This is a genomic window from Xanthomonas vesicatoria ATCC 35937 (assembly GCF_001908725.1).
GTDB lineage: Bacteria > Pseudomonadota > Gammaproteobacteria > Xanthomonadales > Xanthomonadaceae > Xanthomonas > Xanthomonas vesicatoria.
This window is the reverse complement of record NZ_CP018725.1, coordinates 4627932-4858617: the sequence shown is the minus strand read 5'-3', so window position 1 is coordinate 4858617 and position 230686 is coordinate 4627932. Positions and strand designations below refer to the sequence as shown.

201 protein-coding genes, 2 tRNA genes, 1 other RNA gene and 1 pseudogene (2 of these 205 only partly in view) are annotated in these 230686 nt (G+C 64.7%); 118 read left to right on the top strand and 87 right to left on the bottom strand.

What is annotated here, in order from left to right; all coding sequences use genetic code 11:
- The 7 genes from pstB to rnt form a co-directional block, all read left to right on the top strand.
- Positions 1–404, top strand: partial view of a phosphate ABC transporter ATP-binding protein PstB gene (gene pstB / locus BJD12_RS21210; RefSeq protein ID WP_039420807.1) — the end only. The gene continues 427 nt to the left of window position 1, outside the view; 404 of the gene's 831 nt are visible here — the last part of the coding sequence; its start codon lies beyond the left edge, outside the window; its stop codon occupies positions 402–404.
- 110 nt (positions 405–514) lie between these two features.
- Positions 515–1225 carry a phosphate signaling complex protein PhoU gene (phoU, locus tag BJD12_RS21205; protein WP_005994733.1) on the top strand — a complete coding sequence of 237 codons (711 nt, stop codon included), beginning with the start codon at positions 515–517 and terminating at the stop codon, positions 1223–1225.
- 124 nt (positions 1226–1349) lie between these two features.
- The gene (locus BJD12_RS21200; RefSeq protein ID WP_042828278.1) at positions 1350–1754 is read left to right on the top strand and encodes an RcnB family protein; all 405 of its coding nucleotides are present in this window, start codon (positions 1350–1352) and stop codon (positions 1752–1754) included.
- A 568-nt stretch (positions 1755–2322) separates the two neighbouring features.
- Entirely contained in the window at positions 2323–2616 is a 294-nt protein-coding gene (locus BJD12_RS21195; protein WP_005997377.1) for a transposase, read from the top strand.
- Complete coding sequence (locus BJD12_RS23905; RefSeq protein ID WP_081375331.1) at positions 2613–3257, top strand: IS3 family transposase; 645 nt, start codon at positions 2613–2615, stop codon at positions 3255–3257. The genes BJD12_RS21195 and BJD12_RS23905 overlap by 4 nt, the downstream gene beginning before the upstream one ends.
- Entirely contained in the window at positions 3254–3472 is a 219-nt protein-coding gene (locus BJD12_RS24665) for an IS3 family transposase (protein ID WP_164738610.1), read from the top strand. The genes BJD12_RS23905 and BJD12_RS24665 overlap by 4 nt, the downstream gene beginning before the upstream one ends.
- 68 nt (positions 3473–3540) lie before the next feature.
- Positions 3541–4182, top strand: coding sequence for a ribonuclease T (rnt, locus tag BJD12_RS21185; RefSeq protein ID WP_005995530.1), 642 nt, complete (start codon positions 3541–3543; stop codon positions 4180–4182).
- Positions 4183–4352: 170 nt separating this feature from the next.
- On the opposite strand, the gene BJD12_RS21180 is transcribed toward rnt, so the two are convergent.
- The 4 genes from BJD12_RS21180 to rnr all read right to left on the bottom strand — a co-directional run bounded on the left by BJD12_RS21180 (position 4353) and on the right by rnr (position 11854).
- On the bottom strand, positions 4353–7433 hold the full coding sequence (locus BJD12_RS21180; protein ID WP_050812896.1) for a ligand-binding sensor domain-containing diguanylate cyclase: 3081 nt from the start codon (positions 7431–7433) through the stop codon (positions 4353–4355).
- Positions 7434–7668: 235 nt separating this feature from the next.
- A complete protein-coding gene (rlmB, locus tag BJD12_RS21175) occupies positions 7669–8418 on the bottom strand; it encodes a 23S rRNA (guanosine(2251)-2'-O)-methyltransferase RlmB (protein WP_005995525.1) in 750 nt (249 codons plus the stop codon).
- A 308-nt stretch (positions 8419–8726) separates the two neighbouring features.
- Positions 8727–9200, bottom strand: coding sequence for a GFA family protein (locus tag BJD12_RS21170; protein WP_042828378.1), 474 nt, complete (start codon positions 9198–9200; stop codon positions 8727–8729).
- Between the two features lie 128 nt (positions 9201–9328).
- The gene (gene rnr / locus BJD12_RS21165) at positions 9329–11854 is read right to left on the bottom strand and encodes a ribonuclease R (RefSeq protein ID WP_058563965.1); all 2526 of its coding nucleotides are present in this window, start codon (positions 11852–11854) and stop codon (positions 9329–9331) included.
- A gap of 121 nt (positions 11855–11975) precedes the next feature.
- Between rnr and BJD12_RS21160 the strand changes: the two genes are divergently transcribed.
- Positions 11976–12062: transfer RNA gene (locus tag BJD12_RS21160), tRNA-Leu, on the top strand.
- A gap of 454 nt (positions 12063–12516) precedes the next feature.
- Here BJD12_RS21160 and BJD12_RS21155 read toward each other — a convergent pair.
- A complete protein-coding gene (locus tag BJD12_RS21155) occupies positions 12517–14040 on the bottom strand; it encodes a platelet-activating factor acetylhydrolase IB subunit (RefSeq protein ID WP_005996870.1) in 1524 nt (507 codons plus the stop codon).
- 225 nt (positions 14041–14265) lie between these two features.
- A complete protein-coding gene (locus tag BJD12_RS21150) occupies positions 14266–15384 on the bottom strand; it encodes an acyl-CoA dehydrogenase family protein (RefSeq protein ID WP_005996868.1) in 1119 nt (372 codons plus the stop codon).
- Positions 15385–15537: 153 nt separating this feature from the next.
- Here BJD12_RS21150 and BJD12_RS21145 point away from each other — a divergent pair, with 153 nt between their 5' ends.
- The 3 genes from BJD12_RS21145 (at position 15538) to metH (ending at position 20664) form a co-directional block, all read left to right on the top strand.
- Complete coding sequence (locus tag BJD12_RS21145; RefSeq protein WP_058563964.1) at positions 15538–16533, top strand: ArsR/SmtB family transcription factor; 996 nt, start codon at positions 15538–15540, stop codon at positions 16531–16533.
- Positions 16530–17669, top strand: a complete 1140-nt coding sequence (locus BJD12_RS21140; RefSeq protein ID WP_005998475.1) for a homocysteine S-methyltransferase family protein — start codon at positions 16530–16532, stop codon at positions 17667–17669. Before BJD12_RS21145 ends, BJD12_RS21140 begins: the two co-directional genes overlap by 4 nt.
- Before the next feature lie 241 nt (positions 17670–17910).
- Positions 17911–20664, top strand: a complete 2754-nt coding sequence (metH, locus tag BJD12_RS21135; RefSeq protein ID WP_058563963.1) for a methionine synthase — start codon at positions 17911–17913, stop codon at positions 20662–20664.
- 152 nt (positions 20665–20816) lie between these two features.
- Here metH and BJD12_RS21130 read toward each other — a convergent pair whose 3' ends face one another.
- The 9 genes from BJD12_RS21130 to BJD12_RS21090 all read right to left on the bottom strand — a co-directional run bounded on the left by BJD12_RS21130 (position 20817) and on the right by BJD12_RS21090 (position 29554).
- A complete protein-coding gene (locus tag BJD12_RS21130) occupies positions 20817–22022 on the bottom strand; it encodes an AGE family epimerase/isomerase (protein ID WP_005997112.1) in 1206 nt (401 codons plus the stop codon).
- On the bottom strand, positions 22019–23005 hold the full coding sequence (locus BJD12_RS21125) for a carbohydrate kinase family protein (protein WP_005997113.1): 987 nt from the start codon (positions 23003–23005) through the stop codon (positions 22019–22021). The genes BJD12_RS21130 and BJD12_RS21125 overlap by 4 nt, the downstream gene beginning before the upstream one ends.
- Entirely contained in the window at positions 23002–24285 is a 1284-nt protein-coding gene (fucP, locus tag BJD12_RS21120) for an L-fucose:H+ symporter permease (RefSeq protein WP_005997114.1), read from the bottom strand. Before fucP ends, BJD12_RS21125 begins: the two co-directional genes overlap by 4 nt.
- A gap of 40 nt (positions 24286–24325) precedes the next feature.
- Complete coding sequence (locus BJD12_RS21115; protein WP_425480578.1) at positions 24326–25495, bottom strand: LacI family DNA-binding transcriptional regulator; 1170 nt, start codon at positions 25493–25495, stop codon at positions 24326–24328.
- Positions 25496–25630: 135 nt separating this feature from the next.
- Positions 25631–26464 carry a transporter gene (locus BJD12_RS21110; RefSeq protein ID WP_372498093.1) on the bottom strand — a complete coding sequence of 278 codons (834 nt, stop codon included), beginning with the start codon at positions 26462–26464 and terminating at the stop codon, positions 25631–25633.
- Positions 26465–26903: 439 nt separating this feature from the next.
- Positions 26904–27641, bottom strand: coding sequence for a DUF2058 domain-containing protein (locus BJD12_RS21105; RefSeq protein WP_324250463.1), 738 nt, complete (start codon positions 27639–27641; stop codon positions 26904–26906).
- An 18-nt stretch (positions 27642–27659) separates the two neighbouring features.
- A complete protein-coding gene (locus BJD12_RS21100; RefSeq protein ID WP_005988457.1) occupies positions 27660–27896 on the bottom strand; it encodes a SlyX family protein in 237 nt (78 codons plus the stop codon).
- Positions 27897–27934: 38 nt separating this feature from the next.
- Positions 27935–28906, bottom strand: coding sequence for an FKBP-type peptidyl-prolyl cis-trans isomerase (locus tag BJD12_RS21095; RefSeq protein ID WP_005988455.1), 972 nt, complete (start codon positions 28904–28906; stop codon positions 27935–27937).
- 90 nt (positions 28907–28996) lie between these two features.
- Positions 28997–29554 (bottom strand): glutathione peroxidase, encoded by a 558-nt coding sequence (locus BJD12_RS21090; protein WP_005988453.1) that lies wholly within the window; start codon positions 29552–29554, stop codon positions 28997–28999.
- A gap of 135 nt (positions 29555–29689) precedes the next feature.
- Between BJD12_RS21090 and BJD12_RS21085 the strand changes: the two genes are divergently transcribed.
- From BJD12_RS21085 to BJD12_RS21055, 7 genes are all read left to right on the top strand, one after another.
- Entirely contained in the window at positions 29690–29938 is a 249-nt protein-coding gene (locus BJD12_RS21085) for a hypothetical protein (protein WP_042827607.1), read from the top strand.
- Between the two features lie 2 nt (positions 29939–29940).
- Positions 29941–30303, top strand: coding sequence for a GntR family transcriptional regulator (locus tag BJD12_RS21080; RefSeq protein WP_005988451.1), 363 nt, complete (start codon positions 29941–29943; stop codon positions 30301–30303).
- Complete coding sequence (locus BJD12_RS21075; RefSeq protein WP_005988449.1) at positions 30300–31175, top strand: ABC transporter ATP-binding protein; 876 nt, start codon at positions 30300–30302, stop codon at positions 31173–31175. Before BJD12_RS21080 ends, BJD12_RS21075 begins: the two co-directional genes overlap by 4 nt.
- A complete protein-coding gene (locus tag BJD12_RS21070; protein ID WP_005988447.1) occupies positions 31172–32158 on the top strand; it encodes a hypothetical protein in 987 nt (328 codons plus the stop codon). The genes BJD12_RS21075 and BJD12_RS21070 overlap by 4 nt, the downstream gene beginning before the upstream one ends.
- 9 nt (positions 32159–32167) lie before the next feature.
- Complete coding sequence (locus tag BJD12_RS21065; protein WP_005988445.1) at positions 32168–32992, top strand: DUF4097 family beta strand repeat-containing protein; 825 nt, start codon at positions 32168–32170, stop codon at positions 32990–32992.
- 24 nt (positions 32993–33016) lie between these two features.
- A complete protein-coding gene (locus BJD12_RS21060) occupies positions 33017–33547 on the top strand; it encodes a DUF2884 family protein (protein WP_005988443.1) in 531 nt (176 codons plus the stop codon).
- A gap of 505 nt (positions 33548–34052) precedes the next feature.
- A complete protein-coding gene (locus tag BJD12_RS21055; protein ID WP_005988441.1) occupies positions 34053–34475 on the top strand; it encodes a hypothetical protein in 423 nt (140 codons plus the stop codon).
- 135 nt (positions 34476–34610) lie between these two features.
- On the opposite strand, the gene BJD12_RS21050 is transcribed toward BJD12_RS21055, so the two are convergent.
- On the bottom strand, positions 34611–36014 hold the full coding sequence (locus BJD12_RS21050) for a class II fumarate hydratase (RefSeq protein WP_039422666.1): 1404 nt from the start codon (positions 36012–36014) through the stop codon (positions 34611–34613).
- A gap of 284 nt (positions 36015–36298) precedes the next feature.
- Between BJD12_RS21050 and BJD12_RS21045 the strand changes: the two genes are divergently transcribed.
- From BJD12_RS21045 to BJD12_RS20970, 16 genes are all read left to right on the top strand, one after another.
- Positions 36299–37621, top strand: coding sequence for a hemolysin family protein (locus BJD12_RS21045; protein WP_005988438.1), 1323 nt, complete (start codon positions 36299–36301; stop codon positions 37619–37621).
- A gap of 35 nt (positions 37622–37656) precedes the next feature.
- The gene (purB, locus tag BJD12_RS21040) at positions 37657–39024 is read left to right on the top strand and encodes an adenylosuccinate lyase (RefSeq protein ID WP_005988436.1); all 1368 of its coding nucleotides are present in this window, start codon (positions 37657–37659) and stop codon (positions 39022–39024) included.
- A 333-nt stretch (positions 39025–39357) separates the two neighbouring features.
- A complete protein-coding gene (locus tag BJD12_RS21035; protein ID WP_005988434.1) occupies positions 39358–39858 on the top strand; it encodes a DUF3060 domain-containing protein in 501 nt (166 codons plus the stop codon).
- A 348-nt stretch (positions 39859–40206) separates the two neighbouring features.
- A complete protein-coding gene (locus BJD12_RS21030; protein WP_005988432.1) occupies positions 40207–41667 on the top strand; it encodes a ribosomal protein uL16 3-hydroxylase in 1461 nt (486 codons plus the stop codon).
- On the top strand, positions 41664–42596 hold the full coding sequence (locus tag BJD12_RS21025; RefSeq protein ID WP_005988429.1) for a GNAT family N-acetyltransferase: 933 nt from the start codon (positions 41664–41666) through the stop codon (positions 42594–42596). The genes BJD12_RS21030 and BJD12_RS21025 overlap by 4 nt, the downstream gene beginning before the upstream one ends.
- A gap of 180 nt (positions 42597–42776) precedes the next feature.
- Positions 42777–45605 (top strand): 2-oxoglutarate dehydrogenase E1 component, encoded by a 2829-nt coding sequence (locus BJD12_RS21020; RefSeq protein ID WP_005988427.1) that lies wholly within the window; start codon positions 42777–42779, stop codon positions 45603–45605.
- 42 nt (positions 45606–45647) lie between these two features.
- The gene (gene sucB, locus BJD12_RS21015) at positions 45648–46859 is read left to right on the top strand and encodes a dihydrolipoyllysine-residue succinyltransferase (protein WP_005988426.1); all 1212 of its coding nucleotides are present in this window, start codon (positions 45648–45650) and stop codon (positions 46857–46859) included.
- A gap of 184 nt (positions 46860–47043) precedes the next feature.
- Positions 47044–48480: a dihydrolipoyl dehydrogenase gene (gene lpdA, locus BJD12_RS21010; protein WP_005988423.1), complete on the top strand. Its 1437-nt coding sequence runs from the start codon at positions 47044–47046 to the stop codon at positions 48478–48480.
- A gap of 214 nt (positions 48481–48694) precedes the next feature.
- The gene (locus BJD12_RS21005) at positions 48695–49288 is read left to right on the top strand and encodes an LOG family protein (protein WP_005988421.1); all 594 of its coding nucleotides are present in this window, start codon (positions 48695–48697) and stop codon (positions 49286–49288) included.
- A gap of 227 nt (positions 49289–49515) precedes the next feature.
- Complete coding sequence (locus BJD12_RS21000; RefSeq protein ID WP_005988418.1) at positions 49516–50118, top strand: IMPACT family protein; 603 nt, start codon at positions 49516–49518, stop codon at positions 50116–50118.
- Positions 50115–51884 (top strand): ABC transporter transmembrane domain-containing protein, encoded by a 1770-nt coding sequence (locus BJD12_RS20995; protein WP_005988416.1) that lies wholly within the window; start codon positions 50115–50117, stop codon positions 51882–51884. The genes BJD12_RS21000 and BJD12_RS20995 overlap by 4 nt, the downstream gene beginning before the upstream one ends.
- Before the next feature lie 90 nt (positions 51885–51974).
- On the top strand, positions 51975–52874 hold the full coding sequence (locus BJD12_RS20990) for a hydrogen peroxide-inducible genes activator (RefSeq protein ID WP_005988414.1): 900 nt from the start codon (positions 51975–51977) through the stop codon (positions 52872–52874).
- Between the two features lie 88 nt (positions 52875–52962).
- Entirely contained in the window at positions 52963–54651 is a 1689-nt protein-coding gene (locus BJD12_RS20985; RefSeq protein WP_005988411.1) for an ABC transporter transmembrane domain-containing protein, read from the top strand.
- Positions 54635–55720 (top strand): HlyD family secretion protein, encoded by a 1086-nt coding sequence (locus BJD12_RS20980; RefSeq protein WP_039425535.1) that lies wholly within the window; start codon positions 54635–54637, stop codon positions 55718–55720. Before BJD12_RS20985 ends, BJD12_RS20980 begins: the two co-directional genes overlap by 17 nt.
- Complete coding sequence (locus BJD12_RS20975) at positions 55717–57120, top strand: TolC family protein (protein ID WP_005988407.1); 1404 nt, start codon at positions 55717–55719, stop codon at positions 57118–57120. Before BJD12_RS20980 ends, BJD12_RS20975 begins: the two co-directional genes overlap by 4 nt.
- 373 nt (positions 57121–57493) lie before the next feature.
- Complete coding sequence (locus tag BJD12_RS20970; protein ID WP_005988406.1) at positions 57494–57688, top strand: hypothetical protein; 195 nt, start codon at positions 57494–57496, stop codon at positions 57686–57688.
- Positions 57689–57940: 252 nt separating this feature from the next.
- Here BJD12_RS20970 and BJD12_RS20965 read toward each other — a convergent pair whose 3' ends face one another.
- The 6 genes from BJD12_RS20965 to hrcA form a co-directional block, all read right to left on the bottom strand.
- Positions 57941–59071 carry a prephenate dehydrogenase gene (locus BJD12_RS20965; RefSeq protein WP_005988404.1) on the bottom strand — a complete coding sequence of 377 codons (1131 nt, stop codon included), beginning with the start codon at positions 59069–59071 and terminating at the stop codon, positions 57941–57943.
- Positions 59068–59976, bottom strand: a complete 909-nt coding sequence (gene pdxY, locus BJD12_RS20960; RefSeq protein WP_005988402.1) for a pyridoxal kinase — start codon at positions 59974–59976, stop codon at positions 59068–59070. Before pdxY ends, BJD12_RS20965 begins: the two co-directional genes overlap by 4 nt.
- A gap of 430 nt (positions 59977–60406) precedes the next feature.
- Positions 60407–61537 (bottom strand): molecular chaperone DnaJ, encoded by a 1131-nt coding sequence (gene dnaJ, locus BJD12_RS20955; protein WP_005988400.1) that lies wholly within the window; start codon positions 61535–61537, stop codon positions 60407–60409.
- A 162-nt stretch (positions 61538–61699) separates the two neighbouring features.
- Entirely contained in the window at positions 61700–63625 is a 1926-nt protein-coding gene (dnaK, locus tag BJD12_RS20950) for a molecular chaperone DnaK (protein ID WP_005988399.1), read from the bottom strand.
- 142 nt (positions 63626–63767) lie between these two features.
- Positions 63768–64286, bottom strand: a complete 519-nt coding sequence (grpE, locus tag BJD12_RS20945) for a nucleotide exchange factor GrpE (protein WP_005988397.1) — start codon at positions 64284–64286, stop codon at positions 63768–63770.
- A gap of 100 nt (positions 64287–64386) precedes the next feature.
- Complete coding sequence (hrcA, locus tag BJD12_RS20940) at positions 64387–65418, bottom strand: heat-inducible transcriptional repressor HrcA (protein WP_005988395.1); 1032 nt, start codon at positions 65416–65418, stop codon at positions 64387–64389.
- Between the two features lie 139 nt (positions 65419–65557).
- On the opposite strand from hrcA, the gene recN reads away from it, so the two are divergent.
- On the top strand, positions 65558–67222 hold the full coding sequence (gene recN, locus BJD12_RS20935; protein WP_005988394.1) for a DNA repair protein RecN: 1665 nt from the start codon (positions 65558–65560) through the stop codon (positions 67220–67222).
- A gap of 188 nt (positions 67223–67410) precedes the next feature.
- Here the strand turns inward: recN and fur are convergent, their stop codons facing one another.
- Positions 67411–67821, bottom strand: coding sequence for a ferric iron uptake transcriptional regulator (gene fur, locus BJD12_RS20930; protein WP_005988392.1), 411 nt, complete (start codon positions 67819–67821; stop codon positions 67411–67413).
- Between the two features lie 104 nt (positions 67822–67925).
- On the opposite strand from fur, the gene BJD12_RS20925 reads away from it, so the two are divergent.
- Positions 67926–68321 (top strand): outer membrane protein assembly factor BamE, encoded by a 396-nt coding sequence (locus tag BJD12_RS20925; RefSeq protein ID WP_005988391.1) that lies wholly within the window; start codon positions 67926–67928, stop codon positions 68319–68321.
- A gap of 399 nt (positions 68322–68720) precedes the next feature.
- On the opposite strand, the gene BJD12_RS20920 is transcribed toward BJD12_RS20925, so the two are convergent.
- Positions 68721–68996: an RnfH family protein gene (locus tag BJD12_RS20920; RefSeq protein WP_039425552.1), complete on the bottom strand. Its 276-nt coding sequence runs from the start codon at positions 68994–68996 to the stop codon at positions 68721–68723.
- A gap of 2 nt (positions 68997–68998) precedes the next feature.
- Positions 68999–69430 (bottom strand): type II toxin-antitoxin system RatA family toxin, encoded by a 432-nt coding sequence (locus tag BJD12_RS20915; protein ID WP_005988387.1) that lies wholly within the window; start codon positions 69428–69430, stop codon positions 68999–69001.
- Positions 69431–69490: 60 nt separating this feature from the next.
- On the opposite strand from BJD12_RS20915, the gene smpB reads away from it, so the two are divergent.
- On the top strand, positions 69491–69994 hold the full coding sequence (gene smpB / locus BJD12_RS20910) for an SsrA-binding protein SmpB (protein WP_005988385.1): 504 nt from the start codon (positions 69491–69493) through the stop codon (positions 69992–69994).
- 135 nt (positions 69995–70129) lie between these two features.
- On the opposite strand, the gene BJD12_RS20905 is transcribed toward smpB, so the two are convergent.
- Positions 70130–72577 (bottom strand): S8 family peptidase, encoded by a 2448-nt coding sequence (locus BJD12_RS20905; protein ID WP_039425547.1) that lies wholly within the window; start codon positions 72575–72577, stop codon positions 70130–70132.
- Positions 72578–72711: 134 nt separating this feature from the next.
- Between BJD12_RS20905 and ssrA the strand changes: the two genes are divergently transcribed.
- Positions 72712–73108: a transfer-messenger RNA gene (gene ssrA, locus BJD12_RS20900) on the top strand.
- Positions 73109–73234: 126 nt separating this feature from the next.
- Here the strand turns inward: ssrA and BJD12_RS24395 are convergent.
- Both BJD12_RS24395 and BJD12_RS20895 read right to left on the bottom strand, forming a co-directional pair.
- Positions 73235–73405, bottom strand: coding sequence for a hypothetical protein (locus BJD12_RS24395; RefSeq protein ID WP_005988380.1), 171 nt, complete (start codon positions 73403–73405; stop codon positions 73235–73237).
- A 227-nt stretch (positions 73406–73632) separates the two neighbouring features.
- Positions 73633–73917, bottom strand: coding sequence for a hypothetical protein (locus tag BJD12_RS20895; protein ID WP_005988379.1), 285 nt, complete (start codon positions 73915–73917; stop codon positions 73633–73635).
- A gap of 110 nt (positions 73918–74027) precedes the next feature.
- Between BJD12_RS20895 and BJD12_RS20890 the strand changes: the two genes are divergently transcribed.
- Positions 74028–75743, top strand: a complete 1716-nt coding sequence (locus BJD12_RS20890) for a sensor domain-containing diguanylate cyclase (protein ID WP_005988377.1) — start codon at positions 74028–74030, stop codon at positions 75741–75743.
- A gap of 252 nt (positions 75744–75995) precedes the next feature.
- On the opposite strand, the gene BJD12_RS20885 is transcribed toward BJD12_RS20890, so the two are convergent.
- Positions 75996–76301, bottom strand: coding sequence for a hypothetical protein (locus BJD12_RS20885; protein ID WP_039425543.1), 306 nt, complete (start codon positions 76299–76301; stop codon positions 75996–75998).
- A gap of 94 nt (positions 76302–76395) precedes the next feature.
- Here BJD12_RS20885 and BJD12_RS20880 point away from each other — a divergent pair, with 94 nt between their 5' ends.
- On the top strand, positions 76396–77370 hold the full coding sequence (locus tag BJD12_RS20880; RefSeq protein WP_005988374.1) for a GGDEF domain-containing protein: 975 nt from the start codon (positions 76396–76398) through the stop codon (positions 77368–77370).
- Positions 77371–77466: 96 nt separating this feature from the next.
- On the opposite strand, the gene BJD12_RS20875 is transcribed toward BJD12_RS20880, so the two are convergent.
- The 6 genes from BJD12_RS20875 to BJD12_RS20850 form a co-directional block, all read right to left on the bottom strand.
- The gene (locus tag BJD12_RS20875; RefSeq protein ID WP_039428983.1) at positions 77467–78891 is read right to left on the bottom strand and encodes an efflux transporter outer membrane subunit; all 1425 of its coding nucleotides are present in this window, start codon (positions 78889–78891) and stop codon (positions 77467–77469) included.
- Positions 78885–79616 carry an SDR family oxidoreductase gene (locus tag BJD12_RS20870; protein WP_005988370.1) on the bottom strand — a complete coding sequence of 244 codons (732 nt, stop codon included), beginning with the start codon at positions 79614–79616 and terminating at the stop codon, positions 78885–78887. Before BJD12_RS20870 ends, BJD12_RS20875 begins: the two co-directional genes overlap by 7 nt.
- A 36-nt stretch (positions 79617–79652) precedes the next feature.
- Positions 79653–82823 carry an efflux RND transporter permease subunit gene (locus BJD12_RS20865; RefSeq protein ID WP_005988369.1) on the bottom strand — a complete coding sequence of 1057 codons (3171 nt, stop codon included), beginning with the start codon at positions 82821–82823 and terminating at the stop codon, positions 79653–79655.
- A 105-nt stretch (positions 82824–82928) separates the two neighbouring features.
- Positions 82929–84119: an efflux RND transporter periplasmic adaptor subunit gene (locus tag BJD12_RS20860; RefSeq protein WP_005988367.1), complete on the bottom strand. Its 1191-nt coding sequence runs from the start codon at positions 84117–84119 to the stop codon at positions 82929–82931.
- Positions 84116–84889 carry an SDR family NAD(P)-dependent oxidoreductase gene (locus tag BJD12_RS20855; protein ID WP_005988365.1) on the bottom strand — a complete coding sequence of 258 codons (774 nt, stop codon included), beginning with the start codon at positions 84887–84889 and terminating at the stop codon, positions 84116–84118. Before BJD12_RS20855 ends, BJD12_RS20860 begins: the two co-directional genes overlap by 4 nt.
- Positions 84886–85113 (bottom strand): hypothetical protein, encoded by a 228-nt coding sequence (locus BJD12_RS20850; protein WP_074059460.1) that lies wholly within the window; start codon positions 85111–85113, stop codon positions 84886–84888. Before BJD12_RS20850 ends, BJD12_RS20855 begins: the two co-directional genes overlap by 4 nt.
- A gap of 129 nt (positions 85114–85242) precedes the next feature.
- Here BJD12_RS20850 and BJD12_RS20845 point away from each other — a divergent pair, with 129 nt between their 5' ends.
- Positions 85243–86277 (top strand): XC_2801 family transcriptional regulator, encoded by a 1035-nt coding sequence (locus tag BJD12_RS20845; protein WP_005988363.1) that lies wholly within the window; start codon positions 85243–85245, stop codon positions 86275–86277.
- Positions 86278–86779: 502 nt separating this feature from the next.
- Here BJD12_RS20845 and BJD12_RS20840 read toward each other — a convergent pair.
- The 9 genes from BJD12_RS20840 to BJD12_RS20795 all read right to left on the bottom strand — a co-directional run bounded on the left by BJD12_RS20840 (position 86780) and on the right by BJD12_RS20795 (position 99541).
- Positions 86780–87505, bottom strand: coding sequence for a YiaD family glycine zipper/OmpA-like lipoprotein (locus tag BJD12_RS20840; protein WP_005988361.1), 726 nt, complete (start codon positions 87503–87505; stop codon positions 86780–86782).
- A gap of 395 nt (positions 87506–87900) precedes the next feature.
- A complete protein-coding gene (locus BJD12_RS20830) occupies positions 87901–89319 on the bottom strand; it encodes a cryptochrome/photolyase family protein (protein ID WP_005988359.1) in 1419 nt (472 codons plus the stop codon).
- 254 nt (positions 89320–89573) lie between these two features.
- Complete coding sequence (locus tag BJD12_RS20825; RefSeq protein ID WP_005988357.1) at positions 89574–91004, bottom strand: replicative DNA helicase; 1431 nt, start codon at positions 91002–91004, stop codon at positions 89574–89576.
- Positions 91005–91225: 221 nt separating this feature from the next.
- Entirely contained in the window at positions 91226–91780 is a 555-nt protein-coding gene (locus BJD12_RS20820; RefSeq protein WP_005988355.1) for an NADPH-dependent FMN reductase, read from the bottom strand.
- A gap of 255 nt (positions 91781–92035) precedes the next feature.
- Entirely contained in the window at positions 92036–93976 is a 1941-nt protein-coding gene (gene asnB / locus BJD12_RS20815; RefSeq protein WP_039425316.1) for an asparagine synthase (glutamine-hydrolyzing), read from the bottom strand.
- 19 nt (positions 93977–93995) lie between these two features.
- Complete coding sequence (locus tag BJD12_RS20810; RefSeq protein WP_005988351.1) at positions 93996–94634, bottom strand: glutathione S-transferase family protein; 639 nt, start codon at positions 94632–94634, stop codon at positions 93996–93998.
- A 149-nt stretch (positions 94635–94783) separates the two neighbouring features.
- Complete coding sequence (locus tag BJD12_RS20805) at positions 94784–97327, bottom strand: DUF3857 domain-containing transglutaminase family protein (protein WP_039425323.1); 2544 nt, start codon at positions 97325–97327, stop codon at positions 94784–94786.
- Positions 97328–97415: 88 nt separating this feature from the next.
- Positions 97416–98591 carry an acyl-CoA dehydrogenase family protein gene (locus BJD12_RS20800; RefSeq protein ID WP_005988347.1) on the bottom strand — a complete coding sequence of 392 codons (1176 nt, stop codon included), beginning with the start codon at positions 98589–98591 and terminating at the stop codon, positions 97416–97418.
- Between the two features lie 158 nt (positions 98592–98749).
- The gene (locus BJD12_RS20795; RefSeq protein WP_005988345.1) at positions 98750–99541 is read right to left on the bottom strand and encodes a glycine zipper 2TM domain-containing protein; all 792 of its coding nucleotides are present in this window, start codon (positions 99539–99541) and stop codon (positions 98750–98752) included.
- A 144-nt stretch (positions 99542–99685) separates the two neighbouring features.
- Here BJD12_RS20795 and BJD12_RS20790 point away from each other — a divergent pair, with 144 nt between their 5' ends.
- Positions 99686–99901, top strand: a complete 216-nt coding sequence (locus BJD12_RS20790; protein WP_005988342.1) for a DUF6116 family protein — start codon at positions 99686–99688, stop codon at positions 99899–99901.
- Entirely contained in the window at positions 99901–100668 is a 768-nt protein-coding gene (locus tag BJD12_RS20785) for a TatD family hydrolase (protein ID WP_005988340.1), read from the top strand. Before BJD12_RS20790 ends, BJD12_RS20785 begins: the two co-directional genes overlap by 1 nt.
- Positions 100669–100708: 40 nt before the next feature.
- Here the strand turns inward: BJD12_RS20785 and BJD12_RS20780 are convergent, their stop codons facing one another.
- Positions 100709–101539 (bottom strand): tRNA threonylcarbamoyladenosine dehydratase, encoded by an 831-nt coding sequence (locus BJD12_RS20780; protein WP_005988338.1) that lies wholly within the window; start codon positions 101537–101539, stop codon positions 100709–100711.
- A gap of 68 nt (positions 101540–101607) precedes the next feature.
- Between BJD12_RS20780 and BJD12_RS20775 the strand changes: the two genes are divergently transcribed.
- Positions 101608–102036 carry a hypothetical protein gene (locus BJD12_RS20775; protein WP_039425311.1) on the top strand — a complete coding sequence of 143 codons (429 nt, stop codon included), beginning with the start codon at positions 101608–101610 and terminating at the stop codon, positions 102034–102036.
- A gap of 131 nt (positions 102037–102167) precedes the next feature.
- Positions 102168–102650 carry a glycine zipper 2TM domain-containing protein gene (locus BJD12_RS20770; RefSeq protein WP_005988334.1) on the top strand — a complete coding sequence of 161 codons (483 nt, stop codon included), beginning with the start codon at positions 102168–102170 and terminating at the stop codon, positions 102648–102650.
- Between the two features lie 88 nt (positions 102651–102738).
- Here BJD12_RS20770 and BJD12_RS20765 read toward each other — a convergent pair whose 3' ends face one another.
- A complete protein-coding gene (locus BJD12_RS20765; RefSeq protein ID WP_003483561.1) occupies positions 102739–102954 on the bottom strand; it encodes a cold-shock protein in 216 nt (71 codons plus the stop codon).
- A 227-nt stretch (positions 102955–103181) separates the two neighbouring features.
- Here BJD12_RS20765 and BJD12_RS20760 point away from each other — a divergent pair, with 227 nt between their 5' ends.
- On the top strand, positions 103182–103667 hold the full coding sequence (locus BJD12_RS20760; protein ID WP_005988332.1) for a DUF456 domain-containing protein: 486 nt from the start codon (positions 103182–103184) through the stop codon (positions 103665–103667).
- A gap of 209 nt (positions 103668–103876) precedes the next feature.
- Complete coding sequence (locus BJD12_RS20755) at positions 103877–105013, top strand: phospholipase A (protein ID WP_005988330.1); 1137 nt, start codon at positions 103877–103879, stop codon at positions 105011–105013.
- Between the two features lie 210 nt (positions 105014–105223).
- On the opposite strand, the gene BJD12_RS20750 is transcribed toward BJD12_RS20755, so the two are convergent.
- The 4 genes from BJD12_RS20750 to BJD12_RS20730 all read right to left on the bottom strand — a co-directional run bounded on the left by BJD12_RS20750 (position 105224) and on the right by BJD12_RS20730 (position 109611).
- Complete coding sequence (locus tag BJD12_RS20750; RefSeq protein ID WP_172797182.1) at positions 105224–105862, bottom strand: carbonic anhydrase; 639 nt, start codon at positions 105860–105862, stop codon at positions 105224–105226.
- Between the two features lie 187 nt (positions 105863–106049).
- A complete protein-coding gene (locus BJD12_RS20745; RefSeq protein WP_005988325.1) occupies positions 106050–106685 on the bottom strand; it encodes a glutathione S-transferase family protein in 636 nt (211 codons plus the stop codon).
- Between the two features lie 761 nt (positions 106686–107446).
- Positions 107447–108964, bottom strand: a complete 1518-nt coding sequence (locus tag BJD12_RS20735; protein ID WP_005988323.1) for a fumarate hydratase — start codon at positions 108962–108964, stop codon at positions 107447–107449.
- A 275-nt stretch (positions 108965–109239) separates the two neighbouring features.
- A complete protein-coding gene (locus BJD12_RS20730) occupies positions 109240–109611 on the bottom strand; it encodes a VOC family protein (RefSeq protein ID WP_005988321.1) in 372 nt (123 codons plus the stop codon).
- A gap of 128 nt (positions 109612–109739) precedes the next feature.
- Between BJD12_RS20730 and BJD12_RS20725 the strand changes: the two genes are divergently transcribed.
- From BJD12_RS20725 to BJD12_RS20715, 3 genes are all read left to right on the top strand, one after another.
- On the top strand, positions 109740–110129 hold the full coding sequence (locus BJD12_RS20725; RefSeq protein ID WP_201765694.1) for a MarR family winged helix-turn-helix transcriptional regulator: 390 nt from the start codon (positions 109740–109742) through the stop codon (positions 110127–110129).
- A 93-nt stretch (positions 110130–110222) separates the two neighbouring features.
- Positions 110223–112103 carry an ABC transporter ATP-binding protein gene (locus BJD12_RS20720; protein ID WP_005988316.1) on the top strand — a complete coding sequence of 627 codons (1881 nt, stop codon included), beginning with the start codon at positions 110223–110225 and terminating at the stop codon, positions 112101–112103.
- A gap of 209 nt (positions 112104–112312) precedes the next feature.
- Entirely contained in the window at positions 112313–113092 is a 780-nt protein-coding gene (locus BJD12_RS20715; protein ID WP_005988314.1) for a ferredoxin--NADP reductase, read from the top strand.
- Positions 113093–113270: 178 nt separating this feature from the next.
- On the opposite strand, the gene BJD12_RS20710 is transcribed toward BJD12_RS20715, so the two are convergent.
- Positions 113271–113756 carry a glutathione peroxidase gene (locus BJD12_RS20710; protein WP_005988313.1) on the bottom strand — a complete coding sequence of 162 codons (486 nt, stop codon included), beginning with the start codon at positions 113754–113756 and terminating at the stop codon, positions 113271–113273.
- Positions 113757–114127: 371 nt separating this feature from the next.
- Here BJD12_RS20710 and BJD12_RS20705 point away from each other — a divergent pair, with 371 nt between their 5' ends.
- Complete coding sequence (locus BJD12_RS20705) at positions 114128–116326, top strand: M3 family metallopeptidase (protein ID WP_042827603.1); 2199 nt, start codon at positions 114128–114130, stop codon at positions 116324–116326.
- An 89-nt stretch (positions 116327–116415) separates the two neighbouring features.
- Here the strand turns inward: BJD12_RS20705 and BJD12_RS20700 are convergent, their stop codons facing one another.
- From BJD12_RS20700 to BJD12_RS20690, 3 genes are all read right to left on the bottom strand, one after another.
- The gene (locus BJD12_RS20700) at positions 116416–116916 is read right to left on the bottom strand and encodes a MarR family winged helix-turn-helix transcriptional regulator (protein WP_005988309.1); all 501 of its coding nucleotides are present in this window, start codon (positions 116914–116916) and stop codon (positions 116416–116418) included.
- Positions 116917–116981: 65 nt separating this feature from the next.
- Entirely contained in the window at positions 116982–117824 is an 843-nt protein-coding gene (locus tag BJD12_RS20695) for a DUF3298 and DUF4163 domain-containing protein (protein ID WP_042827602.1), read from the bottom strand.
- A 40-nt stretch (positions 117825–117864) separates the two neighbouring features.
- Positions 117865–118146 carry a GNAT family N-acetyltransferase gene (locus BJD12_RS20690; protein WP_074059459.1) on the bottom strand — a complete coding sequence of 94 codons (282 nt, stop codon included), beginning with the start codon at positions 118144–118146 and terminating at the stop codon, positions 117865–117867.
- A gap of 212 nt (positions 118147–118358) precedes the next feature.
- On the opposite strand from BJD12_RS20690, the gene BJD12_RS20685 reads away from it, so the two are divergent.
- Positions 118359–118559: a hypothetical protein gene (locus tag BJD12_RS20685; protein ID WP_005988303.1), complete on the top strand. Its 201-nt coding sequence runs from the start codon at positions 118359–118361 to the stop codon at positions 118557–118559.
- 139 nt (positions 118560–118698) lie between these two features.
- Here the strand turns inward: BJD12_RS20685 and BJD12_RS20680 are convergent, their stop codons facing one another.
- Together BJD12_RS20680 and BJD12_RS20675 are read right to left on the bottom strand one after the other, a co-directional pair.
- On the bottom strand, positions 118699–119307 hold the full coding sequence (locus tag BJD12_RS20680) for a rhomboid family intramembrane serine protease (RefSeq protein ID WP_005988301.1): 609 nt from the start codon (positions 119305–119307) through the stop codon (positions 118699–118701).
- Positions 119308–119314: 7 nt separating this feature from the next.
- Positions 119315–120880 (bottom strand): POT-type proton-dependent oligopeptide transporter, encoded by a 1566-nt coding sequence (locus tag BJD12_RS20675; RefSeq protein WP_005988299.1) that lies wholly within the window; start codon positions 120878–120880, stop codon positions 119315–119317.
- Positions 120881–121164: 284 nt separating this feature from the next.
- On the opposite strand from BJD12_RS20675, the gene BJD12_RS20670 reads away from it, so the two are divergent.
- From BJD12_RS20670 to BJD12_RS20660, 3 genes are all read left to right on the top strand, one after another.
- The gene (locus BJD12_RS20670) at positions 121165–122934 is read left to right on the top strand and encodes a M14 family metallopeptidase (RefSeq protein WP_005988297.1); all 1770 of its coding nucleotides are present in this window, start codon (positions 121165–121167) and stop codon (positions 122932–122934) included.
- 122 nt (positions 122935–123056) lie between these two features.
- Positions 123057–125303 (top strand): beta-glucosidase family protein, encoded by a 2247-nt coding sequence (locus BJD12_RS20665; protein ID WP_074059458.1) that lies wholly within the window; start codon positions 123057–123059, stop codon positions 125301–125303.
- 142 nt (positions 125304–125445) lie between these two features.
- Positions 125446–125532: transfer RNA gene (locus tag BJD12_RS20660), tRNA-Leu, on the top strand.
- Between the two features lie 780 nt (positions 125533–126312).
- On the opposite strand, the gene BJD12_RS20655 is transcribed toward BJD12_RS20660, so the two are convergent.
- The 5 genes from BJD12_RS20655 to BJD12_RS20635 all read right to left on the bottom strand — a co-directional run bounded on the left by BJD12_RS20655 (position 126313) and on the right by BJD12_RS20635 (position 131786).
- A complete protein-coding gene (locus BJD12_RS20655; RefSeq protein WP_228861546.1) occupies positions 126313–126774 on the bottom strand; it encodes a hypothetical protein in 462 nt (153 codons plus the stop codon).
- Positions 126775–127043: 269 nt separating this feature from the next.
- Positions 127044–128624, bottom strand: a complete 1581-nt coding sequence (locus tag BJD12_RS20650; RefSeq protein ID WP_039422672.1) for a DHA2 family efflux MFS transporter permease subunit — start codon at positions 128622–128624, stop codon at positions 127044–127046.
- Between the two features lie 6 nt (positions 128625–128630).
- The gene (locus BJD12_RS20645; RefSeq protein WP_005988289.1) at positions 128631–129824 is read right to left on the bottom strand and encodes an HlyD/EmrA/EmrK family protein; all 1194 of its coding nucleotides are present in this window, start codon (positions 129822–129824) and stop codon (positions 128631–128633) included.
- A 10-nt stretch (positions 129825–129834) separates the two neighbouring features.
- Positions 129835–131349, bottom strand: a complete 1515-nt coding sequence (locus BJD12_RS20640; RefSeq protein WP_042827600.1) for an efflux transporter outer membrane subunit — start codon at positions 131347–131349, stop codon at positions 129835–129837.
- On the bottom strand, positions 131346–131786 hold the full coding sequence (locus BJD12_RS20635) for a MarR family winged helix-turn-helix transcriptional regulator (RefSeq protein WP_005988284.1): 441 nt from the start codon (positions 131784–131786) through the stop codon (positions 131346–131348). Before BJD12_RS20635 ends, BJD12_RS20640 begins: the two co-directional genes overlap by 4 nt.
- A 122-nt stretch (positions 131787–131908) precedes the next feature.
- Between BJD12_RS20635 and BJD12_RS20630 the strand changes: the two genes are divergently transcribed.
- The 4 genes from BJD12_RS20630 to BJD12_RS20615 all read left to right on the top strand — a co-directional run bounded on the left by BJD12_RS20630 (position 131909) and on the right by BJD12_RS20615 (position 136464).
- A complete protein-coding gene (locus BJD12_RS20630; protein WP_005988282.1) occupies positions 131909–132760 on the top strand; it encodes an AraC family transcriptional regulator in 852 nt (283 codons plus the stop codon).
- A gap of 60 nt (positions 132761–132820) precedes the next feature.
- The gene (parC, locus tag BJD12_RS20625) at positions 132821–135064 is read left to right on the top strand and encodes a DNA topoisomerase IV subunit A (RefSeq protein WP_005988280.1); all 2244 of its coding nucleotides are present in this window, start codon (positions 132821–132823) and stop codon (positions 135062–135064) included.
- 249 nt (positions 135065–135313) lie between these two features.
- Positions 135314–135553 (top strand): hypothetical protein, encoded by a 240-nt coding sequence (locus BJD12_RS20620; protein ID WP_005988278.1) that lies wholly within the window; start codon positions 135314–135316, stop codon positions 135551–135553.
- Positions 135554–135807: 254 nt separating this feature from the next.
- Positions 135808–136464: a thiopurine S-methyltransferase gene (locus BJD12_RS20615; protein WP_005988276.1), complete on the top strand. Its 657-nt coding sequence runs from the start codon at positions 135808–135810 to the stop codon at positions 136462–136464.
- Between the two features lie 232 nt (positions 136465–136696).
- On the opposite strand, the gene bfr is transcribed toward BJD12_RS20615, so the two are convergent.
- Complete coding sequence (bfr, locus tag BJD12_RS20610) at positions 136697–137182, bottom strand: bacterioferritin (protein WP_074059611.1); 486 nt, start codon at positions 137180–137182, stop codon at positions 136697–136699.
- Between the two features lie 257 nt (positions 137183–137439).
- On the opposite strand from bfr, the gene BJD12_RS20605 reads away from it, so the two are divergent.
- The 3 genes from BJD12_RS20605 (at position 137440) to hpaM (ending at position 143901) form a co-directional block, all read left to right on the top strand.
- Positions 137440–139839, top strand: coding sequence for a penicillin acylase family protein (locus BJD12_RS20605; RefSeq protein WP_005988271.1), 2400 nt, complete (start codon positions 137440–137442; stop codon positions 139837–139839).
- Positions 139840–140424: 585 nt separating this feature from the next.
- The gene (locus BJD12_RS20600; RefSeq protein WP_042827597.1) at positions 140425–142557 is read left to right on the top strand and encodes a TonB-dependent siderophore receptor; all 2133 of its coding nucleotides are present in this window, start codon (positions 140425–140427) and stop codon (positions 142555–142557) included.
- Between the two features lie 291 nt (positions 142558–142848).
- Positions 142849–143901, top strand: coding sequence for a type III secretion-associated outer membrane-bound protein HpaM (hpaM, locus tag BJD12_RS20595; protein WP_039423845.1), 1053 nt, complete (start codon positions 142849–142851; stop codon positions 143899–143901).
- Between the two features lie 66 nt (positions 143902–143967).
- Here the strand turns inward: hpaM and asnB (BJD12_RS20590) are convergent, their stop codons facing one another.
- From asnB (BJD12_RS20590) to map, 7 genes are all read right to left on the bottom strand, one after another.
- Entirely contained in the window at positions 143968–145662 is a 1695-nt protein-coding gene (gene asnB, locus BJD12_RS20590; protein WP_005988264.1) for an asparagine synthase B, read from the bottom strand.
- Positions 145663–145957: 295 nt separating this feature from the next.
- The gene (gene dapE / locus BJD12_RS20585) at positions 145958–147088 is read right to left on the bottom strand and encodes a succinyl-diaminopimelate desuccinylase (RefSeq protein WP_005988263.1); all 1131 of its coding nucleotides are present in this window, start codon (positions 147086–147088) and stop codon (positions 145958–145960) included.
- 115 nt (positions 147089–147203) lie between these two features.
- A complete protein-coding gene (locus BJD12_RS20580; protein WP_005988261.1) occupies positions 147204–147560 on the bottom strand; it encodes an arsenate reductase in 357 nt (118 codons plus the stop codon).
- A 55-nt stretch (positions 147561–147615) separates the two neighbouring features.
- Entirely contained in the window at positions 147616–148029 is a 414-nt protein-coding gene (locus tag BJD12_RS20575; protein ID WP_229003626.1) for a hypothetical protein, read from the bottom strand.
- Positions 148026–149189 (bottom strand): 2,3,4,5-tetrahydropyridine-2,6-dicarboxylate N-succinyltransferase, encoded by a 1164-nt coding sequence (dapD, locus tag BJD12_RS20570; RefSeq protein WP_005988259.1) that lies wholly within the window; start codon positions 149187–149189, stop codon positions 148026–148028. Before dapD ends, BJD12_RS20575 begins: the two co-directional genes overlap by 4 nt.
- Before the next feature lie 17 nt (positions 149190–149206).
- Positions 149207–151816: a [protein-PII] uridylyltransferase gene (locus BJD12_RS20565; protein ID WP_039423339.1), complete on the bottom strand. Its 2610-nt coding sequence runs from the start codon at positions 151814–151816 to the stop codon at positions 149207–149209.
- Positions 151813–152589, bottom strand: a complete 777-nt coding sequence (gene map / locus BJD12_RS20560; RefSeq protein WP_005988256.1) for a type I methionyl aminopeptidase — start codon at positions 152587–152589, stop codon at positions 151813–151815. The genes BJD12_RS20565 and map overlap by 4 nt, the downstream gene beginning before the upstream one ends.
- Before the next feature lie 318 nt (positions 152590–152907).
- Here map and BJD12_RS20555 point away from each other — a divergent pair, with 318 nt between their 5' ends.
- The 16 genes from BJD12_RS20555 (at position 152908) to bamA (ending at position 170869) form a co-directional block, all read left to right on the top strand.
- Positions 152908–153432 carry a Csu type fimbrial protein gene (locus BJD12_RS20555; RefSeq protein ID WP_039423357.1) on the top strand — a complete coding sequence of 175 codons (525 nt, stop codon included), beginning with the start codon at positions 152908–152910 and terminating at the stop codon, positions 153430–153432.
- 8 nt (positions 153433–153440) lie between these two features.
- Positions 153441–154208, top strand: a complete 768-nt coding sequence (locus tag BJD12_RS20550) for a fimbrial biogenesis chaperone (protein ID WP_005988252.1) — start codon at positions 153441–153443, stop codon at positions 154206–154208.
- A 16-nt stretch (positions 154209–154224) separates the two neighbouring features.
- Positions 154225–156573 carry a fimbria/pilus outer membrane usher protein gene (locus BJD12_RS20545; protein ID WP_005988250.1) on the top strand — a complete coding sequence of 783 codons (2349 nt, stop codon included), beginning with the start codon at positions 154225–154227 and terminating at the stop codon, positions 156571–156573.
- A complete protein-coding gene (locus BJD12_RS20540) occupies positions 156570–157604 on the top strand; it encodes a Csu type fimbrial protein (protein ID WP_042827596.1) in 1035 nt (344 codons plus the stop codon). Before BJD12_RS20545 ends, BJD12_RS20540 begins: the two co-directional genes overlap by 4 nt.
- A 48-nt stretch (positions 157605–157652) precedes the next feature.
- Positions 157653–157979: a hypothetical protein gene (locus BJD12_RS20535; protein ID WP_039423345.1), complete on the top strand. Its 327-nt coding sequence runs from the start codon at positions 157653–157655 to the stop codon at positions 157977–157979.
- A gap of 2 nt (positions 157980–157981) precedes the next feature.
- The gene (locus BJD12_RS20530; protein ID WP_005988247.1) at positions 157982–158683 is read left to right on the top strand and encodes a fimbrial biogenesis chaperone; all 702 of its coding nucleotides are present in this window, start codon (positions 157982–157984) and stop codon (positions 158681–158683) included.
- 316 nt (positions 158684–158999) lie between these two features.
- Complete coding sequence (gene rpsB, locus BJD12_RS20525; protein ID WP_039423346.1) at positions 159000–159815, top strand: 30S ribosomal protein S2; 816 nt, start codon at positions 159000–159002, stop codon at positions 159813–159815.
- 171 nt (positions 159816–159986) lie between these two features.
- Positions 159987–160865 carry a translation elongation factor Ts gene (gene tsf, locus BJD12_RS20520; protein WP_005988243.1) on the top strand — a complete coding sequence of 293 codons (879 nt, stop codon included), beginning with the start codon at positions 159987–159989 and terminating at the stop codon, positions 160863–160865.
- A 276-nt stretch (positions 160866–161141) separates the two neighbouring features.
- Positions 161142–162665, top strand: coding sequence for a sensor domain-containing diguanylate cyclase (locus BJD12_RS20515; RefSeq protein WP_005988241.1), 1524 nt, complete (start codon positions 161142–161144; stop codon positions 162663–162665).
- Between the two features lie 106 nt (positions 162666–162771).
- Positions 162772–163494, top strand: a complete 723-nt coding sequence (gene pyrH / locus BJD12_RS20510; protein ID WP_042827595.1) for a UMP kinase — start codon at positions 162772–162774, stop codon at positions 163492–163494.
- Positions 163495–163692: 198 nt separating this feature from the next.
- The gene (gene frr, locus BJD12_RS20505) at positions 163693–164250 is read left to right on the top strand and encodes a ribosome recycling factor (protein WP_005988237.1); all 558 of its coding nucleotides are present in this window, start codon (positions 163693–163695) and stop codon (positions 164248–164250) included.
- Positions 164251–164267: 17 nt separating this feature from the next.
- Entirely contained in the window at positions 164268–165029 is a 762-nt protein-coding gene (gene uppS / locus BJD12_RS20500; protein WP_039423349.1) for a polyprenyl diphosphate synthase, read from the top strand.
- Positions 165026–165853: a phosphatidate cytidylyltransferase gene (locus BJD12_RS20495; protein WP_039423350.1), complete on the top strand. Its 828-nt coding sequence runs from the start codon at positions 165026–165028 to the stop codon at positions 165851–165853. Before uppS ends, BJD12_RS20495 begins: the two co-directional genes overlap by 4 nt.
- Positions 165854–165855: 2 nt before the next feature.
- Positions 165856–167046 carry a 1-deoxy-D-xylulose-5-phosphate reductoisomerase gene (locus BJD12_RS20490; RefSeq protein WP_005993652.1) on the top strand — a complete coding sequence of 397 codons (1191 nt, stop codon included), beginning with the start codon at positions 165856–165858 and terminating at the stop codon, positions 167044–167046.
- A gap of 26 nt (positions 167047–167072) precedes the next feature.
- Complete coding sequence (rseP, locus tag BJD12_RS20485) at positions 167073–168419, top strand: RIP metalloprotease RseP (RefSeq protein WP_005993651.1); 1347 nt, start codon at positions 167073–167075, stop codon at positions 168417–168419.
- 83 nt (positions 168420–168502) lie between these two features.
- Complete coding sequence (gene bamA, locus BJD12_RS20480) at positions 168503–170869, top strand: outer membrane protein assembly factor BamA (RefSeq protein ID WP_005993649.1); 2367 nt, start codon at positions 168503–168505, stop codon at positions 170867–170869.
- 77 nt (positions 170870–170946) lie between these two features.
- Here the strand turns inward: bamA and BJD12_RS20475 are convergent, their stop codons facing one another.
- On the bottom strand, positions 170947–171141 hold the full coding sequence (locus BJD12_RS20475) for a hypothetical protein (protein ID WP_005993647.1): 195 nt from the start codon (positions 171139–171141) through the stop codon (positions 170947–170949).
- Positions 171142–171269: 128 nt separating this feature from the next.
- Between BJD12_RS20475 and lpxD the strand changes: the two genes are divergently transcribed.
- From lpxD to BJD12_RS20435, 8 genes are all read left to right on the top strand, one after another.
- On the top strand, positions 171270–172283 hold the full coding sequence (lpxD, locus tag BJD12_RS20470; protein WP_005993645.1) for a UDP-3-O-(3-hydroxymyristoyl)glucosamine N-acyltransferase: 1014 nt from the start codon (positions 171270–171272) through the stop codon (positions 172281–172283).
- A complete protein-coding gene (gene fabZ, locus BJD12_RS20465; protein WP_005993643.1) occupies positions 172280–172741 on the top strand; it encodes a 3-hydroxyacyl-ACP dehydratase FabZ in 462 nt (153 codons plus the stop codon). Before lpxD ends, fabZ begins: the two co-directional genes overlap by 4 nt.
- Before the next feature lie 24 nt (positions 172742–172765).
- Complete coding sequence (gene lpxA / locus BJD12_RS20460) at positions 172766–173557, top strand: acyl-ACP--UDP-N-acetylglucosamine O-acyltransferase (RefSeq protein ID WP_005993641.1); 792 nt, start codon at positions 172766–172768, stop codon at positions 173555–173557.
- Positions 173558–173586: 29 nt separating this feature from the next.
- Positions 173587–174858 carry a lipid-A-disaccharide synthase gene (lpxB, locus tag BJD12_RS20455; protein WP_425480577.1) on the top strand — a complete coding sequence of 424 codons (1272 nt, stop codon included), beginning with the start codon at positions 173587–173589 and terminating at the stop codon, positions 174856–174858.
- Entirely contained in the window at positions 174855–175580 is a 726-nt protein-coding gene (locus BJD12_RS20450; protein ID WP_005993638.1) for a ribonuclease HII, read from the top strand. The genes lpxB and BJD12_RS20450 overlap by 4 nt, the downstream gene beginning before the upstream one ends.
- A gap of 285 nt (positions 175581–175865) precedes the next feature.
- Entirely contained in the window at positions 175866–179453 is a 3588-nt protein-coding gene (dnaE, locus tag BJD12_RS20445; RefSeq protein WP_005993636.1) for a DNA polymerase III subunit alpha, read from the top strand.
- A 157-nt stretch (positions 179454–179610) separates the two neighbouring features.
- A complete protein-coding gene (locus BJD12_RS20440; protein WP_005993634.1) occupies positions 179611–180570 on the top strand; it encodes an acetyl-CoA carboxylase carboxyltransferase subunit alpha in 960 nt (319 codons plus the stop codon).
- A gap of 64 nt (positions 180571–180634) precedes the next feature.
- On the top strand, positions 180635–181390 hold the full coding sequence (locus tag BJD12_RS20435; protein WP_005993633.1) for a tetratricopeptide repeat protein: 756 nt from the start codon (positions 180635–180637) through the stop codon (positions 181388–181390).
- A 165-nt stretch (positions 181391–181555) separates the two neighbouring features.
- On the opposite strand, the gene BJD12_RS20430 is transcribed toward BJD12_RS20435, so the two are convergent.
- Positions 181556–182002, bottom strand: a complete 447-nt coding sequence (locus tag BJD12_RS20430) for a CopD family protein (protein WP_005993631.1) — start codon at positions 182000–182002, stop codon at positions 181556–181558.
- A 74-nt stretch (positions 182003–182076) separates the two neighbouring features.
- On the opposite strand from BJD12_RS20430, the gene BJD12_RS20425 reads away from it, so the two are divergent.
- Positions 182077–182679 carry a methyltransferase gene (locus tag BJD12_RS20425; protein WP_039423512.1) on the top strand — a complete coding sequence of 201 codons (603 nt, stop codon included), beginning with the start codon at positions 182077–182079 and terminating at the stop codon, positions 182677–182679.
- Positions 182680–182987: 308 nt separating this feature from the next.
- Positions 182988–184331, top strand: a complete 1344-nt coding sequence (locus tag BJD12_RS20420; RefSeq protein WP_005993627.1) for a polyhydroxyalkanoate depolymerase — start codon at positions 182988–182990, stop codon at positions 184329–184331.
- A 126-nt stretch (positions 184332–184457) separates the two neighbouring features.
- Here the strand turns inward: BJD12_RS20420 and BJD12_RS20415 are convergent, their stop codons facing one another.
- Positions 184458–185021, bottom strand: a complete 564-nt coding sequence (locus BJD12_RS20415) for a sensor domain-containing protein (RefSeq protein ID WP_484622087.1) — start codon at positions 185019–185021, stop codon at positions 184458–184460.
- Between the two features lie 350 nt (positions 185022–185371).
- Complete coding sequence (locus tag BJD12_RS20410; RefSeq protein ID WP_236612259.1) at positions 185372–185692, bottom strand: PadR family transcriptional regulator; 321 nt, start codon at positions 185690–185692, stop codon at positions 185372–185374.
- 408 nt (positions 185693–186100) lie between these two features.
- Between BJD12_RS20410 and BJD12_RS20405 the strand changes: the two genes are divergently transcribed.
- Positions 186101–187654 carry an alginate export family protein gene (locus tag BJD12_RS20405; protein ID WP_005993620.1) on the top strand — a complete coding sequence of 518 codons (1554 nt, stop codon included), beginning with the start codon at positions 186101–186103 and terminating at the stop codon, positions 187652–187654.
- 308 nt (positions 187655–187962) lie between these two features.
- On the opposite strand, the gene BJD12_RS20395 is transcribed toward BJD12_RS20405, so the two are convergent.
- On the bottom strand, positions 187963–189324 hold the full coding sequence (locus BJD12_RS20395) for a hypothetical protein (protein ID WP_005993617.1): 1362 nt from the start codon (positions 189322–189324) through the stop codon (positions 187963–187965).
- 595 nt (positions 189325–189919) lie between these two features.
- Between BJD12_RS20395 and BJD12_RS20390 the strand changes: the two genes are divergently transcribed.
- The 3 genes from BJD12_RS20390 to BJD12_RS20380 all read left to right on the top strand — a co-directional run bounded on the left by BJD12_RS20390 (position 189920) and on the right by BJD12_RS20380 (position 193668).
- The gene (locus tag BJD12_RS20390) at positions 189920–190594 is read left to right on the top strand and encodes a DUF502 domain-containing protein (RefSeq protein WP_005993615.1); all 675 of its coding nucleotides are present in this window, start codon (positions 189920–189922) and stop codon (positions 190592–190594) included.
- Between the two features lie 3 nt (positions 190595–190597).
- Complete coding sequence (locus BJD12_RS20385) at positions 190598–191374, top strand: queuosine precursor transporter (RefSeq protein ID WP_005993613.1); 777 nt, start codon at positions 190598–190600, stop codon at positions 191372–191374.
- A 353-nt stretch (positions 191375–191727) separates the two neighbouring features.
- Positions 191728–193668 (top strand): DUF885 domain-containing protein, encoded by a 1941-nt coding sequence (locus tag BJD12_RS20380; RefSeq protein ID WP_005993611.1) that lies wholly within the window; start codon positions 191728–191730, stop codon positions 193666–193668.
- 168 nt (positions 193669–193836) lie between these two features.
- Here the strand turns inward: BJD12_RS20380 and mmuM are convergent, their stop codons facing one another.
- The gene (mmuM, locus tag BJD12_RS20375) at positions 193837–194799 is read right to left on the bottom strand and encodes a homocysteine S-methyltransferase (protein ID WP_005993609.1); all 963 of its coding nucleotides are present in this window, start codon (positions 194797–194799) and stop codon (positions 193837–193839) included.
- Positions 194796–196193, bottom strand: coding sequence for an S-methylmethionine permease (gene mmuP / locus BJD12_RS20370; protein WP_042828133.1), 1398 nt, complete (start codon positions 196191–196193; stop codon positions 194796–194798). Before mmuP ends, mmuM begins: the two co-directional genes overlap by 4 nt.
- 305 nt (positions 196194–196498) lie before the next feature.
- Here mmuP and gloA2 point away from each other — a divergent pair, with 305 nt between their 5' ends.
- The 18 genes from gloA2 to BJD12_RS20280 all read left to right on the top strand — a co-directional run bounded on the left by gloA2 (position 196499) and on the right by BJD12_RS20280 (position 212486).
- Positions 196499–196888 (top strand): SMU1112c/YaeR family gloxylase I-like metalloprotein, encoded by a 390-nt coding sequence (gene gloA2, locus BJD12_RS20365; protein WP_005993606.1) that lies wholly within the window; start codon positions 196499–196501, stop codon positions 196886–196888.
- A gap of 202 nt (positions 196889–197090) precedes the next feature.
- Positions 197091–197636 (top strand): hypothetical protein, encoded by a 546-nt coding sequence (locus tag BJD12_RS20360; RefSeq protein WP_042828127.1) that lies wholly within the window; start codon positions 197091–197093, stop codon positions 197634–197636.
- Positions 197626–198189: a hypothetical protein gene (locus BJD12_RS20355; protein WP_074052688.1), complete on the top strand. Its 564-nt coding sequence runs from the start codon at positions 197626–197628 to the stop codon at positions 198187–198189. Before BJD12_RS20360 ends, BJD12_RS20355 begins: the two co-directional genes overlap by 11 nt.
- An 89-nt stretch (positions 198190–198278) precedes the next feature.
- Positions 198279–198728, top strand: coding sequence for a DUF2147 domain-containing protein (locus BJD12_RS20350; RefSeq protein WP_005993603.1), 450 nt, complete (start codon positions 198279–198281; stop codon positions 198726–198728).
- 240 nt (positions 198729–198968) lie between these two features.
- Positions 198969–201059 carry a methionine--tRNA ligase gene (metG, locus tag BJD12_RS20345; RefSeq protein ID WP_005993601.1) on the top strand — a complete coding sequence of 697 codons (2091 nt, stop codon included), beginning with the start codon at positions 198969–198971 and terminating at the stop codon, positions 201057–201059.
- Positions 201060–201302: 243 nt separating this feature from the next.
- Entirely contained in the window at positions 201303–201893 is a 591-nt protein-coding gene (locus tag BJD12_RS20340; RefSeq protein WP_005993599.1) for an HAD family hydrolase, read from the top strand.
- A 4-nt stretch (positions 201894–201897) separates the two neighbouring features.
- A complete protein-coding gene (gene rnfB / locus BJD12_RS20335; protein ID WP_005993597.1) occupies positions 201898–202317 on the top strand; it encodes an Rnf electron transport complex subunit RnfB in 420 nt (139 codons plus the stop codon).
- A 324-nt stretch (positions 202318–202641) separates the two neighbouring features.
- Complete coding sequence (locus BJD12_RS20330) at positions 202642–203430, top strand: hypothetical protein (protein ID WP_005993595.1); 789 nt, start codon at positions 202642–202644, stop codon at positions 203428–203430.
- 85 nt (positions 203431–203515) lie between these two features.
- On the top strand, positions 203516–203881 hold the full coding sequence (locus tag BJD12_RS20325; RefSeq protein WP_005993593.1) for a DUF4345 family protein: 366 nt from the start codon (positions 203516–203518) through the stop codon (positions 203879–203881).
- Positions 203882–203939: 58 nt separating this feature from the next.
- On the top strand, positions 203940–204503 hold the full coding sequence (locus tag BJD12_RS20320) for a sigma-70 family RNA polymerase sigma factor (RefSeq protein WP_005993590.1): 564 nt from the start codon (positions 203940–203942) through the stop codon (positions 204501–204503).
- On the top strand, positions 204500–205336 hold the full coding sequence (locus tag BJD12_RS20315) for an anti-sigma factor (protein ID WP_005993589.1): 837 nt from the start codon (positions 204500–204502) through the stop codon (positions 205334–205336). Before BJD12_RS20320 ends, BJD12_RS20315 begins: the two co-directional genes overlap by 4 nt.
- Before the next feature lie 327 nt (positions 205337–205663).
- Positions 205664–206659, top strand: a complete 996-nt coding sequence (locus BJD12_RS20310) for an acyl-CoA desaturase (protein WP_161793272.1) — start codon at positions 205664–205666, stop codon at positions 206657–206659.
- Complete coding sequence (locus tag BJD12_RS20305) at positions 206656–207906, top strand: NAD(P)/FAD-dependent oxidoreductase (RefSeq protein WP_005993586.1); 1251 nt, start codon at positions 206656–206658, stop codon at positions 207904–207906. Before BJD12_RS20310 ends, BJD12_RS20305 begins: the two co-directional genes overlap by 4 nt.
- Positions 207906–208790 (top strand): DUF1365 domain-containing protein, encoded by an 885-nt coding sequence (locus tag BJD12_RS20300; protein WP_005993584.1) that lies wholly within the window; start codon positions 207906–207908, stop codon positions 208788–208790. The genes BJD12_RS20305 and BJD12_RS20300 overlap by 1 nt, the downstream gene beginning before the upstream one ends.
- Positions 208787–210073 (top strand): SAM-dependent methyltransferase, encoded by a 1287-nt coding sequence (locus BJD12_RS20295; RefSeq protein ID WP_005993583.1) that lies wholly within the window; start codon positions 208787–208789, stop codon positions 210071–210073. The genes BJD12_RS20300 and BJD12_RS20295 overlap by 4 nt, the downstream gene beginning before the upstream one ends.
- Before the next feature lie 3 nt (positions 210074–210076).
- Entirely contained in the window at positions 210077–210619 is a 543-nt protein-coding gene (locus BJD12_RS20290; protein ID WP_005993581.1) for a DUF2878 domain-containing protein, read from the top strand.
- Complete coding sequence (locus BJD12_RS20285) at positions 210616–211398, top strand: DUF1295 domain-containing protein (protein ID WP_058564110.1); 783 nt, start codon at positions 210616–210618, stop codon at positions 211396–211398. The genes BJD12_RS20290 and BJD12_RS20285 overlap by 4 nt, the downstream gene beginning before the upstream one ends.
- A gap of 17 nt (positions 211399–211415) precedes the next feature.
- Positions 211416–212486 (top strand): SAM-dependent methyltransferase, encoded by a 1071-nt coding sequence (locus BJD12_RS20280; RefSeq protein WP_005997071.1) that lies wholly within the window; start codon positions 211416–211418, stop codon positions 212484–212486.
- Positions 212487–212829: 343 nt separating this feature from the next.
- On the opposite strand, the gene BJD12_RS20275 is transcribed toward BJD12_RS20280, so the two are convergent.
- Together BJD12_RS20275 and BJD12_RS20270 are read right to left on the bottom strand one after the other, a co-directional pair.
- Positions 212830–213177, bottom strand: coding sequence for a RidA family protein (locus BJD12_RS20275; protein WP_005997072.1), 348 nt, complete (start codon positions 213175–213177; stop codon positions 212830–212832).
- Between the two features lie 10 nt (positions 213178–213187).
- On the bottom strand, positions 213188–213868 hold the full coding sequence (locus BJD12_RS20270) for a DUF998 domain-containing protein (RefSeq protein WP_005997073.1): 681 nt from the start codon (positions 213866–213868) through the stop codon (positions 213188–213190).
- 288 nt (positions 213869–214156) lie between these two features.
- On the opposite strand from BJD12_RS20270, the gene mprF reads away from it, so the two are divergent.
- Positions 214157–216721 (top strand): bifunctional lysylphosphatidylglycerol flippase/synthetase MprF, encoded by a 2565-nt coding sequence (gene mprF, locus BJD12_RS20265; protein WP_005997074.1) that lies wholly within the window; start codon positions 214157–214159, stop codon positions 216719–216721.
- 263 nt (positions 216722–216984) lie between these two features.
- Here mprF and BJD12_RS20260 read toward each other — a convergent pair whose 3' ends face one another.
- From BJD12_RS20260 to BJD12_RS20230, 7 genes are all read right to left on the bottom strand, one after another.
- Positions 216985–218358, bottom strand: coding sequence for a virulence factor (locus BJD12_RS20260; protein ID WP_039423582.1), 1374 nt, complete (start codon positions 218356–218358; stop codon positions 216985–216987).
- 69 nt (positions 218359–218427) lie between these two features.
- On the bottom strand, positions 218428–218610 hold the full coding sequence (locus tag BJD12_RS20255) for an oxidoreductase-like domain-containing protein (protein WP_039423579.1): 183 nt from the start codon (positions 218608–218610) through the stop codon (positions 218428–218430).
- A 67-nt stretch (positions 218611–218677) separates the two neighbouring features.
- Complete coding sequence (locus BJD12_RS20250) at positions 218678–219283, bottom strand: HD domain-containing protein (RefSeq protein WP_005997078.1); 606 nt, start codon at positions 219281–219283, stop codon at positions 218678–218680.
- Between the two features lie 47 nt (positions 219284–219330).
- A complete protein-coding gene (locus BJD12_RS20245) occupies positions 219331–219933 on the bottom strand; it encodes a 2'-5' RNA ligase family protein (protein WP_005997080.1) in 603 nt (200 codons plus the stop codon).
- 276 nt (positions 219934–220209) lie between these two features.
- Positions 220210–220665 (bottom strand): PA2169 family four-helix-bundle protein, encoded by a 456-nt coding sequence (locus tag BJD12_RS20240; RefSeq protein ID WP_005997082.1) that lies wholly within the window; start codon positions 220663–220665, stop codon positions 220210–220212.
- A gap of 212 nt (positions 220666–220877) precedes the next feature.
- A complete protein-coding gene (locus BJD12_RS20235; RefSeq protein ID WP_074052684.1) occupies positions 220878–221054 on the bottom strand; it encodes a hypothetical protein in 177 nt (58 codons plus the stop codon).
- A 253-nt stretch (positions 221055–221307) separates the two neighbouring features.
- Positions 221308–222516 carry an MFS transporter gene (locus BJD12_RS20230; RefSeq protein WP_005997084.1) on the bottom strand — a complete coding sequence of 403 codons (1209 nt, stop codon included), beginning with the start codon at positions 222514–222516 and terminating at the stop codon, positions 221308–221310.
- Positions 222517–222759: 243 nt separating this feature from the next.
- Between BJD12_RS20230 and BJD12_RS20225 the strand changes: the two genes are divergently transcribed.
- The 3 genes from BJD12_RS20225 (at position 222760) to BJD12_RS20215 (ending at position 226091) form a co-directional block, all read left to right on the top strand.
- The gene (locus BJD12_RS20225) at positions 222760–223854 is read left to right on the top strand and encodes an alkene reductase (protein ID WP_005997085.1); all 1095 of its coding nucleotides are present in this window, start codon (positions 222760–222762) and stop codon (positions 223852–223854) included.
- A gap of 231 nt (positions 223855–224085) precedes the next feature.
- Entirely contained in the window at positions 224086–225135 is a 1050-nt protein-coding gene (locus BJD12_RS20220; RefSeq protein WP_005997087.1) for a L,D-transpeptidase, read from the top strand.
- A 155-nt stretch (positions 225136–225290) separates the two neighbouring features.
- Positions 225291–226091, top strand: a complete 801-nt coding sequence (locus BJD12_RS20215; protein ID WP_005997089.1) for a hypothetical protein — start codon at positions 225291–225293, stop codon at positions 226089–226091.
- Positions 226092–226202: 111 nt separating this feature from the next.
- Here BJD12_RS20215 and BJD12_RS20210 read toward each other — a convergent pair whose 3' ends face one another.
- A complete protein-coding gene (locus BJD12_RS20210; RefSeq protein ID WP_005997090.1) occupies positions 226203–226538 on the bottom strand; it encodes a zinc ribbon domain-containing protein YjdM in 336 nt (111 codons plus the stop codon).
- 115 nt (positions 226539–226653) lie between these two features.
- Between BJD12_RS20210 and BJD12_RS20205 the strand changes: the two genes are divergently transcribed.
- From BJD12_RS20205 to BJD12_RS20190, 4 genes are all read left to right on the top strand, one after another.
- Positions 226654–227700, top strand: coding sequence for a cation diffusion facilitator family transporter (locus tag BJD12_RS20205; RefSeq protein WP_039423574.1), 1047 nt, complete (start codon positions 226654–226656; stop codon positions 227698–227700).
- A gap of 290 nt (positions 227701–227990) precedes the next feature.
- Positions 227991–228509, top strand: coding sequence for an FKBP-type peptidyl-prolyl cis-trans isomerase (locus BJD12_RS20200; RefSeq protein WP_050812914.1), 519 nt, complete (start codon positions 227991–227993; stop codon positions 228507–228509).
- A 120-nt stretch (positions 228510–228629) separates the two neighbouring features.
- Positions 228630–230006: an Hsp70 family protein gene (locus tag BJD12_RS20195; protein ID WP_005997093.1), complete on the top strand. Its 1377-nt coding sequence runs from the start codon at positions 228630–228632 to the stop codon at positions 230004–230006.
- A 188-nt stretch (positions 230007–230194) separates the two neighbouring features.
- Positions 230195–230380, top strand: coding sequence for a hypothetical protein (locus BJD12_RS20190; RefSeq protein ID WP_010366034.1), 186 nt, complete (start codon positions 230195–230197; stop codon positions 230378–230380).
- Between the two features lie 119 nt (positions 230381–230499).
- Here BJD12_RS20190 and BJD12_RS20185 read toward each other — a convergent pair.
- Positions 230500–230686: pseudogene (locus BJD12_RS20185) on the bottom strand (DUF4097 family beta strand repeat-containing protein); it runs 696 nt beyond the window's last position.

Sequence of the window (230686 nt, the reverse complement as noted above, 5' to 3'; positions counted from 1 at the left end):
CCGACATGCAGAACCGCGTGGAACAGGCCTTGCGCCAGGGCGCATTGTGGGACGAGGTCAAGGACAAGCTGGGGCAAAGCGCGCTGGGCCTGTCTGGCGGCCAGCAGCAACGCCTGTGCATTGCGCGTGCAGTTGCGCTGCGTCCGGACGTGTTGCTGCTGGACGAACCCACCTCGGCGCTGGATCCGATCTCCACCAGCCGTATCGAACAGTTGGTGGAAGAACTCAAGCGTGACTACACCATCGTGATCGTGACCCACAACATGCAGCAGGCCGCGCGCGTGTCCGATTACACCGCCTTCATGTATCTGGGCGACCTGATCGAACACGACCGCACCGAAACCATTTTTTCCCAGCCGTCCAAGCAGCAGACCGAGGACTACATCACCGGCCGTTTCGGTTGATGTAAGGCGCCGCACCTCCACGCCCGCACTGAAGCAGCTCCGTCACTCTGCCCTGCACATTGTTCGGCGTGGCTGACGGACATCCACCACTGCCACGAATCGAGATCACGATGAACCAGCACCTCAACGACCATATCGTCAAAAGCTACGACGAGGAGCAGCACCGTCTTGTCGCCGAGATCGTGCGCATGGGCGACACGGCGGTGGCGCAACTGGAAGCGGCGCTGGATGTCGTGGAGCGTCGCGACGACAACGCCGCGCACCGTATCGTGGTCAACGACGAAGCGATCGACGCACTGGAACATGCGATCAGCCACGACGTGATGCGCCTGGCACTGCGCGGCCCGATGGCGCGCGATCTGCGCGAGATTCTGGCCGGCCTGCGGATTCCTGCGGATATCGAACGCATCGGCGATTACGCGGCCAACGTGGCCAAGCGCTCGATCGCCCTCAATTCCGCGCCGCCGCTGCCGCAGACGGTAGGCTTGCGCGCGCTTGGTCAGATGGCCGCCGATGCGGTACGCGAAGCCGTGCAGGCGTATCGCAACAAGGATGCCGACGCAGCGATCCGTGTGCGCGACGAAGACGCACGCCTGGACGCGCAATACACCGCCCTGTTCCGCGAGCTGCTGACCTACATGATGGAAGACCCGCGCAACATCACGCCGTGTACGCACCTACTATTCATGGCCAAGAACCTGGAGCGCATCGGCGACCATGCGACCAACATCGCCGAGAACGTGTGGTTCCTGGTGCATGGCGAACAGCCGCTGCCGCCGCGTCTGAAGCGCGACGACACCAGCACGACCGGCGTGATCTGATCGCCGCCGGGGATCGGCACGAATGGGCGGTAAATCGCGAAAGCCTTATTTCATTGCGTATTCAGCTAAAAATTCCTACGGTGGGATTGTCCACAGGCCGTTCCTGTGACGCAGGAGTACGTAGATGAAACGCCTCATCGGATCTTTCATGGTTGTGTCCCTGCTGGCCTCGGGTGCCGCGTTCGCCACACCCCAGCAGCAGGACAATCACGATCACGATCACGATCGCGACCGTATCGAGCAGCGTCACGATGATCGCGGCCCGGACCGGCATGACGATCACCGAAACGACAGGCGCGATGATCGACGCAGCGCGCACCACGACGATCATCGCAACGACCGCCATGGTCCGCCCTTCCATCGCGGCGAGCGTCTTGCACCTGACCATCGCGGGAACCGCGTCGCCGATTACCGCAAGCATCACCTCAAGCAACCGACGCGCGGACATGAATGGCGCCGCGTGGACAATCGATACGTGCTGATTGCCATTGCAACCGGCTTGATCGCCAGCGTCGTCGGCGGGGGTTGATCCCCGCGTATCCGCATCATCAAGCAGGCCCGCTCGGCAGCATGCGGAGCGGGCCTGCTTTGCGTGGGTTGTGGCTGTGGGTTGTGGCTGTGGGTGGTGGGCCTGTAGCGAATCGGGCCAACACTGGCAGTGCAGTTGATAGATGCTGGTTTATCCGCGGGACGGGTGCGAAGCGCTGTGGAAAGCGCTCCTCTGGCAAGGACGCTTCCAGGTGGAGCAGCTGACAACATTCCTGCGCTCATCTGCTGGTGTTGTAGCCTGCACTCTGTGCGGCATGTACCACGCGTGCACTTGGTGTCTACGCGGACAGTCCACCCCAGGCTGACGATGTCTTGTTCGCCGTTCTGGACTCCATTGCCGGCCGTCATAGGCCCGCTGCTTTGCAATCATCCGCCTCGTCACTGCACTCTCCGCCCCGATGTCTCGGCAGCCTTTGGCGATGACCTGCAACGCTTGGCCTGCCGCCCGGCAGCACCAGACCAGAAGCGGATACAAAGAGGACGGGTTGAGCCACCCCTGATAACTCGGACACCTGAAAGCGAGGACAATCCTCGCAGGGAGGTGTTCGATGCAGAAGCGGCAGCGGTTTACAGCGGAGTTCAAGCGGGAAGCAGTGCGGTTGCTCAAGGCGGGAGATCGGCCAGCGGCCATGATCGCGCGGGGGTTAGCCATCCCGCGCAACCGGCTCTACAAGTGGGCCACGGATCTCGATGCGAAGGGCGCTGGCGCCTTTGGCGGCAGTGGCCGGCCCAAGGCCAACCCGGATGAACTGGCCAAGCTGCAGCGCGAGAACGAGCGGCTGCGCCAAGAGAACGAGATCCTAAAAAAAGCGGCGGCGTACTTTGCGCGGGAGCTACCGTGAAGTACGCCTGGATCCGAGATCAGCGGGGTTACCGGGTGCGTTGGCTCTGCCATGCGTTGGGCGTGTCGCCCAGCGGCTATTACGCGTGGTGCGCTCGCCGTCCGGGGCCACGCGCACAGGAGAATGCCCGGCTATTGCAGCGGATCGAGCAGTTGCACGCACAAACCCGCCAGGCGTATGGCAGCGAGCGCCTGTGGCGCGCGTTGCGTCAGCAAGGTGAGACATGCGGCCGGCATCGGGTGCGGCGCCTGCGGCAGGCACATGCGATCCGCACCAAACGGCGACAACGCTATCTGCGCACGCGCAGCACATACCAGCGTGCGGCGGTAGCGCCTAACCGGCTGGCATGGCCGTTCGTCAGTCCGGGGCCAGATCGGGTGTGGGTGGCGGACATCACCTTCATCCCGACCCGGATGGGCTGGTTGTACCTGGCGGCAGTTCTAGACATGCACAGCCGGCAGATCGCGGGCTGGGCGATGGGCCAGCGGGCCGATCAGGCGTTGGCCAGCGCTGCGCTGGCCATGGCGTTGCACCGCGACGGCCAGCGCAGGGCGCAATCCACCATAGTGACCAGGGCACGCAATACACCAGCGGTGCATATCAGCGGCAGTTGCAAGAAGCTGGGCTGGTCGCAAGCATGAGCCGCAAGGGCATGCCTTACGACAATGCGGTGATGGAGAGCTTCTTCAGTTCGCTCAAACAGGAACTGACGCACCACGAGCGCTTCGCCAGTCTCGACGAAGCGCGCGGGAAAGTGTTCGAGTACATCGAAGTGTTCTACAACCGGCAGCGGTTGCACAGTGCGCTGGGCTATCGCTCGCCGGCCGAGTTCGAGAAGATGGCTGTTGTTCCCTAATTAACCTGTCCGAGAAATCGGGGGTGGCTCAGGTGCACCGATCGGGCCCAGGTGCGACCTGCTAGGCTATGCAGATGAACGAACCGGTCGATCCCCATCCTGCCCCTTCCTTTTTGCCCATGTCGCGGCGTTTCCGCGGCTATCTGCCCGTGGTGGTGGACGTGGAAACCGGAGGGTTCGACTGGAACAAGCACGCCCTGCTGGAAATCGCCTGCGTGCCGATCGAGATGGATGCCGACGGGCGGTTTTTCCCCGGCGAAACCGCCAGCGCGCATCTAGTGCCGGCACCGGGCCTGGAGATCGACCCCAAGTCGTTGGAAATCACCGGCATCGTGCTCGATCACCCGTTCCGTTTCGCCAAACAGGAAAAGGACGCGCTGGACCATGTATTCGCACCAGTGCGCGCTGCGGTGAAGAAGTACGGATGCCAGCGCGCCATCCTGGTCGGGCATAACGCGCATTTCGATTTGAACTTCCTCAATGCCGCGGTTGCACGCGTGGGGCATAAACGTAATCCGTTTCATCCCTTCAGCGTGTTCGATACGGTGACCCTTGCGGGCGTGGCGTATGGGCAGACCGTGCTGGCACGCGCCGCGCAGGCGGCCGGCCTGGACTGGAACGCCGCCGATGCGCACAGCGCGGTCTACGACACCGAGCAAACCGCGCGGCTGTTCTGCACGATCGCCAATGCCTGGCCAGGGCCGGTTTAGGCTCGGGATTGGGGATTGGCAAGAGCGCGGCATGTGCGCGATTGAAAGATCTCCGGGTGCGGCCGCAACAGAGCAGTTGCAGCTCACCACATCAACACGTGGAGCCGTGCCCTGGCATGACATTGGGGACTTCGTATTGCCGAGCGCCCTGCAGTAGAGAAAAGCACCAGCTACCGCGCTTTTACGATTCCCCACTCCCGACTCCCGACTCCCGATTCCCAGCACCTACCCACACAGATCCGGTCGCGCCCTGCGCTCTTGGCTTGGTACAACGCGTGATCGGCGCGCTGCATCAGTGATGAGCCGTTGTCGTCGTCGCGTAGCTCGGCCAGGCCGGCGCTGAAGGTCACCTGCAACCCTTCCACGTCACCCCAGTCGGCTCGCGCATGGAACAGCATGCGAATGCGCTCGCACAATACCTGTGCATCGCTCAGCGAGGTGTCGGCCAACAGCAGCGCGAATTCTTCGCCGCCCAGCCGCGCTGGCAAATCCGAGGTACGCGCCGCTGCAGTAAGCAGCTCGCCGACATCGTGCAGCACCGCATCGCCAATGGCGTGGGAGTAGCGGTCGTTGATGCGCTTGAAATGATCGATGTCCAGGATCGCCAGCACCAACGGCCGGCCACTGCGACGTGCGCGGCTGATGTCGCGCGCCAGCGCCTCGTCAAAGTGGCGACGATTGGGTAACCCGGTCAGCGCATCCTCGTGCGCCTGACGTTCGAACACGTCGGACTTGATGCGCAGGCGCGTCAGCAACTCACTCTTTTCCTGATTGGCCTGCAGCAGGCGCTGCGCCTGCAGCTGCAGATCCTGCGTGCGCTTGCGCACCAGTTCGGCCAGGCGGGCGTTGTGGGTCCTGTAGCGATGCAGCAGCGCCCGGTACAGCAGCGCCAACGCGAGAATCGCGGCCAGCACCGCGGCAAACCGTACGTCGTGGCGTTGCCACCACAGCGGAAGTACATCGAAGGTCCAGCGCGCCTCCTGCGGGCTCCATGCACCGCCTGGGTGGCGGGCGGCCACGCGCAAGGTGTAGTGCCCCGGTGGCAGCCCGATGAATTCCACGCTGCGCTGCCGGCCACGCGCGATCCACACATTATCCAGGCCGTCCAGACGCGTTCGGTATTCGATACGCTCTGACATCAGGAAACTCATGCCCACATAGGAGACGTTGAGCCGGTAACCGCCCGGTAGTTGTGCCCGTTGCCGCCAGGCCAGCGGGCGGCCGTCCTGTTGCACGTTTTCGATCAGCGGCGGGGGCGGGCGGCGCTCGCGGAAACGCCTCAGGCGCGCAGGGTCCACCGTGCTCACGCCGCCGGCGGTGACCACCCACAGCGTGCCATCGGCACGTTCGATCATGCTGGGGCCGGAGCTGCCGTTGGCCTGCGCGTTGCCCATGCCATCGATCTCGCCATAGCGCTCGATGGCAAGCCGGCCGCGGCCATCGGCCACCGCATCGAGCGCGGCAAATTCGGTGCGCAGCACGCCGCGATTGCTGCTGATCCACGCGTTGCCTAGTCGGTCATCGACGAGCTGGAACACCGTGTCCACCGGCATGCCCTGCTCCAGGCCCACGCGTGCGAGCGTGCCGCCGCGCACCCGGTACAGACCCCGATCGGTGGAGATCCACACCGCATCGCCGATCGGCTGGAAGCCGAACACGCTGCGCGCGCCACCCAGGCGTTCCAGGTCCAGCTGCTGCAGCTTGCCATCGCGCAACACCGCCGCGCCATCCACCGAGCCGATCCACAGCGCGCCATCGATGCTGGCCAAGGCGGTGATCACGCCATCGGGCAAGCCCTCGATCGTCATCGGCACGCGCTTGCCATCCAGTAGCCGCACCACGCCGCGCTGCGTGGCCAGCCACACCGCATCGTGCGCATCGATCACGATGGCGCGGATATGGCCGCTGGGGATGCCGTCGGCCTCACCATAGTGCTGCAGCACGCGACCATCGCGCAGGACGAAAACCCCATCAGCATAGGTACCCACCCACAGGTCGCCGTGCCGATCCAGCGCAAGACTGAGCACCGACAGCCGACGTCCCGACGGCGTGGCGACGGGGACCGGCACGATCCGGCCGTCCGGCAGCAGGCGGTCCAGGCCGGCGGTGGTGGCGATCCACAGACTGCCATCCCGATCTTCGAGCACGGCGCGGGCATAGTCGCCACTCAACCCGTCGCGCTGGCTGTAGCTGCTGAACAAGGTCTCGCGCAAGCGGAACAGCCCGCCATTGGCACCGACCCAAATGCTGCCTTCCGCATCTTCGCGCAGGCTGACGATGCGCCCGGTGGGCAGGCTGCGGCCCGCCGGCAAATGCTCCACGCCGTGGCTGCCGATCCGCAGCAGACCCTGGTTTTCGCTGCCCAGCCACAGATCGCCATTGCGATCCTGCAGCATCGCGGTGAAGTGGCCCTGCCCCGGCAGCCGATGCACCAGCTCGGCGCGCTCGTCGTGCAGGCGATACAGCTGCTCGCCTGCGACCACCCACACCGTGCCATCCGGAGCGCGATACGGCCACGCCAGGCCCGGTGGCAGGCCGAACGACGCCGGCGCACGATGCATGCGCCCGTCAGGTTCGCGATAGATCAGCCCGTCCAGCGTGCCAATCAGCAACCGGCCCTGGCCGTCGAACAACATGCGCGGAAAGCTGCTCTGCAGCGGCACGCCATCGCGCGGCGGAAAATAGTCGAAGCGCCCATCCGGCCATAGACAACCCAGCCCGTGACCTTCGAACAGCAGCCACATCCGACCGTCCGCATCCATCGTCATCGCATGGATCAATGCCTGCGGCCACTGGCCCTTGCGTTGCCACTGCCGCCACTGGCCATCGGCGCCGTGACGCACCAGATTGCCGCGCGCATCGCTCAGCCACAGCGCGCCATCGCGATCCACGTACAAGGCGCCGACGCCGTTATCGGGCACGCCCGGGCGCGTGCTGCGGTCGATGACGCTGAATTCCAGGCCGTTGTAGCGCACCAACCCTTCCCAGGTGGCGAACCACAAATAGCCATCATGGGTCTGGGCGATATCGCGCAGCGAGTTATGCGGCAGGCCGCTACGCGAACTCCAGCTGTCGATGGCGTAATCGCGTAGTTGGGCAGTTCCGGCGGGTGCGGCAAGCGCCGCCAGCGAGCACAGCGCCAGCAGCATGCAAACGCCAGCGCTCAGCCACCACTGCCCATGTCGTCGTGCTGACGCCGAACCGGCGCGCCCGTTCTCGCCCCTTCCGCAGGCGCCCACCCCAAGTTTCATCAGTCACGACACGCCATTCACTGACGATATGGTAGGCAAAAAGCTGCTCCGGCGCTGAGCGATCATGCTAGCTGGCGCCAAATCCCTGCTGCGACGGCGGTTTGCTCGCCATCGGTTGCACCGGCTCACCGAGCAATGCACCACCATCTGCGCGGATTGCCGGGGCACGGCGTCGCGCAGTACACCCATCGCTTGCCCGAGGCAGCGACCGATCGCACGCCTCACTACGCCTTAATCAGGCGCCCAATCGCTGGCGCACGGCCTCGAACAGGGTCACGCCGGTGGCGACTGACACATTGAGGCTTTCGATGTCGCCGGGCATCGGAATCTTGACCAGGCCATCGCAATGTTCGCGCGTCAGGCGACGCAGGCCATCGGACTCGCCACCGAGCACCAGCCCGACATTGCCACGCAGGTCCACGCTGTACAACGACGCCTCGGCCTCGCCAGCCAGGCCATACAGCCATACGCCCTGCTTCTGCAGGTCGCGCAGGCAGCGCGCCAGATTGGTCACCGCCACCACCGGGATGCGGTCGGCGGCGCCGGCCGAGGTCTTGCGCACGGTGGCATTCACCGTGGCCGACTTGTCCTTGGGGATGACTACCGCGGTCACGCCCGCAGCCGCGGCACTCCGCAGGCAGGCGCCGAGATTGTGCGGGTCTTGCACGCCATCGAGTACCAGCACCAGCGCGCGGCCTTGTGCGGCGTCGACCAGGCCTTCCAGCTCGTTCTCGGCCCACAGGCGCGCGGCGGCGTAGCGCGCAGCAACGCCTTGGTGGCGCACCTGCCCGCCGACACCGTCCAGCGCCTGGGTATTGACCCGGCGCACGTCGATCCCCTTGCGGCGCGCCTGCTCTTCGATCTCGGTCAGACGCGGGTTCTTGCTACCGGCCTCGATCAGGACCTCGCGCACGTTGTCGGCGTCGTTCTCGACGGACGAGGCAACAGCGTTGACGCCGACGATCCACTGGTTTTGCTTGCTCATTGCGCGGGCATACGAAGAAATGAGAGGGAATGGTAGGGCCTGCGGCCTGCTACGTCACGGCCGACGCATGGATCACCGAGAAATTCGGCAACGGTCTGCAGCAGTGCCGCGTCGCCTGCGGGAGTCAGGTGACGCTGGCGATGGTGCGCACGCCGCAACCGTCTCCGGTACCGGATGTCTTTGCACCGCGTGGCAGCGTGGGACCGGCGGTTGACGCTTGTCTCGCCTACATCGGTAGCACGCCGCAACGCGCCGCCATCAGTCTGATGGACGACATCGATTACCTGCAGGGTGAGGTCGCTTGTCGCTTACACCGGCCACCGCTCGGTGTCGTGATCCGGATGCTGATGCGATACGAGCGCGGCCTGAAACGCCAACGCAGCCGCGTCGTCCTCGCTCGGGCGTGTCGGCAGTTGCGCCAGGTGATCGACGAACGGCAACTTGCGCTCCAGCCCATACTGGATGTGCGGGGGCAACTGCTCTGGCGTATCGAATGCACCAGCGGCGATAGCCACGCCATCGGGCGCTTCATAGGTCAACGGCGTACCGCACTCGACGCAAAAACCGCGCTGTACCACCGTCGACGACGCAAACCGCTTGGGCGCCCCGCGGGTCCAGCGGAACTCGGCGCCACGCACTGACACCAACGGAGCGTAATAGGCACCGAAGGCTTTCTGACACATGCGGCAGTGACAGATCGATGCATGATCCAGGACGCCGCGCACATGAAAGCGCACCGCGCCGCACTGGCAGCCGCCGCTGTACTCGGAAGATGCGCCCATCATTTGTTGCCTCGCAGTCAGCGTGTTATGCAAGCCACCACGTCATCACGGCACGCGGCGGCACTCACTACGCACTTACCGACTCAACGCGACGGGCGGCCATGGGGCCGCCCGCAATGCCGTGTACCTCAATACGACTTTTTCTTGCGCTTGGCCGGCTTCTCACGCGGCGGTAGAGGTGCCTCTGCAGGCGCACCATCCTCTGCCAGACGGAAGTCGATCTTGCGCTCCTCCATGCTGGCCTTGAGCACCAGCACGCGCACCGGGTCGCCTAGGCGGAACTCACGGCCACGGCGCTCGCCGCTGAGCGTTTTGCGGATCGGGTCGAACTGGTAATAGTCCTGCGGCAACTGGGTGACATGCACCAGGCCGTTGACCTTGGACTGGGTCAATTCCACGAACAGGCCGAAGCCGGTCACGCCGCTGATGACGCCATCGAACTGGCCGCCGACATGCTTTTCCATCCAGGCGGCGCGATAACGCTCGTCCACTTCGCGCTCGGCCTCATCGGCACGGCGTCCACGCTCGGAGCATTGCAGCGACAGCGCCGCCATCTGCCGCGGTGTGTAGATGTATTTTTCCGGGCTGGCACCGGTCAGCGCGTGCTTGATCGCGCGATGCACCAGCAGATCCGGGTAGCGGCGAATCGGCGAGGTGAAGTGCGCATACGCCTCCAGCGCCAGACCGAAGTGGCCGTTGTTGTCGGGCGAATACACCGCCAGGCTCTGGCTGCGCAGCAGCACCGATTCCAGCAGCGCCGCATCCGGGCGCGCGCGCACCTTCTTCAACAGCTTGGTGTAATCGCCCGGGCGCACCTTGCTCCACGCCGGCAGGCTGAGCTGGAATTCCTTGAGGAATTCCAGCAGGTCTTCGTACTTGCTCTCCGGCGGGCGCTCGTGCACGCGGTACGGTGCGGGCACATGCACGCTCAGCAGATAACGCGCCGCTTCCACGTTGGCGGCGATCATGCATTCTTCGATCAGCTTGTGCGCATCGTTGCGCACCAGCATACCGGCCTGGGTGACCTCGCCGGTATTGTCGAGCACGAAGCGCACTTCGGAGGTTTCGAATTCGATCGCACCGCGATGCGTGCGCGCCTTCGACAATACGTTGTACAGCTGATGCAGACGCTGCACCTGCGGCAACAACGGGCCGATAAACGCCTTGGTATCGGCATCGTCTTCGCCAACCGCCTTCCAGACCTGGTTGTAGGTCAGGCGCGCGTGCGAGTTCATTACCGCCTCGTAGAAACGCGAGCCGGTCACTTCGCCATCGCGTCCCACCTGCATGTCGCAGACGAAACACATGCGGTCGACCTTGGGCATCAGCGAGCAGATGCCGTTGGACAAGGTCTCCGGCAGCATCGGCACCACAAACCCGGGGAAATACACCGAGGTGGCGCGCTTCTGCGCTTCGTCGTCCAGCGGCGTGCCGGGGCGCACATAGTTGGACACGTCGGCGATCGCCACCACCAGACGGAAACCGTCGGCATTGGGTTCGCAATACACCGCATCGTCGAAATCCTTGGCGTCCTCGCCATCGATGGTGACCAGCGGCATCTGCCGCAGGTCCACACGCCCACCGATCATCTGCGGCTCGACCACCAACGGCACGGCGGCGGCTTCGTCCAGCACTTCCTGCGGAAATTCGTGCGGCAGTTCGTGGCCGTGGATGGCCATTTCCACCACCAGCGACGGGGTCAGCTTGTCGCCCAACACCGCGATGATCTTGCCGATGGCCGGGCGGCGCGCATCCGGCGGTGCGATCAGTTCGCACACCACCAGCTGGCCTTCGCGCGCCTCGCCAATGCCGTCCGGGGCGATCTGCACGTTGCGTTGCACGCGCTTGTCGTCCGGGTCGACGTAGGCCACACCGTGCTCGTAGAAGAAGCGCCCGATCATGCGCGACATGCGTCGTTCCAGCACGCGCGCAATGGCGCCTTCGCGGCGGCCACGGCGGTCGATGCCGGTCACGTTGGCCAATGCACGGTCGCCGTGCATCACCTTGCGCATTTCGAACGGCGGCAGGAACAGGTCGTCGCCACCTTCATCGGGCTTGAGGAAACCGAAGCCTTCCGGGTTGGCGATCACCACGCCAGCGATCAGGCTGGTCTGCTGCACCGGCGCATAGCCGCCACGGCGGTTCTGCACCAGCTGCGCTTCGCGCACCATCGCGGCCAGGCGCTTGCCCAGCGCGTCGATGCGGTCGCTCAAGCCGAGCTGCTCGGCGATCTCTTCGGCGGTCTGCGGGCCGTCGCAGGCTTCCAGCAGCTGCAGGATGGCCTCGCGGCTGGCGATCGGCTCGGCATAACGCAGCGCCTCGCGGTCGGCATGGGGGTCCTTGAATCCGGCGTCGACGACAGCCTGGACGGCTTCTTTCTGGAAACGTTCCGGTGGTGGCGCAGGCGGGCCACTCTTGCGTGGATGCGGCGCGCGCGGCGCAGCAGGCTCGGCCGGAGGCGCAGGCTGATCGGACGAGGCTTTTGCCGCGGCGCGCTTGTTGGCGGATTTGGTAGACGCACCTGCCGCGGCGCGGACCAGGAAGTCCGGCATCCAGCCCGGCAGTTTCTGCTGCTCGGCGGTGGTGGACTCGCCTGGGCTGGCGGATTTGCGGCGGCTGGGCCGGTCGGAATCGGGGTTGTTTTTCTTTGTCATTGCCCTAATGGTACCCCTTGCGGTCCTGACGTGGGCAGCAAGGCTGGCCAGGCCGTTGGCGATTGCCGCACATAACCCGTTGACAACCCTGCCGCGAGTCTGCAAAATTCGCGGCTCACCTGCCCAGGTGGCGGAATTGGTAGACGCACTAGCTTCAGGTGCTAGCGGGGGCAACTTCGTGGAGGTTCGAGTCCTCTTCTGGGCACCAGTTTAAAAAGACCTCCGAGCAATCGGGGGTCTTCTGGTTTCTGGGGTACGAAAAGGTCAGCACTGTCGCTGTGGCTGACTACCGACGCCGATCAGCGCTTGCGTGCCAATGATGTGATTCAGCGCGGCAGTAAAGCGGCGCCAGCAGTCGTCCGTTGGATATGAGGACGCGCTCAAAAACAGTGGACAACGGGAATTGCCAGCTCCGGGCAACATCCCGCCTGGCGGTGGGCGCAGTCGTTGTTAGCCGCCTTGCTGGCCGCCCCATCTAAGCGATCGGGGTATCGCCACGCCATGAGGCCTCGCACTCCAATCCCTCACGACTGTCGATTAGCGCGACGACCGACGTGTCGCTGTGCAGACGCATGGCACCCGCTGCACGCAGCCCCTCGGTCACACACGGGTACTTCGACACGACGGCATCTGCCTGGCGAGTGCCGCCGTCCTGGGTCGCCCTACGGAGCGGCCGTTATTCCAGCATCGCGTAACGCCTGCGCCCAGATCCTGTAACCGGCTTCGCTGGGGTGGGTGCCGTCGGGCATCAGCGCTTCCGGCAAGCTACCATCCGGCTGCAGCAACTGCTTGCCGATATCGACCAGGCGCACCGATGGGTCGGCTGCGTACCGCGCGCGCAGCAGGCGGTTGGTTTCGGCAATCGGAGCGCGTTGCGGGCTGCTAGCTGTGTGGCCACGCGGCATGATCGCCATCAGGATCAGCTTGCTGTTGGGCATGCGCGTGCGCACCTCGCGCACGATGGCATCGACACCCTGCACGGTTTCGGCCGGTGTGCTCGCACGCGACTGCGCAGTGCCGGTGAGATTGTTGGTACCGATATGCAGTACCACCCAACGCGGATCCAGGCCGTCGAGTTCGCCCTGACGGATGCGCCACAACACGTTCTGCGTGCGGTCCCAGCCAAAGCCAAGATTCAATACCGGCCGCTTGCCGTACAGCCACTGCCAGGACTCCGGCCCGCTGACGCGCGTGGCCTGTGGCGGGCCGGCCCAGAAATGGGTGATCGAATCGCCGATCATCACCACCTCCGGCTTCAAACTGCGCGCAGCAGCCAGCGCGGCATGATGGCGGGCGTACCAGTCGTAGGAATCCTGCTCGAGCCAATCAACCGGTATCAATGAGGTGGTTACGTCGCGGCCGAGTTCGGCCACCGGCTTGACCGGCGGCTCACCCAGCAGCCGCGCCAGGGTCGGCTCGATCGCCTCGGCCAGCATGCGCTGGCCCCGTGTGTCCGGGTGCAATGCAGCGGCAGCCAGGCGAAACCGGGTGTCGTAGAACAACTCGGTGCGCAACTTGCCGTCGCGCTGGAAGACCGAGCTCACGTCCAGGTAGGTCACGCGCGGGTTGTCGCCGTAACGCACCGCCAAGCCCTGGTTAATCTGCGCATCGCGACGCGATTTCTCCGCAGAAATCGCGCTTGGCAGCATGCTCAGCAGCAGGATATGCGTGCGCGGCAGTTTTTGTTCGATCGCCGCGACTACCGCATCGATGCCGAGCTGGGTCTGCTCCGCGGTCTGGCCGAGATGGCCGGTGTTGTTGGTGCCGATCAAGACAAGCGCGACCTTGGGCTGCAAGCCGTCTACTTCGCCATTGGCCAGCCGCCACAGCACGTTTTCGGTGCCATCGCCGCTGAAGCCCAGATTGAGCGCCCCGCGGCCGCCATAGAAGGCCTGCCAGGTGGGCTGAAACTCTTCGTCGGGCGCCTTGGATTTTTCGTAGTTCTGGGTGATCGAATCGCCGATCAGCAGCAGCTTCGTCTCCGGATGCTGTTTGACTTGATCCAGTACCTGCGCGTGACGCTGGGCCCACCAGGACTCCTGCAGGCGGTCGGTGGGAACGATCGACGGCGGCGGTGTTTGCGCAGCTGCCGCACCGCAAACCAACACCAGTCCGCCGCATAGCACCAGGCGCGCGAGCGCGGGCAACAAGCGGCGGGAAAAAACAGCGTGCGAAGACCGGGGCATACGCGCACCAGCACAGAAGGAGGCCGCGATTGTGGTCCGTGTGCGGAGCAAACGACAAGCGCGGCCGCCACTTGGCAGTGCCCCACACATCGCTCAGGGACGCAGCAAGGCGCGATCACCAGACACGGCATTTCCCACGTGGCTGCGTAGATCTCGAAGATCTTCGCATCAAGGAAAGCGCTCCGGCGTTGCCGCACCTGCGGCAGCGCCGGAGCGCGGCCGACCTCAGCGCAGCCCGGTCTCGCCACGCGCGATCACCAGGCGCTGGATTTCCGAGGTGCCCTCGTAGATCTCGGTGATCTTGGCATCGCGGAAGTAACGCTCCAGCGGCATTTCCTTCGAATAGCCCATGCCGCCGTGGATTTGCACCGCCTGGTGGGTGATCCACATCGCCGCTTCCGATGCGGTGAGTTTGGCGACCGCCGCTTCGGTGCCGAATTTCTTGCCCTGCCCCTTCAGCCAGGCCGCACGTAGCGTCAACAGCAGCGCCGCGTCCAGCTTGCACTTCATGTCGGCGATCTTGGCCTGGGTCATCTGGAAGGTACCGATGGCCGCGCCGAAGGCCTTGCGCTCCTTGACGTACGCAAGCGTGGCTTCATAGGCAGCACGCGCAATGCCCACTGCCTGCGAGGCGATGCCGATGCGCCCGGCATCGAGCACGCTCATCGCGGTCTTGAAGCCCTCGCCCTCCACGCCCAGGACGTCGTCTGCATGAGCAATGTAATCGGCGAACTCGATCTCGCAGGTGGCCGAAGCCCGAATGCCCAGCTTGGGCTCGGTCTTGCCGCGATGGAAGCCCGGCTTGTCAGTGTCGACCATGAAGGCGGTGATGCCGCGCGAACCCTTGTCTGGCTCGGTCACCGCAAACAACACGATGTACTTGGCTACCGGACCTGAAGTGATCCAGCTCTTCTTGCCATTGATGACGAAGCTGCCGTCCGCCTGCTTGACCGCGCGGCAGCGCATCGCCGATGCATCCGAGCCGGACTGCGGTTCGGTCAGCGCAAATGCGCCGATATGCGTGCCCTCTGCGATTGCGCGCACGTACAGCTGCTTCTGCGCCTCGGTGCCGTTCTTCAGGATACCGGTGCAGAACAGCGAGTTGTTGACCGACATGATGGTGGAGTGCGCGCCGTCGCCGGCCGCGATCTCGATCATCGCCAAGGCATAGCTGATCGGGTCCATGCCGGCGCCGCCGTACTCGGACGGCACCTCGATGCCCATCAGGCCGTTTTCGCCCAGCAGCTGGATGTTTTCCAACGGGAACTCGCCGCTGCGGTCGAACTGCTCCGCGCTGGGGGCGATCTTTTCCTGGGCGATCCGGCGGGCCACATCCTGGATCATCAGTTGTTCTTCGGTAAAGCTGAAATCCACGTTCGACCCCTCCCGGGTATTGGCTGAGCGGCCATTGTAGCGCCAACCATTCGCATGCGTATGTAGTTGACCGCACCTGCTGCCCGGCCGAAAATATCTCCATATCGCGATATAGAGATATTCATGGATCTGGAAGACTGGTCGGCGCGCCTGAAGGTATTTGCCGACGCCACCCGCGTCCGCCTGCTGACCTTGCTGGAGCAGGAAGAACTCACCGTGGCCGAGCTGTCGGCGATTACCCGCCTGGCGCAACCGCGCGTATCCACGCATCTGGCCAAGCTCAAGGAAGCAGGGCTGGTGCGCGACCGCCGCGCCGGCGTGTCGGCTTACTACCGTTTCGACGAGGTGTCGCTGGACCCGGCCCAACGTGCGCTATGGCTGGCACTGAGCACCGGCAGCGACGATCCGCTGCTGCGGCAGGATGCCGAGCGCGTGGCCGCGGTGCTCGCCAACCGCGCCGCCGACCAGAACTGGGCCGACTCGGTGGCCGGCGACATGGAGCGGCACTACTCGCCCGGGCGCACCTGGGAAGCGCTGGCGCGCACCGCGCTACCTCTTCTGGAAACCGGCGACGTGCTCGACATCGCCTCCGGCGATGGCGTGCTGGCCGAACTGGTGGCCCCGCACGCCACCCGCTACATCTGCATTGACACCAGCGCACGTGTGGTCGCTGCCGCCAGCGAGCGCCTGCGTAAGTTACGCAATGTGGAGGTGCGCGAGGGCGACATGCATGCGCTGCCGTTTCCCGATGCCAGCTTCGACCTGGTGGTGCTGATGCATGCACTCACCTATGCAGCCAAGCCAGCGCAGGCAGTGGCCGAATCCGCGCGCGTGCTGCGCCCCGGCGGCCGCCTGCTGCTGTGCAGCCTGGCCAAGCACGAACACCGCGCGGCCGTGCATGCCTATGGCCACGTCAATCTCGGGTTTGCCGCCAAGGAATTGCGCAGGTTCGTCGAGAAGGCCGGGCTGGAGGTGTCCAGCCTGGAGACGGTGACGCGCGAAAAGCGGCCGCCGCATTTCGAGGTGATTTCGTTGATTGCGGTGAAGCCGGGAATTGGGAGTCGGGAATCGGGAATCGTTGAAAGCAGCACCACTGCCTCACGGAGAATCGCACCATGACGCCCGCCGCAATCCCCAATCCCCCATCCCCGATCCCGTTCTCGCTGCCGTGGCTGCATCCGGAGCGTGCTGCCAAGCTCACTGCCGCGTTGCGCGAGCGCATCCTCATCATCGACGGCGCGATGGGCACCATGATCCAACGCCACGATCTGCAGGAACCGGATTACCGCGGCACTCGTTTTGCCGCCGGCTACGACAGCGCGCACGTGCACGGGCCGGGCTGCGATCACGCACACGCACCGGAAGGGCATGACCTGAAGGGCAACAACGACCTGCTGCTGCTGACGCGCCCGGAGATTATCGCCGGCATCCACCGCGCCTATCTGGATGCCGGTGCCGATCTGCTGGAGACCAACACCTTCAATGCGACCTCGGTGAGCCAAGCCGACTATCACCTGGAACATCTGGTCTACGAGTTGAACAAGGCCGGCGCCCAGGTCGCGCGCGCCTGCTGCGACGAAGTCGAAGCGCTGACTCCGCACAAGCCGCGCTTTGTGATCGGCGTGCTCGGCCCGACCAGCCGCACGGCCTCGATCAGCCCCGACGTCAACGACCCCGGTTATCGCAATACCAGCTTCGACGCACTGCGACAGACCTATCGCGAGGCGATCGAAGGTCTGATCGACGGCGGCGCGGACACCTTGATGGTGGAAACCATCTTCGACACCCTCAACGCCAAGGCCGCGCTGTACGCCATCGAAGAAGTCTTCGAAACGCGTGGCGGACGGCTGCCGGTGATGATCTCCGGCACCATCACCGATGCGTCCGGTCGCACCCTGTCGGGGCAGACTGCCGAAGCGTTCTACGCTTCGGTCGCGCACGGCCGGCCACTGTCGGTGGGTTTGAATTGCGCGCTGGGCGCCAAGGATTTACGCCCGCATGTGGAAACGCTGGCGCAGATCGCCGACGGCTACGTCAGCGCGCATCCCAATGCCGGCCTGCCCAATGCGTTCGGCGAATACGACGAAACCCCGGAAGAAATGGCGCAGACGCTGCGCGAGTTCGCCCAGGCCGGCCTGCTCAATCTGGTCGGCGGGTGCTGCGGCACCTCGCCGGACCATATCCGCGCCATCGCCGAAGCAGTCGCCGATCTGTCGCCGCGGCAATTGCCTGGCGCGCAGGAGTTGGCAGCGTGATGCGGCAAGAGAGCCCTCATCCGCCCTTCGGGCACCTTCTCCCGCTGGCGGGAGAAGGACTGCGCAGCCCTTGGGCTGCGACTAGGACGCGCCGTGCGCCGCGTACTGCCCTTCTCCCGCCCGCGGGAGAAGGTGGCGGGCAGCGCCGGATAAGGGTCGCATTCCATCGCGCGGCATCGTTCTGCCGTGCGCACCATCCCACCAAGACCGATCGCGCTATCGCCGTCCAGCCGAGACTTGTATGAGCACTCCCCGCTATACCCGCCTGTCCGGCCTGGAGCCCTTGGTCATCACCCCGGACCTGCTGTTCGTCAATGTCGGCGAGCGCACCAACGTCACCGGCAGCGCGCAGTTCCGCAAGCTGATCAAGGAAGAGCGCTACGAAGAAGCGGTGGAAGTCGCCCGCCAACAGGTCGCCAATGGCGCGCAGATCCTCGACGTCAACATGGACGAGGGCCTGATCGATTCCGAAAAAGCGATGACACGCTTTCTCAATCTGATCATGTCCGAGCCGGATATCGCGCGCATCCCGGTGATGGTGGATTCGTCCAAATGGACTGTGATCGAGGCCGGCTTGAAATGCCTGCAGGGCAAGAGCGTGGTCAACTCGATCTCGCTCAAGGAAGGTGAAGCAGTCTTCATCGAACAGGCGCGCAAGGTGCTGCGTTATGGCGCCGCCGCCGTGGTCATGGCCTTCGATGAAGTGGGCCAGGCAGACACCTGCGCGCGCAAGGTGGAAATCTGCACGCGCGCCTACACCGTGCTGACCGAGCAGGTGGGTTTTCCGCCGGAAGACATCATCTTCGACCCGAACATCTTTGCCGTGGCCACCGGCATCGAGGAACACGACAACTACGCGGTGGACTTCATCGAGGCCACGCGCGAGATCAAGCGCACGCTGCCGCATTGCCATATCTCCGGCGGCGTATCGAACGTGTCGTTCTCGTTCCGCGGCAACGAGATGGTGCGCCAGGCGATCCACTCGGTGTTTTTGTTCCATGCGATCAAGGCCGGCATGGACATGGGCATCGTCAATGCCGGCGGCATGCCGATCTACGACGAGCTGGACCCGGATTTGCGGGAACGCGTGGAGGACGTGATCCTCAACCGCCGCAAGGACGGCACCGAGCGCCTGCTGGAAATCGCCGAACGCTACAAAGGCAGCAAGGGCGCGGCCAAGGCCGAAGATCTGGCTTGGCGCAACAAGCCTGTCCGTGCACGTCTGGCGCATGCGCTGGTGCACGGCATCGATGCCTATGTGGAAACCGATACCGAAGAGGCACGCCAGCAGTCCACACGTCCATTGGATGTGATCGAAGGCCCGCTGATGGACGGCATGAACGTGGTCGGCGACCTGTTCGGCGCCGGCAAGATGTTCCTGCCGCAAGTGGTCAAGTCCGCCCGCGTGATGAAAAAGGCCGTGGCCTATCTGCTGCCCTTTATCGAAGCAGAAAAATTGCGCACCGGCGATGTCGGGAAATCCAACGGAAAGATCATCATGGCCACCGTCAAGGGCGATGTGCACGACATCGGCAAGAACATCGTCGGCGTGGTACTGGCCTGCAATAACTTCGATGTGGTGGACCTGGGCGTGATGGTGTCTGCGCAGGTAATTCTGGACCGTGCGCGCGAAGAAAATGCAGACCTGATCGGCCTGTCCGGGTTGATCACGCCCTCGCTTGAGGAAATGTCGCATGTTGCGCGCGAAATGCAGCGACAGGGTTTCGAGATTCCGTTATTGATCGGTGGTGCCACCACCTCGCGTGCGCACACTGCGCTGAAAATTGACCCGCATTACACTGCGCCCACGGTCTGGGTGAAGGATGCCTCGCGTGCGGTGGGGGTTGCGCAATCGCTGATCTCGCGCGACCTGCGCCAGGCATTTGTCGCCGCCAACGATGCGGACTACGCCGAGATCCGCGCACGCCATCGCAACCGCGGCGATGCAAAGCGGCTGGTGTCATTGGAAAAGGCACGGGCACAGCGTTTCGATGGCGATTGGACTAACTACACACCGCCTACTCCGCGTCAGCCGGGCCTGCATGTCTTCGACGATTACCCGCTGCAAGAATTGATCGAGCTGATCGACTGGACGCCGTTCTTCCAGGCGTGGGAGCTGGCCGGAAAATTCCCCGCCATCCTCAGCGACGAAATCGTCGGCACCCAGGCCAGCGAGCTGTATCGCGATGCACGACGCATGCTCAAGCAGATCGTCGACGAAAAATGGCTCACGGCCAAGGCGGTGTTCGGGCTGTGGCCTGCAACTAGCGTTGGCGATGATGTTGAAGTGGCCCTGACAGACCACCGGGATCGGGCAAGCGAGACTGCGGATTCGCAGCAGCCCAGCCAATCCCCAGTTCCCCATCCCGAATCCCGGCGCTTATTGCACTTCTTGCGCCAGCAAGTCGACAAACCCATCGACCGCCCCGACTTCTGCCTGGCTGATTTCATCGCGCCCAAGAGCAGCGGCAAACAGGACTGGATCGGTGCGTTTGCGGTCACCGCCGGTATCGGAATCGACCCGCATGTTGCGCGTTTTGAAGCGGCGCACGACGACTACAACTCGATCCTGCTCAAGGCACTGGCCGATCGCCTGGCCGAAGCCCTGGCCGAGCGCCTGCACCAGCGCGTGCGCACCGAGTTCTGGGGCTACATCGATAACGAAGACCTCGACAACGAGGCACTGATTGCCGAACGCTATCGCGGCATTCGCCCGGCGCCTGGGTACCCTGCCTGCCCGGAACACAGCGAAAAACGCATGCTATTCGACCTGCTCGATGCCGAACGCAATGCGGACATGTCGCTCACCGAAAGCTTTGCAATGCTGCCCACCGCCGCGGTGTCGGGGTATTACTTCAGCCATCCCAAGAGCCAGTATTTCGTGGTCGGGCGGCTGGGCAAGGAACAAGTCGCCGACTACGCAAAGCGCAAGGGCATCACGCTGGCTTTGGCCGAGCGCTTGCTCGCATCGAATCTGGATTACGACCCGGAATAAGAACGGGTCGGCATCGCCACAACCACAGGCAAACCAATGTCGTAGCGCACCCGGCTGCGGAGGGCTTGAACGATAACGCCGCGTCGCGCGCGGGTGCGCCCCTGCAAGACAGCGCGACCGCTCATAGACGGCCGCGCCCTGTCACACCCGCATCAATCTGCCGGCCGCAACACGTTCAGCACTTCGTAGCACGCGCCCATGGTGTGGTAGTCGGTCTTGCCGGCCGGGCTCTTCTCATCGCTGTACTTGCGGTTGTCCGCATCCAGAATGCGGTACCACGCCCCGTAGCGGTGGTCGACCAGATGCTTCCAGGAGTAATCCCACAGCTTGTCGTACCACTGCCAATAGCGCGCATCGCCACTTCGCTGCGCCAACAAAGCCGCTGCAGCCAACGATTCGGCCTGCACCCAGAAATACTTGTCGTCGTCGCACACCTGGCCGTCGGGCGCGAAGCCGTAATACAACCCGCCACGCTGTGCATCCCATGAGCGGTCCACCGCAATATCGAACAGATGCTGCGCCGTCGGCAACAGCCAGTCCGTGGGTGCATAGCGATCGAGCAGCATCAGCAGCTTGGCCCATTCGGTCTGGTGACCGGGCTGGAAGCCCCAGGGGCGGAACAGGTGCTTGGGATTATCGCGGTTGTAGTCCCAATCGATGTTCCATTGCGGGTCGTAGTGCTCCCACACCAGGCCATCTGCCTTGGCCGCCTGGCGTCGGGTCATGTGATCGGCCAGCAGCAGTGCCCGATCGAGATAGCGCTGTTCGCCGCTCGCCTCGTAGGCGGCGATCATCGCCTCGCACATATGCATGTTGGCGTTCTGGCCGCGATACGTAGTGAAGTTGAACTGGGCATCGGCTTCGTCGCGATACAGGCCGAACTCTGCTTCCCAGAAGTACTTTTCCAGCAACTGCCAGGTTTCGTCCATCCACGCACGCGCCTCGGCGACGCCGGCTTTCAGGCCGCACGAATACGCCAGCAGCACGAATGCAACGCCGTAGCAGTGATTCATGTCATCTTCCACGACGCCATCGCGCAACGTCCAGGCATACCCACCCGTGGCCGCGTTGCGGTGCACGTTGCGCAGATAATCCAGGCCGTGACGCACCGCCTGCAGGTACTCCGCGTTGCCGAATTCGCGATACGCCATCGCGTAGTTGAAGACGAAGCGCGTGCTGCTCACCAGATGCCGGTGACCGGCATCGTAGATGCTGCCGTCATCCTTGAAATACTGGAAGAAGCCACCGGCCGGATCGATCGCGCGCGGGTGATAGAACACCATGGTGTCGGCAATATGCTGGCGCAGCACATCGGCCGAACGGAAATCGGGGGCGGGAGATGCGGGCAACGGGCTCATGCTTGTTCCTGGATAAGGGAATGGACTTCATCGATGCTGGGCATCGCGGCGAACGCGCCCTTGCGCGTGACTGCCAGTGCGCCAACAGCCGCAGCGAAACGAATCACTTGCGTCATGGCTGCAGCATCACTGCAAAGGTGTTCAAGCGTGGTCGCACGGACGGCCAGCTGATAGAGCAGACCACCGACAAACGCATCGCCGGCGGCGGTGCTGTCGCGCACCTGCACCGTGAACGCCGGCACCTGGCCGGAATCCACCCGTGTCTGCCAATGCACCGGGCCGCCGCCGTCGGTGACCAGCAGCCAGCGTGCGTTGCCCTGCCACAGTTTCTGTGTCACCGCGCTGGCATCGCTGTGCAAGGTGCCGGCCAGATACTCCAGTTCCTCGCGCGAGAGCTTGACCACATCGGCCAGCGCCAGTGCTTCCCATAACAACGGCGCCGGGTCCACATCCTGCGGCCACAGCATCGGGCGCAGATTGAGGTCCAGGCTGACGATGGCGCCATCGGCACGCGCACGGCGCATGCCGTCCAGCGTGCACTGCGCGATCGCATCCTCGGTCATGCTGTTGGAGCACACGTGCAGCACCGCTGCTTGCGCAAAACCGTCCGCGGCAAAGTGCTCCGAACGGAACAGCAAATCCGCTGCCGGTGGCCGGTAGAAGCTGAAACTGCGCTCACCGGCTTCGTCCAGCGCCACAAACGCAAGCGCGGTCTTGGCTTCACCGATGCGCACAATGCCGTCGGTGGCAACACCGGCCTGCTGCAGGCTCTGCAGCAGGAAGTCGCCGAACATGTCACGCCCGAGCATGCCCACAAAATGCGCGGCGCCGCCAAGCTTCGCCACCGCAACCGCGACATTGGCAGGCGCACCGCCGGCATATTGCGCAAAGGTGCGCGCGTCATCGGTGCTGGCCTGCGGCAGTGCGAGCATGTCGATCAAGGCTTCGCCGAAACAGACCACCTGGTTCTTGCTAGCACTCATGCGCGCGCCTCCACCAGTGCGCCGCGCAGGCGCGAACCCCAGATGCCGTAAAAGACGATGTACAGGTAGCACACCAACGGCAGCACAAACGACTCATGCAGGCCGATGCGATCGGCCAGCAGACCCTGCAGATACGGCACGATCGCGCCGCCCACAATGGCCATGATCAACAGGCTGGACGCCCGCCCGGTCAACGGACCAAGACGCTCGATGCCCAGGGTAAAAATGGTAGGGAACATGATCGAGTTGAACAGGCCGATGGCCACCAGCGCATACACCGCCAGCATGCCGCCACTGGCCATGGTCAGCCCCAACAGCAAAGCGTTGATGCCGGCAAACACAGACAACAGCACGCGCGGCGACAGCTTGGCCAGCAACGCCGACCCGATGAAGCGGCCGATCATCGCCAGCGTCCAGTATGCCGAGACGTACTTGGTCGCCTCGCGCTCGGTGAACCCACCGATCTCCGGCAACGAGAAGTAATTGACCATCAAGCTGCCGATCGACACTTCTGCGCCGACATAGAAAAAGATCGCCAGCACACCGAAGCGCACATGCGGATGACGCAGCGCATCGAGCAGCGAGTGCTTGTTTTCTTCCCTCTGCGCGCCGGCGTCAGTCAATGCCGGCAGACGGAACAGAAACACGAAGATCGCCAGCAGGAACAGCACCACGCCCAGCCCGATGTAAGGGCCCTGCACGGCCTGCGCTTCCTGTACGCGATAGGCCAGCTGCTCGGCCTCAGGCAAGGCCTTGAGCTGGTCGCCGCTCATCACCGTGTTGGACAGGATCAACCAGCCACCCAGCAACGGTGCGATTGCGGTCCCCAGCGAATTGAGCGCCTGCGCCAGGGTCAGACGGCTGGAGGCACTGCGCTCCGGACCCAGCAATGCGACATACGGGTTAGCCGCCACCTGCAGGATGGTGATGCCGGTCGCCAGCACGAACAATGCCCCCAGGAACGCGCCGTACACGCGCAACTCCGCCGCCGGCCAGAAACCCAGCGCACCGACCGCCGCTACCGCCAGCCCGGCCACGATGCCCTGCTTGTAGCCGAGGCGATTGACCAGCCAACCGGCCGGCAGCGACATCAGGAAGTAGGCGCCGAAGAAGGTGAACTGCACCAGCATCGCCTGCGCAAAATTGAGCTCGAACACCGCCTTCAGATGCGGGATCAGGATGTCGTTGAGGCAGGTGAGAAAGCCCCACATAAAAAAGATCGTGGTCACCACCGACAATGCGACGCGGTTGTTGACGGGCGCCTTATTGCCGCTTGGCATCGGGGATTGCGTGGAAAGGGAAACCATAGAAGTTGCCTGGTCAGCGGCCTGAGGCCTTGGTGGGAGAATGGACGGGGGAATCGCTTGTGGGATGTTGCGAAGAAGAGGGGTGCGCGGGTGCGCAGGCGCTGCTCGCGCGGACTTTCAGCGCGACCGCAGCAGTCAGCCGTTGCGAGGCCAGGTCCGGGCTGCCGATACGCTGCAGCACCAGCTGCGCAGCCTGCCGGCCGCGCGCACGTGGGTCTGCCGCCAACGTGGTCAGCGCCGGCGTAAACAAGGCGGCTTCGGCGATGTCGTCGAAACCGGTCACCGCGAAATCGCGGCCTGGCACGATGCCTTGCATCGCAAGCGCCGCCATCAGGCCAAGCGCAACGCTGTCGTTGTAGCAAACCGCTGCTGTGGCGGGTTGATCGGCGTTATCGAGCATGCGCGTGCCGCACAGCGCAGCATCCTGACGATTGGGCGCCGACTCGACGTAGTGCGCATCCAGTCCCGCGCCGGACATCGCGCGCGTATAGCCGGCGCGGCGCTGTCGGCACGAGCTGGATTCGGCATGCCCGCCGAAGAACACGATGTGCCGGTGGCCTTGCGCAATCAGATGCATGCAGGCCAGGAACGCACCCTGCTCGTTGTCCAGTGCCAACAGGTCCCAGCCGGCGCCTTCCACTTCGCGATTGAACAACACCACGTTGCGCTGGCGGCCGAGCACCTGCGCCAGGGCCTGCGCCTGGCTGCCCTCGGCAGGCGACAGGATGATCCCGGCGGGCGTGTGCTCCATCAACGAGGTCAGCACCGCCTGCTGACGCTGCGTGGACTCGCCGGTGCTGCCCAACAACGTCACATAGCCGGCCGCGCCCAATGCTTCGTCGACTCCGGCTGCAAACTCTGCGAAAAACGGATTGGACAGATCATTGATGACCAGCGCGATACTGGACGAGGTGCGCTGGCGCAGATTGGCCGCTGCCCGGTTGTAGACGTAATGTTGGCGGTCAAGCTCGGCTTCCACGCGCGCGCGGGTGCTCGCATGCACCAGCGGGCTACCCCGCAGCACTAGCGACACAGTCGCGCGCGAGACGCCGATCGCGCTTGCAATGTCGCGCAGCGTCACCGCGCCACGCCGTGCCAGGCGCGCGTCGCCAGCCTCGGGCGTGGCTGAAGTCTTGGGCCGCGTCAAGCGGCGAACCCCACTGAGTGAAAAACGCGCATGCACTGGACTTAAATTGGATCGATCCAATTAAGCCTCTTCCGGCTAGTCAATGCATGCGGCAGTGCAGCATTCGCTTTCGGCACCGGACGCACACGCAGGCTGCAATACCGTCGTGGCGGCTGTGGATCGAGGATCCCACTACTGAAACGCGATCGATAACCCGATCCCGCCCTGCCAATCCGGGCTTTGCGAGGTCAGCCCGCGCAGCACAGATACGTCCAGCTGCATCGCATGCGGCAGCTGCCAGGCGCCGCCGGCACCGGCCACACGCGAATGCTCGCTGCCGGTATCCAGGCCTGCTTCCACATAACTGCTGAAATGCTCGCCCGAGAAGAACGTGTAGTTGGGCGAAAACGTCCAGGTGTGCCCATCGTTGTCGCGTGCGTAATTGACGTACAACGCCAACGCGCGCTGCTGCGCGAGATCCCACGATGCAGTCACCCCGAGCTCACGCGAATAGCCATCGCTGAAGGCGGGGTTGCCGGTCGGCACGCTATAGGTGCCCAATGCAGCCCAATGAAAACTCTCCGAACGCGATGGCAGGGCGACCTTCAACCCAACGTGGCTGTCGCCACCGCCGTGCGCGTGCGCGCCACCACCGTGCTGCCAATTGTAACTGTCACTCCCCAGTTGCAACTCCACGTGCTGTGACAGTCCCAGACGCAGCACGGTGTCTGCCGTATACAGCGTTGTGCGCTGACCTTCAGCACGGTCGGTACTGGCATCCGGCAAGCCCTGCTCCCACGCGAACGCACCAGGCTGCAGCACCTCGGCAGCGAACGGGATGCCAGGGCGGTCGAATGCCGGTGCGTCTTCCGACTGGGCAAATGCGTGCGGACTCGCACCACAGAGCGCGAGCACTATGCCGGCTGATCCGCCCAGGCGAGCAGCACGCAAACGCAGCGGATTACGCGTGGCGGGCGAAATTGAGTCCCCAGCGTAACGCTTCATATAGTTCGAGGACACGGACATATGCGGCACCATCGGAAAGTGAGCAACGGCGCGATAGACATTAAGCCTGCGTGCGCCTTACGGTAATGGCGCGCATGGTGACGCGCTAGCCGTGACCGGCTTGTATAGCAAGTGCACTGCCAGCGCTATCACAACCGGCAACTGCAACGGCACGCGGCGCGACGCATCTGCGCCGCAGACAGCGAACAGGACGCGGTTGCCCTCAGTCTGCGCGGCTAATTGCGCACAAGCATGCACGATGCGAGGGGTGGCCCGAGACAGTTTTTCACTCGATTAGATGCGCAGCGTGCAGCGATCTACCGTCACATACCAGACGATGTGAGACAGGCTATGCCCTCACGACGCCACGCACCCGGCGTTGCTTGGCCTGCGACAGAATCACAAACAACAAAGGCACCCGGCAGGTGCCTACGTGTCACATCATCTGCGGACTGCGGTATTACCAGACCAGATCGTCGGGCACCTGATACTTGGGATCGGCGTACGGGTCGTCGCCGGCCGGTGCATTCGGGTCCACCTTCAGCGCGACCGACGGTGCGAAGACGGATTCGGATTCGGCAAGCACCTCGGCGGTCACCAGCACGTAGCGCCCGTTGAGTTGCAGCACGCCCAGCTCGCCGGCATTGAGCGCCTTGAGCTGATCGGCGGTGACGTAAATGCGCTTGATCTTGCCGCCATACGGGAAATGCCGCGCAATGTCGGCATCGGGATGGTTCAGGCCCTTGTCCTTGAGCAGCTCTTCGAGCTTGGCCTTGGCTTCGCGACGCAGGCGCGCTTCTTCCTGCTTCAGCCGCTCAGCTTCGATGCGCTCGTCCTTTTCGCGTTGCGCACGGATCGCATAGGCCTTGGCCAGGTCGATATCCTCGCGCGTGCGCGCCGGCCTGGGGCCACGGCGGTCGGCATTGGGATGTTGCGGACGTGGCGACGCTGCCGGTTTGCCATCATGGCGCCGGTCGGGCCTGCCATCGCTGTTACGTCCACGGGTTGCATCGGTCGCCGCAGCGGCGTGCGGCCGCTGCGGTCCCCTGCCCTGGCCACCCGGCCTGTTGCCGCCGGGTGCGGGCTTGCCACCGTTGCCATGGTGACGCGCGGCAGGCCGTGCGTCGGGTTTGCGTTCGGGCTTGGGCGCGGACTTGAAGCCCAGGCCAAGCAACTGGTCACGTAAGGTATCGCTCATGGCGGTGGCAATCTGCAATCAATAGTGCGGAGGCGGCGGTTCGTCCGCTGCATCGGCAAACAACGTGGAGCGCACCTTGCCCAGATCCTCGAGCAGGTGGCGGATCAGCTCGGCGTTGCGGGCGCCCGTCAAACGGGCGTCCGCAAGCGCTTCACTCAGTTCATTGAGCGCCTGCTCCTGAAAGGAGAGGCGCGTTTCCAGTTCCACCAACCGCGCATCCAGTGCCTGGTCGCGCGGCGAGAGTTGCTCATGCATGCAACGAACGGCCTCGTCCGGGGTACTCCTGTGGGGGATCAGGGAAGGATACCCATCAGTTCGACATCGAACGTCAACGCTGCGTCTGGTCCGATCGGCCCCCCTTGCGTGCCGTTCGGGCCATAGGCCAAGTTGGATGGAATCCAGAAACGATATTTCGAACCGACCGGCATCAAGGCGACGCCTTCGGTCCAACCGGGAATGACTTGATCCAGACCGAACTCGGCTGGCTGGCCGCGCTGGTACGAACTGTCGAAGACCTGCCCATCGAGCAGCTTGCCTTCGTAGTTCACACGCACCTTGTTGGTCCGCATCGGGCGCTCGCCGCTGCCCTGGCGCAACACCATGTACTGCAGCCCGGACGCGGTGGTGATCACGCCTTTTTCGGTTTTGTTCTTGGCCAGGAAGGCATTGCCTTCTTCGCGGTTCTTGGCACCGGCAGCGCCCTGCTTGGCAGAGGCGAACGCCTGCATGGTGGCTGCGGCTTCCTGCTGGGTCAGACGCGTGGTGCCCTTGGCGAACACGGTGCGTACCGCTTCCATCAGGATCGACAGATCGATCTCGTCCTTGATGCCGGCCAGCGACGGACCGACCGCACGGTCGCCCAGCATCAGGCCGACGTTTTCCTTGGACGGCGCGGCCGGCGCGGAACCCGGCGCCATGCCCGGCACCTGCTGGCCGTTACGGGCAGCGAGCGCGGTGCGCAATGCGGTATCGGTCGCCTGGGTCTGCTCGTCGGACAACAGCGGCTTGCCACCCTTGAATGCATTTTCGATGGCGCGTTGCATCGCGCTCAGATCGATGTCCTGGGCAATCGGCTCGAACGAGCGCGCCACGTCCATCCCGATGGCGTAGCTGACGTTGTCGCGCGTGCTCTTCTCAGACGATGCATTCAAAACTGGCTTCTCCTTGGTGGCCGCTGCGGCCGGTTGCTGCGACATCGCCGGCATCGAAGCCGTCATTGCCGCCATCAGTAGCGACGCCGTCGCGCCGCGCTTTCCCATCTTCATTCGATGCACTTCCCGAAAGTGAAAAGACACGCCACCGACGGCGCTGAACACGTATTGTCGCATGCGCACGCGGCGTTGCGAGAGCCGCGCTCAGCGCGACGGCGCATTGAGCTCGCGCTCGATCGCTGCCAACACGCTCGGATCGTCCGGTTTGATCTTGCTGGGGAACTGCGCCACCACGCGCCCGTCGCGACCAATCAAATACTTGTGGAAGTTCCAGCCCGGCGCCACGCCCGTGGCCTGCGTCAACCGCTGATACAGCGGCGTCGCATTCTTGCCCAGCACATGCACCTTCTCAAACATCGGGAACTTGACACCATAGGTCAGCGTGCAGAATTCCTGGATCTGTTTCTCAGATCCGGGTTCCTGCCCCTGGAAATCGTTGGACGGGAAGCCCAGCACTGCAAACCCCCGGCTGGCGAAGCGCTGGTTGAGCGCTTCCAGGCCTTCGTACTGGGGAGTGAAACCACATTTGCTGGCGGTGTTGACCACCATCACCACCTTGCCGCCGTAACTACGGTTCAGGTTGATAGGTGCCTTGCCGGCCAGCGGGCGATAGTCCAGATCCAGCAGAGGCGCCGCGGCAGCCAGCGCGGAGCCGGCAAAAAAGCCAGCGAATACAACGACCAATAGACGTTTGAGCAACATTGGCAGGCCTTCGAAGATGATGCGGCACCCGGTTTTGCACGGGGTGCCATCAGTTGGGTGTGACAAGCAGTTGACTGCCTGCGTGTCGGTGTTATAGTTGAATACAACACCAGTCATCCAACGCAGGGGGAAAGCATGAACAGCACACGTGTCACGCGACCAGTTCCGCTGTTGCTGTTCGGCAGCACCCTGTTTGCCATTGGTTGGCTGGGAGCCGCTTCCAGTCAGGTCACGGAGTCCGGCGCCGATTATGGCGTGTCGGAGGCGGTTACGGAAAACGCGACAACTCCCCCCGAGGAGCGCACCCGGCCTGGCCGGCACCTGCGTGCTTCGCTGTCGATGCCCTATTTCTCCTTCGCGCAGGTTCTGCGCCCACGGAACTGATCATGAACGACATCCAATGGAGCGACGGCGCTCCCATCTACCGCCAACTCAAGGAACGGGTCATTGCCATGATGCTCGATGGAATCCTCAAACCTGGCGACGCCCTGCCTTCGGTGCGCCAGGTGGCGGCGGACTACCAACTCAATCCCATCACCGTCTCGCGCGCCTACCAGGAGTTGGCCGACGAGAACCTGGTGGAAAAACGCCGCGGCCTGGGCATGTTCATGACCCCGGAAGCCGCACAGAAGCTGCGCGGAAGCGAACGCGACCGCTTCTTGAATGAAGAATGGCCGGCGGTACTGGAACGCATCCAGCGCCTGGGCCTGTCCATCGACGATCTGTTGCCACAGGGGAAAACACCATGACCGCCGTCTCCACCGACCATGTCGTCGACGCACGTGGCCTGCGCAAGGCTTACAAACATCGGCTGGCGCTGGACAACACCAGCTTTACCATCGCACCAGGCCGCATCGTCGGATTGATAGGCCCCAACGGCGCCGGCAAGACCACGGCGCTCAAGGCGGTGCTGGGTCTGACCGACTTCGACGGCGATCTAAAGGTGCTGGGCATGGACCCGCGCACCGAGCGCAACGCGCTGATGAATGAGGTCTGCTTCATCGCCGACGTGGCGGTGCTGCCGCGTTGGTTGCGGGTAGGCGAGGCGATCGACTTCGTCGCCGGCGTGCACCCGCGCTTTGATCGTGCCAAGTGCGAGCGTTTTTTGGCCAATACCCAGCTCAATCGCAAGTCGCGGGTGCGCGAGCTGTCCAAGGGCATGATCGTGCAGCTGCACCTGGCGCTGGTGATGGCCATCGACGCGCGCATCCTGGTGCTGGACGAGCCCACCCTGGGCCTGGACATCCTGTATCGCAAGCAGTTCTACCAGCGTCTGCTGGAGGATTACTTCGACGAGCAGAAGACCATCATCGTCACCACGCACCAGGTCGAAGAGATCGAACACATCCTCACCGATGTGATGTTCATCCGCGACGGCCGCATCGTGCTCACCGCCGACATGGAAGACGTGGCGCAGCGCTACACCGAAGTACTGGTGGGTGCCGAACATCTGGAAACTGCACGCGCCCTGACACCGATCGACGAGCGCGCCCTGCCCTTCGGCAAGACCGTGATGCTGTTCGATGGCGTGCCCAAGGATCAGCTCGCGCGCTTCGGCGAAACCCGCAATCCCGGCCTGGCCGACCTGTTTGTTGCCGTCATGAAGGGGACCTACGCATGAATGCCATGACCAATCACGCATCGCCTGCCCGCACCTTCGGCTGGCTACTCAAGCGCGAATACTGGGAGCACCGCGGCGGCTTCGTCTGGGCGCAGGTGATCACCGGCGGCATCGCGGTGTTCTTCGCGCTGCTGGGCGCGGTGATCGGTGCGATCAGCGCTCGCCGCAACATGTCCGGCGACAGCATCAGGATGGACGACCTGGCCGAATACACGCGCACGCTGGGCCAGGTCGGCGACGGGCTGCTGCTCGGTGGCATCGGCATTGCGTCGGTGGTGCTGGCGTTCGTGGTGTTCTTCTATGCGCTGGGCAGCCTCTACGATGATCGCCGCGACCGCAGCGTGCTGTTCTGGAAATCGTTGCCAGTGTCCGACGTGCAGACCGTGCTGTCCAAGGCGGCCTGGGCGCTGCTGCTGGCACCGGTGATTTCCATCGTGATCGGTGCAGCGGTGGGGCTGGCGCTGTGGTTGATCGCTATCGTTGGTGCCTCGATCGCGGGCGTGCCCAGCCCATGGGCGTTGGCCACCCATTCGCACCCGTTCGCGTTGATGTGGTTGCTACTGAAAACCGTACCGATGAGCCTGCTGTGGGCGTTGCCAACCATCGGCTGGCTGATGTTCTGCTCGGCCTGGGCCAGCAGCAAGCCGTTCCTGTGGGCCGTGCTGTTTCCGCTGCTGGCCTGCGTGATGTTGAGCATCCTGGCGGCGATGCCGGGCGTATCGCTGCCGATCGGCGGTATCTGGTACATCGTCGGCTACCGCGGTCTGCTCAGCGCCCTGCCTGGCACCTGGTCGCCCCTTGCCGTCAGCGGCAATCTGGACAGTAGTGCGATGCAGAACCCCAGCGACCTGGTGCAGTGGGCGTTGCAGCACACCGACAGTTCGCGTGTGTACGGCGACCCGGACATCTGGATCGGTGCCGCCATCGGTATCGCCCTGATCGCCGCCTCCATCTACCTGCGCCGCCGGCGCTCCGAAGCCTGAGGACACCACATGCGCCTGCCTTTGGCCCTGGCCATCCTGTTCGCATTGCCCGGCGCAGCAGCAGCCGAGGAGCAGTGCAAGTTTTCCGAGCCACGCAGCCTGGAGCTGCAGCTGTCAGGAGTGAAATCGGTATTGTTCGAGGTCGGTTCCAGCGACTTGCATCTGGAGGCGTCGCCCGGCACGGGTGGTCGCCTGCAGGGCCGCGCATGCGCAGCCAAGGCCGACGTACTGAAGAGTTTGACCGTCACTCAGAAGCGGGTTGGCTCCAAGTTGGTAGTGACGCTGACGGATGAGCGGCTGGCGCGCATGTCCATCGGCGCAAACTACTCGTATCTAGATCTGCGTGGCAGCGTGCCGAATCATCTGCTGGTGCAGTTGGATGTAGGCTCCGGCGATGCCGGCATCACCGGCGCCGCTGCAGTGAGTGCCGATGTCGGCTCCGGCGATGTGGCCATCCGCCACAGCAAGGGCCGCGTCACCGCCAAGGTAGGCTCGGGCGAGGTCGAACTCGAAGACATTGGTGCGCTCCACGTCCTGGTCGTGGGCTCGGGCGATCTGAAGGCCAAGCAGATCCACGGGGCGGCGGAGATCGGCAAGGTGGGCTCGGGCGAGGTCACGCTGCGCGATGTGGCCGGCAGTATCAAGGTCGGCACGATCGGGTCAGGCGAGATGGAGCTCAACGACGTGCAGGGAAACATCACCGTCGAGGCAATCAATTCAGGCGCACTCAACGTGCGCAAGGTCAGCGGCGATGTCAGCGTTGCGCGCAAGGGCAGCGGCGATATCACTCTCAAGGACGTCACCGGCACGACCCGCGTGCCTGCAGACAACTAACCACTTCGATCTGGGGGACTATTGATGAAACTGATTCTTTCAGCGGTGCTGGTGAGTGCGTTATTGGTGGGCTGCGGCAAGTCCGAGCCCAAGGTTGTGGTCACCGGCCAGGACGACAGCAGCGGTGTGACCTTCAGCGGCAAGACCGTGACGCTCAAGCGTAGCGGCTTGCCTGCAGCAAGCATCGGTGCGGACGGCGCGCTCAGCATCGACGGCAAGCCGGTCGCCTTGAACGCTGCGCAGCAGCTGGCGATGCGCAGCTATTACACGCAGATCCAGGGCGTTGCTGCGAAGGGCATCGATATCGGCACCCAAGGCGCTGCATTCGGCGCACATGCGGCCGGTGAAGCGCTCAAGGGTGTGCTCAGTGGCAACCCGGACCAGATCGGCGACAAGATCGAGGCCGAGGCGGAGACCTTCAAACAAAAAGCCATGCTGATCTGCGACCAGCTGGGCAAGCTGCGCACCGCACAGGACGCAGCCACGCGCGTGGTGCCGGAATTCGGGCCTTACGCCAACCTGACTCAAAAGGATATCGACGACTGCCGTCATTGATTACGGCGGCGTCTTTCCCATCAAGCGCCTCGCCGGAGAGCGCTTCGTGTTAGGCACGCCCTGGCGCAGGTCCAGGGCGTGCACTCGGTGCCGCAGCGCTTGCCCCATTTGGCAGACATCCGACGACCGTACCCCAGCACAGGCCGACCGATCGGACACCATGGTGATGCTGCTGCTGCCTATGTTGGCGTTGGAATGCGACCCGCAGCCATCCGGATCTACGGCCTCGACTGCTGCGGCAGCGCGCACGTTGCCCGGTGCCGCTGCAACACCGGCGACCGACAGAGTGCGACATGCTTCGGGGTGCTTCGACGAGCTTGCCGGCTAACGACGCAGTGAGAGCCGTGACGACTTGAAGAGGCCGCGGCAGCGGGACCTAAAAACGGCCAGCGTGTTCATCAGGCGCCGCCCTGCGACGTTTTGTCCGCCTCTCGTCGTTGAATCCGCGACGATTCGCAGACTCGTGCGGGCTTACACTAACGCGCTTTCCTGGATCCTCGACACCATGAACAAGTTCGTGATGCTCTGCATGGCGTTGCTGCTGTGCGCCCTTGCCGCCTGTGGCGACCAGTCGTCCCGTCGCGCCGAGCGCGGCAAGCCGCGCGTTGCCATCACCACCCAGTCGGTGATGATCCGCCGCCCGCCGGCTGCCAATGCGGAGATCACACCCGACGGCACGCTCAAGATCGACGACATCGCGCTGCCGCAGAAGGAACCGACCCGCGCCAAGCTGCAGCTGCTGTTCGGGCATCTGCAGATGCTGCGCCAGCAGGCCATCAACGACGCTGGCCCGGATCCGGGCTACAAGTCGATCAAGCTGAACGCTACGCCGCAGATCCAGACGCTCAGCGGCGAATTGCTGGATGAAATCCCGTCGCTGCAGCCCTACCGCGAAAGTTTCGGCAACGTGCAGGCCGAGCGGCATTGACAAGCGCGCAGCGCTGCGAGATCCGCAGCGCTATTGACGCATGGGAGCGCTCTGGCGCGTGAGGCGTTATCGACAACGCCATATCGCGCCCAGGCGCGCTCCTACCTCGCTTCACATCGCAGTGTGCAGCAGACCTCACCCGCCGCTGCCACCACCTGCCTGGATCCCGCCACGGGTCAAGGTGGCCGGGTCGAGCAGCCGCCGTAGCTCCGCTTCGCTCAGGCCGCTGTCTTCCTTCGCAACGTCCAGCACCGGTCGCTGCTCCTTGTAGGCGCGCTTGGCGATCGCTGCGGCTTTTTCGTAACCGATGATCGGGTTGAGTGCGGTGACCAGGATCGGATTGCGGTCCAACGCTTCGCGCACGCGGTCCTGGCGCACCTTCAATCCGGCGATGGCGGTATCGGCCAGCAGGCGCGACACGTTACCCAGCAAGGTGATCGAATCCAGCAGGTTGTAGGCGATCAAGGGCAGCGTTACGTTCAACTGGAAGTTGCCGGTCTGCCCCGCCACGGTGATCGCGGTGTGGTGGCCGATGACCTGCGCGCAGGCCATCACGGTGGCCTCGGGGATCACCGGGTTGACCTTACCTGGCATGATCGAGCTGCCCGGCTGCAGCGCCGGCAATTCGATCTCGCCCAGCCCGGCCAAGGGGCCGGCGTTCATCCAGCGCAGGTCATTGGCGATCTTGATCAGCGCCACGGCCAGCGCGTTGAGCTGGCCGGACAGCTCCACCGCATCGTCCTGCGCGGCCAGGCCTTCGAACTTGTTCTCCGCGCTCTCGAACTTGACGCCGCTCAGGCTCGACAAGGCCTTGGCCACCTTGCCGCCGAAGCGCGGGTCGGCATTGATGCCGGTCCCGATTGCAGTGCCACCCAATGGCAAGCGGCGCAGCCGCTTGAGGGCATCGTCGAGCCGGTCCTGCGCAGAACTCAATTGCGCAGACCAGGCCCCGAATTCCTGCCCGAACGTCAGTGGCATCGCATCCATCAAATGCGTCCGACCGGTCTTGACGATCTTGTCCAGCGACTTGGCGCGCTTGTCGATGGTCTTGCGCAGATGCTTGAGCGCCGGCTGCAGGTGCTCCTGCACCGCAAGCAGTGCCGACACGCGGATCGCGGTGGGCACCACATCGTTGGAACTCTGCCCCAGATTGACGTGATCGTTGGGATGCACCGCGTCCTTGCCGGCGCGCGTGGCCAGCGTGGCGATCACCTCGTTGGCATTCATATTGGACGAAGTGCCCGAACCGGTCTGATATACGTCGATCGGAAATTGCGCGTCATGCGTACCCGCGGCCACCTGCAACGCCGCGTCCTGCACGGTCTTGCCGATCGACTTGGGCAACAGCCCGAGCTCGGCATTGACGCCGGCGGCGGCGGCCTTGATCAACCCCAACGCACGAATGAAGCCGCGCGGCATCGGCTGTCCAGACACCGGAAAATTCTGCACGGCACGTTGGGTCTGCGCGCCCCATAACGCGTCGGCGGGCACCTGCAATTGCCCCATGCTGTCGTGTTCGGTCCTGAAACGTTCGCTCATCTGCATTCTCCGCACATTGTTGGATTGTGGTGACGCAACGGCTGGCTGCGGGCGCGCCCACGCTGGCGAGGCTCACTACGATACCCGTTGCCAGCGTTGCAACGATGTCATCGCGGCGCGTGCACTAGACTCAACGCTGATCCATACGAGGTAGCACGCCGCCATGGGCGACGACCCTGACTGTAGAACCGTATTGCCTGCGTTCCACTTCGCTACACACCGCACTGCCGCGCTCATCCCTGCATTGATGCATTCACCCGTCTCTGCACCGTGCGGAGGCGACCATGCTCGGTAATGTGCTGCTACTGATTGTGGCGCTGCTGCTGGTGCTGTTGAACGGCTTCTTCGTCGCCGCCGAATTCGCCCTGGTCAAGCTGCGGCACACGCAGGCAGTGGGGCTGGCGCAGACCCATGGCTGGCGCGGGCGTCTGTTGCTGGGTGTACACGCGCACCTGGATGCATATCTGTCGGCATGCCAGCTCGGCATCACCCTGGCATCGCTCGGATTGGGCTGGGTCGGCGAGCCTGCATTCGCGCATCTGCTGCAGCCGTTGTTCGATATGCTTGGCATGTCCGATGACGCGGCGCAGTTCACCGCCCTGGCAATCGCCTTCAGCCTGATTTCGTTTTTGCACATCGTACTCGGCGAACTGGCACCCAAGACCATGGCGATCCGGCGCCCGGAGCGCATGTCGTTGTGGACGGCTGCACCGTTGTATGTCTTTTACTGGCTGATGTACCCGGCAATCTGGGTGCTCAATACCAGCGCTAACCGCTTGCTACGCGTGCTGGGCTGGGGCGATGTGGAGCACCAGTCGCACCGCTATTCGCGCGAAGAACTCAAGCTGATCGTCGGTCGCCAGGACCCCAACGCGCCTACCGCCGATCATGGGCTGGCGTTGATGAGCCATGCACTGGAATTGCCGGACCTGGTTGCCGGCGACCTGATGCGCCCACGAGAGCACATGCGCACCCTGCGCGAAGGCATGACGCTTGAATCGGTGCTGGCCGAGTTCAGCGAGTCGCGCTATAGCCGCTACCCCTGGTTCGACGCCGACGGCGAGCAGGTGCTGGGCATCTTGCATACCAAGGACCTGCTGGTGGCGATGGCACGCGGCCAAGACCTGGACGACCTGCGTCCGCTGCTGCGCCCGCCCACCCTGCTGCCACTGGAAACCCCCATCCCCAGCGCGTTGGAACAGTTTCGCACCGGCACCACCCATCTGGCGCTGTGCGTGGAGGACGAAGGCCGCATCCTGGGCTTCTTCACCCTGGAAGACCTGCTGGAAGTGGTGGTCGGCGAGATCGAGGACGAGCACCGCCACGTGGTGCGCGACGCCCCGGTGCGCAGCCAGGATGGCTCGTTGCTGGTTGTCGGCAGCACCTCGATCTTCCGCCTGGAACGCTTGCTGGGCCAGGACCTGAGCGCTCCGGACCACGTCAATTCGGTCGGCGGGCTGATCGTGCATCAGCTGCAGCGGCTACCCGAAGAAGGCGAAACCCTGCAACTGGACGGCCACACGCTGACCGTGCGGCGCATGGCCGGGCACCGCATCCAGGCGGTGACGGTGCGACCGATGGGCGAACCGGGCGCCGGGGCGGCGTAGAATACCGGCCCCGCCAGCCTTCCAGTGCCCTCCCCATGTCGGATTCCGCCCTGCTCGCCCTGTCCCCGCTCGACGGCCGCTACGCCTCCAAAGTGGACGCGCTGCGCCCAATCTTTTCCGAATATGGCCTGATCAAGGCGCGGGTGAAGGTCGAGATCGAATGGCTGCTGGCCCTGGCCGCCGAGCCGGGCATCGGAGAGCTGGCGCCGTTTTCGGAGAGCGCTGCGCAGCGCCTGCGTGCACTTGCCGACGGCTTCAATGTCACGCATGCCGCCCGCGTCAAGGAGATCGAGCGCACCACCAATCACGACGTCAAGGCGGTGGAGTACTTCATCAAGGAACAGCTCGCCGACGATGCCGAGCTGGGCCCGGCGCTGGAATTCGTGCACTTTGCCTGCACCAGCGAAGACATCAACAATCTCAGCTACGGCCTGATGCTGGAGCAGGCGCGCCGCGAAGTGCTGCTGCCCACGCTTGACGGCATCACCGCGTCGCTGCGCAGCCTCGCCCATGCGCAGGCCGCGCAACCGATGCTCTCGCGCACGCATGGTCAGACCGCCTCGCCGACGACGCTGGGCAAGGAAATCGCCAACGTCGTCGCGCGCCTGGAGCGCCAGCGCAAGCAGATCGCAGCGGTGGAACTCACCGGCAAGATCAACGGCGCGGTGGGCAATTACAACGCGCACCTGGTGTCATACCCGCAGCTGGATTGGGCCGCATTCGCGCAGCGTTTCGTCGAGCGCCTGGGCCTGGTGTTCAATCCGTACACCACCCAGATCGAGCCGCACGACAACGTGGCCGAAATCGGCGACGCCACCCGCCGCGCCAACACGATCCTGATCGACCTGTCGCGCGATATCTGGGGCTACATCTCGCTGGGATATTTCAAGCAGAAGCTGAAAGAAGGCGAAGTCGGCTCGTCCACGATGCCGCACAAGGTCAACCCGATCGACTTTGAAAATGCCGAAGGCAATTTCGGTATCGCCAATGCATTGTTCGAGCACTTCTCGGCCAAACTGCCGATCAGCCGCTGGCAGCGCGATCTAACCGACTCCACCGTGCTGCGCGCATTGGGCACCGCGTTCGGCCACACCCAGGTGGCGCTGGATTCGCTGGCCAAGGGCCTGGGCAAGCTGACCGTCAATCCGCAGCGCCTGGATGCCGACCTGGACGCGGCCTGGGAAGTGCTGGCCGAAGCCGTGCAGACCGTGATGCGTCGCCACGGCCTGCCCAACCCGTACGAACAGTTGAAGGCGTTGACGCGCGGCCAGGGCATTACCGCCGCTTCGATGCAGGCCTTCGTCGAAAGCCTGCAGCTGCCCGAAGAGGACAAGCAGCGCCTGCGTACGCTCACCCCGGGCGGCTACACCGGCCTGGCCGAACAGCTGGCGCGCGCGATCTAGACGCGGCCAACAACACGGCTGCACAACCACCATCCGGGCGCGGGCGGCGCCCGGAATCGGCGTGCGCCACGCGTCCGCCCCGTTTTTTTTGCGCGCCGCCTACGATCGCTAACTACGCTTTGCGGTCGCTCTAAGCGGATGAAACACAGGCAACGGCCGTGCCGCGCAAGCGCGTCCGCTGCTGACATGCGGTGGAGTTTCGCGCGCCTGCAACCGTTCCGCACCCGGTGCGTGGCCAGATTTATCGGCACTACCCAGGCGTCGAGCCGGCGTCAACAACGCTCCCCGGCGTGACTGCTATGGTGCCGGCCTCATCCAAGCCGGGGACCACCCATGCGTGCAGTTCGGAGTATCGCTTCGCTGTTTGCCCTGTCCGGCATTGCCCTATTGAGCGGCTGCGGCGCCGACGGCCCGGCCAACCAGGCGATATCGGCCGTCTCGTCCACAATGACCGACCCGGCCAGCGGCGCCGATTGCGGCGGCAAGGACGTGCGCCTGACCCGCGACGACAGCGAGTGGATCCTGCATGGCAATTGCGGCACGGTGACCATCACCGCCTCACGCGGCGCGATGAATCTGGACAACGCACGCAGCATTCGCGTGGAAGGCAGCAACTTCACCGTGCTCAACACACAGCTTGGACAGCTCAGCGTCACCGGCCACGACAACACGCTTAATCTGACCAATGTCGACAGCGTGGACATCCAGGGCAACAAGAACCTGGTGCTGGCGCGCGAGATCAAGCAGGTCCGTTTTTCAGGCAACGACAACACCGTCAACCCATCCAGCAAGCCAACCCTGGATGACCACGGTAGAGGCAACAAGGTGATGTGAATCGGGCGCTGCAAAGGCGCGCTAGTGCCGCCCTCGTCCCATAAGGCCGCAAGGTTGTGAATGAGGTCCGCATGGTGCGCCGTGCATGACGAGCACGCTTCTTTTTGCCAGCCAGTCTTTACGACCGGCGAGCTAGTGCCGCCGCACAGCGCTTTAGCGCCTGGTGACGTGACGACCGGCCAAGCGTATTCGACGGTCAGGCGCAGGCCGAACCACCACGTCCCTGAAGCATTGCCTGTTGCCGGCCCCGCACGCAGGTGCAGATCCGGCGCAGGCATCGGACAATGGAGCATCTGCGCCGGCCCTGCCCGCGCCCCAGCATTCCATCGACACCTGCAAGGACTCCCCATGGCTGCACGCAAGGCAAACCCTCCCGTCATCGAAGTCCAGGCCCGCCCCGGGCAGCCGCTGGGCATGCCGGTGGAGCGCTTTCTGCGCACCTACTGGCACAAGCACCCGCTGCTGATCCGCAACGCCTTTGCGGATTTCGTCTCGCCGCTGCAGCCGGAAGATCTGGCCGGCCTGGCCTGCGAAGACGGCGTGCTGGCGCGCCTCATCAGCCACGACCGCGCCACCGACGGCTGGAGCGTGCGTACCGGCCCGTTCCAGGAAAGCGACTTCCCCGGCCTGCCCGATCACGATTGGACGCTACTGGTGCAGGACGTGGACAAGTGGGACGCCGACGTGCGCGCCCTGTTGGACCAGTTCCGCTTCCTGCCGCGCTGGCGCATCGACGACATCATGATCAGCTTTGCCGCCACCGGCGGCTCGGTCGGCGCACATGTCGACCATTACGACGTGTTCCTGCTGCAGGGCCAGGGCCATCGCCGCTGGCAGATCGACGCACGCGCCTCGCAGGGCCGCAAGCCCACGCCGCAGACGTTCCGTGACGACGTCGACATCAAGCTGCTGCGCGACTTCAAACCCACCCACGACTGGGTACTGGGCCCGGGTGACATGCTGTATCTGCCGCCGCTGGTGCCGCATCACGGCGTGGCCGAAGACGCCTGCCTGACCTTCTCGATCGGCACCCGCGCACCTTCCTCGGCCGAACTGATCGGCGATTATCTGGACACCCTGATCGCCGATGCCGACGAGTCGGTGCGCTATCACGACGAAGACCTCAAGGTGCCGGCCGACCCATACGAGATCGATGTCACCGCAATGAATCGCGTGGTCGAAGCGCTCAACGCGCTGCGCATGAACGACCCGGATCGCCTGGGCGACTGGTTTGGCCGTTTCATGACCACTTATCGCGCCTCCGGCGACGTGGTACCGGCGCCCGAGCCGATTCCGCGCGAGGCGGTCGAACAGGCACTGGAAGAAGGCGTGGTGCTGTATCGCCACCCGTGGTCGCGGCTGGCCTGGCGACGTGCCAAGCGCGGCGCCACGCTGTTTTGCAGCGGCCTGGAATTTGCGCTGTCGGCCAAGGACGCGGCGCGTCTGGCGGCCGCCGAAGAAATCGATGGCGGGCTTTACGCGCAGCTGACCGCACGCGGCCGCGAGGTGGTCCTGGAGCTGCTGGCGCAAGGTCATTACCAGCGCGCCCATGACGACGCCCACGAAGACATCGACGACGACCAGACGCACGCGCTCACCGTGTCGGCCGACCACGACGACGACCTGGACGAGGCCGACAGCGCGAACGCAGACGACGCCATCGATGCGGACGCAGATGTCGAAGAGGTCGCGGACGACACAGACACCCCGGCCGACATCGTCGACACCGCGCAGGACGGGGACGACGACGCGGAGGACTCGGATATGGGCGTAGACAGCAACGACGACGAGACCCCGGAACGCGCATGAGCCCGCACGGCAGGCCGCAGATCGTTTGGCTGGACCCGGCAGCCGATGCCGCGGCCCTGCGTGCGCTGCGGCTAGCCTGCACGACCGGTACCGCGGGCATTGCCCACGATGCCGACTGGGATGCGCTGGACCCGCTCAGCCTGCACGTGGCCGCACGCACCGATGACGGCCACCTGGTCGCCTCGGTGCGCTTGACGCCGGATCGCCGCATCGATCGGCTCGGCCTGGTGCCGGACTGGCGGCGTCGCGGCCTGTCCGACCAACTGCTTGCCGCAGCGGTGGATGCCGCCGTCCAGCGCGGCTGGCCCAGCGTGCATGCCCGCGTCACCGCAAACGCCGAGGCGGTGTTCGCACGCCTCGGTTTTTTGCCCGAACCGCCCTCCGATTCTTCGCACGCGCGCACTGCCGATATCGGCGCTGCGCCCGGAAAATCCGTGCATCGCAGGCTCGAAGGCCCGATGGCAGTGGACGATCTTGCTGGAGCCCTGGCCGCCACCACCGGCTTGCTCAGCGGCGCACGCCGGCAAGTGCTGATCTACACCCGCGCGCTGGACCCGCCGTTGTTCGACCACCCCACCGTGCTCGACGCGTTGCGCCGCTTCGCCACCGCACGCCACGACAAGCGCGTGCAGGTGCTGGTGCAGGACACCGCCAGCGCCGCTGCCAGCAGCAGCGCGATGTTGCGCCTGGCCCAGCGGCTGCCCAGCGTGTTCCGGTTCCGCGCGGTCAGCGATCCAGTCGATACCAGCTATGCGGCGGCCTACGTCGTCGGCGACGACGCCTACTACTTTCGTCCAACAGGTCATCGCTACAACGATGGCGAAACCTGGTTGTCCGGTGCGGCCCGCAGCCGCCAGCTGGAGCGCGAATTCGCGCAGATATGGGAGCGCAGCACGCTCTGGAGCGAACCGCGCGCGCTCGGCATCTGACGCCGCAGCGCCCCTTGCGCGTAGGCGCCTCGCCAATTGGTCTACCCCGCCGGTCAGCTCGCAGACGCCCCCTCACAAGCGCAAGGGGGTATAATTTTTCGAGATTTGAGACCGACCGATAGGGCAACTCGCCCTGCCGCTTCCGCACAATCATCCCCACAGCAGACCCGACTTACCATCGTGGATAATCTCCTAAAGCAGTTCGCGCAGTCATCGCAGCTCGCCGGCGGCAACGCCGCCTATATCGAGGATCTGTACGAGCAGTACCTCGTCGCCCCGGACAGTGTCGATCCGAAGTGGAAGAGCTACTTCGATGGCTTCGAAGGCCGCGGTGCCGGTGATGTACCGCACTCGGCGGCTATCGCCCACATTCTCGCTGCCTCCAAACAAGCAGCCCACGCCGGAACCGGTGCAGGTGCCAGTGACGAGCGCGAGCGCAATGTCGGCCGCTTGATTACCGCCTACCGTGCACGCGGCCACCTTGGCGCGCAGCTCGATCCGCTGGGCCTCACCCCGCCGGTCAACCCGCCCGATCTGGACCTGCCGTTCCACAGCCTGTCGCAGGCTGATCTGGACAGCGAGTTCAGCACCGGCGGTGTTGGCGGCCAGCCGCGGATGAAGCTGAAGGATCTCCTGGCCCGCCTGAAGGCGACCTACGCCAGCAGCATCGGCGCAGAGTTCATGCACATCCAGGAATTCGACCAGCGCCAGTGGATCTACAAGCGCCTGGAAGATGCCGGCGGCAAGATCGCAGGCGATGCGGCCAGCCGCAAGCGCACGCTGGAACGGCTTACCGCCGCCGAAGGCCTGGAGCGCTACCTGCACACCAAGTACGTCGGCCAGAAGCGCTTCTCGCTGGAAGGCGGCGATGCGTTGATTCCAATGATGGACGCGATCATTCACCAGTCCGGCAAGGACCAGGTCAAGGACATCGTGATCGGCATGGCCCACCGCGGCCGCCTCAACGTGCTGGTCAACACGCTGGGCAAGAACCCGCGCAAGCTGTTCGACGAATTCGAAGGCAAGTTCGAGCATGCGCACGACGACCGCGCGCACACCGGTGACGTCAAGTACCACATGGGCTTCTCGGCCGATATCGCCGTGGGCGATAGCAACCAGGTGCATCTGGCGCTGGCGTTCAATCCCTCGCACCTGGAAATCGTCGACCCGGTCGTTGTGGGCAGCGTGCGTTCGCGTCAGGAGCGCTTCGGCGATGCTGAACGCAAGACCGTGCTGCCGATCCTGATCCACGGCGATGCCGCATTCGCCGGCCAGGGCGTGGTGATGGAGCTGTTCCAGATGTCGCAGGCGCGCGGTTTCGCCGTCGGCGGCACCGTGCACATCGTCATCAACAACCAGATCGGCTTCACCACCAGCACCCGCGACGATGCCCGTTCCACGCTGTACTGCACCGACGTAGCCAAGATGATCGGCGCGCCGGTCTTCCACGTGAACGGCGACGACCCGGACGCGGTGATGTTCGTATCCAAGCTGGCCTATGAGTTCCGCCAGCAGTTCAAGAAGGACGTGGTCATCGACCTGGTCTGCTACCGCCGTTGGGGCCATAACGAGGCCGACGAACCGGCGGCAACTCAGCCGGTGATGTACCAGACCATCCGCAAGCACAAGACCACTCGCGAACTCTATGCGGCCAAGCTGGAAAGCGAAGGCGTGCTGAGCGCCGACGAGGCCAAGGCGCTGGTGGACGGCTACCGCAACAAGCTGGATTCGGGCGAATACACCACCGAACTTGCCAAGCGCAAGCCGGACGAATTCGCGATCGATTGGTCAAAGTATCTGGTCGGCACCGCTGCCGACCCGGTGGACACGCGCGTCAAGCGCGACCAGCTGGATCGTCTGGCCAAGCTGATCACCACCATTCCAGAGGGCGTGGAGCTGCATGCCCGCGTCGCCAAGATCTACGACGACCGCGTCAAGATGGCCGCTGGCGATCAGCTGGGCGACTGGGGCTTTGCCGAGAACCTGGCGTACGCCACGCTGCTGGCCGAAGGCCACAAGCTACGCCTGGTCGGCCAGGACGCTGGTCGCGGTACGTTCTTCCACCGTCACGCGATCCTGCATGACCAGAAGAACGACAACTACTACCTGCCGTTGCGCCAGTTGGTCGAGAATCCGGAAGACGCCACCATCATCGATTCGCTGCTCAGCGAAGAAGCGGTCATGGGCTTCGAATACGGCTATTCCACCACCGACCCGAACGCGCTCTGCGTATGGGAAGCGCAGTTCGGCGATTTCGCCAACGGCGCGCAGGTGGTGATCGACCAGTTCATCGCTGCCGGCGAAGCCAAGTGGGGCCGTATCGCGGGCCTGTCGCTGTTCCTGCCGCATGGTTACGAAGGGCAAGGCCCGGAGCACAGCTCCGCACGCCTGGAGCGCTTCCTGCAGCTGTGCGCGCTGGAGAACATGCTGGTGTGCGTGCCAACCACGCCGGCGCAGTGCTTCCATATGATCCGTCGCCAGATGCGCATGACCACCCGCAAGCCGCTGGTGGTGATGACGCCCAAGTCGCTGTTGCGCCACAAGCTGGCGGTATCGAGCCTGGAAGAACTGGCCGACGGTGAATTCCAGCACCTGATTCCCGATGCCAAGGCCGACGCGGCCAAGGTCAAGCGCGTGGTGCTGTGCTCGGGCAAGGTCTATTACGACCTGCTCGAAGATCAGACCAAGCGTGGCCAGGACGATGTGGCCATCCTCCGCGTGGAACAGCTGTATCCGTTCCCGCGTGCGCAGCTGGCCACCGAGCTCAAGGCCTACGCCAACGCCACCGACGTGGTGTGGTGCCAGGAAGAGCCGCAGAACCAGGGTGCGTGGTACCAGATCCGCCACCACCTCAATTTCTGCCTGGCCAGCGGTCAGAGCCTGCATTACGCCGGCCGTGCCCGTTCGCCCTCGCCCGCCGCCGGCCACATGGCCGACCACATCGTCGAACAGCAGAAGCTGGTTGCCGATGCGCTACTCAATCCGTTCAACGACCAAGTCGCTGAATAACTCCTCTTCCCCAAAGAACGAAAACCCTAGGACGCTCCCCGAATGGCCACCGAAGTCAAAGTTCCGGTACTGCCCGAATCCGTTTCCGACGCCACCATCGCCAGCTGGCACAAGAAGGCCGGTGAAGCGGTCAAGCGCGACGAGAATCTGGTCGACCTGGAAACCGACAAGGTCGTGTTGGAAGTTCCTTCGCCAGTCGACGGCGTGTTGAAGGAAATCAAGTTCGAGGCTGGCAGCACGGTCACTAGCAACCAGATCCTGGCGATCATCGAAGAAGGCGCCGCTGCTGCCGCGGCTCCGGCTGAAGAGAAGAAAGCCGAGGTGCAGGTTGCTGCCGCACCTGCACCGGCCGCCACCCCGGCAGCGGCCGCCGCCGCGCCTGCCGCTGCCTCCAAGTCGTCTGCCGATGCCTTGCCCCCCGGTGCGCGTTTCTCCGCGATCACCCAAGGCGTGGATCCGTCGCAGGTCGAAGGCACCGGCCGTCGTGGCGCGGTGACCAAGGAAGACATCGTTAACTTCGCCAAGGCCGGCGGCGTGGGCAAGGCCTCTGGCGCCCGGCCGGAAGAGCGCGTGCCGATGACCCGCGTGCGCAAGACCATCGCCAAGCGCCTGATGGAGTCCAAGAACTCCACTGCGATGCTGACCACCTTCAACGAAGTGAACCTGGCCAAGTTCTCGGCTGCGCGCAAGGAACTGCAGGACGAGTTCCAGAAGGCGCACGGCATCAAGCTCGGTTTCATGAGCTTCTTCGTCAAGGCCGCCGCCAACGCGCTGCAGCGCTTCCCGCTGGTCAACGCCTCGATCGACGGCGACGACATCATCTATCACGGCTACAGCGACATCTCGATCGCGGTGTCGACCGAGAAGGGCCTGGTCACGCCGGTGCTGCGTAACGTCGAGCGCCAGTCGTTTGCCGAGGTCGAACAGGGCATTGCCGACTACGCTGCCAAGGCGCGCGCCGGCAAGCTGGGCCTGGACGATCTGCAGGGCGGCACCTTCACCATCACCAACGGCGGCACCTTCGGCTCGCTGCTGTCGACCCCGATCATCAACCCGCCGCAGAGTGCCATCCTGGGCATGCATGCGATCAAGGAACGTCCGATCGCAGAGAACGGCCAGGTCGTGATCGCCCCGATGATGTATCTGGCGCTGTCCTACGACCACCGCATCATCGATGGCAAGGATTCGGTGCAGTTCCTGGTGGACATCAAGAATCAGCTGGAAAACCCGGGCCGGATGTTGTTCGGTCTGTAAGCCTTGAAGCCCCTCTCCCATCGGGAGAGGGGTTGGGCTGAGGGTACGGCCGCACTTGCATCTTCGGGTGCCCGCCCCCAACCCAGCAGCACAGTCGGCAGGCCATCCCGCTCCGCCGCACCCTCATCTGGCGCTACGCGCCACCTTCTCCCGCAGGAGAAGGGAAAGGCAAAGGACTCTAGAAATGGCTGAAAACTACGACGTCGTCGTCATCGGTGCCGGTCCGGCCGGCTATCACGCGGCGATTCGCGCGGCCCAGCTGGGCATGAAGGTCGCCTGCATCGACGCGGCCATCGGCAAGGACGGCAAGCCCGCCCTGGGCGGTACCTGCCTGCGTGTGGGCTGCATTCCGTCCAAGGCGCTGCTGGATTCCTCGCGCCAGTTCTGGAACATGGGTCACCTGTTCGGCGACCACGGCATCAGCTTCAACGACGCCAAGATGGACGTGCCCACGATGATCGGCCGCAAGGACAAGATCGTGAAGCAGTTCACCGGCGGCATCGCGATGCTGTTCAAGGCCAACAAGATTACCCCGTACTACGGCTTCGGCCAGCTGCTCCCGGGCAATATCGTCAAGGTCGCCCAGCACGAAGGCGGCGAGATCGAACTCAAGGGCACCAACGTGATCCTGGCGGCCGGTTCGGAATCGATCGAGCTGCCGTTCGCCAAGTTCGACGGCGACACCATCGTCGACAACGTCGGCGGCCTGGATTTCACCGCCGTTCCCAAGCGCCTGGCGGTGATTGGTGCGGGCGTGATCGGTCTGGAGCTGGGCAGCGTATGGAAGCGTCTGGGCGCCGAGGTCACCATCCTCGAAGCGCTGCCGGACTTCCTGGCCCTGGCCGATGCCGAAGTGGCCAAAACCGCCTTGAAGGAATTCAAGAAGCAGGGCCTGGACATCAAGCTGGGCGCCAAGGTCAGCAAGACCGAGATCACCGGCAGCGGCGATGCCAAGCAGGTGGTGGTCAGCTACACCGACGCCGCCGGCGAGCAGAGCCTGACCGTGGACAAGCTGTTGGTTGCGGTGGGCCGCAAGGCTGCGACCAAGAACCTGCTGGCGGACGGCACCGGCGTCAAGGTCACTGACCGCGGCCAGATCGAGGTCGATGGCCATTGCCATACCGGCGTCGACGGCGTGTGGGCGATCGGCGACTGCGTGCGCGGCCCCATGCTGGCGCACAAGGGCTTCGAGGAAGGCATCGCGGTCGCCGAACTGATCGCCGGCCTGCCGGGTCATGTCAACTTCGACACCATTCCCTGGGTCATCTACACCGAGCCGGAGATTGCCTGGGTCGGCAAGACCGAGCAGCAGTTGAAGGCCGAAGGCGTCGCCTACAAGGCTGGCAGCTTCCCGTTCGCGGCAATCGGCCGCGCGGTGGCCATGGGCGAGCCGGCCGGCTTCGTCAAGGTGATCGCCGATGCCGAAACCGACCGCGTGCTGGGCATGCACCTGGTGGGTGTGGGCGTGTCCGAGCTGGTGCACGAAGGCGTGCTGACGATGGAATTCAACGGCTCGGCCGATGACCTGGCACGTATTTGCCACGCGCACCCGACGCTGTCCGAAGCGATCCACGACGCCGCGATGGCGGTGAGCAAGCGCGCGATCCATAAGGCGAACTGACCGGGATTGGTGGATTCGGGATTGGAGATTCGCAACCGCGTCTCCCGGTCCCGGCCCTCTCCCGGCACTGGCATAACGCCGGGTGAAAACCCGGCGTTATGCTTTTCAGGCCAGGCAAGAACTGAACCGAATCAGCGCGCCATCTGCCCACGGCACCACGTGCACTCAGCGCCGCTTCGCCTTTACCCATCACTCATCCCGACTCCTGAATCCCATGAAAAGCATCTGCGTCTACTGCGGCTCCAATGCCGGCAACAAACCCATCTACGTCGAGCGTGCCATGGCACTGGGCGATCGCATTGCCAAACAGGGCCTGCGTCTGGTCTACGGTGGTGGCAATGTCGGTTTGATGGGCACGGTGGCCAATGCGGTACTGGCGGGCGGCGGTGAAGTGACTGGCGTCATTCCGCAGCAGCTGGCCGATTGGGAAGTGGCGCATCGCGGACTGACCACGTTGGAAATCGTCGGCTCGATGCATGAGCGCAAGATGCGCATGTTCGAGCTGTCCGACGCCTTCGTCGCCCTGCCCGGCGGCTTCGGCACCATGGAAGAGATCTTCGAGATGCTGACGTGGCGCCAGCTGGGCATCGGCAACAAGCCCTGCGCCTTCCTGGATATCGCAGGCTTCTACGCGCCGCTGATCGGCATGATCGATCGCATGGTGGAAGAGCGTTTCCTGCATCCGGATCAGCGCGCCGACCTGTGGTACGGCGACGACATGGAGCAGATGCTGGAGTGGATGCAGCACTACAGCCCGGCCCAGGCATCCAAGTGGATCGACGAGAAGCGCCGCTCCACGCTGGTGTAATTGAAGACACCCCAGGCGCGCGGCCTCAGGTGCGCCGCTTGCTACCAGCACGCGCCTACGCGAATACCGCTCGCCCACCATCGGACAGGCGTGACCTTGCGCGCCCAGGTCCGGCGCACAGCGGATGCACCGCTGAGACAGCACGCTCGTCCCATTGGCCCCGGTCTCCCAGCCTGCAACGGCAATCACGATGACTGCCGCAGTTGCGCATCGCCGCCTCGCATAGAATGGCGGCGATGCTCGATACCCTCGCCGCTGACGCGCACTACAGCCTGGACATCAAGCACAGTCGCTTTCTAGCCCATGCTGCTGCACTCGATTCTTCCGCCCAGGCGCTGGAGATCATGCAGCGCGTGTCGGTGCCGGATGCCACGCACAACTGCTGGGCCTACCGATTCGGGCAGGAATACCGGTCCAGCGACGATGGCGAGCCCAGTGGCACGGCGGGGCGGCCGATTCTGGCGGCCATCGATGGCCAAGGCTTTGATCGCGTGGTGGTGGTGGTGACGCGCTGGTATGGCGGGATCAAGCTCGGCGCCGGTGGGTTGGTGCGCGCTTATGGCGATACCGCGGCCGAATGCCTGCGTCTGGCCACGCGGCGACCGCTGGTTGCGCTGACCCTGCTCGACCTGCGATGCCAGTTCGACGATCTGGGACTGGTGCACGCGGCACTCGCCGCATTCCATGTCGACAAGCTGGACGAACAGTTCGACGCCACAGGCGCAGCGCTACGCGTGCAACTGCCTGCAGATCACCTTGCTGGCTTGAAAACGCGCCTGTGCGACGCCACTCGCAATCGTGTCCATCTCTCAATACCGGAAGCCGCATGAATCAGCCAGCCGCCGCCAGGCCCAACCCATTGCGGAAGCTTGGCAGCCTGCGCACCTTGTGGCCGTTTGTGCAACGTCAACGCGGCCTGTTCGCCGCATGGCTGATCGCCCTGGCAGTGTCTTCGGCGGCCACGTTGAGCCTGCCGGCCGCGGTCAAGCGCATGATCGACCACGGCTTCTCGGGCGGCACGCAGATCAACCAGGCCTTCGCACTGTTGTTTGCGGTGGCGGTGGTGCTGGCTCTGGCCACCGCGGCGCGTTTTTACTTCGTAGCATTGTTGGGCGAAAAGGTCGTCGCCGACCTGCGCGGCCGCCTGTATGCGCACCTGATCAGCCTGGATGCCGGCTTTCATGATCGCAGCCGTAGCGGAGAGCTGGTGTCGCGACTGTCGGCCGACAGCGAGCTGCTGCGCGGGTTGATCGGCACCACCATGTCGGTGGCGTTGCGCAGCTCGGTGACGGTGATCGGCAGCATGGTGATGTTGTTCGTGACCAGCCCGCGCCTTGCTGGATTCACCTTGATCGGCATTCCGCTGGCGGTGCTGCCGATCGTGCTGGGCGCGCGCCGGCTACAAAAGATCTCGCGCGCCAGCCAGGACCGTGTAGCCGACGCCAATACGCTGGCAGCCGAAACGCTGGGCGCGGTACGTACGGTGCAAGCGCATGCGCGCGAGCGTTACGAAAGCCAGCGTTTCAGCCAGGCTTTGTTTGCGGCGATCGATACCGCACGGCTGCGAATCCGCACTCAGGCCGCCGTGACCGCCATCGCCATCATGCTGATCTTCGGTGCCATCGTTGGCGTGCTGTGGCTGGGCGCGCACGATGTGGTGTCCGGCCGCATGACACCCGGCACGCTGGGCCAGTTCGTGCTGTATGCGTTGATCGGCGGCGGTTCGGTCGGCGCGCTGGCCGAGGTGTGGAACGAGCTGCAACGTGCCGCCGGCGGCATGGGCCGGGTTGGCGAACTGCTCGACGAACAACCGGCGATCGTTGCCCCGGCCGTGCCAACGCCGTTGCCGCAATCGCTGCGGGGGGCGATCCATTTCGACCAGGTGGTATTTCATTATCCGCAACGCCCCGACGCACCAGCGCTGGACGGATTCGACCTGCACGTCAGCCCCGGCGAGACCGTCGCCCTGGTCGGGCCGTCCGGTGCCGGCAAGAGTACGGTGCTGGCCATGCTGCTGCGCTTCCACGACCCGGCCAGCGGCAGTGTGCGCATCGACGAGGTGGACCTACGCCAAACCGACCCGGTGCACTTGCGCGAGAACATCGCGCTAGTCCCGCAACAACCGACCCTGTTCGCCGCCAGTGCCGCCGACAACATCCGCTACGGCCGCCTGGAGGCCAGCGACGCCGAGGTGGAGGCGGCGGCAACGGCAGCAGAGGCAGACGCCTTCATTCGTGCCCTACCCCAAGGCTACGCCAGCGAACTGGGCGAACGCGGCACGCGCCTGTCCGGCGGCCAGCAGCAACGCGTGGCGATCGCGCGTGCGTTGCTCAAGGACGCGCCCATCCTGCTGCTGGACGAAGCCACCAGCGCGCTGGATGCGCAGAGTGAGCGTGCCGTGCAGCAAGCACTGGACCGGCTGATGGAAGGCCGCACCACGCTGGTCATCGCGCATCGGCTGGCGACCGTGCTCAAGGCCGACCGCATCGTGGTCATGGAGGCCGGCCGCATCGTGGCGCAGGGTACGCATGCGCAGTTGATCGCCGAAGGCGGCCTGTATGCCGAGCTGGCGCGGCTGCAATTCATCGATCAATGATGGCTGGTTGACGCCCGCTGCGGGCGACACGTTCGCGCGCCGGCCTGGCCGGCAGTGCGACTCCGAGCGACCCGACGCACCGATGTGACCATGCCACGCCCCAAGACCACCTTTCGCCAACTGAGCTACTTCACCGCACTCGCCGACACCGGCAGCTTCACCCGTGCCGCCGAACAGATGGGCGTGTCGCAGCCTTCGCTGTCGCAACAGATCCGTGCACTGGAGACCATCATCGGCGCGCCGCTGTTCGAGCGCGGCGTGCCGGCCATCCTGACCCCGCTCGGGCGCGACCTGCTCGACCGCGCGCGCAGCATCCTGCTCGATGTCGCCGATCTGGAAGACGTACGCACTACCGCGGCCGATACCTTGATCGGCACCATCCGGCTCGGGGTCTCGCCCACGCTGGGCGCCTACCTGATGCCCAGCCTGGTCGCGCGGTTGCACCGCGAGCACCCGGCCCTGCGCGTGCACGTGCGCGAAGGCCTGCCGACGGTGCTGGCCAGCGATCTGGCCAATGGCGTGCACGATCTGATTCTGGCGCAATTGCCGGTGGCCGGACGCAGCCTGCACAGCGAGCGGCTGTTCCGGGAGCCGCTGCACGTGACCATGGCCGCCGATCACCCGCTGCGCAGCAAACGCTACATCACCCCTGCCGATCTGCGCGGCGCCAACCTGCTCACCTTGATGCCGGAATATCGATTGGCCGAACAGGTGGCCGCGATCGCGATGGACGTGGGCGCCCATGTGCTGCGCGATTACGAAGGAACCAGTCTGGATGCGATCCGACAGATGGCAGGCATGGGCATGGGGTTGGCGCTGCTGCCGGACCTGTATGTACGCCAGGAAATCCGCGAAGGCGACGATGTGGTGGTGCGCCCGGTCAAGGGCGGCCCGTATTACCGGGAGATTGGACTGCTATGGCGGCAAGGCGCGGGACGTGCGCCAGCGTTCGGTTTGATCGCCAACCTGCTGCGTGCCGCAGCCGCATAGGAAAATCCTATACAACAGATAAGCACGCCGGCCTTGTCCTATAGCCGCAACTCGTCAATGCTTCACTGAACTCATCAGTGGAAGTTCAATGGCGGCAAAGCGGATCGGATGGCGGGAGGCGGTGGGCTGGCTGGCGGAAATCGTCGGGCCGGACATGCCGTATGTGCGTCTTGCCCTGGTGTACGGCGTGGCGATCAGCCTGCTGTCGCTGGCCACGCCCATCTCGGTGCAGCTGCTGATCAACAGCGTTGCCAACACCGCGTTGCCAACGCCGCTGTGGACGTTGTCTGGCCTGCTGCTGGGGCTGCTGCTGCTGGTGGCATGCCTGAGTGCGATGCGGGTGTGGATGATGGCGCTGTTCGAACGCCGCCTGTTTGCGCGCGTGGTCGCCGAGATCACGGTGCGCGCAGTGCATGCGCAGAATCCCTTCTTCGCCGACCAGAACCGCGGCGATGTGTTCAACCGCTACTTCGATCTGGTGGTGGTACAAAAGGCAGTGCCCAGTCTGGCCATCGGCGCGTTCACCATCGTATTGCAGTCGGCGGTGGGCCTCATTGTCACCAGCTTCTACCACCCGTTTTTCCTCGGCTTCAACGCCTTGCTGCTGCTGATCATCTTCGCAATCTGGATGATCTGGTCGCGCGGTTCGATTCGCACCGCGGTCGAGCTCAGCCACGCCAAGCACAATGCCGCGCATTGGCTGGAAAGCGTCGGCGGCTCCAACGGTTTCTACAAATCCAGCCGCCATCTCAATTTTGCAATGGATCGCTCCGAGGCGGTCACGGCGGCCTACGTCGACCGGCACCGGCGCCATTTCCGCTACAGCTTCACCCAGACGGTGGCGTTCCTGCTGCTGTACGCCGTTGCGAGCGCCGCGCTGTTGGCGCTGGGCGGCAGCCTGATCCTGCGTGGCGAGCTGTCGATCGGCCAGTTGGTGGCGGCCGAGCTGATCCTCAGCGCGGTGTTCTATGGCATCGCGCAGCTTGGCGCGTATCTGGACACGTTCTACGACTTGGTCGCCAGCGCCGAAGAATTATCGCTGCTGTATGCCATTCCGCAGGAACGTGCGGTCGTGGCGCCCGGCAAGATCCCCGGCAACAGCGCGGTGCGGCTGGACGGCGTGGTGATCGAGGGCGCGCGTTTCGATTTCACTCTGAACGCCGGCGAACATTTGGTGACGCTGGCCGATGGCGGCGCCGAACGGCTGCTGGCAATGGTGCTCAAGCGCCACGTGGTGCCGGATCGCGGCTTGGTCATGGTGGGCGGCGCGGACCTGGCCACCTTCGACATGTACCTGCTGCGCTCGGAAGTCACCGTGCTCGATCGACCGACGATTGTCGAAGTCACCATCCGCGAGTACCTGGCCATGGCCTCGGCCGACGTGAGCTCCGAAGCCATGCTGGAAGCCATCGACACGGTGGGGCTGCGCGCACGCATCGCCGCGCTGCCGCAGGGCCTGGACACGCGTCTGGCTGCGTCCGGCTTCCCGCTGTGGATCGGCGAAGTGATGGCATTGAAGCTGGCCAACGCCTTGCTGGTGCGCCCGCGCGTGCTGATGTTGTCGCAGCTCTATGACCTGCTGCCTGCAGAACGCCTGACCTGCGTGCTGGGCCGCCTGAAGGAGGCCGGCACCACGGTGTTGCTGTGCACCGGCAGGCCGGAAGACATCACCCTGGATGGCTGGTTCCGTCTGCAGCCCGAACGCCAGCAGCGCTACGCCACGCGCGCGGAACTGATCGCATCCACCCAGGAGGCAACCCATGCAGCACGCCCCTGATCGGATCGCGCACTTCCCCACACTGGCCTCGATGCGGCCACCGAGCATCGCCAAGGCGCTGGCCTGGATGCTGTTGATCGGCGTCGCCATCGCAGGTGCCATCCTTGCATTCGCACCGTGGGTGCAAACCGCCAGCGGCAAGGGCCAGGTGGTCTCGCTCGACCCGGGCGACCGCCAGCAGCAGGTCACCGCCTTCGTACCCGGCCGTGTCGAGCGCTGGTACGTGCACGACGGCCAGCACGTGTCCAAAGGCGACCCGATCGCACGCGTCGGCGACCTGGACCCGGATCTGCTCACCCGGCTTGCCAGCGAGCGCGCCCAGGTCGCGGCAGAGATCGCCGCCATCCAGCAATCGCGCGCAGTCGCCAGCATCGACGTGGAGCGCAGCCGACAATTGCTTGCCGAAGGCCTGGCCGGCCGCCGCGACTTCGAGCTGACCCAGATCAAGGTGGCTGAAGCCGATGCCAAGCTGGCCGAATCGCGCGCCAAATTGACCCGCATCGATATCCAGCTGAACCGTCAGTCCGCGCAGCTGGTGCGCGCGCCGCGCGATGGGCGCGTGCAGCAGCTCAATGCCGCCAGCGGCAGTGCCATGGTGTCGCCCGGCACCGTGCTGGCGGTGATCGCACCCGAGCGCGTGGAGCGCGCGGTGGAGCTGTATATCGATGGCCGCGACGTACCGTTGATTCGCCCCGGCCGGCCGGTGCGGCTGGAGTTCGAAGGCTGGCCGGCGATCCAGTTCAGTGGCTGGCCGTCGGTAGCGCACGGCATGTTCGATGGCCGCGTGCGCGCGATCGACCCCAATGCCGCACCGGACGGGTTGTTCCGCATCCTGGTCGAGCCGCTACCGGGGAAACCCGCATGGCCGGCGCAGGAATTCGCCCGCCAGGGCGGCAAGGTGCGCGGCTGGGTACTGGGCGAGACGGTGCGGGTGGGCTACGAACTGTGGCGCCAGCTCAACAACTTCCCGTTGGAATTCGGCCGTCGTCCCACAGCGACCACGCAGGACAACGGCAAGGCCAAGCCTGCCGCCGACAAATCCGAAGACGACACGACGGGCAAGAAATGATGCGGCATCTGTTTGTCCTGCTGATCGCACTTTGCCCCAGTGCGGCCTTCGCACAGGCCGCGCCGCTTACGCTGGATGAAGTGCTGCACTCTTCAGCCCGCTCTGCGCCGCAGATCGTCGAATCGCTGGCAAAAGTCCGCCAGGCCGAAGGCAAAGGGATATCGGCCGACGGTGCGTTCGACACCGTGTTCGATCTCGAAGGCCGCTCGCGCGAGGCTGGTTACTACGACGGCAGCACCATCGAAACCGGCGTCAAGCGTCCGTTCGAGGAAAACGGCGGCTACTACTACGGCGGCTACCGGTCCTCGCGTGGCGCGTTTCCGGTCTACGAAGACAAGTCGTACACCGACCGCGGCGGCGAAGTGAAGGTCGGCGCGCTGTACGCGCTGCTGCGCGACCGCGTGGTGGACGAGCGCCGTACCCGTCGCAGCGTTGCCAGCGCCGACATCAATGTGGCGCAGTACGAAGCGGAGATGGTGGCCATCGGCGTGCAGCGGCGCGCCGTGGATGCCTACCAGAGCTGGGTGGCAGCCGGCCTGAAACTGCGTGCGTACAACGACCTGCTGGCGTTGGCAGAGCGCCGCCGCACGGCGATTTCGCGGCAGGTGACGCTAGGTGCGCGCCCGACCATCCTGCTGACCGAAAACGACCAGAACCTGGTGCGCCGGCGCGCGCTGGTAGTGCGATCGGAGCAGGACTTCGCCAACGCGGCCAACGCTTTGTCGCTGTATCTGCGCGACGACGCCGGCATGCCGCTGATCGTCTCCAGCGAGCGCCTGCCCGCCGATACCTCCGCGCTCGAAGGCCTGGCCGGTGCCAGCAAGATCACCGCGCCGGTGGAGCGGCCCGATTACCGCGCCGTGCTGACTCGCATCGACCAGGCCACTGCCCGGCTGATGCTGGCGCAGAACGATCTGAAGCCGCGGTTGGATGTGAGTTTCGAAGTCAGCAAGGACTTGGGCGACCCCGGTGTGGGCGGGCCGAATCGCTCTCCAACCGATGCGATCATTGGCTTTCGTTTCAGCGTGCCGCTGGAGAATCGCTCCGCCAAAGGCCGCGTTGCCGAAGCGCGCGCGGAGATCGAAGCGCTGGATCAGCGCAGTCGCTTCCTGCGCGACCAGATTTCAGTGGAAGTAGAGTCCATCGTCATCTCGCTCAACGCAGCCGAACGACTGGCCAAGATGGCCGACGAAGAACGCGGCCTCGCCGACCGCCTGGCGGCCGCCGAACGGAGACGCTTCGAGCTGGGCTCGGGCGACTTCTTCCTGGTTAACCAACGCGAAGAAACCGCCAACGACGCACGCGTGCGCTTGATTGATGCGCAGGCGCGGATTGCGTCGGCGCGTGCGGAGCTGGCAGCAGCTACTGCGGATCGGGATGCGTTGCAGTTGAGTCGTTGACGCGCTGCGTCTCCAAGGGCTCTGCACCGCTTACAGCCAACGCGCTCGCCTTCAGTGCCCGCGAGGTCTTACGGCATGACGATCCCGCACACTTGTGGCAACTCGCGTAATGCCGCCCAGCGCCTGCGTTGCAGACTGAGATGCCTTTTCGCTTGCCCGGCGTTGAGCCTGGCGACCCCGCGAATCGACGCGCTGAGACCAACCAGAGAAGCCCCTCGTCGACACGCTTGGCGAACTCGACCTGCGGCCGAATGCCTCCTCCCATCACGACATCCGAATAACATCCGCGTGCGCATGCTCGGCATGCCAGCCGCCTGCTGGCCGTGCGTATCGATGGTCCGCACGGCAACCTTGGAATCCTTCGGAGGTGCATATGTCTTTTCGGCAATTTCCCGCCATCGGCGCAGATGGCGAACCGTACGTCATCATCGAATTTCGCGACGAGCAACAAACTGGCACGGGCATGCATCCCGCCCCGCGCTACGAGCTTCCCGACGGCCGTCATTTGCAACGACAAGGCCAGCGCTTCATCACCGAAGGCGGCGAACTGCAGCTTTCCACACCCTAAGCGCTCCTTGGTCATTTTTTGACCAACCAGACGCCAGCCCTTGCCCAGCAAGGGCTGCAGTGCGTTATCCACATGCTTGTGCAACTTTCATCCACACCCCGTGTGGATGAAATCGGGTTTCCCTCTCAATCGAAAATTAGCGCGCACTGCGCACACCGCCGCGGGTAAGAAATGCCACGCTGCGTCATTGCTGAGCAGCACATCTGCATGCCAGCCAAGGCTCCCCGGCACCCATACAAGCCAACAGTCACTTCAGCCTGTCACACGATCCGACCGTTCCAGCACGCGGCCAATTCCACTCAGGTCGATCTCACTTGCGGCGTCCGCCAATGCGGCGCGGTCACTCATGGGTTCGAAACCGATACGAAAATGCAGCTCACCTCCCGGCGTGCGCGAGGAATGGATCGATGACAGATTCACGCCGTGCCGCTCGAACATGTGCAACAGCGCGCGCAGCGAGCCGGGCTGGTCCTCAGGCAAGTACACACTCAAGGTCAGTGACTCGGTGAGGTCGGCCAGCAGGTAGCCCACGCGTTCATAGGTGTAGTTGCCTGCAGCCAGCGCGGTGTGTTGCAGTGCTTGCGCGTTCGCGTGCAGGAACTGGTTGCGGAACTGCGCGCGCGCCGCATCGTCACCTTGCGCCACCAGCGCGCGCAACTGCTGCAGCTGCCACAGCAGGCGGTCGAGCATTTCGCCGACGTACGGGTTACCGAACTGGATATCTTCGTAGATCGATGGATTGAGCGAGAGGATTCGCGCGATCACCGCCGTGTCCAGCTCGAACGATGCGGAGCGATACGGCATCAACGCCTGCAATTGGCCCAACAGCGGTGCGTAGTCGCGCAGGGTGCCGGCCTGGGCCAGATGCGTGGCGTGCACCATCGCCTGCACCAAGGCCATCACGCGGTCGTGGTGCTCGGGCGTGGCGTAAACGCACTCTGCCTGGAGTGCCGCGTACAAGGTCTGCACCCACGCCGACCAGTGCTGCAGGCGCGCTTCGCAGACCACCATCACCCTCCCCTTCAAGGTGGGCGACTTGGGCGGCGCGGTCATCGGATGCAGGCCGACGACGTCTGCCTGCGATGCAAGCATCGCAGCGACCGGTGCCTGTTTGATCGAGGTGATGTCCATCCATAGCTGCGATGCGGCGCGTGCGCCGGCAAGGCCCACATAGCGTTGGATCAACGCAGCGGTATGGCGGATTGGCGCGGAGAAAATCAGGACATCCGCGCGCTGGGCCAGGGTCGCTTCATCGATGTCGCCGCTCCCTGCAGGATCGAAGCCGATCACCTGCAAGCCCATGCGCGTGCGCAGGAACTGCTCCAGCCAGCGTCCGTAGGCGCCGGCAATGCCGACGATGCCGACGACCGGCTGCGCACTCATGCCAGGCGCTCGACGGCAAAGCGCGGCAGCGCCGCGAGTGCGGCCGGCGCGGCGGCCAGCACGTCGAACTCTTCGTAGCCTGCAGCCAGCGTGGCCTCCAGCGCGCTGTGCACCCCGGTGAGCGCGTGTCCTACCGCCTGCTCGAACGGCATATCGCGCAGCAAAAAGCCGATCAGCAGCGCCATCAGCACATCGCCAGTACCGGCCACGTCGACCGGCAGATGCGGGCTGGCCCAGCGATAGACCGCGTCGTTGCTGATCGCCAATGTCACCAGTTCGCCTGTCGCTCCAGCAACGCTGTGCGCAAGCACCCATTGCGGGCCGCGGGCGAGCAGCACGCGCGCCGCAGCGATGGCGTCGTCCTGTTCCAGGCTGGGCATACCGGTCAAGCGTCCCAGCTCGAACGCATTGGGCGTGACCAGCCAGGCATGCGGAAGCAGCCGTTCGGCGAATACGCGCTCCAGCCCCGGCTCGACATAGGGGCCGGTGTGCGTATCGCCGATCACCGGATCCAGGCAGTAGCGCAGTTGCGGCGCCTGCGGCAGGGTCTGCTCAATCCAATCGGCGAATGCTTCGCCGTTGGCCAGGCTGCCGAAATAGCCGGAGACCAGCATGCGCGCCCGCTGCGGCAGACCGCGCTCGGTGGCACCAAGCAGCAGATCGGCCAGCCAATCGGCGGGCAAGATACGGCCGCGCAAGGTAGCGTAGAACGGCGCGTTACTGAGCAAGGTCGTCGGCACTTCGGCCACACGCAATCCAAGCGCGCGCAACGGCGGCACGGCAGCGCTATTGCCAGCATGGCCGTAGACCAACTGCGACTGCACCGAGATCACATCGATCGGCGAAGGACCATCCGGGCGCTGGCGGCGACCGTGGACGAGATGGCTGTCGGTTGCATCGCTCATGGGAGGCGCCGTCGTGAAAGAAGACCCCCATTATCTGCCGCAATGCGTGAGCGCGTGGAGTGTTTGGCGCCGCGCGATGGTCAATGCGCCGCGCTTTGATTAAATGCTTGCTAGATGGGAGCTGACATTCGAGGCGACCGATCAAGCGAATATCAGCGCCGAACTCTCAAGCGCTGCATCATCTACGTGTTTGGTAGACGTTGGGACCTGACAAGGCGCGCTAGCGCTGAGTAACGCCGGCATAGGCTGGAGCGTGGCGATGGATGTCGATCGCCTGATTCGTCCCGCTACGGGAGCCTGAGGTCGCAGTTCTAGCGACCTCCAACTAAGAACGCAACTGCCTCGCTCATTCTCGCCAACTTCCACGCCCGCTCCCGACAGGAGCAGGCACGGCTTGTTCGGCAGCGTTCCTTACTGCCCTTGACGTCGCTTACGACGTCATGCGATCCCAGAAACCCTTGACGCCATCGATGAAGGTGGCCGACTTGGGCGAATGCTTACGCGCATCCTCACCGGTGAACGTTGCCTCGAACTGCTGCAGCAACTCGCGCTGATCGGCCGTCAGGTTGACCGGCGTTTCGACCACGACACGGCAATACAGATCGCCTTCGCTGCGGCTGCGCACCGAACGCACGCCCTTGCCGCGCAGGCGGAACAACTTGCCGGTCTGCGTCTCGGCTGGAATACGGATTTCCGCTTCGCCGCCCAGGGTCGCAACGCGCACGGTATCGCCGAGCGCCGCCTGCGAAATGCGGATCGGCACTTCGCAATGCAGGTCGTCGCCGTCGCGCTGGAAGATCGCATGCTCGCGCACACGCACTTCCACATACAGATCGCCCGGAGGTGTGCCGGCAGGGCCAGCTTCGCCTTCGCCTGCCAGACGAATGCGATCGCCGGTGTCCACGCCGGCCGGCACCTTGATCGACAGCACCTTGTCCTCTTCCACGCGACCGGCACCATGGCAGGTCTTGCACGGATTCTGGATCAGCGTACCGCGCCCGTCGCAGTGCGGGCAGCTTTGCTGCATGGCAAAGATGCCGCGCTGGATGCGCACCTGTCCACGCCCATGGCAGGTAGCGCAGGTCTCGACCTTGCCGTCTTCCGAGCCGCTGCCGTGGCAGGGCTCGCATTCGATCAGTGTCGGAATCTCGATGCGTCGCTCGATACCCGCGACGGCTTCTTCCAGATCCAGTTCCAGCACGTAACCGACGTCGGCGCCACGTCGCGCAGCGCGCGGACCGGCGGCGCCACCGCCAAAAATATTGCCGAAGATATCGCCAAAGATATCTCCCATATCCGGGCCACCCGGCCCGCCACCGCCACCGCCCATGCCGTGCTCGAATGCCGCATGGCCATGCGCATCGTAGGCACGGCGCTTGTTGCCGTCCGACAACACTTCATAGGCTTCCTTGCACTCCTTGAACATCGCCTCCGACGCAGCGTCGCCCGGATTGCGGTCAGGATGGTGCTTCATGGCGCAACGTCGATACGCCTTCTTCAGCTCGTCGTCGCTGGCGCCGCGGGCAACGCCCAGCACTTCGTAGTAATCGCGTTTGCTCATAAGCCGGTATTGGGGATTCGTGATTCGTGATTCGGTTGAAACGCAAAGGCGGACAGCGTGCTGCTGGTCCGCCCTGGCGACGCGACGCGTAGAGGATATCGGGAGGAAGGGGCGCGCGCTTTAGCGCTTGCCGATCCTCGCTCCCGACTCCCAAATCACGACTTACTTCTTGTCGTCCTTGACCTCGGTGAACTCGGCGTCCACCACGTCATCGGCGGCCTTGGAGGCCTGTGCATTACCGCTGGCCGCATCGGCGTTGCCGCCCTGCTCTGCCGCGGCGGCCGCTGCATACAGCGACTGGCCGGCTTCTTCCAGGGTCTTGCTGCGCGCTTCGATCTGCGCCTTGTCGTCGCCCTTCATGGCGGTTTCCAGGTCGGCCAGCGCCGCTTCCACCTTGCCGATCACATCGCCACCGACCTTGCTGCCATGCTCGGTGATCGCGGTGCGGGTGGCGTGGATGAGGCCATCGGCCTGGTTGCGGGTCTGCACCAGTTCCTGGAACTTCTTGTCTTCCTCGCGGTTGGCTTCCGCGTCGGCGACCATGCGCTGGATCTCTTCGTCCGACAAGCCCGACCCGGCCTTGATCTCGACCTTCTGTTCCTTGTTGGTCTTCTTGTCCTTGGCCGACACATGCAGGATGCCGTTGGCGTCGATGTCGAACGACACCTCCACCTGCGGCATGCCGCGCGGCGCCGGCTCGATGCCGGACAGATCGAACTTGGCCAACGACTTGTTGAAGCGGGCCTGCTCGCGCTCACCCTGCAACACGTGCACGGTCACGGCCGACTGGTTGTCCTCGGCGGTGGAGAAGGTCTGCGAGGCCTTGGTCGGGATGGTGGTGTTCTTTTCGATGATCTTGGTGAACACGCCGCCCATGGTTTCGATCCCCAGCGACAGCGGGGTCACGTCCAGCAGCAGCACATCCTTGACGTCGCCGGCCAGCACGCCGCCCTGGATCGCGGCGCCCACGGCCACCGCTTCGTCCGGGTTGACGTCCTTGCGCGGTTCCTTGCCGAAGAAATCGGCAACCGCCTGCTGCACCTTCGGCATGCGGGTCTGACCGCCGACCAGGATCACTTCATTGATGTCGCTGGCGCGCAGGCCGGCGTCGTTCAACGCGGTGCGGCACGGCTCGATCGACTTCTTGACCAAGTCTTCCACCAGCGCTTCGAGCTTGGCACGGGTCAGCTTGATGTTGAGGTGCTTCGGGCCCGACGCATCGGCCGTGACGTACGGCAGGTTCACTTCGGTCTGCTGGCTGGTCGACAGCTCGATCTTGGCGCGCTCTGCGGCATCTTTCAGGCGTTGCAGCGCCAACGGGTCCTTGCGCAGATCGATGCCCTGATCTTTGTTGAACTCGTCCACCAGGTATTCGATGACGCGGTTGTCGAAGTCTTCGCCGCCCAGGAAGGTGTCGCCGTTGGTGGCCAGCACTTCGAACTGCTTTTCGCCATCGACTTCGGCAATTTCGATGATCGATACGTCGAAGGTGCCGCCGCCCAGGTCGTACACGGCGATCTTGCGGTCGCCGCCATTCTTGTCCAGGCCATAGGCCAGGGCTGCGGCAGTCGGCTCGTTGATGATGCGCTTGACGTCCAGACCGGCGATGCGACCAGCGTCCTTGGTGGCCTGACGCTGGCTGTCGTTGAAGTATGCCGGCACGGTGATCACCGCTTCGGTGACCTTCTCGCCGAGGAAGTCTTCAGCGGTCTTCTTCATCTTTTCCAGCACGCGCGCGGAGATTTCCTGCGGCGCCATGCGCTTGGCATCGCTGGTCTGCACCCAGGCGTCGCCATTGTCGTGCGCGAGGATGCCGTACGGCACGTGCGAGATGTCTTTCTGCACCTCGGCGTCGGTGAACTTGCGGCCGATCAGACGCTTCACCGCGTAGAAGGTGTTCTTCGGGTTGGTTACCGCCTGGCGCTTGGCCGAGGCACCAACCAGCACTTCGCCGTCCTTGGTGTAGGCGACGATCGAAGGCGTGGTGCGATCGCCCTCGGAATTTTCGATGACGCGGGCCTTGCCGCCGTCCATGATCGACACGCACGAGTTCGTGGTGCCGAGGTCAATACCAATGATCTTGCCCATGGATACGCTCCTGATGATTCTGTAGCTGTGTCCGGCGACGCCGGGTCTGGCTGAGATGTGGGGGTGGCGCGCAGGTGTTCAAGCCATCTGTGCGCATCTGTGTTCCAACGGCGCGCCCGGCAGTTCAGCCGGGCGCTGCCGATCAGTCGTGCTTGGCCACGACCACCAGGGCCGGGCGCAGCAGACGGTCGTTGAGCAGGTAGCCCTTCTGGAACACCTGTACGACATGGCCCGGCGCAATGCCGTCGGCCTCGCCCTGGCTGATCGCCTGGTGCTGATCCGGGTTGAACGGCTGGCCGACCGGGTCGAGCAGGGTCAGGCCGTTGTCGGCCGCGACCTTGAGCAGTTGCTTGTAGGTCATGTCCAGGCCATCACGCAGCGGGCTGGGCTCGGTACCGGCTGCGGTCAGGCCGGCGTCCAGGCTGTCGAACACCGGCAGCAGCTCGCCCAGCAGCTTCTCGTTGGCGAACTTGCGCGCGTTCTCGACATCGCGCGCGATGCGCTTGCGCTGGTTTTCCAGATCGGCGCGCTCACGCAGGGCGTCGGCCTTGACCAGGGCGATCTCGCTGCGCAGCGACTCGATCTCGGCCTTGAGCGGATCGGTCTCGGGTGGGTTCTGGGACAGGTCTTCGGAATCGAATTCGGGGTGGTCTTGGTTCATATGCAGTTCCCGGGCAAGCGGAACGCCCGCCCCAACGTCACCCCGTATGTGGGCGCCCGCGCGCGTTTCAAGCAAAAACCATCGTGCCGATCGATGCCGGTTATCGCACCCCGGGCGGCTCCATCGCCGCGCCCAGTACCTGGGCGGCAGTCTGCACCAGCGGAATCAGCCGGTCGTAAGCCATGCGTTTGGGCCCGATCACCCCCAGCACGCCCAGCACCTGGCCGTTGGCAGCGTACGGCGCGGTGACCAGCGAGACGTCTTCCAGCGACACCATGCCGGTCTCTTCGCCGATGAAGATGCGCACGCCCGGCGCCTGGATGGTGCGTTCGAGCAGTTGCAGGATCTCGCGCTTGCTGGCGAAAGCTTCGAACAGCTCGCGCAGCCGGTCCAGGTCCGACAGGTCCTGCACGCCCATCAGCCGGGCCTGCCCGGCCATCACCATGTCCTCGGCATCGGCCGGCACCAGTGCCTCGCTGGCCAGGTCCACGCTATGGGCCAGCAGCTGCTCCATCTCGTTCTTGGCCATGCGCAGTTCGCGCAAGAGGCTGGCGCGGATATCGGACAGCGCGCGCCCGGCGAACTGAGCATTGAGGTAATTGGCCACCCGTTCCAGCTCGGCCGGCTCGTAGGCGCGGCGCGGCTCGATCACCCGGTTCTGCACTTCGTTGTCGGCAAACACCAGGATCGCCAGCACGCGGCGTGCGTCCAGCGCCACGAAATCGATATGCCGGAACGCAAACTGCTCGCGGCGCGGCGCGCTGACCACCCCCACGAAGTGACTCATCGCCGACAGCATCTGCGAGGCGCTACCCAGCAGCGACTGGGTGCCGTTGCCGCTGGCCAGCTCCGCGCGCAGGCGGCGCACTTCCTCCTCGCCGGGCGGCTGCATCTGCACCAGGCTGTCTACGAACACCCGGTAGCCGTGTGCGGTGGGCACACGCCCGGCCGAGGTATGCGGGGAGCTGAGCAGGCCCACGTCCTCCAGATCGGCCAGAATATTGCGGATGGTCGCTGGGCTCACATCCAGCCCGGCATGCTGGGCCAGGGTTTTCGAGCCCACCGGTTCGCCATCGCGGATGTAGCGCGCGATCAAGGTGCGCAGCAACTGGCGTGCGCGGGGGTCGAGCATTGGGGACTGGGACGCGCGCATGGGATCATCCGGTGAGACTGGGCATAGATAATGTCTGGCCCCGGGGATGGCAAGCGTCCGACTCCCTGCCCCCACCTTCCTCCCCTAAGCTTCCCCAACGCATTCACACTCGACCCCCATGCTCAGACATCTCTCGATCAAGGATTTCGCCGTTGTCCGCGCCACCGAGCTCGAATTCGGGCCGGGCATGACCGTGGTATCGGGCGAAACCGGCGCCGGCAAGTCGCTGATGGTGGACGCGCTGGGCTTTCTGTCCGGCCTGCGCGCCGACAGTGGCGTGGTGCGCCATGGCGCCGACCGCGCAGAGCTGTCGGCAGAATTCCAGTTGCCGGCCGAGCACCCGGGCCTGAACTGGCTAGCCGACAACGAGCTCGATGACGAGGCCCAATGCCAGCTGAGGCGCATCATCCGCGCCGACGGCGGCTCGCGTGCCTGGATCAACGGCCGCCCGGTGACCTCCTCGCAGTTGGCCGAACTGGCCTCGAAACTGGTGGAAATCCACGGCCAGCATGAGCACCAGGCACTGATGGCCCGCAACAGCCAGCTTGCCCTGCTCGACGCCTACGCCCGTAACAGTGCCCAACGCGAGCAGGTGCGCCAGACCAGCCAGCGCTGGCAGGCGCTGCTGGACGAGCGCGATGCGCTGTCGGCGCAGGGCGATGTGTCCGACCGCATCGGCTTTCTGGAACACCAGCTCGGCGAGCTGGAACGCGAAGACCTGGACCCGGCGGCGATCGCCGCCCTGGACGTCAATCACCGCCGGCAGGCGCATGCCACCGCACTGATCAGCGCCTGTGACAGCGTGGCCCAGCAACTCAACGGCGATGACGGCGCGTCGGCACTGGGCTTGTTGCAGGACAGCCGCCACGATCTGGCGCGTGTCGCCGAGCACGAACCGCGCTTGGGAGAGGTGGACGCCCTGCTGGACAGCGCCGTGATCCAGATCGAAGAGGCGCTGGCGCTGCTGGACCGCGTGCGCGACGACCTGGATGCCGACCCGGCCCAGTTCGAAGCGATGGAGCGCCGTCTCGGCCGCCTGCACGACCTGGCGCGCAAGCACCGTGTCGCCCCGGACGAGCTGGCCGCCCACCGCGACCATCTGAGCGCCGAGGTCGAGAGCCTGCGTGGCGCCGACGAGCGCCTGCAGCAGCTGGACAAGCACATCGAATCCGCCACCGGCGTCTGGCGCGCCGCGGCCGGCGTGCTCAGCGACAGTCGCAGCGCCGCCGCCGAGGCGTTGTCTGCCGCAACCACCACGCTGATCGGCGAGCTGGGCATGGGCGGCGGCCAATTCCTGATCCAGCTGCAGCCGCACGACAGTGCACGGCCGGACCCCAACGGCGCCGAGCGGGTGGAATTCCTGGTCGCCGCCAATGCCGGCCAGCCGCCACGCGCCTTGCGCAAGGTGGCCTCCGGCGGCGAGCTGTCGCGGATTTCGCTGGCGATCGAAGTGGCCGCACTTGGGCTGGACAGCGTGCCGACCATGGTGTTCGACGAAGTGGATTCGGGCATCGGCGGCGCGGTGGCCGATATCGTCGGCCAGAAGCTGCGGGCCCTGGGCGAAGAACGCCAGGTGCTGTGCGTGACCCACTTGCCGCAGGTCGCGGCCAAGGGCCATGCGCACTACCGGGTCAGCAAGGCGCCGGTGGACGGCATGACCCAAAGCGCGGTCGAACTGCTCGGCCCGCAGGCGCGCCAGGAAGAGCTGGCACGCATGCTGGGTGGCGTGGAAGTGAGCAAGGAAGCGCGCGCGGCGGCCCGTAAGTTGCTGCAGAGCGCCTGATCGCAGCGAGCAACTCGCAACTTCAGAGGCCCGTTCCCTCCCCCGCTGACGAAGCCCCTCCCCCGCCTGCGGGGGAAGATGCCGAAGGGCGGATGGGGGCATGGGCCTGCAGCAAACCCACCAACACGCCCCAGAACGCACAAGGCGGCCGAAGCCGCCCTGTCGTCACATCTCTGCAGACACCCAACTCAGCGCGGACGCTTCTTGCGCACGTACAGCACCAGCGAATGCTCTTCCAGTTCATAGCCGTGCTTGGCGGCGATCTGACGCTGCAGCGCCTCGATCTCTTCGCTTTCGAATTCGATGACGTGGCCGGTATCCACATCGACCATGTGGTCGTGGTGGCCGCCGCGGTCCAGCTCGTATACGGCCTGACCACCTTCAAAATTGTGCTTGAGCACCAGACCGGCGGCCTCGAACTGGGTCAGCACGCGGTAGACCGTTGCCAGACCGATTTCGTCGCCGTGGTCGAGCAGCTGCCGATAGATGTCTTCTGCGCTGAGGTGGTGCTGGTTGCTTTTCTGTTCCAGCAATTCCAGGATCCGCATCCGCGGATGGGTCACCTTGAGCCCGACTTTGCGCAGGTCGTGGGTTTCCATATGTTCTCCGTTCATTGGCGATTTAGCGCCAGCTGCCATCAAACGGGTCGCGGCGACCGGCGGGAGTGTATCATCGGCGTGATTTCCTCAGCACTTATTCCCCGATGCGCAATCTCCTGCTGGTCGCCGCCGTTGCTCTTTCCACCGCTGGCTGCGGCATCATCTACAAGCAGCCGATCTACCAGGGCAATCTGATCAAACAGAATGCCGTGGAGCAACTGCAGGTAGGCCAGAGCAAGCAGCAAGTCAGCGCGTTGCTGGGTACTCCGTCGATTCCAGACCCGTTCCATGCGCAGCGTTGGGACTACACGTCCACCCAACGTGTGGACCGTTTGGCGCGCACCGAAGTCAAGAATTTCACCGTGTTCTTCGAGAACGATCAGGTGGCACGCTGGGAAGGCGACTACTTCCCGTCGCAGGACGAGCAATTGGCGAAGTCGGCCCCCAAGCAGTTCGGCCGCAACCTGGCGCGCGACAAGAAAAAGCAGCGCGGTCGCTGATGCGGTCAGCCAGTGATCAGATGATCGTCTGATTGCGAAAGCATTCGAAAGCCGGCCGTTGTGCCGGCTTTTTGCTTGACCGTCTTCGCTGGAGCGCTCTCCTTCGGTTTGCCGATTGCCACACATCCCCCCTGCCTCGGCAGAGCGAATGAGTGGCTGGTCGCGCAGACGTCCCTGGCGTTGCTTTTACGGCCACCGCCATGCGCCGTAGCCGCTCGAGTCAGCGCGAAGCAAGATTTCCTCGAAATCACGTCGGGCGTTCTCAGGTTGGTATCGCTGCATCTGCAGCAGCCAGCGCAGCGCGACGTCGAATAACACGACGCAGCAGCCACAACGGCGCCCCACCCGATGAGTTCGCTCGCCAACGCTGCGCCCGACCAGTGCAACCACGCCGCGCCATTATCTGCCGGGGCGTGCCTTCTTCCCAGGTGCAGCCCGACGACGACGCGCTTCTTTCGGATCCAGCAGCAGCGGCCTGAGCAGCTCGACGCGGTCGCCGGCGCGCAGCACCTGATTGGGACGCGCCACGACCCCATGGATGGCCAACGCTGCGGGCGGGTGCTCCCGACAGAGGCCGGATGCAGCTGCCGCCTCGGCGGCGGTGGCACCGTCTGGAAGATCCAGCATCACCGCGTTGTAGCGATCCGACCAGGCCAGGACGACTTCGACCTGCACGGTCACACGTCGCCGCGATCGGCAACCCGCACGAAGTCGTTGACCATGCGGTCGGCCAGGCCCTGGAAGCCCAGCGCCAATGCCGGCCCCAGCAAGCGCGAGCTGGTTTCCACCTCAAGGGTCAGGCTGACCTTGCACGCGTTCTCGCCCAGCGATTGAAACTCCCACAGGCCTTCCAGGCGCTTGAACGGACCATCGCGCAGATGCATCACGATGCGTTCGGGCCGCTCGAGCATGTTTTCGGTGGTGAACCAGGTGCGGAACGAACCCAGCCCCAGATCCAGGCGCGCCACGATATGCGCATCGTCCTGCTCCAGCACATGGGCAGCGTCGCACCAGCCGAAGCGGCGCGGATAGGCGGCGACATCATTGACCAGATCGAACATGCGGGAGGCACTGTGTTCGACCAGGGCGCTGCGACGGATGGTAGGCATTCGCTAACTTGTGAAAGACGGAAGATCGTTTGACGACACCGAATCGGCGACAATGGCGTCATGAGCAAGAAACCATCCAAGGATAAAGCAAACGGCGCGAAGGCCACGAAAACCATCGCGCTGAACAAGCGTGCGCGCCACGAATACCACCTGGAAGAGCGCTACGAAGCCGGTCTGGCGCTGCAGGGCTGGGAGATCAAGGCGATCCGCGCCGGCCGCGCCAACATCGTCGACGGCTACGCATATGTGCGCTCCGGCGAGATCTACCTGATCGGCGCGCAAATCACCCCGCTGATCCAGGCCTCCACCCACACCGTGCCGGTGGAACGTCGCGACCGCAAGCTGCTGCTGCACCGGGCCGAGATCGACAAGGTGCTCACCCGCGTGGAGCGCGAGGGCTACACCCTGGTGCCCACCGCGCTGTACTGGAGCAGCAACAAGGTCAAACTGGAAATTGCGCTCGCCAAGGGCAAACAGAACCACGACAAGCGCGACGCCGCCAAGGACCGCGACTGGCAGCGCGACAAGCAGCGCGTGATGCGGCGGCATAATCGGGATGCGTGAGGGCGGAGAATCGGGAATCGGATTGGAGAATCGCAAAGGCAGGGCTGCTTGAACTGAGTTGTTGTCAGCTGGACGCAGCACCGCCCGACCAGCCAAGCTTTTACGATTCCCGATTCCCGATTCCCGATTCCCGAATCACGTCGCTCCAAGCATGCGCATCAAATTCGGCACTCCCCTGCCCTGCACGTAGCGGTCGCGTTCCAGATCGGTGCAGGTGTCGAGCATCAATTGCTTGACCCGGTCCGGGAAGCCGATGAACTCGCGGCGTGCCGACAAAAAGCCGGCCAGCACGCCTGAGACATGTGGCGCAGCCATGCTGGTGCCACTCATTTCCACCATCAGGCTGGCCGGATCTTTCGGGTCGAAGTCGTAATACGCCGAGACGATCTTTTCGCCCGGCGCCACCACGTCGGGCTTGCCGCGGCCGTCGGCGGTCGGACCGCGCGAGGAAAAATACGACACGCCGTAATTGTGCGGGCTGCTCTTGTGCACCGAGCCGACCACGATGGCCTCTTCCAGATTGCCCGGGTCGCTGATCGACAGATCCATGTTGGCCGGATAGGCATCCCCGTCCTTGCCCATCAACCAGGCCAACCCTTCGTTGCCGGCAGCCACCACCACCAGCACGCCCTGCCGCCATAGCCGCCGCAGCTCGTTGCAGAGCGGGGTAAAGCCGCAGCCATAGCTTTCCGGATCGAAATAGCCGCCCAGGCTCAGGTTCACCCCATGGATGACCAGCTCGCCTGCGCGCTCGTTGATCGCAGCCACCTGCTGCACGGCCTTGATCATCCACGAGTCGCGTCCATCGCCAGCGTCGTCCAGCACCTTGAAGCCATACAGCTGCGCGTCCGGCGCCATGCCGGCAAATTCCAATGGCGCGCCCGGCTTGCCTTGCGCATCCGGCAGCGTCGCCTGGCAGTGGCCGGCGATGATCCCGGCGATATGCGTGCCGTGGCCGTGCCGATCGAGCCGGGCAAACGCATCGCCATCGGCGCGCGTCAATTGCCTGGGCGCACCGCGCCGGGTGCAATCCCATTGCGCCACCACGTTGTCGCGCTGGCCTTTGACAAAGAAATGCGGGTGGCTGGCGGCGATGCCGGTATCCAGCACCGCCCAGCCGATCTGCTGACCGCGCGCCCGATAGGCATTGCGCGCTGCATCGGCATGCAGCACGTTACCGGAGATGTGAATCAACGCGCGCTTGCCGGCATCGCGCCACACCCTGCGAAACCCCAGCGCGCGGTAGCGACTCTGCAATGATTCGATTTCGAAGCGGGTCAACCGTGCCGACACGAAACGCTGCAATCCATCTTCCAGTTCGATCGCCTCATCCAGCGCATCGCCTTCCAGGCCGGTGCTGCGCGCAGCGACCTGGCGCAGATGGCGCACCAGCGCTGCCCGCACACCGGCCGGATCGTTGCCCGCAAGCCGCCGATCCAGTTCGATCAGCACTTCATGCCGGTGCTCGGGACCGTGTGCTTCGAGCTGCTCGCTGAGGTCCTTGATCAACACCGCATTGGACACCGGCTGATCGAAGCCCACTCCCACCGCATGACGCACCGCTGCGCGGACCTGCGGGATCGACAGATAGCCTGAGCCCGAATGCGCGTTGTGCTGCCAGTCGGGATTGATCCGCGCACCGGCAATGTTCTCGAAACGCCCCTTCGCGTTGGCGATGTCGTCGGTGGGATCGGCGTCCAGCGCGATCGGGTCGCGCGTCTCGGCCACGTTGATCCACTGCTGCACGCACGCCGGGAACGGCAACTTGCGGGTGCCGGTCCAGCGTTTGAACATGCTGCGTACCTGCGGCAGCCCGAGCGGCGACCCCAGGGTCAGGAACAGCGTGACCTCGCAGTCGGCCGCCTCAAGCTGGCGCAGCACGTCGTAGGCGATCATCGAGCCCTGGCTATGGGCGACCACCACGAACGGCCCGCCCCCTGCACGCAGCCGCTGCGTCAGGCTGTCGCGCATCAATGCCGCGCGCTCGGGCACGAAGAACAGGTCGTGCACGTCCTGCAGCAGCGCCGCAGAAATCAGCCGCAGCAGCACACGGTTGATCGCATCGATCGGGCCCTTTGCCTGCACGCTGCCGGGTGCGCTCGCAGCTTCCAGTTCGTCGAGCAAGCGATGCAGGTCGGCCCGCTCCTGATCGCTCTGTGCCAACGCATCGGCGAGCACGTGCAGGTCCTGTCCGCCTGGTACCAGGCCGAGCGTGGTCAATGCGCGCTGCACGCTTTGGTTGAGTGCCGGCCCCACATCGCGCCCGTCGCAATTGCCTGGCTCGGCCACTGGATACCGCTCGCGATTGACCCAGTACGCCAGCCGGGTGCGCTCGCCCATCGGACGCCCGAACAACGCCTTGTCCCACTGGCAACGCAAGACCTCGGCAGGCGGCTTGTTGCCGATGCCATGGATGTAGATCACGGTGCGCGCCTTGCCCTGCACACGGGCTGCGGCGGCGGCTTGCGCGCCCGACTTAGGCGCACGCTCTGGTTGCTGCCGTGCCGGCTGCTTGGCAGTTGCAGCGGCGGCACGCGGTGCTGCGCGTGTCGAACGTGGACGTGGGGGCTTGCCTGTCGCCATCGCTTCGCTCCTTCGTTTACAGACTGTTCGGTCCGGTACAGGACTGAAGCCACTGTAAGCGCTGTCCATCTCACCACTTGTGACAGGGCGCGCCGATCCCTACACTGACCCCGTCAGCGTTTGATGCTTTCCCCGGGGGTGCACTGGTTTCGACGGGGGTCGCGAAGTCGCTTGGCGCATGCCGAGGGGGCAGCTTTCCTCGTTAATCCAGCAGCAAACTTTTAGTTGCCAACGACGACAACTACGGTTCGGACTTCGCTATCGCCGCTTAATTGGCTTTAGTTGTAGTTCTACAGCCGCCTAAGGCGAACCCCCGAAACTACTTGTGCCCGTGCTCGTAGATGTAGGGTCATTATCACGGAACCGCCGGTGGTGGCTGCCTGTCAGCTACCGGCTAAATCAAGCAGGCTGGTTTCCAGGTGCGCTTTGCCCGCCGTGCTGCCTGGGGATGAGATCTAACGGAGGGATAAGCATGTAGTGCCGGGGATGGAGTGCTTCCGGACGGCGGTTCGATTCCGCCCACCTCCACCACACAACGGTCCTAAGACGACCGACTAAGGCCGGGAATTCTCGCAAGAGGTTCCCGGCCTTTTTCATGGGCGATGCGGCAGCGAACAACTCGCGCGTGCGTGTCAGTGCTCACCACCACCGGCAGCGTCAGTTAGTGACGCAGGTGGTCGGTTCGGCCGTGGCGGCGATCGACGCGCAGGTTGCGCTATCACGCCTGCTGGCCGTCGGGAGGTCACCGCGAAGTTGGTCGAACAGTGCGAGCAGCTCGGTGGCTTCCTGCTGCAGCAGCACCAGGGCACTCTTGTTGGGTTCATCCATTGCCTGTGGTCCCACTGCGCTCCCCAGCGCTCCTGATGCATGAAAAGCAAACCGCGTGCCAGCGCGACGCTGCTGGATACGGGTTGGGCATAGTTGGGCAAGCCCTACCCGATTCAGGGCATGCACAACGCGCGACGCGCTGGCTGACTCTTGGCGGGATTGCCCGGCTGGCGTGGCGGCTGGCCGCGAGCTGAGTGCGCGCTGCCGGCAAAAAACCCGCATTCGACTCAGCTGTAGTCGAGTTGCCGTTGCGCTTCGGCGTGCATGACTTCCAGGGTCACCATGCCGGCGCTGCGCGCGGCGGACATGGCGCTACGGTCATCGGGAAACGTGCGCGCAAGGGTGGCGCCGGCGAGTTCGCCCCTTTTCCTGCCCATGCCGATCTGTTCGATGCGCCAATCCGCGCTCCAGGTCGCGTCGGTGCCACGGCTTCGGGCGGCGTGGCAGATCAGCTGATAACTTCCGAGAAAAATGACCAAACTGTGCTCGGCTCTACGGTGCATCGTGAGCATACCGCCGCACCATCATCACGGCGAGCCTGACCCCGGCTGCCAGCTGACTGGACCGTTGAGGCACGCCGCTTGCATCGACCTCAGCCAGACCATCGGGGTTGGGGAACACGGTGTTGACCAAACAAGCAAAACGTCATGCAGCGTGGGCCTTGCTGCTAGGCGGAGCCATCTTTGTGCTGATCGGCATCGGCGGCTACTTCACCACGCAGCGCTCGCTGGCCGATGCGGGCTGGGTGACGCATACGCAGGAAGTGCTCGCGGGCATTGACGAAATCCAGGCCGGCCTGCTGTCGGCGGAGTCGTCGGTGCGTGGCTACGTGTTGACCGACAACGAGGCGTTTTTGGGCGTGTACGCCGATGCAATCGGACGCCTGCCCGACCGCATTGTGCGGCTGGAGGCGCTGGTGCAAGACAATCCGGTGCAGGGGCGCAATGTCCTGGTGCTCAACCGGCTGGTGGACACGCGGCTGGTGCAGATCAACGATCTGCTGCACAGCTATCGCACCCATGGCCTGGATGGCGCGCGCGGGTCGATTGCGCGTGGCGTGTTCCAGACCTCCTCGACGTTGCGGCGCCAGGTGCAAACCATGACCGAGCTGGAACGTCATGAGCTGGTGAAACGGACGCAGGCCAACGCACTGAGTGCGCAGTGGGTGCTGCGGATGACCGTGATCGGCATCGTCAGCGGGCTGCTGGTGATGCTGTTGGCTTATCGCTTGTTGGCGCGCGAGCTGCAACGCCGCGTGCGTGCCGAGGACGAGGCCAGCCACACCAGCGAGCAGCTGGTCGAGTCGTTTGCAACGCTGGAACGCACCTCTGCGGGACTGGAAGCCTTGGCACGTTACTCGGGGCTGCTGCAAAACTGCCGCGACGCCGAAGAAGCACTGGAAATTACCGCACGCACCATTGCGCCGCTGATTCCCGGTGCCGCCGGTGCGGTGTATCTGCTTCGGGCATCGCGCGATCGCGCTGAGCAGGTGGTGGCCTGGGGCACGATGGCCGGCGAAGACAGCGCCAGCATCGCGCCCGATACCTGCTGGGCGCTGCGCCGCGACCGCACGCACGTGGTGGAAGATGCGAGCCAGGGCATGCTATGTCGCCATACCGGCGCCAATCTTCCGACGCATGCCAGCACGGTGTGCATTCCGTTGTCGGCACAAGGCACGCAGCTGGGCATGCTGGCGCTGCGCAGCGACCAGCCCGGCGGCCTCAGTGCATTGACCGTCGCCGAAGCGGCGGCGGAGCAACTCTCACTGGTGCTGCATAGCCTGCGCCTGCGCGAAACATTGCGTCAGCAATCGATACGCGACCCGCTCACCGGCCTGTACAACCGCCGCTATCTGGAAGAGGCGCTCAATCACGAACTGGCGCGCTGCACGCGTCGGGTGCAGCCGTTGTCGGTGCTGATGCTGGATGTCGACCACTTCAAGCGGTTCAACGATCTGCATGGGCACAGCGGCGGTGACCGGGTGCTGGCGGCCATCGGCGAACTGTTGCTGACGCAAACCCGCGGCGAAGATATCTGCTGCCGCTACGGTGGCGAAGAACTGACGATCATCCTGCCCGAAGTGGACCTGACTACTGCACGCAAGATGGCGGAGAAGTTGCGCGCCGGGATCGAGTCCTTGCAGGTGATGGCCGATGGCGTGTCGCTGCCGAAGATCACCGCCTCGTTTGGCGCCGCCAGCTTCCCCGAACACGCGGGCAACGCCGCGCAACTGCTGCGGCGCGCCGACGAGGCGCTGTACCGGGCCAAGCAAGCCGGGCGCAATCAGGTGATCAGCGCTGCGGAGGCGACCGATGCAGGGTTGGAGCACGAGTCCTGAAGGCATCTGCCCCTAGCAAACCTCGATAGATGCCGTTGCGCGTTATTGGACGGTCCGCCAGGCACGAGAGGCGGCCGGGTGCGCTGCGACTCAAGCACCATGCACTGGCGCTAATATCCGAGAGCCATCGCCTGGGCCAAGCCGCTCGCTGAGTGCCGCGCGCTGTCGAGAACGCGGCCGGAAACAACGCGCCAAAAGCGGCGTTCATCGTGCTCACGAAACGGGCCTCGGCAGGCGTCGAGCGTCGCGATGTCACCGGCAAGCGCGCCCATCCTGGTCGGCAGGAATGAGGCCGGCACCCGCCAGCATGCCGTCGACGCGGGCACGTACGTAGGCTGCATCTTCGGGTTCAGCGCTGCGCAGTACCGATTCGGCGCGCGCCTGAAAATCCAGATAGTCAAAATCTGCGTCTTCATCGGAAGACAACTGCGGCAGCTCGTCCTGCAATGCATCCAGACGCGTCTCGAGCTCTTCACGGGTAGGCATAACAGGCTCCGATATCAAAGCCGATACGGTTGCGGCAAGGCCGTCAAGGATGTGCGATGCCTGGCCACGCAACGCTTCATTTTCCTACCCATTACATCGGCACTTGCATGCTCAACTTTCGCGCAAGCCCGCCGATAATGATGCCGACTCCGACAGAACCTTCCCTGTGATCCTCCACCTGCGGCGGGATTTCCGCCTTGGCATCGTCAAGATGCTTGGGCCAATCACCGCGCTGTTGCTTTGCCTCTATGCGGTGTATCTGGCCATGACCGGCCAGGCGATTGCGTGCCTCATTACCGCAGCGCTAGGCGTGCTGGCGATCTGGCGTGGCTGGCAGATGCGGGCAGCCGACCGCACCGGCGCTGGCGGGGTCTGGTTGGCATCGATCAACGTCGCCGGCTGTCTGGTGGCCTGCTGGACAGGCGGCGATGGCGCCCTGCCCTGGCTGTTCCCGGTGCTAGCCACCAATTATTTTCTGTGCGGGCCGCAGCGTGCAGTGTTGCTCAGCCTGCCACTGATGGCCGCCTTGCTATTCTTGCCCGGCTTGATCGTGAGCCCCGGCCAGGGCGTGTCGACGGTGGTAGTAACGTTGGTGACGCTGGCGGTGGGGTATTCGTTCTCGCTACGCATGCAGGACGACCGCGTGCACCTGGAAGAGCTGGCCTCACTGGATGCGCTGACCGGTTTGCCAAACCGACGCATGCTCGAACGCGCGCTGACCCATCAGATCGATCAGCGCCAACCGCAGGAGCGACTCAATAGCCTGATCATCCTGGACCTGGATCATTTCAAGGAGGTCAACGATCTGTACGGGCATGCCGCAGGCGACGCGGCGCTGTCGGATCTGGCGACCATCCTGCGCTACGAAGTACGCGAGCCGCATCAAGTGTTCCGGTTTGGCGGCGAAGAGTTCGTGGTGCTACTGCGCGCAGGTTCGCTCGCGGAACTGGAAGCGGCCACCGAGCGTTTGCGCAAGGTGATTCGCAATGGCTTGCGTGGTCCGGGCGGGCGTATCACGGTGTCGCTGGGAGCCGCGCGCCACGATGGCGAGACCCATTGGCAGGACTGGTTTTCGCGGGCCGATGCGGCACTGTATCTGGCCAAGAACAGCGGGCGCGACAGCGTGCGGGTTGCCGAGTGAGCGCAGCGCTGCCGACTGGCTGACTGGTTAGATCGCAACATCGAATATGATGAGCTTCTATCGGACGGGGCGGCCCAAGAGCCGCCCCGTCATCGTTCAACGACCGACCACAGCCACCGGTGCGGCAGGCGCTTCACCCTGCTTCCAACCGCCCAGCGCCTTGTACACACCAACAACGCCGACATTGACCGCCGCTTCGGCCCGCGCCAACGCATCGTCTGCCGCCAGCTGGGTGCGCTGTGCATCCAGCAAGGTCAGGAAGTCCTCCGAACCCTCGCGGTAGCGGATCTGCGCCAGCTGCTCGGCACGCCGTGCGGCATTGGCCTGGTCCACCACGATCGCCAGGCGCGCCTGCTGACGCCCATAACCGATCAAGGCGTTTTCGGTGTCTTCCAGCGCCAGCAAGACCGCTTGCTGGTACTGCGCCAATGCACCATCGGCCTGCGCCTTGCTGGCACGCAGACGTGCACGCACGGTGCCGAAGTCGAACGCAGCCCAGCTGATCGAGGGGGTGATCGACCAGGCCTTTGCGTTGCCCTGGGTCAACCTGGCCGCGTCGCCGGACAGAAAGCCGACAAAGCCGCTGACGCTGATGCGCGGGAACAGATCGGCCATGGCCACGCCAACCTGCGCGGTGGCCGCCGCCAGACGGCGTTCGGCGCTACGCACGTCCGGGCGCTGGCGCAGCAATCCGGCCGTATCGCCCAGCGGCAACGGACGCGCAAACGCCGGCATGCTGCGCGCGACCAGGGTGGCGTCCAGCGCATTCGGCTGTTGACCGAGCAATACGGCAAGCCGATGCCGGTACTGCGCCTCGGCGGTTTCCAGTAACGGAATATCCGCTTCGATGGCCTTCAACCGCGCCAGGCTGCTCTGCACATCCAGTTCGCTGCCGGCCCCCAGGTCCCAACGCGTCTGCGTCAGCTTCTGGGTGTCGCGCAGATTGGTCAGGGTACGCTTGGAAACGTCGAGCTGCTTCTGCGTGCCACGCAATTCGAAGTAATTGCGCGCCACTTCGGCCGCCACCGTGACCTGCACGTCCTGCAGGTTGGCCTGCTCGGCGTCCAGATCGGCGCGAGCCGCTTCCGAGGCGCGGCGCTGACGGCCGAACAGATCCAGCTCCCAGGCCGCATCCAGGCCCAGCGTGGTCTGCTCGGTCAGGAAGCGCTGATTGCCGGCAATCACCTGCTGCTGTTCGCGTCGATCGAAGCTGCTCTGCGCGGTGATGTGCGGGGCCTGATCCAGACGACGCTCCACGAACACCGCACGTGCCTGCTTCACCCGCGACACTGCGATGCGCAGATCGTGGTTGGCGAACAGCGCATCGCGCACCAGTTGTTCCAGCACCGGGTCGTCGAACTGCGACCACCAGTTGCCGACCGGGGATTCGGCGCTGAACGACGCGTCCTGCGCGCCCTGCAGCGTGACCGAGGCAGGCGGGTCGGGCCGGTAATCCGGCCCCACTGCGCAACCGCTGAGCACCAGTGCGGCCAGCGCCGCGCCAAGCAATGTCCTTACCATGGCAAGGTTTCTCCCAGGTGGGTAAAGCTGCCGGTGGGGCCATGCGCATCGATCAATGCCATCTGCACGCTGCTGTGTGCGCCCTGCTCCACCTCGATCTCGCCGCCGCCGCCGTTCATGTCGGTTTTGACGTAGCCCGGATGCACGGTATTGACCTTGATTGCGGTGTCGCGCAACTCATGGGCCAAATGCACCGTCCAGCTGTTGACCGCGCTCTTGGAGGCGTCGTAGGCGGGAATCTTGAAGTCGTAGATCGGCGAGCCCGGCTGGGTATGCAGGGTCAGCGAGCCGAGCATGCTGGAGACATTGACGATGCGCGCGGCCAGCGAGCGACGCAGCAGCGGCAGGAATGCCTTGGTGACGCTGACGACCGCGAACAGGTTGGTATCGAAGGTGCGCTTCCACACCTCCAGGCTCTGCTGCGACGGCGTGCGCTGCATGTCCTCGATCATGATGCCGGCGTTGTTGATCAGGATGTCCAGGTGGCCGTGACGCTGTTCCACCGTGCCGACCGCGGCGGCGATGCTGATGTCGTCGTTGACGTCGAGCTGGATGGCTTCCACCGGCAGGCCTTCGGCCTGCAGCTTGAGTGCGGCGGCGACGGCATCGTCGCGCTTGCGCCCGGCCAGCAGCGTATGCACGCCGGCCTGGGCCAGTTGCCGAACGGTCTCCAGGCCGATGCCGCGGGTGGCGCCGGTGACCAGTGCGATCTTGGTGTTGCTCATGTGGTGAATCCTCTTCAATTGGGGGAAGTGTTTGGCTTACGCCTTGACGGCGTCATGCGAAACGGCAGCCGGAGCAGCAGGCCCGCGACGGGTCACCCACTTGCGCAGCGCCACGTAGAACACAGGGGTCAGGAACAGGCCGAACAAGGTCACGCCTAGCATGCCGGCGAACACGGTGATACCGGTGACCGAGCGCACCTCGGCGCCTGCGCCATGGCCGAACACCAGCGGCACGGTGCCGGCGATGAAGGCGATGGACGTCATCACGATCGGGCGCAGACGCAGGCGGCAGGCCTCCAGCGCAGCTTCGACAATGCCCTTGCCGTGCATCTCCAGCTCGCGGGCAAATTCAACGATCAGGATCGCGTTCTTGCACGCCAGCCCCATCAGCACCACCAGGCCTACCTGGACGAACACATTGTTGTCGCCGCCGGTGAGCCACACACCGAACAGCGCAGACAGCAAGGTCATCGGCACGATCAGGATGACCGCCAGCGGCAGGGTCCAGCTTTCGTACAGCGCGGCCAGCACCAGGAACGCCAGCAACACCGCCATCGGAAACACGATCAGCGCCGAGTTGCCCTGCGTGGACTGCTGATAGCTCAGGTCGGTCCATTCGATGTTCATGCCATTGGGCAACACTTTGGGTGCCATGCCGGCCAGCGTGTGCATCGCCTCGGTGGACGAGAGCACGCGCGGGTCCGCTTCACCGATCAGATCGGCGGCCGGGTAGCCGTTGTAACGAATCACCGGATCCGGGCCGTAGGTCTGCCCCAGCGTGACCATGCTGCCGATCGGCACCATGTCGCCGTTGGCATTGCGGGTACGCAGGTTGGCGATGTCTTCGACGCTATCGCGGAACTCTCCATCGGCCTGGGCGATCACCTGATAGGTGCGACCGAAGCGATTGAAGTCGTTGATGTACGACGAACCCAGGTAGGTCTGCAGCGTGTCGAACAGATTGGTCAACGGCACGCCTTGCGCCTTGGCCTTGTCGCGATCGACCTTGGCATCGAGCTGCGGCACATTGGCCTGGTAGGTGCCGATCGGGAACTGCATGCCCGGCGTTTGCGAAATCGCACCGGACATCGCATTCACCGCGCTCTGCAACTGACCATAGCCCAGACCGGCACGGTCCTGGATATACAGCGAGTAGCCCGAGCCCTGCCCCAGGCCCAGAATCGGCGGTGGCATGAAGGCGAACGCAAAGCCCTGCTGGATCTGGCTGATACGCGCGTTGAGCTCGGCATTGATCTGCACAGCGCTACGGGTGCGCTGACTGAACGGCTTGAGCGTGATGAACACCGTGCCGGTGTTGGGCGTGTTGGTGAACTGCAGCGGATTCAACCCGGGGAACGCGATCGTGTGATCCACGCCTTCGGTCTGCATCGCGATCTGGCTGATCTGGCGGATCACCTCATTGGTACGCTCCAGCGAGGCGCCTTCCGGCAGTTTGGTACCGGCAATCAGATACAGCTTGTCCTGGGTCGGAATGAAACCGCCCGGTACGACTTTGAACATGAAACCGGCGCCCACCAGCAGCAGCAGGTACACCATGAACACCGCACCGCGCTTGCTCAACGTCCGCGACACCGCACCCTGGTACTTGTGCGAGCTGCTGTTGAAGAAGCGGTTGAACGGACGGAACAACCAGCCGAACAGACGGTCGATCAGCCGCGACGGGCCATCCTTGGGCGCGTCGTGCGCCTTGAGCAGCATGGCCGCCAGTGCCGGCGACAAGGTCAGCGAATTGATCGCCGAGATCACCGTGGAGATGGCGATGGTCACTGCAAACTGCTTGTAGAACTGGCCGGTCACGCCCGACAGGAACGCCATCGGCACGAACACCGCGCACAGCACCAGCGCGATGGCGATGATCGGCCCGGACACCTCGCGCATCGCCTGGTGCGCGGCCGCCAGCGGGGTGAGCCCTTCCTCGATGTTGCGCTCGACGTTTTCCACCACCACGATCGCATCGTCGACCACGATGCCGATCGCCAGCACCAGGCCGAACAGGCTCAAGGTGTTGATCGAGAACCCCAGCAGATACAGCGCGGCGAACGTACCGACCACCGACACCGGCACCGCCAGCAACGGAATGATCGAGGCACGCCAGGTCTGCAGGAACAGGATCACCACCAGCACCACCAACAGCACCGCCTCCAGCAGCGTGTGCACCACGGCGCTGATCGAGTCGCGCACGAACACGGTGGGGTCATAGGCAGCCGACCAGGCCATGTCCTGCGGGAACTGCTTTTCCAGCTCGGCCATCTTGGCGCGCACGGCGTCGGACAATTCGATCGCATTGGCGCCGGGCGACTGGAACACACCCATGCCCACCGCGTTCTGGTTGTCCAGCTGCGAGCGCAAGGTGTAGTTGCCGGCGCCCAGTTCCAGACGCGCCACGTCGCTCAACCGCACGATCTCGCCGCTATTGCCGCTGCGGATGACGATGTTGCCGAATTCTTCTTCGGTGGTGAGGCGGCCCTGCGCATTGATCGACAGCAGGAAATCGCTCTTGTTGGGCATCGGTTCGGCACCGAGCTGGCCGGCAGAGACCTGCACGTTCTGCTCGCGAATGGCGGCAACCACGTCGCTGGCGGTGAGCCCGCGCGCAGCCACCTTGTCCGGATTCAGCCAGATGCGCATGGCGTAATCGCCGGCACCGAACACCCGGATCTGGCCCACGCCCGGCAGGCGCGACAACTCGTCCTTGACCTTCAAGGTGGCGTAGTTGCTCAGGTACAGCGAGTCGTACTTGCCCTTGGGCGAGGTCAGATGCACCACCATGGTCAGCGTCGGCGATTGCTTCTGCGTGGTCACACCCTGGCGGCGCACGTCTTCGGGCAGGCGCGCCTGCGCCTGGCTGACGCGGTTCTGCACCTGCACCTGCGCCTGGTCCGGATCGGTGCCCGGCTTGAAGGTCACGGTGACCATCAGCACGCCATCGGAGCCGGCAACCGACTTCATGTACATCATGTTTTCGACGCCGTTGATCGCCTCCTCAAGCGGCGTGGCGACGGTCTCGGCAATGACCTTGGGGTTGGCGCCCGGATACACCGCGCGCACCTGCACGCTCGGCGGTACCACTTCGGGGTATTCGCTGATGGGCAACAGCGGCATGGCGATCAGGCCGGCCGCGAAGATGATGATCGACAGCACCGCGGCAAAGATCGGCCGGTCGATGAAAAAACGGGAAAAGTCCATTGGGGTGGTCCTGAAAGAGGTTGCCGCCGGGTGGCGGCGCGGCACAGCGGCCCCGGGCCGGCCTGGTCATCAGGCCGGGGGTCGAAAGCGCGATGCAGCGATGGATCAGTTCGAGGCGGTACGTTTGTCCGCCGCCGGCGCCATGGCCACGGCCTTGGCATCGACCGGCATGCCGGGCATGAAGATCTTCTGCACACCGTCGACCACGACACGGTCGCCGGCGGCCAGACCCTTGCGCACGATGCGCAGCCCGTCGGCACTGCGACCGAGCTCTACATCGCGTCGCTGCGCCTTGCCATCCTTGTCGACCACGTACACGTACTTGCGGTCCTGGTCGGTCAGCACGGCTTTTTCGTCGACCAGCATGGCCTTGAACTGGCCGCTGCCCAGCAACTGCACGTGCGCATACAGGCCCGGAGTGAACTGCCGCTGCGCGTTGTCGAGCACCGCACGCACGCGGATGGTGCCGGTGCTGCGGGTCACCTGGTTATCCAGGAAATCCACGCGCCCGGCGTGCGGAAAACCTTGCTCGCCGACCAGGCCGATGCGCACCGGCAATTCGCCGCCGCGTTCGTCCGGACGCTCGCCGTTGCGGGCCATCTGCGAGTAGCGCAAGAAGGTGCCTTCGTCGGCGTCGAAGTAGACGAACACTTTGTCCAACGACACCAGCGTGGTCAGCACGCTGGCGCTGTCGCCGGCGGTGACCAGGTTGCCGGCGGTGACCATCGCACGCCCGGCGCGGCCGTCGATGGGCGCGCGCACGCGGCTCCAGTCCAGATTGAGCTTGGCGGTGTCCACCGCCGCCTGTGCGGCCAGCAGATCGGCATCGGCCTGGTCGGCCGCAGCGCGCCGCTGCTCCCAGGTCTCGGTGGAAATGGCCTGCTGGTCGGAAAGTTTACGGGCACGTGCCGCTTCGCTGCGCGCCAGCGTAGCCTGCGTGCGAGCCCGCACCAGTGCTGCGTTGGCACGGGCGAAATCGGCGCGGTAGCTGCGATCGTCGATGGTGAACAGTACATCGCCCTTCTTTACTTCGGCGCCTTCGGTGTAGTTCACCTGGTCGATGTAACCGGACACGCGTGGACGCAACTCGACGCTTTGCACCGGCTCGATGCGACCGCTGAATTCGTCCCACTGGCTGATCTCCTTCATCAGCACTGGAGCGACGCTGACGCTGGGCGGTGGCGGCGCGCCGGTCTGCGCAGCGCCACCGCCGCAGGCAGCAAGCACGACCGCGAGCACGGCGCCCGTCAGAACAGTACGCATGGGAAAACGGAACGGGGTGGCGTTCGGGGTCATGGAGAGATCTCTCGAGTGGGGATGGGCAAATGCAGACCGGCCAGCCGATCCACCGACGGCGCAGTAGAAAGACGACGGCTGACGGTCACGATGGGTTGTCCGGGCTGGCCAGGCCCGGTAATGAGCGAGACGGCAGCGCGGCCGACGTCCACTGCGCGAATCCATTCCGGGCATGCGTCCTTGGCCCGGCCCGGCGTACACACCGGTTGTTCGACCGAGAGCAGATGCACGCGCACGCCCAGCGGTTTGGCTTCTTCATGCAGCACCTGGGCCAGCATGCGGATAGCGGCGGCGGCCACCGAGACGTCGCCGTGCGCCGCCCAAGCGCGGAGCGCGCACGGGCTGCCCAGCAACAGATAACGGCCGCCACCGTCGGCTTCGGCCAGCAGCGGCAACAGATGCCGTGCAGCGGCCAGATGCGGCAGCACGTCGCGCTCCAGGCGCCGACGCAGTGCTGTCACCGGCCGATCCAGCAGGCGCCCGGCCTTCAGCGGGCTACCCAGGCTGGCGATCACCGCACCCAACGGGCGCGGGCGCTGCGCCAAGTCGGCGGCCAGCGCCTGCGCCGAGGCGTCATCGGCCACCGAGCCTTGCAGGGTTTCCAGTAACGGCGCATTGCCATGCTGCGCGCGCAGCGCGTCGAGCTTGGCAGCATCGCGTCCAATCACCAGCACTGGCATGCCGGCGTCGAGCAGCGCGGTGACGATCCCGGCACCCACGTTACCCGCACCGCCGAGCACGACAGTTTCGGATTGGACCATCCCGGTCATGGGACTTTCACTCCCGACATCGGGACAATTCCGCGCTGCACCCAGCGCGCTTGCAGTCCAGTCCGCTGCATCGGTGCGCCGCCGGCCTGCCGCTTCGGCGAAGCGGCAAAGCCACGCGAAACGCTGCCGCGCGGGCTTCTTGCCGGGGAAACCACCGGATCGAAGGCGCTTTCAATGGCGCTACGAGAGTTGGAGGACAAGCCGAAGACATCGCACAACCACATGGCCGTGCTCCTGCGTTGAAGGGATGCTGCATAAGCTAGGCCTCAAAGCAGCACTTGATTAGTCCGGATTTAGGGGAATAATCGTCCCGTAAGCGGTCTAATCCCTCCTGACCCCCGGAAGGCAGTCCCATGACACACGATCTCAACGACACCCTCATCTTCGTCAAGGTGGTCGAACAAGGCAGCTTTATTGCCGCCGCCAATGCGCTTGGCCTGCCCAAGACCACTGTCAGTCGCAAGGTGCAGGAACTGGAAACGCGCCTGGGTGCACGCCTGCTGCACCGAACCACGCGACGCATCGGCCTGACCGAAGCCGGCTCGGTGTATCACGAGCATTGCCAGCGCATCGCGCGCGAACTGGAAGAAGCCGAAAGCGCGGTTGGGCAATTGCAGTCCGGCCCACGCGGCTGGCTGCGATTCACCGTGCCGTATTCGCTGGGCATTACCTGGATCGCACCGTTGCTGGGCGAATTCCACGCGCAATACCCGGAAATCCAGCTGGACATGCATCTGGGCAACGAAAAACTGGACCTGATCGGCGGCGAAGCCGATCTGGCGCTGCGCGTCGGTGCCCTGCCCGATTCGAACCTGGTCGCACGCAAGCTCGGCAGCCTGCGCACGCAGGTGTTCGCCAGCCCGTCCTACATCGAACGCTATGGCGAGCCGCTGCATCCGGACGAGCTGCAATTCCATCGCACGCTGGCGTTGCGCAAGAACCGCAACGTGCACAACAACCGCTTCTTCTGGTCGCTCAGCGACGGCAGCGACGTGCGCGATTTCCCGGTCAATCCGCTGATGGTGGCCAATGACCCGGCCGCGCTCAACGGCGCGGTGTTGTGCGGCGAAGGCTTGCTGCTGACCGGTGATGTGATGGCCAAACCGTTCGTGCAATCGGGACTGGTGCGCCGCGTGCTCGCTGGTTGGACCGGGCCGGAGGTGGACTTCAACGCAGTGTTTGCCGGCGGGCGCTTGGTGTCGCCCAAAGTGCGTGCGTTCGTGGACTTTCTGGTAACGCGGATGAACTTCGACGCGGACTACATGATGGCGCAATGCCCGGCACGATTGGCCGCGCAAAAAGCCGACAACGACGCGAAAGTCGAAGTGGGCGCAGACGCGGAACTGCGCGCCGAGGGCAAGCGCATTCTGGAAAACGCCACGGCGTAAGACCGATTCAAGCAGTCCCTCAGTGGAGTAATCCTTCTCCCATCGGGAGAAGGTCCCCAACGGGCGGACGAGGGTACGTCTGCGAGCGATGGTTGAATGCCAATGCGTGTTGCATCTAAGCGATGTAGCGCCAAGCCGGTGAGCAACAAAGGTCCCGGAACTCTTTAGATCAGAAGCCTAGTTAGTGAATGTGTGGTGGCCTCACCGCACCAGAGAGGTAGCTGCTGCTTTTTTGATACCTCTACGCACCGACTAACTCGACAGGTCCTTGCCAGCTCACCATCGCGGGACCTTGAGCGGCATGGATGCCGCGCCAGAGCTTCCAGGGACGTACTTGCAGCGTGTTCCGCGAGGGTGGGCCGGCAAGGCCTTGCAGCCCAAACGCCGATCAGCCGCTTTTGATCATGGAAACGCAAGGCAAAAAACAGGCCGCTTTCGCGGCCTGTTTTTCGATACATCACGGGCTAGTCAAATCAACCCGCCGCAAGTCATTGCCTCGTGCTCAACGCATGCCGGTATTGCTGGCAGCGCCTTCCGCGCGCAGCGGAATCAGACGGATCTCGACCCGACGATTCTGCGCGCGGCCGGCGTCGGTGCTGTTGTCGGCAATCGGGTAGCGCTTGCCGGCGCCCATGGTCTCCATGCGTTCGCGCTGCACGCCCTGTGCGGTCAAATATTGTGCGACCGCGCCGGCGCGCTCTTCGGACAGGCGCTGGTTTACCGCGTCGCTGCCGACACTATCGGTATGGCCCACCACTTCTACCATCGTCTGGTTGTACTCGCGCAGCGTGGAGGCAACACCGTTGAGTGCGCTGTAGAACTGCGGCTTCAATGCAGACTTGCCGAAGTCGAACGTGATGCCGTCGGGCAGATTCAAGGTGATGTTGTCGCCCTGGCGCTGTACGTCGATACCGGTGTTGGCCGTGCGCTCGCGCAACGCGCGTTCCTGGCGGTCCTGGTACTGGCCCACGGCCGCACCGCTGAGTGCGCCAATACCGGCGCCGACCATGGCGTGCTGACGACGCTCGGTAGCGCTGTCGCCAGTCAGCAGACCTGCAGCCACCCCGATCGCGGTACCGATCAGCGCATTGCGGCCGGTCCGGTTCTGCTGTTGCGTCTGGTCGCCGTATTGGTCGCGCTGCACATACGAGCCGCCGGTCGCGCAGGCGGACAACGCGATGGCGCTGGCCAGCGCAACGGCAAGACTCTTGGTGACTGCTGAGGACATGGTGTTCTCCTATCGCCGGATCGTCCGGCACTCAATCGTGGAGGCGAGGATAAACAGCGCCACGCGACTGGCACATGATGAAAACGCGCGTTGGAGGCACGTGGCTGGCTCACCATTCAGGAAAACGTTTTCGGCAAAACGTATCGAAAAGCGATCAGCAGCGCGCATGCGCGCAGCCATCGGGCAAAGAAACAGCGCAGAAAACTTCGGATGTTGAGCGACTGCACTCCAGACTGCGTGCAGCTCACGCATCTTCTAGAAGTTGGATTCCAAGACGACCACCGCGACTCCAACCAGGCACTGATCAAATCCGCGGTATCGACGTTGTGTGCATCAATGTGGCAAGCGTGTGCAGCGGCGCTTGCGCAGCCAACCACGCACGCGGCTCAGATGCACTACCCACGTGTCTTCGCATACGCCGCCAGGGCCGCATCGCGCCCCTCGGCCAGCCCGATGATGGGCGAGCGCGGATACTCCGGCGCCAGACGCGCCAGCGACAACGGATGCAGCCAGGGGGCAAAGCGTTCCTTCACTGCCAGCTTGCCGAGCTCGGGCACCCAGCGGGTGATGTAGGTGGCCTGCGGATCGAACTTTTCTGCCTGCGTCACTGGGTTGAAGACCCGGAAATACGGCGCGGCATCGGCACCGGTGCCGGCGACCCATTGCCAGCCCATGGTGTTGTTGGCCAGGTCCGCGTCAACCAGCGTGTCCCAGAACCAGCGGGCGCCGTCCAGCCAGTGCACGCGTAAGTGCTTGCACAGCAAGCTGGCCACGATCATGCGCACGCGGTTGTGCATCCAGCCGGTGTGCCAGAGCTGACGCATGCCGGCATCGACGATGGGAATGCCGGTGCGCCCGCGTTGCCAGGCCTGTAGCGCGACCGGATCGGCCTTGGCCCAGTCGAATCCTTCGAAACGCGGATTGAGATTCTGGTTGGTGGTGTCCGGGAAGTGATGCAGCAGGTGATACGAAAAATCGCGCCAGCCCAATTGGCGGATATAGCCATCGATCTCGGCAGCATTGCGCGCGTTGCGCTGCGCTTCCAGCGTGCTGGCGATCCGCCACGGTGCGATCTCGCCGAAGTGCAGATGCGGCGATAGCTGCGAGGTACCGACGCGGTCGGGCCGGTCGCGGTTTTCGCGATACCCGTCGAGCGCACCGTCGATGAAGATCTCCAGCATTTCATGCGCACCGGCCTCACCGGGCTGCCAGTGCTCCCAGAACCCGTGGTCCCAATCCAAGCGCGGCAGCAACGCCAGCGACTCCAGCGCAACGGTCTCCAGCGTTGCCGGCAACGGCGGCAAACTGCGTGGCGCAGGCACGGCGGCGGGCAACTGCAACTGGGTGAGCGCGTTACGCCAGAACGGAGTGAAGACCTTGTACGGGCCGCCCTGTTGGGTGGACAACTGCCAGGGTTCGAACAGCAATGCAGCATTGCAGCTTTGCACCTCGATGCCGCGCTCACGTAGGTTGCGCTTGATCTGCGCATCGCGCGGCTGGGTGGCTGGTTCGTATTTGCGATTCCAGTACACCGCCACCGCGCCGGTCTGCGCGATGACCTCATCCAGCACCTGCGCACTGTCGCCGGCACGGATGACCAGGCCGCTCCCCAGCGCACGCAGCGTGTCGTCCAGCGCCGCCAGCGAGCGATGCCGCCAGCTGCGCGAGGCCGCGCCAGGCGCCCACTCGCCCTCTTCATGCGGTGCGTCGATGTAGAGCGGAATCGGGTCGTGCCCGGCATCGAGCGCGGCACGCAGGGCCGGGTTGTCCTGCAGACGCAGATCGCGACGAAACCAGACGATGGCGTAAGACATGCGAACTCGGCGACGGCGGCAAGGCTGCGCAGCATAAGCCAGCGAACGCAACGATGGCGCGACGCCAGGCCTGCCTGCCGTGCAAATGCATCGTCCTGCGACGGGCATCGGTCGACGTTGTGTCGCAGTGGATCGCTCAGGCACTACCTTAGCGGCGATGCCTACACGCCTGCTAATCGACAAGGCGCATGCGATACCGTGCAACCGGCGTCCAACTACTACATGCGACCGACTGCAGAGCAGTCGCAAGGCCGTTATTCGAAGCTGCCCACCGAATCATGCGCCAGATTGTCGAAGCGGGTGTATTCGCCGAAGAACTTGAGTTTGCACGAGCCGGTCGGGCCGCCTCGGTGCTTGCCGATGATGATCTCGGCCAGGCCCTTGTCCGGCGAGTTTTCCTTGTTGTAGTAATCGTCGCGGTAGATGAAGACGATCATGTCCGCGTCCTGCTCGATCGCGCCGGATTCGCGCAGGTCCGCCATCACCGGGCGCTTGTCGGTACGCGTTTCCAGCGAGCGGTTGAGCTGCGACAGCGCGATCACCGGCACGTTGAGTTCCTTGGCCAGGCCCTTGAGACCACGCGAGATTTCCGAAATTTCGGTTGCGCGGTTTTCACTGTTGCCCGGCACCGACATCAGCTGCAGGTAGTCGATGACGATCAGGCCCAGGTCGTGTTCGCGCTTGAGCCGGCGGCACTTGGAACGCAGCACTTCCGGCGACACGCCTGGCGTATCGTCGATGAAGATCTTGGTTTCCTTCAGCATCTTGATCGCGCCGGTCACGCGCGCCCAATCCTCGTCTTCCAGTGCACCGGTACGCAGACGCTGCGCATTGATGCGTCCGTTGGAAGAGATCAGACGCATCGCCAGCTGCGATGCCGACATTTCCATCGAAAACACCGCCACGCCCTTCTTGGACTTGATCGCAGCGTATTCGGCAATGTTCAACGCCAGCGTGGTTTTGCCCATCGCCGGACGCGCGGCCAGGATGATCAGATCGGTCGGTTGCAGGCCGGCGGTCATCGCATCGAAGTCGGTGTAGCCGGTCGGCAGGCCGGTGATGTTGCCGCCGTTTTCGAAACGGTTGCGCAGCTCTTCGAACGCGTCCTTCAAGGCGCCCGGCATCGCCACGAAATCGGTGCGTCCGCGCGCGCCGGCTTCGGCGATCTTGAACACCGCTTTTTCCGCCGATGCCAGCAACTCCACGCTCTCGCGGCCTTCCGGCTGGAAGCCATCGTTGACGATGGTGGTGCCCACTTCGATGAGCTGCCGCAGCACCGCCTTGTCGCGCACGATTTCGGCATACGCGGCGATATTGGCAGCCGACGGCGTGGTGCTGGCCAGCTCGATCAGGTACGCACCATCACCGACCTGCTCCAGCTTGCCCTGCGATTCGAACCACTCGCCCAGCGTAACCGCATCGAACGGGCGATCCTTTTCGGAGAGCTCGCGAATGGCGCGATAGATCAGCCGGTGGTCGCGTCGATAGAAGTCGTTTTCGGTGAGCTGGTCGTTGACCCGGTCGAATGCATCCGGCGCCAGCATCAGCCCGCCGAGTACCGCCTGCTCGGCCTCGACCGAGTGCGGCGGCACACGCAACTGGTCCAGACGCGGCTCGGGACGATCGTAATCTTCGTCGTCGCGATCGCGATTACGCTTGGAACGGAAACCAGGACGAGCGGACATGGACAAACAAACCTGACGCGGGGAGACGAGGGCAGGAAGCATAGTCATCGACAGCGCCGACGACCATGCACAACTCTGTGGATAACTGGTGGACAGCCAGTGCATCACCCTTGTACGCAAACGCTGTCGCAACAGCCGCGACCCTTGCCCTGCCTGGCTTTCATCGCCCCGACACGGCTGCCCGGCAGGCGCACGCCCGCCGGGACGACGCTGTGATCAACTCACTGCTTGAGGTGCGTGACCAGGCCAAGAAACGCGTTGACAAAGCCTTGCAGGAACTTGCGGCTGTCGGCATTGGCGATCTGATCGTCCGGCCCGAACAGGCCCTCCTTGTACTGGAGGAACACTTCCGGCTGGCCGAGCACATGCATGTTCAGGTAGGCCAGTACGTTGCGCAGATGCTGCTGGGCGGTGGCCGTGCCGATCGCACCGACCGAGATGCCTACCACCGCCGCCGGCTTTCCGCTAAATGCGCTGTCGCCGTAAGGCCGTGAGCCGGTATCGATGGCGTTCTTGAGCACGCCGGGGATCGAGCGGTTGTACTCGGGGGTGACGAACAACACCGCATCGGCCGCGCGGATCTGCTGCTTCAGGCGCGTGCCCTCTGCCGGGTAGTCGCTGTCGCGGTCCTGGTTGTACAGCGGGATATCGCCGATCTCCACATACTCGAACACGGCCTTTTCGCCAGCCAGATGCTCCAGTGCGCGCGCCAGTTGACGGTTGTACGACTCTGCGCGCAGGCTGCCGACCAGGACGGCGATGGTGATCTTGCTCATGGGGACGCTCCGTGGAAACAGGGCCCCACCCTACCCAGCACGATGCCTAGAGCCGGTGAAGTGCCACCCGGCGCCGACCCATCAACCGTCGACGCACGCAAATGGGGCGCCTCAGTCTGCAAGTGCTGACGCCCCCATCCGGCCTGATGCCGAGCTGCGTCGTCGAGCATCAGCATCAACTTGGCAACTGCAACGCGGGCTCGCACACGACGCAACCGTGGGTCGCCGCGCACAAGATCAACGCGGTGACCAAGATCAGCGCGTCATCGCCGCGCGTTGCGCGCGCCAATGCGCCTGCCAGGCCTGGAACATCAGCACCGTCCACAGGTGCGTATGCCATTTGCGTTCGCCACCGTTGAAGGCGCGCCATAGCCCGGCCACGGCGTCGGCAGCGAACACGCCCTCACGCTCCAAGGTGCCGTGCGCGAGCAGGTCGTCCGCCCAGCCATGCAGATCGCCGCGCAACCAGGCGCTGACCGGCGCGCCGAAGCCACGCTTGCCGCGGTAGACCATCGGCTCGGGCAGATACCGGCATAGCACGCGCTTGAGCAGGTACTTGCTGACTCCGTCGCGGTACTTGAGCGACAGCGGCAGCGACCAGGCGAATTCAGCCACGCGCCAGTCCAGCAGCGGCGCGCGCGCTTCCAGCCCAACCGCCATGGTGGTGCGGTCCACCTTGCACAGCAGATCGTCGGGCAGATACGCCGCGAAGTCGGCCAGCATCATCGCGTCGGCCGGGGTGCCGGAGCCGTGCAACGGATCGGCCAGGCTGTAGAAACTGTCTGGTTCGGTGGCGCCCAGCACCACCGCGGCCGGGTCGCGCCAGCGCGAAATGCGGTTGCGGTAGATATCGCCGATTCCGCGTGCGCCGGCTTCCGCCACCAACGCAGCCAGCCCGCCGGTGCGCGAGGACTCGCCGTTGCTGCGCGCCGCCACCGCCATCAAGCGGCGCAATGGGCCTGGCACCAGGCCGTGCATGCGCCAGTTGCGTAGCGCGCGCTGGTAGCGGCCATAGCCGAAAAACAGTTCGTCGCCGCCATCGCCGGATAGCGCAACCGTCACCCCGCCGCGCGCCAGCCGCGCGACCAATGCGGTGGGCACCTGCGAGGCATCGGCGAAGGGTTCGTCGAACATGTCCGGCAAGGTCGGCACCACCGCCAGCGCATCGGCACCGCTGACGTACAGCTCGGTGTGGTCGGTGTGCAGATGCGTGGCCACTTCGCGCGCCAGCGGCGCTTCGTCGTGATGCGAGCCTTCGAAGCCGATGCTGAAGGTGTGCACCGGCTGGCTGCTTTGCGCCTGCATCATCGCGGTGACGATGGACGAGTCGGTGCCGCCGGACAGGAACACGCCCACCGGCACGTCGGCCACCATGCGCAGCGCCACCGCATCGCGTAGCACGCTGTCCAGTTGCTCTTCGGCCTGCGCATCGGTGCCGGTGAACGGCGCTGCCAGCGCGCGCTGCATCGCTTCGCGCGCATTCCAGAACGGCTGTTGCGCCTGGTCGGGACGGTGCGCCGCCGCACCTGCCGCCACGGCTTGCGCATCCACCCGCAACACGCGGCCGGGCATCAGCTTGAAGGTGCGTTCATGGATGCAGGCCGGCGCCGGGATATAGCCCAGCCGCAGCAGCAAGGTCAGCGCATCGCGATCGACCCCGTTGTCGAAGTCAGGGTGCTGCCACAACGCCTTGAGTTCGGAACCGAACACCAGCGTATCGCCGGCCCAACCGTAGTACAGCGGCTTCTTGCCGACGCGGTCGCGCGCCAGGAACAGGCAGTTGTCGCGCTCGTCCCAGAGCGCGATGGCAAACATGCCGTTGCAGCGCGTCAGGGTGTCGTCCAGCCCCCACTCCACCACCGCCGCCAACAGCACCTCGGTATCGGAATGCCCGCGGAAGCGGTGACCCAGCGCAGCGAGGGCAGCGCGCAGTTGCGCGAAGTTGTAGACCTCGCCGTTGTAAGCCAGCACGTAGCGGCCGTCGGCCGAGCGCATCGGCTGATGGCCTAGTGGCGATAGATCCAGAATGCTCAGCCGTTGGTGCGCCAACGCCACACCGGCCTGCGCGTCGCACCAGGTGCCCGCATCGTCCGGGCCGCGATGGCGCAGGGCCGCGCCCATCGGTCGCACCAGCGCATCGAGCTGCTCGCCATGCAGACGCGGCGACGCCAGCAGCATTCCTGCCAATCCGCACATGCTCAGCGCTCCTGCCGACTCATGCCGCCACCGCCGACGCGGCGGGCATCGGAACGAAGCCCGGCAGCGCCTGCACGCGTTGCAGCCAGGCACCGATCGCCGGCCAGCGCTCCAGATCGAAGCCGCCGTCTTCGGCGCAGTGGGTGTACGCAAACAGCGCGATGTCGGCGATGCCGTAGTCGCTCCCGGTAAACCAGGCGTGCTGCTGCAGATGCTGCTCCATTACCGCCAGCGCCTGCTCGCCGCGCACGCGCAGCTGCGGCAGCTCGGCGCGGCGCGATGCATCGCGCGGGGTCCACAGGCTGATGAAACGTGCCACCGCCACATACGGCTCATGGCTGTATTGCTCGAAGAACATCCAGCTCAGCGCCTGCGCGCGTTGCCACGCGTCGGTGGGCAGGTAGGGCGTGCCCTCGGCCAGCCAGAACAGGATCGCGTTGGATTCGGTCAGCACGCGGCCGTCGTCGCGTTCCACCATCGGCACCTTGCCGTTGGGATTCTTGGCCAGGTATTCCGGGGTGCGGGTCTGCCCGGCCACGCTGTCCACTTCGACCCAGTGATAGCGGCTACCGAGTTGCTCCAGCAGCAGACGCACCTTGTAGCAGTTGCCGGAACTGGACATGCCATGCACGGTCAACGGGGGACGCACGGTGGACATCAAGCTGGCTCCGCGGCAACGACGAGGGGGCTGGCAGTGTCACAGCCCCGCGTGCCTTTGCAAAGCCCTTTGCGCGCAACCGCAGCCGTCTGCCGCCGCCGTTGCGTGCGTTGCAATCGCCAGTCGCGCTGCAGCAGCGATGGCCCATCTCAGGCCGCCGCGACAATCGCCACAGGTACGCCCAATACCGCAATCACCACGCCCAGCAGCGACAGCGTCAACGCCCAGGCGCCAAAGGCGCGCGTGCGCGCGCACCCGGTAGCACCGGCAACGGCCTGAACCGAGCACACCGACCACCACAGGCCCCCGAGCATCAACAACAGCACGCACAGCGACAACTGCGCCATGCCGGCCGGATCGCTGGCACCGCTCTGCAGCAGGGCCGGCTTGCCCTTGAGCGCCACCAGCCCGGCGAGCACGCACACCAGCCATGGCAAGACGCTGCCCGCCATCGCCGGCAGCAGCCGTGTGACCTGCGCCGCGCTGCCCATCCAGCGCAACAGCTGTTTGAGCAGCACGCAGCCCAGCACCAGCACCACCCCCACCGCCACAGCACCGGCCAGCTGCATCCACCACGGCAACGCATGCAGCCACATCCACGCCGACACCAGCGTGGTCACCGCAAACACCGCCCATGCGCTGCGGCGCAGACCGAGCTGCTGCGGCATGCGCTGCACCGTGCCGTGCGGGTCGAACAGCAGCCCGCCCAGCCCGCCGCCACGCCACCAGGCCAGGCACCCCAGCACGAGCACGATCAAGGCCAGCAGCCCGACCAGTGGGTAGCTCAGTGCCCGCCAATCGGTGGGTTGCCTGCGCCGCTGCGGCTTGAGGTCGTGATTGAAGTACAGCAGGTCGCGCGCACGCTCCATGTCGGCCGCCGCACGTGCCACCCCATCGGCGGGAATGCGGTCGGTGAAGCGCCGCCATTCACCAACAATTTCGATGCGACCATCGCGCATCGCGATCGTGCGCGAGAAGCGAAACCAGGGGTTGGACACGATCTGCGTGTCTGCGTCCACTGTCGTTGCCGGGTCGGTCTGCACGCGCACCGTCTGCCGCGCCAGCTGCGGCCCGCGCAACACCAACGGGCTCTTGCGCGCCTCCTTGGACAAGCTATCCATCCAGTCGCCTAGCTGGAATAGCGGGAAACCCACTTCGTCGCCTTCTGCCACCGGCCATTCCAAGCGGTAGGTTTCGTGCGTGCGCACATTCAATGCATCGCTATCGTCGATGGTCGGCTCATCGACCTGTGTCAGCGCGGTGTAGTACTGCTGCATGAACTCCAGATAGCGCTCGCCCATCGCTTGCGCGCCATCGTTTTCAAAACTCGATGCCACCCGCTCGCCACGTCCCTGCCGGTAGGTGGTGTCCACGCTGAAGGTCGCCACGCGCTGCGGTTTGCGCAGCGAAATCGCGATGTCTTCGATCACCTCTACCTGCGGCATGGTCGGCATCGGCGCCGGTACGTCGACCAGGGCGTCCTGCCCGGCCAGGACCGGCAATCCGCGCACGAACGGCAGCGGCCGGCGCTGCGCAAGCGGGCCGTCCTCGCGGTCGCGCGTGGCATCCACCCACACATCGCCCTGCGGCAGATGTGCGCGCACCACCACATGGTCGAAGGCATAGGGGCTGGGCAGGCGCTTGTCCAACGTGGCGCCCTTGTCGCTGTTGACCAGCACCGGCTCGGCGCGGATGCCGGCCAGCTGCAGTAGCGCAATCAACAAGGTTGCCTTGTCCTTGCAATCGCCATAGCGGTTGCGCAAGGTCAGTTCCGGCGCATGCGGTGCATGCGAGTTCTCGCCCATGTCCAGGCCGACGTAGCGGATCTCGCCCTGCACGAAGGCCACCGCGCGCAACAATGCGCCCTGTGCATCGTCGCTACGCAGACGCAGGCTCTGCCTCATGCTGGCAGCCACCTGCGCATCCTTGAATGCCGCCGGATACAACTGCGCGGCCCACGCCGCCACACTCGCCCAGTTGCCGGCGGTGGACACTTCGATCAGGCCGTACGGGTCTATATCGTCGGGCGCGCCTTTTTCCTCCTGCACGGCAGCGAGGTTGCTTGCCCCGATGTTCAACAGCGCGACCCCATCGGCCTTGCTCACATTGCGGCTGAAGCCCGGCGCGCTGATGCGCCACTGCAAGGTCATGTCGGCGGGATAGCGCACACGGACCCGGCGTTCGCCCAGCGGCACGCCGTAACGCGCGTCGAAGATGTCGTAATAGCCCTTGCCGAACACCGGGTTGCTGCCGGTGATGGTCACCCCGTAATCCACCCGATCGCCGACGCGCAGGTCCGGCAAGGTGATCGACAGCGTCAGCGCGCCATCGATGAGGCCGTCTTCCAGGCCGCTTTCGCGGCGCAGCTTGGCGTAGTGCGCGCGGGCACGCATGTCGATGCGTTGGCCCGCGCGCCAGACATCCAGGCTGTTGAGCTGCAGCGTCTGATACTGCGGCTGGTAGTCGAGGGAAATCTGCCCGGCCTCGTCCAGGCTTTTGGCCCGCTGCACCGTATAACTCAACCGCCGATATGCGCGCACGGCAGGGCCGGTGAGATCGACCTGATCGGACACCAGCTCATAGCGCAATCCGCTCGCGCCCGGCACGCTGTCGGGCACCGCATCGGCGACCACCCATGCCGGCGCCGGCGCCATGCTCGGCGCCTCGTTTGCCTGCGACGGTGATATCGCGATTGCGGCAATCGCGCAGACCCCGCATACCATCCAGAACACGCCTCTCAGGCGTCTTACCACATCCTTGCCGATCAACACCTGCTCCTCGTCAAAACGCGTTGAGTCCCGTCAGCGCACGTCCCACCACCAACTGATGCACGGTTTCGGTGCCCTCGTAGGTGATCACCGATTCCAGGTTGAGCGCATGCCGGATGGCCACGTGTTCGGTGGTGATGCCGGCCGCCCCCAGCAGGTCGCGGCATTGGCGCGCCACGTCCAGCGCCATGCGGCAATTATTCCACTTTGCCAGGGATATCTGTTCCGGCCGCAGCGTCCCGGCCTCCTTCAAACGGCCAAGTTGCAGCGCCAGCAACTGCGCGGTGGAAATCCGCCGCGCCATATCCGCCAGCTTGATCTGCGCGCTCTGGGTGGCCGCCAGCGGCCGCCCGAACAGGATGCGTTCGCCTGCATAGGCCAGCGCCTCGCGCAGGCAAGCCACCGCCGCCCCGATCGCGCCCCAGGCGATGCCGTAGCGGGCCTGGTTGAGACAGCCCAGTGGCGCCTTCATGCCCGCCGCGCTCGGCAGGCGCATCTGTTCGGGCACGAACACGTTATCGAGGAACAACGCCGAGGTCACCGAGGCGCGCAGGCTCATCTTGTGGGTGATGTCCTGCGCAGAGAAGCCGGGGCTATCGGTCTCCACCAGGAAGCCGCACACGCCATCGTCGGTATGCGCCCAGATGATCGCCAGGTTGGCGATGCTGCCGTTGGTGATCCACATCTTGCCGCCGTTCAAGCGCCAACCGTCCCCATCGCGCACCGCACGCGTGGTCATCGCCGCCGGGTCCGAGCCGCCTTGCGCCTCGCTCAGGCCGAAGCAGCCGATCACGCGGCCTGCAGCCATCTCCGGCAACCAGCGTTGGCGTTGCGCGTCGCTGCCATAGGCATGGATGGGATACATGCACAGCGAGGATTGCACGCTGACGAAACTACGCAGGCCGCTGTCGCCGCGCTCCAGTTCCTGGCAGATCAGCCCGTAGGACACCGCCCCCAGACCCGCACCGCCATCGTCGACCGGCAGGCTCGCACCCAGCAATCCCAGCTGCGCCAGTTCCGGCACCCATTCGCGAGGGAACCGCCCCGCGTCGAAGGCGTCGCCGATCGCCGGCAGCACCCGCATATCGGTGAAGCGCGCCACTGCATCCTGCACCGCCCGCTCTTCGTCGGTCAGCAGCGCACGGACATCGAACAGATCATCGGGACGCACCGGCATGTCGGCTTCCACTCAGGAGAAGCGGCGATTATCAGCCAGTTACCGGCCGAACATGGCAGCCGACGTGTTCGGTGCACGGGATTGACCGCTGGCGCCCGAAACGAAAAGAGCCGGCATTGCCGGCTCTTTTCTTGCTGACGCAGCGATCCGGGCGGATGGCTGCCAGCGGTTTACTGACGCGTGCTGGCCGAATTCACGGGAACGCCCCGGTCACCAGCCGTCGACGCGGTCTGGGTCACCAGCTGGCCGTCGACCACCGGCAGGCGATCGCTCGCCGGCTTGTCGTTCATACGCACGGTCTTCTCGAAACCGTCGTAGCGGTAGGTCACGTCGTAAGCCACCACGTTGTCGGCGTCGCCCAGCGAAATACGCTCGCCCGGCTTGCTGTCCATGCGCATCGTGCCTGTGGTGCCATCGGCATTGCGGTAGGTCACGTCGTAGCCCACCACGCGCGAGGAGCTCGAATTGGCGTTCTCGGTGTGGCACTGGCGCTCGGTGCGATCCACCACACGGCCGCCCACATGATTGCGATCTACGCGATTGCCGACCATGCCGCCACCGACCGCGCCGGCCACCGTGGCCAGTTTGCGGCCGTTGCCGCCACCCACCTGGTTGCCCAGCAGGCCGCCGATCACGGCACCGGCGACGGTGCCGCCGACGTTGCCATCACGCTCGGGCAGACGTTCCTGCACCACCACGTCGCGGCACACTTCGCGCGGCGAGGAGTTGGTGGTGGTTTCGCGAATGGCAGCGCTGTTGACGACCTGCGCGTACTGCGGCTCACGCTGGGTGATCGGTGCGACCTTGACCACGTCGGCGTACTCGAGGCCCCGCGGCGCCGGCTCGCCGTTGGCGACGAAGTCACCCGACGACGGGCGATTGTTCATGAAGGCGGCAGTGGCCACGCCTCCCACCAGCAAGGCACCGGCAGCGACCAGTATAGTTGTCGTGTTGCTCTTCATAACCAGCTCCCTGCGGACGCACCGCGTTGTTGACGGCGTGATTCCAGCACGGGAACCCTGAACGAAAACGCCCTCGCTCATGAACGCCACGGTTAAGTTCAGCTAGCGGTTACTTCATGCACTTCTAACAGCCGGAGCTCTTGCATGCGAAATCTTCTCACCGCACGCGCCTTGGAGTGGGCGGCCAAGCTTCGCTATCCCACGTTGTTCAAGCTGGCAGCCGCGCTGTTTGTGGTGGATGTGCTGGTGCCGGATTTTGTGCCATTCGTTGACGAACTGCTGTTCGGCCTGACCACGCTACTGCTGGCCAACTGGAAGACGCGCAAGGCGCCCCTGCCGGCACCGGTGCGCCGCGACTGATGCAGTTGATCGACAGCCATTGCCATCTGGACGCAGGCGAATTCGACCACGACCGCCCTGCGGTGATTGCGCGCGCGCGCGAGGCCGGGGTCGTGCAGCAGGTGGTGCCGGCCGTCACCGCCGCCAGCTGGCCGGGCCTGCGCGCAGTGTGCGCCCAGGCGCCCGGGTTGCATCCGGCCTATGGCTTGCACCCGATCTTTCTCGATCAGCACCGCCCCGAGCACCTGGAGCTGTTGGCCGAGTGGATCGAGCGCGAGCGCCCCTGCGCGATCGGCGAATGCGGCCTGGACTTCTACCTGGAGGGCCTGGACGCGCAGGCCCAGCGCGACTATTTCGATGGCCAGTTGCGCCTGGCCAAGCGCTTCGACCTGCCGCTGATCGTGCACGCGCGCCGCGCCACCGAAGAAGTCATCGCCCGCATCAAGGCCGTCGGTGGCCTGCGCGGCGTGGTGCACAGCTTTGCCGGCAGCCCTGAGCAGGCGCAGCAATTGTGGAAGCTGGATTTCATGCTCGGCCTGGGCGGCCCGGTCACTTATCCGCGCGCCAATCGCCTGCGCGGCCTGGCTGCGACGATGCCGTTGGAATGGCTGCTGCTGGAGACCGATGCGCCGGACCAGCCCGACGCCAGCATGCGCGGGCAACGCAACGAGCCGTCCTACCTGCGCACGGTGCTGGACTGCATCGCACAGCTACGCGGCCAGGCGGCCGAGCACATCGCCGCGCAGACCACCGCCAATGCGCGGCGCTTGTTCGGGTTGCCGGGTTGATCGCACCGCACGTTGCTGCATGACGTATCAACCTGCGCACTCACCCCGTTGAGGCAGCTTCGCCAGCAGGCCTGGCTGCGGCCACCTTGGGCTTAAGCAACATTTCCAGCGCCTTGCCCACCGCCACAAATGCGAACGTGCCGGTGATATGCGTGGCCGCGCCCAGCCCGGCACCGCAATCCAGCTTGAGCGTGGCATCGGCATCCAGTTGCGGGCGAATGCCGCACACGCTGCCGTCAGCCTGCGGGTATTTGACGTTTTCCAGCGAGTACACCGCCGGCACGCCGAAATAGCGCTGCGCATTCTTGGGGAAATTGAAGTCGCTGCGCAGCTTCTTGCGAATCAGCGCCAGCATCGCATCGTGCTCGGTACGCGAGACATCGCGCACGCGCACCAGGGTGGGATCGGTGCGCCCGCCGGCGGCGCCGACGGTCAGCAGCGGCAGCTTGCGGCGCCGACACCAGGCGATGGTCTCCACCTTGACCCGGAAGCTGTCGCAGGCATCGATCACCAGATCCAGGCCGTCGCCCAGCAGGGTTTCGATATTGCCGGTGGTGAGAAACGCCTCCACCGCATCGACCTCGATTTCCGGGTTGATCGCCACGCAGCGCTCGGCCATGGCGCGCGCCTTGTTGCGTCCGTACTGCCCGGCCAGCGCCGGCAATTGTCGATTGGTATTGGACACGCACAGGTCGTCGGCATCGATCAGGCGGAGATGGCCGACGCCGGTGCGTGCCAGCGCCTCCACCACCCACGAGCCCACACCGCCCATGCCCACCACCGCCACGCGGCAAGCAGACAACCGCTCCACCGTGCCGACTCCGTACAGCCGGTCGATACCGGCAAAGCGTTCACGCCATTGTGCTTTCATCGGCCTATTTTACGCGCGCCACCTCCCGCGCGTCCGCCCACCGCACGCCTTTGCCGGAGCAGCTCGCCATGTCCGCCACACCTCCCCACCAATCACGCGCGGCGCGTTACGCCTTCATGCTGGTACTGGGCCTGTTGATCGGGCTGATCACGACAGTGATGGTGGCGCGCGTGTTGCAGGCGCGGCGCGACCCGCTGCCCGACAGCCTGATGCACGTATTGGACTATCAATTGCGCGCCCTGCAGCCGCAACCCGGGGCGATGTGCACAGCCGCGCAGCAGCAGGCGCGACTGCAATCGCTTCACTTGCTGGCCAACGAACTGGAACCGGCATTTCCGCAGATCGGCGAGGATCGCCGCTTCGGCGAACATGCCCAGGCACTGCGCGTCGTACTGGAGCAGGCACGGCGCAGCGCGCCGTCCAGTTGCGCCGCGTTCGCGCCGATCAAACGGCAGATTTCAGACGCCTGCGAGGCCTGCCATCGCGATTTTCGATGAAGTTGGATGAAGGCGGCGCTCGGGTTTCGTTAAGCCTGGAGTGAGCCAGTTGGCAGACCGTTCACCTGGACCAACACAGGATGACGTCGCCGCGGCCCTGACCGCCTTCAGAAACCCTCCGGAGACACCTCATGAAGACCCGACTGCTTGTTATTGGCCTGGCTGCAACCGCGACCCTGGTCGGCTGCGCCACGTCCCAGCCCCAGTACGGCAGCTATCGCGGCGACCGTGGCTACGACCAGGGCTATTCGCAGCAGGCGCCGCGCTGCGTGGATTGCGGCATCGTGACCCGCATCGACGAAGTCGGCCCGACCCGCACCGCGCCCACGGGCACCGGCGCGGTGCTCGGCGGCATCGTCGGCGCCGTGGCCGGCCGCCAGATTTCCAAGGACACCGGCGGTAGCAAGGGAAATAAGAATGTCTCGGCCGTGGCCGGCGCCGCCGCCGGCGCGCTGGCAGGTAACGCCATCCAGAACAATGTCACCAGCGACAGCTTCGACGTGCAGGTGCGCATGGACGATGGCCGCGTCATCGTGGTGAACCAGCGCGACCTGGCCGGCGTGCGCGAAAATGCCTACGTGCGCGTGGTCAACGGCAAGGTGGTGCTGCGCTGAGCAGCGGCTGCCGGCAGCGTGCAGGCAACAAAAAGGCCCGGTGACGGGCCTTTTTGCTGGCTGTGTGATGCATCCCCCGCGCAGTGGCTCAGACCACCTGCACCGCGTCGGCCTGCAGGCCTTTTTGCCCTTGCACGACGGTAAAACTGACCTTCTGCCCTTCCTTGAGACTCTTGAAGCCCTGGATCTGGATGGCGCGGAAATGGACGAAGACGTCTTCGCCGTTTTCGCGACTGATGAATCCAAAGCCCTTGGCATCGTTGAACCACTTCACGACACCATTCTCGCGTTCGATGTTGGACATCTCGACTGACTCCCTACGACACTGTGATGGACTGGCGGTGGCGCTGTGATTGCAAGGAGGAAGCGAGGTACAAGGATGTAGCGGATCGGGCGATCTACCGCATCAGGCCACGATTCACGGTGACCTTTGCAAACAGCAGCGGCTGCAACTTAACCCGCACAAAACCAATTTTCAAGCACCTCTTGCGTATTTTTGTCAAGCCTGAAACAGGACATTTCTAAACCATCATGGACACGACCATCGTTTATTACGTGCTGGCTGGCATCTTGGTGCTGGTAGGCCTTGCCGGCGTCATCCTGCCTGCCCTACCCGGCTTGCCGTTGGTCTTTGCGGGACTGCTGGTGGCCGCTTGGGCAGACGGGTTCAACCACGTGGGCTGGGTCGCGCTGGTGATTCTCGGGCTGATCACCGCCCTCTCCTTCTTGATCGATTTCCTTGCCACTCTGTATGGCGCGCAGCGTGTGGGGGCGAGCAAGATGGCGATGTGGGGCTCGGTGATCGGTGCCATCGCTGGCATTTTCTTCATGCCGATCGGCTTGTTTGTCGGCCCGTTCGCCGGTGCGTGGCTGGGAGAGTATTACCAGACCCGCAAGACCGGTCAGGCCACCAAGGTGGGTTTCGGTACCTGGGTCGGCATCATGCTGGGAACGGCCACCAAGCTGGCGCTGGGTCTGTGCATGCTGGGCGTGTTTGCGATCGCCTGGTTTTTCTGATGCCTCAGCAAGCGCGCCCCGAGCCAGTGCGGCCGCTGTCGCACCCGCCGTAAAGATCGCGCTGCAGCGTCGGCCTCATTGGCTCCGCCATACCCACCTGACTGACTCACCAGATGTTATGCCGCCGTGTACACACGGCGTATGCAGACGCGACCGTTAAGCTACGCGCCGACGCGCCTGCCTGGCGCCAACATTCGGCCAGACTGCCCATGCCCAAGTACCGCACCCGCCCCCTGATGCTGATCGCCCTGGCCGCCGCGCCGCTGGCGCATGGGCAGGAAATCGCTCCGCAGCCGGCGTCGCCGCAGGCCTGCACGTCCGTGACCTCGGATGCCGCCCGCCTGGCCTGCTACGACCAGGCGTTGGGCCACACCCCGCAGGCCGTGCAAGAGGCAGATGCCGCAGCCCAATTGGCCAAGCAAGCCGCCAAGACTGACGACAGCCGCAAGAGCAGCCGGGTGGGCGATTTCTTCCGCGCCGACGGACAGGACCAGGACCAGCCGAAGGAAGAAGCGGTCGCCAACGCCGGCCGCGGTTCATTACTCGATAGCCGCTGGGAACTGGCCAAGGATTCCAAACTGGGCACGTTCCAACTGCGTGGCTACAAGCCGGTCTATCTGCTGCCGGCATTCTGGACCAGCGACACCAACCGGACCCCGCAATCGCCGAATCCGGCCAATTCGGTCAGCACACCGCAGCAGCTGGACAGCGCCGAGCTGAAGTTCCAGCTGAGCTTCAAGACCAAGGTTGTCGAAGATCTGTTTGGCGACAACGGCGACATCTGGATGGGCTACACCCAGAGCTCGCGGTGGCAGGCCTACAACTCCGATGCATCGCGCCCGTTCCGCGAGACCAACTACGAGCCGGAAGCCATGCTGGTGTTCCGCAACAATTACAGCCTGTTCGGCTGGAAGGGCCGCATGAGCGGCATCAGCCTCAACCACATGTCCAACGGCCGCGAAGATCCGCTGTCGCGCTCCTGGAACCGGGTCATCCTCAACATCGGCCTGGATCGCGAGAACTGGGCGCTCACGTTGCGCCCGTGGTTCCGCATCAAGGAAGATCGCGCCGACGACAATAATCCTGACATCGAGGATTACATGGGCCGCGGCGACGCGACCCTGGTCTATAACAAGGACGGCCACGAATTTGCGTTGATCGCACGGCATTCGCTGCGTGGCGGCGACCGCTCGCACGGGTCGGTGCAGCTGGATTACGGCTTCCCCATCACCAACCTGTTACGCGGCCATGTGCAGGTGTTCGACGGCTACGGCGAGAGCCTGATCGACTACAACCACAAGGCCACCTACATCGGCCTGGGCGTGTCGTTGCTGGAGTGGTTCTAAGGTATCGAGAGCCGGGTCGGTTTGCATTGAGCGCAGGCAGGCGCACTTGGCACCCTGGCAGGCTGTCGCGGCCACGATGCAACCGCGGCTTCGCTACATAGAAGATCGCCACAAAAAAAAGCCGGCATTGCTGCCGGCTTTTTTGTGGCCGGATGAGGAGGCCCGCCCTAGGCGCGTGCCTCTCCAACCGACGCTAGTCAGAACATCGAATCACACGTCGAAGAAATCGACCTTGCCATCTTTCAACGCGTAATAAGCACCGACCACCTTGCAGACCCCATTGCGCAAAGGCTCCAGCAGGGCAGGTTCGGACGCGCCACGCAGGCGATCCACAGTGCGCTTGACGTTGGCCTTTACCGAGGCGGCCAGCAGGTCATCGCCGCCCTTGCTCTTGGCAGCCAGCACGGCCGGGACGATGGGCTCGATCATGGCGCCGATCGCGCCCGGGAAAAAGGCGTTCTGTTCGACAACCGACACCGCCGCGGCGACTGCACCGCAACTTTCGTGGCCCATCACCACTACCAGCGGCACACCGAGCTGGCTCACCGCATATTCGATCGAGCCGAGCGCCGTGGTGTCCACCGTGTTGCCGGCATTGCGCACGATGAACATCTCGCCCAGGCCACGTCCGAACAGCAGCTCCGGCGGCACGCGCGAGTCAGAACAGGACACCAGGATCACGAAGGGCGTCTGGCCAAGCGCCAGTTCCAGGCGCCGTTTGCCGTCGGAAATCACCTTTTTGGGACGGTTCTGCACAAAGGCAATATTGCCGTCGCGCAATACCTGCAGCGCCTGATCGGCGCTGAGGTCGGTCTTCTTGCCGGGCGCGGCGCGCAGCGAGAACGGCAACGACGCAGCGGCGGCGGCCACCGGTGCACAACACGCGCATTGCAATAGCTTGCGACGGGATACGGACTGCAACATGGTAGAGCCCCTGTTCTCTGGTATGTCGCGCGATCGTACACCCCGCAGGGCATAACCCAACGGACTCGACCGTTGCTATCGAAACAGAACTTCGCTCACCGGGATGCCACGGTCAGGCCCAGTCGGTCAATCCTTCTCGCCGGTAGGTTTCCTGGAAGGCGGGCCGGGCCTTCATCCGTTGCGCATGCGCCTGCAGGGCCGGCCAGCTGTCGGTAGGTCTAGGCATGTTGCGCGACCAGCGCATCAACATGGTCAGCATGAAATCGGCGGCCGATAGGGTCTTGCCGAGCAGATAGGGTCCATGCGCGTGCAAATGCGCATCGACCTGGGCCCAGGCCGCTTCCAGCTTGTTACGTGCCTGGGTCTGCGCCGCATCGAGGTGGGAAGCGCCGGCCGGCTCGTGCGGGTAGAACCAGGCGCGATAGGCCGGCTGCAAGGTGTTGGCGCAGAAAAACATCCAGCGGTAGTAGGCCGCGCGCTCGGGCGTGGCGACCGGCGGCGCGAGCCCGGCATGCGGGTAGAGATCGGCCAGATGCATGACGATGGCGGCCGCTTCCGTCAGTACTTGCCCGTCCAGCACCAGGGTGGGCACTACGCCGGCCGGATTGAGTGCCAGATAGTCCGGCGCCTTCTGCTCGCCGCGTTCGAAATCCAGCGGATGCAGCACATGTGCGATGTCCAGTTCGATCAGCAGCCAATGGACGACCAGGGCGGCAGTACTGGGGGTGTGGTAGAGCGTGGCGGCCATGCGGGTTCTCGGTCAGTTGGTACAGGCGCGCAGGCAGGCGAGCTTGCGCGGTTCGCAGCGAGTGTCGTCGCTCTGCTGGGTGCAGTCGAAGACCTGCGCCATGCAGTTGGCCTGTTGCGCCGGATTTTGTACGTCGTCGCAGCGCTTTCCACGCGGCGCAGCCCTGCTGCTGCAACTGGACTCGCTGGGTCGGTCGGCGCGGCATTGTCGGGCGCTGCTGTTGCACTGTGCGATGCACCGGTCCGTGGCCGAAGGCCCGTCGAATCGTGTTGTGGTGTCGTTTGTCTTAAGTGACTTGCGCTCTGCAAACGGCACGGGGGCGGCAGGCGGCGGTGCGTAGTTGCGCGAAGGAAACAACACCGTGGGTGCCTTTTGCTGCTGCGCCGCCGCACTCAGGCTCAGGCACAACGACAACGCGCTACAGACGAGTCGGAGCATTCCTTTCTCCTTGGATTAGCGGCCAGTGCGTCGAGCATAGCCGGTTCGCGCGTGGCAGCGCCGGCCTTCTCTGCGGAGAGATCACCGATGCTCTCTCCACCGACGCAGTTGCTCCGCTGCCGGCAAGCGTCCCGCTCTGCCCGTTTTATCTACAGCAAACCACGAGGCGTTCCATCGCCTCGCTACTTCCGACCAACTGAGCACCACGCCGTCTCGCGCCATCGTTGTACGCACGCGGTGCGAAGAAATGCGCCTCACCGCATGAATCGGGCGCTGGCCCAGCCCGCCCTGCCGACGGGCTGCGCAGTCAGTTGGTAATCCGGTTACTCCACTACCACCGGAATCTTGCCAATGCGCGACTGCCACTGCCGCGGGCCGGTCTTGTGCACCGATTCGCCGGTGGAATCCACCGCCACGGTCACCGGCATGTCCTTGACCTCGAATTCGTAGATCGCCTCCATGCCAAGGTCTTCGAACGCCAGCACGCGCGCGGCCTTGATCGCCTTGGACACCAGGTATGCCGAGCCGCCGACCGCCATCAGGTACACGGCCTTGTTGTCACGGATTGCATCGATTGCCGCATCGCCACGCTCGGACTTGCCGACCATGCCCAGCAGGCCGGTTTGTTCGAGCATCTGACGGGTGAACTTGTCCATGCGCGTGGCGGTAGTCGGGCCGGCCGGGCCGACCACTTCGTCGCGCACCGGGTCGACCGGGCCAACGTAGTAGATGAAGCGGTTGGTGAAATCCACCGGCAAGGGCTCGCCCTTGTTGAGCATGTCGATCATGCGCTTGTGCGCGGCGTCGCGGCCGGTCAGCAGCTTGCCGTTGAGCAGCACCACTTCGCCCGGCTTGAAGCTGGCGACTTCTTCGCGGGTGATGGTGTCCAGATTCACCCGGAGCGCATTGGTCGGGTTGTAGGTGAGCTTGGGCCAGTCTTCCAGCGACGGCGGGTCCAGCATCACCGGGCCGCTGCCGTCCAGGGTGAAGTGGGCGTGGCGGGTGGCGGCGCAATTGGGGATCAAGGCCACCGGCAGGTTGGCAGCATGGGTCGGGTAATCCTTGACCTTGATGTCCAGCACCGTGGTCAGGCCGCCCAGGCCCTGTGCGCCGATACCGAGCGCATTGACCTTTTCGTACAGCTCCAGGCGCAGTTCTTCGGCACGATTGGAGGCGCCGCGCGCCTGCAGGTCGACGATGTCGATCGGCTCCATCAGCGCTTCCTTGGCCAGCAGCATCGCCTTCTCGGCGGTGCCGCCGATGCCGATGCCGAGCATGCCCGGCGGGCACCAGCCCGCGCCCATGGTCGGCACGGTCTTGAGCACCCAGTCGACGATGGAATCAGAGGGGTTGAGCATGGCGAACTTGCTCTTGGCCTCCGAACCGCCGCCCTTGGCCGCGACGATAACGTCGACCGTGTCGCCCGGGACGATCTTCACGTTGACCACCGCCGGGGTGTTGTCCTTGGTGTTGGCACGCTTGCCGGCCGGATCGGCCAGCACGCTGGCACGCAATTTGTTGTCCGGATGGTTGTAGGCGCGGCGCACGCCTTCGTTGACCATATCTTCCACGCCCATGGTGGCGTCGTCCCAACGCACGTTCATGCCGATTTCCAGAAACACGGTGACGATGCCGGTGTCCTGGCAGATCGGGCGATGGCCTTCAGCGCACATGCGCGAATTGATCAGGATCTGCGCAATCGCGTCCTTAGCGGCGGGCGATTCTTCGCGCTCGTAGGCAGCCGACAGGTTCTTGATGTAGTCGACCGGGTGGTAGTAGCTGATGTACTGCAGCGCATCGGCGACGGACTGGATGAGGTCTTCCTGCTTGATCGAGGTCACGGCTGGCTCTACGGCTGGCGGGGGTGCAATCCGCACATTTTAGAGCAAACCGCGGCCGCAGCCGGATGGGGCGTCTATGGAAACGATTGACCGAAGCATGCGTTGCGGCTTGCCGGGTAGCAGGATGGCGCGGTGACGCAGGGAGTGCGGACCGCAATGACCGCCTCACCGCGGTACTGCCACGCGCCATGCCAGGCCGCAGCCCTGCCCGCCTGCTCGGTTGGCACACGCTGCGAAATACGCACTGTTGCTTCGGTCGCGCCAACCGCGCGTGCTCAGGCGTGCGTCACATTGTGAGCGGTGATGGTGTAGCCGAACGGATCGCGGAACGCGAAATACCGGCCAAATGGCCCGTCCTTCGGCGCAAACGCGATCTCTGTGCCGTGGTCGGCAAGATGCGCATGCAAGGCGTCGGCATCATCGCAGCCGAACCACAGCGCGATGCCCTCGCCCAACCGGTCGGTATTGGTCAGCTCGACCACCGGCATACGGATGGCAAACGGGATCGGCCGGGTGTCGAACACCACCGCGCCCGGCGGGCTGTGGGCTGCAGGCGTGAGCCCGACCACCTCGGTGTAGAAGCTGCGTGCTGCGTCAAGATCCGGGGTTTGAATGCCGACGAAGTCGGGGCCGATCAGATGGGGCATGGCTGGACGCACTGTGATTGGGAAGGCCTAAAATATCAGCACACTGACAATTATGTAAGGGCACTGATATGACAGATCCCGGAAGTGAACCGCAGATGCGCGACCCATACGCGACTATCGGCTATGCGTTGAAGCTGGCACAGCAGGCCCTGCGCACGCGCATGGATACCGACCTGCGCGACATCGGCCTGACCACGCCCCAATATGCGGTGCTCACCTATTTGAAAGGCGAGCCGGGCGCATCGAACGCTGCCCTCGCCCGGCGCGCGTTCGTGACCCCGCAGACCATGCAGGCGATTTTGGTAACGCTCGAACGCGCCGGTTTCATCGCACGCATGCCGCATCCCGAGCACGGCCGCGTACAGAAGACCGAACTCACGTCCAAGGGCCGCGCCGCCCTGAAAAAGGCCTCCGGCATAGTCGCCACTGCAGAAACGCGCCTGCAGGCCGCCGCGGCCCCGCTCGACCCGCAGGCGGTGTCGGCGCTGCTGCTGCGGCTGGCCGAGGCGTTGCGCTGACCGGTGCAGCTTGCCGGCCAGCGGCAAGGGCGAGCCCTGCCCGGCGAGTACTCCAACACCCCGCGCCGACGCGAAGCGCTGCACACTAATGCGATGTCAGCTTCCCGTTCCGGCGCCGCCGCGCCCGCCGCTCCCCGTACCGGCCCCACCCTGCGCGAGCGCCTGGATGCGCTACGCAACCTGCCACCGTTCCTGCGCCAGATCTGGCAGACCAGCCGCTGGCTGAGCGCCAGCAGCATCGGCCTGCGCGTGCTTCGCGCGTTGATGCCGGTGGCCACGCTCTACATCGGCAAATTGATCATCGACGAGGCGATCCACCTGGTCGGCCAGCCGCCGGCATTCGAGTCCTTTACGCAGGCGCTGGGCAGCGGGCGTTTGAACCGCTTACTGGAGTTGCTGGCGTTGGAACTGGCGCTGGCGATCGGCTCTGACCTACTCGGGCGCATGGTCGGTTATGCCGATGCGCTGTTGTCGGAGCTGTTCAACAACGCCGCCAGCGTGCGCCTGATGGAGCATGCCGCGCAGCTGGATCTGGAAGATTTCGAAGACCCCGACCGGCAGGACAAGCTGGATCGCGCACGCCGTCAGACCATGAACCGCATGAACCTGATGAGCCAGTTGTTTGGCCAGGTGCAGGATGCGATCACCGTGGTCAGCCTAGCAGTGGGCCTGGTGGTGTACGCACCCTGGTTGATCGTGCTGCTGGCAGTGGCGCTGATCCCGGCCTTCATTGGCGAGGCGCACTTCAATGCACTGGGCTATTCGCTCAACTTCCAGTGGACGCCGGAGCGCCGCCAGCTCGATTATCTGCGCCAGGTCGGCGCCAGCGTAGAGACCGCAAAAGAAGTCAAAATCCTCAACCTGCATCGCTTTCTGATTGCGCGTTACCGGCGCCTGGCCGACAAGTTCTTCCAGGCCAACCGCGCACTGGCGCGCAAGCGTGCGTTCTGGGGTGCGGTGCTGGCGGCGCTGGGCACGCTGGGCTATTACATGGCCTATGGCTACATCGCCTGGCGCACGGTGCGCGGCGATTTCAGCATCGGCGACCTGACCTTTCTGGCCGGCAGTTTCCTGCGTCTGCGTCAATTGCTGGAAGGCCTGTTGATCGGGTTTTCGCAGGTCGCCGGCCAAGCCTTGTATCTGGACGATCTGTATTCGTTCTTCAACATCGTGCCGGAAATCCGCTCGCGCCCCAACGCCTTGCCGGTGCCGCGGCCGATCCGCCAGGGGTTCGTGTTCGAGGATGTGGGCTTCCGTTATCCGGACGCAGAGACGTGGACGGTCCGGCATCTGGATTTCGAACTGCGCGCTGGCGAAGTGCTGGCACTGGTCGGCGAAAACGGCGCCGGCAAGACCACGCTAGTCAAGCTGCTGGCGCGGCTGTACGACCCTGACGAGGGCCGCATCCTGCTCGATGGTCACGACCTGCGCGACTACGATCTGGACGATCTGCGCGCCAACCTGGGAGTGATCTTTCAGGACTTCGTGCGCTACCACCTCAGCGTGGGCGAGAACATCGGCGTGGGCCAGGTGGATGCGATGGACGATGCGCCGCGGATCCAGGCCGCTGCGCAGCGCGCGATGGCCGGCGCACTCATCGACAGCCTGCCCGATGGCTACGCCCAATTGATCGGCCGCCGTTTCAAGAACAGCGTGGACCTGTCCGGTGGGCAGTGGCAGAAAATCGCCATCGCACGCGCCTACATGCGCGATGCGCAACTGATGATCCTGGACGAACCCACCGCAGCACTGGATGCGCGCAGCGAATTCGAGGTGTTTCAGCGCTTCAAGGAGCTCTCCGACAACCGCACCGCGGTGTTGATCTCGCACCGCTTCTCCAGCGTGCGCATGGCCGACCGCATCCTGGTGCTGGTGGCGGGGCGCATCGAGGCCAACGGCACCCACGAAGAGCTGATGGCCCAAGGCGGGCGCTATGCGGAGCTGTTCGAGCTGCAGGCGGCGGGGTATCGGTGAGGCTGGGAATGGGGAATGGGGAATCGTTAGAAGCGGCGCTCCTGCGGCTGACAGGCACTGAGCCTGCGGATCCTGAAGAGGCACAGATCTTTCGGCACTGCACCCCATTCCCGATTCCCGATTCTCCATTCCCGCCAAATGAGAGTTCATCTCATTTGGCTGGCTTGAGGTAGAATTGCCGGGTACTCCTCCCACGACACTAAACCGGTATGTCTTCCGCTTTTGGCGCCGAAACGGTGCTTGAGGTCCGCCACTGGACCGATGCCTACTTCAGCTTCACCACCACCCGCGATGCCGGTTTCCGCTTCGAGAACGGCCAGTTCGTGATGATCGGGCTGGAAACCGAAACCCGGCCGTTGCTGCGTGCGTATTCGATCGCCAGCGCCAACTGGGAAGAGCATCTGGAGTTCTTCAGCATCAAGGTGCCGGACGGCCCGCTGACCTCGCGGCTGCAGCACATCCAGCCGGGCGACAAGGTGCTGGTCGGCAAGAAGCCCACCGGCACGCTGCTGATCAGCGACCTGCACCCGGGCCGCAACCTGTATTTGCTGGGCACCGGCACCGGCCTGGCGCCGTGGTTGTCGATCATCAAGGACCCGGAAACCTACGAGCGTTTCGACAAGGTGATCCTGACCCAGGGCGTGCGCTTCGTGCAGGATCTGGCGTACCGCGACTACTTCGAACGCGAGCTGCCGCAGCACGAATTCCTCGGCGATCTGCTGCGCGAAAAACTGCTGTATTACCCGGCGGTCACCCGCGAAGCGTTTGCCAACCAGGGCCGGCTGACCGAGCTGATGGCCGATGGCCGCATGCAGCAGACCCTGGGCCTGCCGACCCTGGACCCGGCCAATGACCGCTTCATGATCTGCGGCAGCCCGCAGATGCTGGCCGACCTGCGCACCTTGCTGGACGCGCGCGGTTTCCAGACCTCGCCGCGTATTGGCACGCCGGGGCATTACGTGTTCGAACGCGCCTTCGTCGAGAAGTGATGCAGCGTGCGGGGTCGCCGCTACCGCACCGTCGTAGCAGCGCCCTTGGGCGCGATGAAGCACTCCCAGTAACGCCTCATCCTTGGCATAAGGCCTCACATCCTCGGTAACGCCTCGTCGCGCCCGGGTGCGCTCAGATGATCCGGGCGCGTTGATGAGGTTGGGTGCGTTGGCGATATCAGACGTCCAGCGCACGCTCGATATCGTCGGCCAGGGCCTCCGGCTTGGTGGTCGGCGCATAGCGCTCCAGCACGGTGCCGTCGCGGCCGATCAGGAACTTGGTGAAATTCCACTTGATCGCCTCGGAGCCAAGCAGGCCGCGTTGTTCGTGCTTGAGCCATTTCCACAGCGGATGCGCGTCGCTGCCGTTGACCTCGACCTTGGACGCCAGCGGAAAATCCACCGCATAGTCGAGCGAACAAAACTGCCGGATTTGTGCCGCATCGCCCGGCTCCTGGTGACCGAACTGATCGCAGGGGAAACCGATCACCACCAGCCCGCGCTCGCGATAGCGCTGCCACAGCGCCTGCAATCCCGCGTACTGCGGAGTGAAGCCGCATTTGGACGCCACATTGACCACCAGCAAGACTTTGCCGGCGTAGTCGGCCAAGGCATGCGGGTAACCGTCCAGATCGGTGAATTCAAAGGTGGATAGCGCAGTCATCGGCAGCTCTCGACAGGGAAGGCGCCAGCCTACCCCAGTCGTATCGGCCCGCCACGCCGTCCGTTGGCAGAACTGCCACCTCCGCTCATGCGACACGGACGCGCTGCGCTCCGGTCGCGCATCGATGGCTGTTTGCATGCCTGTCTCCAGCACCACTCTGGCCGCGCGCTCGCTGGGCAGGCGCTGCCGGCTGTCCGGATGTGTCGCCGAGCCATTGGCGGCTGTCCCGGCCAGGTCACAGCGCGCTGTCGCCCTGGATTGTCGCGTCACCTGGCGCATGGTCGCGTCCGTCAGTCAGCCATGCCTTTTGTCACACGCTTGTCCCGGCACGCTGGGTTAGCCTCGGCGGTTCGCACTTTGGAGCCATCCTCTTGACCACCCGTCTCGCTTTCGCCCTGGCCGCTTCCCTGGGACTCGCCATGCCGTCCTATAGCATCGCCGCGCCCGCCACCACGCAGGCCGCCACCCAAGGCAACCCGTTTTTCGCAGACAGCACACTGCCGCTGCACTACCCGCAGTTCGACAAGATCAAAGACAGCGACTTCGCACCCGCCTTCGACGCCGGCATGGCCGAGCAATTGAAGGAGGTGGACAAGATCGCCAACCAGAAAGCCAAGCCGAGCTTCGAGAACACCATCGTCGCGCTGGAGAAGAGCGGCGCCACGCTCGATCGCGCCACCACGGTGTTCTTCAATCTGGTGGGTGCCGACACCAATGATGCACGCAAGAAACTGCAGGCCGATTATTCGGCAAAGTTTGCCGCGCATCGCGATGCGATTTCGCTCAACGGCAAACTGTTCGCGCGCATCCAAAGCTTGTACGACCAACGCGCCAAGCTGGGCCTGGACGCGCAAGGCCTGCGCCTGGTCGAGAAGTATTACAGCGACTTCGTCCGCGATGGCGCCAAGCTCTCCGATGCCGACAAGACCACGCTCAAGGCGATGAATGCCGAACTGGCCAACCTGGGCACCACTTTCAGCCAGAACGTGCTGGCCGAGGTCAATGCAGCAGCAGTTGTTGTGGATGACGTCAAGCAGCTCGACGGCCTGTCCGAAGAACAGATCGCCGCTGCTGCCGAAGCGGCCAAGACGCGCAAGCTCGATGGCAAGTACGTGATCGCGCTACTCAACACCACCGGCCAGCCGCCGCTGACCCAGCTGAAGAACCGCGAGTTGCGCAAGAAGATCTACGACGCCTCGGTCTCGCGCGGCAGCCACGGCGGTCAGTACGACAACACCGCGCTGGTGTCGCGCATCATGAAGCTGCGCGCCGACAAGGCCAAGCTGCTCGGCTTCCCGACCTACGCCGCGTACTCGCTGGAAAACCAGACCGCCAAGACCCCTGAAGCGGTCAACGCGATGCTGGGCAAGCTGGCACCAGCGGCGGTCGCCAATGCCAAGCGCGAGGCAGCCGATCTGCAGGCGATGATCGACAAGGAACAAAAAGCCGCACGCAAGCCCACCTTCAAGCTCGAAGCCTGGGATTGGGCCTACTACAGCGAGAAGGTGCGCCAGGCCAAGTACAACTTCGACGAGTCGCAGCTCAAGCCGTACTTCGAGCTCAAGAACGTGCTGGAAAACGGCGTGTTTTACGCGGCCAACCAGGAATACGGCCTGACCTTCAAGCAGCGCACCGACCTGCCCACCTACCGCGACGACATCACCGTCTATGACGTGTTCGACGCCGATGGCAAGCAGCTGGCAATCTTCATTGCCGACATGTACGCACGCGAGTCCAAGCGCGGCGGTGCGTGGATGAACTCGTACGTGTCGCAGTCGGACCTAACCGGTTTCAAGCCGGTGGTGGCCAACCACCTCAACATCCCCAAGCCGCCGGCCGGCCAGCCGACGCTGCTGACCTGGGACGAGGTGACCACCATGTTCCATGAGTTCGGGCATGCGCTGCACGGCATGTTTTCGGACGTCAAATACCCGTACTTCTCCGGCACCAGCGTGCCGCGCGACTTTGTCGAGTTCCCCTCGCAGGTCAACGAAATGTGGGCAGACGAGCCTTCCATCCTGAAGAACTACGCCAAGCATTATCAGAATGGCACGCCAATGCCGCAGGCATTGCTGGACAAGGTAATCGCCGCTTCCAAGTTCAACCAGGGTTTTGCCACCACCGAGTATCTGGGTGCGGCAATGCTTGACCAGAACTGGCACCAGATCAGCGCCAGCCAGGTGCCCGACCCCGCCGGCGTCATGGCATTCGAAGCCAAGGCCCTGCAGCAGGACGGCATTGCCTACGCGCCGGTGCCGCCGCGCTACAAGACCCCGTATTTCAGCCACATCATGGGCGGCTATGCAGCGGGCTACTACGCCTACATTTGGTCCGAAGTCCTGGATGCCAACACCCAGCAATGGTTCAAGCAGCATGGTGGGTTGAGCCGGGCCAACGGCGACCGTTTCCGCCAGACGTTGCTGTCGCGTGGCGGCAGCGTGGATGCAATGGAGCTGTTCCAGAACTTTGCCGGGCACGCACCGCAGATCGAGCCCTTGCTCGAAAAACGCGGCCTGAGTGCGAACGGCGGCGATGGTGCCACTCCGGAAGCACCGCAGTCCAAGCCGTAATCGGCCTGCATCACGACAACGCCGCCCGGAGCGATCCGGGCGGCGTTGTCGTTTGGGATCGGCCTGCGCGGCAACTGCTGGGTAACCCGTCAGGACTCAATGGCATCCACGCCATTGAGCAATTTCTTCAATAATTTTTCCAGACGGACCTGCTCGGCGTCGCTGATGTCCACCGTCTGCTCGTGCAACAGCGTGCAGGCTTCTGGCAACACATGTTCGATCAGTGCGAGCCCGGCCGGCTGCAGGGTGAGCATGATCTTGCGACGATCGTCGGGGCTGCTGCCACGTGCGATCAAGCCTTTTTCGCACAGCTGGTCGGTGAGCCGGGTAATGTTGGCCGGCTTCTCGCTCGCCGCCTCGGCCGCTTCGGTCGGGGTAATCGCCTGCTCCGGCGTGCCATACAACATCATCAGGATTTCGTATTCCGGCGGACTGATCCCGTACGGCTTGAGTCGCACACAACTGATGGTATGCAGCCGCTTGTAGAGATGCTTGATCAACCTCACCAGGACAGCGGGCTCCCGCGGAAAGGCTGGATAGCGCGCGCAGGTGTGGTCCACGCGGTTTGCGGTTGGATCGAAACTACTCATATCACCGTTTGATTACATTACTGAATGGCCAAGCTATTCAATCACATCACCTGCGGGGCCACACCTCAACGAGCGAAAAGATGTACATATTCCGGCGCGACCCACGGCATCAAGGTGGATGCAGCGACCTCGGCCGTTTGCGTGCCATCCGAATATGGCCCGACCTGATACGGCGGAAACACGAAGCGCACCGCAGTGATCTGACCGGCCGCATTCAACACCGGGACGAACTGCGCAAAGTTGTCCACTTGCGCTGCAGTGCCTTCTGCAATCATGCGGTCGGCCGATGCGACTTGCTCGGCCTGTTCTTCGACCGGCACACGATCAGCTTCCACACGCTGGGTGGCAGCAGCGTGCAACTGCGCAGCGACGTCGTGACCGATCTTCTCCCATCCAGCCGCATCGGGAATCAGTGCCTGCGCGGTCAGTTGCCTGCGTTCCTTGATTAGCCACACGAAACGCGCCACCAACGGCTCGCCATGCGCACCGCCGGTATAGCGGCTGCCATCGGCGGAGATAACGATCAGGTCGGCGGTCTGCAACAGCTTTTCGAATGCCAGCGACAATTCATAGGGAGCCGCCGGTTTGTCGTTGCCCAGACCGGAGACGGCTTCCATCAGTTCACTGCGGGCATCCTGTGCATATTTGCGAATCAGCGCAGTGAGCTCCGGATACGCATCCAGCCCACGCGGATAACTGATACCGACCATATACGCCGGCGCATGTTCGATCACATCTTCCAGCGGGCCGCTCTGCACCATCAGCGGTTCCGGAGCCGGCGTTGCGGTAGCCGCATCGGCAGCCGGCTCAGGCTGCTCGACCGCGTTGGGTTCGCGCTGCGTACAGCCCGCCAACAGGGCCAGCATCAGCAGAGCCCGTACACCATTGAATCCACGCAACCGCCCCATTCCCACCTGCTCCCCTGATCGAACCACCCACTGCTGTCCATCAGGCCAGCAGATCCTGAAACTGTTGATGCCGGCGCACGTAGGCGGCGGCGTAGCTGCACGCCGGCACGACCTTCAGGCCGGCGTCGCGCGCATGCTGCAAAGCAGCCTCGACCAGAACGGCGGCAATGCCGCGCCCTGCAATCGCATCCGGCACCAGCGTATGCGTGATGGTCATGCGCGCACTCTCGATGCGATAGACCAGTTCGGCACGATGTCCTTCGCTGTCAACCACAAAGCGCTGCTGTGATGGATCGTGTTCGGCGTGCATTGTCGCTGCCATCTCGTCTGCGCCGGGCCGGGAATATGCGGCAAGTGTGACCAGCGCGACGCCGCGCCTGCGTGAAAATGAATCCACGCTGTGACCGCCCGCTCGGCTTGGCGAAGAGGTGCTCAAGTTCGCTCGGGGAGCGCCGATAGCTGACTCGAAGGCGCTCGCTGCAACCGGTCTCCGGCCTGGCAACCGCCCTCGCCTTACCAACGAGGAGTCACCGCATGCACAACGATTCGGCAGGAAACGGCACCGACAGCGACAGCTCGCTGCTGGAAGGCTTGTTCCAGTTCGCCATCAACGGCGACACCCACAACCCCGACTTCGCACAGCTCAACGATACCGTCTACGAGCGCCTGCAGCAGGCCTACGGCGCGGTATCGGGCTCGGCGCTCAGCACCGACCGGGAACGCAGCGCGGCCTGATGCCGTTGTCGCTCCATCTGCCAGGACCCGTGACGCCGTGGCGTCGGTCCTGGCCCGGTTGCCGCACGCAACCGCTGCACTGACGCATTACCGCAGCGCCGGCTAGCCGGTATCCGAACGTCCGGACCTGCCAGCGCCCTCAGCCGAAGCGCGGATTGGACAGCTGCTCCAGGAAGACCTGCCACACCCGCGGCTCCATGATCAGCATGAACATCACCCCGAATGCCGCACCGGCCAGGTGCGCGCTGTGGTTGATGCGATCGCCGCCGCGGCGGTCCATCCACAGGCTGTAGCCGACATAGAACACCGCATAGATGATCGCCGGTGCCGGAATGAACAGCACCAGGATGATGGTCCACGGCTGCAGCAGGATAAAGGCGAACAGCACCGCCGACACCGCACCGGAGGCGCCCAGGCTCAAATAATTGGGGTTGTTCTGGTTCTTCAGATAGCTGGGCAGGATCGACACCACCAGCGCGGCCAGATAGAACAACGGGTAGGTCAGCATGCTGCCGGTCAGCTGCGTCATCACGTTTTCGATCACCCGTCCAAAAAAGAACAGCGTGATCATGTTGAAGACCAGGTGCCCCACGTCGGCATGGATGAAGCCGTAGGTCACTAGGCGGTCGTACTGGCGCTGTTTATCCAGCGCTGGCGGCCACAGGATGAGTCGGTCGGCCAGCTTGCGGTTGTTGAACGCCATCCACGAGACGATGCCAGTGATGGCGATCAGGATCAGGGTAATCATGCAGACCTCAGGCAGAGCGGTAATTGTCGACCATGCGATAACGGCGTGCGTACAGGCCAAAGGCCAGGGCTGCCAGGAATGCGAAGGCCGCGAAGAAGAACATCAGAAATGCTGCTTCGCTGAGCCCAGTATCGGCGATATGCGAGGTCACCGTGGCGTTGCGCACCGCCACGTTCGATAGCAGCACCCACAGATTGCCCACCGTGGTGGTCAGATACCAGAAGCTCATCACGACGCCCTTCATCGACGGCGGCGCCTGGCTGTAGGCGAACTCGATGCCGGTGGCCGACACCAGCACCTCGCCGAAGGTGAGCAAGGCATAGGGCAGCATCTGCCAGGCGATGTGCATCGGCTCGCCGCCGTCCATCACGACCTGGATCGCGCCGACCGCAATCCACGCCACGCCACTGAAGGCGATACCGCTGGTCATGCGGCGCAACGGCGTCGGCTCCCAACCACGGCGGCGCAACAGTGGGTACAGCACCAGGTTGTTGAAGGGGATCAGCAGCATCACCAGCAGCGGGTTGAGCGCCTGCATCTGCGAGGCGGTGAACCACACCGGCATGGTCATCTCGCGTCCCTGCAGCACCCAGGTCGAGGCCTTCTGATCGAACAACGAAAAGAATGGCGTCACCAGCGCGAAGATCACTAGCACCCGCAGCAATGCCCGCACGCCCTCGACCGCTTCATCCGGATGCGTGCCGCGCGCGCGTTCCAACTGCCACCAGGTGCCGCCGCCGATCCCGGCCAGCAGCAGCACTAGCGCCATGCACAGACAGATGACGATGCCCAGCGGCTCGATCAGCGCCATGCAGGCCAGTGCAGCGACCACCGCGATGATTGCCAGCGCCAGCCCAGGCCGCCCCTGCCCTGGCGCACGTGCCAGCAACGCCGTACGCAGCACCGCACCGAACCCGTGCGGGTCCTTCGGTGGCAATGTCACCAGCACATAGCGCTTGCGGCCCAGCCAGAACACCAGCGTGGCCACGAACATCAAGATGCCGGGGATGCCGAACGCCCAAGACGGGCCCAGATTCTTCAGCGCCAGCGGGATCAGCAACGAGGCGAACAGCGAGCCGAAGTTGATGATCCAGTAGAAGGCGTCGAACACCACCTTGGCCATGTGCTTGTTGGACTGGTCGAACTGGTCGCCCATGAACGAGGCCACCAGCGGTTTGATGCCGCCCGCACCCAACGCGATGAGGCTTAGTCCCACGAAGAAGCCGTGACGGCTGCCCTCGAACATCGCCAGACACGCGTGGCCTGCGCAATAGATCAGGCTGAACCACAGAATGGTGTTGTATTTGCCGAACAGCCGATCGGCCAGCCAGCCGCCCAGCAGCGGGAAGAAAAACACGCCGATCATGAAGCTGTGCAGGACGTGCTTGGCTTCCGCCTCGCGGCCCGGCCCGCCAACCTCCTGCAGCAGCATCGAGGTGATCAGAAACTGCACCAGGATGTTGCGCATCCCGTAGAAGCTGAAACGCTCGCAGGCTTCGTTGCCGATGATGAAAGGAATCTGTCGCGGCAGTCGCGCGCCAGCCGTGGGGCCCGGCAAGGTGGAGGTGGTCAAAGGCGGTCCGGTCGAACGGAAAACAACCCCTATCGTAACGGCCCCGAGAGGCCGGCCGCCATGCAGGAGCGATGCGCGGCTGGCGTCGCGCGCCAGGTGCATCGCCGTGCGCGCATTCGACGCCAAATGCGGCCACGCGCAAAACGCATCGATACCCAGCAAAAACCGGGAATTTCAAGTCGCTCGCGTCCGCTTGAAGCCGGCAGCAATGCCGCAGTGCAGATTGGCCTGCCAGCTCGCCTCGGCTACATTGCAAACGTTTTCCTGGAACACTGGACCGCTGGATGCCCCGCTTCACCCGCCTGGCCCTGAGCCTGTTGCTATTGACCTGTGCCCCTGCCGCGCTAGCCGCCGAACCGCTGACCACGCAGGCCGAGCGCAGCGGCTTTGTGCAGACCGGCCGCTACGACGAAGTCATTGCGCTGTGCGATGCCTTTGCACAGCGCTACCCGCAGGCGGTGCGCTGCGTGGAGTTCGGCACCACACCGGAAGGCCGCCCAATGAAGGCATTGATCGCCTCCACCAGCGGTGCGTTGGATGCGGCCAGCGCCGCGCAGCGCAAGCTGCCGGTGGTGTTGATCCAGGGCGGCATCCATGCCGGCGAGATCGATGGCAAGGACGCGGGCTTCCTGGCCTTGCACCAACTGCTCGATGGCAAGGCGGGCAAAGGCGTGCTCGACACGGTGGTGTGGGTGTTCGTGCCGGTGTTCAACGTGGATGGGCATGAGCGCTTTGGCGCCTGGAACCGCCCCAACCAGCGGGGCCCCGAGCAGATGGGCTGGCGCGTCACCGCGCAGAACCTCAACCTCAACCGCGACTACGTCAAGGCCGACGCGCCGGAGATGCAGGCCATGCTGCGGCTGGTGCAGCAGTGGGACCCGCTGATGTACGTGGACCTGCATGTCACCGACGGCGCCAAGTTCGAGCACGACGTCTCGGTACAGGTGGAGCCGGTGCATGCCGGCGACAGCACGCTGCAGCGCGACGGCACGCGTTGGCGCGATGCGGTGCTGAGCGATCTAGCCAAGCAAGGTTCGCTGCCGCTGCCGTACTACCCGTCCTTTGTGCACGAAGACGACCCCAGCTCCGGCTTTGCCGACGACGTGTCGCCGCCGCGGTTTTCGCATGGCTACTTTTTATTGCGCAACCGCTTCGGCATGTTGGTGGAAACCCACTCGTGGAAGGACTACCCCACGCGGGTCAGGGTGACCCGCAATGCCATCGTGTCGGTACTGCAGCAGGCCGCAAAACACGGCAACGCCTGGCGCGCCGATGCGCTGGCGGCCGATCAACGTGCGAGCCAGCTGGCCGGCATGCCCGAGCCGCTCAGCTTTGCCGCCGGCCCTGCCGCACGCACCGTGGCATTTCGCGGTTATGCCTATACGCGAACGCCCTCGCCGATTTCCGGCGCCTTGATGACGCGTTACGACGAGAGCAAACCGCAGATCTGGAAGATACCGCTGCGCGACCAGATCAAGCCCGATCTGGTGGTCGATTCACCGCGCGGCGGGTATCTGGTGCCGGCTGCGAACGCTGCCTTCGTCGCTGAAAAATTGCGCCTGCACGGTATTGAATTCCGCATGATCGCCAGTGCGGCCGAACACCCGGTGCAAACCTTCCGCGCCGACACCGCCAGCTTTGCCCCGCGCTCGAACGAAGGCCATCAGACGCTGGACGTCGTGGGGCAGTGGCGCGATGAAACGCGCGCCGTGCCGGCCGGTTCGCTGTTCGTGCCGATTGCCCAACCCAAGGCCCGTCTGGTGATGGCGATGCTGGAGCCGCAAGCACCGGACTCGTTGCTGCAATGGGGCTTTTTCAACGCGGCCTTCGAGCGCAAGGAATACATGGAGGCCTACGTGGCCGAAGACGTGGCGCGCGAGATGTTGGCCAACGACGCGGCGCTGCAGGCGCAGTTCGAACAGCGCATCGCCACCGACCCGGCGTTTGCCAAGAGCCCCCAAGCGCGCCTGGAGTTCTTCGCCAAGCGGCACTCTTCCTGGGACGAGCGCTACCAGCTGTATCCGGTGCTGCGTACCGTGCAGACCGACTTCTAACCGCGCCGCCGTCTTAGGCGAGCGACCGGGCGGCGCCTTTCCACGCCGCTCATTCGGGCATCTGCCTGCCCCACTTTCGTAATGACCCAGCACCACAAGGAAATCCCGTGCCACATCCCGATATGAAAACCTTTACAACGACTCCCCATCGTCCTCGCCCGCTCGTCCTGGCGGTGGCCTTGGGCCTGGGCATTGCATTGGCTGCGCCATTGGCACTCGCACAATCCGCACCTGCATCGCAGCCGTGGATGGACACCGCGTTGACCGCCGACCAGCGTGCAGACCGGCTGCTGGCGCAGATGACCGACGACGAAAAATTCCAGATGCTGCGCAGCTATTTCGGCCTGGGCACCGACAAGATTCCCAAGCCGGAAGGCGCGCTGGGATCGGCCGGCTATGTGCCCGGCATTCCGCGCCTGGGCATCCCGGCGCAGCAGCTGGCCGATGCCGGCGTGGGCGTCACCAATCCGGGCGGTATCCGCAAGGGCGACTTCGCCACCGCGATGCCTTCGGGCCCGTCTACGGCGTCCAGCTGGAACCCGCAGCTGGCCTTTGCCGGCGGCAAGACCATGGGCCGCGAATCCTGGCAGCAGGGCTTCAACGTGCTGCTGGCCGGCAGCGTCAACCTGCAGCGCGACCCGCGCAATGGGCGCAATTTCGAATATGCCGGCGAAGACCCGCTACTGGCCGGCATCATGGTCGGCGAATCCATCCGTGGCGTGCAGAGCGAACACGTGCTGTCGACGATGAAGCACTACGCGCTCAACGACATGGAAACCCGGCGCAACTTCCACAGCGCCGAGATTGGCGAGCAGGCAATGCACGAGTCGGACCTGCTGGCCTTCGAGATTGCGCTGAAAATCGGCGACCCGGCGTCGGTGATGTGCTCGTACAACAAGATCAACGGCGTCTACGGCTGCGAGCACGATTACCTGCTCAACCAGGTACTCAAGCAGGAATGGAAATACCCCGGCTATGTGATGTCCGACTGGGGCGGCGTGCACAGCGGCTCCAAGGCCGCGCTGGCCGGACTGGACCAGCAATCGGCCGGCGAAGTGTTCGATGCGGCAGTGTTCTTCGACGCACCGTTGCGCATGGCGGTAAGTGCCGGCGTAGTGCCGCGCGCGCGCTTCGACGACATGGTCAAGCGCGTATTGCGCAGCCTGTTCGCGCATGGCGGGTTCGATCACCCCACCCAACGCCAACCTATCGATGGCAAGGCCGGGCAACTGGCTGCGCAGCATGTCGCCGAAGAAGGCAGCGTGCTGCTGCGTAACGAGCAGGCCACCTTGCCGCTCTCCAAGGATGTGCGCCGCATTGCGGTGATCGGCGGCTACGCCGACAAGGGCGTGATGTCCGGCGGCGGCTCTTCGCGGGTGGACTACACCATCAACGGCGGCAATGCGGTGCCCGGGCTTACCCCGACCACCTGGCCGGGCCCGGTGATCATCCATCCGTCTTCGCCATTGCAGGCACTGCGCGCCGCATTGCCGAACGTGCAGATCGATTATGTCGACGGCAAGGACCGCGCTGCCGCCGCACGCGCGGCCAAGGCCGCCGATGTGGCGATCGTGTTCGCCACCCAGTGGTCGGCCGAATCGGTGGACCTGCCGGACATGCAGCTGCCCAACAACCAGGATGCCTTGATCGACGCAGTGGCCAAAGCCAACCCAAAGACCACCGTGGTGCTGGAAACCAACGGCCCCGTGCGCATGCCATGGGCCGAGCGCGTGCCGGCGGTGCTGCAGGCGTGGTACCCGGGCATCGGCGGCGGCGAGGCAATCGCCAACCTGCTGACCGGCGCGGTGAATCCTTCCGGCCATCTGCCGGTGACCTGGCCGGTGGACGAGTCGCAGCTGCCGCGGCCCTCGATTCCGGGGCTGGGCTTCAAGCCGGCCAAGCCGGGCGAGGACACCATCGACTACGCCATCGAAGGCGCCAACGTTGGCTACAAGTGGTTTGCCGCACGCAAGCTGACCCCGCGTTATCCGTTCGGCCACGGCTTGTCGTATACGCAGTTCCGCATGGGTGGCCTGCAGGTGGATGCGCAAGGCAGCACCCTCACCGCCCGCTTCGAGGTCGAGAACACCGGCCCGCGCGAAGGGGCGGCCGTGCCACAGCTCTATGTCACCTTGCCCGATGGTCATGCCACACCGCTGCGCTTGATCGGCTGGCAAAAGCTCACGCTCAAGCCCGGCGAAAAACGCAGCGTGCAGGTGGTGGCAGAGCCCAAGACGCTGGCCGATTTCGATGCCAAGGCACGTCATTGGAAGATCGCCGCCGGCACCTATCGCGTGCAGCTGGCACGCTCGGCAAGCGAGCCGGTGCAGAGTGCGGAGGTCAGCCTGCAGGCGACGCAGCTGCCTTAAGTACATGTCGCGGCGGGCGTGCAATGCGCGCGCCCGCCGCGCCGTTTTCTCACGTGGCCGCGCAGTACCAGCCACCACGAAGAATTTGTCCGAGATGCGTTGACAGCTTCGCGCGCAACTTGCACAATTCGCACCCTGAGTCGCCCAGGTGGCGGAATTGGTAGACGCACTAGCTTCAGGTGCTAGCGGGGGCAACTTCGTGGAGGTTCGAGTCCTCTCCTGGGCACCACGACTCACGGTAGATCGTAAAAAACCTCGCTTCGGCGGGGTTTTTTGCGTTTGGGTATTTGCGCTCGCGCACTACTTTGCGACGGAGCCGTGGCCTGTTGCGGGCGGTCTCCGGCAGCGGTTCCAGCGATTGGTTGCTGCATCATCGTATGGGCCCACTGAGCGTCGGCGAAGCTCACGCCGAGCAGCACCCACAGCAGCAGTGATCCATCGCGATGCGTTGCCACTCAACACCACATCGGGGCGCGCCTCCGCCGCGCTTTACAGACACCCAAGCGCCTTATCGCACTAGGCGCTAACCTCAACACTGTCCACGTTATGCAGCGAGGCGCGCAGGCTAAGCGCCTTGCAGCCCTGTCGCAACGCCATCGAGGCCACGCAGTGCAGCTGCTCGATGCATTGCCGGATAAAGATCCCAACACCGTCGCCGCGCCCGCTCGCACACGTATCTTTGATTGAAAGACATCGCTAGCGTTGAGACGGTTGCGTTGCCGCACCCCATGGAAATAAAGACAACATCGATGGCACGGCATGGCCGGTGACGCATCGCCAGCGTATCGGAACGGCCGGCAAATGCAGCAAGCATCCGTCGGGCGCGCCGCGCCGAGAAGCAAGTTGCACGCACGATTGCGAATGCCCACCGCACGCGCCCAGCGACTGCGCCGTCTGGCCATGAGCGCTAGCCCCTGTCTGCAGATGACGGTTTGCAAGGGACAGCTACCTATCGAACCAAGTGCAGCTAGCAGGCCCGATCACGCGGACCTGCATGCACGTGCTGCACTTACTTACCGGCAGCCGTCTGCGCTTGATAGTCCGTCAAATAGTGCTCGGGATTGATCTGCTCGGAGGCGCCGCTGTCGTACCCGACCCGCGCCGGCTTCGGTGCGCCTGGCAAATACAACTCGCCGCTACCGTCGTTGAGAATCAACAGTACGTAGGGTTGCCCTTTCAGCTGGACCGTATAACGCGTGTCCTTCTGCGTGGCACTGGTCGTCGCCAACAGGATCTTGTCGTCGATCTCGCTATCGGCCCCGATGACCTGCACCAATGCCTGATTCTTCTCGCGCGGACCGTAGCGCAAGGTCGACACCTTGGCTCCATCGCTCGAACTATAGACCTTGGCCTGCTTGGCGACTTCTGGACGCGCAGCCGCTGCATTTGCCAGCGAGACGCTGCCGAAGCAAAGATATGGGAAGAGCAAGGCGGTCGCGGTCACACGACGCACGGTGGAATAAAAACGCATCAGGGCTTCCTTGTGATGTGCATAGAACATGAGCGATGCAGCTCGACCTGACAAGTGGCTCAACCAGCAACCCGTGGACGGTCAGCATCGCTGCGGCGCATCCTACCCTACGCGCCCTTGCATCGGCCAAGGCATGCGTTATCGGCTGTGTGCCGCTGCAGCTTCTCCAAGCAACACCGCAATCCCAATAGGTTCCAGCATTCGCTTGCCTGCTAGCACACAAAGAGAACCCTGCTCCTGGCGGGGCTTTCTCGTTTGGGTGAAGACGCTCAATGCCCCCCAGCTGCCGCTGCACCACCGGCACCTGCGCCGAACGGCGGCTTGGCCAGCCACAGGAAAAAGATGATCGCCAGGAAGGTCCAGCCGAGCAGGTAGAAGATGTCGTTGAAGCCCATCTGCGAGGCCTGGTGGTTGATCATGTTGTTGAGCGAAGCCGCGCCGCGTTGCAGATCGCCCTGCCCCATCGCGGTGACCTGTTCCTGCATGCCGGGCGTGTACACCGAGATGTGTTCGGTGATGTGCGCGTGGTGCACCTGCGTGCGACGCGCCCACAGATACGTAGTCAACGACGCGGCGAAGCTGCCGCCCAGGGTACGCAGGAAGGTGGCCAGGCCGGAGCCTGCCGCGATCTCGCGCCCATCCAGGTCCGAGAGCAAAATTTGCAGCACCGGCATGAAAAACAACGCCACGCCGACGCCCATCACCAACTGCACGGTCGCCACGTGGCTGAAGTCCACCTGCAGATTGAAGTTGGAGCGCAGGAAGCTGGTGAACGACAGGAAGATAAAGGCGACGGTGGCCAGCATGCGCAGATCGAACCGCAATGCATACTTGCCAACGAACGGCGTCATCAATACCGGCAGGATACCGATCGGTGCAGTGGCCAGGCCCGCCCAGATCGCGGTATAGCCCATGTCGCGTTGCAGCCACTGCGGGATCAACAGGCTCACGCTGAAGAACGCCGCATACGCCACCACCATGGCCAATGTGCCGGCGCGGAAGTTGCGATGCCGGAACAGTTTGAGATCGACGATGGGGTCCTTGTCGGTGAGTTCCCAGATAACGAACACCACCAGCGCCACGGCGGCGACGCAGGCCAGCACCACGATCTTGTCGGAGGAGAACCAGTCCTCGTCGTTGCCCAGATCCAGCACCAGCTGCAACGCGCCCACGCCGACCACCAGCAGGATCAGACCGATGTAATCCATGCGTGGTTTTTCGAGCTGTTCGGGACGATGCCGCAGCTGCGAGCCCACGATGCTGCTGGCGATGATGCCCAGCGGCACGTTGATCAGGAAGATCCATTCCCAGCTGTAGTTGTCGGTGATCCAGCCGCCCAGGATCGGCCCGGCAATCGGCGCGACCACGGTGATCATCGCCAGCAATGCGAGTGCCTGCCCGCGTTTTTCGCGGGGGTAGATCGACACCAGCAAGCTCTGGGTGATGGGATACATCGGCCCGGCGACAAACCCCTGCAGCGCGCGTGCGACCACCAGCATGCCCATGCTCTGGGCAAGTCCGCACAGCAGCGAGGCGATGGTGAAGGCCAGCGTGGACCACACGAACAACTTGGTCTCGCCGAAGCGCCGGCTCAGCCAACCTGTCAGCGGCAACGCGATCGCCGTGCTCACCGCGAACGAGGTGATGACCCAGGTGGCCTGCTGCGAACTGGCGCCGAGGTTACCGGCGATGGTCGGCAGCGAGACGTTGGCGATGGTGGTATCCAGCACCTGCATGAACGAGGCCATGGCCAGGCCCATGGTGCACAGCGCCACGCTCGCCGGGCGAAAGCCGGCGGCGGGCGCAGGTGCCGAAGGGCCGCCCGGCGCGGTGGGAGCTTGCGAAGACATGCTGGCTTAGCCCGCCTTGCTGGCAGCCTGCGATGGCAGGTTGTCCTGGATGATGCGATGGATGTCGGCATCGGCAGCCTGCAACTGCTGCGCATACACCTCGGTGGAGAACACCGAACCGGTCGCCAGCTTGGTCGGCAGCACGCTGCCCTGCTGGTCATGCAGATTGACGTCGACCTTCATCGACAAACCAATGCGCAGCGGATTGTCGGCCAGTTGCTTGCTGTCCACCGCAATGCGCACCGGCACGCGCTGCACGATCTTGATCCAGTTGCCGCTGGCGTTTTGCGCCGGCAATAGCGAAAACGCGCTGCCGGTGCCCAGCCCCAGGCTCTCGATGCGACCGGTGTAGTTCACGCCACCGCCGTACAGATCCGAATGCAGCTCCACTTCCTGGCCCAGGCGCATGTGCTTGAGCTGGGTTTCCTTGAAGTTGGCTTCCACCCACACCTGCTCCAGCGGCACCACAGCCATCAGCACGCTGCCCGGCTGCACGCGCTGGCCGACCTGCGCCGAACGCCGCGCCACATAGCCGGACACTGGCGCCACCACACCGGTGCGCGCATGGTTGAGATAAGCCTGACGCACCTGCGCGGCGGCGGTCTGCACATCCGGCTGGCTGGCCAGGTCGCTGTCGTCCACCAACGCACGATTCCGCTCGAAGCTCTCACGCGAGCCGCTCACCGCGGCTTCGGCGGCCGCCAGTTCTTCGCGGGCATGCGCCAGTTCTTCGTTGGAAATGGCACCGCTGGCGGCCAGATTCTTGCGGCGGGCAAAGTCGGCACGGGCGCTGCGCAGCGTCACTTCGCGCGCGGACACTTCAGCCTGCGCACCTTCCACGCTGCGGTACAGACCGCGCACCTGGCGCACGGTCTTGGCCAGATTGGCTTCGGCCTGCTGCAACGCTACCGCGGTATCGGCCGGGTCCAGCTGCACCAGCAACTGGCCGCGCTCCACGCGCATGCCGTCTTCGGCACCGATGCTCACCACGGTGCCGCCGACCATCGGCGTGATCTGCACCTGGTTGCCCTGCACGTATGCGTCGTCGGTGTCCTCGTACCAGCGGCCGACCAGGACGTACCAGGTCAGGATACCGATGATCGCCAGGATCACCACAATGGCCACGATGCGCAGCGCCGCACGGCGCTTGCTGGGTGCGGCCGGCGCGGGTTGGGAAGAAGTTGGAGTCGTCTGGCTCATCGTCGATGTCTCAGGAATTCGGTTGTGCGGAAGTGGGCGCGGTGTGTGCGGTGTCGCGTGCGGGCTCCGGCGTGAATCCGCCGCCCAACGCACGCTGCAACCTCACCGAGGCCAAAAGTTGTTGCGACTGCAGCCCAGCCATGCGCTGGCGTGCGACGAGCAACTGCTCCTGCACGCTGAGCACTTCCAGATAGCCGCCGATGCCGGCGCGGTAGCGCTGCTCGGCCAGATCGAATGCAGCAGTGGCGGTCTGCACGGCATCGTCCTGCGCACGTGCGCGCTGCTCCAGCGAACGCACGGCATTGACCTGGTCGGCCACTTCGCGCAGTGCTGCGATCACTTTCTGGTTGTAGTCGGCCACCGCAAGGTCGTACTGCGCATCGCTGCCGGCCAGATTGGCGCGCAGCTTGCCGCCGTCGAAGATCGGCAGGCTCAATGCCGGGGCGACCAAGCCGAAGACCGACGCGCTTTCCAGCAACTGGCCCATATCGCGGTTCACCACGCCCCCCAGGGCGGTGATGTTGAAGCTGGGATAGAAACGGGTTTTGGCCGTGGTGATGTCCTTGTCGGCCGCCTCCACGCGCCAGCGCGCAGCCACCACGTCCGGGCGACGGCCAAGCAGATCGGCCGGCAGGTTACTCGGCAGCTGCGCGGCGATGGTCGCGCCCAGCACCGGGCGTGCGATGTCCAGCCCGCGGTCCGGGCCCTGGCCGAGCAACGCCGCCAGCGCATTGCGTGCCTCATCGATCTGTTGCTGCGCCGATTGCACCTGCTGCTGCGCGGCCGGCACCCGGGCCTGCGCCTGACGCAGCTGCAGGTCGCTGTCGATGCCGGCACTGCGACGCTGCTGGGTCAGCTCCACGGTCTTGCGCGAGCGCACCAGTTCCTCGTCGGCTACATCGTGTAGACGCCAGGCGTAGTCGAGCTGCGCATAGGCTTCGGCGATCGCCGCAGACAGGTTCAGGCGCGCGGCCTGCGCATCCACTTCGGCTGCGTGCGCGGTGTCCACCGCCGCTTCCCAGGCGGCGCGCTTGCCGCCCCACAAGTCCACGCCATAGCGGAAATCCACCACCAGCTGACCATTGCCGCCGAAGCGTCCGCCACGTTCCTCGCCAGCCACCGATTCCGGCAACTGCACGCCTGCGTAGCCGCCTGAAACCGACAGGCTGGGGCCGCGATCGGCCTGCGCGGTACCGATGCGCGCCTGCGCCTGGCGCAGACGTGCGTCGGCCGCGTCAAGGCTGGGGCTGTGCTGCAGGCCTTCGCCGATCAGCGCATTCAATTGCGCATCGCCCAAGGCGCGCCACCAATCGCTGGCCGGCCAGGCCGCCGGGCTCAGTCCGGCCTGTGCGAGGGTGCGCTCGGCGTGCAGCTGGTTGGCGTCGAGCACCGTGCCTTGCGGCGACAGGCCGCGGCTGCTGGCGCAGGCGGCGAGCGCCAGCGTCAGGGCGGCGACAACAAGTGGCCGCGCCAGGCGCATCGGGCGCGGGCGCAGCGTCTGGAGAGAGGAACTAGCAGCGTTCATGAGTTGAGTGCATCGCGGACACGGATAAGAAGGGAGGTGAGTTGCTCGCGCTCAGGGGCATCCAGGTCGCGCAGGCCATGCTCGATCGCACGTTCCCCGCGCAGGCGCAGCCGTTCCCAAAGCGCCACGCCCTGCTCGGTCATGACGATCTGCAGCGCGCGCCGGTCCTGGGCATGCGGCTCGCGCCGCACCGCGCCCAGTGCTTCGAGCTTGTCGAGCAGGCGGGTCACCGCGCTCGGGGTCTGGTCCAGCGCCTGCGCCAGTTCGTTGGCCGTGCAGGGCGACCGCACGGCCAGGATCTTCAGACCGACGTAGTGGCTGAACCCGAAGTCGGGCAGCTCGCCCTTCATCTCGGCATCGAGCTGGCGCATCAGCGCGTCGCGCACCTGGCGCAACAACAATCCGAACGACGGCGGCGCGGTGGACGATGAATTCATGCCGCACATTTTCTTCCGAAAAATATATTTGTCAACGCAAATATCTCAACCGGGATTAAACCGCCCGCAAGGATCGCCACCATACGCGCCGCCCTGGCTGGCCCGGTAATACAATCAGGCCAATGACTATCGAAAACCCGCCAACGACGGTGGACGCGCTACCGCCCGGTGTGCGCGGCAGCTTCGAATGGGCCGACGGCCCGCTGCTGATCGCCTTCCTGGCAGACCTGCGCGCGGTGTGGGCGCCGGAAACCGCCTGGCACGCGCATGTGCGCGGGCAGCTGATGTTTGTCGAGCAAGGCGTGCTGACCGTGCATACCGAACAGGGCACGCTGTCGCTGCCGCCGGGCTGCGCCGGCTGGATGCCGCCCGGCCAGCAGCACACCGTTGAGCTGGCCGGCCCGATGCGCGGCTGGGGCGTGGTAGTGCGGCCGGACGCCTGCGCCGCCCTACCCGCGCAAGGTGGGGTGATCCGGCTGACCGGGCTGGCCCGCGAAGCGATCATGCGCGCCGCCGGCTGGCCACTCGACCAGCCGCTGGACACCGCCCAGCAACGACTGGCCGCGGTGCTGCTGGACGAGCTCTGCCAGGTCCAGATCGACCACCTGCACTTGCCGATGCCGGTCGATCGTCGCCTGCTGCGTATCGCCCGCCAGCTGCTCGAGACCCCTGCCGATCCGCGCTCGCTGGAAGACTGGGCAGACTGGGGTGGACTATCGCCGCGCAGCCTGAGCCGGCATTTTCGCGACGAGACCGGTTTGAGTTTTGCGCAATGGCGGCAGCAGGCACGGCTGGCCGAGGGCCTGCGCCGGCTCAGCCAGGGCAGCGCGGTGGCTGCTGTCGCCGACCAGCTCGGCTATAGCAGCCCCAGTGCCTTCGTCAGTGTGTTTCACCGCCATTTCGGCGCCCCGCCCACCCGTTATCTGGCGGCCGGCCACGCACGCGGCTTGGCATCCCCCGCCGCATCCGGATAATCGGCGCTCTTCGAGTCCGCGCGCTGGTGCGGGTTCTTCTTTCGCAGGACCTGGCTTTACATGACCGATCTGACCCGCCCCACCTTCCACGGCTTCGAGCAGCTGCCGCTGCGCGAGTACGCCGAACGCGCCTATCTCGACTATTCGATGTACGTGGTGCTCGACCGCGCCCTGCCGTTCCTGGGCGATGGCCTGAAACCGGTGCAGCGCCGCATCATCTTCGCGATGAGCGAGCTCGGCCTGAACGCCGCCGCCAAGCCGAAGAAATCCGCGCGCACCGTGGGAGATGTCATCGGCAAGTACCATCCGCACGGCGACAGCGCCTGCTACGAAGCGCTGGTGCTGATGGCGCAGCCGTTCTCGTACCGCTATCCGCTGATCGAAGGCCAGGGCAACTTCGGCTCCACCGACGACCCCAAGTCGTTTGCGGCGATGCGCTACACCGAATCCAAGCTGACCCCGATCGCCGAAGTGCTGCTGGGCGAAATCAGCCAGGGCACCACCGACTGGGCGGCCAACTTCGACGGCACCCTGGAAGAACCCACCTGGTTGCCGGCGCGCCTGCCGCACCTGTTGCTCAACGGCACCACCGGCATCGCGGTCGGCATGGCGACCGACGTGCCGCCGCACAACCTCAACGAGATCGTCAGCGCGCTGCTGCGCCTGCTCGACAACCCCGATGCCACGGTCGCCGAGCTGTGCGAGCACGTGCTGGGCCCGGACTACCCGACCACCGCGGAAATCATCACCCCGGCCGCCGACCTGCGCAACATCTACGAGACCGGCCATGGCAGCGTGCGCGCACGTGCCACCTATAAAAAAGAACACGCCAACATCGTCATCGACGCGTTGCCGTACCAGGTGTCGCCGTCCAAGGTGATCGAGCAGATCGCCCAGCAGATGCGCGCCAAGAAGCTGCCTTGGCTGGAAGACATCCGCGACGAGTCCGACCACACCAGCCCGGTGCGAGTGGTGCTGGTGCCGCGCTCCAATCGCGTGGATGCCGAGCAGTTGATGGGCCACCTGTTCGTCACCACCGACCTGGAACGCAGCTACCGCGTCAACCTCAACGTGATCGGCCTGGACGGCCGGCCGCAGGTCAAGAACCTGCGCCAGCTGTTGAGCGAATGGCTGACCTTCCGCAGCGACACCGTCACCCGCCGCCTCAACCATCGCCTGCAGAAGGTCGAGCGTCGCCTGCACCTGCTGGAAGGCCTGTTGATCGCCTTCCTCAATCTGGACGAAGTGATCCGCATCGTCCGCAGCGAAGACGAACCCAAGCCGGTATTGATCTCCCGTTTCGCGCTCAGCGAGGAACAGGCCGAATACATTCTGGAAACCAAGCTGCGTCAGTTGGCGCGCCTGGAAGAAATGAAGATCCGTGGCGAGCAGGAAGCGCTGGCCAAGGAACGCGCGCAGATCATGGCGATCCTGGAAAGCAAGACCAAGCTGAAGAAGCTGATCAAGGATGAGCTCACCGCCGACGCCAAGAAGTTCGGCGATGCGCGTCGCTCGCCGCTGGTGCAGCGTGGCGCCGCGCAGGCCATCGACGAGACCGAGATGGTCGCCAGCGAACCGATGACCGTGGTGTTGTCGGAAAAGGGTTGGGTGCGCGCGGCCAAGGGCCACGAGGTCGATCCGGCCGGCATGTCGTATCGCGACGGCGACAGCCTGCTGGCTGCGGTGCGTAGCCGTAGCACGCATCAGGTGGCGTTCCTGGATTCGGAGGGCCGCGCCTACTCCACCGCCGTGCACACCCTGCCCTCGGCGCGCGGCAACGGCGAACCCTTGACCGGACGCTTCTCGCCCGGCTCGGGTGCGTCGTTCCAGGTCATGGCCAGCGCCGACAACGCGACCCGCTTCGTGCTGGCGTCCTCGCACGGCTATGGCTTCGTGACCCGCTTCGAAAATCTCACCGGCCGCAACAAGGCCGGCAAGGCCATGCTCAACCTGACCGCCGGCTCGCACGTGTTGAGTCCCGCGCAGGTAAGCAACCCGCAGACCGACCGCATCGTCGCGGTCACCAGCGCCGGCAACCTGCTGGCGGTGCCGGCCACCGATGTGCCCGAGCTGGACAAGGGCAAAGGCAACAAGATCATCGAGATCCCCAAGGCCAAGCTCGGCACCGAACGCGTGGTGGCGGTGGTCGCGGTGGCACCGGGCAACACGCTGCTGGTGCGCAGCGGCGCGCGCACCATGAGCCTGTCGTTCAAGGATCTGGACACGTATGTGGGCGCACGTGCGAGCCGTGGATCGTTGTTGCCGCGCGGGTGGCAGAAGGTGGACGGCCTGGAAGTGCAGTGACGGTGATTCACTCGTCTGGCGCGCAGCGGCGCGACTGACATTGCTATCGCCTCAGGCTGCTGAGGCGCGGCAGAAGGTGGACGGCCTGGAAGTGCAGTAATGGCCTGTCATCCGATCGGCGCGCGGCGACGCGACCGGCCTTGTCGCCACCGCGTTTCACCGAAGCGCGGCGGAAGCTAGGAGGACGGGATCTTCCATCGCGATCAATCACCAACGCACCGCGTTGCGGTGTATTGGCTGGGAGGTTCAATGCTGTACGCGGGTCGTCAAGAATCAAAAGCCGGTGATCTCATCGAGATCGACGGGCAATACCGGGGGAAGGTCGTCGCCTGCATGGACACGGCCGATGATCTTCCGGGCCATGAGAGCTGGAGCTATCTTGGCCACGGCATCATGGTCGACACGGATTTTGGTGGCCTGGTTCATTACGATCAGGTCTCTGCCGATGCAGAGGGACTGCTGCTCATCGCACGTCTGCCAGGCAGTTGAATCGCCCAGTCACGTCCGTCAATGGCGCGGCTTGAGTCCAGCAATTGCTGTAGCGTCTGGGCTAAAGCACCGGCCATGGTTTAGTGGGCCCTCCTCCTTGCATGCAACCGCGCAGCTGGCGATTTGATTGATGCGCTTGGCTGCGAAACGAACTCCATCACCCGCAACGCTGAGCCACCCTGCCACGCTGCGCACATGGCGCGATTTTTTCGTAAGCGCGATGCCGCACCGCGTTGCACCAACACGACGAGACCATGGACACAGACTTCTGGCTACAACGCTGGCAGGACGGACAGACCGGCTTTCATCAGGACGAGGTGATGCCCCTGCTGCAGAAGCATTGGCCTGCACTGCAGCTGCCAAGCGCCGCACGCGTGTTGGTGCCGCTCTGCGGTAAGACGCTGGATATGCATTGGCTGGCTGCCCAAGGCCATCGTGTCCTGGGCGTGGAACTCTCGCCGCTGGCGGTGACGCAGTTTTTCGATGACGCCAACCTGCAACCGCAGCGCCACACCAGCCGTGCTGGGGAACATTTCGTCGCCGGCCCGATCGAGATCATCTGCGGCGATGCCTTCGCGCTGGACGCGCAGGTGTTGGCCGAGTGCAAGGCGGTCTACGACCGCGCCGCGCTGGTGGCCCTGCCGGCGGACCTGCGCCGGCGGTATCTGGAAACCACCTATGCGCGCTTGCCTGCAACGTGTCGTGGGCTGCTGATCACACTGGAGTATCCGCAAGCCGAAAAGGCCGGCCCGCCTTTTGCGGTGGATGCTGCGCAAGTGCAGGCGCTGTTTCAGGCGCAATGGCAGGTGCAGCAGTTGGAACAGCGCGACATCCTGGATCAGGAACCACGCTTCCGGGCCGAGGGCGTCACCGCGCTATCGACCGTGGTGTATCGCCTGCAACGTCGCTGACTGTGTCGAGACCCGTTCTGTCATGTCAGCCTGGCGCCAGGAAAACGCAATGAAAAACGCCGGCATCGAGCCGGCGATCTGCAGCGGTTGAGCCATGGCGTAACCACGACGCTCGGCACTTCGAGGTAAGCCAATGCAATCCGCGGGTGCGGGCCTCAAGGCACACATCTCATGGCGGCCTCAGCCACCAGCGTGCAGTCTTGCACCGCACGCCAGTCCAGCAATCCTGCACTCAACCGGCGACGTGGCCCTTGTCGATCTTCGAGGTCTGGTACAGCTCCAGGCCGATCCGCTTGATCAAGCCGAGCTGCTGCTCCAGCCACCAGGCATGGTCTTCTTCGGTGTCCTGCAGTTGCTTGAGCAGCATGTCGCGGCTGACGTAATCGCCGTGCTCTTCGCACAGCTTCATGCCGGCAGCGAGCGCCGCGCGTACTTCGTATTCCACTACCAGATCGCGCTCCAGCATCTCGACCACCGTCTTGCCTGGTGCAAACTCGGCCGGACGCATATCCGGGTCGCCTTCCAGGAACAGGATGCGCCGCAGCAACGCATCGGCATGCTCGGTTTCTTCCTGCATCTCGTGGTTGATGCGCTCGTACAGCGCCATCAGGCCCTGATCCTCGTAACGGCGCGAATGCAGGAAGTACTGATCGCGTGCCGCCAGTTCGCCGCGTAGCAGCTGCTTGAGGTAATCGACGACTTCGGGATGGCCTTTCATGGTGTGCTCCAGCGACGCAATGCGCGCATGGTGCACTAAGCCGGCGGGCAATGATCTAATCGGAATCACTTTCAGTTGCGCTTGCGGCCAGACCCCTCGCGGTCATCATCCGCAGCCACACTGAAACCGCCGATACCAGCACCGCGCAGCGGCAAGCGTGCGGGATCGGCAGGCACCGCGCCTGACGCGTCGGTGCCGCTGCTCGTGCTTGCCCCGGTCTGTAGGCCACCCACGCACCACGCTCCAAGGAATCGACGATGCGCAAATGGCTGGCCCGGCTGATGCTGGCAACTGTGGTGCTGGTGCTCGCCGCCGGCCTGACGCTGTATCTGCTGCTGCGCGGCAGCCTGGCGCAGTTGGATGGCGACACGCGGTTGAGTGGCCTGGCCGCTGCCGTCAGCGTGCAGCGCGACCACAACGGCGTGGTCACCATCGATGCGAAAAGCCAGACCGATGCGATGCGCGCGCTCGGCTACGTGCATGCGCAAGACCGCTATTTCGAGATGGATTTGATGCGCCGCGCGCCTGCCGGCGAATTATCCGACCTGTTCGGCCCCAAGGCGATGGACCTGGACAAGCGCAATCGCGTGCATCGGCTGCGCGCACGCGTGCATGCCAACCTGGATACCGCCGCCGGCAGCCAGCGCGCTGCCCTGCAGGCCTACACCGACGGCGTGAATGCCGGGCTGGCCGCGCTGCCGGTGCGGCCCTGGCCCTATTTGCTGCTGCGCCAGACCCCGCGCGCCTGGACGCTGGACGACTCCATCCTCACCGGCCTGGCGATGTACGCAGACCTGCAGGACAGCGACAACCAGACCGAACTGGCCGCCGCGCGCATCCGCGCCGTGGTGCCGCCCGCCCTGGCGGCGCTGCTCGACCATCAAGGCTCCAGCTGGGACGCGCCGCTGTTCGGCCCGGCGCACGGCAATGCCGTGTTGCCCGATGCGGCTGCGCTGGATCTGCGTCGCCTGCCGCATCCACCCGCGGCGCCACCTGCCGAGCAACCCACGCCGGGCAGCAACAATTTTGCGGTGGATGGCAGCCTCACCGCCGACGGCCGCGCCATCGTCGCCGACGACATGCATCTGGGGCTGCGCGCACCCAACATCTGGTTCCGCGCGCGGCTGCGCTACCCCGACACCGCTGCGGCAGGGGGCAAGGTGGACGTCACCGGCTTCACCCTGCCCGGCCTGCCCGCGGTCGTGGTCGGCAGCAATGGCCACGTGGCCTGGGCGTTCACCAACAGCTATATCGACACCGCCGACTTTGCGCGGATTCCCGCTGCCACGCCGGGTCATCCACAGGCGCTGACCACGCATGTCGAAACGATTCGTGTCGCGGGCGCTGCGCCAGTGCGCCTGGATGTGCGCGAGGCGGCTTGGGGGCCGATCCTGCATGAAAACCCGGATGGCAGCCTCCTGGCGCTGCGCTGGGCCGCGCAGCTGCCGGGCGCGATCCGCCTGGACTTCGCACAGATGAGCAGCGCACGCGACCTGCAGAGCGCATTCGAGGTCGCCGACCGCTCGGGCATTCCGGCTCAAAACCTGTTGCTCGCCGATCGCAGCGGGCGCATCGCCTGGCGGCTGATCGGCGCGCGCCCGGCACGCAATCCCGGGTGCGGCCCCACCGGCATTGCCGAACTTGCGACCGCTGCACCGCCATCGGCATCGCCCCCTGCCCAGAGGGACCCGCAAGCGTCCGGCTGCACGCCATGGCCGGTGCGCAGCGACGCGGCGCCGGCGTTGATTGACCCGTCCTCGCATCGGCTATGGACGGCCAATAGCCGCGTGGTCGATACGCAGCAGCTGGCCACGCTCGGCAACGCCGGCTACGACCTCGGCGCGCGTGCGCAGCAGATCCGCGACGACCTGTTCGCGAAGCAGCGCTTCAACGAGCGCGATCTGTTGGCGATCCAGCTGGACGATCGCGCGCTGTTGTTGACGCGGTGGTGGCAGCTCCTGCGCGGGGTGGTCGAGCACAGCAAGGACCCGGCGTTGCAGCAGATCGAACAGGCAACGCGCCAGTGGGATGGCCATGCATCCACCACCTCGGCCAGCTACCGCATCGTGCGCGAGTTCCGTAGCAAGACCATCGATAAAGTAGAAGCTGGCCTGCTGGCGCCGGCCCAAGCCGCGTTGGGCGAGCAGTTCCTGGCACCGCGCCGCGCGCAGCTGGAAGGCATCGTCTGGCCGCTCTTGCAGCAGCGCCCCGCCAACTTGCTGCCACCCACATTTGCGAGCTGGGAGCAGTTGCTGAGCGATGCCGCAAGCAGTGCGCAGGCCGAGCTAGCTGCACAGGCAGACCCAGGCCAGCCACTGGACACGCGCACCTGGGGCGAGCGCAATACCGCCGCCATCTGCCACCCGATCGCCCGCGCACTGCCCGATTTCGCCAAACGCTGGCTATGCATGCCCGCCGACCAACTCCCAGGCGACCGCGATATGCCGCGCGTGCAGGGCCCGGCCTTCGGCGCCTCCGAACGCATGGTGGTGTCGCCTGGCCACGAACAGGACGGCATCGTGCACATGCCCGGCGGTCAGAGCGGCCACCCGCTGTCGCCGTTCTGGGGGGCAGGACACGAGGATTGGGTGCATGGGCGACCCACACCTTTTCTGCCCACTGCCACGCGTTACATGCTGGAATTGCGTCCGCAGTAGAAGTGGCTGGCACGCTGCTCTGGAAGCAGAACACAGAAAGATCCGGCATCGCCACCGTGCAAGCCCCTTTGTCGTCGGGACAGATGCTGGACTGCGGGTACGACGCATTACGCCGTGCCGGACAGCAGACTAGGCTGCACTGCCCTACGCATCGACAGCGCTCGACGCAGGCGTGGAAAAGAATCGGAAAGCATAACCGCGCTGCAAAAACCCTTCTCCCCTCGGGAGAGGGGTTGGGGTGAGGGATACGCCGCATTAGCAATGCTGCCGGCCAAGCGACGCTACTCTCCATGCGTTCCTACAAATGCGCATGCAGACGCGATGACACGTGACTTTGCTCGCCCCCTCATCCGCCCTTCGGCCCCTTCCCGGTGGGAGAAGGAAGCCGATGCTGCCTCCCCGCATTGCCTTCTGCACTACTGCATTCCCGCACTCGATTCTTCGCGTCTCGCATGTCTGCATCCCTGCGCGCACACGCCCACAAGCACATCGCATAACGCACCGCGTCCATGCGGTAGCGACCTCTGCAATTGCGCAAACACATCATGCTAAGATGCACTTGATAACGATTCCCATTAGTGACCAATGCGACCCACGCTCCTTGTCACCGCGCTCGCCGCTGCGCTCGCTCTGCAACCTGCTTTCGCTCAACACATCACAACAGCGGCCGTCACCGAGCTGGATGGCGTGGATGTCGTCGGTCGTGCGCAGACGCTCTACAAATCCGAAGACGCCGCCGTGGCCACGCGCACCGACACGCCGCTCTCGCTGGTGCCGCAATCGGTGCAGGTGCTGCCGCGCGAGTTGATCGACGACCAGGCCGCGCGCCAGATCACCGATCTGTATCGAAGCATCAGCGGCATCAGTTTCTTCAGCTACGCCGGGGTTACCTTGCGCGGTTTTCGCCAGGAAAACGTGCTGTATGACGGTCTGCGTGGCGACCCGTATGCAGGCTTCTCCGTGCCGCAGTTGTTCAACATCGAACGCGTTGAAGTGCTTAAGGGCCCGGCAGGTGCGTTGTATGGTGCCGGCGAGCCCGGCGGCGTCATCAACTACGTCACCCGCAAACCTGCACACCAGGCGCAGCGGCGGGTGGAGCTGCAACTGGGCAATCAATCGTTCGGCGCCGCGTCCTTCGAAGCCACAGGACCTGCGCGCGACGACGGCCGTATCCGCTATCGCATCGGCGCCTATGCCGATGGCGAGGACGGCTTTCGCTGGAACACCGATAGCCAGAGCCAGATCGGCGATGCGTCTTTGGCCTTCGATGTCGGCGACACCGGTGAACTCACCCTGCAATACACCGATATCACCCAAAACCTGGGCGGCAATCGCCTGCGCGGCGTGCCGGTCGATGACAACGGCAACTTCCTCACCGACCGCCGCTGGAACCACAACGAGCCTACCGATTTTCTCGACATGCGCGCCAAGGTCGCCTTCGCGCAGTATCGGTTTTCGCCGTCCAGTGCGTGGGATGTGGACATGGCGCTGCGCTGGTTCAAGAACGATGAGCATCAGATCTATCACGAGCCGATGGGCTTGATCGACCGCGATCGCGACGGCACTGCCGAGTGGATGACGCGGCAGTTGCGCAACCAGTACCGCGACAACGACGCGATTTCCGGCAACGTCAATGCGGTGTTCCGCACCAGCACCGGTACCATCGCACACAAGCTGCTGATGGGCGCCGATTACTATCGCCTGGACGCCGATTTCCGGGCGCAAACGGCCAATACCGCGGATACCGGACGCGTGCGCGGGCCGGTGCCTGGCATCAATTTGTTCAACCCGGTCTACGGGCGCAGCGGCTTCTACGATTATGGTCTGGACACGCTCCCGTGGCGTGCCACCAGCACGCGCAGCCTGCGCTACGGCGCGTATCTGCAGGACGAACTGACGCTGACGCCGCGCTGGTACGCGATGGCCGGACTGCGCTGGGACGGCTTCAAGGACGACAACCTGCTGGATGGCTCGCGCATCACCGGCAACGACCTCAGCTGGCGCGTGGGCAGCACCTTCGTGCTGCGCGACGGCGTCAATGCCTATGCGAGCTACGCCAGCGGTTTTGTGCCGCAGGACGCGGCAAATCAGGATGCGAGCGTCGGCGGGCCGTTCGACCCGGAGCGCAGCAAGCAATGGGAGCTTGGTCTGAAGACCGCGCTCAACGATGGCGGCCTGACCCTCAACACCGCGCTGTATCGCATCGAACGCAGCAACATCGTGCAAGCCAATGGCAGCGTCGTCGATGGCGTCAACCAATTGTCCGCACTGGGCCTGGTGCGCAGCGAAGGGCTGGAGGTCGACCTGCTGGCCGACCTGACCCAGCGCTGGGTGCTCAATCTCACCTACGCCTACAACGATGCGCGCGTGCTCGATGCCGGCAGCGACGGCATCACCAATGCATCGGGCGATCGCTTCGCCAATGCACCGCGCAACACGCTCGGACTGTGGACCCGCTACGACCTGCCGGCCTGGCGCTCGGCGATTGCGTTCGGCGCCGACTACGTGGGCGAGCGCGTCAGTCTGGATGGACAACGCGTCAAGCCATACGCCATCTACGACATCAGCTGGCAAACGCAATGGGATGCATGGAAGCTGCAGATCAACGTCAAGAACCTGTTCGACAAGGTGTATGCCGTGAGCGGCTTCAACGCGCGTGGCGGGCACTTCCCGGGCGAACCGCGGCGCATCTATGCGCAGTTGGCTTACACCTTCTGAGTGTGGTCGATCGTCCAAGCAGCTGCAGTGGGCATGGTGACGGCGCCTGTGTCGCCATCCGGTAAGCATCACCTGCATGCTTGCGTGCGTCTCACCTGCACTCACCCACGACCGCAACTGCGCCTTGACGCACACTTGCGGTGCGCTCGATTGCCACGCAATGAACCTGCGCCGAATCGCGCAGGCTCTCATGGGCTGGAACTTAACGTTCAGTGGGACACACTAGAGGCCGTCGCGATCCGAGATATCTCCACAGCGACCGCCCCTCTCCCCTCACTGACCGGAATCCGCATGCCTCAGCTTGCCCGCTCCGTTTCTGCCCTGTTACCCCTGGTGTTTGCAGCCGCCTGCTCGGCCGCGCCCCCAGCCAAATCCGGCCCGCCAGATGCGCCTGTCGCCAGCTGCACCGCCAAGGTGAAGCCAGGCCAGGATCTGCAGAAGGCCATCGACAAACTTCCGCAGAGCGACACGCCGTCGGTGTTGTGTCTTGAAAAAGGCGAATTTCCGCTGAGTGGGCTGGTGTCGATCCACCGCGGCAACCTGACCCTGCGCGGCAAAGGCCCGAGCACGGTGCTGCGCATGGCCGATGGCGTGCAACAACCCGCACTGGTGGTAGGCGACTACGAAAACCAGCAGCCGACCGGCGTGATCCGCAATGTCAGCATCGAAGACATGCAGATCGTCGCCAGCACCGGCGACAAGGAATTCATGCCCGAGCGCCCATACCTGAGCAACAGCGCGGTGGTGGTGCGCTCCGGCCAGGGCATTCGTCTGGCCGGGTTACAGGTCAACAAATGCCGTAGCGCCTGCCTGTTGAGCGAATACGACACGCGCGAGATCACCATCGAAAACAACGATGTCTCCGGCGCAATCTGGGACGGCGTGTCATTCAACCGCACGGCCAAGGTCACCATGGTCAACAACTACATCCACGACAACGTGGCGGCCGGGTTGACCACCGAACATCTGGAAGACAGCGAGATCCGTAACAACCGCTTCGAGCGCAACGGCAGCCAGGGCATTTATCTATCCGATGCGCGACGTAACCGCTTCAGCAACAACCAGTTCGATGGCAACAAGGTGGCCGGCGTGTTCCTGGCCTGCGCCATTCGCTACCGCACGCCGGAAATCCTGTGCTGGGACAACAGCATGAGTCAGGACAACGTGTTCGAGAACAACCGTTTCTCCAATACGCCGTTCACCTACACCATCGGTGTGGACCGCGCGGCCAACTGCACCGCGGCCGACTTCAAGCCGAATCTGTGGCGCAACAACCAGGCCGATGTGGCCGGTGTAGATATTGAGCCGCAGCGCTACGGCTATTGCGTGCGCCACGAGCAATAAACACGGGCGATAGAGAGCGGCCGGCAATGCGTGGGCGCGCGCCGGCCGCTGCCCTTGAAACCTGCGTTACGAAGCCAGTGCCTGCTCGTGCACGCCGGCAATCGCACGGCCCGATGGGTCGGCCATCGCGGCAAAACTCGCGTCCCAGGCAATCGCAGTCGGCGACGAGCACGCAATCGACTTACCGCCGGGCACGGTTTCTGCCGCCGCCTGGCTCGGGAAAAACTGCTCGAATAGGCTGCGATAGAAATACGCCTCCTTGGTCTGCGGCGGATTGACCGGAAAACGCCGGTCGGCCGCCGCCAGTTCGCGGTCGCTCACATGCGTGGCGGCGTGGGCCTTGAGTCCATCGATCCAGCCATAACCCACGCCATCGCTAAACTGTTCTTTCTGCCGCCACAGGATCGATTCGGGCAGATAACCGGCGAAGGCTTGGCGCAATACGCCCTTTTCCATCCGCGTGGCGCCGGTGCTGGTTTTGTCGATCATCTTGAAGCTGGCATCCATGCGCATGGCCACGTCCAGGAACTCGCGGTCCAGGAACGGCACGCGCGGCTCCACGCCCCAGGCCATCATCGACTTGTTGGCGCGAAGGCAATCGTAGTTGTTGAGCGCGTCGAGCTTGCGCACCAGCTCTTCATGGAACTCGCGCGCGTTCGGCGCCTTGTGGAAGTACAGATACCCACCAAAGATTTCGTCGCTGCCTTCGCCCGACAGCACCATCTTGACGCCCATCGCCTTGATACGCCGCGCCAGCAGAAACATCGGCGTGGACGCGCGAATCGTGGTGACATCGTAGGTTTCGATATGGCGGATCACTTCCGGCAACGCGTCCAGGCCTTCTTCGAAGGTGTATTCGAAGCCGTGATGCACGGTACCCAGTGCGGCGGCGGCCACCTCGGCAGCGGCAAGATCAGGCGAGCCTTTCAAGCCGATCGCGAACGAATGCAGGCGCGGCCACCATGCTTCGGTGGTGTCGTTTTCTTCGATGCGATGCCGTGCATAGCGCGCAGCCACCGCGGCGACCAACGAGGAATCCAGACCGCCGGAAAGCAACACGCCATACGGCACGTCGGTCATCAGCTGACGATGCACCGCGCGTTCGAACGCCTCGCGCAACTCCTGCAGTTGCACCTGCACGCCTTCCACTTCGCCGTATTCGCGCCAGGCGCGCTCGTAGTAGCGGCTCAAGGCACCGGTGGCACTGTCGTACCAGTGACCGGGCGGAAACTGCGCGGCATCGGCGCAGTCGTCCACCAACGATTTCAGCTCCGAGGCCACGCGCAGGCGGCCTTCCCGATCATGTCCCCAGTACAGCGGCACCACGCCGATCGGGTCGCGCGCGATGATCACCCGCCCGGCCGCCTTGTCCCACAGTGCGAACGCAAAGATGCCGTTGAGGCGGTTGAGATACGAGGCCGGTGCATCCTCGCGGTACAGCGCGTTGATCACTTCGCAATCTGAGCCGGTCTGGAAGGCGTATGGCTGCTGCAGCTCCTGCTTGAGTTCGCGATGGTTATAGATTTCGCCATTCACCGCCAATGTCAGCTGCCCATCTTCCGAGAGCAATGGTTGCGAGCCGCCGGCCGGATCGACGATGGCCAGGCGTTCGTGCACCAGGATCGCACCAGCGTCGACATACACGCCGCTCCAGTCCGGGCCACGATGCCGCTGCCGCTGCGAACATTCCAGCGCCTGCCGGCGCAGGGCCTGCAGATCGTCGCCGGGTTGCAGGCCGAAAATGCCGAAGATGGAACACATGGAAACACTCCTGATGAAACGACGGGGATGGGTGGCCGGTGGACGAGCATGCTGCATGGAAGTGACGCCCAAAAAAAAACCCGCATCGGCCGATGCGGGTTTTCTGATTCCTGGGCGTTTGGGTGTACTTCGCCTAGTCGCAGACCCGCATCGGCCGCGCACGATTATTCGCGCGCAGCGCATTGCGGTTGGCGTTATTGAGGTTGGCGAAGCGGATGACCATGCAGTTGACGCTAACCGTTCGTTTTCGCTGGCGCAACTGTTTCAGCGGCAACGACGGCGCCGCCGCGCTCGCTCAGCCGATCAACAAGCGCTCGACAAGCGTGCGATACAGCGACGGCAGCGCCTCCAGATCGGCCACGCGCACATGCTCGTCGACCTGGTGGATCGACGCGTTGACCGGGCCGACTTCGATGCATTGCGCGCCCAGCGGTGCGATGAAGCGCGCATCGGAGGTACCGCCGCCGGTGCTCTCTTCCGGCGGCGCGCCGGCGAACTGGCCCAACACCTCGCGCGCGACACTGCGCAGCCGCCCCTCTGGCGTATAGAACGGCTCGCCACTGCGGTGCCAACGCACGCTGTAATCCAGTGCATGGCGATCCAGCACTGCGGTGATTTCTGCCTCCAGACGCGGCGCATCCCAGTGCGGGGTGTAACGCAGATTGAAAGCCACCTGCAGCTCGCCGGGGATCACGTTATTGGCGCCGGTGCCGGCATGGATATTGGAAATCTGCAGGCTGGTGGGCGGGAAACTTTCGAAGCCATCGTCCCATCGCCGCGCGATCAGTTCGGCCAGCGCCGGTGCCGCCAGGTGGATCGGGTTGCGCGCCTTGTGCGGGTACGCCACATGGCCTTGGACACCGTTGACGATCAGATTGCCGGACAGGCTGCCGCGGCGGCCGACGCGCAACAGATCGCCCAAACGCTCGGTAGACGAAGGCTCCCCGGTGATGCACCAATCGATCGTTTGCCCACGTTCGCGAAACACGTCGGCAACCCGGCGCACACCATTGATGGCGTCGCCCTCTTCGTCCGAGGTCAGCAGCACCGCCAGCGTGCCTGCGTGCGCTGGATGCGCGGCAACGAACTGCTCTGCGGCAATGACAAACGCGGCGACGCTGCCCTTCATGTCCGCCGCACCACGCCCGTACAGCACGCCGTCGCGGATCTGCGGATCGAACGGATCGCTGGTCCAAGCCTCGCGGGGGCCGGGCGGCACCACATCGGTATGCCCGAGCAGCACGAGCACCGGCGCGCCGCGACCATGCGTGGCCCACAGATTATCGACTTCGCCCAGACGCAGGTGCTCGCAGCGGAAACCGGCCGCATCCAGTCGTTGCGCAAGCATTGCCTGACACCCGGCATCCACCGGCGTTACCGACGCGCGCGCAATCAGGTCGCGGGTCAAATCCAGCACATCGCTCATGGAACATCACCTGCGTGGAGGCCGCCGGTGGCGGCGTGAGTTGATCTTGCCGTGTCAACGCGGCAACCATCGACCTGCGGCATCGTCACCGCAGTCTGCCTGCGAAAAGCGCCACTCAGCCGACGCCGAAGCGCCGTTTGAAGCCGTTATCGGAAAAGCCCTGGGTCAGTGCACCGTCATCGGTGACCACAACAGGGCGGCGGATCAATTGCGGGTACTCGCGCAGCAACAGCTTCCACTCCGCTTCCGAACCGGGCGCCTTCTTGTTGTCGGGCAACTGCCGCCAGGTGGTAGACGACTTGTTGATCAAGGCATCGAATCCGCCCGCCTTGCCGGCCCACTCCAGCATCGCCTCCGGCGACGGCTTGTTGTCGCGGTAATCCACAAACGTGTAGGCGACGCCGAAACGATCCAGCCACTTGGTCGCCTTTTTGCAGGTATCGCAGTTCTTCAATCCATACAACGTGGTCATGTCGTGCTCTCTTCAACTGCCTGGCGCTCGCCTGCACGCGCCAGCAGGGTGGTCGTTAACTCGGCAGGGTCTTGCCCATGAGCAGGCAGGAACACCACCTGCCTGCGTTCACCGTGGAATTCAATGCCAGCCGCACCGGCGGAAGCAGCCAAGCAGGATCGACCGCTCGCAATTGCGCAAGGTCTACACGTTGCGACCGCGCCTGCTGCACGATCTCCAGCGCATCGCCGGCATCGCGCACCTGCGCCCACCGTCTGCACAGCACGTAGTGCCGCACGGTCAGCCCCACCATCGCGACAGGTGCCAGCCAGCGCAGCACATCCACCTGCTGCGGGACGCCGTCGCGGGCCAGCGAGCCTGCCACGTAGACCGCAACCCATCCCAGCCACAGGGCCGGGATGCCCCACCGGGTCCAGCCACTGGCCGGACGCGACAGCAGGGCGCCCACGTCTGCGTGTGCGGGACTCAATCGGCCAGACCGCGCAACAGCTCGTTGACGCTGGTCTTGCTGCGCGTCCTGGCATCCACTTGCTTGACGATCACCGCGCAATACAGCGAATGCGAACCGTCCTTGGACGGCAGCTGGCCGGACACCACCACGCTATACGGCGGCACATAGCCATAGGAAATTTCGCCGGTGGCGCGGTTGTAGATCCGCGTGCTCTGCGAAATGAACACGCCCATGCCGATCACGCTGTGATGGCCGATGACCACACCTTCGACCACTTCCGAGCGCGCACCGATAAAACAGTGGTCTTCGATGATCGTCGGGCTGGCCTGCAACGGTTCGAGCACGCCACCGATGCCGGCACCGCCGGACAGATGGCAGTGCTTGCCGATCTGCGCGCACGAGCCCACCGTGGCCCAGGTATCGACCATGGTGCCTTCGCCGACATAGGCACCGATATTGGTGAAGCTCGGCATCAGCACTACATCCTTGCCGAAATAGGTACCGCGGCGCGCCACCGCACCGGGCACCACGCGCACCCCGGCCTTGCGGAATTCGGCTTCATGGAAGCCGGCAAAGCGCGACTCCACCTTGTCCCAGAACGGCGCCGGCTGCGCGTCGATAACCGCCATCTCGTTGACGCGGAAATACAGCAGCACGGCTTTCTTCAACCACTCGTTGACGGTCCAGCCGCCCTGCCCGTCCGGCTCGGCGACGCGGAATACGCCGCTCTCCAGGCCGTCGATCACGCGGGTGACGATCGCGCGGGTGGAGCCCTCGATCTCGTCCATCGTCAAGGTGGCACGGCGCTCGAACGCGCTTTCGATGCCGAACTTGAGTTCATCGCTGCCCACATGGGTTGCCGCGCTCTGCACGGCCTGCTCGGCAATCGGCAGTTTCTTCGCAGCGGCCGCCTTCTTTGCGGCCGGCGCCGACACCACGCGGGTTGCCTGCTTGGCCACGCGCGGTGCGCCAGCCTTCTTTTTTGCAGCGGGCTTGTCCACCGCGGTTTTCTTGACCGCCGCCGTCTTGACCGCTCCCTTCTTGCCGACGCTCGCTACCGGCTTGGCCGTGCCTGCGGGCGTCTTGGCGGCCTTGGCGGTGGAGGTCGCGGCGCGCTTGGGTGCGGCGCTGGCGGTGGTGGCGCCGGGCTTGCGCGCGGTCTTCTTGGTGGTGGCCATGGGGGTCTCCGGATGTACTAGGCGGGATCGAGACAGGCGCACAACGCATCGCGCAGGGCCTGCCGGGCGGATTCGGACAACGGGCGATCGTGCTCGTCGGTGATCTGGAACTGATCCTCCGCCCGCTCGCCAAAGGTGGCGATGCGCGCGTCGTGCACGCGCAGATGTTGCATGCGCAGGACATGCGCCACATCGGCCAGCAGGCCGGGGCGATCGGGGGCGACCAGACTGATGCGGGTGCGGCGGCCGCCAGCGCTTTCGCTGAATTCCACGCGTGGCGCAAAACGGAAATGTCGCAATTGGCGTGGCACGGCACGCCGCGATGGCCGCACCTTTTGCAGGTCGCCGGCCAGTACCTGCCGTAGCGCTGCGGCAAGACGCTGCGGATCGCCGTCGGCATAGCCTTCCTGCGGCAGCACTTCGAACACGTCGAAGATCGCGTCGTGCGGCGCGTCCAGTACCCGCGCACGGTGGATGCCGTAGCCCTTGCGATCCAGCGTGGCCACGATGGCCGAGAACAGGCCATCGCGGTCCGGCGAATACACGAACAGTTCCAGCGCATCGTTGTCCGGCACCGCACGACGCGCCTTGACCAAGGTCTGGCCGATCTGTACTTCGATCAACGACGCCGCCTGCCAGGCGAGTTGCTCGGGACGGAAGCGCAGGAAGTTTTCGTCCGGCATGCCGGCGAACTGGCGGTCGATGGTGGCATCGTCGTGGCCTTGCGCCTGCATCAGCGCGCGCGCGGAATCGCGCGCCTCGCGCAAGCGTTCCTCGCGCGGCGGCGGATGTTCCAGACCTTCGCGCAACGCGCGACGCGCAGCGAAATACAGATCCGCCAGCAGCCGGTCTTTCCATGCGTTCCACAGCTTGGGGCTGGTGCCGGCGATGTCGGCACATGTCAGCAGATACAGATAATCCAGCCGCTCGCGGGTGCCGACCAGGGTGGCGAAACGATGGATGACCTCCGGGTCGGAGATGTCCTGTTTTTGCGCGGTGACCGACATGCGCAGATGCTGCTCCACCAGCCAGGTCACCAGTTGGGTATCGCCTTCGCTCAACCGGTGCGCAAGACAGAACGCGCGTGCATCCACCGCGCCCAGTTCGGAGTGGTCCCCGCCACGGCCTTTGGCGATGTCATGAAAAAGACCGGCCAGCAGAAGCAATTCCGGCTTGCGCAGGCGCGGCCAGACTTCGTGGGTGATCGAAAACCGCTCGTCGGCACGTCCGGCAGCGAACAACGCGATGTTCCGCAGCACCATCAGGGTGTGCTGATCTACCGTATAGACGTGAAACAGGTCGAACTGCATGCGCCCGGACACGCTGGCAAAGGCGGGAATCCACTGCCCCAATACGCCGAGCCGCGCCATGCGATTGAGCGTTTCCACTGCACGCGGCCCGCGCAACAGCGCCATGAAGCGCTCGCGGGCGGTCGCGTCGGCGACATCGTAGGCAGGCAGATCGCGTAAGACTTCGGCCAGCGCACGTGCGGTCAACGAATGCAGCCCGCGCACATCGCGATGCGCTGCCCACTGCGCAAACAGCGCGAACACCTGCAGCACATCGCCATCGGGCCAGCTCTCGGCATCGGCGGCCAAATAGCCGCGACGCAGGCTGAAACCGTCGCCCAGCGGCTCCGGTACCGCTTCGCCATCGAACTGTTCTTCGAAACGCTGCAACAGTCGGTCGCTGATGCGGCGGATCAACGCAGCGCTGCGGTAGAAGCGCTGCATCATTTTTTCAACGCCCAGGCTTTCCGGATCGTCAGCAAACCCCAACCGCTGCGCCAGCGTCTTTTGGTAATCGAAACGCAGCCGCTCTTCTGGCCGGTTGGCCACGATGTGCAGGCCAAAGCGCAACCGCGCCAATTCTTCGCGCTCGCGCCGCAATGCAGCCGCTTCGTCCAAGCCGACATGGCCCAGCCCGACCAAAGCTTCCAGATCCTTGACCCCGAATGCGCGCAGCGCCATCCAGCCCAGCGTCTGCAAATCGCGCAGGCCGCCCGGGCCGTCCTTGATGTCGGGTTCGAGGTTATCGGCGGTATCGCCAAAGCGCTGATGCCGTGCCAGCAACTCTTCGCGTTTGGCCTGGAAGAAATCGCGCGGCGGCCACACCCATTGCGGCGCGATCGCTGCGGCCAGCGCCGCACGCGCTTCGCCGTCGGCCACCAGCGGCCGCGACTCGATCAACGCGGTGAGCACGGTCTGATCGATCGCTGCGGCGGTGCACTGCGCCGGCGAACGCACCGCGTGACTGATCGGCAGACCGACATCCCACAACAATGCGAACAAGCGGGCCAGCGCCTGCTCGTGGCGCTGCTGCGCGGCGGTATTGCCCAGCACCAGTACATCCACGTCCGAGCGCGGAAACAGCTCGCCGCGACCATACCCGCCAACGGCGTGCAACGACAGGCCGCTATCGGGCGGAATGCAGCGCGCCCAGGCATTGCGCATCAACTGGTCGACCGCGCGCGCGCGTAACGCGACCAGCCGTTCTATCGGCTCGCCCTGATCGAAGCGCTTGCACAGCCGCATATCCGCATGCACCAGCAGCGGACGGGCCTGCGCGGCCCATTCCGCGTCGCCGGCGACACCCGGGTCGGGTCGATCCGCCGGCGTGTCCGTCATACCGGCGCGGGCGAATTGGCCGACAGCGTCAGCACATCGACGCCGTCTTCGGTCACCGCGACCATGTGCTCCCACTGCGCCGACAACTTGCGGTCCTTGGTCACCACGGTCCAGCCATCGGGCAGCGTCTTATGGTGATAGGTGCCTTCGTTGATCATGGGCTCGATGGTGAAGGTCATGCCCGGCTTGAGCACCAACCCTTCGCCCGGACGACCGTAATGCATCACCTGCGGCTCGTCGTGGTAGACCTTGCCGATGCCGTGGCCGCAGTAGTCGCGCACCACGCTGAAGCGCTCGGCTTCGGCAAACTTCTGGATCGCGTGGCCCACATCGCCCAGCGTGGCACCCGGCTTGACCGCGCGGATACCGCGCCACATCGCCTCATACGTGGTATCCACCAAACGCTTGGCCATCACCGATGGCGTGCCCACGTAATACATGCGGCTGGTGTCGCCGTGCCAGCCGTCCTTGATGACGGTGACATCGATATTGACGATATCGCCGTCCTTCAAGATCTTGGCCGCGCTCGGGATGCCGTGACAGATCACGTTGTTGACCGAAGTGCAGACGCTCTTGGGGAAGCCGCGGTAGCCGACATTGGCAGGAATGGTGCCCTGCACGTTGACGATGTAATCGTGGCAGATGCGGTCGAGCTCGGCAGTGGTGACGCCCGGCTTGACGTGGGGGCCAACGATGTCGAGCACCTCGGCGGCCAGGCGACCGGCGACGCGCATCAGTTCGATTTCTTCTTTGGTTTTCAGATTGACGCTCATGACGACGATTATCGCCGATCCGGGCTGAATCTGAACGACCCGCGTCGGCGTTTTTTGCACGACGCAATGCCGGCGCGTTAAGCGAGCGTGACAACAGGAAACCGACGGCACCGCCTATTCATGTGTGACGCAGCTCATCTCGCGTCAACTTTTGCGCAAGCGGAGTCATCCGCAAGACATCCCAGATCGAGGGAAAGAGTCAATCCAAACACCTAGATAGATGATGAATTCGCAGTTATGTTTGGCACAGCGGATGCATTGCAGGGGGAGCGACACCTTGTCGCGTCACCACAGACCCGACCGGTCAAGGAAATGTCCATGCACACTGTCCGCCCTGTCCTGCTCTCTCTTGGCTTGCTGTCGACCATCGGCATCGCCACGGCAGCAGATACCACCACCTTCAACGTCAAGATCGCCGTCACCAAGGCTTGCACGATCACCGCCGCGTCCGCCACGGACGTGGACTTCGGCTCGGTGCTCTCCACCTCCACTGCCAACGCCGACGCAAACGGTAGCGTCACGGCCCAATGCACCGCATTGACGCCTTACAACATCGCGCTGAGTGCGGGTAGCAACGCAGGCACTGCCAACGACGTGACCACCCGCCGCATGAAGAACGCCGACCCGCTGGTCACTACCAACAACTTCATCGCCTACCAGCTCTATCAGGATCTCGGCCGCAGCACGGTCTGGGGCAGCACCACCGGCACCAACACTCTGAGCCGCACGGCCACCGGTCTCAACCAGGTCTATCCGGTCTACGGCCGAGTGACCAATCCATCGGTCAACAACCCGGCTACCGGTAGTTACCAGGACACCATCACAGCGACCATCGTCTATTGAGCCCACATATGCCATCGCAACAGTTGCCGTCCCGCCTTCGTGCGTGGCTGGTCCTGATCGGACTGGCCCTGAGCCTGTTGCTGGGCAACGCCTGGCTGCTGCCGTCCGCACGGGCGGCCAGCCTGCAGCTCGCGCCGACCTCGCTGACGTTGAGCGCGCAACAGACGGCCGACGGCCTGTGGTTGAGCAACAGCGGCGGCGCGCCGGTACAGGTGCAGACCCGCGCTTATCGCTGGACCCAACGCGATGGACAGGACCAGCTCGAGCCAACCCAGGAACTGCTGATCAGCCCGCCGATGCGCACCTTGGCAGCAGGCGAGCGCCAGCTGATTCGCGTGATCCGCGCCGGGCCTGCACCCACTCACCAGGAGGCCTGCTACCGCATCATCGTCGATGAACTGCCCAGCGCCGATGCCGATCGCAAGGGCATGCAGTTCGTATTGCGCTACTCGGTGCCAATCTTTGTCCTGCCGCCCGGCAAGACCGGGCCCACTCCCACCTTGAGCACGCAGGTCGTAGCGGGCACCGACGGCAATGCGCAGATTCAGATCAGCAACAGCGGCTCGGGGCATGCGCAGGTGGCCGATCTGCAGCACCGAATCGATGGCACGGCCAAGACAGCCTTGAACGGGTTGGTTGGCTATGTCTTGCCGGGCCAGACCATGCGCTGGTCGTTGGGCGCACCGCTGACGCAGTTCGGCCGCGGCACCATCGTCGCAAGGATCAATGGTGAGGCTGACGAACGCATCCTGCTGGACGCGCCTGCGGCGCCGTGATGCGGCTCGGCTGGCGATGACGCTCCTGGCGGCCGCCACCGGGTGGGCGAACGCCATGGCCGGGGACCTGGCCGATGTCGCATCGTTGCCCGACCAGAGTGCACAGGCCGCTGCCACACAGCCGCAGTTGCTGTATCTGGATGTCACCCTGAATCAGGCTGATCGCGGCCTGGCGCCGTTCGAACTGGTCGATGGCCATCTGCGCGGCTCGGTGGAAACGCTGCGCAAACTCGGCTTCATCCTGGCCGATCGCGCACCGGACGCATTGGTCGATCTGGATCTGCTGCCGGATGTGGAAGTGCGCTACGACGCTGCGCTGCAGCGACTCGCGCTGCAGGTGCCACTAGCGCAGCTGTCGCTGTCCACCACAATCCTCAAGCCGGAAGAAGTCGCCCCGCCCAATGCCACCGCATCGCCAGGCATCCTGCTCAATTACGACTTCTATGCCACGCGCAATGCCGGTGCCAGCAGCATGTCATTGGCAACCGAGCTGCGCGGCTTCGGCCTGGGCCGCGGCATGTTCGATACCACGGCCGTTTTCCTGGCCTACGACCGCCAGCAGGACCAACGCTGGCGCAGCGAGGCGGTGCGCCTGGACAGCGCCTGGCAAATGGATTTCCCCGACAGCGCCACTAGCCTGCGGGTGGGTGATTTTTACAGCGGCTTCGTTGACTGGAGCCGTTCGCTACGCCTGGGCGGCGTGCAGATCGGCCGCAACTACGCGCTGCAGCCCTATCGCGTACTGACCCCAACGCCCAGCTTTCTGGGCGAAGCGGCAGTGCCTTCCACGGTGGAGTTGTATGTCGACGGGCTGCGCCAATACAGCGGCCAGGTGCCGGCGGGGCCGTTTCAGCTGGCGGCACAGCCAGGCATCAGCGGCACCGGGCAGGCACAGATCGTGGTGACCGATGCGTTCGGCCAGATACGCCGGCTGGACTTCGCGTTTTATGGCACCCCGCAGCTGCTGGCACGTGGTATTTCCGAGTGGTCGGCCGGCATCGGCCATCTGCGCCGCGATTACGGCGTGCGCTCGTTTTCCTATGCCTCGCAGCCGGTTGCCAGCGCCAGCCTGCGCAAGGGCCTGCGCGACGATTTCACCATCGAGGCGCACACTGAAGCTGGCGGCGGCGTGATCAACGCCGGTGCTGGAGGGGTTTGGCTGCTCGGCCCTGGCGGCGTATTCAATGCAGCCTATGCCCACAGCCGGATGCATGCGCTGCGCGGCGGGCAGTACGTGCTGGGTTACGCCTGGAATAACCGGCGCTTCAACATCAATCTGGGGACCCAGCGCACCCACGGCGATTACCGCGACCTTGGCGCATTGCAGGGCAGTCTGCCGGCACGCGTCAGCGACCGCGCTGCGTTCGGCGTCAATATCGATCCGATCGGTTCGCTCGGCACCAGCTATGTGCGTCTGAGCTATCCGCAAGGCGATACCTCGCGCTATGCCAGTGTGTTCTGGTCGCGCAGCTTCGGGCGCAATTGGGCGGCCAACCTGTCCGGCAACCAGAACCTGGATATTCACAGTGACCGCAGCCTGTATCTGTCGCTGTCGACCACCTTCGGCGAGTTGCGTCAGGCCAGCGCTTCGATGCAGCGCAACGGCAATCGCACCGGGTTTGTGGCCGATGTCAGTCAGCCGCTGCCCGGCGACGGCGACCTGGGCGGCATTGGCTGGCGCGTACAGGCACGCGGTGGCGACGATGCCAGCGGCGGGCTGGCCGAGTTGGGCTGGTTGAACCGCATCGGCCGCTACAACTTTGGCTTGGCCACCCAGGACGGCAACAAGTTCGGCTACGCCAGCGCCAGCGGCAGCCTGGTGTGGATGGACGGCCGCAGCTTTGCGGCGCGCGACGTCCAGGATGCGTTCGCAGTGGTGTCCACCGACGGTCAAGCCGGCATTCCGGTTCGGCTGGAGAATCGTTTGATCGGCGTCACCGATGCACGCGGCACCTTGTTGGTGACGCCATTGCAATCGTGGCAGCGCAACCAACTATCGATCGATACGCTGAGCCTGCCGGCGGATCTGCGCGTGGATCGCGTCGACACCACGGTGACGCCGCGTCAGCAATCCGGGGTAGCGGTGCGGTTTGGCATCACCCGCGTGCGCGCTGCGGTGATCGTCCTGCATGACGCAAACGGCGACCCGGTGCCGGTAGGCAGCGTGGCGCAGCGCCAAGGCGATGCCGAGCGTGTGGTGGTCGGCTACGACGGCGAAACCTATCTGGACAATCTGCAGAACGACAACCGCATCCTGGTGGAATTGACCGAAGGCCGCTGCATTGCGCAGTTCGCGTATCCAGCCGATGCCGGCGGCATTGCGCGGGTTGGCCCGCTCCGCTGCATGGCGGAGCCCTCGCCATGACGCAATCGAGACGCTGGCGGCTCCTGCTTGTATTGGCCTTCTGCAGCCTGTGGCTGGCACCCAGCCAGCACGCGCGGGCCGACACCACCTGCACGGTCACGCTAGGGACGCCAATGGCCTTCGGCAATGTCGCGGCCAATGGCACGACCGATGCGGTCGCCACGCTCAACGTCTCCTGCGCGACCGCCGCGCTCAGCGTTCTGGGGTATGCGCAGGTGAGCCTGTGCCTGCATCTCGGGCCCGGCAGCTCCAGCAATGGACTGTATGCCCCGCGTCGCATGCTAAACGCCACCAGCGACAGCCTGGACTTCCAGATCTACAAGGATGCCGCACGCACCCAGGTCTGGGGAGCCATCGGGTCGGCAAGCCCGTCGCCAGGCCTGCTGACGCTGTCTTACGGCGTTCCGGTGATCACCGGCGGCTCGCTGACGACCAGCATCACGTTGTACGGGCGCATTCCCGCGAACCAGATCCTGTCGACCGGCAATCACACCAGTAATTTCGGGGGCGCCGACACCGTGCTGCGCTACGCCTATAACGAAAGCATCATCGGCGTCCCGCCGACCCCGGCCAATTGCACGACCGGCGGCAGCGGCGCCAAGACCGCCAGCAATGCATTTCCCTTCACCGCGTCGGCCACAGTCCCGGCGCGCTGCAACACCTATGTCACCACCGATCTGGACTTCGGCAGCATCGCCGGCAGCATCGATACCCAGATCGACCGCAGCTCCACCATCAGCCTGGCCTGCACAAACCGCACCGCCTGGAACATCGGTCTGGACGTCGGCGCCAACGCCAGCGGCGGCGCCCGCCGCATGCGCCACGCCACCAGCGCCAACTTCATTACCTACGAGCTCTACAAGGACGCCGGCCGCAGTAACCGCTGGGGCACCACGATTGGGGTAGACACCCTTGCCGGCACCGGCACCGGCGTCGCGCAGACGGTGACGGTCTATGGTCGCGCGCCGGCGCCCCAGCTCCCCATTGCCGGCGCCTATACCGACACGGTGACCGTCTCGATCACTTACTGAGCGTTAATTAAGTTCGCAGCGGGGGCGTCGCTATCTGTAATGTCTCCAATGCAAACGATTGCCTTCATGACGCCGGTCAACTTCCTAAGGTGCCTCTCGCTTGTTGCCCTCGTTGGCGGCGCCGCTGCAGCCAACGCGACCAACAACCGCGGCCCGGACAACTCCAGCCTGCATATCGGCCTGCGCCTACTCAGTGGTTGCGAGCTGCGCACCACACCACCGCGCGCCAGTTGCTCGCGCGGTACACCGTTTGCGGTCGCACAGCCCTCGCGTAGCCTCGACACCCCAACGACCACCAGCAACGGCCAGGAAGCCAGCGTACTCGCAGGGCCTATGCCCAACGGTGGGGCACGCATCACGACGATCGCATTCTGACCATGGCCGCTACCCGCCCGCGCTCAAGTTGGCTGCTGCTGGGCCTGCTATGCATGGCCGGCACGGCCGCCGCGACCGAAATCGCCATCGCCCCGACCACCGCGCAAATCCCGGCCGACAGCAACCAGGCAGCCGTCTGGCTTTACAACCAGGCAGCGCAACCGTGGCGCGCCGATGCCAAGCTTTATCACTGGCGCCAGGACGGCGAGCGCGAACTGCTGGAGCCGGCCACCGGCGCCACCGTTAGCCCTAGCCAATTCGAAATCCCGCCGCAGGGCCGTCAGCTGTTACGCGTCATCCGCCTCGGCCCAAGTCCCGCCTCGACCGAAGACAGCTATCGGCTGGTGGTGACCCAGCACGCCATCGGCGACGAAACCGAGCTGTTGCGGTACTCCACGCCCGTATTTGCGATGCCCAGCAACCCCGGCGAGCCGCACCCGCAACTGCAGGCGACTCTTTCCGCCCAGGGAGGCCTCCAAACCCTGCGCATCCACAACGCCGGTGTGCACCACGCACGCCTGGCCGACCTGGCGTTTATCGACGCAAGCGGTAGCCGGCGCAGCATCCGTGACGATCTTGCCGGCTACGTCCTGCCGGGCCAGACCCGGGAGTGGCAGCTCCCGGCCAATCTCGCTTTCGGTCTTGGCCGGTTCGTGGCACGCATCAACAGCGACACCGAAACCACGCTCACCCTGCAGCCCTGAAGCATCTATGCGCTGTTGGTTCCGAGCCAGCCGTGCAGATTGCACATGACCGGGCTGCCGGCTATACTCCGCCGGCTGTTTTGCGTCTCTCGCGCATTGCGTCGTTCACGTCGGACGTCACCGACGAATCCACACCTGCTGCCGCCATCCGTGCCGGGGTGCCCTCACTAGAGGGTTCGTCGCGGAGGCAACAGGGAAGCCCAACCCCGGAATCTTGTGCGATTTGATGCGAGTCCCTCGCAACAGCCCGCGCATCCATGTGCGGACTTTTCAACAACAAGCCGCGCACGGCGATTCCGCTATCAGGAGTTTTTCAATGCCTCAGGTCACCATGCGTCAGATGCTGGAAGCCGGCGTCCATTTCGGCCACCGGACCTGCTACTGGAACCCCAAGATGGCGCCGTACATCTTCGGCGCGCGCGGCAAGATCCACATCATCAACCTCGAGAAGACCGTTCCGCTCTTCAACGACGCGATGAACTTCCTCTCCTCGATCGCGCAGAAGCGCGGCACCGTGCTGTTCCTGGGCACCAAGCGCAGCGCGCGCGAGTCGATCAAGGAAGAAGCCGAGCGTTGCAACATGCCGTTCATGACCCAGCGCTGGCTGGGCGGCACGCTGACCAACTTCCGTACCGTCAAGCAGTCGGTCGCCCGCCTGAAGGAACTGGAAGCCGCTGAAACCGACGGCACCTTCGAAAAGCTGGTCAAGCACGAAGTGCTGGGCCTGCGTCGCGAGCGCGAAAAGCTGGACGCGTCGCTGGGCGGCATCAAGGAAATGAACCGCCTGCCCGACGCGATCTTCGTGATCGATATCGGCCATGAAGACATCGCCATCAAGGAAGCCAAGAAGCTCGGCATCCCGGTGATCGCGGTGGTCGACACCAACTACGATCCGGCCCTGGTCGACTACGCCATCCCGGGTAACGACGACGCCATCCGTGCCGTGCAGCTGTACGCACGTGCCGCTGCCGATGCAGTGCTGGAAGGCAAGGCTGCTGCGCCGAACTCGGCGTCAGTTCGCGAAGAAGAGTTCTCGGCCGAAGCCGGCGACGAAGGCAAGGGCCGTCGCGCTCCGGCCAAGAAGGCCGCCGAGAAGAAGGCTGACGCACCTGCGGCACCGGCTGCCGAGTAATCGGCATGCAATGCGGCCGCCCCATGCTGGGCGGCCGCAGCCCCGACGGGTCCATCGTGCCCCGTCGCTGAGGCGACCAGAGATTCTTACGGGGGCGGCCCGCATGCTGCACCGTCTCCCCACTGGCGGAACACTTCCGCCTTATCGCATTCGTCCATACGAGGTAATTCCATGGAAATCACTGCTTCCCTGGTCAAGGAACTGCGCGAGCGCACCGGCGCCGGCATGATGGAGTGCAAGAAGGCACTCGTCGAAAACGCTGGCGACATCGACGCCGCTGCCGAATGGCTGCGCAAGTCGGGCCTGGCCAAGGCCGACAAGAAGGCAGACCGCGTTGCCGCCGAAGGCCGCATCGCTACCGCACAGGCCGGTGGCAAGGCCGTGCTGGTCGAAGTCAATTCCGAAACCGACTTCGTCGCCAAGGACGAGAACTTCCTGGCCTTCACCGAAGTCGTCGCCAACGCCGCACTGAACTCCGACGTGGCCGATGCCGAAGCGCTGAAGAGCGTCAAGCTCGATAGCGGCGAGACCATCGAAGCGCGTCGCGCTGCGGTGATCGCCAAGGTTGGCGAGAACCTGCAGGTGCGTCGCTTGGCCCGCATCGACAGCGCCAACAACGTCGCGGCCTACGTGCATGGCGGCCGTATCGGCGTGCTGGTCGAACTCAAGGGTGGCGACGTTGAACTGGCACGTGGTATTGCCATGCACATCGCCGCAATGAACCCGCCGCACGTCAAGGCATCCGACGTTCCGGCCGAGTTTGTCGCCAAGGAAAAGGAAATCGAACTGGCCAAGATGTCCGAAAAGGACAAGTCCAAGCCGGCCGAGATCCTGGAAAAGATCATCAGCGGCAAGATCAGCAAGATCGTCAACGAAGTCACCCTGTACGGCCAGCCATACGTGCTGAACACCGATCAGACCGTTGAGCAGGCCGTCAAGGCCGCCGGCGCGGACGTGATCGGCTTCCAGCGCCTGGCCGTGGGCGAGGGCATCGAGAAAGTGGTGGAAGACTATGCCGCCGAAGTGATGAAGCAGGCCGGCCTGGCCTGATCTTCACCTCAGCATTGAAAAAGCCGCGGCCATGCCGCGGCTTTTTTTTTGCCGCACCGACGACACCGCATTGCGCGAAGCTGAAGCGCACACATCCGTGGCGCCGATAACAGGACTGGGCACTACAGATGCCCTGGCCCTTGCCGATACACCTGAATGCCGACCAGACTCTCAGCACCCTATCCGTGTGCCTTCCACTGCGGCGACTGCGGGCCGTGGCGTGCTCAAACTCAACGAACGCAGCTGTATGCTTGCGTTCACTGTTGGCGATGACTCATGCAACCAGATCTCCAGGCCGCCCTGCACTACTGCCGTAACCTGCCATCGCCGCCCGGCGTCGCGCTGCGCATCATCGAGCTGGCGCAGGACCCGGACGTGGACATGACCACCACCGCAAAAGTCATCGGACTGGACATGGCGCTGAGCGCACGCATGCTGCGCGTGGCCAATTCGCCGCTGTACGCCAGCCGCCGCCGCGTCGACAACCTCGGCCAGGCGCTAACCATGCTCGGCCTCAACGCCACGTTGAGTCTGGCGCTGGGGTTTTCGATGGTGCACGGCGTACGCAGCACGTTCGTCGCGCACCCGTTGCATGAGCGCATCTGGCGTCGCGCCGGCCTGTGCGCACTGGCCAGTCGCATCCTGGGCCAGGCCTATGGCATCCGCAAACCCGAAGAATTGATGCTGGCTGGCCTGCTGCAGGACATCGGCAAGCTGGCGCTGCTGCAAGGCGCACCGGCGCTGTATGCCCCATTGATGGAGCAGGCGCCCGACAACGCATCGCTGCTGGACGCAGAGCGCGAACACCTGGGGGCCACCCATGCCGAGATCGGCGCCTGGCTCGCCCATCAGTGGCAGCTGCCGCACTATCTGCAGAATGCGATCGCGCAGAGCGAAGAAGATCCAGCAGGCTTGGAGCCCTTCATGGCCTGCGTCGCGCTGTCCGGTCGCTTGGCCGACATCTGGCTCTCGGCCAGTGCGGTCGCTGCCACCGAGCATGCGCAGCGTCAGGCACAGGACGTGCTGGAACTGGATGCCGAACGCTTCGAGAAAGTGATCGAACGCATCGCCGAATCGTTGCCCGAGCTCGAAGCATTGTTCGATATCCGCGTACCGCAGCCTGAGCATATCCAGCTGATCTTCGAACAGGCGCGCGAGCTGGCCCTGTTGCGGAGCCTGCGCGAACTGCAGGATGTGGCCGAAGCGCGCCGACATGCCGACGAATCGGAAAACCGGATGCGCCATCTCGCCGAGCAGGCCAGCCGCGACGCGTTGACTGGCGTGTTCAATCGGCACCAGCTGGGCACTGCACTGACCCATGAGTTCGAGCTGGCATCGCGGCAGAGCTGGCCGCTGTCGATCGCCTTCATCGATCTGGACGATTTCAAGCGCGTCAACGATGCGCACGGCCACCTGGTCGGCGACGAGGTGCTGCGCAATTTTGCGCAGACCCTGCAACGCATGGTGCGCACCAGCGACCTGGTGGCGCGGTATGGCGGCGAAGAATTCCTGGTAATCCTGCCGAACACGCCTGCCGATGCGGCGCTGATGGTGATCGAGCGCATCCTTGCCGAGACTGCGCGCACGCCGATGGCGCAATTGCAGGGCGGCCCGCTGCACATCACCTTCTCGGCGGGCCTGGCCACGCATGGCGGTATCGAGCGCCAGTTCGAAAGCATCGAACATCTGTTGCAGGCGGCCGACAGCACGCTGTACCGCTCCAAGCATCGCGGCCGCAACCGCGTCACCGCCTACGATGCGACGGATGTTCCGACGCCGCCGAACCCGCGCGCACACTGAGCAGCCCGTCACCTCGATGACGACAAAGGAATTTTTACCACGCCCGGTCGCAGGCTTCCGCTAGAATTGCCGGCGTTTGCCGTCCCCCACCCCCGAGGTCTCCCCCATGTCTGAACTTTCCTATCGCCGCATTCTTCTCAAACTTTCCGGGGAGGCGCTGATGGGAGACGGGGATTACGGCATCGACCCCAAGGTGATCAACCGCCTTGCCCATGAAGTGATCGAAGCCCAGCAAGCCGGCGCGCAGGTCGCGCTGGTGATCGGCGGCGGCAATATCTTTCGCGGTGCCGGCCTTGCTGCCAGCGGCATGGACCGCGTGACCGGCGACCACATGGGCATGCTCGCCACTGTGATCAATGCGCTGGCCATGCAGGACGCGCTGGAAAAACTCGGCGCCAAGGTGCGCGTGATGAGCGCGATCAAGATCAACGATGTCTGCGAGGACTTCATCCGTCGCCGCGCCATGCGTCATCTGGAAAAGGGCCGCATCGCGATCTTCGCCGCCGGCACCGGCAATCCGTTCTTCACCACCGATTCGGGCGCCGCACTGCGTGCGATAGAGATTGGCGCCGACCTGCTGCTGAAGGCCACCAAGGTCGATGGCGTGTACGACAAGGACCCGAAGAAGCATGCCGATGCGGTGCGCTACGACAGCCTGACCTACGACGAGGTCATCCTGCAGGGCCTGGAAGTGATGGATACCGCTGCCTTTGCGCTGGCCCGCGACAGCGACCTGCCGCTGCGCATCTTCGGCATGAGCGAGCCCGGCGTGCTGCTACGCATCCTGCGTGGCGAGCAGATCGGCACCTTGGTGCAGGGTCGTAGCTGAGGTTTCGGATTTAGAAACGGGATTTGGGAGTCGCACAAGCGTAGATCTGCTACTCCCTCTCCTTCCCGATTTGCCACATCGCCGGACGTGAACGCGCCAGGCAGGTGAACCGGCTGCGCCGGCCCCTGCAGGCCGGCGAGTCGTGAAACCTCAGTCCCGGCTATAATCCCCGGATTCAGCTCCACACGGATTCCGGCGATGCTCAACCAGATCAAACAAGACGCGCAGACGCGCATGACCAAGAGCATCGATGCTCTGCGCCATTCCCTGACCACCGTGCGTACCGGCCGCGCTTCGCCGGCGCTGCTGGACGGCATCAAGGTCAAGGCCTACGGCACCGACACGCCCCTGAACCAGGTCGCCAGCATCAGCGTGTCCGAAGGCCGCTCGCTGGTCATCAGCCTGTTCGACAAGGGCATGATCAAGGATGTGGAAAAAGCCCTGTACGCCTCGGATCTGGGCCTGACCCCGACCGTCGTGGGCACGGTAATCCGCCTGAACCTGCCGCCGCTGACCGAGGAGCGCCGCAAGGAGCTCAGCAAGTCTGTGCATGGCGAAGGCGAAGACAGCAAGGTGGCCATCCGCAACATCCGTCGCGATGCCAATCAGCAGGTCAAGGATCTGCTGAAAGACAAGAAGGTCACCGAAGACGAAGCCCGTGGCGCCGAAGACGACATCCAGAAGTTGACCGACAAGGCCATCAAGGATGTGGATGAGGTCGTCAAGGGCAAGGAACAGGAATTGATGACGGTCTGATCGTGGCATCCCCTGCCATGCATCCAGCCCCTTCTACCGACGCAATCCCGCGCCACATTGCCATCATCATGGATGGCAACGGGCGTTGGGCGCAGCGTCGGCGACGTCCGCGCATGATCGGCCATCGCGCCGGGGCGCGGGCGGTCAACCGCACCATCGATTTCTGCCTGGAAAAAGGCGTGTCGGCACTCACCTTGTTCGCGTTCTCCAGTGAAAACTGGGGGCGCCCGCAGGAGGAGGTCGATGCGCTGATGAAGCTGTTTCTGCATGCGCTGGACCGCGGGGTGGAAGAACTGCAACGGCGTGGCGTGCAGGTGCGTTTCATCGGCGAGCGCAGCCGCTTCGCAACGCCGCTGCGGGAGCGCATGGCCACTGCCGAACGCATCACCGCGGGTAATGCGCGGCTGGTGCTCAGCATCGCAGCCAGTTACGGCGGCCGCCAGGACATCGCGCTGGCCGCGCGTGCGTTGGCCGAAGAGGTGGCTGCCGGGCGCCTGCAACCGCAGCAGATCGACGAGGCCTTGCTGTCCAGCCGGGTCGCACTGTCCGACCTGCCGGCGCCGGACTTGTTCATCCGCACCGGCGGCGATACCCGCATCAGCAATTTCCTGTTGTGGCAGCTGGCCTACACCGAGCTGTGGTTCACCGAAACCCTGTGGCCGGAGTTCGATGCCGGCGTGCTGCAGCAGGCACTGGACGACTATGCCGGGCGCGAACGCCGCTTTGGCCTGACCAGTGCCCAGATCGCCGACAAGGCGACGGAGATCTCCTCCGCATGACCAAGACCCGCGTGATTGCCGCGCTGATCATGGCGCCGCTCGCCATCTGCGCGATTGTGTTGCTGCCCACCCAATGGCTGGCGGCGCTGGCGGCGATCCTGTTCCTGACAGGTCTGTGGGAGTGGCTCAAGCTCTCCGGCATCGACGACAGCCTGCCGCGCACCGTGCTGCTGATGCTCAATCTGCTGCTAATGGTGCTGATGGTCTGGGCCTCGGCAGGCTCCATGGTACTGTTCCAGATCGCCGCCCTGGTGGGGGTGGTCTGGTGGGTGCTGGCGCTGCTGTGGCTGCGCTTTTTCACCTTTGGCGCCGATCATGGCAATGGCCAGGCGCGCGCGCTCAAGCTCGCGGCCGGCACCCTGGCGGTTCTTCCGGCCTGGGCTGCGCTGGTGCTGCTGCATGCCAACCCAGACAAGGGCAACCTGTGGCTGCTGACCGCCCTGACCATGGTCTGGGCGGCCGACTCGGGGGCGTATTTCGCCGGGCGCGCGTTCGGCAAGCACAAGCTGGCGCCGCGCATCAGCCCCAACAAGACCATCGAAGGCCTGCTCGGCGGGATGGTCGCCGGGATCGCGGTGGCCTGCGCCTTCGGCTGGCTGGCCGGGCTGACCCTGGCGCATGTGCCGCAGCTGGTCCTGGTCGCGGCGGTGGCGGTGCTGGCGTCGGTGCTCGGCGACCTGTTCGAGAGCCTGCTCAAGCGCCATGCCGGCGCCAAGGATTCGGGCACGGTGATTCCCGGCCACGGCGGCGTACTGGATCGCATCGATGGCGTCCTCGCCGCCCTGCCGGTGTTCGCACTCGGCAAGGAAATTCTCGGATTCTAAGCATGGCTGGCTCTTCTCCCCGCCAGGTCGCCGTATTCGGTGCGACCGGCTCGATCGGCACGTCGGCCTTGGACGTGATCGCCCGCCATCCCCAGCGGCTGCGCGTCAGCGTGCTGTCTGCAGGTAGCCAGGTGGATGCGTTGCTGGCGCTGTGTGCTAAGCATCGGCCTGCGCATGCGGTGATTGCCGAGGAGGCGCTGTATCCGGCGCTGCGCGACGGCCTGCGTGCCGCCGGCCTGAACACCCAGGCGCATGCCGGCACCGCGGCGCTGGATGCACTGGCCGGCAGCGATGCCTGCGACACCGTGGTGGCCGCCATCGTGGGCGCCGCCGGCCTGTCTTCGACCCTGGCCGCGGCCCGCGCCGGCAAGCGCCTGTTGTTGGCCAACAAGGAATCGCTCGTGCTGGCCGGCGAACTGCTGACCCGCACCGCCGCAGCAGCGGGCGCAGAGATCATCCCGATCGACAGCGAGCACAGCGCCATCTTCCAGTGCCTACGCTCCTGCGACGCCAGCCGCGGCGTGCGTCGGGTGATCCTGACCGCGTCCGGTGGCCCGTTCCGGGGCTGGGATCGCACCGCTCTGTCGGCGGTGACCCCGGCGCAGGCCGTTGCGCACCCGAAGTGGTCGATGGGCCCGAAGATTTCGGTGGATTCGGCCACCTTGATGAACAAGGGCTTGGAAGTCATTGAGGCCCATCATCTGTTCGGGCTGCCTGGCGAGCAGATCGACGTGCTGGTGCACCCGCAAAGCCTGGTGCATTCGTTGGTGGAATTCGTTGACGGCTCCACGCTGGCCCAACTCGGCCTGCCGGACATGCGCACCACCCTGGCGGTCGGTCTGGCATGGCCGGAGCGGGTGGAATCGGGCGTGGCAGGGCTGGATCTGCTGCAACAAGGGCGGCTGGACTTCGAAGCCCCCGACACCGTTGCCTTCCCCTGCCTGCGCCTGGCCTGGGAAGCGCTGCGTGCCGGTGGAACCGCGCCGGCGATCCTGAACGCGGCCAACGAAGTGGCTGTTTCAGCGTTTCTTCAGGGCCAAATAGGTTTCCTAGCGATCCCTGCGTTGGTCGAACACACACTGACAACGCTCCCACGGCACAATGCCGACTCCCTCGACACCCTGCTTTTTGCCGATGCGCAAGCCCGGCAAATCACCGAACGCGCCTTGGTCAACCACCCTCTTCATGCCTGATCGATCCACGCAGCCGAGTTGCATCCATGGGTGATTTCATCGGTTCGGTCTGGTGGATGATCGTCAGCCTGGGTCTGTTGGTGACATTCCACGAATTCGGACACTTTTGGGTCGCGCGCCGCTGCGGCGTCAAGGTGCTGCGTTTTTCGGTGGGGTTCGGCAAGCCGCTGTGGATGCGCCGCGACCGCCACGGCACCGAGTTCGTGCTGGCCGCGATCCCGCTGGGCGGTTACGTCAAGATGCTCGACGAGCGCGAAGGCCACGTGCACCCAGCCGAACAGGACCAGGCATTCAATCGCAAGACGGTGTGGCAGCGCATCGCCATCGTCGCGGCCGGCCCGATCGCCAACCTGCTGCTGTGCATGGCGATGCTGTGGGCGATGTTCGTCGTCGGCAAGCAGGATTACTCGGCCACCGTCGGTCGCGCCGATGGTCTGGCCGCCGAAGCTGGCCTGACACCGGGCGAGCGCATCGTGCGCATCGACGGGCGCGGCGTGAGCAGCTGGAGCGATGCCAGCATGCAGCTCACCACTGCGGCAATGGACAAGCGCGACATCCAGGTGCTCACCGCCGCCGAGGGTGGCGGCAACAGCGAACACACTTTGCGTCTTTCGCAGCTGCCAGCCGGTTTCGACGAACGCCGCGTGGCATCGCTGGCCGGTATTGGCTGGCAGTTCATGCTGCAGCCGCCGGTCATCGCCGAAGTGGTGCCCGGTTCGGTGGCCGACGGCCTGCTCAAGCCCGGTGATCGCATCGTGGCCATCGATGGCCAGCCGATCCGCTCGGCCGAGGACATCATTCCGCAGGTGCAGGCCCTGGGCGCGCACGGTGGGCCGGGCATGATCGAAGTGGCGCGCGGCGAAGACCGCCTGGCGCTGGAAATCGCACCGCGCAAATCGCCGCAGGGCCAGTGGATGATAGGGGTCCGTCCCGCCGCTGCGCCGGCGCCGCAATACGATAGCCGCCAGCAGTACGGCGTCTTCGCCGCGGTGCCGGCGGCCATCCGCGAAACCGGCAAGATGACCGCTGATTCGCTGGGCATGATGAAGCGCATGCTGACCGGCCAGGCGTCGGTCAAGAACATCTCCGGCCCGGTCACAATCGCGCGCGCCGCCAATGCATCGGCCGAACGCGGGCTCGACTGGTTCCTGTATTTCCTGGGCTTGCTGTCGCTCAGCCTGGCGATCATCAACCTGATGCCCATCCCAATCTTGGACGGTGGGCATCTGCTGTATTACCTTATTGAGTTGGTCAAGGGCAGCCCGATCAGCGAACGGGCCATGATTGCCGGACAATATGTCGGCCTGGCGGTCCTGGCAGGCTTGATGGGACTGGCGTTCTACAACGACATCCTTGGCCTGGTTCCACGATGAAACTGCTCCTCTCTTTCCGCCTGTTGTCGTCGTCATACGCCGGCACCCAGCAACACCCGAAATCGACTCCAACCGGATGTGACATGACGCGTCTTCCCACTCGCCGCCTGCTTGCCCTCGCTCTCGCCGCCGGCCTCAGCCTGCCAGCCGTTGCCCTGGCCGCAGAGCCGTTCGTTGCCAGCGACATCCGCGTCGACGGCCTGCAGCGCATCGCTTCCGGCACCGTGTTCACCTATCTGCCGGTGAACCGCGGCGACACCGTGGACGATGCCAAGGTGGCCGACTCGATCCGGGCGCTGTACCGCACCGGCTTCTTCGAAGACGTGCAGCTGGACCGCCAGGGCAACATCCTGGTGATCACCGTGAAGGAGCGCCCGGCGATCAACAAGCTCACCGTGACCGGCAACAAGGACATCAAGTCCGAAGAGCTGCTCAAGGGCCTGGGCGACATCGGCCTGACCGAAGGCGGCACCTTCGACCGCCTCAGCCTGGACCGCGTGACCCAGGAACTGACCCGTCAGTACAACAACCGCGGCAAGTACAACGTCGAGATCACCCCGACCGTTAGCCCGCTGGACCGCAACCGCGTCGATGTGGCCATCGCGATCAAGGAAGGCAAGGCGGCCAAGATCCGCCACGTCAACCTGATCGGTACCGAGAAATTCGCCAACGAAGACATCCTGGAGAACTGGGAATCTAAGGAGCACAACTGGGCCTCGTGGTATCGCCGAGACGACCAGTACTCCAAGGAAAAGATGTCCGGCGACCTGGAGAAGCTCAATTCCTGGTATCTGGACCGTGGCTACGTGGACTTCAGCATCGACTCTACCCAGGTGTCGATCAGCCCCGACAAGCGCGACATGTTCGTCAGCGCAGGCGTGACCGAGGGCGAGCAGTACAAGATTTCCGAGATCAAGGTCACCGGCGACACCGTGCTGCCGCAGGCCGATATCGAGCGCCTGGTCATCCCCAAGGCCGGCGATATCTTCTCGCGCGCGCTGCTGGAGTACACCTCCGATGCCATCACCAACACGCTGAGCAACGTGGGTTACGCGTTCGCCAAGGTCAACCCGATTCCGACCCCCAACCGTGAGGACCGGACCGTTGCGGTGAACCTGCAGGTGGTGCCCGGCCCACGCGTGACCGTGCGCCGCATCCTCTACAAGGGCAACAGCCGTACCTCCGACGAAGTGTTGCGCCGCGAAATGCGCCAGTTCGAAAACACCTGGTACTCGCAGGCGGCGATCGACCGTTCCAAGATCCGCCTGCAGCGCCTGGGCTACTTTGAGTCGGTGAACGTGGAGACCCCGGCGGTGCCTGGCAGCAACGACCAGGTGGACGTGATCTACGACGTCAAGGAGACCACCTCCGGCAGCTTCGTGTTCGGCTTGGGGTATTCGCAGAGTTTCGGCGTGACTACCTCGGTGCAGTTGTCGCAAAACAACTTCCTGGGCGGCGGTAACCGCGTGGCAGTGGAAGCCTCGCGCAGCACGTTCCAGCAGCGCTATGCGTTCTCCTACACCAATCCGTTCTTTACTGACGACGGCGTGTCGCTAGGCTACAACCTGTCGTGGCGCTCGCTGGACTACTCGGACTTCAATACCGCGCAGTTCAACAGCAAGAACGGCTCGGCGCAGGTGGTGTTCGGCGTGCCGATCACCGAGAACGACACCGTCTCGGCGATGATCGGCATCGACAGTAACCAGATCACCACGTTCCCGGGTACCACGCCGCAGGCGATCGTCGATTATATTGATGCGATCGGCACGCGCACCTTCCATGCCTGGCGCAGTGAGCTGGGTTGGGCGCGCGATACCCGCAACGACTTCTTCATGCCGACCCGCGGCATGTACCAGCGCGTCGGCCTGGAAACCACCCTGCCCGGCTCCACCGTCGAGTACTACAAGCTCAACTACCAGATCTCCAACTACTGGCCGATCATCCCGGCGTTGGTATTAAACACGCGCTTCGAGCTGGGCTACGGCGACAGCTACGGCAACGACAGCACCCGCGTGGTGGCCGGCCCCAACGGCAGCTCGCGCACCATCACTGCCACCGGCCTGCCGTTCTACGAGAACTTCTACGCAGGCGGTACCAACTCGGTGCGGGGCTTCGAAGACAACACCCTGGGCCCGCGTTCGGAACCGATCAACGGCTTCAACCGCGGCCAGCCACTGGGCGGTTCGTTCAAGACCGTGGGCTCGGTGGAAATGTATTTTCCGAAACTGTTCGACAGCCCGTCGGCGCGCGTGTCGGCGTTCTTCGACTTCGGTAACGTCTATAGCGGCGTGGACAACTTCAAGGCCAACGAACTGCGCGCCTCCACCGGTGTGGCGCTGTTGTGGCGTGCCCCGGTCGGCCCCATCTCGATCAGCTACGCGTTCCCGCTGAAGAAGGAAGACAACGACGAGATCGAGCGCCTGCAGTTCACCTTTGGCGGTCAGTTCTAAGATTTGCACGCAAAACAATGGCGGCCCGGATGCTCGGGCCGCCATTGTTTGTTTGAAGAACCTGGTGTGAAACAGACTTAGAAGTAGTTGCTCCAGACGTTGCTCAGGCAGCTGGCGGTGGTGCCCAAATCGGGCGAATTGGTCACGCATTGCACCTGTTGGTCCCACAGGTTCTGCGCGTCGGCGCGCTGCTGCGCGAAATCATCGGCCGATGCACTGGCAACCGCGCCCAACAGGATCACGCTACCGAAAATGGAGAGGACAGTTTTCATATGCTTGTTCCTGGGCTCGCCGCATCGTTGCGGCCCGGCAAGAAATACGCTCGACTGTTTAGCCAAATCTTGGCGACGTTTTTTTTTCGTAAAACGAGCCACCAACTGTTTATGCGAGGTTCACCGTGATGCCTTTGACCGCCAGCGCGATTGCCGAACAATTTGGTCTGACCGTCGTTGGCGACGCCGCAACCGAAGTCACCGGAGTGGCGACGCTGGCGCACGCCGGAGCGGGTCATCTGAGCTTCCTGTCCAACCCGCGCTATCGGCCGCAGTTGGCCGAGACGCAAGCTGCCGTCGTTGTGGTACGCGCCGACGATGCCGAGGCGGCGCAGGGCACTGTGCTGGTTGCCAAAGACCCGTACACCGCGTTCGCCAAGATCGCTGCGTTGTTCGAGGTTGCGCCGGTGCGCGAGCCAGGCATTCATCCTCTGGCGGTGATCGATCCTAGCGCGCAGGTATCGCCTGGCGCGCATGTCGGGCCGTTCGTGAGCATCGGTGCGCGCAGCCGCGTAGGCGATGGCTGCATCATCGGCACCGGTAGCATCATCGGAGAAGACTGCGTGGTGGACGATGGCAGCGAGTTGATCGCCCGCGTCACCCTGGTCACCCGCGTGCGGCTGGGCAAGCGCGTGCGGATACATCCCGGTGCAGTGATCGGCGCCGATGGCTTCGGCCTTGCGATGGACGCCGGCCACTGGATCAAGGTGCCGCAGCTGGGTGGTGTGGTGATCGGCGACGATTGCGAGATTGGCGCCAACAGCTGCATCGACCGCGGTGCGCTGGAAGACACCGTGCTCGAAGAAGACGTGCGCGTAGACAACCTGGTGCAGATTGCACACAACTGCCGGATTGGCGCGCACAGCGCGATCGCCGGCTGCACCGGCATTGCCGGCAGCGCCAAGATCGGCCGGTACTGCCTGCTCGGCGGGCACGTCGGCGTGGTCGGCCATCTGGAGATCTGCGACAAGGTCGTCATCACCGGCAAGTCGGTGGTCCGCAATTCCATCCATGAGCCGGGAGAATATTCGTCCGGCACCCCCCTCACCGATAACCGCACGTGGCGCAAGAATGCCGCGCGCTTCAAACAACTCGATGCGCTGGCAAGGCGCATCCTGGCTGTGGGCAAGGAGAACGCATGAGCCACCCCGTTTACGAGCTGCCGATCGACGTCAACCAGATCCAGACGCTGATCCCGCACCGCTACCCGTTTTTGCTGATCGACCGGGTCATCGAGCTGGACCTGGAAGCCAAGCGCATCGTGGGGCAGAAGAACGTCAGCATCAACGAGCCGTTCTTCCAGGGTCACTTCCCGACTCGGCCGGTGATGCCGGGCGTGCTGATCATTGAGGCGCTGGCGCAGGCCGGCGGTGTGATGACCCAGCTCGGCCTGGGCCGCGATGCGCTGTCCAAACTGTTCTATATGGTCAAGGTCGACAACGCTCGCTTCAACAAGCAGGTGGTGCCGGGCGATGTGCTGATCCTGGAAGTGCAGATGAAGCGCCTGATCCGCAACATGGGATGCTATTACGGCGAGGCCAAGGTCAATGGCGAAGTCGTGGCCAGCGCGGAAGTGATGTGCGCCGGCGCCAAGGAATAATCCTGTTTTTGGAGGTGAGAGACGATGCGTGATCAGGCACCCTTGATTCATCCCACCGCTGTCATCGATCCCGCGGCGCGACTGGCAGACGATGTACGCGTTGGTGCGTTCTGCCTGATCGGCGCCGACGTGGAGATCGGCGCCGGCACCGAGGTGGGGCCGCATTGCTCGATCCACGGACCAACCCGGATCGGCCGCAACAACCGCTTCATCGGGCATGCGGCGATCGGCGGCGAACCGCAGGACAAAAAGTACGCCGGCGAGCGCACCGAACTGGTGATCGGCGACGACAACGTGATCCGTGAATTCGTCACCATCAATCGCGGCACCGGCGGCGGCGGCGGAATCACAGTGGTCGGCAACGACAACTGGATGCTGGCCTACACCCATGTGGCGCACGACTGCCATGTCGGCAACCATTGCGTGTTTTCCAATAACACCACGCTGGCCGGCCACGTCACCGTGGGCGACTACGTGATCATCAGCGGCTTTGCCGGCGCGCATCAGTTCTGCCGCATCGGCGCGCACGCTTTCCTGGGCATGGGCGCGCTGACCAATGGCGACGTGCCGCCGTTCACCATGGTGGGCAGCGAATCGCTGGGCCGCCCGCGCGGCATCAACAGCGAAGGGCTCAAGCGCCGCGGCTTCGATGCCGAGCGCATTACCGCAATCAAACGCGCTTATCGCACGCTGTACGTTGCGGGCCTGCCGCTGGCCGACGCCAAGGCGCAGCTGGCCGAACAAGCCAAGGACAGCGAAGACGTTCGCGGCATGCTCGAGTTCATCGAAGCGGCAGAAAGGCCGTTGTTGCGATGACGGCCGGGATTCGGGAGTCGGGATTGGAGATGAAGAGTGTTGCCGCCACGTCGGACGACGTCGCGCACGCCGCCTTTGCCAATCCCCAATTCCCAATCCCCAATCACCGCCCTGTGCGTATTGCCCTGATCGCCGGCGAAGCTTCCGGCGACATCCTGGGCGCGGGGCTGATCGCACAATTGCGGCTGCGCTATCCGACTGCGGAATTTGTCGGCATCGGCGGCGATGCGATGCGCGGCGCCGGTTGCCAGACCTGGTTCGATGCCAGCGAGTTGGCGGTAATGGGGCTGACCGAAGTGTTGCGCCATCTGCCGCGCCTGCTCAAGTTGCGTCGCGCCTTCCGCGAGCGCGTGCTGGCGTGGAAGCCGGATGTGTTCATCGGCATTGATGCGCCGGATTTCAATCTACCGGTCGAGCGCTGGCTCAAGCAGCGCGGCATTCGCACCGTGCACTACGTGAGCCCGTCGGTGTGGGCATGGCGCGAGAAACGTGCCGAAAAAATCGGCGCCAGCGCCGACCTGGTGCTGTGCCTGTTCCCGATGGAGCCGCCGATCTACGCCAAGCACGGCGTGGATGCGCGCTTCGTCGGCCACCCAATGGCCGACGACATCGCCTACCAGGCCGACCGCGAGACGGCTCGCGCTCGATTGGGAATTTCCGCATCCAGCACCGTGCTGGCGGTGCTGCCGGGCAGCCGGCATGGCGAGATCAGCCGGCTTGGCGACACCTTCTTCCAGGCCGCCTGGCTGGTCTCCGAGCACCTGCCCAACCTGCATGTACTGGTGCCGGCCGCCAACCCGGGCTGCAAACAACTGCTGGCCGAACAGCTGTCGCGCAGTTCGCTGCCGGTGCTGCGCTCGCATCTGCTCGACGGCCAGGCACGCACCGCCATGCTGGCCGCCGACGTGGTGCTGCTGGCGTCGGGTACCGCCACGCTGGAAGCGATGCTGGTCAAGCGGCCGATGGTGGTCGGCTACAAGGTCGCCCCGCTCACCTACCGCATTGTCAAGACGCTGGGCCTGCTCAAGGTCAACCGCTACGCGCTGCCCAACATCCTGGCCAACGACGACCTCGCCCCCGAGCTGATGCAGGACGACTGCACCCCGGAGCGGCTATGCGTGGCACTGCTGGACTGGTTCAAGCACCCGGACAAGGTCGCTGCGCTGCAACCGCGTTATCTCGCCCTGCACGCCGAACTGCGCCGCGACGCATCGGCACGCGCGGCCGATGCGGTAGCGGAGCTGCTGACGCAGCCGGAATCGGGAACCGGGAATCGGGGATCGGCAGGAGCCGGGCCATGAAGCGCTCAGGCTCCCATGGTGCGATCGTCGGTCAGGCGACGCAGGACACGCTCTTCCACGATTCCCCAATCCCGATTCCCGATTCCCGTTTGGTCGCCGGTGTCGACGAAGCCGGCCGTGGGCCGCTCGCCGGGCCGGTGGCGGTGGCAGCGGTGGTATTCGACCCGAGCAAGCCGCGCATCAACGGGCTAGACGATTCCAAGCAACTGACTGCCGAGCGCCGCGAGCAGTTGTATGCGCGGATCGTCGACCGGGCGCTGGCGTGGTCGGTGGTGTTGATCGCCAGCGAAGAGATCGACCGCATCAATATCTATCAGGCCACCATGCTGGGTATGCGGCGCGCGGTGGAAGGCGTGGCGCACGTTGCCGGGTTTGCGCGCATCGACGGCAACCGTGTGCCCAAAGGGCTACCCTGCCCGGCCGAAGCACTGATCGGCGGCGATGCGCTGGACCGCTCCATCATGGCCGCCTCGATCGTGGCCAAGGTTACTCGCGACCGTCTGATGCATGAGCTGCACGCGCAGCACCCCGAATACCGCTTTGACCAACACAAAGGCTATGCCACGCCAGTGCATCTGGCTGCGCTGCGCAGCCATGGGCCGTGCCCGCAGCATCGCCGCAGCTTCGCCCCTGTGCGGCGTGCATTGGGCATCGAGGCGTCGCAATCGCCGTGGGACGTGTCCTGCGTGGCCTCGACCGATGACCTGCTGCTGGCCGACTGATCGACCGCCCTCCAGCTGGCTGGCCCGGCATGGGCGCCAGTCCTTCAGTCGCGCGCATGCAGGCGGTGCGGCCGAGGCGTCGAGCATCCGGTCCCGCACGCGAGACCCGCACGGCCGCCAATCCGCGCAATCGCCCCCGCTGGACTGCGCGCAACTAGCCAGCGCCTGAATCGGCCGCACTGCCCAGCGCCCGTGGCAGCTGGACGCCGCCCTGCGTCGGTCCTGTCAAGCCTTGTTCGACCCGACCACGCTCGCTACCCTGACCGCGCATTATTCCGGTCTCGCATGTCCACTTCACGTTTCGTCCATCTGCACGTCCACACCGAGTTCTCGTTGGCGGATTCCACTATCCGCGTGCCCGAGAAACCGGATCAGGCTGACCCGAAGAAGGCCAAACAGGCCAATCTGCTCAGCCGCGCGGTCGAGCTCGACATGCCCGCGCTGGCGGTCACCGACCTCAACAACCTGTTCGCGCTGGTCAAGTTCTACAAGGCCGCCGAAGGCGTGGGCATCAAGCCGATCGCCGGGGCCGACGTGATGATCGCCACCCCGGACATGACGCCCTGGCGCATGACCTTGCTGTGCCGCGACCGCGAAGGCTACCTGAGCCTGTCGCGGCTGCTGACGCGCGCCTGGATGGAAGGCCACCGCCCCGAAGGCGGCGTGGCGATCCACCCGGAATGGCTGCAGGCCGGCCACGCCAACCTGTTTGCGCTGGCCGGCCGCGACAGCCTGGCCGGGCGCCTGTTTTCCGAGGGCCGTGCCGACCTGGCGGAGCAGCAGTTGGCCGATTGGCAGCGCGTGTTCGGCGATGGGCTGCATCTGGAGCTGACCCGCACCGGCCGCGAGGGCGAGGAACGCTTCAACCAGTTCGCCCTGCATGCCGCCGGCGTGCGCGGGCTGCCGGTGGTGGCCAGCAACGACGTGCGCTTCCTGTACGCCAGCGACTTCAACGCGCACGAAGCGCGCGTGTGCATCTCCTCCGGCCGCGTGCTGGACGACCCCAAGCGCCCGCGCGACTACAGCGACCAGCAGTACCTGAAATCCAGCGAGGAGATGGCCGCGCTGTTCGCCGACATCCCCGACGCGATCGACAACACGCAGGCGCTGGCGCAGCGCTGCAACATCGAGATGCGCCTGGGCACCTACTTCCTGCCCGCCTACCCGGTGCCCGAAGACGAGACGCTGGACAGCTGGATCCGCAGCCAGTCGCGCGAGGGTCTGGCCGCGCGCCTGGAAAAAAGCCCGATCGCGCCCGGCAAGACCCGCAAGGACTATGTCGACCGGCTGGAGTTCGAGCTGGACACCATCATCAAGATGGGGTTTCCGGGTTATTTCCTGATCGTGGCCGACTTCATCCAGTGGGGAAAGAACCAGGGCATTCCGATCGGCCCGGGCCGCGGTTCCGGCGCCGGTTCGCTGGTGGCCTGGGCGCTGCAGATCACCGACCTGGACCCGTTGCCGTACAACCTGCTGTTCGAGCGCTTCCTGAATCCAGAGCGCGTGTCGATGCCCGACTTCGACATCGACTTCTGCATGGATCGCCGCGACGAAGTCATCGACTACGTGGCGCGCAAGTACGGGCGTGAGCGCGTCAGCCAGATCATCACCTACGGCACCATGGCGGCCAAGGCGGTGGTGCGCGACGCCGGGCGCGTGCTCGGCTTCACGTACGGGCTGGTCGACAGCGTCGCCAAGCTGATCCCCAACATCCTGGGCATCACGCTCAAGGATGCGATGGGCGAAGGCAAGGATTCGGAGATGGCGTCGCCGGATCTGATCCAGCGCTATCAGGTCGAAGACGACGTGCGCGACCTGATGGACCTGGCGCGCCAGCTCGAAGACCTCACCCGCAATGCCGGCAAGCATGCCGGCGGCGTGGTGATCGCGCCCGAGCCGCTCTCCGAGTTCTGCCCGCTGTTCGCCGAACACGACGAGGACGGGCGCGGCAAGAATCCGGTCACCCAGTTCGACAAGGACGACGTCGAAGCGGTGGGCCTGGTGAAGTTCGACTTCCTCGGCCTGCGCACGCTGACCATCATCGATTGGGCGGTCAAGGCGATCAACGTGCGCCACGCGCGCGCCGGCATCGACCCGGTCGACATCACCACCATTCCGCTCGACGACGTGCCCACCTACAAGGGCGTGTTCGCCTCGGGCAATACCGGCGCGGTGTTCCAGTTCGAATCCTCGGGCATGCGCCGCCTGCTCAAGGACGCGCGCCCGGACCGCTTCGAAGACCTGATCGCGCTGGTGTCGCTGTACCGCCCCGGCCCGATGGATCTGATCCCGGACTTCAACGCGCGCAAGCACGGCCAGCAGGAGATCGTGTACCCGGATCCGCGCACCGAAGTCATCCTGAAAGACACCTACGGCATCATGGTGTATCAGGAGCAGGTGATGCAGATGGCGCAGATCGTCGGCGATTATTCGCTGGGCGGCGCCGACCTGCTGCGGCGTGCGATGGGCAAGAAGGTGCCGGCCGAAATGGCCAAGCACCGCGAAATCTTCCGCGAGGGTGCGGCCAAGGGCGGGGTGAGCGCGGCCAAGGCCGACGAAATCTTCGATTTGATGGAGAAGTTCGCCGGCTACGGTTTCAACAAGTCGCACGCCGCCGCCTACGCGCTGGTCAGCTACCAGACCGCCTGGCTGAAACGGCATTACCCGGCCGAATTCATGGCCGCGACGCTGTCGTCGGACATGGACAACACCGACAAGGTGGTCGGCTTTCTCGATGAAGTGCGCAACCTCGGCCTCACCGTCAAACCGCCGCGCGTCAACGAATCGGCCTACATGTTCGAGGCCGCCAGCCCGGACACCATTCAATACGGCCTGGGCGCGATCAAGGGCGTCGGCCAGGGCGCCTGCGAGGCCATCGTCGAAGAACGCCAGCGCGGCGGCCCCTACACCACGCTGCTGGATTTCTGCACGCGCGTGGGCACCGCCAAGCTCAACCGGCGCACGCTGGAAGCGATGATCAATGCCGGCGCGATGGACGGCCTGGGCAAGAACCGCGCCTCGCTGATGCTGCAGTTGCCCGAGGTGATGAAGGCCACCGAGCAGATGGCGCGCGAGCGTGCCTCGGGGCAGAACTCGCTATTCGGCGGCCCGGACCCGAGCGCTCCGGCGATGCGATTGGACCTGCCCGAGAGCAAGGAATGGCCGTTGGGGCAGCTGCTCACCGGCGAGCGCGAAACGCTGGGCTTCTACCTCAGCGGCCATCCGTTCGACCCGCATCGCGAGGAAGTGCGCGAGCTGGTCGGCTGCGACCTGGGCGCGCTGGAAAAGATCCTGGCCTCGCAACAACGCGGCGGCGGCGGTGGCGACGGCGAAAAACGCGCCTGGCGCCCGGAAGTCAGCGCGATCCTGGCGGGCCAGGTGATCGGTGTGCGCCGCAAGGGCGACAGCCAGGTGTTCGTGCAGCTCGAAGACGGTCGCGGGCGGGTGGAATGCAGCGCGTTCTCCGATGCGATGGCCGAATTCGGCCACCTGCTCACCCGCGACCGCATCCTGATCGTCAAGGGCGGCCTGCGCGAGGACGAATTCAACGGCGGCTACAGCCTGCGCATCCGCCAGTGCTGGGATTACGAGCAGATCTGCGCCGACCACGCGCAGCGGCTGTCGCTGCGCCTGGACCTGCGCGAGAAACAGGCTTTCAAGCGCATCGATGCCCTGCTGGCCAAGCACCGCCCCGGCAAGACGCCGCTGCGCCTGGATCTGCTGCTGCGCGCGCAAAGCGGCGGCGTCGCCGGCATGCTCGACCTCAACGGTAGCCACTCGGTGCGCATCGACCAGCAGCTGATGGACAGCCTGCGCGCCGACCCGGCGGTGCGGACGGTGAAGATCAAGTACAGCCCGCCGTGGGCGCAGTGAATCGGAAATTGGGAATGGGGAATCGCAAAAGCGAGGCGGTCGGATACTTTGCTCTGATTCCCGATTCTCCATTCCCGATTCCGCTCCCAACGCCCCCGTACGGGCCAGCCACACCGCTTCAGCTACACTCCCCGCCTTACGTTGACGACGCCATTGCATGAATCCTAACTACCTCGACTTCGAGCAACCCATCGCCGATCTGGAAGCCAAGATCCAGGAACTGCGCAACGCCAGTACCGGCCCTGCAGTCAACGTGGAGACCGAGGTGCGGGCGCTGCGCGACAAGGCACGCGTGCGCACCGCGCAGATCTTCCGCGACCTGTCGTCGTGGCAGATCTCTCAGCTGGCGCGCCACCCGCAGCGCCCGTACACGCTGGACTACATCAACACCATCTGCGACGAATTCCAGGAGCTGGCCGGCGACCGCGCCTATGCTGATGACAAGGCCATTGTCGGCGGCCTGGGCCGTATCGACGGCCGCCCGGTGGTCATCATCGGACACCAGAAGGGCCGCGACACCAAGACCAAGGTGGCGCGCAACTTCGGCATGCCGCGCCCGGAGGGCTACCGCAAGGCGCTGCGCCTGATGAAGCTGGCCGAACGGTTCCGCCTGCCGCTGCTGACCTTCATCGACACCCCCGGCGCATACCCGGGCATCGGTGCCGAGGAGCGCGGCCAGTCCGAGGCCATCGCGCGCAACCTGCTGGAAATGGCTGAACTCAAGATCCCGGTGATCTGCACCGTGATCGGCGAAGGCGGCTCCGGCGGCGCGCTGGCCATTGGGGTCGGCGACCGTACCCTGATGCTCGAATACGGCACCTATTCGGTGATTTCGCCCGAAGGCTGCGCCTCGATCCTGTGGAAGGACGCGGCCAAGGCCAAGGACGCCGCCGAACAGCTCGGCCTCACCGCCAAGCGCTTGAAGGGCCTGGGCCTGGTCGACAAGGTCATCCGCGAACCCACCGGCGGCGCGCATCGCAATCCCGAGCAGATGGGCAAGCGCCTCAAGGCCGTGTTACTCAACGAGCTGGAAGCACTGGAAAAGCTGCCGGTCGAAGGCCTGCTACAGCGCCGTTATGAGCGTCTGCGCAGCTACGGCGCCTACGAAGGAAACTGAATCCTGCGGCTCCGCCCCGCGGAGCCCTGAGGAACTTGCACCAGGGACAAGGACTCCTACCGGCATGAGCCCACTCATTCTTCTGTCGATCGTGTTGCAAATCGCCTGCTGCGTGCATGTGGTGCGCAGCGGCCGCCCGCTGTACTGGATCCTCATCCTGCTGACGTTTTCGTATCTGGCAGTGTTGATCTACGCGGTTGTCGCGGTCATTCCGGACATGCGTAACGACCCGACCGCGCGCCGCAGCTTGCAGCGTGTGCGACGCAAGCTGGACCCGCAACGCGAGCAGCGCGATGCCGCACGTAAACTGGACGTTTCCGACACCCCGGAAAACCGCCGCCAGCTGGCCCGCACGCTGCTCAGCCAGGGCAACTATGCGCAGGCCGCCGACGTGTACGAAGGCGCCTTGCGCGGCTTGTATCGCGACGACCCGGACTTGATGCTGGGGCTGGCGCAAGCGCAATTCGGACTTGGCAATGCCGCGCAAGCACGCCAGACCCTGGATGCCTTGATCGCCGCAAACCCCACCTTCCGCTCGCATGACGGGCATCTGCTATACGCACGCGCGGTGGAAAGCAGCGGGACTATCGACGAAGCGCTGCACGAATACGAGACGCTGGTGCAGGGCTACCCGGGCGAAGAAGCACGCGTGCGCTATGCGCAGTTATTGCAACGCGCGGCGCGCCCGGAGGACGCCAAGGCCATGTACGACCAGGTGGTGCGCCGCGCCGCCGCCTCGCCCAAGCATTACCAGCGCGAGCAACGCAGCTGGATCGACCAGGCACGCAAGGGTCTGAGCGAGTTGAGTTCGATCGCCTGAGGCTGCAAGGCGACGCTGCGAGCGACGATCAACCCTCCTGCACCGCCATGCCTGGATCGGCAAATGCCACGCGCGCTTCGGGCCTGGGCGCGCCGTGCAGATCCACCCGATGACGGCTCGCCATGGCTTGTCGGCTGCTTTAAACCGCGCTACCCGCATCGCAGCTTAAAAAGGCTTGGCCAGCACCAGCCAGATCACGCCAACCAGCAGAATCACCGGCACCTCGTTGAACAAGCGCAACGCTCGCCCGCTAGGGACTGCGCGGTCCTGGTCCACTCCCTTCAACCAGCGCCCGGCCACGATGTAGTGCGCCAGGATCAGCGCCACCGCGAACAGCTTGGCGTGCAGCCAACCGCCGGTCACCATGGTCGGGAAATCGGGTATCACCCGGTAGCCTTGCCACAGCACTGCGCCCAGCAGCAGCGCAAGGCCGAGCATGCTGTGGCCAAACTTGTAGAGCCGACGGCCCATCAGCACCAGCCGTGCACGTACCGCAGGCTCGCTGCCGGCTTCGGCGATATTGACCAGAATGCGCGGCAGGTAGAACACCGCCGCCATCCAGGCGATCACGAATAACAGATGGAAGGTCTTGATCCACAAATACAGGGTCATGGGCTGGCTCCACTGGCTCGCGTAGGATGGCCCGCATTTTCACCTATCCGCGCACGCGAAAGCAGCTGAGCCCCATGCAGCAGTCAGACGAAAAACAGTACGACGCCCAGTATTTCCGCCGCTGGTACCGTGATGCCGGGCTGGCCGACCCGGCCCGGCTGCGACGCAAGGTCGCACTGGCCATCGCCCAGGCCGAGTACTACCTGGAGCGGCCGATCCGCAGCGTGCTGGATATCGGCTGCGGCGAAGCTGCCTGGCGCGCGCCCTTGCTGGCGTTGCGGCCCAAGCTCAGCTACCTGGGCTTCGACAGCAGCGCGTATGCGGTGCAGCGCTACGGGCGCAGCCGTCAGATCCACCCGGCCCGCTTTGGCGATTTCGCTTGGCTACGTCCCTGCGCACCGGTGGACCTGCTGATCTGCGCGGACGTGCTGCACTACGTGCCCACGCGCGAATTCAACCAGGGCCTGCCGGGGCTGGCCGACATGTGCGCAGGCGTGGCGTTTTTAGAGACCTTTGCGCAAGAAGACGCGTTCGAGGGCGACCACGACGGCTTCCAACCACGCCCGGCGCGCTGGTATCGCAAGCGCTTTGCCGGCGTCGGATTCGCTGCGTTGGGGTCACATTGCTGGTTGTCGCCGCAGTTGGCCGGAGAAACCTCTTCGTTGGAGCGCGGCTAAGCAGTTGTTGGCTGCGCCAGGTGACCGGGAGCAATGCTCTCGCTGCGGCGAGTTGAAGGAACGTGCGAAGCCAGGCGGCATAGGTGCGAACCCAATGGCGTTTGCGTGCGTGAAGGCTGCGCCTCGTAACTTACCCTGCCCGACTCTGTGCCTGCGGAGCAGGCCCTCCAAGCCAAGCACGCCAGTGGCACGCACCCTATGGCCTCGTGCCCGCAGAACGGTTCTTGCTGGGGGCCCACTTGCCATACTTCGTATGACAGCCTCAACCGTCCGCAGCCCCATTAAGGTGCAAATGCGCCAAACCCGGTATGCTGCGCGGCAGCAAAACCGCACGGATGGGTGGAATGCTTTATCAACTGCATGAGCTGACCCGCAATCTGCTAGCCCCCTGGGTGCATCAGGCCCAGGCGAACGCCAAGATGTTCTCCGACCCCGACAGTCTGTGGGCCTCGCTTCCCGGCGCCGAACGCATGGCGGCCAGCAACGAGCTGTTCCATCGGCTCGGCAAGGAATACGAAAAGCCCGCTTGGGCGCTGGACGATGTCGAGGTCGACGGCCACTCGCTGCCGATCATCGAACGCGAGGTGCTGAGCAAGCCGTTCTGTCGCCTGCTGCGCTTCAAGCGTTTCAGCGACCACGTCGAGCTCATCGGCAAGATGAAGGAGCAACCGGCCGTGCTGGTGGTGGCGCCGTTGTCCGGCCATCACGCGACGCTACTACGCGACACCGTGCGCACCCTGCTGCGCAACCACAAGGTCTATGTGACCGATTGGGTGGACGCGCGCATGGTGCCGCTGGAAGCCGGTGCGTTCCGGCTCGAGGACTACATCACCTATATCCAGGACTTCATCCGCCATATCGGCGCCGAGCGCCTGCATGTAGTGAGCGTGTGCCAGCCCACCGTGCCGGTGTTGGCGGCGGTGTCGTTGATGGCGACCAACGACGAGCCCACACCGCGCTCGTTGGTGATGATGGGCGGCCCGATCGATGCACGTCGCAGCCCCACCCAGGTCAATAACCTGGCGACGGAAAACGGCATCGAATGGTTCCAGAACAACCTGATCCACACCGTGCCGTTCCCGTATCCGGGACATGGCCGCCAGGTGTATCCGGGCTTCCTGCAGCATGCCGGTTTCCTGTCGATGAATCCCAACCGGCATGTGATGTCGCACTGGGATTTCTACACCGATCTGGTCAAGGGCGACCTGCAGGATGCGCAAGCGCATCGGCAGTTTTACGATGAGTACAACGCCGTGCTCGACATGCCGGCCGAGTATTACCTCGACACGATTCGCGTGGTGTTTCAGGACTTTTTGTTGCCGCAGGGCAAGTGGAAAGTGGACGGCCAGCTGGTCAAGCCGTCAGCGATCCGCAACACCGCCCTGTTGAGCATTGAAGGCGAATTGGACGACATCGCCGGTCTCGGCCAGACCGAAGCGGTGCACGATCTGTGCACCGGTATCGATGCGGCGCACCGCCGCCATCTGGTGGTGGAAGGTGCCGGCCATTACGGCATCTTCAGCGGCCGTCGTTGGCGCGAAGTTGTCTACCCGCAGGTGCGCGAGTTCATTGCGCGCTATGACGCAGACCCGGTCGGCAGCCGCGACCCGGCCACCGTCACACCCATCCGTAAACGCGGCAAGCGCGCCTGATCTGTGCATAAAAAATCCCCGGCATGGCCGGGGATTTTTTTGCGCTGAAAATCCTGAGGCAGTTTGAAACGTCTCATGCAAGATGCGCTGCGCTACGGCGACACGCATCTTGCACGTCGCGCATCATTACACATCCAAATCACCGCTTCTGACCAGCAGATGCTTGGCCAGCATGCCGTGCAACGTGCCCATCCCGCGTGCCGCATGCAGGGTGACGAACAGCAACAGCACCCCCAGTAGAGACAACGGCACCACCATCAGCGGCATTGCGATCAGCTGCTCGCCCCAGGTGATGGACATTCCTTGCTCGAAGAACAGCGCCAGCGGCGCAGCAGTGAGCGTCAGCGACACGCTCAGCAGCGTAGTGAACAGCGTGAAGTAAACAATGCCCAACGGCAGCATCAACACGAAGTACAGCAGCGTGCTCCAGGTGCGCACATCGGTAAACATCGCAGCAACGCGCTGCAGCCAGCCGTCTTGCACGCCCGGATGTCGCGGGCGGCGCGGCATGCGTACCCCGAGCAGGGTTTCCACCAGGCGTCCTTCCACCAGCGACAACACGCGCACCGAGCCGAAGAACAGCACCAGCAGTGGTACGCCGATGATCAGGATCAACAGGCCCAGCGACAGACTGACCCCGGTGACCACCCAGGTGAAATAGAACACGCCGGTGAGTAGCGACAGCAACATGTAGAACAGCGCGCCATAGGTGCGCGGGTCGGCGGCGACACCAAAGAACTTGCCGATCAATGAAGGCCGCTTGGGCGGCAGCGGCGGGCGCAGCGCCCGGCTGACCGTGACCTCGGTTTCGCGATAGATCTCGGCCACCTCCTCCGGCGCGCCGTAGCTGCCGGCGACCCCTGCAATGACCTCGGCTTCGCTCTTGCCGCTCTGCTCGGCAAGCTCGGCGCGCAGATATTCTTCGGCGTCGTAAAGCGCATCCTGGACCATCGCCGGGTCTGCACCAGCCAGTGCCTGACGCAGCTGCGTCAGGTAATCGGCAATGGTGGTCGGCAACGGACGTGTCTGTGCGATCGTCATCATGAGTGGGTCCCCTCCAGCACTGAATCAACGGAATCACGGGTGGCGCGCCAAGCGGCGGTCCATTGGCGCAGGCAGTCACGCCCGCTGTCGGTAATGCGGTAGTAGCGACGCGGCGGCCCCGATGCAGACGGCTCGATATGGCTTTGCAACAGCCCTGCCCCTTCCAGATTTCGCAGCACCGGGTACAAGGCGCTCTGCTTGCCGCTGAGCACGCCTTCCAGCCGCTCGAGCCGCTTGGCGATCAAATAGCCGTACAGCGGTTCATCGGCCTGGGCCAGCACTGCCAGTAAGGCCAGCGACACTGTGCCTGCACTCAGTTCCTTCTGAAATTAGCGCAGGTGGACATCCGGCTCGTTCATCGGTTATCTCCGCTAGGTCGAAGGTGATGCTATGTAGAACCTAGCTATAGCGAATGTGCCGGTAGTCATGGAGCCGGGATTGGGGATTTGCGAGCGGGAGTCGCAACGAGCAAGGCTTTGGCCGGCCAACGCCCCCGGCAATTGCTGATATCCCAATGAAGTACACCGCATCCCGCAGGCCCAGCGCCGGCCCCACTACCGAATCGCAGCCCCGCTCCAGTCGCGCCCGCCTGCGCAAACCCTATTGCGTTCATGAGCTTAGAACCTTTGGGTTACTGCCTTTCTGGCACGGCTTAACTACAGTCGACGTCCCCCGTGCCGATAAGTTTCGCTCAGGGGTTTTTCACTTTTCGATGGGGCAATACGATGCAATTGACACGCTTGGCGCAGCCGGCCTTGGCTGAAACTTCCTTTGGCGCCGTCCGGTGCCTGTGCCTTGCGATTGGGTTGGCGCTGCCGGTACTTGGCTTTGCGCAAATACAACCTGCGCCAGCCAATGCCGAACAGACCCAGCCGGAGCCCGCCAAGCCGCCGGTCACCGCCGCGCCCGCCACCGCCAAGGGCTACCCGCTCGAAGCGCAGGGATGGGGTGCCAAGCAGGGTGGCAACATGTGGCAGGTGCGTTGGGCCGAAGACTGGTCGTATCTGAAGGATCCGTCCAAGCGCAAGAGCCCGTTCGACCCGCTCAAGTACATCCCGCTCAGTGAGTCGGGTGACGTGTACGTATCGCTCAGCAACGAGCTGCGCGTGCGCAGCAATACCATCACCAACCCGGGGTTGATTCCGGGCAGCGATTCGCAACAGCAATACCTATTCCGTGCGTTTTTCGGTGCGGATTTGCATGTCGGCGAGCACTTCCGCCTGTACACGGAACTGGCGCACGGCAGCCTGGATGGACGCAACGAAGGCGCCAAGACCGGTACCCAGGAAAACAACGCAATCCTGCAGCAGGTGTTCTTCGACGTGAAGGGCAACATCGGCGGCGCCGATACCGGTCTGCGTGTCGGCCGCCAGGTGTTCGTCGACGGCCCTGTCACCTTGATGGCGCTGCGCGACAACACCGATATCTTCGTGACTTTTAACGGCGCGCGTGCCTGGGCCATCGGCGAAAAGACCCGCGTGGATCTGTTCGATTTCAATTTCAACCTGGATGGCACCGAAGGCCTGGGCGATGACCGCATCGACCGCTCGCGGCATTTCCGTGGCGTGGTCGGCGGCTATCGCCTGCCGACGGCCAAGCCGATGTACCTGGAGCCGTTCTTCTACCAGTTCCGCAACGACAATCAGCTATGGGGCCGCCAGACCGCCGAGGAAAACCGCAATTACTATGGCCTGCGGCTCTGGGGCAACGTGGGCAAACTGCGCACCGACTCGTTTGTAACCGTGCAGCGCGGTAGCTTCGGCGGCCGCGATCTACGCGCCTATATGGCCAGCACCTCCAATGCATGGACGTTGAGCGACAACGGTTGGAAGCCGCGCCTGGGCTTCCATAGCGAAATCGCCTCCGGCGGCGGTGGCACCTCCGGCACCGGCACGCTGCGCAACAACAACTTTCTCTATGGCAACACGATTTACTTCAGCTGGGCCACGTTCTTCGGCCCGGTGAACCTGGTCACTGCCGCGCCGACATTCACGTTCTCGCCCACTCCCAAGCTCACCGTGAACCTGGAATGGGAAACCCTGTGGCGCCAGACCACCAGCGATGCGATCTACAACAACCAGGCACGCGCCTATGCACGCACGCAGAGTACCGGTGAGCGTCGCATCGGCACCATGCCGCGCATCAACGCCACCTGGAATATCGATCCAAACTGGTCGGTGACCTTCCGCGCCGAGCACCTTATGGCCGGTCCGGCGCTGGAGAAAGCTGGCTACGGCGACTCGACCTTCGTGATGGGCTGGTTGAACTTCCGGTTCTAACCACGGTATTGCATCAGCGCGCTGCACTCCGCTGATGCGATGTACGTGCGTTTTGCTTTAATGAGTTGTTGCTCGATCACATGCCGCGTCCCGCAGGACGCGGCATGTTGGTTTTCAGCGTTGGTCTGTTTGAGGACCAGGCACTTTTCGCACGCTGCACGCAATAGCCAAACGCTGCCTTCGGCCATTCGAGCGAACAATGGTCGCGCTGCTCCGACAGTCGACCGATGCTGCAACTGACTGCTTTGCCCCTGCACCGCGCTACGCATCGCAAACCGCCTGACCGTGCCAGCACGTCAGGTACCCTCTTACTGAATCGACATCACCTTGCGCGCTGCCGCAAGCACACTGCCCGCCAACGGCCAACGATCTTCAGCCGCATTTTCTTCCGGCCTTGCGTACTGCCGCACCAGCACGCTGTTGCCATCGTGGCTAGGCTGCAGGACGCGTGCCTGGCCGCGTAGCGCGGGCGGCAGGTCGGCAATCCGCTGCGCGAGCGGCCTTGTGTCGGTCGGGCGATCGCGCATCCACTGCAGCGCCGACAACGCGCGCAGTGCAGCGGCGGTGTCTTGCATCTTGTGCTGGTAGTTGGCGTAGTCCGGCTGCCCTGCACTTGCCAGCAGGCAGCCCATCGCATTGGCAACGCAGGCCACCGATGCCGTTTGAGGCGCCGGAATCAATGCCTGCGGCACCGGCTGATCCTGCGCCAGCAAGGTGCGCACCGGTGCGCTGCAGGCCCAGGTATAGGTCGGTGCGAGCAACGCCTGAGTGCGTTCCCGATCAAAGACACGCAGGGACATGCGCTCTTCCCAGGACAGGTCGCCACCTTGGATGAGCACCTTTTCCTGCAGAAGCGAAAACGCCATACGCGACTCGCCATGCAAAGCGTTGCATAGCGCGATGTCATCCACCGCCAGCGGCGCAAAGGCAGTGGCGCATTGTGCCGGCAACGGGTGCTGCGCCGGCAGTTCGGCCAGCATGTCGGCGAATAGATGCGCATTGCCGCGCAGCATCGCCGCGCCGATCAACGGCATCACCAAATTATCGCCACTGCGCAGCAGCACCCGCGCAGTCTGCGCATCGGCGCACACACCCGACAACGCCTGCAGGGTGCGTCCCTGCACGAAGTCCACTGCGTGAGCGGTCATCGACAACGGCAACCGTGGCAGCTCCGGTAGCGGTGCATTGATATCTGCGCGGAACGGGCTACGGTAATCGGCGTAGGTGGACAGCGCGCGCAGCCTGGCCAACAGTGGCTCCTGGGCAACCAGCGCGTCGACATAGGCCTGCGGGTGCTGGCGCACGCGCTCCAGACAGCCGCCAGCGCTGGCGCTGCACAACGCAGGGGCAGACGATGGCCAAGGCGGCGAGGCCGGGAGACGCGGCACAGCACTTCGAAACGGCGTGCCCGCCGGCAACCGGTTGAACCGTTCCACCTCCTCGGCCAGCAAGCTCTCTCGCTGCGCCTCGGGCATGGCATACGACAGCGACCAGAGCGCGACGAACATGTTGGTTCCGCGCAGCGGCGGCGGCGGTTGCTGCAGCTGCGCCAGCGCCTGGCGTTGCGGCTCGGGAATCGGCCACCGCGTGGAGACCGCATACAGCGCCACCAGCGCTGCCAGCAGGATGCAAACACCTAACAAAGCCGACTTGAGGAACCTGCCAAGCATGCGCGTTCAACCTTCCCTGGAGAGGGCACATCTTAGAGCAGCTCACACTGCTACGGTGCTCACCGTAAGCCGGCGGCCAGTGCTCGGCGCAGTGCTCGGTGCCGGGTGCCGGGTGCGGCATGTACGACTCTTGCACTCCGGTTCCTCCGTATCGCCCCCCCCCTGGCAACGACTCGCTACGTCTGTGCGCCGCTCCTGGTACGAGAGCATGCGCAAACGACACCCTGAGCGAACGCGCATCGGCACAACCTGAGCGAGGTATTTCAGGATGCAACAACATCGACAGCCGCTCGACGGATAACCGCACCTCGCCAGGCCACGCCCTCAACCAACAACCGCCGAGCCGCGTTTCACTTGAGCAAGGCGGCACCAGCCCAGGCGCCCAACCAGTCGCGGCTGTCTTGCACGCATCCAGCGCCACGCGCCCTCCTCCTGTCGGGACGAGCCAGCGCCCCTGCTGCCTTGCGCACACAGCGTCATTGCTTGGTGGCGACGTTTCACCACGCAGCAGTGCATTTTTTACGAATCCCCCATGCCCACTCGCGAATCCCCGCCCCACCTGCACCGGACGCGGCCGAATGCCTACACTACACAGATGTCCGAATCCCCCACTCCGCACACCCGCCCTTCCCTGCAACGGGTCTTTTTGACCGGTCTGCTGACCCTGCTGCCGGTCTGGCTGACCTGGGTGGTGGTGAAGTTCGTCTTTTCGCTGCTTTCTGGCATCAGCAGCCCGTGGGTGGTGCCGCTGTCCGAACGCATCGCTGCTTCGTTTCCCGACTACCTGGGCTGGATCAAGGCGCTGTGGGTGCAGAACACCATCGCCTTGGTCGCCACGGTGGCGGCGATCCTGTTCGTCGGCATCCTGAGCAGGCGGGTGATCGGCCAGCGCCTGTTGCGCTGGTTCGAGGCGATCATGCGGCGCATCCCGCTGGCCAGTGTGGTCTACGAGAGCGCGCGCAAATTGCTCGACATCTTGCAGACCCAGCCCGGCAGCACCCAGCGCGTGGTGCTGATCGACTTCCCGCATCGCGACATGAAGTCGGTCGGCCTGGTCACGCGCGTGATCAAGGAGCAAGGCACCGGCCGCGAGCTGGCAGCGGTGTATGTACCGACCACGCCCAACCCCACTTCCGGCTATCTGGAAATCGTACCGGTGGAGCTGCTCACGCCCACCGACTGGAGCGTGGATCAGGCGATGAGTTTCATCATCTCTGGCGGCGCGGTCGCGCCGGAGTCGGTTCCTTTTACCCGGACTGCGGATCGCTGACCCATGACGCATGCGCGCACCCTCGACGATCGTGCGGTCCGCCTGTTCATAGCCTTGGCGGCGTTTTTCTGCGTCAACGCAGCACTGGCCGAGTTCATCGGCGTCAAGATCTTCGCACTGGAAGACACCCTCGGCATCGCGCCACTGAACTGGAACCTGTTCGGCCAGAGCGGCTCGCTCAGCTTCACCGCCGGCACCTTGTTGTGGCCGGTGGTGTTCATCATGACTGACACCATCAACGAGTTCTTCGGCAGCCGCGGGGTGCGTTTCATCTCGTGGGTGGCGGTGGTGCTGATCGGCTATGGCTTCGTGTTCGCGTTTGCGGCGATTGCCCTGGCCCCGGCCGGCTGGTGGGTGACCGCAGCGCAGAGTCAGGGTGTGCCGGACTATCAGGCTGCATTCGCCGCGGTGTTCGGGCAGGGGCTGTGGACCATCGGCGGCTCGCTGGTGGCGTTTTTATTCGGCCAGTTGATCGACGTGTCGGTGTTCCATCGCATCCGTAAGGTCACCGGCGAAAAACACGTGTGGCTGCGCGCCACCGGCTCCACCGCGGTGTCGCAGTTGGTGGATAGCTTCGTGGTGATCTACATCGCCTTCGTGCTTGGCCCGCAGCATTGGTCCACCGACCAGTTCCTTGCCGTGAGCACGCTCAATTACATCTACAAGATGGGCTTTGCGATCGCCCTCATTCCGCTGTTGTACGTCGCGCGCCGCGCCATCAGCGCGTATCTGGGCGCCGAACGTGCCGAACAATTGCGCGGAGAAGCTGCGGCCGACTAGCAGTAGCCGGCAAAACCACGGCGCAGCCGCGAGGCGGGCGCGGCCGGTGCTCGGCGCGCATTACTGTTCGTTCACCCCCGTTACTCCGTGCCGTCCACACCCACGTGACGACTGCTCGCTACGGTGTGTTGGCCGGTTTAAAGATGGCGCGGCGCCCACGCATGGCCTGCCCGGGGCAGGCATCGCCCGTAGCAACACGCTGCGCGGTGCGTTATCGCAGCGCACCATTCCAGCGATGCGCCATCCTTCGCCAGTGCCGCATCTGAATTGCATCTGCGCCGCATGACCCGCACGGCTGGCCGTAACGGTGCGGATCGGGCAAGCTCCCCGCTCGCTTGTTTCCGGAGCCGGTAATGCCCCTCAGCTTTTCCCGCCTGCTGTCGCTGGCCCTCGCCGCTGTATTGAGCCTGTCAGTGGCAGCGCCCGCCGATGCGGCCAAGAAGAAGACCGCCAAGGCACAGACCACGCAAACGCGCGCGAAGGCGAGCAAAGGCAAGAAAACCGCCAAGCCAGCGGCCAAGACCTCGAAGACGGCCAAGGGCAGCAAGGCCGCCAAGGCCAGGCCTCGCGCGGTCGCCGCGCCGGTGGTGCTGACCAAGGCGCAGCAGCTCAACCTACTTTACGACCAGTACTGGGATGCCTCGCTCAAGCTCAATCCGCTGCAGGCCACCTTCCAGGGCGAAACCCGCTACAACGACCAGCTGCCCAATTTCCTGTCGCCGGCGTTCCGGCAGCAATCGCATGACTTCACCGTGCTGTGGCTGGGCAAGGCCGAGGCGCTGGGGCCGGACGGCCTGAGCGGACAAGACCTACTCAGCTACCAGATCTTCGTACGCGATGCGCGCAGCGCACTGGCTGCCGAGCAGTTCCCCAGCTGGATGCTGCCGATCAACCAGTTCTACAACATCGCCAGCATCACGGTGGTGCTGGGCTCGGGGACCGGCGCGCAGCCGTTCAAGACGGTCAAGGATTACGACAACTGGTCGCGGCGTGCGCTGGGCATTCCCGACCTGTTCGACCAGGCCATCGCCAACATGCGCGCCGGCATGCAGGCTGGCGTGGTGCAGCCCAAGGTGCTGATGCAGAAGGTGCTGCCGCAACTGGATGCAATCATTGCGCGCAATGCCGAAGACAGCCTGTTCTGGGGGCCGATCCGCAACCTGCCGGCCGATATGCCCGAGGCCGACAAGCAACGTCTCACCGCCGAGTACAAGCGGCTGATCGAGGTGCGTATCCTGCCGGCCTACCGTGCGTTGCGCGGTTTCATTGCCACCGAATACCTGCCCGCATGCCGCGATACCGATGGCCTGGCGGCGCTGCCCAATGGCGCGGCCTGGTATGCCTACGACGTGCGGCAAAGCACCACCTCCGACCTGAGCCCGGAGCAGATCCACCAGATCGGGCTGGAAGAGGTCGCGCGCCTGCAGGGCGAGATCGCCGCACTGGCCAAACAGGTCAAGTTCCGCGGCACCCTGCCCAAGTTCTACAAGTTCATGCAGACCGACCGGCGCTTCAGCTATCGCAGCGATACGGAACTCTTGGGCACTTACCGCAGCCTGCAGGGCCGCGTGCAACTCGCAGTGCCGCGCCTGTTCAACATCCAGGGCATGCCGGCACTGGAAGTACGGGCGGTGGAACCGCAGCGTGCGCAGTCGGCCGCCGCCGGCTCGTACATGCGCCCCAGCGGCAATGGCGGCACGCCGGGCATCTTCTACGTCAATACCTCCGACCTGCCGTCGCGCAAGACCTGGGAAGCGGAAAGCCTGTACCTGCACGAGGCGATTCCGGGCCACCACTACCAGCTCGGGCTGCAGCAGCAACTGACCGACCTGCCCAAGTTCCGCCGCCTCGGTGGCGAGACCGCCTACATCGAAGGCTGGGGGCTATACGCCGAATCGCTGGGGCGCGAGCTGGGGCTGTATCAGGACCCGTACAACTACTACGGCTACCTGCAGAATGCGCTGTGGCGCTCGATCCGGCTGGTGGCCGATACCGGCCTGCACAGCAAAGGCTGGACCCGCACCCAGGCCATCGACTACATGCTGGACAACTCGGCCATGACCCGCACCGACGCCGAGGCCGAGGTGGACCGCTACATGGCCATTCCCGGCCAGGCGCTGGCCTACAAGGTGGGCGAAATGAAGATTGCGCAGTTGCGCGAGCAGGCGCAGCGCGAGCTGGGGCCGCGCTTCGACGTGCGTGCCTTCCACACCGAAGTGCTCAAGGACGGCTCGGTGCCGTTGGAGATCCTGCAGGACAAGATCCAACGCTGGATCGCCACGCAGAAAGGCTGAGGTCGGCGATCGTGGCCGATGGATGAGGTCATGGGGCGTTGGCCAGGCAGTGGTTCGGCCTGGGTCTGTTCGCGGATCGGCCGTTGTCGAAGCCGGCGTGACGTTGCTGGTGGTAGCGCTGCACCAGCAACGGCCACGCGCCCGCTCAGCGCGCGCCCGCGTATGCCATCAGCCCACCGCACGCGCCGCTGCCAATGCGGCGATATCGCGCGGGGTGGTGCGGCAGCAGCCGCCGATCAGGCGCGCGCCTGCGGCCAGCCACCGCGTGTGCTGGTCGGCCAGGCTGCAGCCTGGCGCATTGCCGCCATGCCAGCGCTTGTCGCCAGCATCGTAGTGCTCGCCGGAGTTGGGATACACCACCAGCGGCAAGGTGGTCAGCGCCGACAGGCTCTGTAATGCGGCGGTGACCTGATCCAGCGCGATGCAGTTGATCCCCACCGCGATCACCTGCGCGCAAGCGTCCAGCGCCGGAATCACGTGTGCCAGCGGCGTGCCATCGCTCAGATGGTCGGCATCGCGCAAGGTGAAGGAGAACCACGCATGCAAGTGCGGAAACTCTTCCAGCAGCAGACGTAAGGCCACGATCTCGTTCGCCGACGGCAGCGTCTCGCAGGCCAGTACATCCACGCCCGCTGCTGCCAACGCGGCGATGCGTGGGCGGTGGAACTCCATCAGCTGCGCCAGTGGCAACGCGTAGTCGCCACGGTATTCCGACCCATCGGCCAGATACGCGCCATACGGCCCCACCGACCCGGCCACCCACAACGGCGCAGCGTCTGGTTGCGCCTGCAGATGATCGTCACGCGCCTGTGCGGCCAGGGCCACGCTGCGTGCGATCAACGCTTGCGATTGCGCCAGATCCAGCCCGCGCGCCGCAAATCCCAGCGGTGTGGCTTGGTAACTGGCGGTGATCGCGCACTGCGCACCGGCAGCAAAGTAGTCGCGATGTACCTGGTAGATCAGCTCCGGCTGCTCCATCAGCACGCGCGCCGACCACAGCGCATCGTTGAGATCGCAGCCGCGCTGTTCCAGTTCGGTGGCAAGTGCGCCGTCCAGCAGCACATACCCCTCGTGCTGAAGTGCTGCGCTGAAAGGCGCATCTGCGCGCGGCTGGCGGGGAAGTATCGTCATGCGTGCAGTCTCCTGGCCGCAAGCCATTGGGTGAGTGCGTAGGCGCCGTAACACAGCGCCACGAACGGAATACCGCAGTACAGCGCAATGCGTTGCTGCGGATCGAAGGCCAGCCCGATGCAGGCCAGCAAACACAGCGAAAAGCCCAGGATCGGTGTCCACGGATACCACGGCGCGCGATACGCCAGCGTTTCCAGCGCAACGCCATCGCGCAGCAGCTGGCGACGAAAACGGTAATGCGCAGCGCAGATGCTCAACCACACCACCACCACCGCAAACCCCGAGACTGCTGAGATCGCAACGAACACGGTGTCGGCCGCATACACGCCGGTCAACAGCGCCAGCAAACCACCCAGCATGCTCAGCGACACTGCGCGCAAGGGAATGCCGCGGCGGGTCAAGCGTGCCAGCCCGGCCGGCAACGTGCCCTCGTTGGCCAGCGACCACAACATGCGCGCGGCGGCGTACAGGCCGGAATTGGATGCCGACAGGATCGCGGTGAGGATCACCGCGTTCAAGATGTCGGCCGCATACGGAATGCCCAATAGTTCGAATGCGCGCACGAACGGGCTGGTTTCCACCGCTGCCTGGCTGGCCGGCAGCAGCGCCGCCAGCACCAGTACGGTGCCCACGAACAACACCACCAACCGCACCAGCGTGGTCCGGATCGCCAGGGGAATCGCGCGTGCCGGCTGCGCGGTTTCGCCGGCGGCCACACCGATCAACTCGGTGCCGGAAAATGCGAAATTCACCGCCACCATCGTCATCAGGATCGGCAGCGTGCCGTGCGCGAACCAACCCTCGGCTCGCAGGTGCCGTAGCCCGGGAGCGGGCGAGCCATCGGCCAACGGCAGCACGCCGATCACCGCCGCACCACCCAGCACGATAAACACCAGGATGGTGATCACCTTGATCAACGAGAACCAGAATTCGCCTTCGGCAAACCAACGCGCCGACACCGTGTTCAAGCCAAAGATCAGCGCGCAGAACAACAGGCACCACGGCCACACCGGGCTGTGCGGAAACCAATACTGCATGCAGAACGCAGCGGCGGTGAGGCTCGACCCCAGCGCCACCGTCCAGGTCAGCCAATACAACCACGCCACCACGTACCCGGTGGCCGGCCCCAGATAACGCGCGGCATACACATGGAAGGCACCGGTCTGCGGCATCGCCACCGCCAACTCGCCCAGGCATTGCATCACCAGATACACCACCAACGCGCCGATCAGATACGCGATCACCGTGCCCAGTGCACCGGTGCTGGCGATGATGTAACCGGTGTTGAAGAACAACCCGGTGCCGATCACCCCGCCCAGTGACAACATCACCAGATGGCGCACTTGCATGCTGCGCTGGAACTGCGGTGCGGCGTTGGAAGAAGGATCTGACATGCGTGGTTCGGACTGGCAGCGCACCATCCTGCCATGCGCATGCATGGTGAGCACAGCCACGGAGTGGCGAGCTGTGACGCTGTACAGGCACTTCAGGCAGGTGCGGGTATGCTCGCGTGCCGCCCTTGGACTGCCGCCATGTCTGACAACGCTTACCCACGCCTGCCTGCAATCCTGCCGTCTGGCGCATGCTGCGCGCTACCGGCGCAGGCGCCGCGCAGCCGCGCGATGGATTTGCATCAGGGGGTGATGGCGGTTGATCGAGATCCGCAACTACGTCTGTCGCTCCCGCAGCGGAGCGCAGCATGATGCTGGCCGGCATCCACCACGTAGCGATCATCGCCGGCGACTACGCGCGCTCCAAACAGTTCTATTGCCAGATCCTGGGCCTGCACGTACTCGGTGAGCATTACCGCCAGGCACGCGACTCGTGGAAGCTGGATCTGGCACTGCCCGACGGCGGCCAGATCGAACTGTTCTCGTTCCCCAATGCACCGCTGCGGCCCAGCCGCCCGGAAGCACGCGGCCTGCGTCACCTCGCCTTCCGCGTAGAGGACTTGGACAGCGCGGTAGCGCATCTCAACGCACACGGCGTGGCGACCGAAGACATCCGCATCGACGAGTACACCGGCCGTCGCTTCACCTTCTTCGCCGATCCGGATGAGCTGCCACTGGAATTGTACGAGGTCGGCTAGCGTGTGTTCTTAGCAGTCGCCGCCAGTGCAAGAAAGTAGCGCATACGGTTATAACGCCCTACCCTCGGCTCTTGTGGTGTCGGCCGCAGGACTCAAGCCAGGGAAGATGCTGCCGCTATCGAGAGCGCGGCGTCGCCGCGCCGCAGCGGCGTCGCAGGCATGGATGCGGCGGGCCAACAAACGCCATGCCGGAATTGCACGCATGTCTCACTTCATCCTACGCATTGCTGTCCCTGTAGCAATCGTCCTTGCCAGCTGCGGCTTTCTTTTCCCAAAACGGTATATTGCGCCGAAACCCGGTGAGCCTCTCGCCACCGTGAGGCTTGCCAAGCCCATCAGGCCCGCCGTGATTCCTGTCGAGCCAGTCCAATACTTCGATGTCTTCGACGATGCCAGTTGTGCAAAGGGCGGACATAGCGGATTTCTGGGCGCTTTGACTGCTCCAGTCAAGGGCGTACTCGGTAAGTTGAGTAACAATCAGCCCCTGGAAGAATATGCGGTTGTCCCCGACAAGCAGCTCTTTTTACGCGCACGAACCGTACAAACACTCGACTCACGCCGTCGAAGCCTGACCACAAACAACTGCACTAATCTTGTGTCATTCACGCCGACGCCCGGAGAGCACTATGTCGCCAGCCAACTCTACGACGATGCACGCTGTCAGCTGATTGTCACCGATGCGAAGACCGGTGTTGCCCCGGTGGATCTGGAATTTGTGCCGATGTCAGGAGAGTGCCATGCCGACTGAGCGCCTCATTCTGACGGCATTGATGATGCTTCTGGCCGGCTGCGGAGCGATACGCAGCTCGGCGATTTCCTTGTCGACATTCGACGAGCCACGCGACGGGCCACGTGCGCGTCTCCGTTTGGTTACCGAGCGACCGGCGCCTGAGCTTTATCCGAACCGCAGCTGTATCGGCGGAAACATCCAGGGCGCGGGTATTGCGCCAAGCTCACGGCCGGGGCCGTTCGGCACGGGTTCCGGGCAAAAAATCGGCATTCCCGCCGTTGCTGTGAGCGGAGGACGCTTTGTGACCGAAGCGCATCTTCGTGCGGGCGAGCCGATCACTCTGTCGCTATCGGCAGGTGGCTGCATGGATAACCGCTGCTCGTTGAACACACCGCTGTGTACCGTGAGTCGCAGTTTCGTTCCGCAAGCAGGTCAGGACTATGTTGCGACCATCTTCTCACGCGGGCCCGAATGCGAAGTGGAAGTCTCCCGCATCGTCATTCAACAAGGAAGAACGCGTCTGATGGCGGAGCAAACCTCGCCTGCATCTCGCTGCGGCGCCTCAAACTGAACGCTGCGACTTTCCGCCACCATACCCCACGGTATACATTCGCTCTCAGGCCGCCGACGGTGGCCCTAGCAATCCCTGGGAGGGGAACCATGCGCAAGACCTTCAAGACCCTGATGGTGGCCCTGCCGCTGGCGGCCGCTTCATTGCTGGCCCAGGCTTCCGATTCGCCGGTGGGCCGCTGGAAGACCATCGACGACGAGACCGGCAAGCCCAAGTCGGTGGTCCAGATCGAACAGGCCGCCAATGGCACGCTGAGCGGCAAGGTGGTCGAGATCCTGCAGTCCAACCATGGGCCCAACCCCACCTGCGACAAGTGCGACGGCGCGCTGAAAGGCAAGCCGATCAAGGGTATGACCATCCTGTGGGGCCTCAAGGCCGACGGCACCGCGGTGTGGGACGGCGGCTCGGTGCTGGACCCGGCCAAGGGCAAGACCTACAAGGCCAAGATCACCCTGACCGAAGGCGGCAAGAAGCTGCAAATGCGCGGCTACGTCGGCATCGAAGCGCTGGGCCGTACGCAGACCTGGATTCGCGAGTAACCGGGATTCGGGATTGGGGAATCGCAAGAGCGGGCGTCCTTCGGGGCGCCTTTTTTTGTGGATCGGCGCATTTTGGAGCTTGGCCTGTTGCGTGGGATCGTCGGCAGCTGGTACCGCACAGACGGCTAACGCCGCGCGTCTGGACAGACAGTCCGCCTGATCCTGCTGTGACGATCCCCATTCCCCAATCCCGGCTCCCGACTAGTGCGATAATCGCGTGTCCCCCGCATCACGCCTGCCATGACCCGCACCGCACTTGTCACCACCGCTCTGCCGTATGCCAACGGCCCGCTGCATCTTGGCCATCTGGTCGGTTATATCCAGGCCGATATCTGGGTGCGCGCGCGCCGGTTACGCGGCGACAAGACCTGGTTTGTCTGCGCCGACGACACCCATGGCACGCCGATCATGCTGGCGGCCGAGAAGGCCGGCGTCACCCCGGAAGCCTTCATCGCCAACATCCAGGCCAGCCATGAGCGCGATTTCGCCGCGTTCGGGGTGACCTTCGATCATTACGATTCGACCAATTCGCCGGTCAATCGCGAACTCACCGAGGCTTTCTACAGCAAGCTGGAAGCGGCCGGTCATATCAGTCGGCGCTCGGTGGCGCAGTTCTACGACCCGGCCAAGGGCATGTTCCTGCCGGACCGCTACATCAAGGGCATCTGCCCCAACTGCGGCAGCCCGGATCAGTACGGCGACAACTGCGAAGTCTGCGGCGCCACCTATGCGCCAACCGAGCTGAAAGAGCCCAAGTCGGTGATCTCCGGGGCCACGCCGGAGTTGCGCGATTCGGAGCATTTCTTCTTCGAAGTCGGCCATTTCGACGGCTTCCTGCGTGAGTGGCTGGCCGGCGATGTCGCGCTGCCGGGCGTCAAGGCCAAGCTCAAGGAATGGCTGGATACCGAAGGCGGCCTGCGCGCGTGGGACATCTCGCGCGATGCGCCGTACTTCGGCTTCCAGATTCCCGGCCGGCCGGGCAAGTATTTCTACGTGTGGCTGGATGCGCCGATCGGCTACCTGTGCAGCTTCAAGACGCTGTGCGCGCAGATGGGCGAGGATTTCGACACGCATCTGGTCGCCGGCACCCAGACCGAGCTGCATCACTTCATCGGCAAGGACATCGTCAATTTCCACGGCCTGTTCTGGCCGGCGGTGCTGCACGGCACCGGCCACCGCGCGCCCACACGCCTGCACGTCAACGGTTATCTGACCGTGGACGGCGCCAAGATGTCCAAGTCGCGCGGTACCTTCGTGATGGCGCGGACCTTTCTGGACGTGGGCCTGGAACCGGAAGCGTTGCGCTATTACTTCGCGGCCAAATCCTCGGGCGGCGTGGACGACCTGGACCTCAACCTGGGCGATTTCATCGCGCGGGTGAATGCCGATCTGGTCGGCAAGTTCGTCAACCTGGCCAGCCGCTGCGCCGGCTTCATCGGCAAGCGCTTCGAAGGCAAGCTGGCCGACGCGCTGCCCGATCAGGCGCAGTACGACCGCTTCGTCGCCGCGTTGGCGCCGATCCGCGACGCGTATGAGCGCAACGATGCCGCCAGCGCGATCCGCCAGACCATGGCACTGGCCGACGAGGCCAACAAGTACATCGACGACACCAAGCCGTGGGTGATCGCCAAGCAGGACGGCGCCGATGCGCAGCTGCAATCGGTCTGCACCCAGGGCCTGAACCTGTTCCGCATCCTGGTGGCCGGCCTCAAGCCGATCCTGCCGCGCACCTGCGCCGAAGCCGAGGCTTTTTTGTCGGCGCCAATGACCAGTTGGGAAGATGTGGAGCGCCCGCTCACCGCGCACACGATCCAGCCCTACACCGCCCTATTCACCCGTATCGACCCCAAACAGATCGACGCCATGACCGACGCTTCAAAAGACACGATGGCCGCGCCTGCGGCTCCCGCTGCGACTACCGCCGGCACTGCAACGGTGGCCAAGGCCGTTGCGAAAGCACCTACGCCGGCCAATTCCCCCACCTCCGTCTCGGATCCAGGTCTTATTGGCATCGACGATTTCGCCAAGCTCGATCTGCGGATCGGCAAGGTGCTGGTGTGCGAATTGGTGGAAGGCTCCGACAAGCTGCTGCGCTTCGAGCTGGATGCCGGCGAGCTGGGCAAGCGGCAGATCTTCTCTGGCATCCGTGGCAGCTACGGCGAACCGGAAACGCTGGTCGGCCGCAGTGTGGTGTTCATCGCCAACCTGGCGCCGCGCAAGATGCGCTTCGGCATCAGCGAAGGCATGATCCTCTCGGCCGGCTTCGACGGCGGCGCTCTGGCGTTGCTGGATGCCGACAGCGGCGCCCAGCCGGGTATGCCGGTGCGGTGAAGCGGAATCGGGGAGTCGCGAATCGGGATTCGTAAAGCCAGAGCTGATTGTTGAGCGAGACCTGACACGTGTACTTGGCGCGTCCCCTTATTCGCCCTGCGGGGCACCTTCTCCCGCATGCGGGAGAAGAGAGATAGATCAACGCTGCAGCAGCCCCTTTCCCGCGTGCGGGAGCGAGGAACAACCACTCACTGCGCCTTCAACCAATCTCCAATCCCGACTCCCCAATCCCAGCCTCCCCCCATGCACCTGGCCCTGTTCGACTTCGACCACACCATCACCACCTGCGATACCTATGCGCGCTTCCTGCGCAAGGTGGCCACGCCCGCCCAACTGGCGTCGGCGAAGTGGCAGGTCGGCCCTTGGGTGCTGGGCTATCGGTTGGGCGTGGTGTCCGCTGCGGCGCTGCGCGCGCGGGTCACGCGCATCGTGTTCAGTGGTCGCTCGCTCGACGAGATGGCCACGCATGGCGCCGACTACGCACGCACCGCACTGCCGGGTCTGCTGCGTGCAGAGATGATGCAACGCATCGACTGGCATCAGGCGCAGGGGCATGAAGTGGTACTGGTGTCGGCGTCGCTGGATCTGTATCTGCAGCCGTGGTGCACGCAGCATGGCTTGTCGCTGATCTGCAACCGCCTGGACCACAGCGGCGGCCGCCTGAGCGGGCGCTATGCCGGTGGCGATTGCGGCCCGTACAAAGCCGCGCAAATTCGCGCGCGCTACGACCTGTCGCAGTACGACTGCGTGCATGCCTACGGCGACAGCCGCGAAGACACGCCGATGCTGGCGCTGGCGCAACAACGCTGGTATCGCGGCAATCCATTGCACTGATCGCATGCCTGTCCCTGCCCTCTCCCTGGTCGACCGTCTCGACCGCCTGCTGCCACAAACCCAATGCGGTCAGTGCGGCTACGACGGCTGCCGCCCCTACGCGCAAGCCATGGCCGACGGGCTGGCCGACGTCGACCATTGCCCGCCCGGCGGCGATGCGGGCGCCCGCGCGCTGGCGCAGGTGCTGGAGGTGCCGGCGCGGCCGTTCGATCGCAGCCGCGGCGCACACAAACCACCGCAGGTAGCCTGGATCGTGGAGGCCGATTGCATCGGCTGTACCAAATGCATCCAGGCTTGCCCGGTGGATGCGATCGTGGGCGGGGCCAAACACATGCACACCGTGATCGCGCCGCTGTGCACCGGCTGCGAGCTGTGCCTGCCGGCATGCCCGGTGGATTGCATCGAGTTGCGCCGCATCGATTAGGGTCGCGAGCGGAAGTCGCTGTGCTGCCCGCCAGCACGGCCGGCAGTGGCGTGCATCTGTCCCATGTGGTCCTGTGAGTCCCGCGTGGACGCTTAGCCGATGACAGCATGGGATGTCCGGCAGCACATCTCGATGCAGCCCGCAGCCAATGCAGCGGCGTTCGGCACGGCCCGCGACGCGCACGCGCATATCGCATCACGCCACACCAACGGCATTGACAATAGCAACAGAGCCCGACACCGGTCAGGAACGTCCTGACGCCGCCGGCGCATCCATGCTGCGGCTGTGCCCGTATGGATAGGCACTCCATCGAGGAATCGGCCGATGCGCCCATTTGCTGCTGTCGTTGCTGCGCTGGCCATCCGTTGCCGGCCGATTCCGCCGTTGCTGCTGCTGGTGCTGGGAACCGCACCGCTCAACGCTGCAGCGGTCACGCGGGTGGACGGCGATGTCTTCGACGCCGACCAGGGCACGCTGCGCTACCGCGAGTCGCACTGGCTGCTCGACGACGGCGGGAGGCTGGTGCTGTACCACTGCCCGAACGGGCAGCCGTTTGCACGCAAGCAGGTCGAAGGTGGCGGTACCTCGCCCGACTTCAGCCTGCTCGATGGCCGCGACGGCTACCGCGAAGGTGTGCGCAAGCGCAACGGCGTGCGCGAGATGTTCCAGCAGCAGCCCGGCAAACCCGAACGCAGCACGGCGTTACCGGAAGGCAAAGACGAGCGCGTGATCGATGCCGGTTTCGACGCGTACCTGCGCAATCACTGGGATGCGCTGGCCAGCGCGTCGCAACGTGTGGACTTCGTGCTGCCCAGCCTGCAACGACAGTTGGGGTTCCGGGTCGAGCGCATCGACGACAACGCCGGCCAGCGCCGCTTCCGCATTTCGCTCGACGCCTGGTATGGCGCGGCAGTGCCAGCGCTGGAGGTACGTTATTCCATCGCAAATAAACGCCTGCTTGAGTTCCGCGGCGTGGGCAATCTGCGCGACCCGCAGGGGCGCTACCCGCGTGTGCGCATCGTGTTTCCCGACAGCGATGCGCGCCCCGCTACTGCAGAGGAACTGCGCCAGGCACGCGAGCAGCCGCTGACCCGGAGCTGCAGCGCGTCATGAGCCAGGCCCGCGCCGTCTTCACGTTCGACCACGCGCCGTTGCGTACAACCGCTCGGGCGCCCATCCCCCCTACAGGAACACTTCCATGGCAAAGGCTTATCTCTGGATCAACGCAGTGCTCTATGTCGTCCTGGCGATCTGGTGCACGCTATCGCCGGCCAAGACCGCAAATGCGGTCGGCTACACCCAGCTCTCGCCGGCCGGACAATCGGAGTATCTGGTCATCTATGGCGGCCTGCAGTTGGGCATGGCGTTCCTGTTCGGCTACTTCGCCTGGATCGATCAACCGCGCACCGGCCTGCTGGTCGCACTGGCGTTCTACGTACCCATCGTGCTGTTCCGCAGCGTCTCGCTGTCGCGCTTGTGGCCGGTCTCTGCGCCAACCGTGGCGCTTGCCGGCGTCGAGATCCTGTTGCTGCTCGCCGCCGTGCTGCTGTGGCTGCGCAAGTGACAGACAGCGACGGCACAGTCCGGTAGCATCGCCCTCACCTTACCCAACGCCCGACCGCATGAGTGCCATTCCTGGCCACGACGATGATGAAACCGGACGCCTGCTGACCGCGACTGCGGGCGGCGACCGGCATGCCTTCGAAGCGCTGTACCGGCTGACCTCGCCCAAACTGTTTGGGGTATGCCTGCGCATGATTCCGCAACGTGCCGAGGCCGAAGAGGTGCTGCAGGATGTGTTCACGCTGATCTGGCACAAGGCCGGTCAGTTCGATCCGAGCCGGGCGCGCGGGCTGACCTGGCTGGCGATGATCGCGCGTAACAAGGCGATCGATCATCTTCGCGCCAATGCGCCGCAGCGCCGCAATGTGGCGCTGGACGATGCCGGTGAACTGCGCGACGGCGATGCGTCGCCGCTGGAGCGCACCGAACGCGCCAGCACGCGTCGTCGCATCGACCATTGCCTGGCCGAACTCGAACCGCCGCGCAGTGAGCTGATTCGTACCGCGTTCTTCGAAGGCATCACCTACGAAGAGCTCGCCGCGCGTACCGACACACCGATCGGCACGGTCAAAAGCTGGATCCGCCGCGGTCTGGCCAAACTCAAGGCATGTCTGGAACGATGAGCACGCCCTTTCCCATCGACCAGGAACCGCCGCGCGACGTGTTGGCCGGCGAGTACGTGCTCGGCCTGCTGAGCGCAGAAGAACGCCTGGCAGCAGAACAACGCATCGCCACCGACGCCCAGTTTGCCCAGGCAGTCGTGCAGTGGCAGGATCTTCTGGCCCCGCTGCTGGAAGACATCGCTGCGGTGACTCCGCCCGATCAGGTGTGGGCGCAGGTCCGGAAAACCCTGGGCTTCGACACGCCGCTACGTGCGGTGGCGCCTGCCGCTCCCGCAGCCACCACCAGCAAGCCGGCCGCGCCATTGTGGAACAACGTCCGGGTATGGCGTTGGGCCAGCGCCGGCGGCCTGGCGACTGCGGCCGTATGCGTGCTCGCCTTGTTGAACCTGCGCACGCCGCCGGCACCGGTGCCGCCAATCGGCAATACGCAGGTGGTGCAGAACCCGGTCACCCCGCCTGCAGCCACCACACCGCCGGAGACCGGCATCGCCATGACCTCGACGCTGGCGACCGAAGACGGGCGCCCAGGCTACGTGGCGCTGATGGATGCCGACAAGCACACTATCACGGTGACGCCGCTGGATCGCACCGCCACGGCCGACAAGGTGCCCGAGTTGTGGCTGATCACGCCGGACGGCAAGGCGCATTCGATGGGTACCTTCGACGATCAACGCGCGCGTCGCGCGCAGATTCCCGATCAGCTGATGCCCATGCTCAGCAACGAGGCGATCCTGGCGGTCACACTGGAACCGCCGGGCGGTGCACCCGGTGGGGTGGCCACCGGCACGGTGGTTGCCAAGGGCGGCATCAGCACGCTCGCAATGGCGCCCTGATCGGGCGGCAGGAACAACGGCTGCGGCGCCACCAATGGCGCGCCGCAGCCGTTGAATGGAATCTTTCCCGCTGCCCGTGCGCGTCGTGCTGACATGCGCAGTACCCGCGCTGCGCTGACCCGTACTGCCGGCACTCTCCACACCCCCCTTTTCTCAAGCTGCCTCATCTGTGCCAGTGATACTGAGCGCACACATCCGTGCGCGTGTTTGCCTGATCTGTTGCGTTGGCGCGTCAATCCCGTCCATGCGTGCGACGATCAAGCGGGCTGGTGCATCTGTTTGCTGGCGAATTGCGTAAAGGGTTCGACAACCTATGGAGAACCACGCGTGCCGAGCACTGGAGTCGACCCCCACGTCGCAACGCCCCAGCCCCCGCCCAAGCGTCGCGGCTGGGTTGCATCGCGCATCGGCAGCCTGCGCCGCTGGGTGGATTCGCAAGCCGACGAGCCGTTGGACGAGGCACGCGCCGATCGTATCGACTGGCTGCGCGCCCTGCCCTTCATCGCGCTGCATGTGGCCTGCCTGGCGGTGTTTTGGGTGGGCGCGTCGTGGTTTGCGGTGGGGGTGGCGCTGGCGCTGTACGCGCTGCGCATGTTTGCGCTTACCGGCTTCTATCACCGCTATTTTTCCCATCGCGCATTCAAGACCTCGCGCGTGCTGCAGTTCGTGTTTGCCGCCATCGGTGCGACCTGCGTGCAGCGCGGGCCACTGTGGTGGGCGGCGCATCACCGCAATCACCATCGGCATACCGACACCGGCCGCGACCCGCATTCGCCGGCCCAGCACGGGTTTTGGTGGAGCCATACCGGCTGGTTCCTGACTCCACGCAACTTCCGTACCGACTGGGAGGTCATCCCGGACCTGCGCCGTTTCGGCGAGCTGCGTTTCATCGACCGCTTCGACATCGTGATGCCGGCGCTGCTCGCGCTGGGGCTGTATCTGCTCGGCGATTGGCTGGCCGACACCGCGCCGGCGCTGCACACCAACGGGCCGCAGCTGCTGGTCTGGGGCTTCGTGCTGTCCACCGTGGCGCTGTTCCATGCGACCTTCACCATCAATTCGCTGGCGCACCGCTTCGGTAGCCGGCGGTTTGCCACGCGCGACGACAGCCGCAACAACTGGCTGCTGGCGTTGATCACCTTCGGCGAAGGCTGGCACAACAACCATCACTTCTTCCCCGGGTCGGCGCGACAAGGCGTGCGCTGGTGGGAGTACGACGTGACCTGGTACGGCCTCAAGGCGATGTCGTGGGTGGGGTTGGTCTGGGATCTCAAGCCGATGCCGGCCCTGCTCACGCGCCGCGGGCAACGGGTGGCGCGATGAGCGAGGGCAGGATTGCCGTGGTCGGCAGCGGAATCGCCGGCCTGGGTGCGGCGTGGCTATTGTCGCGGCGCTACGAAGTCACCTTGTTCGAGGCGGCCGATTATCTCGGCGGTCATACCCACACGCACGACATCCACCTGGACGGCCAGCGCTACGCGGTGGACAGCGGCTTTATCGTCTTCAACCCGCAGCACTACCCGCTGCTGACCCGCATGTTTGCCGAACTAGACGTGGCATCGCAGCCGACGACGATGAGTTTTTCGGTGCACGATGCCGGCAGCGGGCTGGAATACAACGCCGGCAGTCTGGATGGCTTGTTCTGCCAGCGGCGCAACCTGCTCAGCCCGCGCTTCTGGGGCATGCTCGCGGACCTGCGGCGCTTTTATCGGCAGGCGCCGGCGGTACTGCATAGCGAGGAGCGCTTCAGCACGCTGGGCGCGTACCTGCAGCGGCATGGCTATTCGGCCGCGTTCCGCGACCAGCATCTGGTGCCGATGGCGTCGGCGCTGTGGTCCTCGCCCTCCCAGACCATCCTTGAATTTCCGATGGGCCAGCTGATCGGCTTCATGACCAACCACCACATGCTGCAACTCAGCGACCGGCCCCAATGGCAGGTGGTGCGTGGCGGGTCCAACAGCTATGTGCGTGCACTGCGGCGGCGTTGGCAAGTACTGGAGCGGTTGTCCACGCCGGTCCATGCGATCCGGCGCACACCCGATGGCATCATGCTCCGCTCGTTGCGCGGCGAGGAATACTTCGACGAGGTGGTGCTGGCCTGCCATGCCGACGATGCACTGGCCTTGCTCAGCGATGCCACCGCATCGGAACAGCAGATCCTGGGCGGCATCACTTACCAGGACAACGACACCGTGCTGCATACCGATGCGCGCGTGTTGCCGCGCGACAAGCGCGCCTGGGCGGCGTGGAATGCGCATGTACCGGCCGACCCGCAGGCGCCCTGCACGGTGAGTTACTGGATGAACGCACTGCAGTCGATCGACGCGCCGCAGCCCTTCATCGTCAGCCTCAACCGCGATCACGACATCGACCCGGCCAAGGTGCTGCGGCGCATGCGCTACCGCCACCCGGTACAGAATGCCGCTGCGTTGGCGGCGCAGGAGCGCAAGGCAGAAATCCAGGGCCGCCACCACACCTGGTTTGCCGGTGCGGCGTGGGGCTTCGGCTTCCACGAAGACGGCCTGCGCAGCGGTGTGGATGTGGCCCATGGCCTGGGAGTGCCCTGGTGATGCACCTGCTGCGCGAAGCCAGCACCGACGCCGTGCCGCTGCCTCCCGGTGAGGACAGCGGTGGCGGCAGCGTGGCGTGCGGCTTGCGCAGCGCGATCTACACCGGGTGGGTGCGGCATCGCCGATTCGCGCCCAAATCGCTGGATTTCCGTTACCGCCTGTTATTGATGTACCTGGACCTGTCCGAACTGGATCAGGTGTTCGCCCATCGCTGGCTGTGGTCGGTGGGCCGCGCCAATCTGGCGCAATTCCGCCGCAGCGATTATCTGGGCGACCCGGCCATTCCGCTGGACCAGGCCGTGCGCGATTGCGTGCAGTCGCAGACCGGCGAGCGCCCGGAAGGCGCCATCCGGCTGCTGACGCATCTGCGCTACTTCGGCCACGTGTTCAATCCGGTGAGCTTTTATTACTGCTTCGATCGGCAGGACGGGTTGCGCTGGATCGTGGCGGAAATCACCAACACGCCCTGGCAGCAACGTCACACCTACGTGCTGCCGGTGGCGCAGGCGCGCACGCACCGCGATGTGCATGCATGGCGGTTCGACAAACGCTTCCACGTCTCCCCGTTCATGGGCATGCAGCACCGCTACGACTGGCGCTTCAGTGTGCCGGATGCGCAGTTGCGCGTGCATATGGACGTGCTGGATGCCAACGACGACGACGCTGCCGGTGCGATCGACAACAGCGGCACGCGCCGCTTCGATGCCACGCTGGTCCTGCAACGCCAGCCGCTGACCGCGCGCACGCTGGCGCGCACCTTGCTTGGCTACCCCTTGATGACCGTGCAGGTGGTGCTCGCCATCCACTGGCAGGCCTTGCGCCTTTGGCTGCGCGGCAACCCGGTCCACGATCACCCCCATCCGCCTGTGCGAGATCCCCGATGAACGCCACGTCCCTGCCCGATACTGCTGCGCCACGTGCGGCTTCCTGGACGGACCGCCTGCTGCGCAAGCGCCTGCTGGCCACGCTCGGCGACCTGCGTGACGGGCAGCTGCAGCTGCACGAAGCAGACGCGGTCACCACGCTGGGCAAGGCCAGCGGTGCGCACGCGTTGCAGATGCAGTTGCGCGTCATCGACCCGGACTTCTATCGGCAGGCTGCACTCAACGGCAGCGTCGGCGCGGGCGAGTCGTACATGGATGGGCAATGGCAGTGCGACGATCTGGTCGGCCTGATGCGCCTGCTGTTGCGCAATCGCGACCGGCTGGACGCGATGGAAACCGGCACCGCGCGCCTGGGCGGCTGGGCGATGCGCAGCCTGCATGCGTTCGCGCGCAATACCCGCAGCGGCAGCCGGCGCAACATCGCTGCGCATTACGACCTGGGCAACCCGCTGTTCAAGCTGTTTCTGGACAAGAACCTGATGTATTCGTCGGCGATCTTCGTCGATGGCGAAGAAGCCCAGGGCGATGCAGCGCTGGAACGTGCGGCCACGCGCAAGCTCGAGCGCATCTGCCAGAAGCTGCGCTTGGGCCCGCAGCACCACGTTGTCGAAATCGGCACCGGCTGGGGCGGTTTTGCACTGCATGCGGCGCGCGAGCACGGCTGCCGCGTCACCACCACCACCATTTCGCGCGAGCAGTTCGACCTGGCAAGCCAACGCATCGCCGATGCGGGCTTGACCGACCGGGTCACCGTGTTATTGAGCGACTACCGCGACCTGCAGGGTCGCTTCGATCGCGTGGTATCGATCGAGATGATCGAGGCGATCGGCCACCAGTATCTGGACACCTACTTCGCCAAGGTCGGCAGCCTGCTCGCCGACGATGGCGAGGCGCTGATCCAGGCCATCACTATCGAGGATCACCGCTACAAGCAGGCGCTGCATTCGGTGGATTTCATCAAGCGGCATATCTTCCCCGGCAGCTTCATTCCGTCGGTCGCGGCGATGACCGGCGCGGTGGCACGCGCCAGCGATCTGCGCCTGTTCCATCTGGAAGACATCGGCCCCAGCTATGCGCTGACATTGCGCGCCTGGCGGCAGCGCTTCATGGCGCAGTTGCCGCAGGTGCGCGCCCTGGGCTACGACGAGCGCTTTATCCGCATGTGGGAGTTCTACCTGGCCTACTGCGAAGCCGGTTTTCTGGAACGCTCCATCGGCGACGTGCATCTGTGGCTGAGCAAGCCCGGCGCGCGCCCACCGCAATTTGTGCCCGGTCTTGCGTGACGCATGAAGCAGCTCGGCAACTATCTCGGTTTGCAGGTGCTCTGGGTAGTGGCGGTGGCCGCCGCCGCAAACGGGCGCGTGTGGCCAACGCTGCTGGTACTGGCGCTGTTTGCGCTGTATCAACTGTGGCCCTCGCGACGCGCGGCCGGCGATGTGCCATTGCTGATCGCCGCATTGGCGCTGGGCTTGCTGCTGGACACCACGCTGGCGGCGGGGGGCTGGGTGCGTTACGCCGCGCCCTGGCCCGGGAGCGTACTGGCGCCCGCGTGGATTCTGGCGCTGTGGCTGGGCTTTGCGCTCACGCTCAATCATTCGCTGCGCAAGGTGATGCAGCGCCCGTGGTTGGCGGTGTTGCTGGGCGCCATTTTCGGTCCGTTTTCGTACTGGCTGGCGCAACGCAGCTGGCACGCCGTGGAGCTGCTGCCGCCGTTGCTGCATGCGCTGCTCGCTGTCGGCATCGGCTGGGGCGTGGCGTGCGGCGTGTTGTCGCTGTATGTACGGCGTCTGACACCATTGCCACACGACCTGACTGGAGAACTGCAATGACTGTGTGGCCGCTGCTGCATGTGGGCGTATTCGCAAGTGCGGTGATGGTGCTCGGCTGGCTATGGCAGCGCCGCAGTGGCAATGCCGGCCCGGTCGACGTGTTGTGGGCCGCCTGCCTGGCGGTGGCTGCGCCGTATTGCGCGTGGCTGTCCGACGGTGCGCTGCTGCCGCGCGTGTTGGTGGCGGTGCTTGGCGGTTTGTGGGGCGCGCGCCTGGCCTGGCATCTGGGCGTGCGCGTGTTCGGCGACCCGCACGAAGACGGCCGTTATCGCGCCCTGCGCGAGCATTGGAACGGCGACCAGCGCAAGTTCCTCGGCTTCTTCCTGGCCCAGGCGGTGGTGGTAGTGCTGTTTGCGGTGCCGTTCCTGGCTGCGGCCAGCAATCCGAACCCGGCATGGAGCCTGTGGAGCACGCTGGCCGTCGTGGTGTGGTTGATTGCGGTCGGCGGCGAGGCACTGGCCGACCGGCAGCTGTCTGCGCACAAGGCCGATCCTGCCAATCGCGGCAAGACCTGTCGCAAGGGACTGTGGCGGTATTCGCGCCATCCCAATTATTTCTTCGAGTTCGTGCACTGGTTCGCCTATCTGGTCTTGGCGGTCGGCGCCGGCCCCTGGCCGGTGGCGCTGTGCGCGCTCGGGCCGGTGGTGATGTTCGTGTTTCTGTATCGCTTCACCGGTATTCCCTACACCGAGCAGCAGGCGCTGCGCTCGCGTGGCGAGGACTACGCGCACTACCAGCGCACCACCAGTGCGTTTTTCCCGCTTCCCCCTTCGTCCTGAGTTGCCTGGAGAGTTGCATGTCCACCGTTACCGCCCCGCCCTCCTCGCTGCCCGAAGAAGCCTTTGCCACCCGCCTGGCCGAATCGGGGGTGCTGCCCGACGCCGCATTGCGCTACGGCATCCGCCGTCTGTGCGCGCAGCGCCTGCGCGATGAGCGCGGCAACGATGCCGATGCCAACGGCGAGCGCCAGCGCGCCTTCATCGACAGCCTGCGCGCCAGCGCCATCGCGATCGAAACCGATGCGGCCAATCGCCAGCACTATGAATTGCCGCCGCAGTTCTTCACCCTGTGCCTGGGCAAGCGGCTGAAGTACAGCAGTTGCTACTGGGATGCGAGCACGCCGGATCTGGATGCGGCCGAAGAACGCATGCTGGCGCTGTACGGGCAACGTGCCGAGCTGGCCGATGGTCAACGCATCCTGGAACTGGGCTGCGGCTGGGGCTCGCTGACCTTATGGATGGCCGAACGCTATCCCAATGCCACCATTACCGCGGTGTCCAATTCGCGCCCGCAGCGCGCGCACATCCTGGAGCAGTGCCGTCTCCGCGGCCTGGGCAACGTGCAGGTCATCACCGCCGACGTCAACGCGCTGGCGCTGCCGCCGGGCAATTTCGACCGCGTAGTATCGGTGGAGATGTTCGAGCACATGCGCAATTACCGCGATCTGCTTGCGCGCGTGGGAAGCTGGCTGGCGCCCGGCGGCAAGTTGTTCGTGCACATCTTCTGTCACCGCGATCTGGCCTATCCGTTCGAGGTGGCCGGCGAAGACAACTGGATGGGGCGGCATTTCTTTACCGGCGGGCTGATGCCGGCCGCCGACACCCTGCTGCATTTCCAGCAGGATGTGGTCATCGAACAGCGTTGGGTCTTGTCGGGCGAGCATTACGAAAAAACCGCCAATGCCTGGCTGGAAAACCAGGACCGTCACCGCGCGCAGATCATGCCGCTGCTGAAGCAGACCTACGGCGACGATGCGCAGCGCTGGTGGCAGCGTTGGCGCATGTTCTGGCTGGCCTGTGCGGAGCTGTTCGGCTACGACCACGGCCGCGAATGGGGCGTTGCGCACTATCGCTTCGTCAAACGTTGAGCGCATGGCGCGTCGAGCACCGGCATGGCGATGACTGACCAGCAGACGCACCTGCCGTGCGTCGGCGTGGATGAATCACGCGGACCATCGCGGCGGTCGGCGAGGTAGCGCACATGCTACAAGCCGGACATGCCCATCGCGCAGCGGCACTGCGCTACGTAACGCGCAACGCGCTTCTACCGCGAACGGTGAACCGCACCAGGCACGACACGACCGAACCGATGCCGCGCCCTCCATGCACTGCGCTCACAAACACGCAGTGCATGGAGGATGACAAACCGATCGCAGACACCGCCGCGCACCCTGGCGGAGCGTGGCCGTCTCGGTGAGATGCCTTGCGCGATCAGCCCGCCGCTGCGGTGATCACAATCTCCACCTTCCATTCCGGCCGCGCCAGTTTGGCTTCGACGGTGGCGCGCGCGGGCGTGAAGCCATGCGGCACCCACTCGTCCCAGGCGACGTTCATGCCGTCGAAGTCGCCGATATCGGCCAGGTAGATTTCGGCGCGCAGGATCTTGGCCTTGTCGCTGGCCGCCTGCGCCAGCAGCTTGTCGATCTCGGCAAGCACTTGGCGGGTCTGCCCGGTGATGTCTTCACTGGTGTCATCGGCAATCTGGCCGGCTAGGTAGCACACGCCGCCATGGACGGTCATCTCGGACATACGCGGACCCGCATCGAATCGCTGCAGCATTTCAGACTTCCTACGGTTGATTGACCCAGGCATTGTCACGCGAATACCGCCCCGGCGCAGCCCCCGCACGCGTGCGCCGCCTCAGCAAGACGCCAACCAGCACCACCCAGGCCACAATCAGCACGATGGCGATCTTCTGGCTGATGCCGAGCGGCGCGCTGGTCGCCGTGATGTAGAACAGCAACGCCGCGAACGCGACAAGCCCCAGGCCAAATACCGGCACGATGTGCCCCGCCCACCAGCGATCGCGACGGAAGTACCACGATTGCAGCAGCAACGCCGCGATCACGCACAGAAAGGTCGCATCCGCCGACAGCACATGCACCATCGGCGCGGCAGCGGGCGCCAGCGCCGGCATCCAGCTGTCGCCGATCGCCACCATGCTCAATCCCACCGCCGCCGCCCAGAACAATCCCACTACCGTTCGGCTGCACGCGACCGGCGCGAGCGCGGCGTGCAGGCCCGCTGCCATCCAGACCATCACTGCAGCCAGCACGCAGTAAGCGGTGCGCAGCAGCAGACCATAAGGCCCATGCAGATGCGCGCTCAGTTGCGCGTCGAGCCACCATAGATCCGCGCGCAGCCACTGCAACAGCAGCACCAGGACGACGAAGAGCACACCCACGCACGCGGCAGTCGTTCCGGCCAGGCCGCACCACGCTGGTACGCGCCGTACCTGCGCCTGCCGCATCGCCGTGGAGGACGCTTCAACAGCCTGTCTGCCTTCCAACCGTCATCTCCCCTATCGTGGTCGCGTGCGGCACGCCTGCACGCCTTTGCCCTATGATGCGCGCGGCCGTCTCGTGCTGTCCTGTGCCGGCAGTGTGTCGGTGCAACCGAACCCGGCGTTCCCTTCTTCGGCACCCACGCGATCACGCTGCATGCATCTCCGACGTTCCTGGCACAGTCAGATCACACGCGCACGCGGCACGTATCGTGCATGTGCCCACCTACCCTTCAAGCAGATCCCGTTGCCCTCATGACGGATACCCCCGTGTCTTCCGAAGCGTCTGCCAGCGGTTGGCGTCGCGCCCTGCCAGTCATCATCAGCCTGGCGATCCTGGCCATGGCGCTGCATGCGCTGTCGGCGCAGTTCACCGACCACGGCTATCGCCAGATCCGTCAGGCGTTCCGCGCGCTGGGTGCGGGCCAGATCGCGTTGACGCTGCTGCTGGGCTTGAGCAGCTACGCCTGCCTGGTGGGCTTCGACTGGGTGGGGCTCAAGCGCACCGGCAAGCGGCTGCATCCGGCGCGGGTGGGCATCACCGCCTTCATGGCGCATGCGGTCGGACAGACGCTGGGCTTTGCTGCGTTGACCGGCGGCGCGGTGCGCTTGCGTGGCTATGGCAGCGTCGGGCTGACCCTGGCCGAGATCGGCCAGGTGGTGCTGATGAGCACGCTGGGCTTCATCTTCGGCGCCTGGGTGCTGCTCGGGCTTGCGCTGATGCTGGAACCGGAAGCGGCCGCGCGTGCCCTGCCGATCACCGCCGAAGGCATCCGCATCGCCGGTATCGCCTTGCTGGCCGGTTACCTGGCGATGCTGGTGCTGGTGGGCAAACAAGGGCGCGAATTTGGAATCCGCAGCCATCGCTTCTGGCTGCCGGACCGCACCACCGTGCTGGGCGTCACCGCGCTCAGCGTGGTCGAGTTGGGCCTGGCCGCAGCGGCGTTCTACGTGCTGCTGCCGCCGGATCCGGGCACTGGCTACTTCGGCTTTATCGGCATCTGGCTGGTGGCGGTGGTGGCCGGACTAATTTCCACCGTGCCGGCCGGGCTGGGCGTGTTCGAGTGGAGCTTGCTCAAGCTGCTGCCGCATGTGACACCCGCCGCTGTGCTGGCCGCGGCGCTGGCGTATCGCGTCACCTACTACATCGTGCCGTTGCTGATTTCTGTGGCCATGGCGGCGGCCTCCGGGCTGGGAGCGCCGGTGCGCGCCAGTGCCAGCACCGCGCGCACGGTGTGGAAGACGTTGCGCCCATGGCTGCCGCAGATCCTGGCCCTGGCGGTCTTTGCGGTAGGCGCGGGCCTGATGATCGACGGCACCCTGCCGACGCCGCGTGCGCGCCAGGAAGTCGCGCCGCTGCCCCTGATCGAAACCTCGCATCTGCTGGTCAGCCTGGGTGGCATGCTGCTGCTGTTGATCGGCCAGGGCCTGCAGCGCCGCAGCCACGCGGCCTGGATGCTGGCGCTGGGCGTGTGCGTGCTGCTGCCGCCGCTGTCGCTGCTGCGCGGCAGCCATATCTCGGTGTCGTTGTCGGCGGCGCTGGCAGCGGTGGCGCTGTGGGCCGCACGGCGCGAGTTCTATCGCCAGGGTGCGCTGCTGGATGAAGCCTGGTCGTGGCGCTGGCTGAGCAATCTGGGCCTGGTGCTGGTGGCCACCTTCTGGCTGCTGTTCTTCGTCTACAGCCATGTCGAATACAGCAATGACCTGTGGTGGCAATTTGCCACCTCGGCCAATGCACCACGTGCGCTGCGCGCCGCCCTGATCCTGTGCGTGGGCGTGATCATGTTCGGCATGGCGCGGCTGCTGCGCGGCGGGCGCCGGCCGATGCCGGCCGCCGACGCGCACACCCTGCAGACACTGGCACCGATCCTGGAGATCAGTACCGACACCCAGGCGTGCCTGGCGTTGACCGGCGACAAGGCCTTCCTGCTCGACGAACAGCGCCGCGGCTTCGTGATGATGCAGCGCTATGGCGGCTCGCTGATTTCGATGGGCGACCCGGTGGGGCCGCCGGAGGTGGCGCGTGCGCTGATCTGGCGCTTCCGCGAGGAGGCCGACCACATGGGCCTGCGGCCGGTGTTCTACCAGGTCGGTGAAAAATACTGGCAGACCTACCTCGACATGGGCCTGACCCTGGTCAAGCTGGGCGAAGAAGCGATCGTGCCGCTGGAGGGCTTCACCCTGGAAGGCCGCGACCGCGCCGATCTACGCCAGGCCTGGAACCGTGGCAAGCGTGGTGGCCTGACCTTTCGCATGCTGCAGCCCGAGCAGGTGGACGCGATCTTGCCGCGCCTGGCCGAGGTGTCGGAACAGTGGCTGGAAGAAAAATCCGGCGAAGAAAAAGGCTTCTCGCTGGGCAGCTTCGATGCGGACTATCTGCGCCGTTTCCCGGTGGCAGTGGCCGAGGCCGAAGGGCAGATCGTGGCGTTCGCCAATGTGTGGTGGGCACCGGCCGGCGGCGAACTGTCTGTGGATCTGATGCGACATAGCGCCGAGGCGCCGAAGGGCACGATGGATTTCCTGTTCATCGAGCTGTTCCTATGGGGCCAGGCCAATGGCTACACGCGGTTCTCGCTGGGCATGGCGCCGTTGTCGGGGCTGGCCGAACACCGTCTGGCCGGGCGCTGGAACCGATTTGCCAGCCTGGTCGCGCGCCATGGCGAGCGCTTCTACGGGTTCAGCGGGCTGCGCCGCTTCAAGTCGAAGTTCGCCCCGACCTGGCGCCCGCGCTATCTGGTCGCGCCGGGCGGCATGCATCTGCCGGCCGCGCTGCTGGACGTGACCCGGCTGATCTCGGTGGACCCCGGCCGGCAGGAATGAGGCGGCGAACCCATCGGCGCCCGCTTCGGCGCAGGTGGGTCCGCAGTTCGCACGCCGTGGCTCGATGGCTTGGAGCGGTTCAGGGACTTCGCCGCCTATCGCAGGCAAACGCTCTCTCAACCGGCGCGTACGAGTGAGGCATGCCGCACCGAGCACCGGCTGCTGCCGTTTGTCAGTGAGCGTTGTCGTCGGTTAGCCGTGCTTGGTTCCCTGCTCGATCCGCACCGACGGGTAGCAGGGCATCGTTGCGATGCCACGCACGGTCAGGGCGTCGACAGGCCGTGCATTTGCTCCATGATCACCTTGGCCAGGGTCGCGTAATCGCCCTTGAAGTGGTGATCGCCCGGTAGCGCCACGCGCTTGGCGGCCTGCGCAGGCAGGCTCGGGCACAACGCGTCGTCATCGTCCTGGCCATAGATGCACACCGTGGTGCCGGCCGGCAGACGCTGCACTTCCGGCGCGATCGGCAGGCCTTCATCGTCCGAGCCCAGCCAGTTGCTGACATGGAATTCGTAATCGGCCAGCTTGCCTACCGACAACAGCGCGGTCATGCGGATGTTTTGCTTGGTCTGCGCCGGCAGCTTGTTGATCGCCGCAGGCAGGACATCCGCGCCCTGCGAGAAGCCGATCAGCACCACGCGCTTGCGCTGCCAGCGTTGCGCGTAGACGCGCGCAATGCGGTCCAGGTCGGTGGCGAAGCCTTGCGGCGTGCGTTCGGTCCAAAAGTAGCGCAGCGAATCCAGACCCACCACCGGGATGCCCTGCGCGGCAAGCGCAGCGGCCACTTCTTCGTCTAGCCCGGCCCAACCGCCATCGCCGGACACGAAGATCACAAAGGTGTCGTCGTCGCCATCGCCGTCCGGTTTGGCTGGCAATTCGACCACCGGAAGATCGCTCAAACCGCCAGGCGGTGGCGGCAAGGCGACCCCTTTCTGCTCGCCGAGCGAACGGGCCGCGGCGCGCAGGCCCGGCAGGATGTCGCCCTGCGCAGACCGCTTGAAGGTGCGGGCCTGGGGAATTTGCTTGAGGAAGGCGTCTTCGGCTGCCGCAGAACAGCGCTTGTCCTGGCTGCCGGCCAGTACCCAGGGGATCTGCAGCGTCGCCGGAACCAGGCTATTGCTACCCGGACGCACACCCGGTTGGCAGATCGCCTGATCTGACACGGTGGCCGGGCACAGCCCATCGGTGAGCACGCCGGCCAGCACATGCGGCTTGGCCTGCGCGCCGATGGCGTACGCCAGCGCCGCACCTTCGCCATCGCCTACCAGCAACGGCAGCCGATACGTGGGGATGTGGTAGAAGGCCTGCAGGTAGCGCGAGAAGTTCTCTACATCGCCCACCGAAAACGCGCAGGTGCCGCCGTCCTTGCGCAGCACCGCATACAGATGCGCGGTATCCACCACCGCCACCATCGCGCCATCATCGCGCAGGGCTTGCGCCTGGGCCTGACGCTTGCCGGCATTACCTGTGCCCGCCAACCAGATCACCACGCGCTGCGGCTCGCCCTTGGGCATCAACACCGGGATCTGTTCGAAACGCCCGTGGCTGATCGGTTCCGGAGCCTGGGCCGCGGCCACTCCCGACAGCGTCAACATCGCCGCGCCGCAGAGCGCGCTCCATCGTTCAAGTCGTCGCATGTCGCACCGTCGGGAAAAGTGATTCAAAGATAATCGTTCCGCCACTCGCCGCGAAGCGTGACGCTTCGCTCATCGCGCCTGCGCCGGCTGACGGGCTTCCCAGGCAGCCAGGGCCTGGCGATAACGCGTCAGCTCTTCGGCGTACAGGTCGTGCACGCAAAGCGGGCAGCCACTCTCGCAACACTCGTTGGGCGCGGGTGCCTGCGGCGGTTGCGGGCGGGGATCGGAGGCGGACGTGGCGCTGTCGTGCATGTGGCTATTGTAGCGTCGTGCGCATCCGTCGCTTCCGGATCACGCGTCGCGCGCTGGCAATGCCGGCTCAGCGACCCAACCGGCGCCGAAGGTTGTCCCGCGCCGCCGTATCGATACGCGCATGGAAGTAGTCGCTCAGAAAAATGCGCGGGCGCTTCAGCAGCCCGGCCAGGAAGCGGCGACGATTGAGCCGGAACAGCAACGCGGGGACATGGCCATGGTATTCCTGTGCAATCGCACGGTCGTAGGCATCGAAGACGGCGGCGGGCGCGGCCAGGATCGCCATGTCGCAATCCAGGAACAGCGCCGCGTCCTCATCCACGTCCTGCGGTTGCAGTTGCCCATGGCGCGCGGTGAGCAGGATCAGCGCCTGCACGCGTTGCAGATCCACCTCGGCCTGCGGCCACCAGCGCGGGATGCACTCCATCGCCCACGTTGCAGATTCGGCTTCGTTGTCGCTGCGCCCGGGCTGATAAATCGCGTCATGGAACAGGATCGCCAGCCAGACCTCCGTCGGCTGCTGCCAACCCGGCCCGGCCGCGACCTCGGCGTAGTGCTGCAGCAACGCGCGCACGTGGCCGAAGTGATGGTAGGCGCGCGGCGGCGTCGCATAGGCCTGTTCCAAGGCGGCCAGATGGTCGGCATGCAACGGCAGAGGGGGGATGGCATCCATGCACGAAGGCTACCTTGTGCGCGCGCGTCTGCACACAAGATTGCGATTCAACGCAGCGGCCAGCGGCCTTCGATCTGGTAACGCGACTGGCCAAGAAAGCTGCGCACCAATGCGAAGTCGCGCACCGTCCACGCAAGCGCATCGCAGCGGCGTTGCGGCAACGTCTGGTTGCAATACAGCAGCGTCATATGCGGCGTGTACTGCGCATCACCGGCGATCCCCACATGCGCCAGCTGACGGCCAAGCGCCCCTTGCAGCTCATACAGCCCGCGCACGCGCTCTTCGCCACGCAGCACGCACGGCAGCTGCGAACGCCGTCCACCGAAGGTGCCGACGCGATCGAACTCGACCTCGAAAGCTTCCATCGCCACCCGCTCGGCGCCCTGGCTGGCACGGCTCACCAACGAAGGCGGCAGCCCGCCGGCGTAGTCGCCCAGATGATGCAAGGTCACATGCAGTCGCTCGCGTCCCAGTGGCTTGCCATCCACCTGCCCGTTCTGCAGCAACCCGTCGGCAATGCCTGCCGCACGCGCGGCGGTTGCCGCATCTGCCATCACCGCAAAGAACAGCCGCTCGGTGGGCTTTTCTTCCCCCAGGCCTAGCGACAACTGTGCTTCGGCCGATGACAGATATAGAAACTGCTGCTTCATGGAGTGATTCCACGACCGCCTGCGCGGGCCTGGCTGAAGAAGGGCGGCGGATACTAGCAGACCTTATGCGTGCGCGAATACGCGACGCGTGTGCGCACCGACGTGAAACATGTCGCACTGTGAAACATGCCGTCGATATGGCGATTTTTTGACCAGATCGCGCGCAGCATGCCCAAATAAAAAAGAAACGGGCAGCTCGCGCCACCCGTTTCCCGCCTGTATCGATTTACTCCGAGAGCTGCAGCAGTGCAGATGCCCCCGGTCTTGCTGCCGCTGTTACGCGGCGTTCTTCATTGCATGCTTGCGGTTGCGCATCACGTCGTGACATGCCCGCACTTCCGGCAACAGACGCAGCGCAGCGTCGCGCGCGGCGACCGGCGTATCGGCGTCGGCGATGGTTTCGTCGAACGCCTTCAGCAGGCGGTCTTCGGATTCTTCCAGTTCGGCCACGTAGCCGTACTTGGTGTCGCCCAGCGTTGCACGCACCTTGCCATAGAACTGCTGCATGCTACCGACCATGGTGCCATGCTTTTCCGGCGTTCCACCGGCTGCCGCAACCACACTGCTCAGGCTGCTCACGATGTCGCTCTTGACGCCGGCGATGCGGCGGAACAACGTCGCCAGCTCGGCGTCGCCAACCTTGGCAGCGGCTTCGTCGTAGAAGTCCTTGCCGTCGCGGGAAATGGCGATGAGGTCGTTGAGGCTATGCTCGGTTTTGCTCTGAATGCTCATGTGTCGCTCCTTGTTGGATGCGCCGGCGCTGCAGGAATGCAAGACGCTGGCTTTCGGGAAGTAGCGCAATCGATGCGTTGACTGCGATGCCGTAACGTTGTGTACGGTTGCATCCTTGCGGCGCGACCATAACCGGCATGTGAGCAATGCAGGTATCGTCCTCACGCCATCGTGCGGCCGATGAATTGCGATTCATCGTTGGCAACAACGCATCAAGACCCTTTCGGCTGTCGGCTCGCCCACATGTTGTCGACCAGGTTCGGATACGGCCGCCCGGCCTCGTGTGCACGTTGTTTTGCGGCGGCCTTCTGTGCCTCGGTCAACGGGGTGGATGCGGCCTTTGGCTTGGGATTGGGACGCTTCCACGGCGGCGGAATGAAGTCGGTCATGACGGTTCGGCCCGCTTGCGATGACCCGGCAGTGTCGACGCACAGCCGTGAGACGATCGTGGATACGCCGTGCACGTGCCTTGCCCACCTTGATGCGACAGCGAACGCAAGCGCAGTGGCGCGTTGATCGGTCCATCATGCGGCAGATCGGCGTTGCACCCATCTCAGCAGGCAACGCGCGCCCACGTCGATCACCCACCTCCCGCAGCAAACCTCACGCCAGCCACCCCGCGCAGCGGCACGGCTCGACTGCTCAGCAGTTGGTCACCAACGTGCGTTGGCGTTGCTCCTGCCACACCGCCAGCGCGTAGACCAGCAACCCGCCCAGTGCCGTGGCTGCCCCCACGTATCCGGTGGATGTCCAGCCCCAGCCCGCGGTAATCGCCATGCCGCCCAGCCAGGGACCCAAGGCGTTTGCGGTATTGAAGGCGGCATGGTTGGACGCTGCGGCCAGGGTCTGCGCTTCGGCTGCCACATCCATCAGGCGGGTCTGCAACGCAGGCGCCAGGGCGCCCATCGTGCCGACCGCCACGATGGAAACGAACACCCACAGCCCCGAGTGCGCGGCCAGCGGAAAGGTCAACATCACCACGATCGACCACACCAACAGCACCGGCACTGCGCGGAACTGCATGCGGTCGAACAGCCACCCACCCAGGATGCTGCCAAGCACGCCGCCGACGCCAAAGGCGGCCATCGCCAACGGAATGCGCGCAGGCGCAACACCGGTGACCGCCGTCAACGTCGGTGCCAGATAGCTGAAGACGCAGAACATCCCGGAGAACCCCACCGCGCCGATCGCCAACGCCAGCCACACCTGCGGCCGATTGAACGCACGCAGCTCGCGCAATGGCTGCTGACGCGGCTCGTCCGGCGCAGGCGGCAACAACGCGGCCACCGCCGCCACCGTGCCCAACGCGATCACCGATACCGACGCATACGCCCAGCGCCAGCTCACGATCTGCCCCAGCCAGGTCGCCAGTGGGTTGCCCACCAGCAAGGCAACGCTCAAGCCCAGCAGCACGCGACCTACCGCGGTGGCGCGTTGATTCGGCGGGCTGATCGAGGCGGCAACCAGAGAGGCCACACCGAAATACGCGCCATGCGGCAGGCCAGCGATGAAGCGACACAGCAACATCGTGTGATAGCTGGGCGCCAACGCGCTGGCGAGGTTGCCCAGCGCATAGAACACCATCAGCAGCAGCAACAACGTGCGGCGCGGCCAGCGCGCGCCCAGGATGGCCAGCAAGGGCGCGCCGACCACCACCCCCAGCGCGTAGGCACTGATGACATGGCCCACCTGCGGCTCGCTGATCTGCAGGCCCTGCGCGATCTGCGTCATCAAGCCCATCGTGGAAAACTCGCTGATGCCGATCGCAAAGCCGCCCATCGCCAGCGCAAGCAGGATCAGGACGTAATTGCGCCGTGGCACGCGTGGCGCTGAGAGGTCGATATCGGACATGCCCGACTCCAGGATGACGGGGCGGCTTATTATTGTGCAATGCAGCAATTAGCGAAAGGCGATCACCGATGACGGTTCAGCGCCAACCCGCAGCACATCACAGTTCGATCCATCTGGCGCGATGCGGGGACGCAGTGTCCTACTGACGTCGCTCGAATCCGCTTGGGTCCGCCACCATCGCTGTGGGGCACCGCGATCGGCGTGGTGCCGCGCCTGGCGCGATCCAACTCGAACTGGTTGCTGATGTCCAAATCCACTGAATCTCCGTTGTTCTCCCCGGTGCGCCTGGGCGCACTGGATCTTGCCAACCGCGTGATCATGGCACCGCTCACACGCAACCGCGCTGGCTCCGGGCAGGTCCCCTCGCCGCTCGCCGCCGAGTATTACGGCCAGCGCGCCACCGCCGGCTTGATCGTGGCCGAAGGCACGCAGATCAGCCCGCTCGGCCAGGGGTATCTCGACACCCCCGGCATCCACACCCAGGCACAGGTCGAAGGCTGGCGCGCAGTCACCGATGAAGTGCACCGCCGCGGCGGCAAGATCGTGCTGCAGCTGTGGCATGTCGGCCGCGTCTCGCACACCAGCGTGCTGCCTCCGGGCGAAGTGCCGGTCGCACCAAGCGCCATTCGCGCCGAAGGCAAGACCTACACCGAGAACGGCTTCGAAGATGTGTCCGAGCCGCGCGCCCTGGGCCTGGATGAAATTCCCGCGCTGATCGAGGATTACCGCATCGCTGCACGCAACGCGATCGATGCCGGTTTCGATGGTGTGGAAGTGCATGCCGCCAATGGCTATCTGCTGGATCAGTTCCTACGCGATGGCTCCAACAAGCGCACCGACGCCTACGGCGGCGACATCGAAAACCGCACGCGCTTGCTGAGCGAAGTAGTGCAGGCCATCGCCGACGAAATCGGCGCCGAGCGCACCGGCGTGCGCTTGTCGCCGGTGACCCCGGTGTACGGCGCGCACGACTCCAACCCGCAGCCGTTGTTCGAACGTGCGGTCGAGCGGCTCAACCTGATCGGCGGGCTGGCCTTCGTCCACGTGATCGAGGGCGCCACCGGCGGCCCGCGCGACAACGTCGCCTTCGACTACGCCGCGTTGCGTGCCAAGTTCGATGGTGCGTGGATCGCCAATAACGGCTACGACCGCGGCATGTCCGAACAGGCCATCAGCAGCGGTTACGCCGATGCGATCGCTTACGGGCGCCCGTTTATCGCCAACCCGGATCTGGTGCGTCGCCTGCGCGAAAACGCGCCGCTGACAGAGGTCGATCAGGCCACCTTGTACGGTGGTGGCGCCAAGGGCTATACGGACTATCCCGCGCTGGCGGATTGATCCCGGCCCCGGCTTGCCCGGTCACTGCCGCAGCAAACGGCCCGTGATCGGGCATGGCCTGCATCGCGTGTTTGCAACACCCGATGCATGCGGCGGCACTGCCCGCCGCCGGTAAGACCGTCCTGCACGGGCAGCCAAGGTTCGCATGGCGCGCCGACACCGCAGCGTCGCCACATGACGCGCACATCGCATGCCGCTAGCATCCAGGCAGCCCTCGCTGCTGGACGACTCATGCGCCGCTTTCTCTCATTCGCCCTGTGCTGCACGCTGCTGATCGGCGGGCAAGCGCTTGCCGTGCCGTTCTGGGGCGCGCGCCAGTCCAGTCCTGCCGATACCCTGCCCACGCAGCTCAAACCGGGCGAATGGATCTGGGGCGGCGTCAGCAAGGGATGGGGGCCGATGGCGGTGATCGTCAGCCTGACCGAACAACGCGCCTACGCGTATCGCAACGGCATCCTGATCGGCGTGTCCACCATCAGTTCCGGCAAGCCCGGGCACGAAACCCCGACCGGTGTGTTCACCATCCTGCAGAAGGACAAAGACCACCGCTCCAACATCTACAACGCTGCCCCGATGCCGTATCAGCAGCGACTCACCTGGGACGGCGTTGCCCTGCACGCCGGCGGCCTACCCGGCTATCCGGAGTCGCACGGTTGCGTGCATCTGCCGTCGGAGTTTGCGCGATTGCTGTTCGACAACTCCAACATGGGCATGGTGGTGGTGGTCGCACAGGCCGGCATCAGCGCCGACGATGTGGTGCATCCACGCGCACTCAGCCCGATCGATCCCACCACCGGCGCAGAGCGCGCCCTGCTGCCGCTGTCCACCGGGCAGGCATTTGCCTGGCAACCGGACCTGGCGCCGACCGGCCCGATCTCGATGCTGATCAGCAGCACCGACCAGCAACTGGTGGTGTACCGCAACGGCGTGGAAATCGGGCGCGCGCAGGTTGCCTTGCATGCACAGCCCGGCGCCGCGCCACTGGGCACGCAGGCCTTCATCGTCGGCCAGGGCTTTTTGCCGGGCGACCTGCCTGGACTGCCCGGCCAGCGCATGCCCAACTGGATGCGGATCGGCATTCCCGGCAGTGCGGCCGCGGCGGGACAGGCGCTGGACGCCGCCACCGTCGCGCGCCTGCAGGTGCCGCCCGCCTTTCTCGCCGGCCTGTTGCCACTGCTGACCCCGGGCGTGGTGCTGGTCGCCACCGATCAGCGCATCCTGCCCGAAACCACCGGCGCCAAGCTTCAGGTGCTGGACTCGGATCCGCCTGGGACGCCATGAGCGCGCGGTCGGCGCGTTGACGGGAGCGGCGGCAACTGCGGCGGCGTTGGCGTGCTGCACGCGACGCCTCGTCACAACAGGCTGATCTGTCGCTGCAAGCTGCGATTGTCAGCGCAGCCATGCGGGCCCATGATGCGGGCACCTCATTGCCAAGGATGTGCGTGATGCGCCTGCTCGCTGCGGTTCTGTTCGGCATCAACGGTGTGGCATGCACGATGGCTGATGCATCTGCACAAACCACACGTCCTGCGCCGCCAAGCGCCGACTGCCTGGATGCGCGTCAGGTTGCGGAATTGCATCAGGCCGATGCGCGCACGCTCGCCGTCGCACAACATGACGGACGTTTGTTCCGCCTGCAGTTGGCGCAGGACTGCCCGCAGCTCGACATACAGGCAGATGCCAATCTGCTCGCGCCACACGGTTGGGTCTGCAATGGCGCGCAGGCGTTTATCAGTGTCGGGCAGCAACAGTGCGCCATCAGCCAGGTCGCCACGCTCAGCGCGCGCGATTACGCCGGCATTGCCCGACAGCGCGACCGCATTGATGTACCCACGTTGGAAGGCGTCAGCGTGCGCGAAGCACGTCGTCGCAACTTCGCCGGCTCATCCAGCTACTGCTTCAATCCCAGCATGTTGCGCGCGTGGTCGGAAGACGCGCAGGGCCTGGTGGTGGAAGTGTCTCCGCGCCATCCCGGCACGCACCGCCATTATCGCGTCGAGTTGATGGACAGCTGCCGCGAACTCAGCGGCGCGCCGCCGATCCGCTTCGTGTCCGGCATGGGCTTGAATGCGATCTGCGGTAATCCCGGCGACAAGGTGGATGTCCTCGACGAACTCGGTCTGGCCGGCGCAAGCGTCGGTGCGGGCCAGCAAGGCGACCTGAGCACCACGCGCGGCGGGCAGTTTGCGCGGATGCGCCAGAGCTGCACGGTGGCAGCAGTGTATCCGCGCGATTGAGCGCGCCGCAGCGCAGGAGCGCGTTTGCGCGATGAAGCGTTATCGATCGCGCATTCATCGCGCGCCAGCGCGCTCCTGCACACGCTGGATAACCTGTCACCCGCAAGCGTCTCACGCCTTGCGCAAGAAACAGGTTTTCAGCACCAGTCCCTTGATCTTTTCCGAGTTGCCTTCGATATGTTCGGCATCGTCGTCGACCAGGCGGATATTGCGGATCACCGTGCCCTGCTTGAGCGGAATCGACGAGCCCTTGACCTTGAGATCCTTGATCACCGTCACCGTGTCGCCAGCCTGCAGTACGTTGCCGTTGCTATCGCGCACGACCGTCGCGCTCGCGGTGGCCTCGCCTGCACTCCATTCGAAACCGCACTCCGCGCAAACCGACAGGGCGCCGTCGGCATAGGTATTGTCCTGGCCGCATTGCGGGCAGGCGGGAACGGTAGACATGCGAGTCCTTGATCAAAAACGGGCGTGAATTGTAGCTCCCCGGCGCTGCGATCACGCACCCGGCACGGCCGCAGCGCGATAGTGCCGGGCTTGTCGAATACCCCGCAGGTCGTCCGTGTCCAACCAGCCAGTGCCCCTCACACCGAACGCCACGCAACCTGGCAACGCAAACGGCGGCCCCAGCGATGCGGGCCAAGCCGGCCCTGCAAAACCCAAGGGCTCGCACCTGGTGGTCTACGTCGCGCTGGCCGGCAATCTGGCCATCGCTGTGGCCAAATTCATCGCTGCCGGCATCTCAGGCAGCTCGGCCATGCTCAGCGAAGGCGTGCATTCGCTGGTGGATACCGTCAACGAGGTCCTGTTGCTGTACGGCTTGCGTCGTGCCGCGCAAGCGCCCACGCCGACGCACCCCTTCGGCTACGGGCGTGAGCTGTATTTCTGGAGTTTCATCGTCGCGCTGTTGGTGTTTGCGATGGGCGCTGGCGTCTCGCTGTACGAAGGCATCGTGCATCTGCGTCATCCGGAGCCGGCCAAGAGCCATCTTGTCGCCTACTGCGTACTCGGCGTCTCCATCGTGTTCGAAGGCATTTCCTGGGTGGTGGCACTGCGCGAATTCCGCGCAAAAAAGGGCCGCCTGGGTTATTTCGAAGCATTTCGCCAGAGCAAGGACCCCAGCACCTTCACCGTCCTGCTGGAAGACAGCGCCGCGTTGATCGGCCTGTTCATGGCGCTGCTTGGCCTGGCCGGCGCGCAGTTGTTGAACATGCCCGAGCTTGACGGTATTGCGTCGATCGGCATTGCCGGCGTGCTCGCCTTCACCGCGTTCCTGCTGGCGCGCGAAACCAAGGGCCTGTTGATCGGCGAGCCCGCGCACGCGCATGTCACCGAGTCGCTGCTGCGCATCGCCGCCAGCGACCCGGACGTGCGCGCCGCCAACGGCGTACTCACCATGCAGATGGGCCCAAACCAGGTGGTTGCCGCACTCAGCGCCGAATTCGAAGACAGCCGCACGACGCCGCAGATCGAAGCCTGCATGGGACGCATCGAAGCGGCGGCAAAGCGCCAGCATCCAGAGCTCACCGCGCTGTTCATCAAACCGCAGACACCGGAAACCTGGCGCGCACGCCGCGCGCAGATCGAGCGCGGGGAGCAGACCGATTGAGCACGCATACAGGTCTGTGATGCGCATGCAATCTGTGTGTGGTGCGCGGTGGGTTAGCGATCGTCGCCCATAGCTTGCACCAGCACACGGCTGCCAACGCCTCGGCATAGGCCATACAACGTGTCGAGCGACACGCATCGCACGTGCCCGCGCGCAAGGCACCGCTTCGCGACATGGCCATGCCACGCTCTGCACCAAGCTGATCCTCGCCCCAACCGCAGCGACAGCCGCGGTTGCATGACGGGCCTGGATTGCCTACGGTGTGCATGCAGCATCTGCCCGCATCGTGAATCAACCGATGCACTCCCCTCGATCACCCGTCATGGAGGTTTCCAAGGGAAATCAGCCAAGGTCGCGTTGCGACCATTCACTACACACTTTCCGACGACAGTGGCAAGGTATTGGACCGCTCTACCCCGGACACCCCGCTCAGCTATCTGCATGGTGCCGGCAATATCGTTCCTGGCCTGGAGCAGGCCCTGGACGGCAGGCGTGTCGGCGACACGCTCACCGCCGACGTGGCGCCCGAGCAAGGCTATGGCCCACGTCACGATCAGCTGGTCCAGCACGTGCCGCGCGATGCCTTCCCCACCGATGTCGACGTGGCGCCCGGCGTGCAGTTCGAAGCCCGCACTCAACAGGGCCCGGTGCTGGTGACAGTGACCGAGGTCGGCCCGGAGCAGGTCACCGTGGACGGCAATCACCCACTGGCGGGGCAGACCCTGCACTTTGCGGTGGAGGTCGTGGAGGTGCGCGAAGCCACCACGGACGAGTTGAACCAGGGTCACGTCGACGATATCGCGGCCTGATGCCTTGCGCCGCGTGCCCCAGTGCGCGGCGCCTCGGCCAGCCGCGACGCCTGCGCGCCGGTCTGGACGGCGGACGCGGCAGCCGTAGTAAAGTGCGCGGCCCGCTCTCAGGCACTGCGCATGAAACTCGGCATCGACTTCGGTACCAGCAATTCCGCCGCCGCGGCGATCGTCGATGGGAAGGTAGAACCGGTGCGCTTCGGCGACGCCTTGCAATTCCGCACCACGGTGTATTTCCCCGACACCATGCGTGACCCGGAGGATTTCAGCCTCACCCCGGCGCTGGAATACGAAATGGAGCGCCTGATCGACTCGGCCCGCCGCGATGCCGTTGCCGCCGGCCGCACGCCCAACCAGGACAGCCTGCGCCGCGAAGCGCTACGCATCGTGCGCCGGCAATGGATGGAAGAACAGGTGCGCGAGCCGCGCAGTTCGGCGGCGCTGCTGCAGAATGCCGTGTACGGCGACGACGCACTGGATGCCTACTTTCTCGAAGGCGAAGGCAACCTGGTGCAGAGCCCGAAGTCGATGCTGGGCTACAACCTGCATCCGCGCGCACGTCAGACCATCACCGGCATCGCCACGCACGTGCTGGAACATATCCGCCTCACTGCCTCGCGCCAGTTCGATCTCAACATCCGCACCGCCGTGCTCGGCCGCCCGGTGCAGTTTCGCAGCTCGATCGGCGATGCCGGCAATGCGCAGGCGTTGGAGATTCTGCAGACCGCGGCAATCGCCGCCGGGTTCGACAGCGTGGAGTTCCTCGAAGAACCCGCAGCGGCGGCAATGCATTACCACGTCAGCCACGACACCCGGCACGACACGGTGGTGGTGGATATCGGCGGCGGCACCACCGATATCGCGCATGCCAGCGTCGGTGGTCGCGCCCCGCCGCAGGTGCACCGCGCCTGGGGCATTGCGCGCGGCGGTACCGATATCGATCTGGCGCTCAGTCTCGCGGCCTACATGCCGCTGTTCGGCCGCGGCATTACCCGCGTGCCGGCGCATCACTACGTGGAAGCGGCGATGGTGCAGGACATGACCCGCCAACGCGAATTCCGACTGCACAAGTACCAGGACGTACCCGCTCCGTTCGACAAGCGCCTGCAGGCATTGCAGGACACCGGCAATACCGCGCGGCTGTATCGCGGCGTGGAAGCCTGCAAGATCGCACTCAGCGAGCTCGACCAGCATCAGGCATCGCTGGAGTTCATCGAGCGCGGGCTAAGCGTGGAAGTGCAGGCCAGCGCGCTGGTGGCGTCCGCTTCCAGCTATCTCCGCGAACTGGAAGGGCTGCTTGCGCAGGTGCGCGCCGACCTGGACGCACCCCCGGCCACCTTGTTCCTGACTGGTGGCATGTCGCGTGCTGGCTATATCCGCGCCACCGTCGCGGCGGTCTTCCCGGAATCGCAGATGGTGCACGGCGATCCGTCGTTTGGCGTGGTGCAGGGCCTGGCATGGGCAGCGGCCCAGGGCGCCCGCCCGTCGGACGGTTAACACAAAACCGCCCGCAGCGCCTATAATACACGGTTGCTGCCTGACGCCCCGTCGTCGTATCAGCAAGGCACGCTCGCCGTGCCACCGCGATTGCGCACCGAACGCCATCGCACTTCTCGACACCGCTTTCGCGCGCACTACCCTGGCCGCACGCGGTGTCATTGCACTTCCCCGCTACAGGAGGCCACATGGCACGTCCCGCGACCAAGCAGAAATCCCAGCCCAGCATCGCTCGCAGCGAAGGCAAGTCGCAGCCGCTCAGCCGTGAGCGCATTGCTGCCGACATCGCGGCGTTCCGCAAGACCGGCGGACGGATCGAAGTGCTCACCACCAACTTCGGCCCCGCTCGCAACGATGGCGACAAGATCGCGTAAGTAGCGAGTACCACTGCCAATGGCGCCCGCTTCGCAGCGCGCGCTCACGCAGTTGCAGCCCAGTGCTGCTTGAAGTGTTACCGACGTGCCACCGCAGGGTGGCACGTTTGTTTTCGGCGTCAGTTGGTGTAATCGATACGCACCGAACCGGAGTGAGACTCCAGTTTGATATCGCCGTCCCCCCCCCAGCGTCGCGCGAAGGCTCTTGCCAGGGCCGTACTCCGGTCGTTCGACCTGCCCGGCCACCGAGCGGATGTCGCCGCTGAAGACCTCCACATTCAGCGCCGCCGACACGTTGCGCGGCAC

Coding starts and splice junctions, on each gene's coding strand:
- phoU (WP_005994733.1), top strand. CDS start 515: ATGAACCAGCACCTCAACGACCATATCGTCAAAAGCTACGACGAGGAG.
- BJD12_RS21200 (WP_042828278.1), top strand. CDS start 1,350: ATGAAACGCCTCATCGGATCTTTCATGGTTGTGTCCCTGCTGGCCTCG.
- BJD12_RS21195 (WP_005997377.1), top strand. CDS start 2,323: ATGCAGAAGCGGCAGCGGTTTACAGCGGAGTTCAAGCGGGAAGCAGTG.
- BJD12_RS24665 (WP_164738610.1), top strand. CDS start 3,254: ATGAGCCGCAAGGGCATGCCTTACGACAATGCGGTGATGGAGAGCTTC.
- rnt (WP_005995530.1), top strand. CDS start 3,541: ATGCAGATGAACGAACCGGTCGATCCCCATCCTGCCCCTTCCTTTTTG.
- BJD12_RS21180 (WP_050812896.1), bottom strand. CDS start 7,433: ATGAAACTTGGGGTGGGCGCCTGCGGAAGGGGCGAGAACGGGCGCGCC.
- rlmB (WP_005995525.1), bottom strand. CDS start 8,418: ATGAGCAAGCAAAACCAGTGGATCGTCGGCGTCAACGCTGTTGCCTCG.
- BJD12_RS21170 (WP_042828378.1), bottom strand. CDS start 9,200: ATGGGCGCATCTTCCGAGTACAGCGGCGGCTGCCAGTGCGGCGCGGTG.
- rnr (WP_058563965.1), bottom strand. CDS start 11,854: ATGACAAAGAAAAACAACCCCGATTCCGACCGGCCCAGCCGCCGCAAA.
- BJD12_RS21155 (WP_005996870.1), bottom strand. CDS start 14,040: ATGCCCCGGTCTTCGCACGCTGTTTTTTCCCGCCGCTTGTTGCCCGCG.
- BJD12_RS21150 (WP_005996868.1), bottom strand. CDS start 15,384: ATGATCCAGGATGTGGCCCGCCGGATCGCCCAGGAAAAGATCGCCCCC.
- BJD12_RS21145 (WP_058563964.1), top strand. CDS start 15,538: ATGGATCTGGAAGACTGGTCGGCGCGCCTGAAGGTATTTGCCGACGCC.
- BJD12_RS21140 (WP_005998475.1), top strand. CDS start 16,530: ATGACGCCCGCCGCAATCCCCAATCCCCCATCCCCGATCCCGTTCTCG.
- metH (WP_058563963.1), top strand. CDS start 17,911: ATGAGCACTCCCCGCTATACCCGCCTGTCCGGCCTGGAGCCCTTGGTC.
- BJD12_RS21130 (WP_005997112.1), bottom strand. CDS start 22,022: ATGAGCCCGTTGCCCGCATCTCCCGCCCCCGATTTCCGTTCGGCCGAT.
- BJD12_RS21125 (WP_005997113.1), bottom strand. CDS start 23,005: ATGAGTGCTAGCAAGAACCAGGTGGTCTGTTTCGGCGAAGCCTTGATC.
- fucP (WP_005997114.1), bottom strand. CDS start 24,285: ATGCCAAGCGGCAATAAGGCGCCCGTCAACAACCGCGTCGCATTGTCG.
- BJD12_RS21110 (WP_372498093.1), bottom strand. CDS start 26,464: ATGTCCGTGTCCTCGAACTATATGAAGCGTTACGCTGGGGACTCAATT.
- BJD12_RS21105 (WP_324250463.1), bottom strand. CDS start 27,641: ATGAGCGATACCTTACGTGACCAGTTGCTTGGCCTGGGCTTCAAGTCC.
- BJD12_RS21100 (WP_005988457.1), bottom strand. CDS start 27,896: ATGCATGAGCAACTCTCGCCGCGCGACCAGGCACTGGATGCGCGGTTG.
- BJD12_RS21095 (WP_005988455.1), bottom strand. CDS start 28,906: ATGAAGATGGGAAAGCGCGGCGCGACGGCGTCGCTACTGATGGCGGCA.
- BJD12_RS21090 (WP_005988453.1), bottom strand. CDS start 29,554: ATGTTGCTCAAACGTCTATTGGTCGTTGTATTCGCTGGCTTTTTTGCC.
- BJD12_RS21085 (WP_042827607.1), top strand. CDS start 29,690: ATGAACAGCACACGTGTCACGCGACCAGTTCCGCTGTTGCTGTTCGGC.
- BJD12_RS21080 (WP_005988451.1), top strand. CDS start 29,941: ATGAACGACATCCAATGGAGCGACGGCGCTCCCATCTACCGCCAACTC.
- BJD12_RS21075 (WP_005988449.1), top strand. CDS start 30,300: ATGACCGCCGTCTCCACCGACCATGTCGTCGACGCACGTGGCCTGCGC.
- BJD12_RS21070 (WP_005988447.1), top strand. CDS start 31,172: ATGAATGCCATGACCAATCACGCATCGCCTGCCCGCACCTTCGGCTGG.
- BJD12_RS21065 (WP_005988445.1), top strand. CDS start 32,168: ATGCGCCTGCCTTTGGCCCTGGCCATCCTGTTCGCATTGCCCGGCGCA.
- BJD12_RS21060 (WP_005988443.1), top strand. CDS start 33,017: ATGAAACTGATTCTTTCAGCGGTGCTGGTGAGTGCGTTATTGGTGGGC.
- BJD12_RS21055 (WP_005988441.1), top strand. CDS start 34,053: ATGAACAAGTTCGTGATGCTCTGCATGGCGTTGCTGCTGTGCGCCCTT.
- BJD12_RS21050 (WP_039422666.1), bottom strand. CDS start 36,014: ATGAGCGAACGTTTCAGGACCGAACACGACAGCATGGGGCAATTGCAG.
- BJD12_RS21045 (WP_005988438.1), top strand. CDS start 36,299: ATGCTCGGTAATGTGCTGCTACTGATTGTGGCGCTGCTGCTGGTGCTG.
- purB (WP_005988436.1), top strand. CDS start 37,657: ATGTCGGATTCCGCCCTGCTCGCCCTGTCCCCGCTCGACGGCCGCTAC.
- BJD12_RS21035 (WP_005988434.1), top strand. CDS start 39,358: ATGCGTGCAGTTCGGAGTATCGCTTCGCTGTTTGCCCTGTCCGGCATT.
- BJD12_RS21030 (WP_005988432.1), top strand. CDS start 40,207: ATGGCTGCACGCAAGGCAAACCCTCCCGTCATCGAAGTCCAGGCCCGC.
- BJD12_RS21025 (WP_005988429.1), top strand. CDS start 41,664: ATGAGCCCGCACGGCAGGCCGCAGATCGTTTGGCTGGACCCGGCAGCC.
- sucB (WP_005988426.1), top strand. CDS start 45,648: ATGGCCACCGAAGTCAAAGTTCCGGTACTGCCCGAATCCGTTTCCGAC.
- lpdA (WP_005988423.1), top strand. CDS start 47,044: ATGGCTGAAAACTACGACGTCGTCGTCATCGGTGCCGGTCCGGCCGGC.
- BJD12_RS21005 (WP_005988421.1), top strand. CDS start 48,695: ATGAAAAGCATCTGCGTCTACTGCGGCTCCAATGCCGGCAACAAACCC.
- BJD12_RS21000 (WP_005988418.1), top strand. CDS start 49,516: ATGGCGGCGATGCTCGATACCCTCGCCGCTGACGCGCACTACAGCCTG.
- BJD12_RS20995 (WP_005988416.1), top strand. CDS start 50,115: ATGAATCAGCCAGCCGCCGCCAGGCCCAACCCATTGCGGAAGCTTGGC.
- BJD12_RS20990 (WP_005988414.1), top strand. CDS start 51,975: ATGCCACGCCCCAAGACCACCTTTCGCCAACTGAGCTACTTCACCGCA.
- BJD12_RS20985 (WP_005988411.1), top strand. CDS start 52,963: ATGGCGGCAAAGCGGATCGGATGGCGGGAGGCGGTGGGCTGGCTGGCG.
- BJD12_RS20980 (WP_039425535.1), top strand. CDS start 54,635: ATGCAGCACGCCCCTGATCGGATCGCGCACTTCCCCACACTGGCCTCG.
- BJD12_RS20975 (WP_005988407.1), top strand. CDS start 55,717: ATGATGCGGCATCTGTTTGTCCTGCTGATCGCACTTTGCCCCAGTGCG.
- BJD12_RS20970 (WP_005988406.1), top strand. CDS start 57,494: ATGTCTTTTCGGCAATTTCCCGCCATCGGCGCAGATGGCGAACCGTAC.
- BJD12_RS20965 (WP_005988404.1), bottom strand. CDS start 59,071: ATGAGTGCGCAGCCGGTCGTCGGCATCGTCGGCATTGCCGGCGCCTAC.
- pdxY (WP_005988402.1), bottom strand. CDS start 59,976: ATGAGCGATGCAACCGACAGCCATCTCGTCCACGGTCGCCGCCAGCGC.
- dnaJ (WP_005988400.1), bottom strand. CDS start 61,537: ATGAGCAAACGCGATTACTACGAAGTGCTGGGCGTTGCCCGCGGCGCC.
- dnaK (WP_005988399.1), bottom strand. CDS start 63,625: ATGGGCAAGATCATTGGTATTGACCTCGGCACCACGAACTCGTGCGTG.
- grpE (WP_005988397.1), bottom strand. CDS start 64,286: ATGAACCAAGACCACCCCGAATTCGATTCCGAAGACCTGTCCCAGAAC.
- hrcA (WP_005988395.1), bottom strand. CDS start 65,418: ATGCTCGACCCCCGCGCACGCCAGTTGCTGCGCACCTTGATCGCGCGC.
- recN (WP_005988394.1), top strand. CDS start 65,558: ATGCTCAGACATCTCTCGATCAAGGATTTCGCCGTTGTCCGCGCCACC.
- fur (WP_005988392.1), bottom strand. CDS start 67,821: ATGGAAACCCACGACCTGCGCAAAGTCGGGCTCAAGGTGACCCATCCG.
- BJD12_RS20925 (WP_005988391.1), top strand. CDS start 67,926: ATGCGCAATCTCCTGCTGGTCGCCGCCGTTGCTCTTTCCACCGCTGGC.
- BJD12_RS20915 (WP_005988387.1), bottom strand. CDS start 69,430: ATGCCTACCATCCGTCGCAGCGCCCTGGTCGAACACAGTGCCTCCCGC.
- smpB (WP_005988385.1), top strand. CDS start 69,491: ATGAGCAAGAAACCATCCAAGGATAAAGCAAACGGCGCGAAGGCCACG.
- BJD12_RS20905 (WP_039425547.1), bottom strand. CDS start 72,577: ATGGCGACAGGCAAGCCCCCACGTCCACGTTCGACACGCGCAGCACCG.
- BJD12_RS24395 (WP_005988380.1), bottom strand. CDS start 73,405: ATGGATGAACCCAACAAGAGTGCCCTGGTGCTGCTGCAGCAGGAAGCC.
- BJD12_RS20895 (WP_005988379.1), bottom strand. CDS start 73,917: ATGCTCACGATGCACCGTAGAGCCGAGCACAGTTTGGTCATTTTTCTC.
- BJD12_RS20875 (WP_039428983.1), bottom strand. CDS start 78,891: ATGGTAAGGACATTGCTTGGCGCGGCGCTGGCCGCACTGGTGCTCAGC.
- BJD12_RS20870 (WP_005988370.1), bottom strand. CDS start 79,616: ATGAGCAACACCAAGATCGCACTGGTCACCGGCGCCACCCGCGGCATC.
- BJD12_RS20865 (WP_005988369.1), bottom strand. CDS start 82,823: ATGGACTTTTCCCGTTTTTTCATCGACCGGCCGATCTTTGCCGCGGTG.
- BJD12_RS20860 (WP_005988367.1), bottom strand. CDS start 84,119: ATGACCCCGAACGCCACCCCGTTCCGTTTTCCCATGCGTACTGTTCTG.
- BJD12_RS20855 (WP_005988365.1), bottom strand. CDS start 84,889: ATGACCGGGATGGTCCAATCCGAAACTGTCGTGCTCGGCGGTGCGGGT.
- BJD12_RS20850 (WP_074059460.1), bottom strand. CDS start 85,113: ATGTGGTTGTGCGATGTCTTCGGCTTGTCCTCCAACTCTCGTAGCGCC.
- BJD12_RS20845 (WP_005988363.1), top strand. CDS start 85,243: ATGACACACGATCTCAACGACACCCTCATCTTCGTCAAGGTGGTCGAA.
- BJD12_RS20840 (WP_005988361.1), bottom strand. CDS start 87,505: ATGTCCTCAGCAGTCACCAAGAGTCTTGCCGTTGCGCTGGCCAGCGCC.
- BJD12_RS20830 (WP_005988359.1), bottom strand. CDS start 89,319: ATGTCTTACGCCATCGTCTGGTTTCGTCGCGATCTGCGTCTGCAGGAC.
- BJD12_RS20825 (WP_005988357.1), bottom strand. CDS start 91,004: ATGTCCGCTCGTCCTGGTTTCCGTTCCAAGCGTAATCGCGATCGCGAC.
- BJD12_RS20820 (WP_005988355.1), bottom strand. CDS start 91,780: ATGAGCAAGATCACCATCGCCGTCCTGGTCGGCAGCCTGCGCGCAGAG.
- asnB (WP_039425316.1), bottom strand. CDS start 93,976: ATGTGCGGATTGGCAGGAATGCTGCTGGCGTCGCCGCGTCTGCATGGC.
- BJD12_RS20810 (WP_005988351.1), bottom strand. CDS start 94,634: ATGTCCACCGTGCGTCCCCCGTTGACCGTGCATGGCATGTCCAGTTCC.
- BJD12_RS20795 (WP_005988345.1), bottom strand. CDS start 99,541: ATGAAGAGCAACACGACAACTATACTGGTCGCTGCCGGTGCCTTGCTG.
- BJD12_RS20790 (WP_005988342.1), top strand. CDS start 99,686: ATGCGAAATCTTCTCACCGCACGCGCCTTGGAGTGGGCGGCCAAGCTT.
- BJD12_RS20785 (WP_005988340.1), top strand. CDS start 99,901: ATGCAGTTGATCGACAGCCATTGCCATCTGGACGCAGGCGAATTCGAC.
- BJD12_RS20780 (WP_005988338.1), bottom strand. CDS start 101,539: ATGAAAGCACAATGGCGTGAACGCTTTGCCGGTATCGACCGGCTGTAC.
- BJD12_RS20775 (WP_039425311.1), top strand. CDS start 101,608: ATGTCCGCCACACCTCCCCACCAATCACGCGCGGCGCGTTACGCCTTC.
- BJD12_RS20770 (WP_005988334.1), top strand. CDS start 102,168: ATGAAGACCCGACTGCTTGTTATTGGCCTGGCTGCAACCGCGACCCTG.
- BJD12_RS20765 (WP_003483561.1), bottom strand. CDS start 102,954: ATGTCCAACATCGAACGCGAGAATGGTGTCGTGAAGTGGTTCAACGAT.
- BJD12_RS20760 (WP_005988332.1), top strand. CDS start 103,182: ATGGACACGACCATCGTTTATTACGTGCTGGCTGGCATCTTGGTGCTG.
- BJD12_RS20755 (WP_005988330.1), top strand. CDS start 103,877: ATGCCCAAGTACCGCACCCGCCCCCTGATGCTGATCGCCCTGGCCGCC.
- BJD12_RS20745 (WP_005988325.1), bottom strand. CDS start 106,685: ATGGCCGCCACGCTCTACCACACCCCCAGTACTGCCGCCCTGGTCGTC.
- BJD12_RS20730 (WP_005988321.1), bottom strand. CDS start 109,611: ATGCCCCATCTGATCGGCCCCGACTTCGTCGGCATTCAAACCCCGGAT.
- BJD12_RS20720 (WP_005988316.1), top strand. CDS start 110,223: ATGTCAGCTTCCCGTTCCGGCGCCGCCGCGCCCGCCGCTCCCCGTACC.
- BJD12_RS20715 (WP_005988314.1), top strand. CDS start 112,313: ATGTCTTCCGCTTTTGGCGCCGAAACGGTGCTTGAGGTCCGCCACTGG.
- BJD12_RS20710 (WP_005988313.1), bottom strand. CDS start 113,756: ATGACTGCGCTATCCACCTTTGAATTCACCGATCTGGACGGTTACCCG.
- BJD12_RS20700 (WP_005988309.1), bottom strand. CDS start 116,916: ATGAGTAGTTTCGATCCAACCGCAAACCGCGTGGACCACACCTGCGCG.
- BJD12_RS20695 (WP_042827602.1), bottom strand. CDS start 117,824: ATGGGGCGGTTGCGTGGATTCAATGGTGTACGGGCTCTGCTGATGCTG.
- BJD12_RS20690 (WP_074059459.1), bottom strand. CDS start 118,146: ATGGCAGCGACAATGCACGCCGAACACGATCCATCACAGCAGCGCTTT.
- BJD12_RS20685 (WP_005988303.1), top strand. CDS start 118,359: ATGCACAACGATTCGGCAGGAAACGGCACCGACAGCGACAGCTCGCTG.
- BJD12_RS20680 (WP_005988301.1), bottom strand. CDS start 119,307: ATGATTACCCTGATCCTGATCGCCATCACTGGCATCGTCTCGTGGATG.
- BJD12_RS20670 (WP_005988297.1), top strand. CDS start 121,165: ATGCCCCGCTTCACCCGCCTGGCCCTGAGCCTGTTGCTATTGACCTGT.
- BJD12_RS20665 (WP_074059458.1), top strand. CDS start 123,057: ATGAAAACCTTTACAACGACTCCCCATCGTCCTCGCCCGCTCGTCCTG.
- BJD12_RS20655 (WP_228861546.1), bottom strand. CDS start 126,774: ATGCGTTTTTATTCCACCGTGCGTCGTGTGACCGCGACCGCCTTGCTC.
- BJD12_RS20650 (WP_039422672.1), bottom strand. CDS start 128,624: ATGTCTTCGCAAGCTCCCACCGCGCCGGGCGGCCCTTCGGCACCTGCG.
- BJD12_RS20645 (WP_005988289.1), bottom strand. CDS start 129,824: ATGAGCCAGACGACTCCAACTTCTTCCCAACCCGCGCCGGCCGCACCC.
- BJD12_RS20640 (WP_042827600.1), bottom strand. CDS start 131,349: ATGAACGCTGCTAGTTCCTCTCTCCAGACGCTGCGCCCGCGCCCGATG.
- BJD12_RS20635 (WP_005988284.1), bottom strand. CDS start 131,786: ATGAATTCATCGTCCACCGCGCCGCCGTCGTTCGGATTGTTGTTGCGC.
- BJD12_RS20630 (WP_005988282.1), top strand. CDS start 131,909: ATGACTATCGAAAACCCGCCAACGACGGTGGACGCGCTACCGCCCGGT.
- parC (WP_005988280.1), top strand. CDS start 132,821: ATGACCGATCTGACCCGCCCCACCTTCCACGGCTTCGAGCAGCTGCCG.
- BJD12_RS20620 (WP_005988278.1), top strand. CDS start 135,314: ATGCTGTACGCGGGTCGTCAAGAATCAAAAGCCGGTGATCTCATCGAG.
- BJD12_RS20615 (WP_005988276.1), top strand. CDS start 135,808: ATGGACACAGACTTCTGGCTACAACGCTGGCAGGACGGACAGACCGGC.
- bfr (WP_074059611.1), bottom strand. CDS start 137,182: ATGAAAGGCCATCCCGAAGTCGTCGATTACCTCAAGCAGCTGCTACGC.
- BJD12_RS20605 (WP_005988271.1), top strand. CDS start 137,440: ATGCGCAAATGGCTGGCCCGGCTGATGCTGGCAACTGTGGTGCTGGTG.
- BJD12_RS20600 (WP_042827597.1), top strand. CDS start 140,425: ATGCGACCCACGCTCCTTGTCACCGCGCTCGCCGCTGCGCTCGCTCTG.
- hpaM (WP_039423845.1), top strand. CDS start 142,849: ATGCCTCAGCTTGCCCGCTCCGTTTCTGCCCTGTTACCCCTGGTGTTT.
- asnB (WP_005988264.1), bottom strand. CDS start 145,662: ATGTGTTCCATCTTCGGCATTTTCGGCCTGCAACCCGGCGACGATCTG.
- dapE (WP_005988263.1), bottom strand. CDS start 147,088: ATGAGCGATGTGCTGGATTTGACCCGCGACCTGATTGCGCGCGCGTCG.
- BJD12_RS20580 (WP_005988261.1), bottom strand. CDS start 147,560: ATGACCACGTTGTATGGATTGAAGAACTGCGATACCTGCAAAAAGGCG.
- dapD (WP_005988259.1), bottom strand. CDS start 149,189: ATGGCCACCACCAAGAAGACCGCGCGCAAGCCCGGCGCCACCACCGCC.
- BJD12_RS20565 (WP_039423339.1), bottom strand. CDS start 151,816: ATGACGGACACGCCGGCGGATCGACCCGACCCGGGTGTCGCCGGCGAC.
- map (WP_005988256.1), bottom strand. CDS start 152,589: ATGAGCGTCAATCTGAAAACCAAAGAAGAAATCGAACTGATGCGCGTC.
- BJD12_RS20555 (WP_039423357.1), top strand. CDS start 152,908: ATGCACACTGTCCGCCCTGTCCTGCTCTCTCTTGGCTTGCTGTCGACC.
- BJD12_RS20550 (WP_005988252.1), top strand. CDS start 153,441: ATGCCATCGCAACAGTTGCCGTCCCGCCTTCGTGCGTGGCTGGTCCTG.
- BJD12_RS20545 (WP_005988250.1), top strand. CDS start 154,225: ATGACGCTCCTGGCGGCCGCCACCGGGTGGGCGAACGCCATGGCCGGG.
- BJD12_RS20540 (WP_042827596.1), top strand. CDS start 156,570: ATGACGCAATCGAGACGCTGGCGGCTCCTGCTTGTATTGGCCTTCTGC.
- BJD12_RS20535 (WP_039423345.1), top strand. CDS start 157,653: ATGCAAACGATTGCCTTCATGACGCCGGTCAACTTCCTAAGGTGCCTC.
- BJD12_RS20530 (WP_005988247.1), top strand. CDS start 157,982: ATGGCCGCTACCCGCCCGCGCTCAAGTTGGCTGCTGCTGGGCCTGCTA.
- rpsB (WP_039423346.1), top strand. CDS start 159,000: ATGCCTCAGGTCACCATGCGTCAGATGCTGGAAGCCGGCGTCCATTTC.
- tsf (WP_005988243.1), top strand. CDS start 159,987: ATGGAAATCACTGCTTCCCTGGTCAAGGAACTGCGCGAGCGCACCGGC.
- BJD12_RS20515 (WP_005988241.1), top strand. CDS start 161,142: ATGCAACCAGATCTCCAGGCCGCCCTGCACTACTGCCGTAACCTGCCA.
- pyrH (WP_042827595.1), top strand. CDS start 162,772: ATGTCTGAACTTTCCTATCGCCGCATTCTTCTCAAACTTTCCGGGGAG.
- frr (WP_005988237.1), top strand. CDS start 163,693: ATGCTCAACCAGATCAAACAAGACGCGCAGACGCGCATGACCAAGAGC.
- uppS (WP_039423349.1), top strand. CDS start 164,268: ATGCATCCAGCCCCTTCTACCGACGCAATCCCGCGCCACATTGCCATC.
- BJD12_RS20495 (WP_039423350.1), top strand. CDS start 165,026: ATGACCAAGACCCGCGTGATTGCCGCGCTGATCATGGCGCCGCTCGCC.
- BJD12_RS20490 (WP_005993652.1), top strand. CDS start 165,856: ATGGCTGGCTCTTCTCCCCGCCAGGTCGCCGTATTCGGTGCGACCGGC.
- rseP (WP_005993651.1), top strand. CDS start 167,073: ATGGGTGATTTCATCGGTTCGGTCTGGTGGATGATCGTCAGCCTGGGT.
- bamA (WP_005993649.1), top strand. CDS start 168,503: ATGACGCGTCTTCCCACTCGCCGCCTGCTTGCCCTCGCTCTCGCCGCC.
- BJD12_RS20475 (WP_005993647.1), bottom strand. CDS start 171,141: ATGAAAACTGTCCTCTCCATTTTCGGTAGCGTGATCCTGTTGGGCGCG.
- lpxD (WP_005993645.1), top strand. CDS start 171,270: ATGCCTTTGACCGCCAGCGCGATTGCCGAACAATTTGGTCTGACCGTC.
- fabZ (WP_005993643.1), top strand. CDS start 172,280: ATGAGCCACCCCGTTTACGAGCTGCCGATCGACGTCAACCAGATCCAG.
- lpxA (WP_005993641.1), top strand. CDS start 172,766: ATGCGTGATCAGGCACCCTTGATTCATCCCACCGCTGTCATCGATCCC.
- lpxB (WP_425480577.1), top strand. CDS start 173,587: ATGAAGAGTGTTGCCGCCACGTCGGACGACGTCGCGCACGCCGCCTTT.
- BJD12_RS20450 (WP_005993638.1), top strand. CDS start 174,855: ATGAAGCGCTCAGGCTCCCATGGTGCGATCGTCGGTCAGGCGACGCAG.
- dnaE (WP_005993636.1), top strand. CDS start 175,866: ATGTCCACTTCACGTTTCGTCCATCTGCACGTCCACACCGAGTTCTCG.
- BJD12_RS20440 (WP_005993634.1), top strand. CDS start 179,611: ATGAATCCTAACTACCTCGACTTCGAGCAACCCATCGCCGATCTGGAA.
- BJD12_RS20435 (WP_005993633.1), top strand. CDS start 180,635: ATGAGCCCACTCATTCTTCTGTCGATCGTGTTGCAAATCGCCTGCTGC.
- BJD12_RS20430 (WP_005993631.1), bottom strand. CDS start 182,002: ATGACCCTGTATTTGTGGATCAAGACCTTCCATCTGTTATTCGTGATC.
- BJD12_RS20425 (WP_039423512.1), top strand. CDS start 182,077: ATGCAGCAGTCAGACGAAAAACAGTACGACGCCCAGTATTTCCGCCGC.
- BJD12_RS20420 (WP_005993627.1), top strand. CDS start 182,988: ATGCTGCGCGGCAGCAAAACCGCACGGATGGGTGGAATGCTTTATCAA.
- BJD12_RS20415 (WP_484622087.1), bottom strand. CDS start 185,021: ATGTTGCTGTCGCTACTCACCGGCGTGTTCTATTTCACCTGGGTGGTC.
- BJD12_RS20405 (WP_005993620.1), top strand. CDS start 186,101: ATGCAATTGACACGCTTGGCGCAGCCGGCCTTGGCTGAAACTTCCTTT.
- BJD12_RS20395 (WP_005993617.1), bottom strand. CDS start 189,324: ATGCTTGGCAGGTTCCTCAAGTCGGCTTTGTTAGGTGTTTGCATCCTG.
- BJD12_RS20390 (WP_005993615.1), top strand. CDS start 189,920: ATGTCCGAATCCCCCACTCCGCACACCCGCCCTTCCCTGCAACGGGTC.
- BJD12_RS20385 (WP_005993613.1), top strand. CDS start 190,598: ATGACGCATGCGCGCACCCTCGACGATCGTGCGGTCCGCCTGTTCATA.
- BJD12_RS20380 (WP_005993611.1), top strand. CDS start 191,728: ATGCCCCTCAGCTTTTCCCGCCTGCTGTCGCTGGCCCTCGCCGCTGTA.
- mmuM (WP_005993609.1), bottom strand. CDS start 194,799: ATGACGATACTTCCCCGCCAGCCGCGCGCAGATGCGCCTTTCAGCGCA.
- mmuP (WP_042828133.1), bottom strand. CDS start 196,193: ATGTCAGATCCTTCTTCCAACGCCGCACCGCAGTTCCAGCGCAGCATG.
- gloA2 (WP_005993606.1), top strand. CDS start 196,499: ATGATGCTGGCCGGCATCCACCACGTAGCGATCATCGCCGGCGACTAC.
- BJD12_RS20360 (WP_042828127.1), top strand. CDS start 197,091: ATGTCTCACTTCATCCTACGCATTGCTGTCCCTGTAGCAATCGTCCTT.
- BJD12_RS20355 (WP_074052688.1), top strand. CDS start 197,626: ATGCCGACTGAGCGCCTCATTCTGACGGCATTGATGATGCTTCTGGCC.
- BJD12_RS20350 (WP_005993603.1), top strand. CDS start 198,279: ATGCGCAAGACCTTCAAGACCCTGATGGTGGCCCTGCCGCTGGCGGCC.
- metG (WP_005993601.1), top strand. CDS start 198,969: ATGACCCGCACCGCACTTGTCACCACCGCTCTGCCGTATGCCAACGGC.
- BJD12_RS20340 (WP_005993599.1), top strand. CDS start 201,303: ATGCACCTGGCCCTGTTCGACTTCGACCACACCATCACCACCTGCGAT.
- rnfB (WP_005993597.1), top strand. CDS start 201,898: ATGCCTGTCCCTGCCCTCTCCCTGGTCGACCGTCTCGACCGCCTGCTG.
- BJD12_RS20330 (WP_005993595.1), top strand. CDS start 202,642: ATGCGCCCATTTGCTGCTGTCGTTGCTGCGCTGGCCATCCGTTGCCGG.
- BJD12_RS20325 (WP_005993593.1), top strand. CDS start 203,516: ATGGCAAAGGCTTATCTCTGGATCAACGCAGTGCTCTATGTCGTCCTG.
- BJD12_RS20320 (WP_005993590.1), top strand. CDS start 203,940: ATGAGTGCCATTCCTGGCCACGACGATGATGAAACCGGACGCCTGCTG.
- BJD12_RS20315 (WP_005993589.1), top strand. CDS start 204,500: ATGAGCACGCCCTTTCCCATCGACCAGGAACCGCCGCGCGACGTGTTG.
- BJD12_RS20305 (WP_005993586.1), top strand. CDS start 206,656: ATGAGCGAGGGCAGGATTGCCGTGGTCGGCAGCGGAATCGCCGGCCTG.
- BJD12_RS20300 (WP_005993584.1), top strand. CDS start 207,906: ATGCACCTGCTGCGCGAAGCCAGCACCGACGCCGTGCCGCTGCCTCCC.
- BJD12_RS20295 (WP_005993583.1), top strand. CDS start 208,787: ATGAACGCCACGTCCCTGCCCGATACTGCTGCGCCACGTGCGGCTTCC.
- BJD12_RS20290 (WP_005993581.1), top strand. CDS start 210,077: ATGAAGCAGCTCGGCAACTATCTCGGTTTGCAGGTGCTCTGGGTAGTG.
- BJD12_RS20285 (WP_058564110.1), top strand. CDS start 210,616: ATGACTGTGTGGCCGCTGCTGCATGTGGGCGTATTCGCAAGTGCGGTG.
- BJD12_RS20280 (WP_005997071.1), top strand. CDS start 211,416: ATGTCCACCGTTACCGCCCCGCCCTCCTCGCTGCCCGAAGAAGCCTTT.
- BJD12_RS20275 (WP_005997072.1), bottom strand. CDS start 213,177: ATGCTGCAGCGATTCGATGCGGGTCCGCGTATGTCCGAGATGACCGTC.
- BJD12_RS20270 (WP_005997073.1), bottom strand. CDS start 213,868: ATGCGGCAGGCGCAGGTACGGCGCGTACCAGCGTGGTGCGGCCTGGCC.
- mprF (WP_005997074.1), top strand. CDS start 214,157: ATGACGGATACCCCCGTGTCTTCCGAAGCGTCTGCCAGCGGTTGGCGT.
- BJD12_RS20260 (WP_039423582.1), bottom strand. CDS start 218,358: ATGCGACGACTTGAACGATGGAGCGCGCTCTGCGGCGCGGCGATGTTG.
- BJD12_RS20255 (WP_039423579.1), bottom strand. CDS start 218,610: ATGCACGACAGCGCCACGTCCGCCTCCGATCCCCGCCCGCAACCGCCG.
- BJD12_RS20250 (WP_005997078.1), bottom strand. CDS start 219,283: ATGGATGCCATCCCCCCTCTGCCGTTGCATGCCGACCATCTGGCCGCC.
- BJD12_RS20245 (WP_005997080.1), bottom strand. CDS start 219,933: ATGAAGCAGCAGTTTCTATATCTGTCATCGGCCGAAGCACAGTTGTCG.
- BJD12_RS20240 (WP_005997082.1), bottom strand. CDS start 220,665: ATGAGCATTCAGAGCAAAACCGAGCATAGCCTCAACGACCTCATCGCC.
- BJD12_RS20235 (WP_074052684.1), bottom strand. CDS start 221,054: ATGACCGACTTCATTCCGCCGCCGTGGAAGCGTCCCAATCCCAAGCCA.
- BJD12_RS20230 (WP_005997084.1), bottom strand. CDS start 222,516: ATGTCCGATATCGACCTCTCAGCGCCACGCGTGCCACGGCGCAATTAC.
- BJD12_RS20225 (WP_005997085.1), top strand. CDS start 222,760: ATGTCCAAATCCACTGAATCTCCGTTGTTCTCCCCGGTGCGCCTGGGC.
- BJD12_RS20220 (WP_005997087.1), top strand. CDS start 224,086: ATGCGCCGCTTTCTCTCATTCGCCCTGTGCTGCACGCTGCTGATCGGC.
- BJD12_RS20215 (WP_005997089.1), top strand. CDS start 225,291: ATGTGCGTGATGCGCCTGCTCGCTGCGGTTCTGTTCGGCATCAACGGT.
- BJD12_RS20210 (WP_005997090.1), bottom strand. CDS start 226,538: ATGTCTACCGTTCCCGCCTGCCCGCAATGCGGCCAGGACAATACCTAT.
- BJD12_RS20195 (WP_005997093.1), top strand. CDS start 228,630: ATGAAACTCGGCATCGACTTCGGTACCAGCAATTCCGCCGCCGCGGCG.
- BJD12_RS20190 (WP_010366034.1), top strand. CDS start 230,195: ATGGCACGTCCCGCGACCAAGCAGAAATCCCAGCCCAGCATCGCTCGC.